Genomic DNA, 217,256 nt, shown 5'->3' on the forward strand with positions numbered 1-217,256 from the left:
AAGCGTCCTCGGCGCAACAAGGCCGCCAAGCTCAGGCAACCGAAGCAGCTTGCCCACGCGATCAACGAGATCTGGAGCATGGATTTCGTGGCCGATGCACTCTTCGACGGTCGAAAGCTGCGCATGCTCACGGTGGTCGATTTGTTCACGCGAGAGAGTCTGGCCATCGACGTTGGTCAAAGCCTCAAGGGCGAGGACGTCGTTCGTGTGCTCACGGCGATCACACAAGAGCGAGGGCTGCCGCGCACGATCAAGTCGGACAATGGCAGCGAGTTCATCTCCAAGGTGATGGACAAGTGGGCGTACGAGCGCGGGGTGGAGCTTGACTTCAGCCGCCCGGGCAAACCGACCGACAACGCCAATGTGGAGAGCTTCAACGGACGGCTGCGTCAGGAGTGCCTCAATGCCACCTGGTTCATGTCAATCGACGACGCTCGGGGCAAGATCGAGGCATGGCGGCAGTACTACAACGAGAGTCGTCCCCACTCCGCGCTAGACTGGGCCACACCCGCCGAATTCGCCCGTCATTGCAGGCAATTGCCTGCAATGACGATCTCAGAGGAGCCGGAAATCCCTACTTCCGCGCGGTACTGAATCGGGTACAGGGTCAGGAGCCGGAAATCCCTACTTCCGCGCGGTACTGAATCGGGTACAGGGTCAATAGGGCCGCCACCTGCCGACTACAACTCAATGGTTGAAAGCCAGCGAAAGAACTGTAGCACGGGGAAATACCTCCAAGTATTACTTTTTCATAATAGATACACCGACTTCCTCTCTTTCCGAGAATCGCAAGTCCTTGTTTAAAACACCATTTGTAGTGGATCGAAAAAAGTACGACCACTACCAGTAGTGTTTGTCGCCCCTCAAGACAAGAGTCCAAAGTAGATCCACTTCAATATGTAAAAATTTGCAATCGCAACAGTTGAAAAATCTGACAGCTCAAAGCAATTCCCCGTCAGCGGAAAGTTCACAAACACTAGATGTAGTGCGTCGTAATAGCGGACACACTACAAATGGTGTCTAAGCCAAGGGGCGAGTGACGCCCAGTGGCATCGCCATGCCGAGCTCCGGCCCGCGTGGTGCCCGGGTTTGCTCCAGGCGGCCCCGCCAGTTCCCCGGCGAGGCCACCCCCTTTAATCCTCCGCCGGCGCGCCCCTGTGGTCACTATCCAGTTGCGCCAGCCGCGCAGCCTCGTTGGTCAACGTGAGGGGAAGCAGCTCGCTCGGCACATCCCAGTCCGAGATGTGGTGGGCGGCGACGGCGATGCAGTCTTCGAATGACATGTTGATTCCTTACTTGAGAATGAAGAGAACGAGGGTGATGGCCACCACGACCAGGCAGGCCGCGAGGATCGGATTGAGGAAGCACAGGACCGCGATGCATGCGATGCCGAACGTGCGCGTGCCCGCAAAGAGCATCGAGACGACGGCCGCTGCCAGGAGAGCACCGATGAGGTTCGTCATTCGGTCCCCTTGCGTGACTTGCGCTTCTCCGTGGAGGGTGTGAACAGCGAGGCGATCGGTACTTCGGGATTCCGCGCATATCCCCGGGCACCCTCCGGCATCGGGATCAGCGCCCCGAGACCCAGCAGGACCGCCATGAGGAAGCCGCAGGTGTTGACGGAGCGACCCGCGTACAGCTCACGAAAGCTGGAGGACGTGATGGGGCCCTCGCCCGCGATCACACCCTCAATCTCCTTGGCGAAGATCCAGTCCCGCGCGAACATTCCCCGACCGCTGTTCTCGTAGATGCGGATGAAGAACTCCCGCTCCCCGATGTGGCCCAGGTGGTAGGTCAGCGTGGATCGACCGGAGACGGATGGGCACTGACCCTCGCGCAGGATCTGAACGAGTTCGTCGAGGGTTGGGGCTTCATTGATGATGTTTCCTTCGATGGACATAGATGACTCCTATTGGTTGGTGTTGATGAGCCGCGCAAGTGCGGCGGTGGGGAACTGACGGATGACGAGAAGGAGTGCGAGGGCCTCGGCGAGATCACGGGGAATGCCCGCGTCGAACTGCATGACGGCCGCCCTCTCCTCCCAGGCCTCTCTCAGGTTCTCGTCGAGGAGGTGGGCGAAGTCGGCGACGATGGGATGGCTATCGCTCAATGGGTTCTCCTGAGTGCGAACGAAAAAAAACCACCGCGCGGGTGGTCATGGGTGGGGATGGGTGTGGGGTCACTGGATGGACTCCCGACAGTGCTCGATGAGTCGGGCATCGACTCCGGGGCGCACGGGGACGTACACCACCACGCCGAAGCCGTCATCGCTCAGCACATATGTCAGCTCGAACCAACCCGGATGCGCCTCGATGACGTCCAGCGGGCGGTCCAGCAACTGAAACCCCAGCTCGGCGTCGATGGTCATCAGCGCGTCGCCGGGATCGATCACAACTATGTGGACCATCTGGGATAGGTCGCAGTCGTAGTCGGACAGGTCATCGATGAGTCGGGCGATCAGAGGAGCGAGAGTGGGGTCGGTGACGGAGCCCCGAATCGAGGCGGAATCACGCATTACCTGCATGGGATGTTTCCTTTCAGACGAAAAAAAGCCCCGGAGGTCGAAACCTGCCGAGGCGAACACAACGAGTGAATTTGAGAGGCTCTATGTCACGAGGCCTCGGAGCTTCCCACGCAGGGTCCACCCCAGGACGCACAGCGAGGCCACGAGGAGCGCGAGCGCCACCAGAAGTGCCACCTTGAACACCGAGGCCATGGCCGCCGCCGCACCAAGCTTCACGAGCGAGAGCGCAAGGGGGATTGCGAGGATGGGTATCCAGATCATTGATTTCCTTTCATACGGACGAAAAAAAGCACCCGAGGATTTCTCCATGGGCGCCGGGGATGGGATGTCGCTAGATTTAGGGCTTGATGAAGCCCTTCGGGAAGAAGATCATGGAAGCCGACCGTGATCGCGCAAAGTAGCCAAACTGCACTCCGCTTCCTTCAGACTCGTAATACCGGTAGACGAAGGGCATCAAGCGCGTGTACTCCGGCGGGGACTTGTATTCAAGTGGATAGAACTCTCTGATGTCCAACACGAGTCGATTGATCGCCGAGAGATTTGTCGGAGGGTCTCGGAGATCAACGACGATCTGCGTCATCGCTCCATTCCGATCGAAGTCAACCTTGTAGCGCTCTAAATCCTTGCTGAAGGCTCGCCCAGTCATCTCCATGTGAACGCAGCGCATGTTGCCGCTGGACTCAGCCTCAGTGGATTCCCGGCAGACAAACCCCATCCTCTCGACCTCCGCCCTCGACATGTCGAATCGGATTCCGTTGTGACCGCCACTTGATCCACTTCGACCGGGATTCGCTGAGGGGGCCTGGGCAACTCCACGCGCCCTCGCAGCCTCCCGATCCTTTGCGTCCACAACTACACGGGTCTCGGCAGCTACTCGGTCAGCCTCCCGCTTCTTCGCTTCATCTCGTTGTCGCTCACGCTCAAGCGCAGCGCCCTCCTCCGCAGCTCGTAGCTTCTCGCGTTCGACGGCGTGGTCCACGACTTTTTGCGCCGAGGGGACGCCGTCAACTAGATGAGCGGCAGCATTAGCGGGCGGGGTCTCCTGCGGAATGACTCTAGTACGGCTCCGGGCCTCACATCTTGAAATCCCCTTGGACCGCAACACATCCTGCAGTTGCCGCTCCGTCTTGGGGCCGATCAACTGATTGTTGTAGGCCCGGCAAAGCTGATCGTCGTTCATTCCCTGCAGCATTTCAAGGCGGTTCAGCTCCGTCATGTTCTCCGCGATGTTGTGTGAGATGGCGCCGCACGCAGTCAAAAGCGGTAGAAGGCACAAGCCAGCAATGCGTCTTCCCCCGCGCCCGGCCATTGATAGAACAAACAAACTCATGGTTCTCCTAGTTATTGATGGTTGATGTGATGAAGGAAACGGACGGCCACTAATGGCCATCCGCAAGGAGACAATCCGATGTCACGTTTTTCGTGACGACAGATTATCGCCACGTCACGAGACTCGTGACATGGTTTTGGAGCCTGGACACACACCCAACCTCGTCGGAAAGCGAATTCGCTCACGACGGGAAGAGTTGGGCTGGTCTCAGGAAAAATTGGGTGTGGCCATCGGACTGGACGAGTCGTCGAGCCGGGCAAGGATCAGCCGCTATGAGCTGGGGAACCATGAGCCCCAGTTGGGGACCGCGCGCAACATTTCGAAGGCGTTGGGTGTGCCATTGGCCTACCTCTACTGTGAGGAGAACGATGTGGCCGAGTTGCTACTTGCGCTGCAGGGAATAAAGGGCAAACGACGCGCAGGCCTGATTTCCTCTTGGCTGGAACAAGTCGCATAGCCCTCGCACACGCGCCGACGTGGACCGACGCCACATCTCGGAAATCGAGCTTGGGCGAAATACCCCAGGCCTGCGCCTCATATTCAAGCTCTGTGATGCACTCGACGTCGCGCCCTCGGATCTCATCAAGGACATCGAGAGACGGATGCGGGTGCAGGGCCCGCGCTAGCGGCGGTGGCGGCCCAGGGGGTGCACGCGGGTGCCCCAGAATGGTCCCAGGGGGAGCCGTCGGTGCCGGGGGATGACCACCCCCATGGCTGGTGGTTGCGCGGCACCTGCGGCCAGTTTTGTGGTGTGCTCTACGGCAGCACCTGGTCTACCATCGGGCCCGCACCAAAACGATCAATGGCTAGATGAAGCGCACTGACCAGCTACTCTCGGATCTCGACTACCTTGAGATGACGGGACTGACATTGGCTCAGCTCAGGTCACTACATCATTGGTCCGATCGACCCGAAGCAAGTGAGCGAGTGACGTTCAGCAGCGTGCGCGATTACTTTTCCTGCGGACGCGGAATGAGACAGAACAACGCGGCCTTTGCGGAGCGGCTTCGGATGGTTGCGGACCTGCATCGGCGCGGAATTGCGGGTCTGGTAGAAACCGCTCTACTCAAGCACCCGCTCTGACGTTCCACGACCTCATTCGGCTATTCTCGCGATGCTGATGTGGCACTCCTCCACGAGAATCCGCAGTTCCCCAACCAACAACGAGACCGGCAATGTCATCAAGAAGAATTTTTCTCGCCATCGGGCTAGCCGCCGCGCTGTCCGGTTGCACGACACTCCAAACGCAAACACTTCAACCTGAAGGATTGCGGGCGTACAAGAGGGTGTACGTCGAACAGCCGCAGGAGGATGAGTTTCTTGTCGTACCCGCCCTCACGCACGAACTAAACGACATGGGCTTCGAGGTGGTCGGAAAGCCATTCAATGACCCCCTTGATTCGGATCTGGTGGCGAAGGTGAACGGAGTGGGCGGGTGGGACATGACTCGATACCTGCAGAGTCTTCAGCTTCAGTTCCTTGCCGCGAAGTCTGGCCGCGTCGTCACAACGTCCTCGTTCTACTCAAAGGGACTCTGGCAAGGAGTCCGGGATGCTCGCCTCAAGGCAGTCTTCAATGACCTCAGGGCAAAGAACGGATACCCACCATCGAAGCAGTTTGGACAATAGCCCATGATGAATCGGGTGCACCACTGGGTTTGCAAAAAATGACCAAGCCACCGCCAGAGTCCAGTCTGGAGGAAGCCATCTTCGTGGGCAAGGTACTGACGATGATGGCCAACCGGATGGTCACTGAACTTGTGGCGTTTTCGAGCTGGATGATCCTCGGATTTTCCGCCGTACTCGGACTCCTACTCGCCAACCTTGACACCGTATCAAAGTTTTTGGAACCGACAACCACCGGAATGGTAGTAAAGCTTTTTGCAATGTCCGTCCTCTTGCATGTCGTTCAGCGGTACCTAGCCGCAATCGTCATGGCGGGCGCGGCGCTTGGGAAAGAGTTGGAGTCCGTTCCTCCCAAAAACATTGATGTCGAGCGGTTTACGCAGAAATTGGAAGAGGCTACCCTGTGGCCAACTCGTTACATGGTTCGGTGGTCCAACAAAAAGATTCTTGCGGGAGACCTTGCGGTGGGTGGCAGGATGCACGCGGTGTTAGCTCAAGTACTAGCATGGCTAGCCTTTGCTCAGGCTATCGCTGCAATCACCGCTGCTTTATTTATCGCCAACTCACTTCAAAGCTGAGCTGCACTTCAACAGTGCCTCTGCCCTCCTGTGCTCTTGCTATTCCTCGGAGACAAAGTGAACGTACGTTTTCCTCTCGTCATACCCTTTGCTGCGGCTCTCTCAGTTTGTTTGGCTCAAGCTTTCGAGATCAAAGGAATTACTCCTGGGATGGACAAGGCCGAATTCGTACAAAAATTTGGGGAGCCACCTTTGCAGGGCTTCACCATTGCCGAAGTGCCCAGCAAGTACAAGCGCTTTGACGTTTTCTTTGGGGAGGATGGCAAGCTGTCTTCACTCAACTTCTTTTTTGACTCGGACGACTTCGAGCACATGATGGACGCGGTACGTGAGAAGTATCCCAAGCTCAGATGTCAAAACTCAAGCGTGACGAACCTGTATGGCGCTCGGCTTACGCAGACCGAATGCTCTCTGGATGATCAAACGGGCAAGCTCACGCTCTCACGTTTCGTGAATGACGTAAACACATCAAGCCTCTCGCTGTACTCCTCAAAAATGCTGAAAGAAATGGGGAGTAGACAGGTAAAGCGGAACAAGGACTTGTAAGAGGGTCTTACTACGCTGTTGGCCCAAAATCGGCGGCTGCGCGCATGAGCCTGTGGGCTTTTACACCTGCTCTGTACGAGAGAGCATTGGGGCCCTCGGTGTTCGGGCGCACCAAATTGGGTTGAGGACTGGAGCGTTGTGTTGAATTTCGCACAGTGTGACCACACCCTCGCAGTTAATCGAGCAGCATGTTTGAGTCCCCTGCAGAAACATGGGGTGGGCTTGGTATCCTGAGTGAAAGTCAACCAGGGTCTTCAGATGCGAAGCTTGAAAGCGGGAGTTTTCGCCGCGATGTTTTCCGGATTGGCGCTGCCAACGGTAGTCGCAGCCCTGGACTTGAATCCCCCGAAAGTAACAGACTCGACCGCGCGTAGCATTACCCTGCGCCAGATGCCCGGCTTCGAAGCGCGATGCTTCAAGAACTCGACACTTCGCCTAGACAGTGACTGGGCCAACCCAACGAAGGCCAGCAGTGACCATGTCACCAAAGTTGAGGTGCGGAATGGCGTCGAGTACCTCACCGTGTCAGCTAAGGTGGGCACAAACGCTCTCAAATTCCTGATGGAGCTGAATGCTGATGGAAGCATACGAAGGGTGCCTGCCCTGGTTGAAACCAGTATTCCTGGCTTCGAAAAGGAGTATGGGCCTGCGGTGTCTCAAATGATGACTCGCTTGATGGCGGGCATGGGCGATGGCTTCCTCGGTCAAACCCTTGAGGTCGGGAAGGACTACGGGGCCACGATGAACATCTGCACTGTGATGGGGGCGCAGTCCTCCTCTTCGCCGAAAGGGAAGACGTTACTTGAGGGCACCCTCACCTACGCAGGACGGCCCGGCTTCCTCGTGTCCCAGACCTACGAACAAGAGTGCACAACCAACGGCGTACGCCTCTCTGTTGAGGGCAGTGCATGGTCGGTGTATGACCTCGCGTCAAACCTCGTTATGAGCAACGCTGGCAGCTTCGAACTGTACGCACAAGGGACCCGATTCCGCCGCACGGAGGAGTTTCTTGAGTGCGGAGTTACCGAGAAGAAGTGATAGCCAGGTCTTCGGCCAATGCATGCGCGCTTCTCTCCAAGCCACTTCAACGCGGCCGGGGTCTGCTTCATTGTGGGAAATCCATTCGGAGAAAATACCTCCGTACAGCCACCAAATCAGCGCAAAAAGGTCGCCTCGAGCTACTTCTTGCGACTGTGACAGACCTTGCGTATTCCAGAGTTGCTGAGCAGCAGGTCCGGTCTCATGATCATGAAGTCCGGTGTTCAAGATCAACAGCGGCTACCTCGAAGTCTGCACTCGTTGCGTTGCGGTGAGCGCGGCGGCTAGACTTCGGCTATCGGCTCGATGTCGCCATTCATGCGTTGCGACTTCAACCGGTGAAGGACCGGCACGGGGTCCCTTTTTCATGCTCCGGGTTTGGTCACCGGCCAGGTACTGGTGGATGTCAGGTGTCTTGTCGTGCACGCGTCAAACGCCTCGATCTGGCTACGCGTGTTGATCAATTTGGAGCCCTTCGATTCCCACAGCTCTACAGCGCCGTCATCCATTACGTCGGCACTCACTGAAACGAGGGTCGTGCCGACAAGCGTTTCAATCCTGTACCCCGCCGCCCGCCGATTCATACGGTGCGTAGAGTTCGTGAAAATGCCAAACGAACCGGCGAAGCCATCGCTTACGCAATCGGCAACTGCCTGCACCTTTGACGCCTCGATTTTGCCGGCGCGCAGGAGAAAGAAACCGTCAGGGTCAGTAGTGCGGCTATGCACAGGGGTGTTGACCATGACCGAGCAGCCTGACAGGACAGCCACGGTCAGCAAGATAAGAGGCGCTTTGAGCATGAGGATGTTGCAATTTGTTATCGTTGTCGCATTTTGCTGGTAAAGCATTCCCGACGCTACTGCCGCGTCGTCAACAGCTCTTGCCCGCTACCCTCACCATGCCTTAGCCTCCGCGCACGCTACGGCCAACATTCTGGAAAACAAAGCCGACAGTGACGGGCAGGGCTTGAACAAATCGAGCGGCCTGCCTGTTCAGCTCGAACCAGACTGCTGGTCAAGTTGTGCTGGACTGGCCGATCACGAACGACTGGAATACGCAGACCTTGGGCCAACAGCGTAGCAATTACCCGTCGTACAGAAAAAAGCCGCCCCGAAAGGGCGGCCTTGTCTCCTCTGTTCAGTGAGGCGCAGCTCAGTGGAACTGCTCTTCCTCGGTCGAACCCGTCAGCGCCTTCACGCTCGAAGAACCGCCCTGGATCACCGTGGTCACGTCGTCGAAGTAACCCGCGCCCACTTCCTGCTGGTGCGACACGAAGGTGTAGCCCTTGTCGCGTGCGGCGAATTCGGGTTCCTGCACCATTTCCGTGTAGTGCTTCATGCCTTCGCCGCGGGCATACGCGTGGGCGAACTGGAAGGTGTTGAACCAGTTGATGTGGATGCCGGCCAGCGTGATGAACTGGTACTTGTAGCCCAGCGCGGCCAAGTCTTCCTGGAACGACGCGATCTGCTTGTCGTTGAGGTTCTTCTTCCAGTTGAACGACGGCGAGCAGTTGTACGACAGCAGCTTGCCAGGGCAAGCGCCTTGCACGGCTTGGGCGAATTCGCGGGCGAAGCCGATGTCGGGCACGCCGGTTTCACACCACACCAGGTCGGCGTAGGGTGCGTAGGCGATGCCGCGGCTGATGGCTTGTTCCAGACCGTTCTTGACGCGGTAGAAACCTTCCTGCGTGCGCTCGCCGGTCAGGAAAGGCTTGTCGTTGGCGTCGTGATCGCTGGTGATCAGGTTGGCGGCTTCAGCGTCGGTGCGGGCCAGCACGATGGTGGACACGCCCATGACGTCGGCGGCGAAACGCGCGGCAATCAGCTTTTCGCATGCTTCCTGCGTGGGCACGAGCACCTTGCCACCCATGTGGCCGCACTTCTTCACGGCGGCCAGTTGGTCTTCGAAGTGCACGCCCGCAGCACCGGCGGCGATCATGTTCTTCATCAGCTCGAACGCATTCAACACACCACCGAAACCGGCTTCGGCGTCGGCCACGATCGGCAGGAAGTAGTCGATGAACTCCGGGCTGCCCGGCTCGATGCCACGTCCCCACTGGATTTCGTCGGCGCGCTTGAAGGTGTTGTTGATGCGGCGAACCATGGTCGGCACCGAGTCGTAGGCGTAGAGCGACTGGTCGGGGTACATGGTTTCGGAGGTGTTGCCGTCGGCGGCGACCTGCCAGCCCGAGAGGTACACAGCTTCCAGGCCAGCCTTGGCCTGTTGCATGGCCTGTCCAGCGGAGATGGCGCCGAAGGCGTTCACGTAGCCTTTCTTCGCGCCGCCGTTGACCTTGTCCCACAGCTTTTCGGCACCGCGCTTGGCGAGCGTGTGCTCGATCTGCATGCTGCCACGCAGGCGCACGACGTCCGCAGCGGTATAGCCACGCTTCACACCCTTCCAGCGGGGGTTGGTCGCCCAGTCTTTTTCCAGGGCGTCGATTTGCTGCTGACGGCTCAGTTGTTCGGTCAGGGATTGGGGCATGTGAATACTCCTTGAGGTGAATGGGAGGGGCCGGCAAGGCTGCATGCAATCGCGATGCCGTTGGGATGACTTTAAGTCTTATAGAAGACTTTGAGAAGCTCTTATGTCTTATATAAGATAAAAAATTTCCTGTTTATTTTCAACGATCTTTTTATCGAATATCTCTATATGGAAATCGATTTCTCACATTGAGAAAATTTCCTGCGGCGCAACAATTTTAGTTTTCATATTGCAAAACAAAAATCTCTCATACCGAAATGCTGCTCGGTGCGTCGGGCATGATGCGCTCCACTTTCGTGCACCGCTTTGAAAACACCATGACTTCCCCGAACCGTTGGTGGGCCTACTCGAGCCTGGCATTGAGCATGTCACTGGTGGGCAGCTACGTGGCGCTCTCCAAGCCACTGGTGCTGGTGTTCCCCGTGTTTTTGCTGGCGTGGCTGCGCTTCGGCATCGGCGGCGTGGCGATGCTGAACTGGCTGCGCAAGCCGGCGAACGAGCCGGTCTTGTCGCCGCGCACGCGCGCGCTGTTGTTCCTGGAGTCTTTCCTGGGCAACTTCCTGTTTTCCGTCTGCATGTTGTTCGGCGTGAGCCTGACGACCGCCGTGGCCGCGGGCGTGGTGATGTCCTCGATTCCCGCTGTGGTCGCCGTGCTGAGCTGGGTGTTCCTGCGCGAACGTATTGGCTGGCGCAGCGCGGCCGGCATTGCATGCGCGGCCATCGGCATTGGTCTGTTTTCGCTGCAGAAGGTGGACGTCGGCGTGGGCGCCGTGGTCGACAACAGTGGCCCTTTCGGCATCAGCAAGGCCTTGCTCGGCAATCTGCTGGTGTTCGCTGCCGTGGTGTGTGAGGCGTCCTACGTGGTGATCGGCAAATTGCTGACGGAAGGACTCGGCCCCAAGCGCATCTCGGCCATCATCAACCTCTGGGGTTTTGCGTTGGTGACGCCATTCGGTCTGTGGGCCGCGTGGCAGTTTGATTTTTCTGCGGTCGCCCTGCCCGTCTGGGGTTTGCTGGTGTTCTACGCGTTGGCCGCGAGCGTCTGGACGGTGTGGCTGTGGATGTCTGGCCTCAAGCGCGTGCCGGCCTCGCAGGCAGGTGTGTTCACGGTGATGCTGCCGATCAGCGCGGCGGCCATCGGCGTGCTGTTCATGGGCGAGCGGCTCACGGTGTTGCAGGGCATCGCGTTCGGCATCGCGCTGTTGGGTCTTGTGCTGGCGACCCTGCCCGAGCGCAAATCAGCCTAAGTGCACCACAAACCAGAGGGCCGGGTGATGCCCATCCACAGTGCCCAACCCGACGTGGCCACCAGTGCCAGCCCGGCGAGGCGAATGCCCCAGCCTCCCGAGCGCGCGCCGCGCAGGCGCAGCAGCAACCAGGGCCCCGCCGTCAAGGACGCCGAGGTGCCCAGCGCGAACAGCGCCATGGTGGCCGCGCCTTCCAGCGCGTTGGCCGTGAGCGACGCCACCAGCAAGGCCGAATACAACAAGCCGCAGGGCATCAGCGCCCAGCCCATGCCCAGCACCAGCGGCGCGTGTGGACCCAGCGCCGCCATGGCCGGCCTGGCCTTGCGCCACACGCCCTGCCCCAGGCTCTCGATCCAGGCGGGCTGGCGCGCGCGCCACAGCAGCGCCATGCCCAGGAGCAACGCGGCCACATGGAACATGCTCCAGACCGGCCGCAGCACCGCGGTGTTCGTGCCCAGCCACGCCAGACCTTGCACCGAGCCGGCCGCGAAAGCGCCGAACAGCGCGTAGCCCGTCATGCGGGCCAGTTGAAAGCGCAGCACGGCCTGCGTGCTGCGCGGGCCCGCCGCCCGACCGATGCCGGCGCACGCGGCACCACACATGGCCACGCAGTGGGGGCCGCCCACCAACCCCATGAAGAACGCGGTGATGGCCATCGAGGTTTGCATGGGGGCCACCGCGATCAGATGATCCGCGAGAAGCGTGCCCGGTCGCGATCGACCTGCAGGTTGCGGTCGAACACCATGGCAATCGCGCGCACGAGAAACCAACCCGTCTCGGTCACCTGCACGCCCGTGTCGTTCAGGCGGATCAAACCTTCCGAGGCCAGGTCCTCCAGTGCCTCCATCTCGCGTGCGAAGGTGCTCTTGAAGTCGATCAGATGCCCGAGTTCGATCGATTCGAACTGCACCTCGCCCTGGCACATCAAGGCCATGATGACCGTGCGCCGCAGCAGATCGTCGCGCGTGAGTGCGAGGCCGCGCACGATGGGCAAGCGGCCCTGGTCGAGCAGGTCGCGGTATTCGTCGAGCGTTTTGGCGTTCTGGCTGTAGGTGGCACCGATGCGGCCGATGGCGGACACGCCCAGCGCGATCAGGTCGCAGTCGGGCTGCGTGCTGTAACCCTGAAAGTTGCGGTGCAGGCGGCCCTGGCGCTTGGCCACGGCGAGGGCGTCGTTCGGCAAGGCGAAGTGGTCCATGCCCACGTACACGTAGCCTGCGCCCATCAGCGCGTCGAGCGAGCTCGCCAGCATGCTCAGCTTTTCGTTGGCGCTGGGCAGTTCAACCGCCGAGATGCGCCGCTGTGGCTTGAAGCGCGAAGGCAGGTGCGCATACGCGTAGAGCGCGATGCGATCGGGCCGCAGTTCGTTCACCTGCGCCAGCGTTCGCGCGAAGGACTCGGGGGTTTGCAACGGCAGGCCGTAGATCAGGTCGACGTTGACCGACTCGAAACCGATGCGCCGCGCCGCGTCAACGAGTGCAAACACCTGCTCCGCGGGTTGCACGCGGTGCACGGCTTTCTGCACGGCCGGGTCGAAATCCTGCACGCCGAAGCTCAGGCGGTTGAAGCCCAGGCGCGCCAGGGTTTTCAGGCGCTCCTCGGTCACGGTGCGCGGATCGACCTCCACCGAGTACTCGCCACCGGGCACGGGCGTGAAGTGCCGCCACAACATCGCCATGAGGTCCTGGAGTTCGGCATCGGAGAGGAAGGTCGGCGTGCCGCCACCCAGGTGCAGTTGCGACACGTTGTGGCCATTGCCGATGTGCGCGACCTGCAACTCCACCTCGCGCGCCAGGTAACGCAGGTACTCGGCGGCGCGAGAATGGTGTCTGGTGATGACCTTGTTGCAGGCGCAGTAGTAGCAGACCGACTCGCAGAACGGGATGTGCACGTACAGCGACAGCGGCAGCGCCATCGAACCAACCCTGCGCTGCTCCAGCGCCTGGATGTAGTCGCTCTCGGTGAATGCCTCCACAAACCGGTCGGCGGTGGGGTACGAGGTGTACCGCGGGCCGGGAACGTCGAAGCGGCGCAGCAGTTCCTCGGATATGGCGTGGCTCAAAGTCGAATCTCCATCAAGGCCTTCACTGTGCGGCAGGCCTGCGCAAGAACCCTTGATCTGGATCAAACAGTGGTCGCATGGCGACCCTGACTCCACACCCAGAGGGGTATGCTCGCCCCATGGACGCCCAAAGCATCAAAGTCGCCTGCTCGAGCTGCAACCTGCGCGAGCTGTGCCTGCCCATGGGGCTGAACCCCGACGAGATGGACAAGCTCGACAAGGTCATCTCCAAGCGCCGCCGCATCAAGCGCGGCACGCCACTGTTCAGCGTGGGCGACAAGTTCACGTCGCTGTTTGCCGTGCGCTCGGGTTTCTTCAAGACCTGTGTGACCACGGCCGATGGCCGCGACCAGGTCACCGGATTCCAGATGACGGGCGAGATCATCGGCCTCGATGGCATCGTGAACGACCACCATTCGTGCAACGCCATCGCGCTGGAAGATGCGGAGGTCTGCATCATGCCGTTCGACCAGGTGGAAGAACTCTCGCGCGAGTTCACCACGTTGCAGCACCACGTGCACAAGATCATGAGCCGCGAGATCGTGCGCGACCATGGCGTGATGCTGCTGCTGGGCAGCATGCGCGCCGAAGAGCGCCTGGCGGCGTTTCTGCTGAACCTCGTGCAGCGCTTGCATGCGCGCGGCTTCTCGCAGTCCGAGCTGGTGCTGCGCATGACGCGCGAAGAGATCGGCAGCTACCTGGGCATGAAGCTGGAAACCGTGAGCCGCACCTTCTCCAAGTTCGTGGACGACGGCATCATCGAAGTGAAACAGCGTTACGTGCACATCAAGAGCACGGACGGCCTGCGACGCATCGTCAATCCGCAGAACTGCAACTGATCACGCCGGGCTTGCTGATCAGCCAGAGCGTCAACGCACTCGAAGCCGCCGTCACGGCCCAGAACACGAAGAACGCCATGGTGTAGACCGCCTGGCGCGACGCCTCCACGGGCCGGCCTCCGCGCCAGTGCAGGTCGCTCGGGTCCACCATCGCAAACACCAGCATCTCCAGCACAGCCGCCAGCAGAAACGCCGGCCAGGCAATGCCCATCCATTGGCGCGCGCGCACCTCAGCGCTCCTTCGGCACCATGGGCGAGGCCGCATGGTTGCGCGCCTGGTGGGCCGGCTGCATCCGGATGAGGGCATCGGCTTGCGCCTGCCCTTTCAATGCCAGCGCGGCCGCGCGGTCGCGTTCGAACACGGTCTTGTCGAGCACCGGGTCGGCGTGGTTCACCGCGATGAAGACGGTGATGAGGCCGGCCACCACCACGGTCAGTGGGCCACCCACCACCAGCCACATGTGCGGCACACGCCACCAGGCCACTGTGGGCGTGGCAGGGGGAAACGTCGACGGGGTCATGAAAGCTCCTTGAAATATTGGGGGGGCCTGGCGTCAGCGTGGCACGAGGAACACGGCCTTTTCCGAGACGTGGATGGTCTCGTCGCCGGTGGCGCGGATATCGAACCGGATCGGGTGCGAGCCGCTGCTGGCAGCATCGGGCGGAATCTGCACGCGCACCGCGACGGCGCGCACCTCGGTCGACAGCACCTCGACCTCGGCAGGCGTGTCCAGCGCGATGCCGGGCAAGCCCGACACGCTGATCGCATAGCGCTGCGGCGCTTCGGTGGCGTTCATGATCTGCAGCCGGAACACGTTTTCGATGCGGCCCTGCTCCACCATGCGCGCGAGTGCGCCACGGTCGCGGATCACGTCGACCTTGAGGGGCGTGCGCAGGAACAGGCTCAAACCGACGGCCAGCGTGATCGCGCCCAAGATCGCGGCATACACCAGCACCCGCGGGCGCAGCGCGCGCCGCAGCATCTGCCGCGTGCCCCAGCCCTGATCCATGCCGTTCTGCGTGGAGAAGCGGATCAGGCCGCGTGGGTAGCCCACCTTGTCCATCACGTCGTCGCACACGTCGATGCACGCGGCGCAACCGATGCATTCGTACTGCAGACCCTGGCGGATGTCGATGCCGGTCGGGCAGACCTGCACGCACAGAGTGCAGTCCACGCACGAGCCCAGGCCCAAGGCCTTCGCATCGGCCTTCTTCGAGCGTGCGCCGCGCGGTTCGCCACGTGATTCGTCGTAGGTGACGATCATGGTGTCCCGGTCGAACATCGCGCTCTGGAAGCGTGCGTAGGGGCACATGTACTTGCAGACCTGCTCGCGCAGGAAGCCCGCGTTGCCGTACGTGGCCAGGCCGTAGAAGAAGATCCAGAACAGTTGCCAGGGGCCGAGCGCGGCGGCCATCGACAGCGCGCCGAGTTCGCGGATGGGCGTGAAGTAGCCGACGAAGGTGAAGCCGGTCCACAACGAGAAGGCCAGCCACAACGCGTGTTTGAGCGAGCGCTTGCCGATCTTTTCAACGGACAGGGCCGAACCGTCCAGCCGCAGCCGCGCGCTGCGGTCGCCTTCCACCCGCTTCTCGATCCACAGAAAGATTTCGGTGTAGACCGTCTGTGGGCAGGCAAAGCCGCACCACAGGCGCCCGGCCACGGCCGTGAACAGGAACAGCGCCAGTGCCGAGATGACGAGCAGCCCGGTGAGGTAGATGAAATCCTGCGGGTACAGCACCAGGTTGAAGATGTAGAAGCGCCGCGCTTCCAGATCGAACAACACCGCCTGCCGTGCGTGCCACTGCAGCCATGGCAAGCCGTAGAACACGATCTGCGTAAGCCAGACCATGGTCCAGCGCCAGCGCGAAAACACCCCCGAGACGGAGCGCGGCTGGATCTTCTCGCGCGCCGCGTACAGCGACACCATCACCTCGTCGTCCGCCGCGGCGGGAACGATGGGAATGACGGTCCTGGATTTGCTCATGACAACCGCTCGCCGAAACGCTTCAGTTGCTCGCGGTGACGGCCTTGTTCGACAGGCCCCACACGTACGCGCTCAGCACATGGATCTGGTCGGCGTTGAGCTTGTCGGTCTGCGCGGGCATCTGGTTGTTGAAGCCTTTGGTGATCGCGCGCACCACGGCCTCTTCGCCCCAGCCGTGCAACCAGGTGTTGTCGCTCAGGTTGGGCGCGCCCATGGCGGTGTTGCCCTTGCCGTCGGCGCCATGGCAGGCCGCGCAGGCGCCAAAGCTGGCCCGGCCCAAGGTGGCGCGCAGGCCATCGTGCGGGCTGCCGGAGAGGCTGAGCACGTAGTGGGCGACGTTGCGCACGTCGTCCGGCGTGCCCACGGCCGCGGCCATGGGCGGCATGACGCCAGTGCGGCCCGAGGTGATCGTGGCCTTGATCGCGGCCGGGTCGCCGCCCCAGAGCCAGTCGCGGTCGCTCAGGTTGGGAAAGCCGCGCGCGCCGCGCGCGTCCGAACCGTGGCAAGTGGCGCAGTTGTTCATGAACAGGCGCTCGCCGATCGCCATGGCCTTGGCATCGCCCGCGAGTTGCGGCGCGTCCATGCCGTTGAACTGCGCATACAGCGGCGCAATCTCCTCGGCCATCCGGGCCACCTCGGCTTTGTAGCGGCCATCGGACGTCCAGTTCAACACGCCTTCGTACTTGCCGTACATGGGGTACAGCACACCGTAGATCAACGAGAACACGACGGTGATGATGAACAGGTAGACCCACCAGCGCGGCAACGGGTTGTTCATCTCGCGCAGGTCTTCGTCCCACACGTGGCCGGTGGTGTTGTCCGCCGTGGCCTTGACCTTGGTGGTGCCGCTGATCCACAACAGCACCAGGCAGGCCAGGATGCTGACCAGCGTCAGCCCGGCCACGTACCAGGACCAGAAATCGCTCGTGAAGTCGCTCATGAAGGTTCTCTCGTGCTGTCTTGCGCGGCTTCGTCGCGAAACGGCAGCATCGCCGCGTCGTCGAAGCGCGACTGGTTGCGCCGCGACCAGGCCCAGGCCACGATGCCCAGGAAGGTCAACAGGCTGATCACGGTCACGGTGCTGCGCAGGTCGTTGATGTCCATGGTGTTCTCCTGGCTGGTGCTTACTTGATGGCGGTGCCCAGCACCTGCAGGTAGGCGATGAGCGCGTCCATGTCGGTCTTGCCTTTCACGTCCTGCGTGGACGCGGCGATCTCTTCGTCGGTGTACGGCGCGCCCAGCGTGCGCAGCACTTCCATGCGCCTGGGCAGGCCTGCCGCGTCCACGGTTCGTTTCTCCAGCCACGGGTAGGTCGGCATGTTGGACTCGGGCACCAGGTCGCGCGGGTTGATCAGGTGGATGCGGTGCCACTCGTCGTTGTAGCGGCCGCCCACACGGGCCAGGTCGGGGCCGGTGCGCTTGCTGCCCCACTGGAACGGGCGGTCGTAGACGAACTCACCGGCCATCGAATAGTGGCCGTAGCGCAGCGTCTCGGCCTGGAAGGGGCGGATCATTTGCGAGTGGCAGTTGTAGCAACCCTCGCGCACGTACACGTCGCGTCCGGCGATCTGCAGCGCGCTGTAGGGCTTGAGACCGGGCACCGGTTGCGTGGTGGACTTCTGGAAGAACAGCGGAACAATCTCCACCAGGCCGCCGATCGCGATCACCAGCACGATGAGCACGACCATGAGGAAGTTGTTGGTTTCGATCCGCTCATGGGTGAAACCCCGGGGCTTGTCGTTGTGGTGGCTCATGGTGCGGTCCTCAGGCGTGAGCGGGGTTGAGGGCGGCGGGGATGCGGGCGTCCTCGGCCTTGCCGTTGCGCGCGGTCATCACCGTGTTCCACAGCATCACCAACATGCCGGCGAGGTAGAGCACGCCACCGAACAGACGGATGAGGTAGAACGGGAACGTGGCTTTCACCGACTCCACGAAGGTGTAGGTCAGGCTGCCGTCGGGGTTGACGGCGCGCCACATCAGACCTTGCATCACACCGGCGATCCACATCGCGGCGATGTAGAGCACGATGCCGATGGTCGAGATCCAGAAGTGCAGTTCGATCGCGGGCACCGAGTGCATCTTCTTCTGACCGTACAGGCGCGGAATCAGGTAGTACATCGAACCCATGGTGATCAGGCCCACCCAACCCAGCGCGCCGGCGTGCACGTGGCCCACCGTCCAGTCGGTGTAGTGCGAGAGCGCGTTCACGGTCTTGATCGACATCAGCGGGCCCTCGAAGGTGGCCATGCCGTAGAACGACAGCGAGACGATCAGGAAGCGCAGGATCGGGTCGTCGCGCAGCTTGTGCCAGGCACCCGAGAGGGTCATGATCCCGTTGATCATGCCGCCCCAGCTCGGCGCGAGCAGGATGAGCGAGAACACCATGCCGACCGATTGCGTCCAGTCCGGCAGCGCGGTGTAGTGCAGGTGGTGCGGCCCCGCCCACATGTAGGTGAAGATCAGCGCCCAGAAGTGCACGATGGACAGGCGGTAGCTGTACACCGGGCGCTCGGCCTGCTTGGGGATGAAGTAATACACCATGCCCAGAAAGCCCGCGGTGAGGAAGAAGCCCACCGCGTTGTGGCCGTACCACCACTGCACCATCGCGTCCTGCACGCCGGCGTAGGCCGAGTAGCTCTTGAAGAGATCCACTGGCACGGCCGCGCTGTTGACGATGTGCAGCACCGCGATGGCCAGGATGAACGCGCCGAAGAACCAGTTGGCCACGTAGATGTGGCGCACCTTGCGCAGGCCGATGGTGCCGAAGAACACGATGGCGTAGGCGACCCACACGAAGGTGATCAGCACGTCGATCGGCCACTCCAGCTCGGCGTATTCCTTGCCCGAGGTGTAGCCCAGCGGCAGCGAGATGGCCGCCAGCACGATCACGGCTTGCCAACCCCAGAAGCTGAAGGCCGCGAGCTTGTCGGAGATGAGCCGGACCTGGCAGGTGCGCTGCACCACGTAGTAGCTCGCCGCCATCAGGCCGCAGCCGCCGAAGGCGAAGATCACCGCGTTGGTGTGCAGCGGGCGCAGGCGGCCGTACGACAGCCATTCAATGCCCATGTTGAGCGCGGGCCAGGTGAGCTGCGCGGCGATGATCACGCCCACCAGCATGCCCACCACGCCCCACACCACCGTCATGATGGCGAACTGCCGAACGACTTTGTCGTTGTAGACCGCCGCCGATGGGCGGGTCCCGCTGGTCACTGACATACACAACTCCTCGCAAGTGTCATGCAGCCAGTGTCGGCAAGGCGGGCGGTTCGCGCCTTGACCTACATCAATCGTTCTTGAGAATGCGCTCGCCTTCGCGCTCGATGTTGTCGAACTGGCCGCCTTGCAGCGCCCACCAGAACACGCCGATGATGCCGAACACCAGCAGCACGGACAGTGGAATCAGGAGGTAGAGGATGTCCACGGTGAAGCCTCAGCGGCGCGCCAGCCGCAGCGCATTGCCGATCACCAGCAGCGAACTGGCCGCCATGCCCAGGCCGGCGAGCCACGGCGGCATGAAGCCGGCCAAGGCCAGCGGCACGCACACCACGTTGTAGACCGCCGCCCAGGCCAGGTTCTGTCGCACCGTGCGCAGCGTGGCGCGGGCCTGCACGAGCGTGCGCACCACGTCCATCACCTCGCCGCTCTGCACGATGAAGTCCGACCGCGCTTGCGCCAATGGCGCGGCGTGGCCGAGCGCGAACGAGGTGTTGGCGCGCGCGAGCACCGGCCCGTCATTGAGGCCGTCGCCCACCATCGCGACCCGCATGCCGCGCGCCTGCAGCGCGGTGATCTCGGCCAGTTTTTGTTCTGGCGAGGCGCCGGCGATCACCTGGTCCACGCCCACGGCGTCGGCCACTTGCCGGGCTGCGGACTCGCGGTCGCCCGAGAGCAGCCAGGTGCGAAGGCCCATCTCGCGCAGCACCGCCACCGCTTGCGCGGCATCGGCGCGCAAGCCTTCCTGAAGACGGAAGCTGGCGAGCCAGCCGCTGGCGTCGGCCAGGTGCACGGCGGGTGCGTCGTGGTGGATCTCCCACGAAGGGCCACCACAGAACGCCGCGGAACCCAGGCGCACCCAGGTGCCATCGGGCCGCAGGGCCTGCATGCCCTGCCCTGCCTGCTCGCGGTGGCCGGCCAAGGGCGCGAGCGCCACGTGCTCGGCCGCTGCAACGCCGGCAATGGCGCGCGATGCCGGGTGCAGCGAACCCTCGGCCAGCGCGCCGGCGAGCGACAGTGCCTGTTCGCGGCTCAGGCCGTCGCGCGTGCGAATCTCGGTCAACTCAAGCCGGTCGTGCGTGAGCGTGCCGGTCTTGTCGAACACCACCGCGTCGATGTGTGCCAAAGCCTCGAACGCTTGCAGCCGGCGCACCAGCACACCGCGCCGCGCCAGCGCACCGGCGGAGGTCAGCATGGCCGCGGGCGTGGCGAGCGAGAGCGCACAAGGACAGGTGACGATGAGCACGGCCACCGCCACCGCCAAAGCCTGCGTGTGGTCGACCTGCCACCAATAGAAGCCGGCGAGCGCGGCGGCCAACAGCACCAGCAAGAGGAACGGCGCGGCCACGCGGTCGGCCAGCACCGCCAGGCGCGGCTTCTCGGTGGAGGCGCGCTCCATCAGTTGCACGATCTGCGCGAAGCGCGTGTCCTGCCCGATGCGCGCCACGCGCAAGTGCACCGGGCCGCCCAGGTTGAAGCTGCCCGCCACCAGGGCCTGCCCCTGTTGCCGCGCGACGGGATGCGATTCGCCGGTGAGCAGCGCCTCGTCGACGAGCGCATTCGCATCGAGCAATTCGCCATCGGCCGGAAAGGCCTGCGCGGCGCGCACACGCACCACGTCGCCCACCCGCAGCCGGCGCAGCGAGACCGGTTCGTAGCCGCCATCGGCTTTCTGCCGGTCGCACACCGGCGGCAGGCGGTTCATGAGGCTGTCGAGCGCGCCGGCCGTGCGGTCGCGCGCCTTGTGCTCCAGGTAGCGGCCGCCGAGCAGGAAGAACACGAACATCGTGAGCGAGTCGAACCACACCTCGGCACCCCAGGGGCCGGTCGGATCGAAGGTGGCGGCCGAGCTGGCGAGGAAGGTGACGAGGATGCCGATCGACACTGGCGTGTCCATGCCCACGCGGCCGTGCTTCAGGTCGCGCCAGGCGCTGGCAAAGAACGGGCCGCTGGCGAAGAACACCACCGGCAGGCTGACCACCCAGCTGGCCCAGCGCAGGAGTTGATCGATGTCGGGCGGCATCTCGCCCGGCGCGGCCACGTACGCGGGCCAGGCGAACATCATCACCTGCATCATGCAAAAGCCCGCGACGAACAGGCGCCAGAGCGCCTGCCGGGTCTGGCGCAGGCGCTCGCTGACGGACGCAGCCTGCTGCAGCGGCAACAGGCGGTAGCCGCGTTGGCCGAGCGCGCGCGCCAGCCCGGACAGGCGCGTGAGCGCCGGGTCCCATTGCAGCGTGAGGCGCCGGGTGGCCGCGTGCACCTGCGCCCCCTGCACGCCGGGCAGGCCTTGCAGCGCGGACTCCACCGCGTCGGCGCAGGCCGCGCAGTACATGCCCTGCACCACCAGCACCGATTCGGCGGCACCGTGCTCCAGGCGGCGCGTGAAGATCTCCTGCTCCTGCGCATCGTCCAGCACGCTGAAATCGTCGCTCACCGTCAACGATCCGCGGTGCTCGCCGAGCCAGGCAATGGCAGGCGCGGGCACGCCGCTTGCCGGGAACGGTGGGGAGGCCGGGTTCATGCCCAAGAGCGTAGTCCACGTCCTGAGACGCGCCATTGACATAGGTCAAGCACAAACGCCGAGGCTTTGATACCCTGAGGTTCCCGAGGTCAACCACAGAAGGAGAATGAACATGTACAAACGAATTCTGATCGCCACCGACGGGTCCAAGCTGTCTGAACAGGCCGTGGAGCACGGCATCAACCTGGCCGACCTGACCGGCGCGGAAGTGGTGGCACTCAAGGTCATTCCGCGCTATCCGCAGTCCTACTTCGAGGGCGGCGTGGCCCTGGCCGCGGCCGAGGTCGCCCGCATCGAGAAGCAGTGGCAGGAAGAGGCCCTGGTCTCGGTGAACGCCGTGAAGTCCGCGGGGCAGGCGCGCGAGGTGAAGGTCAAGCCGGTGACGGTGAAGTCCGATCTGATCTCGGAGGCCATCATCGCCACGGCCAAGCGCAACAAGTGCGACCTGATCGTGATGGCCTCACACGGTCGCCGCGGCATCAAGCGCCTGCTGCTGGGCAGCGAGACGCAGCAGGTGCTGACGCACTCGCACATTCCGGTGCTGGTGTTGCGGTAGGTTCCGACGCGGGCTTGTCAGGGCGGCGCGCGGTTCGGCTCACGCACGGCGCGCGCCCGTGTCGACGACGCGTTCACCGTCCTCCTTGGTAAACGGCGGCAGCGGACCGACCGGTAGCAGCGTCAGCACCGACTCCGATGGCCGACACAAGCCGGTACCGAGCGGTGTTTCCACGATGGGGCGGTTCAGCAGAATCGGATGCTGCGCGACGAAGTCCAGCAATTGGTCGTCAGACCAGTGCGGGTCGCCCAGACCCAGCTCTGCATAGGGCGTGCCCTTTTCGCGCAACAGCGCCCGAACGGGGCTGCCGATGGCGGCGACCAGTTGCTGGAGCCGCTCCCTGGACGGCGGCGTCTTCAGGTACTCGACAATCACCGGTTCGATGCCGGCATGCCGAATCAGGGCGAGGACATTGCGCGACGTTCCGCAGTCGGGGTTGTGAAAGATCGTGACGGTCATGGGGTTCCCGGAAGCATGTTGCGCTCGTACCAGTGCTGCGAGCGGTTGACGACGGACACCACCACCAGCATCAACGGGACCTCGATGAGGACGCCCACGACGGTGGTGAGCGCAGCGCCCGACTGGAAGCCGAACAAGGCGATGGCGGTCGCCACGGCCAGTTCAAAGAAATTGCTGGCACCGATCAGGGCCGACGGCCCGGCGACGCAGTGCTGCACGCCCAACTGGCGGTTCAGCACATAGGCCAGACCGGCGTTGAACACCACCTGGATCAGGATCGGCACGGCCAGCATGGCGATGACCAGCGGCTGCTGGAGGATGGCCTCGCCCTGGAAAGCGAACAGCAGCACCAGCGTCAGGAGCAACGCCACGATCGACAACGGCCCCAGCTTCCCGGCCACGGCCTGGAAGTGCGCAATGCCACCGCGCAACAGCGAGCGCCGCCAGCACTGTGCGATCACCACGGGCACCACGATGTAGAGACCTACCGAGGTCAGCAGCGTGTCCCAAGGCACGGTGATGGACGACAGCCCCAACAACAAGGCCACGATCGGCGCGAACGCGACCACCATGATGGCGTCGTTCAACGCCACCTGGGAGAGCGTGAACAGCGGGTCGCCTTTGCAGAGCTGGGACCAGACGAACACCATCGCCGTGCAAGGCGCCGCGGCCAGCAGGATGAGACCCGCGATATAGCTGTCGAGCTGATCCACGGGAAGCCATGGCGCGAAGACCTGGCGGACGAAGATCCAGCCCAACAGCGCCATGGAGAAAGGCTTGACCGCCCAGTTGATGAACAAGGTGACGCCGATGCCCTTTGCATGGGACTTCATCTGGCCCAGAGCGCCGAAGTCCACCTTCAGGAGCATCGGGATGATCATCACCCAGATGAGGATACCCACCGGGATGTTGACCTGCGCCACCTCCAGCGCGGCCACCGCGTGGAAGAACTGCGGTAGCAGTTGACCGAGCGCGATGCCGGCAACGATGCAGAGCGCGACCCAGAGGGTCAGATAGCGTTCAAAGAAACCCATGGCGGCGGCTGTCGGTTGCACGCGGGGATCAGCCACCACAGACGGCCGAGTTCGGCTCGATGGCACACGCGGCGCCCGCACAGCAGTTCTCCGTGAGGTAGCCGAGCAGCCCGTTCATCTGGTCGTAAGCGGCCCGGTAGATCAGGTTCTTGCTGGCGCGCTCGACCGTGACCAGACCGGCGGTGGCCAATTCCTTCAAATGAAACGACAGGGTGGTGGCGGGAATCCCCAAACCTTCGTGCATGACGCCGGGCGTCATGCCGGCCGGACCGGACACCACCAGCGCCCTGAACACCTGGAGTCGGATGGGGTGGGCCAGCGCAGCCAGTGCGCGAATCACGTGTTCTTCGTTCATGGCACAACAATACCACAATTGTCGAATTGTCGATGTATTGACACGCCTTTGTGGGCTGACCATGGGGCTTTGCCTTGCTCGCGCGGTGGGTCAGCCAGCGGCCGTTTCGGGCCGCTGCGCCTCCAGCCAATCCTGGAACGCTTTCATGGCCGCACCCTTGCGCCGCGTCTTCAAGCGCGTGAGCCAGTAGCCGCCCACATCCACCTCCACGTCGAACAAGCGCACCAGGCGACCGCTCTGCAGATCGCGGTCAAACAGCGCCACCGGCAACAGGGCCACGCCAGCGCCTTGCGCGGCCGCATCGGCCAGCACCTGCGAGGCGTCGAACACCGGCCCGGTGAGCAAGGGGCAGCGCGCGCCCGCCGCTTCGAACCATTGCGCCCATTCGTCCGAGCGGTAGGAGCGCAGCAGCGTCTCGTGCCCCAGGTCGGATGGCGCGCGGATGCGGTGGGCCAACATGGGTGAGCACATGGGCGCCAGCGGCGCGTCCAGCAGATGGCGCGTCTGCACGCCGGGCCACTGCCCGTCGCCGAAGCGGATCGCACAGTCCAGCCCCTCGGCCGCAAGGTCGATGCGGTTGTTGTGCGTGAACAGGCGCAACTCCACGAAGGGGTGGCGCGCCTGGAAGTCGCGCAGGCGCGGCAGCAGCCAGCCCACGGCGAAGGTGCCGACCGCGCCCACGGACAGCACCTCGCGCTTGTGCGCGCCCTTGAACGACTCCAGCGTGGCCGAGACGCGCGCGAACGCGTCCACCAGCGTCGGCAGCAGGGCCATGCCCTCGTCGGTCAGCGCCAGACCGCGGGGCACACGCCGGAACAGCGGCTTGCCCAGGCGCTGCTCCAGGTTCTTCACATGCTGGCTCACGGCAGTCTGCGTGAGGTGGAGCTCCTGCGCGGCGCGCGTGAAGCTCAGGTGCCGCGCCGAGACCTCGAAGGCGCGCAGGGCGTTGAGTGGCAGGTCCATCGGAATCCCCAAGTTTTTCTGTGGTGTGGCCTCGATTATTTCCGTTTGAACGGAAGGCGTGCTCTTCCTACGATACGCGCCTGTTCAACGACATCTCACCATCAAACCATGATCGATCGACGCACTTTCTGCATCACCCCGGGCGCCGCGCTGCTGGCCGGCCTGTCCGCCGCACACCTCAAGAATGCTTGGGCCGATACCCACCCTCTGCAGGACAGCCTGCGCGACATCGAGAAACAGGCCAAGGGCCGGCTGGGCGTGCACATCATCGACACCGCCAGCGGCCGCGAACTGGGCTGGCGCGGCGACGAGCGCTTCCTGATGCTCAGCTCGTTCAAGCTGCTGGCCAGCGCCCTGGTGCTGGACCGCGCGGACCGGGGCGAAGCGTCGCTGGAGCAGCGCATCCGCTATCGCAAGCAGGACCTGGTGTCCTGGTCGCCCGTGACCGAGCGCCACGTGGGTGGCGAAGGCTTGAGCCTGGCGCAGCTGTGCGAAGCCACCATCACCACCAGCGACAACACCGCCGCCAACCTCATCCTCGCCAGCTATGGCGGACCGGCCGCGCTCACCGCCTACGCGCGCCGTCTGGGCGACCGCGCGACGCGGCTGGACCGCACCGAGCCCGAACTCAACCGCCGCGCCGCCAGCGGCGAGCCGCTGGACACCACCACGCCGCGCGCGATGGCTCACACATTGAACAAACTTCTGTTGGGCGATGCCCTGAAGCCCGCCTCGCGCGAACGCCTGACGCAATGGCTGCGGGCCAATACCACCGGCGGAAAACGCCTGCGGGCTGGCGTGCCGAGCGGCTGGCAGATCGGCGAGAAAACCGGCACCGCGGGCGACGATGCCAACGACATCGGCATCGCGTTCCCGCCGCAGCGCAAGCCGATCATCGTGACCGCGTACCTGGCGGAGAGCGTCACCGATTCAGGCACAAGGGAGGCCGCGCTGGCAAGTGTGGGGCGGCTGCTGGCGCAGGTTTGAAAGCGGACCAGGTGATCGAGGCGAGCTTGCGATGAAGTGAGGGGTTGGCGCGCGGCCCCCACCCCAACCCTCCCCCAGCGGGGGAGGGAGATGGCGAGCCGCACACACGTAGGCCATCGGTGATCGGGGTGAGCGCCGTAGCGAAGTAAAGAAGGAGAGGCGGCGAAGCCGACTCGGGTGACATTCGCGGAGGCGCTCGCCCCGGTCGCCGGTGGCCGACCCTTCCGAAGCGAAAAAAACTCAGGAAACGAAGAGCCCCTTGTGCAACTCCCGCAAGAGATTCTTCTGCACCTTCCCCATGGCATTGCGCGGCAACTCCGTCACCACGAAGCAGCGCTTGGGAATCTTGAAGTTCGCCAGCTTCGCCTTCAAAGCCGCAATGATCTGCTCGGTGTCCAGCGCGGCGCCGGGCTTCGCGATCACCACCGCCACCCCCACCTCGCCAAAGTCCGGGTGCGGCACCCCCACCACCGCGCTCTCGGCCACGCCAGACATCTCGTTGATGGTGGCCTCGATCTCGGCCGGGTACACGTTGTAGCCACCCGAAATGATCAGGTCCTTGCTGCGCCCCACGATGCTCACGTAGCCGCGGTCATCGACGCGGCCCACATCCCCGGTCTTGAAGAAACCGTCGGCGGTGAACTCCTCGGCTGTCTTCTCGGGCATGCGCCAATACCCTTTGAACACGTTGGGCCCACGCACCTGGATCGCACCGATCTCGCCGGTGGCGATCGGCTGGTTCGCATCGTCCACCACGCGCAGCTCATTGCCCGGCAAGGGAAACCCCACCGTGTTGCCGCGCCGCTCGCTCTGGTCGCCAAAACGCGCGTCCGCCGCGTACGGATTGGACGTGATCATCACCGTCTCGCTCATGCCGTAGCGCTCCAGAATGGTCTGGCCGGTGCGCGCCTTCCATTCGTCAAACGTCTCGATCAGCAAGGGCGCCGAGCCCGAGATGAACAGGCGCATGTGCGCGGCCTGTTGCTTCGAAAGGCCGGGCTCGGCGAGCAGGCGCACGTACAGCGTGGGCACGCCCATGAACACCGTGGCGCGCGGCAGCAGCTCCACCACCGCGCGCGGCTCGAACTTGTTGAGCCACAGCATCGGGCTGCCGTTGATCAGCGCGCCATGGATCGCCACGAACAGGCCGTGCACGTGGAAGATCGGCAAGGCATGGATCAGCACGTCGTCCGGCTGCCAGCCCCAGTAGTCCTTGAGCACCAGGGCATTGCTGAGCATGTTGCCGTGCGAGAGCATCGCGCCCTTGCTGCGCCCCGTCGTGCCGCTGGTGTAGATGATCACCGCCAGGTCTTCGGCGCGGCTGTGCGCCGGGGTGTGCACGTCGCTGTGGTGCGCGGCGCGGTCCAGCAGTGTGCCGGTGCGGTCGTCGCCCAGCGTGAACACGTGGCGCGTGCCGGCCTTGAAAGCGATCTTGGACACCCAGCCGAAGTTGGCCGGACTGCACACCACCACAGCCGGTTCGGCGTTGCCCACGAAGTACTCGATCTCGCCCGCCTGGTAGGCGGTGTTGAGCGGCAGAAACACATGGCCCGAGCGCAGCGTGGCGAGGTACAGCACCAGCGCCTCGACCGACTTCTCCACCTGCACCGCGATGCGCGAGCCTTCGGGCAGCTGCATCGACGCGAACAGGTTGGCCACCATGGCGCTGGCGCGGTCCAGGTCGCGCCAGGAATAACGCAGGCCGGCTTGCGCGCCGCCCACGGTTTCGACGGCGGTGCTGTCCAGATCGGCGGGAAAGGCCGCGCGCAGGGCGGCGTAGAGGTTGTGGTTGTTGTTCATGGTCAAAAACAAAAACGGAAAAAATTCAGAAAGTCGGCTGGCGCTTGGTGAGAAAGGCGTCGATGCCCTCGCGGTGCTCGGCCTGGTCGGCGTAATCGTAGGCGCTCGCCACGACGGTCTCCACCGGTTGGCCCGCACCCAGTGCGCGCAAGGTCTGTTTGTTCAGGCGCGCGGCCTGCGGCGCCAGGCGCGCGATGCGCTGCGCGCGGGCCAGCACGTCGGCAGCCACCTCGGCGTCGGGCAACACCGCGTGCAGGAAACCGCGCGTCTTCATTTCGCCGGCCTCGAGCACCGCGGCTTCCAGCAGCATCTCGCGCGCGGTGGCCAGGCCCGCCTCTCGCGCCACCAATTGGGCTTCGCGCGGGGCCATCGGAAAACCAAGACGGGCAATCGGCGCGCCAAAGCGCGAACCCGCGGCGGCCACGCGGATGTCGCAGCAGCTCGCGATCTCCACGCCCGCGCCCATGCAGTTGCCCTCGATCTGCGCGAGCACCGGCAGGTCGCAGGCCAGCATGGCGCTCAGGCCGCCCCACACGTCGTTTTCGTGGAAGTCGCGCAGGTGCTCGGCGTCGAAGCGAAAGCCGGGGTACTCGGCAATGTCACCCCCGGCGCAGAAGTGACCGCCCTTCCCTGCCACGGTCACGCAGCGCAGGTCGGTGCGGCCTTGCAACTCGGTGAACACCGCCTTCAATTCGCGCCACATCGCGCGCGACATGGCGTTGAATTTGGCCGGGTTGGACAGCGTCACGCGCGCGAGCGCGTGATCGATGGCGAGGTGGACGTGGCCGCTCATTCGAGCTTCGCGCCCGAGGCCTTCACCACCTGCGTCCACTTCTGGATTTCGCCCTTGACGAAGGCGTCGAACTGCGGGCCGCTCACGTTGGCGAACTCCGCGCCCTGGCTGGCCCAGACCGCCTTGGCCTCGTCGGTGCTCACCGCTTTGCGGATTTCCTCGATGGCGGCCTTCTGCGCATCGGCGGGCGTGCCTTTGGGCGCCCACACACCGTACCAGGTCGTCACGTTGTAGTCGGGCAGGCCCACCTCGGCGGCGCAAGGCACGTCGGGCAAGGCCGGGCTGCGCTGCTTGCCCGAGACCATCAGTGGCTTGATGCGGCCGCCCTTGATGTGCGCGGCCGAGGAGCCCAGGCCGTCGAACATCACGTCCACCTGGCCTGCGATGAGGTCGTTGAGCGCGGGGCCCGCGCCGCGGTAGGGAATGTGGGTGATGAAGGTCTGGGTCTGCTGCTTGAACAGTTCGCCCGCGAGATGGTGCGAGGTGCCGCTGCCGGCGGAGGCGTAATTGAGCTTGCCGGGGTTGGCCTTGGCCCAGGCGAGAAACTCCTTGAAGTTGCTGGCCGACACGCGCTTGGGGTTGACCACCACCACCTGCGGCACGCTCGCCACGAGGATGAGGGGCACCAGGTCTTTTTCCAGGTCGTAGTCGAGCTTGGGGTACATGCTGGGCGCGATCGTGTGGTGCACCGCGCCCATGAACAGGGTGTAGCCGTCGGCCGGGGCCTTGGCCGCGATGCCCGCGCCCAGCGTGCCGCCCGCGCCGCCGCGGTTGTCGATTACGAGGCTCTTGCCGGTGAGTCGCGCGAATTGCGCGGCCATGGGACGCGCGAAGGCATCGGTGCCGCCGCCCGCGGGGAACGGCACGATCATCGTCACCGGCTTGCTCGGCCAGCTGGACTGGGCGTGGCCCGCCGTGCTGTAGAGGGCGGTGCCGGCCAGGGCCGCGCGCAGGATGTCTCGTCGGTTCAGGCTCTCGGTCATGCTGTTGTCTCCTGTGGTTGAAATCGTGGCGGCTTCAAAGGTAGAGGTCTTTGATGGCCGCTGCTATCGGGATTTTTCCTTGCGCGAGCAAGGCGCGGTGCTTGTCCAGGCGCTTGAGATCGTAGAGGTAGTTCACCATCAGGCCGTAGGACTGCTTCAGGCCTTTGGGCGACGGGTCGGCGGCCCAGTTCAGTTTCTCCACGCGCGCGCCGTTGCCCAGGTGGAAACGCGCCACCGGGTCGAGCGGCTTGCCCTCGTCGATCTGATCGCCGAGGTAGCGCGCGGCCCAACCCAGGAGCGCGCGGCGCTCGGGTGAGGGTTCGGGCAAGTCCTCGGCGTGCTCCCAGGCCTTCACCATCTCGGCCGGTGCGTGCTTCGACAGCCAGGCGCGCAAGCCGGGGATCGGCGAGAGCGTGACGAAGGTCCTGAGGCGGGGAAATTCATCCTTGAGCGTTTCCACCACGCGCTTGATGAGCGAGTCGCCAAAGCTCACGCCCCTCAGGCCGCGCTGGGTGCTGCTGATGGAATAGAAGATCGCGGTGGTGGCCTTGCCGAGATCGGCCGGCGCGGCGGCTTCGTCAAGCAGCGGCGTGATGCTGGTGGCGATCTCGTTCATGAGCGCCACTTCCACGAAGATCAGCGGCTCGCCGGCCAGGCGTGGGTGGAAGAAGCCATAGCAGCGCCGGTCGCTGTCGAGCCGGTTCTTCACGTCGGCCCAGCTGCGGATGTCGTGCACCGCTTCGTACTGGATGAGTTTCTCCACCAGGGAGGCCGGCGAATCCCAGCTGATGCGGCGCAGGTCGAGAAAGCCCACGTCGAACCAGGTGGAGAACATGTACTCCATCTCCACGTCGAGCGCGGCCAGGCGCTTGTCGGTCTTGAGTTGCGCTTGCAGTTCGGCGCGCATGTTCACCAGGAAATGCACGCCCTGCGGGTTGGCGCTGAAGCGCTGCAGCAGGCGCCGCCGGGGCGAGACGGTGGCGCGCCGGTAGAGCACCTCGGCCGCGGCTTCGTCGGGTGTGCCCACCGCGGCGGCGAACTGGGTCTGCGCCTTCTTCACGCGCTCCGGATCCGCGACGAAGCGCTCGCTCATGAGCAGCCACAGGTCGCGCCGGTGGGGCAGTGTCGCCTGGGCGTACCAGTCCATCATGGCCTGCGCGCGGCGCCCGCCCTCCACTTCGCTCACCATCGGGTCGACGATGGCTTGCAAATCCTTGAGCGTCTGGCGCAGCGTGCGCGGCGACATGGCCTCTTCCTCGTGCCGCAAGGTGGCCTTGAGCCGCTCCATGGTGGAACGGGGCATGGGGTCGGTTTTCTTCGTGCTCGTGCGCAGCATCGAAACGCCTTGCGAAAACCAGTCGGGTGGCGTCATGGCTTCATCTCCAACAATCGGGATGTCTGGTTGCGCGCGAGTTCGCGCAGGGCCACGCGCTGGCGCGTGAGGTGGGTGCGCATGGCGGCTTCGGCGCCTTCGGCGTCGCGCGCCTTGAGCGCCGCGAACACGGCCATGTGTTCGGACAGGCTCTGGTCCAGCCGACCTGGCGCGTGCAGTTGCTGCAGGCGCGCGAGCTTGACGATCTTGCGCAGGTCGCCGATCACCTGGGCCAGCCAGCGGTTGTTGGCCAGCGTGATGATGGCTTCGTGGATCGCGAAGTTGGCGTCGTAGTAGTCGTTGATGCGCCGGGCTTGCGCACTCTCGTTGAGCCGGTCGTGCAACTGCTGCAGCGCCGCCAGGTCGGCGTCGGTCGCGTTGTTGGCGGCTTCGAAAGCGCAGCGCCCTTCCAGCAAGGCGATCACGGGAAAGATCTCGTCCAGGTCGCGCTCGGTGACCTCGCTCACGAAACAACCGCGACGCGGCTCGTGGCGCACCAGGCCTTCGGCGCTCAACACCTTGAGCGCTTCGCGCAAGGGCGTGCGCGAAATCGACAGTTCGGCACACAGGGCGTGTTCGTCCATGAAGCTGCCCGGCGCGAGCTCGCCCGCGAAGATGCGTTCGCGCAGCTTCGTGGCCACTTCGTCGTGCAGGGAATTCAACATGCTGGCCTTCGAAATTACGTGTAATTACGCGTAATTCTAGAAGTCGATACCCCCACAGGCCACCGGGTTTACCCGTGGAAGGCAGCTGCACGCGCCGCGCGGCATCCATCAGGGTGACGTTCCCTCCCGTCATCCGGGCCCGGCGGACGCGCGCCTGGCCGTCCGTCGGATTCGGCTCAGCACTTCTTGTATGTTGGTATACCATCATACTGAATTCAAATGGAGACCCAACCCATGCCTGCCCTGTCCTCCCTGTCGCGCCGCGCCCTGTTGCTCGCACCTGTCGCTGCGGCCCTTCTCACTGCCAGCCCGGCAGTCTTCGCCGCCTACCCCGACAAGCCGATCACGCTGGTCGTGCCGTTTGCGCCCGGTGGCAGCTCGGACATCATTGCGCGCAGCATCGCGCCCCTCCTGTCCGAGAAGCTCGGCCAGCCCGTGGTGATCGAAAACGTTGCCGGCGCCGGCGGCATGCTCGGCACGCAGCGCACTGTGCGGGCCACCCCCGATGGCCACACCGTCCTGCTGGGCTCCGGCTCGGAAATCCTGATCAACAAGCTGATCGACCCCTCCATTTCCTACGACGCCACACGCGATCTCTCGCCCGTGGCCTTCGTCGGCACCGGTCCGATGGTGCTGCTGGGCAAGCCCGGCCTGGACGCCAGGACCGTGCCCGAGTTGCTGAGCCTGGCGCGCGCCAAGCCGGGCTCGCTCAGCTACGGCTCGGCCGGCAACGGCACGCCCATGCACGTCTCGGGCGAGTTGCTCAAGATGCGCGCCAACGTGCAAATGACGCACGTCCCCTACCGCGGCGCCGCGCCCGCGCTGACCGACCTGCTGGGCGGCCAGATCGACCTCGTGGTGTCCACGCTCAGCGCCGCGCAGACCTACATCAAGGCCGGCCGTGTGAAGGCGCTGGCCATCACCGGCGCCGAGCCCTCCGACCTGGCCCCCGGCATCCCCGCCATGGGCAAGCAGCCGGGCCTGGAAGGCTTTGACCTGAACGTGTGGTTCGGCTTGTTCGTGCCCGCCAAAACCCCGGCCGACGTCACGCAGAAGCTGCAGGCCGTGGCCCAGCAGGTGCTGGCCGATCCGGCGCTGCGCAAGAAACTGGCCGAGCAAGGCATCAGCGCTTCGGGCGAGTCGGCCGAGAGCCTGCGCAAGTTCATGGCCACCGAGGTCGAGAAGTACCGCGCCGTGGTCAAGGCCGCCAACATCAAGGCCGAGTGACGCGCCCCTGTCCATCGCATCGACCCCATTCCACCATCCCATCGAGATTGACATCCCCACCATGAACGCACGCGTCCGCAAGATCGTCACCTACACCGAAGAAACCCGCATCGAAGGCGGCAAGGAGGCCGGCCGGCCACTGCAGTTGTTCGGCGCCGCCGCCGTGCTGGCCAACCCCTGGGCCGGTCGTGGCTTCGTCGAAGACCTGCAGCCCGAAATCCGCGCCATCGCGCCGGTGCTGGGCCAGTTGCTCACCGACGCCATGCTGCGCATGGCCGGCTCGGGCGACGCCATCGAGGCCTACGGCAAGGCCGCCGTGGTCGGCACTTCGGGCGAGGTGGAACACGCTTCGGCACTGATCCACACGCTGCACTTCGGCAACTTCTACCGCAAGGCCGTCGGGGCCAAGAGCTACCTGAGCTTCACCAACGTGCGTGGCGGCCCCAACTGCTCGATCGCGATCCCGATGATGCACAAAGACGACGAGGGCATGCGCTCGCACTACCTGACGCTGCAGTTCGCCATCAACGACGCGCCGGCACCGGACGAAATCGTGGTGGCCTTGGGCGCGTCCATCGGTGGGCGTCCGCACCACCGCATCGGCGACCGTTACCAGGACTTGAAGGAACTCGGCAGCAATGACGCTTGAAGTCGCCCCAGCCATCGCCACCGTGCGCGGCTTGACGCCCGACGGCACCGCCTATGCCGACACCGGCGCGGGCGATGCCGTGGTGCTGATCCACGGCGTGGGCATGCAGCAAGGCGTGTGGGCGCCGCAGGTGGCGCACCTCGCTCGCACGCACCGCGTGGTGGTGTATGACATGCTCGGCCACGGCGCGAGCCTCGCGGCCGAGCACGCGCTGGTGCTGAGCGACTACGCGGACCAGTTGCAACGCCTGCTCGATCACCTGGGCATCGCGCAGGCCAGCATCGCGGGGCATTCGATGGGCGCGCTGGTGGCGCTCGAGTTCGCACTCACGCGGCCGGCTCGCACGCGCCGCGTGGCGGCGCTCAACGCCGTCTACCGCCGCACGCCCGAGCAGCGCGCCGCCGTCATGGCCCGCGCGCGGATGCTGCGGCAAGCCGGCGCTCCGGCCTCCGTGGGGCCCACCCTCGAGCGCTGGTTCGGCAACCCGGTGCCACCGACGCTGCAGGCCGCCGCGCGGGAGGTGGGCAGCTACCTGGCCCAGGTGCAGCTGCAGGGCTATGCACAAGCCTATGCGGTGTTCGCCAGCGCCGATGAGGTTCACGCCGCACGCCTGGGCCAACTGCGCATGCCGGCGCTGTTCGCAACGGGTGAGTTCGACGCCAACTCCAGCCCGCAGATGACGCGTGCCATGGCGGCCGAAGTGCCTGGCGCCGTGGCCGACGTGCTGCCCGGCGCGCGCCACATGATGACCGTGACCGACGCCGACGCGGTCAACGCCCACCTCGACCACTGGCTGCAGATGCCGGTGGCGCGCTGAGCACCGACCACCCCTGGCGGGCCCGCGGGCAGGACGTGAAATACTTGTGCCTCGGCAATCTCACCTGAGGCATTTTCATGATCACGTCCCCCGCCGGCTCTCTGAGAGTCGACCGCAGCGCCAAGACCCTGCGCGAGCTGGCGCTCGAAAACATGCGGGATGCCATCTGGAGCGGCCACTTCAAGCCGGGCGAACGGCTGGTGGAACGCCAACTGTGCGAGCAGCTCGGCGTCAGCCGTTCCATCGTGCGCGAAGTGCTGCGGCATCTGGAAACCGAAGGTCTGGTCGAGACCGAATCGCACCAGGGCCCCGTGGTCGCCAGCCTCACGGCCGACCAGGCCGCGCAAATCTATGAGATCCGCGCGCTGCTCGAAGGCCAGGCCGCGCGCCGTTGCGCCAGCCGGGCCACGCCGACGGCCATCGACGAACTGGTCGCGCTCAACGAGAACACGCAACGGGCGTTTCGCCAGAGCGACTTCCACGCGGTGCGCGAACGCACCGGCGCGTTCTACGAAGCGCTGTTCCGCCAGGCCGGCATGGACATGGCCTGGCAGGTGGTGCAGTCGCTCAACGCACGCATCAACCGGCTGCGCGCCATGACCATCAGTTCGAGCGGCCGGCAAGACGAAGCCGCCGCCGAGATGGCCCGCATCATCGACGCGCTCAAGCAGCACGACCCCGACGCCGCGCAAAACGCCTCGGAAGAACACGTGCGCCGCGTCGCGCAAATTGCCGCCGAGCGGCTGCGCGAAGCGGGCTGAGCGCAGCCAGCGGGTTGCAGCAGCGCCCCGCGCCCCCTTCCTTGCCGCCTCTTTGGGCCGCGTGGGCAAAACACATCAATTGCCTGCCCCCTGCACCAGCGCGCTCAGATCCCGTATTGCCTATTTCCCAGCGGAAATCGCCATGCAAGGTCTTAACGGTGGCCACCACAAATTAATGAAGCGTGGGCCTTTGGACCTATATTTCGCCAAAAAGGCAAATCAAATCAATCGGTCAGAATTCAATGACGGCTCCGGCCATTGATCCGCGACAAACCGCACGCCCAGCGGTTTAAAGCAAGTTAATAGATGAAAAAGAGACGTGTATTTCCTTTATTCTGAAAATAACGAGTCGATAGTATTTGCAGGCGAGGACTCTGATCTTTTGATACGTCACACACGAGAAATTCCAGTCAAAACAGGGCAGGCGTTCGATGTAGGGAAACCATGATTCGCTGCGCAGGGATGGCATAACAGCGAACGATCCAGTTAATAGACAGGATAGAAATGGGCGTTGGATTGCAGAAACGACGCAATGACCAGGGTGGTTGCGTTGGACCCGCAAATACAACGAGATCTAATCAACAGGGAGAATGAATACGTTATGGCCCCAACAACCATTTTAAATTCATTCCAAAGTTCTCAGTTTGTTTTCCGTCTGTTCAATTCACCAAGGAGTTCATCATGAAAGCACGCATCACCCAATTCCTGCGCGACGAAGAAGGCGCCACGGCGATCGAATACGGGATCATCGCCGGCCTGATGGCGGTCATCCTGGTGGCCGTTTTCAACGGAGAAACCGGCAGCGTCAAGAGCACGCTGACGGAGATCTTTGCCCACGTGAAGACCGTGGCCACCACCGGCGCAGTCGCTGAGTAAGCGCCGCCCATGTCCGGCCCGAATTGCCCGCCATGAAGCTTGTGTTGCTGCTCTGGTTGCTGATCGCCATCGCTCAGGATGGCCTTCAGCGCCGGGTGCGCAATTCGCTCGTGCTCGCGGGCATCGTGCTGGCCATGGCCGCCGTGGCCCTCGACCTGCAACCCTTCGGATTGGGTTGGCCGCAGGCGTTGCTCGGTGGTGCGGCAGCCTTTGCGGCATTGCTTTGTTTTCATGCCCTCGGCCTCATGGGCGCGGGCGACGTGAAATTCGCGGGTGCTCTGGGCCTGTGGCTGGGTCTGGGGCCGTTGCTGCCGATCTGGGTGGCCGCCAGCCTGCTGGCCGGCCTGCACGGCCTGCTCTGGCTCGCCCTGCACCGCTGGCCGCTGGCCCCGCGCCTGGCGCTGGCGCTCGCGGGACGGCCACGCAGCGACGGAACGGTGTCCCGCCCCATTCCCCTGGCCGCTTACCTCGCGGTGTCCACCATCGGCTTCATGGCCTTGGGCCGCGGAGGCTGAGCACCCGCCACCGCGACACCGATTCACCCCCCACACCACAACACCATGATCCGATTCTCCAAAATCATCGCCGTCGTCCTGGTGTTGCTGGCCTTCCTGTTGAGCGGCTATGCCTGGATGCTCAGCCGCAAGCCCGCTGCGCCCGTGGCCCCACCGCCACCGGTGGCCAAGGTCGCCGCGCCCGAAGCCACCTTCCCCGTGGTGGTCACCACCAAGGCACTGCCCGCGGGCCAGGCGATTGACGCCTCCGCACTGCGGGTGGCGCAGCTCACCATCAACCCCGGCGGCGCGTTCATGAGCGTGTCCGAGGTGGTGGGCCGCGTGCCGGTGTTCGACCTCGGGACCGGTTCGCCGCTGCTGGAAAATCAGCTCGTCTCGGGCCTGTCCATGCGTCTGGAAGCGGGCCAGCGCGCCGTGGCCGTGAAGGTCGACGAGGTCATGGGCGTGGGCAACAGCGTGCGCCCGGGCGATTTCGTCGACGTGTTCTTCGCGCTCAAGGCCGATGGCAAGGACGTGGACCACAGCCAGTCCCGCCTGCTGCTGGCGCGCCAGCGCGTGCTGGCCTTTGGCGCCGCCTCGGTCGACGGCATGCCGGCCAACGGCGAAGGCCGCGCCCAACAGAAACCACAAGGCGCGGCCCACCAGGCCGCACGCACCGCCGTGCTGGCCATTGCGGTGGAAGACGTGAACCGGCTGGCGCTGGGCGACGCCCATGGCCGTCTGCTGCTGGCGCTGCGCCACCCGAACGACACCGCCGCGCCGGACCCGACGCTCTTCGCCGAACTGCAGACCGCCCTGCAGCCGAAGACGGGCAAGCACGGCGCCGCCCTGCTCAGCGGCGTGGACCGTGCGGTGGCCGGCCTCACCACCGAAACCCTCGCCGCTGGCGGCAGCGCGACCCGCGCACGCGGGTCGTCGGTTGCCCCAACGGTGGGCGCCGCTCGCCCGGTGCGCACCGCCGTGGCGGCCGCGGGCCATGAGGTCGAGATCATCCGCGGCGAGCGCCGCGACACCGTGCGCTATTGAGCCCACGCGCCCCAACCCACCAGGTGCACCGCATGTTCAATCCGCCCACCCCGCGTCGTTTCTCCAGCCCCTCGCTGCTGGTCGGCTGGCTGATCGCCAGCACCTGCGCCGGCGCGTCCGCACAGACCAGTGCCCCCGCACCCGCGGCGGCCAGGCAGCTCGTGCTGGCGGTCGGCACGCAACAGGAACTGGTGATCGACAAGGGCGTGGACCGCATCGCCATCGCCAACGAACAGGTCGCCTCGGTCATGGTCACGCGCAAGACCCCTGGCGCCGGGAGCACACCGGCCGCCCGGCTGCTGATCACCGCCAAGGCACCCGGCAGCACCTCCGTTCTGGTGTGGGAGCGCGGCAGCGACGTGGCCACCACCTACACCGTCGACGTGCAGCGCAACACGGCGGTGCTGCAAGGCAATTTCCCGTCCGCCAGCGAGCACCAGGCCGCACGCGACGCCGCGCTGGCCACCCAGCCGGACAAGGTGCCGCTGACCGATCGCTCCGCGCTGAGCGTGAAGAGCCACAGCGTGCAGGTGGAAGTGAAGATCGTGGAATTCAACAAGCGCGTGCTCAAGCAGGCCGGGCTGAACCTCTTCAGCACCGGGCCCAACCGCAACGGTTTCAGCTTCGGCGTGTTCTCACCCAGCTCGCTGCGCACGGCCAGCTTCGGCCGCGACGGCTTGATCACCACCGAAACCACCTCGCCCCTGGCGCAGGCTTTCGGTCTGCTGGCGAGTTTCGGCAGGGCCAACATCGCCCTGCACCTGGGCCTGCTCGAAGGCAACGGCCTGGCCCGCGTGCTGGCCGAGCCCACGCTGGTCGCGCTCTCGGGGCAGAGCGCCAACTTCCTCTCCGGCGGCGAGATCCCGGTGCCGATCGCGCAGGGCCTGGGCACCACCAGCATCGAATACAAGCCCTTCGGCATCGGCCTCACCGTCTCGCCCACCGTGCTGTCCAACCAGCGCATCGTGCTCAAGGTCGCGCCCGAAGCGAGCGAGCTGGACTACGCCAACGCGGTCACGCTCAGCGGCGTCGCGGTGCCGGCGATTTCCACGCGCCGGGCCGACACCACGGTCGAACTTGGCGATGGCGAGAGCTTCGTCATCGGTGGCCTGGTGAGCCGCACCACCACCTCCAGCGTGGACAAGGTGCCCGGCCTGGGCGACATACCGGTGCTGGGCACGGTGTTCAAGCGGCAGGACTTCCAGCAGAACGAGCGCGAACTCGTGATCGTGGTCACGCCGCACCTCGTCAAGCCCTTCGCCCAGGGCACGTCCATGGACAAGGCGCTGCCGGGCCACACCGAACAACGCGACCCGGCCGTCTGGCGCAGCTTCATGGTCGGCAGCGGGGCCGACGAAGCCCTGCCCGGCTTCTCCCGTTGAACCCGGGACCCACCGCCATGACCAGCATGCCCACCCCCCTTCAAGCGACCGTCCAGGGTCACGGCGTCTACCTGTTCGCCTCGGACAGCGGCGAACACGCGGGGTGGCTGAACGCGGCACTGGGTCAGCTCGGCCAGGTGACGACGGTCGCGCTCGACGAGCGCGCCCTGAACGAACACATCCAGGCCACGGCTCCACGCTCGGTGTTTCTCGACTTCTCGGGCACGCAGGCGCTGCACAGCACCCGCCTGGCCACCAGCCTGCGGCGCGACTGGCCCGAGCTGCTGCTGATCGGCACGGGCCACGCCAACGAGGCCAACACCACCCTCTCCGCTCTGCGCGCGGGTGTGGACGATTTCCTCGACCTCGACGGCCCGACCAGCGAAGCCCTGCCGGTGTTGCAGGACCTGATGGCGCGCCGCCAGGGTCAGCGCGCGTCGCCGCAGACCAAGGGCTGCACGGTCGCCTTGCTCGGCGCGCGCGCCGGCCTGGGCGTGAGCACGCTGGCCTGCAACCTCACCGCGCTGCTGCAGGCGCAACGCACGGCCGCGCAGGTCCGCACGCCCGGGCGCGCAGCGCACCGCCAGGGCGTGGCCCTGCTGGACCTGGGCCTGCCCGCGCGCGACAACCTGCTCTACCTCGGCCTCAAGAGCGAATTCAGCTTCGTCGACGGCGTGCAGAACCTCCACCGGCTGGACACCACGCTGCTGCAGACCGCGCTGGCCCAGCACGACTGCGGCGCGGCGGTGCTGCCCCTGCCCGCCAACCTGGCGCAGATCCGCGAGATCTCGCACGTCGAGTCGGTGTCGCTGATCCAGCGCCTGACCGAATTCTTCGACGTGCAGGTCGCCGACCTCGGCGGTTTCAGCTCGGTCGATTTCGTGGCCCATGTCGCGCGCGGCGCCGACAAGATCTGGGTGGTGTGCGACCAGAGCATCGGCGGCATCGTCTCCACCGCGGCGCTGCTGCACGAGTTGCGCGACCACGACGTGAACTTGCAGCAGGTCTCTCTGGTGGTCAACAAGTTCGAACCGTTCGTGAACCTGACCGCGCTGGACATCGCCAACCAGCTCGGCCTGCCGCTGGCGCATGTGCTGCCCGCGCGCGCCAGCGCGCTGCTGGCGGCTTCGTGCCAGGGCCAGTTGCTCGCGCGCACGGCCGCCAAAGACCCGTACGTGACCGCGGTGGGCCAGATGGCGCGCAGCCTGATGCCGCTGATCGACGGCAGTGTGCCGCCCGATGGCGCGGACTTCCCCAACAGAACACCGCGCATGGCGCAAATGCTCAACAAGTGGATTCATCGGAGATAACGCACCATGACGACACACGTCGAGTTTTCCGACAACCAGCAGGCGTTCATGAACTCTTCGGAGTTCCAGTCCGTCAAGACCTTCATCCATGAGCACCTGCTCAACCGCATCGAAGAGCTGGGCGCCGAGTTCGGGCGCTGGTCGCGCAACTCGGTGCAGCAGTTCGTGCACCTCGAATGCGAAACGCAGGTGCGCCAGAACCGCGTGCCGATCAACGCGCGCGAAACGCTGTTGCTGGCCGATGCGCTCACCAAGGAGTTCGCCGGCTTCGGGCCGCTCGAAGATCTGCTGAACGACCCCACCGTCGAGGACATCCTCATCAACGGCTGCAAGCAGGTGTACGTGTCGCGCCGCGGCATGCTTCAGAAGGAGCACCTGAACTTCACCGACAACGAGCACCTGATGCGCATCGTGCGCCGCATCCTCGCGCCCATCGGCCGGCGGCTGGACGAGTCCAACCCCATGGTCGATGCGCGCATGAGCGACGGCGGGCGCATCAACGTGATCATCGAGCCGCTGGTGATCGACGGCCCGGCGGTCTCCATCCGAAAATTCCGCAAGGACCCGCTGAGCCCCGAAGAGCTGTTCGAACTCGGCACCTTCGACCAGGCCATTGGCCATCTGCTGGAAATGGCGGTGCGTTCGCGCTGCAACATCCTCGTGAGCGGCGGCACCAGCTCGGGCAAGACCTCGCTGCTCAACGCGCTGGCCAACTTCGTGCCCGAGTCCGAGCGCGTGGTCACCATCGAAGACACGGCCGAACTCGCGCTCAACCACGCGCACGTGGTGCGGCTGGAGAGCCGCCCCGGCGGCTACGACGGTTCGGGCAACGTGGCCATCCGCGACCTGATGCGCAACACCCTGCGCATGCGGCCCGACCGCATCATCGTGGGCGAAGTGCGCGGGGGCGAAGTGGTGGAAATGCTGCAGGCCATGAACACCGGCCACGACGGCTCCATGGGCACCATCCACGCCAGCTCGCCGCGCGAGTGCCTGTACCGGCTGGAGATGCTCGCGGGCTTCGCCGGCTACCAGGGCAGCGAGGTCAGCCTGCGCCGCCAGATCGCCAACGCGATCGACTTCATCGTGCAGATCGGCCGCCTGCCCAATGGCGCGCGGCGCATCCTCTCGGTGAGCGAGATCACCGGCGTGAACGACAACGTGGTCGCCATGCAGGAGCTGTACCGCCACGAATCGGTGGTGCAGGCCGATGGCAAGGAAACCGATCGCTGGGTCTCCATGGGTGTGCTGCCGCACTCGCCCAAGATCGCGCGCCTGCGCCAGAACCTCAAGAGCCAGCCGTCCCGGGACCCGGTCCATGTCTGAAGCCGCCTTCATCGCCCTGGCCGTGGCGCTGGTGCTCGGCGCGGGCGGCATCCTGCTGTGGGACGGCACGGTGCGCCGCCAGCGGCGCCAGACGGCGCAGCGCCACCTGGCCGGCAAGATCGACGAAAAGATCGACCCCGCGGCCGCCAGCCCCATGCCGCACAACACCTTGCGCTTTCGTGCCCCCGCGCCGTTCGTGCCCCCTGCTCCGTCGACCGCCGCGCGCAAGCCGGCCGTGCGCCTGCCCGGCTGGCTGCTGGGCGCCTTGACGCCCGGCGCCCTGTTCGCTGGCGCGGCCGCCATCGTCTTGTCGGTGGGCCTGACCGCCCTGTTCTCGGGCCTTGTGAGCGCGCTGGGCCTGCTGGTGGTGATGCTGATCGGCGGCGTATTTTTCATCTGGCTGCGGATGCAGCGCATGCGGCGCCAGATCATCCGCCAGTTGCCCGGCTTTCTCGACGTGATCGTGCGCCTGATCGTGATGGGCCACTCCACCCACGCCGCGTTCCAGACCGCCGTGGCCGGCACCAAGCAGCCTTTGCGCAGCCACATGGACAACACCATGGGCCTGGTCAAGGCCGGCGTGGACATCGACCAGGCCTTGCTGCAAGTCGCGCGCAAGGCACACATCGAAGAGTTCTACCTGCTCGCCTCCATCCTGGGCCTGGGCGTGCGCTACGGCGGGCGCTCCGACCTGCTGCTCGAGCGCGTGGCGCACTTCATGCGCGACCACGAGGAAGCCGAACAGGAGCTGGTGGCGATGTCGGCCGAGACGCGGCTCTCGGCCTGGATCCTGGGCCTGCTGCCCCTCGTGATCGGCGGCACCATCGTCACCACCAACGGCGACTATTTCGCCCACATGTGGACCGATGCCGCCGGCCGCATGCTGGTGTTTGGCGCGCTCGGCCTGCAGGCCTTCGGTGGCCTGCTGCTGTACCGGCTGGCCCGGTTGTCCTGATCGGGAGACCACCATGAACAGCACGCAACTCGCCATCCTCGCCCTCGTGCTGCTCGCCCTCGCCATGGCCACGCTCGCGGGCATTCTGCTGCACCGGCACGCGCAGCGCGAGACCACGGCCAAGGTCATCCAGCGCGCCCTGGGCGAACACGCCACGCCCATCGGCGCCCTGCCCGACGAGTTGGCCTTCCTGCGCACCGGCCAATGGTCGGTGCGTTGGCTGGAAAGCCGCTTGGGCCGCGCCCTCGTTGCCGATGAAGACCGCCGGCTCATTCAGCAATGCGGCTTCTCGCCGGCGCGCGCGCAACTGGGCTTGCTGGTCTCGCGCACCGTGCTCGCGGTGGGCCTGCCGGTGCTGGTTCAGGTGTTGTGGGGCGACAAGCCCAACGCGCTGCTGTGGACCGCCGCCGGATTCGCCGTTGGCTTCATGCTGCCCAAGTGGCTGCTCAAGCGCCGCGCGCGTCAGCAATGCGAGCGCGTGGCCCACGAGTTGCCCTTGTTCGTGGACATGCTGGGCTTGCTGCAAAGCGTGGGCCTGAGCCTGGACCAGAGCCTGCAGGTGATCGCCAGCGACTTCCAGCACGTCATGCCGGTGCTCGGCGCCGAAGTGGCGGGCGGCAATCGGCAGTACAGCCAGGGCCGCACGCGCGAGCAGGCCTACCAGCGCATGGCGCGGCTGCACGACAACCAGCACCTGATGGACTTCGTCGCCCTCGTCAACCAGGTCGACAAACATGGCGGCGCGATCCAGGAGCCGATCCGCCAGTTCAGCGAACGCCTGCGCGTGCACCGCAAGGCCGAGATGAAGGCCCTCATCGGCAAGATCACCGTGAAGATGACCGTCGTGATGGTCACCACCCTCCTGCCTGCGCTGGTGATCGTCACCGCGGGCCCCGGCTTCATCGCCATCATCCGCTCCGTCGGGAGCATGACCGGATCATGAACACCACCGCCCGCCTTCACTGCCTTTTCATCGCCGCCAGCGCCCTCGCGCTGGGCGCCTGCACCACCTTGCCCGATGCGGCACAGGCCGAGGCCGCGCAAGCCGCCGCGCGCGAACCCAGCCTGGAGAACCAGCCCACCTACCTGTCGCTGGTGCGCCAGATGCAGGGCAACGGCATGTGGTTCGCCTCGCTTGCGCACATCGACGCGCTGGAGCAGCGCTGGGGCGTCTCGAACGAGACGCGCCTGCTGCGCGCCGACGCCCTGCGCCACACCGACCAGCCCGCGTCCAGCACCGCGCTGTACCAGAAACTGCTCGACACGCCCGAGCGCGCCGCCGCCTACCGAGGACTGGGCCTGCTCGCCGGCGCGGGCCAGGACTACCCGCGCGCCGCCGACATGTTCGAGCGCGCGCGCCAGGTGCTGCCCACCGACGGCGTGCTGCTCAGCGACCTGGGCTATGCCCTGCTGCGCGCGCAGCGCTTCGACGCCGCGCGCCTGCCCGTGCTGCAGGCCGCGCAACTGCTGCCCACCAACCCCAAGGTGCGCAGCAACCTCGCGCTGTACCTCCTCACCCAGGGCCGGGCCGACCAGGCCCGCCAGGTGATGGACGAAGCCCGCTTCAGCGCCACCACGCGCGAGGCCATCGAACAACTGGCGCAAGAGCTTGCGCCGCCACGCCAGACCGTGAGCGGCCTGGCCCTGTCCACCGGCCTGCGGCTGAGCCCGACGCTCACGCCGCCACTGCCGCTGGCCACACCCTGATCACCTGTCACACCACCAAGGACGCACGATGAAAAAAAAGAGCTTCAAGCCCACGCTTCGATGCCTGCTGCCCTGTGCCTCGCTCTGTGCCGCGCTCGCCGCGGGCACACCGCTGTGGGCGCAATCCACCAGCACCCCGCAGGACGCTGCCACCACACCCACCGCAACGCGCGTGGGTGACAGCACCCACAGCCTGTTGCAGCGCCAGCGCGAAGGGCGCGAGGCCTCGGCCACGCCACGCCCCATCGATGGCCGCGTCGCCGAGCTCAACCACCAGCGCTACCTGAAGAGCTTCGAGACGCCGCTGCCCGAGTGGTTCGATTCGAAGCTCAAAAGCAAATAGGGAGCCCCGGCCATGGCACCACGCCGTACCCCTCGCAGCGGCTCGCACCGCCAGCGTGGCGTGTACGCCATTGAGTACGCCATGGCCTTTCTGCTGTTCTTCGGCCTCATCTACGCGATCGTCTGCTACAGCATCGTCTTCACCTTCCGCTTCGGTCTGCAGAACGCGGCCGAAGACGGCGCGCGCGCGGCGCTGCGGCACCAGCCCAACCTGGCCGCGCGGCAACTCAAGGCACAGCAGGTGGCGCAAGCCCGCACCCTGCCATGGAAACCCACGGCCGCCGTGCTCACCATTCCGCTGCCCGCCGTCTGCCACTCCGGCAGCGGCACCTGCCTGCAACCGGCCGGCACCCTGCCCTGCGACACCACCTGGGCCGAGCGTTGCCAGGTCAGCGTCACCGTGCGCCTGAGCGACCTGCACAAGGTGCTGCCACCCTTCTCCGCGTTCGTGCTGCCCGACGAACTGGTGGGCCAGGCCACCGTGTTGCTGGACGGGAGCGCATTGTGAAAGGCCATCAGCGCGGCGTGGCCGCCATCGAATTCGCCTTCGTGCTGCTGGGCCTGCTGCTCGCGCTCTACGGCATCGCCACCTTCGGCATCGTGCTCTACACCCAACAGGCCATGGCACGCGCGGCGGCCGACGGCGCGCGCGCGGTGCAGATGTTTCCCCAACTGCGCACCGCCACCGGCGCCGACCTCGCCACCGCCCGGAGCAACATCGAAACCGTGGTCCGGGATTCCTTGACGGGCTCCATCATCGTGCCCCTGGCGCACAGCGACACGCCGGCCAAGCGCCGCGCCTGGCTCGCGGAGAACATGAACGTCGACGTCGCCGTGCCCAGTACCACGCTCACCGTGACCGTCAGTTTCCCGTACAGCGCGGGCCGCCTGTTGCCCTGGGTGCCCCTGCTCGACACCAGCCGGTGGATGCCCGCCACGCTGACCACCCGCGCCACCGCCGCGCTCTGACCACATGATCGCCTCGCCCGACGCCCTGTTTCGCCGCCCGGCCGCGCGGGGGCGTCAGTCGGGCTCCATCGTCATCAACACCGCCATCGCGCTGAGCCTGATCGTCATCGCGCTGGTCGGCACCGAGCTGGGTTATCTGTTCGTGATGAAGCGTGAGCTGCAGAAAACCGCCGACCTCGCGGCCATCGCGGGCGCCTCCGCGGTGCAGCCGACCGATTGCACCGCCGCCAGCGGCGCCGCGCTCGCCAACGCGGCGCAGAACCTCAGCGGTTTCACGCCGGTGGTGAACTGCGGCCGCTGGGACCCGGCCCAGGGCACGGAGCGCAACTTCACCGCCGGACTGACCGCCTACAACGCGGTGCACGTGCTGATCGAAGGCGCACCGCCGCCGATGCTGGCGTTCTTCCCCGGTGAACGCACCCTGCACGCCGAAGCCGTGGCCGCCGTCTCCGACCCGCTGGCCGCGTTCTCGGTCGGCTCGCGCCTGCTGCGGCTGGAAGCCGGTTCGCTCCTGCCCAACATCCTCAAGACCGTCGGCATCGGCGTGAGCGACACCGACGTGCTGAGCTACCAGGGGTTGGCCAACGCCAGCGTCACGCCGTCCGGGCTGCTCGCCGCGCTCGGCGTGCCGGTGACCACCGACATGGACATCGGCACCCTCAACGAACTCGCGGCGGTGCAGAACCTCACGCTGGGCCAGTTGCTCGGTGCCTCGGTCACGGCCTTGCAGGCGCAAGGGGCCGACACGCAGGCCCAGGTGCAACTGCTGCAACAGCTCACGGGCCAGCTCAAGGTGGACGCGCTGCAGGCGCACATTCCCTTGCTCGGCGACGAGTCCACCAGCGGCGTGCTGGTCGCGACGGGCGATGGGCCATCGGGTCTCGGCGCGAAGGTGAACCTGCTCGACCTCGTGGGCAGCTCGCTCGCCGTGGCCAACGGCAATCACTTCATCGAGATACCCGACCTGGACGTGCTGGGCCTCGTCAGCGCCAAGGTCGCGGTGATCGAGCCGCCTTCGATCGGCATCGGCGGCGTGGGCGCCACCGCGTACACCGGTCAGGTGCGCGTCTACGCCAAGGCGAGCACGCCCACCATCAACCTGGGCCTGGCCTCGCTGGCCGTCGAGATCCCCATCATGATCGACGTGGCCAACGCCAAAGGCACCCTCACCGAGATGTGCGACCCGGCGCAGCGCACCGCCGAAGGTTACGAGCAGGCTACCATCGAGGTGGAGCCGTCCCTGGTGAAGCTGTGCGTGGGCAAACACACCAACGAGGCGAACGTGTTTTCCACCAAGGACAGCTGCGAAAACAACCTGGAGCGGGCCAATCTGCTCAAGCTCAGCCTGCTGGGCGTGGACTTGAACCTCACCACGAAACTGCACGCAGACCTCGGGGCATCGTCAGCCGCGTCCACCACCCTGCCTTCGTGCGAGGACGACCCGCTGCAGTGCATGGACACGGTGCCAAACACGACAGGCCTGGACCTCGGCACCACCTTGCAGGGCCTCACCAGCAGCCTGCTCGACGACGCGCTGGGCAACAAACTGACCACGCCGTCGACCGCACCCGATGCCGCGGCGCTGGCGGCCAAACTGTGGCAATCCACCGCAACGGAACTCTTCGGCACCACCAGTTGCGGCAGCGCCAACTGCCGCAAGCAGGTGCTGGCGGCGGTGGACGCGGACATCAAGCAAGGAGCTGCGGCGCTCAACAACGCGGTCACGGGCATCGGGGGCCTGGTCACCGGGCTGCTCAACACCATCGGCAACCTGCTGGGCGGCATCCTCAGCGGCCTGCTCGGCAACGCGTGCACCGGCGGCTTGCTGTTCGGCTCGGGCACCGACGCGGCGTGCCGCAACGAGATCCAGGGCGTTCTCAGCGGAAACTCCTCGAGCGGCGGCACCACCGTGTCGAACTCGCTGCTGGCCACGCTCGGCCTGTTGCTCGACCCCCTGGTCAATGCGCTGGCGCCCGCCTTGGACAGCATCGGCTCCAGCATCCTCACGCCGCTGCTGGACCTGCTCGGTATCAAGCTCGGCCAGGCCGACGTGAAGCTGCACACCCTCAGTTGCCAGGCGCGTGCGCACCTGGTGTATTGAACGTCAGGCTTTGCGCTGCCCGAACCACCACCACAGGAACGCGCCGCCCAGGATCATCGGCACGCACAGCCACTGGCCCATGCTCATGCCCAGGGAGAGCAGGCCGAGGTAATCATCGGGTTCGCGGAAGAATTCCGCGATGAAGCGGAACACGCCATAGCCCACCAGGAACGCGGCAGACACCTGGCCGCGCGCGCGCTCCTTGCGTGCGTAGAGCCACAGCAACACAAACAACAACAGGCCCTCGAGCAAAAGCTGGTAGATCTGCGACGGGTGGCGCGGAAGATCGCCCGCACCGCGAAACACCATGCCCCAGGGCAGCGAAGGATCGGCCACGCGGCCCCAGAGTTCGCCGTTGATGAAGTTGCCCAGGCGCCCCGCTGCCAGACCCGTGGGCACGCAAGGCGCCACGAAATCCATGACCTGCATGAACGGCCGCCGGCGGCTGCGCGCGTACCAGACCATGGCCAGCATCACGCCGAGCAACCCGCCATGAAAGCTCATGCCGCCCTGCCACACCGCGAAGATCTCCAACGGGTTGGCGAGGTAGTAGGCCGGCTTGTAGAACAGGCAGTAGCCGATGCGTCCGCCCGCCACCACGCCCACCACGCCGAGGAACAGAATGTCCTCCACGTCGCGGCGCGTCCAGGGCGGCTCGGTCACGCTGGCAAATGGCGGGTGGCGCAGGCGCGCGTTGGCCAGCAGCATGAACAAGCCAAACGCCAGCAGATAGGTCAGGCCATACCAGTGAATGGCCAGCGGGCCGATCTGCAGGGCAACGGGGTCGATCTGGGGATGTTGAAGCATGGTTTATTGTGCCTCGACACCCGATCGACCTGGTTCGCCTTCCGAGCGCCTACTCCACCTTCACGCCACCGGCCTTGATGACGGTGCGCCAGCGGGCGATCTCGGTCTCGATCAACCTGGCGAACACGGCGGGCGGATTCGGCGTGGCCTCCGCGCCTTCGCTGGCCAGGCGGCTCGCGATCTCCGGCGTGTTCAACAGGTCGTTGATCTGCCGGTTGAGCTTGGCAATCAGCGCGGGCGGCGTCGCGGCCGGCGCCACCACGCCGTACCACTGGTCGGCCTCGAAGCCGGGGTAGCCCATCTCGGCGACCGTCGGCCAATCCGGCACTGCCTTCACGCGCTTCGGCGACGACACCGCCAACGCCCGCAACTGCCCCGACTTCACCTGCGCGATGACCGCTGGCACGCCCGTGAACATCATCTGGATCTGCCCTGCAATCAGATCGTTCACCGCCGGCCCCGTGCCCTTGTACGGCACATGCTGCAGCTGCGTGCCGGTCTGCAGCTTGAAGTATTCGGTGGCGATGTGGGCCGCGCTGCCGTTGCCGGCGGAGCCGTAGTTGATCTTGCCCGGGTTGGCCTTGGCGTAGGCCACGAGCTCCTTCACGTTCTTCGCTGGCACCGACGGGTGCACCACAATCACGTTGGGCACACGCGCCACCCAGGCCACGGCGGCGAAAGCCTTCACCGGATCGTAGGGCAGGCTCGGGTAGAGCGAGGGCGTGACGGCCAGCGTTCCGATGTGTCCCATCAACAAGGTGTAGCCGTCGGCCGGTGCCTTGGCCACTTTGTCGGCGCCGATGCTGCCGCCGGCGCCCGGCACGTTGTCGATCACCACGGTCTGACCCCAGGCCTGCGTCAGCTTCTGGCCGATGGTGCGCCCGAGGATGTCGGTCGAGCCGCCCGGTGAGAACGGCACGACCAGGCGGATCAGCCGGTTGGGATAGGCGGTCGTCGCGTCCTGCGCCTGCGCCCAGCCGGGCAGCGCGCCTGCCGCCGCGGCCGCCAGCAACGACGTGTTGAAACGGCGCCGGTCTGCGCGTCGGGGTTCTGTCCTGGTGGTCTCTTTCATGCTCTTGTCTCCTGCTTGTGGATGAATGCTGCTTGCGCCATGGCCATCACGGCCTCTGCCCGGCGCACAAAGGGCGCGTCGACCATCACGCCGTCCACGAGGTATGCGCCCGCGCCGGCCGCCTGCGCGTCCTGGCTGGCTTGCACGACTTTCATGGCGTGGTGGATCTCTGCCGCGCTGGGCTGGAACGCCTCGTTGGCGAGTGCGATCTGCCTCGGATGGATGCACGACTTGCCGATGAAACCGAGACCACGCGCCATGTCGGCCTCGGCGCGGTAACCGTCCGGATCCCCGACGTCGGCGAAGGCACCATCGACGGCATACACGCCGGCCTCGCCCGCGGCCATGGCGGTGGCGAACATCACGCTGCGCACGTGCGCGGGATCGCGCCGCCGAATGCCCAAGGGCTCGAAGAGGTCGGCATAGCCCAGTTGCAGGCCGGCCACGCGCGGGTGGGCCGTGGCGATCTCGAGCGCGAGGCGCAGTGCGCGGGGCGTTTCAATGTTGAGCAGCAAGCCGATCGGCGCGGTCACCCCGTTGCGTTCTTCCGCGCGCTGAACGGCTGCGACGGCCCGCTGCACGTCCGAAGCCGATTCGGGCTTGGGCAGATTGATCAGCGCCAGGCCGGTCTGTGCGACCGCCGCCACGTCGGCCTCGAAGTGCGCGGTGTCCAGCGCGTTGACCCGTACGATGATGGTCTTGCGGGTGGCCGCGGCGTCTGGCGAATCGAGAAACGCGCGCACGCTTTCGCGCGCCTGCGCCTTGCGCGCTTCCACCACCGCGTCTTCGAGATCGATGGAGATGGCATCGGCGTCGCCCGCGAGCGCTTTGGCGAAAAGCTCCGGACGCGATCCGGGCACGAAAAGTTTGCTTCGCATGGGTCAGTTCCTGTCGCTGGCGTCCAGCCGATTCAACGTGCACAGCCGTGCGATGGCATCCGCGTCGAGACCGGCTTGCGCAAGAACCTCATGGGTGTGCTCGCCCCGTCTGGGCGGCGGCAGGTAGTCGTGCCTCGCGCCGGAAGCCAGCCGATTGGGCAAGCCGATGTTCCAGATCGCCCCCTCGCTCGGGTGCGCCACGCGCTCCAGCAGACCGACGTCGCGAAGGTGCGGGTCGTCGAGCAGCGTCTCGAGCGTGTGGTACGGCATGGCGGGCACGCTGGCGCGGTCGAAGATGTCCAACCACTCCGCCGTTGTGCGCTCGCGCAATGCGCCCAACCTGAACTCGAAGTACGCCTGCACGTTCTCGAAGCGCGCGGCCACGGAGCAGAAGCGTGGGTCGGCCTTCATTTCGGGCTTTCCGATGGCGTCGAAGAACGCAAACGTCTGCGCGTCGGTGTTGGCGGACAGGCAGATGTGGCCGTCGCGGGTCGGTAGTGGCCGGTTCCGGGGATCGAGGATGCGGGGATCACCCGTGCCGCCCAGCGGCGGATCGAAGCTGCGCAGCGCCATGTGCTCCGTGAGCATGAACGCTGCCATGTTCTCGAACATGGGCACCTGGATCGCATCGCCCAACCCGGTCTTCTCGCGGCGGTACAAGGCCATCAGGATCATCTGCACGGCAATGAGTCCGACGGTGTGGTCGGCCATCAGCACGGGTGCGTAACAGGGCTCGCCATGCAACCGCTCCATGGCGCCCGAGACGCCGCTGGCGCCCTGGATGATCGTGTCGTACGCGGGCTTGTCCGCGTACCGGCCGCTTTGGCCGAAACCGGCGAGCCAGCAATGGATGAGCCGCGGGTGGTCCGCGCGCAGGGCCTCTGCGCTCAGGCCCGCGCGCTCAAGCGCGCCACCGCGCATGTTCACCACCACCACGTCCGCCTTCGAGCACAGGCCGCGCAGTGCCTCGCGTGCAGGCTCGGTCTTGAGGTCGAGCACCACCGAGCGCTTGTTCCGGTTGAAATGCAGGAACTTCGCCGACAGGTCCCCTGACGGAGAGCTGCCGCCGAGCTTGCGCAGCAAATCGCCCTCGGGCGGCTCGACCTTGATGACATCCGCGCCATAGTCGGCAAGGAACTGCGTGGCCACCGGGCCGACGACGACCGAACTCAGGTCGATCACCCGGATGCCCTCGAGCGGACCGCCGCTCACGATGCCGCCCCCAGATCGATCTCGACGCGCATGGCGAGCGCGCCATCGGCATCGAGCGCCCAGGCCAGTACCCGATCGGGTCCGGTGTGCGCCATGCGCAGCGTCACCGTGCGATCGGCGAACAACGGCTTCAGGTTGCGCGAGCGCGATGCGGCAATGGCGCGGCCGGTACGGTCTGCCACAGCGTCCCACAGCTTCATCGTCGTCAGGCCTCCGTTGACCACCAGGCCGGGGTAGCCCTCGACGTCGCGTGCGTAAGGCAGGTCGTAGTGGATGCGGTGTGCATTGAACGTGATGGCCGAATAGCGAAACAGCAAGGTGGCGTCGGGCTGGTAGCACGCCTCGAATTCCGCCATCGGCGGCTCGGGGGCGGCTGCGGCGGCAACGGCCGGGCTGTCGCCCGCAGGTCCGCGGTACACGATGTCCTGGTCTTCTTCGATCAGCACCAGGCCGGCAACGTTGCGAATCTCGTGCCGCACGGTGACGAAACACATGGCCCCGCTGCGACCGTTCTTGGGAACGATGCGGTGGATCGCACTGGTGCGCGTGACGGCGTCACCCACGTGCAGGTCGTTGACGAAACGCACCTGGCGTCCGGCGAACATCCGACGCGGAAGCGGGATGGGTGGCAGGAAGTCGCCCTTCGCCGGATGTCCGTCGGCGGCCAGCGCCGACTGCAGCTCACAGGGGGAGAACAGGATCTGATACCAATACCCGGGGATGCGATCGCCGACTTTGGCGGCACTCGGCTTGTCGAGCAGCGCGGCCAGTCGCCGGGTCGCATTCAACCCGACAACGTCATCTGTCTGCTGGCGCCGGCCAACCCATTCCGAGAAGGACGGCTCGTTCTGCAAAGTCTCCGTGTGTGTCATGCGCCGAATTCTGCGGTCGGACTTGTTTTGCGTGAAGCGCATTTATCAACAGTAATAAACGCACAAAACGCGATAATGAAAACATGACAAACCGACTCGACATCCTCGGTGTACAGGCTTTTGTGTCGATCGCCGAACTCAGCAGCTTCCGCTCCGCGGCCAATCATCTGCACCTGTCCGAGTCGGCGCTCGGGCGGCGACTGAAGAAGCTGGAAGACGGCCTGGGTATCCGGCTGGTGAACCGAACCACGCGGACCGTGGCGCTCACACAGGAGGGCGCCGATTTCCTGCCCAAGGCGCGCCGCGTGGTCCAGGATCTGGCGGCTTCGCTGGACGATCTGCGCACAGGCGACGCGCGGCCGTCGGGAACCGTCAAGGTCGGCTGCCTGCCCACGCTTGCCGCCCTTTTCATGCCGGCGCTGTTGCGCGCCTACACGCACGACCATCCCCAGGTGCGCATCCAGCTCTTTGACCGCTCTGCCACCGAGATACGCGAAGCCGTGTTGAACGGCGAAATCGACTTTGCCATCACCGTCCCGGGCGCGACCCACCACAGGCTCGATGCCGACAAACTGTTCACCGAGCGGATGGTCGTCGTGTGCCCCGCCGGTCACGCCATGGCACGACGCGCCAGCGTGACATGGCGCCAGCTCAGCGGCGAGTCGCTGATCAGCATCGGCACGCTGAGCGCCAACCGGGCGTTGATCGACGGCCTGGTTCAAGACCAGGCGATCAACCTCGCATGGACGTACCAGGTGGAGCACCTGTCAACGGCGGTGGCCTTGGTGGCGGGTGGCAGCGGCGTGGCGATTCTTCCCAGCGCAGCGGTCGTCGAAAGCGCGGAGGCCATGATCGCGGTGGTGCCCTTGCGGGCGCCGGTATTGCACCGCGACGTTGTGCTGTTGCGCCGCAAGTTTCCGATGTCCGCCGCATCGCAGCGCTTTGCCGAGCTGGTCAGACACGACTTGCACGGATGGCGAACACCAGCGCCTGCTCCCGGGCGGGAGCGGAACGGCTCAGCCTGACTTCGGAGGTGCCCACTCGGCGAACTCGACAAAGTGGGCCAGTGCCGGGCTGACCGCATCCGAACGCCAGACCAGGCTGGTTTCGCACGCCGGCAACGCCTGCCCACGCGCGGGCCGAGGGCTGCGGTAGACCACGCCCGGGCGCTGAAACTGCCGCACGCTTTGCGGCACCCAGGCCACGCCCAGACCGGCCGACACCAGGTTGACGATGGTCTGCATCTGGATCGCCTCTTGCGCCACCCGAGGCGCCCTGCCCGCGGCGTTGTACAGCGCGAAGATGGCGTCGTGCAGCGTGGGCAGGATGCGCCGCGGAAAGATCACCAGCGGCTCGTTGAGCAGCGCCACCAACCCCGGATGGCTCTTCTCGGCCAGCGGGTGCGATTCGGGCAGCGCCACCACGAAAGGCTCGCTGGCAATGCGCGCGTGCGACAGGCCCGGCGCCAGGAAACCGGGCGAGTGCAGCACCATGCCCGCGTCGACCTCGCCGCGCGCCAGCAACTCCAGTTGCACGTCGCCCGTGGCCTCGATCAGCTCCAGCGCCACCTGCGGCCAGCGCTGGCGAAAGGCGCGCACCCAACGTGGCAGCAACTCGAAACCCACAGTGGACACGAAGGCCAGCCGCAAGCGCCCCATTTCCCCCGCGGCGGCGGCGCGCGCCAGTTCGGGCAACCCCTGCGCGCGGTTCAGCACGTCGCGCACCTCCGGCAACAAGGCCACGCCTGCGGGCGTGAGCTGCACGCTGCGCTTGGTGCGGTCGAACAGGCGCACACCCAGTGCCTGCTCCAGCCCGGCAATGGCCTGCGTGAGCGGTGGCTGCGTCATGTGCAGGCGCGCGGCCGCACGGCCGAAGTGCAGTTCTTCGGCCAGCGCGGCGAACTGGCGCCATTGGCGCAATTCAATGCGCAAGGTTTTCACGGCCTCATTCATATGCCATGCATATTACTGGAAGCCTCCAAACCAATTGGAAACCGCTTCCCACCTGACGCATACTGGCGGCCGACAGTGACAGACCGGCGACGTCCGGCCCTTCATCCCCCACGAAGAGACACCCATGGCAGACAGCAAAACCATCTCCATCAAGCCCATCAACAGCCGCAGCGCCAACATCACGCAAGGCAAGTCGCGCGCACCCAACCGCTCCATGTACTACGCCATGGGCTACGAGGAAAGCGACTTCAAGAAGCCCATGGTCGGCGTGGCCAACGGGCACAGCACCATCACCCCCTGCAACAGCGGCCTGCAGAAGCTGGCCGACGCAGCCGTGGCCGGCATCGAGGAAGCGGGCGGCAACGCGCAGATCTTCGGCACGCCTACCATCTCCGACGGCATGGCCATGGGCACCGAAGGCATGAAGTACTCGCTGGTGAGCCGCGAGGTGATTTCGGACTGCATCGAGACCTGCGTGCAGGGCCAGTGGATGGACGGTGTGGTGGTCGTCGGCGGCTGCGACAAGAACATGCCCGGCGGCATGATGGGCATGCTGCGCGCCAACGTGCCCGCCATCTATGTGTATGGCGGCACCATCCTGCCGGGCCGCTACAAGGGTGAAGACCTGAACATCGTCAGCGTGTTCGAGGCCGTGGGCCAGAACGCCGCCGGCAACCTGAGCGACGAAGACCTGCGCGAGATCGAGATGCGCGCCATTCCCGGCACCGGCTCCTGCGGCGGCATGTACACGGCCAACACCATGTCCTCCTCTTTCGAGGCGTTGGGCCTGAGCCTGGCCTATTCGAGCACCATGGCCAACCCGCACGACGAGAAGCAGAACTCGGCCAAGGAATCGGCCAAGGTCTTGATCGAGGCGATCAAGAAAGACATCAAGCCGCGCGACATCGTGACCAAGAAGGCGCTGGAAAACGCCGTCGCGGTGATCATGGCCACCGGTGGCTCCACCAACGCGGTGCTGCACTTCCTGGCGATCGCGCACGCGGCCGACGTGGAATGGTCCATCGACGATTTTGAGCGCATCCGCAAGCAAACGCCGGTGCTGTGCGATCTCAAGCCCTCGGGCAAGTACCTCGCGGTCGACCTGCACAAGGCCGGCGGCATTCCGCAGGTCATGAAGGTGTTGCTCAAGGCCGGCCTGCTGCACGGCGACTGCCTCACCATCACCGGCCAGACGATCGCCGAGGTGTTGAAGGATTTGCCCGACGCGCCGCGCGCGGACCAGGACGTGATCCGCCCGATCGACAAGCCGATGTACGCGGAAGGCCACCTGGCCATCCTGAAGGGCAACCTCTCACCCGAAGGCGCGGTGGCCAAGATCACCGGGTTGAAGAACCCCGTGATCACCGGCCCGGCGCGCGTGTTCGACGACGAGCAGTCGGCCCTGCAAGCCATTCTGGACGGCAAGATCAAGGCCGGCGACGTGATGGTGCTGCGTTACCTCGGCCCCAAGGGTGGCCCCGGCATGCCCGAGATGCTGGCGCCCACCGGCGCGCTGATTGGCGCGGGCCTGGGCGAGAGCGTGGGCCTGATCACCGATGGCCGCTTCAGCGGCGGCACCTGGGGCATGGTGGTGGGCCACGTGGCGCCCGAAGCCGCCGCAGGCGGCACGATTGCGTTCGTCAACGAGGGTGACTCCATCACCATCGACGCCCACAAATTGCTGCTCGAACTCCACGTGCCCGAAGCGGAAATCGCCAGGCGCCGCGAGGGCTGGACCGCGCCGGCACCGCGCTACACGCGCGGCGTGCAGGCCAAGTTCGCGTTCAATGCGTCCAGCGCCAGCAAGGGCGCCGTGCTCGACAACTACTGATCCGAAGTCTCAGCGCGAGCGCCGCTTGGTCTTGATGCCCAGGTTCTCGCGCTGTTTGTCGATGCGGTCCTGCTTCTTCTGGTCCATCTTCTCCATCGCCTTGCGCTTGGTGTAGCCGGTGGTGTCGGCCCAGGCCCACCAGGCCACGGCCAGCGCGAAGGGCGTGAGGACCACCCACCAGGACCAATCGGCCACGATGCCGAACTCCAGGTACTTCAAAAGCAACAGCACAACGCCGGCGATCAGCAAATACATCACAAACTCCGGTAAAGGCCCCGTGAAGCGGGCAAGCAACTGTAAGCGTTCGTTTCGAAGGACCCTTGGCTCGATAAAATCCACCGCACGATCTCCCTTTCGAGATCCAACAGAAGGACAACCCATGAAACGTGCTCTCCTGATTATGGCTGCCATGACCACGCTGGCAGCGCCCGCGATGGCCGACGAAGCCCTGGCCAAGAGCAAGAACTGCATGGCCTGCCATGCGGTGGACAAGAAACTCGTGGGCCCGTCGTACAAGGACGTGGCCAAGAAGTACGGCAGCGACGCCAAGGCCGTCGACGCGCTGGCCGTCAAGATCATGAAGGGCGGCTCCGGCGTCTGGGGCGCGATCCCGATGCCCGCGAACCCGCAGGTCAGCGAAGCCGATGCCAAGAAGCTGGCGGCCTGGGTGCTGAACCAGAAGTAAGGCCTCTCGCGCCAGAGGAAGCCCGCTGGAATCCAGCGGGCTTTTTTGTGCGCGGGCTTCAGGGAGCCTCGGCTACGGCGACTGGCTGCGGCTGTCGAAGTAGCTCTGCAACACACCGGGCGACCCGCTCGGGTCGGCCAATGCCACATAGGTGTCGGGTCGCAGCAGGTACGCGGCGTCGCGCGCGAAGCCCACCGCCTCATGTTCAGCCCGCCAGGGGAACACGTGCAACGCCAGGCCTTGCCGCGCGCACCAGGCCTTCATCTCGGGCGAGGCATCGCCGTACACATGCACCTGCCACGCGATCGCTCTCAGCGAACCGTGGTTGTCCAGGCCGGGCGCCGACACCCAGGGAAGCCGGTCTCCGCCCTGCACGCTGCCCGCTCTGCCCTCGCTCAACATGCTGCCGTGGTAGTTCAACGTGGTCTGCGAAATCATGCGGAACAGGGTTTCGCGCACGCTCTCCATCTTGTAGGCCACGCTGGCCAAGAGCGGCGCGATGCGGATGCGCACGAAATCCGCGAAGCTGCTGTCCGCCGTCACGAAGGTGAATATCCGGTCGGTGGTCTCCACCAGCTTGTGGGCAAACGCCTTGCGCTCCTGTTCGTAGCTGTCGAGCAAGGCGTCCGGCGCGCGCCCCTTCAACACCGCGGCCAGCTTCCAGGCCAGGTTGATCGCATCGGCGATGCCGGTGTTCATGCCCTGCCCGCCCGCGGGACTGTGCACGTGGGCCGCGTCGCCGAGCAGAAAGGCGCGGTCCTTGCGGAAATGGTCGGTGACACGGTGGTGCACGCGGTAGGTCGAAAACCAGTTCAACGCCTCCACCTTCAGGCCCAGGCCTTCGATCGCCTGCTGGTCCACGTCGTCGAAGGTCAGGGTTTCGGCACGGTCCGCGCGTTCGTCCTGCACCGTGCCGATCAGGCGGACCAGCCCATTGCCATAGGGAAAGACCACGACGAAGTCGGCACTGTCGAGGGCGATGTGCGCTTCATCTGCCGGCTCCAGCCCGCTCAAGCGAACGTCGGCGACGTAGAACACCTGCTTGTAGGTGCCTCCTTCGAAGCCCGCGCCCATGCGATGCCGAATGGTCGAGCTCGCACCGTCGCAGCCGCCGAGGTAGCGGGCCGCGCACACCTGTTCGCTCCCGTCCGGCATGCGCAGGCGCGCCTGCACCCGGTCGCCGACGTCTTCAAAATCAATGAGTTCTGTTTGCCGCTCCACCGCGACGCCCAGCGTTTCCAGCCGGCGGATGAGCAGGCGCTCGTGCTGGTCTTGCGGATGGACCAGGACGTAGGGATACGGCGTGATATCGGCCCCCGCATCGCCCAGCACCAGGCGCGCGCGGTGTTGGCCTTTCGCCCAGAGGTTGATCGTGAGATTGGGATGGCCTGCCGCGACCGCCTCGTCGGCGATGCCCAGTTGGCGGTAGAGCTCCAGCGTTCTGGCCTGCACCGCCATGGCCCGCGAGGTTTCGCCCGGCCCGGTGCTCTTGTCGATGATGCGGACCGACACACCCTGCTGCGTCAGCCACAGCGCCAGCACAAGGCCGGTGGGGCCCGCACCGACCACGAGAACGTCTGCTTGTTGAACCATCGGGCCTCCGGGAACAGGGCGCTGAGGCCTTTGGTTGTCGCAGAACGTCTGGTCAGGGTCAAGTCGGTGGCCGCCAACGGTCAGGGATGCCAGTTCGACACCACCGGCGGGGTGTTCGCGGAACGGCTCCCCGCCAACGCGTAGGACAGTTCGTTGGCCGCACGGATGACGTGCCTGGCGTACTTGGCCAGTTTGGTTTTCGGCAGCCGGGAACTCGGGCCCGAAATGCACATGGAGCCGAGCAGCCGCCAGCTCAGCCCGAACACCGGCGCCGCCACACTGGACACCTCCGCTTCCCGCTCTCCCAGCGACAGGTGGTAGCCCCGCTTGCGGATCTCTTCGTACGGTTCGCCGCGCTCGCCGCTGAACGCCAGGATCACGCGCCCCGGCGCCCCTCTGTCGAGCGGAAGCCGCTCCCCGATGCGCACGTGGTGGCGCACCGAGTGCGGACCTTCCACGCGTGAGATGCAGGCGCGGATGGGCCCTTCCCGGACATAGAAGGACGCGCTTTCGCCCGTCAGCGTGACCAGTTCGCGCAGCACGGGTTCGACCACGAAGTTCACGTCAAAGCCGCGCTGGTACCGCGCCCCCAGCCACCCGGTGGCAGGGCCCAGCCGCCATTGGCCGTTGTCTTCCTGGACCATGTAGTTCGACATCGACAAGGTGCGCGCCAACCGCAGCACGGTGGTCTTGTGGATGCCGGTGCGGCGGCTCAGTTCGGCGAGTGACAGCGTGGACTCGCCGGCTTGAAACGCCTCCATGAGCGACAGCGCCCGCGTGACGGCGGTGACGCCGCCGCCTTGTGCCTCTTCATCGCCTTCGGACGAATTTCGCATCTTGCACCATGGTTCACCGTACGAAACGGCATTGTAGCCAGCGCAACGAATGAATACAGTGCGACCCACAGCGAATCTGCCCGCTGCACAAACGAACTGGAGACACGCACCGTGAACATTCCCCGCCGCCTTCTTCTGGGCCTCGCGCTCGCCACCACTTTCGCGAGCAGCGTCAGCGCACAGGCCTGGCCCAACCGCCCGATCCGTTTTGTCGTGCCGTTTCCCGCCGGCGGCGGCACCGACCTGATCGGCCGCGAGGTCACCCAGAAGATGACCGACGCGACCAGGTGGAACATCGTGGTGGACAACCGGCCGGGCTCGGGCGGCAACATCGGCATCGACAGCGTCGCGAAGTCGCCCGCCGATGGCTACAACCTGGTGCTCGGGCAAACCAGCAACCTGGCCATCAACCCGACGCTGTACAGCAAGCTGCCCTACGACCCCGCCAAGGACCTGACGCCCATCTCGCTGGTCGCCAGCGCGCCGCTGGCCCTGGTGGTCGCCACGAACTCGAAGTACCGCACGCTGGCCGACCTGATCGCAGGGGCCAAGGCCAACCCCGGTTCGCTCAATTTCGCGACCTCGGGCAACGGCACCGTCGCGCACCTGGCGATGGAGCTGTTCCAGCGCGAAGCCGGCATCAAGCTGCTGCACATCCCGTACAAGGGCGCGGCCCAAGGCATCAACGACGTGATGAGCGAGCGGGTGGAGGTCTATGTGTCGTCCATCCCCACGCTGATCGGCCACATCAAGAACGGCAAGATGCGCGCGCTGGCCGTGACCTCGCTCAAGCGCGTGGACGACCTGCCCCAGACGCCGACCATTGCCGAGTCGGGCTACAAGGATTTCGAGGCCGTCACCTGGTTCGGCGTGCTCGGCCCGGCGAACCTGCCCAAGGACATCACCGCGCGGCTGAACACCGAGATCAACAAGGCGCTGCAGACGCCCGCGCTGCAGAAACAACTGAGCGAACAAGGTGCCGACGTGAAGGGCAGCACGCCCGAGCAGTTCGGCCAGCTGGTGCGCGACGAAATGGCCCGCTGGGGCAAGGTCGTCAAGGACTCTGGCGCCAAGCTCGACTGAACCCCGCAACCCCAGGAACCTCCGTGAAATCCCCAGACATCCTGCGCGACTTCGAGCGCGCCTCTCCCGAACTCGTGCAACAAGCCGGCGCGTTCCAGGCCGCGATCCTGGCCGACGTCGCCGGTCGCCGCGGCGCCTTGCACGGCCGCATCGCGGCGCTGCGCCCCAACATGAAAGTGGTGGGCACCGCCCTCACCGTGGACGTGCGCCCCGGCGACAACCTCATGATCCACGCGGCCATGATGTTGGCCCAACCCGGTGACGTGCTGGTGATCGACGGCAAGGCCGATCAGACGGCCGCTCTCATGGGCACCATCATGATGACCGCGTGCCAGAAGCTGGGCATCGCTGGCGTGGTGGTGGATGGCGCGGTGCGCGACTCGCTCGAGATCGAGGACATGGGTTTCCCGGTGTTCAGCGTCGGCACCAACCCGAACGGGCCGACCAAGCTCGTGCCGGGTCGCATTGGCCATCCCGTCTCGGTGGGCGGCGTGGTGGTTCGCTCGGGCGACCTCGTGCTCGGCGATGCCGATGGCGTGGTGGTCGTCGAACGTAAAAAGCTGGCCTCGCTATTGCCGCTGGCCGACAAGAAGGTGAAGGACGAAGCCGCGCGCATCGCCGCGATTCAGCAAGGCGACACCACCGCCAAATGGCTCGACGCGGCGCTGCGTGCCGCCGGCGTGCTCCAGGCCGGAGAACAGCTGTGAGTGCTGCGGTCCATTCAGAGCGGCCCGCGCTGCTGGTGACGGCAGCAGACCTGGCGCCGCAGGCGCTCGCCCTGCTGCGCGACTTCGATGTCGTCTACGCCGGCAAGTCGCCCTCGGACGACGACATCGCGCGCTTGTGCAAGACGCACAACCCCGAAGCCATCATCGTGCGCTACGGCAAGATCGGTGCGCAGGCCATGGACGCCGCGCCGGCCTTGCGCGTGATCTCCAAACACGGCAGCGGCACCGACACGATCGACAAGGTGGCGGCCCAGGCGCGCCACATCGAGGTGCGCGCCGCCGTGGGTGCGAACGCGGCCGCGGTCGCGGAACAGGCGCTGGCGCTGCTGCTGGCCTGCGCCAAATCCGTGCCGCACCTGAACACCCGCATGCACGCGGGCCATTGGGACAAGGCCTCGCACAAGAGCGTGGAACTCGCCGGCCGCACCATCGGTCTCGTGGGCCTGGGCGCCATCGGACAACGTTTTGCGCGCATGGCGCTGGCGATGGACATGCGCGTGTTGGGGTACGACCCTTACGCGCGCGATGTGCCGCCCGGCATCGAGGTGGTGAACGATCTGGACACGGTCTGGCGCGAGGCCGATGCCATCTCCCTGCACTGCCCGCTGACCGAGGACAACCGCGGCCTGATCAACCGCGACACGCTGGCGCGTTGCAAGCGCGGCGTCATCGTCGTGAACACCGCGCGTGGCGGTCTGATCGATGAAGCCGCCCTGCTCGACGCCATCCAGTCCGGCCAGGTGTCGTCGGCGGGCCTCGACAGCTTCGCCGACGAACCCATGGCGGGCGGGCACCCGTTCCAGGGGCACGAGCGCATCGTCCTCAGCCCGCACATTGGCGGGGTCACGTCCGACGCGTACGTGAAGATGGGCGTGGCCTCCACGGAGAACGTGCTGGCCGTGTTGCGCGCCTGAGCCTGGCGCGACTCAGTTCGCGCTCAGATCGATCTTCGCCGCCACCGCCTCGAAGGCCTTGAGTTCGCTGGACAGCTTGGCGGTGAACTGCGCCGGCGTCACGGGTTGCGCCGCCACGTTGCCCTGCGCCACCAGCGCGTTCTGGAACTCGGGTGTCTGGATGATCGCGTTGATGTCGGCGTTGATCTTCGCCACGATCGCGGGCGGTGTGCCGACCGGCGCGAGCACGCCGTGCCAGGTGCCGATGGTGAAGTCGGGGATGCCGGCTTCGGCGAACGTGGGCACGTCCTTCAGGTAAGGAAAGCGCTGGTTCGACGTGACCGCGAGCGGGCGCAGCTTGCCGCCCGACACGAAAGCGGTGATGGAGCCGGGCGACGGGAACGACATGTCGACCACACCGCCGACCAGATCCGTCATGCCTTGCGCCGCGCCCTTGTACGGCACGTGGACCATCTCGGTGGCGGTGCGCAGCTTGAACATCTCGCCGGCCAGGTGTGGAATGCCACCAACGCCCTGCGATGCGTAGGTGAATTCCTTCTTCTTCGCGCGCAGGGCCGCGACCAACTGGCCCACGTTCTGGTATGGCGACGCGGCATTCACCACCAGCACGTTGGGCACGTCCACCGTCAGCGCGATGGGCGCGAAGGACTTCTCCACGTCGTAACGCAGACCCTTGACCACGAACTTGTTGAGCGTGTGGCTGGTCGCGGTGACCAGCAGCGTGTAGCCATCGGGCTTGGCGCTGGCGACCGCCGCGGCGGCGATGGTGCCGTTGGCGCCAGCGCGGTTCTCCACGACGACCGACTGGCCCCATTTGGCGGCGAGCGCCTGGCCCACGAGCCGGGCCGACTGGTCGATCGCGCCGCCGGCGGCGTAGCCCACCACCAGGGTGACGTTGCGGTTCGGGAAGTCCTGCTGCGCGTAGGCAGTCCCGCAAGCGAGGGACGCGGCGAAGGCGCAGCAGGCGAGCAGAGCGCCGCGGCGGCCGAGAGGTTCTTTCATCTTGTCTCCGTTGAGCCCGCTCAAATGGCAGGTTTGCCGCGCATCCTAGGAAGCGCGCCGGCGGGCGTCAACGAGAGACTTCGGACTTTTCTACAGGAGAAAAGTTGGATACCGTCACGGTGTCAGTTGTTCTCCGACAACTGATCCAGGATCGCCGGATTCTCAAGCGTCGACGTGTCCTGCGTGATCGCCTCGCCCTTGGCGATCGAGCGCAGCAGGCGGCGCATGATCTTGCCGCTGCGGGTCTTGGGCAGGTTGTCGCCGAAGCGGATGTCCTTGGGCTTGGCGATCGGGCCGATTTCCTTGCCCACCCAGTCGCGCAGCTGCTTCGCAATCGCCTTGGCCTCGTCGCCCGTGGGGCGCGAACGCTTGAGCACCACGAAGGCCACGATGGCTTCGCCGGTCAGGTCGTCCGGACGGCCCACCACGGCCGCTTCGGCCACGAGATCGGTCTTGCCGACCAGCGCCGATTCGATCTCCATCGTGCCCATGCGGTGGCCCGAGACGTTGAGCACGTCGTCGATGCGGCCGGTGATGCGGAAGTAACCGCGGTCGGCGCTGCGCACCGCGCCGTCACCCGCCAGGTAGTAGCCCTTGAGCTCGTCGGGGAAGTAGCTCTTCTTGAAGCGCTCCGGGTCGCCCCAGATGGTGCGGATCATCGCGGGCCAGGGCTTCTTCACGACCAGGATGCCACCCGAGCCATTGGGCACGTCGTTGCCCGCTTCATCGACGATGGCGGCCGTGATGCCCGGTAGCGGCAGCGTGCACGAACCCGGCACGAGCGGCGTGGCGCCGGGCAGCGGCGTGATCATGTGGCCGCCGGTTTCGGTCTGCCAGAAGGTGTCCACGATGGGGCAGCGTTCGCCGCCCACGTTCTTGTAGTACCACATCCAGGCTTCGGGATTGATGGGCTCGCCCACCGAACCCAGCAGGCGCAGGCTGGAAAGATCGGAGCGCGCCGGGTGCACTTTCTCATCGCCCTCCGACGCCTTGATGAGCGAACGGATCGCCGTGGGCGCGGTGTAGAAGATCGTGACCTTGTGCTTCTCGATCGTCTGCCAGAAGCGCCCGGCGTTCGGGTACGTGGGCACGCCTTCGAACACGACCTGCGTGGCGCCGGCGGCCAGCGGGCCGTAGGCCACGTAGGTGTGGCCGGTCACCCAGCCGATGTCGGCCGTGCACCAGAAGATGTCTTCGGGCCGCAGGTCGAAGGTCCAGTTCATCGTCAGGTGGGCCCACAGCAGGTAACCACCGGTGCTGTGCTGCACGCCCTTGGGCTTGCCGGTGGAGCCCGAGGTGTAGAGCACGAACAGCGGATGTTCGGCGCTCACCATTTCGGCCGGGCAGTCGGTCGACTGGCTGGCCATGGCCTCGTGCATGAAGGTGTCGCGTCCCGCGACCATGTTGCAGGCGGTGGGTGTGCGCTGGAACACGATCACGTCCTTGATCGTGTCGCAGCCACCCATGCCGATGCCTTCGTCCACGATGGCCTTGAGCGGCAGCTCCTTGCCGCCGCGCAACTGGTAGTTGGCGGTGATCACGGCGACAGCGCCCGCGTCCTGGATGCGCTCTTGCAGCGCCTTGGCGGAGAAGCCGCCGAACACCACGCTGTGCGTGGCGCCGATGCGCGCGCAGGCCTGCATGGCCACCACGCCCTCGACCGTCATCGGCATGTAGATGACAACCCGGTCGCCCTTCTTCACGCCGCGTGCCTTCAGCGAGTTGGCGAACTGCGAGACCTTGTTCAGCAATTCCCTGTAGGTGACCTTGGTCACCGCGCCGTCGTCGGCTTCAAAGATGATGGCGGTCTTGTTTTCGACCGGCGTGCCCATGTGGCGGTCGAGGCAGTTGTAGGAGGCGTTGAGTTCGCCGTCCTCGAACCACTTGAAGAACGGCGCCTTGGAGCTGTCCAGCGTCTTGGTGAAGGGCTTGCTCCACACCAGGGTTTCGCGCGCCAGCCGCGCCCAGAAGCCTTCGAAATCCTTGTCCGCTTCGGCGCACAGCGCGTTGTAGGCCGCCATGCCCGAGACGCGGGCCGCTTTCACGGTGGCCGGCGATGGCTCGAAGACGCGGTTTTCAACCAGGGTGGATTCGATCGCTGACATGAGAAGTCTCCTCGGATGTTGTGGGAACGGATTGGTTGGCGACTGTGCGCACGGCCTCTTACGGGCCACTTACGCGGGGCGATGGGAATAGGCAAAAACCCGAGGATACCAGCGGCGCTCCCCCTAAAATGCGGCAGCAATCCGGCCGACCGGTCGGGGCCTACGCACCCACCCTACCCCATGACAAACCCCGTCAAACCGCCTCCCGCCATCCGCGCATTGCCCAACCTGATCTTTGCCAGCCGCTGGCTGCAGCTGCCGCTCTACATCGGGTTGATCGCAGCGCAAACCATCTACGTGTTCCATTTCTGGGTCGAGCTGGTCCACCTGATCGAAGCCGCATTTGGCAGCGAGGTGGCCCTGCAGAAGCTGATCAGCAGCATCGGCTACAAGAGCGACGTGGTGCTCACCGGCCTGAACGAGACGGTGATCATGCTGGTGGTGCTGGCGCTGATCGACGTGGTCATGATCTCCAACCTGTTGATCATGGTGATCATCGGTGGCTACGAAACCTTCGTCAGCCGCATGAACCTGGAGAGCCATCCCGACCAGCCCGAGTGGTTGAGCCACGTGAATGCCTCGGTGCTCAAGGTGAAGCTGGCCACGGCCATCATCGGCATCAGCTCCATCCACCTGCTCAAGACCTTCATCAACGCCGCCAACTACGACGAGAAGGTGCTGATGTGGCAGACCATCATCCACGTGGTATTCCTGCTCAGCGCGATGGCCATCGCGATGACCGATCGGCTCATGGCGCACCCCGCCACCGACGCCCACTGAGACCGCGCCTCTGGACCTTCTTTAGGGTCTATTGAGCGCTTGCACAGGGTCATCCATGTGCAAAAGTTATAATGACACCTCAGCCACCGCGCCTACGGCCGGTGGTGCTCATGTGCTACTCGCGGATCGCCCTCGCATCCCGTCGCGGCACAGAGACTTCAAATGGCCGGTCTTCCGGCCTCGACGCCGCATCACTCCTCGCCCCGTGCCAGCCCCCTAGACCGGGCCCGCTGCATGGGCCTGTGTGATGGCAGGCGCTGGGTGTGCCGATTCGTCGCTGTCAGTGTCTGTCTGCGGTCTTGTTGACCCGGCCGGCACGCGCGTGCCCCTGCTTCTTCATGACCGTCTGCGGTGCCTTGTCAACTCGCACAGGAGGCAGCACGCTCATGGCCAAACACATCCGCATCGAACACGTTTTCAAGGTGTTCGGAGATCAACCCGATCTCGCGTTGAAACGTGTCCGCGAAGGACGCACAAAACAGGAAATCCTGGCCGAGACCGGTCAGTCCATCGGCGTGTTCGACGCCGATTTCGAGATCGAGGCCGGCGAGATCTTCGTCATCATGGGCTTGTCCGGCTCGGGCAAATCGACCCTCGTGCGCCTGCTCAACCGGCTGATCGAGCCCACGGCCGGGCGCATCCTGGTCGATGGCCAGAACATCAACGACCTGTCGGACGCTGACTTGCGGCGCCTGCGGCGCAAAGACATCAGCATGGTGTTCCAGTCGTTCGCCCTGATGCCGCACATGACGGTGCGCGACAACACCGCCTTCGGTCTGGAGCTCGCCGGCGTCAAGCCCGATGAGCGCCTGGCGCAGGCCGATCAGGCGCTGGAACAGGTGGGTCTGGCCGGCTGGGGTGACAGCTACCCCGATGAGTTGTCCGGTGGCATGCAGCAGCGCGTGGGCCTGGCGCGCGCGCTGGCGTCCGACCCCTCGATCCTGCTCATGGACGAGGCCTTCTCGGCGCTGGACCCCATCATCCGCACCGAGATGCAGAGCGAGCTGGTGCGCCTGCAGCAGGTCAAGCGCCGCACCATCGTCTTCATTTCGCACGATCTCGACGAGGCCATGCGCATTGGCGACCGCATCGCCATCATGAAAGACGGCCAGGTGGTGCAGGTCGGCACACCCGAAGACATCCTGCGCCAGCCGGCCGATGACTACGTGCGCAACTTCGTGCGTGGGGTGGATGCCGCGGCCGTGTTCAAGGCCGGCGACATTGCCCGGCAGACGCAGGTGGTCGTGTCCGAACACCCGAACCGGGGCGCGCGCGCCGCGCTCAAGCAGCTGGAGGACAAGGACCGCGACTGGGCCTATGTCGTCAGCCCCGAGCAACGTTACCTCGGTGTGGTCTCGGCGGACTCGCTGCGCAACGCGTTGCAGGACCACGAAGGCCCGCTGGGTCTGTCGCGCGCCTACCTCCCCGACGTGCAGGTGGTCCACGCGGCCCACCCCGTGGCCGACCTCTTCGGCCAGGCCGCGCAGGCGTCCTACCCGCTGCCCGTGGTGGATGCCACCGGCCGCTATTGCGGCGCCATCAGCAAGAACACCTTGCTGAAGTTTCTCGACCGCGCCGCGGTCTGACCGACATGGAAAGGAACGACTTGATGAACGACATCGACACCACCACACCGACCGCCACCCCCATCGACATGTCCGATCCGTGGATGGGCACGACCACCACCGCAGCCGACACGGGCGACGCATGGAGCGACCCGGGCGCGGCCGCGGTCAGCGACAACTGGCTTGACATGAGCAACGCGGCCACCTCCACCGACACACTGGGCGAGGGCTTTCGCATCAGCCAGCTCTGGGACGGCTCCATGCCCATCGAGCGCTGGATCAACGACGGCCTCGACTGGACCGTGAGCCATTTCCGCCCGTTCTTCCAGACCGTGCGCGCGCCGATCGACACCACCCTCACCAGCGTGGAACAGCTGCTGCAAAGCGTGCCCACGCTGGCCATGGTGGCGCTGATGGGTCTGCTGGCCTGGCAGTTTGCCGGCCGCGCCATCGCCGTCGGCACGGTGATCTCGCTGCTGCTCGTCGCCATGCTCGGCATCTGGCCCGAAGCCATGGTCACGCTCTCGCTGGTGCTGACCTCGCTGGTGTTCTGCATCGCCATCGGCCTGCCACTGGGCATCTTGCTGGCCAGCAGCGACCGCACGCAGCGCCTGATGCGCCCGCTGCTCGACGCCATGCAGACCACACCGGCCTTCGTCTACCTCGTGCCGGTGGTGATGCTGTTCGGCATCGGCAACGTGCCGGGCGTCATCGTCACCATCGTGTTCGCGCTGCCGCCGCTGGTGCGCCTGACCGACCTGGGCATCCGCCAGGTGCGGCCGGACCTGATCGAAGCCGCGCGCGCCTACGGCGCATCGCCGTGGCAGATGCTGACCAAGGTGCAACTGCCACTGGCGATGCCGTCCATCATGGCCGGCATCAACCAGGCGCTCATGCTCTCGCTGTCCATGGTGGTCATCGCCTCGATGATCGCGGTCGGCGGCCTGGGGCAGATGGTGTTGCGCGGCATCGGCCGGCTCGACATGGGCATGGCCACCGTCGGTGGCCTGGGCATCGTGCTGCTGGCGATTGCGCTGGACCGCATCACCCAGGCCTTGGGCCGCCCCGGCCGCGGCGCGCGCCACTGGTGGCAGAAGGGCCCCGCGGGCCTGGTCGTTCGTCTGCTGCGCTCCGCTCCGCAGACCGCGCGCGACATGCCGCCTGCCACCCTGCCCACCCCACCGCTTTCCACCTCCTGAGCGGTTTGCGCCCAGGTTTTTCTCCCCCCATCGAAAGGAAACCGATGACCTTCCACCCGACCAACACCCTGTGGCGATCCCTGCTCGGCGGCGGCCTCATGGCCCTGGCCCTCAACGGCCCCGCCACGGCGCAGAGCCTGCCCGGCCAAGGCGTCAAGGTGCAGCCGCTGCAAAGTTCCATTGCCGAGGAGACGTTCCAGACGCTGCTCGTGTCGCGCGCGCTGGCGAAGCTGGGTTACGACGTGCAGCCCATCAAGGAAGTGGAGTACCCCACGGCCCACGTGGCCCTCGCCAATGGCGACGCCACCTTCATGGCCGACCATTGGGACCCGCTGCACGCGGACTTCTACAAGAACGCGGGCGGCGACGCCAAGCTCTACCGACAAGGCGCGTACTCGCCCGGCGCGGCGCAGGGCTACCTCATCGACAAGAAGACGGCCGATGCCCACAAGATCACGCACGTGGACCAGCTGAAGGACCCGGCCATCGCCAGGTTGTTCGACCACAACGGCGACGGCAAGGCCGACCTGGCGGGCTGCACGCCCGGCTGGGGTTGCGAGGCGGTGATCGAACACCACCTGAACGCCTACAAGCTGCGCGACACCGTCACGCACGTGCAGGGCAGCTACGCCGCGCTGATCGCCGACACCATCACGCGCCTGAAGGCGGGCAAGCCCATCCTCTACTACACCTGGACGCCCTATTGGGTGAGCGGAGTGCTGCGCCCGGGCCATGAAGTGGTGTGGCTGCAAGTGCCGTTCTCGTCGTTGCCAGGCGAACAGGCCAAGCTCGACACGAAACTGCCCAACGGCCAGAACTACGGCTTCGTGCTCAACACGCAGCGCATCGTGGCCAACAAGCAGTTCGCCGAGAAGAACCCCGCTGCCGCCCGGTTGTTCGAGGTGATGTCGCTGCCGGTGTCCGACATCAACGCCCAGAACCTGCGCATGCGCGATGGTGAGAACAAGCCCCAGGACGTGGAGCGCCACACCGATGCGTGGATCAAGGCGCACCAGAAGACGTTTGACGGCTGGGTCGCACAAGCCCTGGCCGCCGCCAAACGCTGAGGCCCACCGGCCATGTGCACCACCGGCGGGGCCACACCGCCGGTGGTCCCTTCCACTCCTTCAACCCTTCCCCTGACAGAAAGAAAGATCTCGACCGAATGACGATGATGACGAACACCCGACACCTCACGCGCACCCTCCTGGTCACCGGCCTGCTGGCCCTGGGCATGGCCGCCGCCCATGCCTCGACCGATCTGCCCGGCACGGGCGTCCCTGTGTTGCCGCTGCAGAGCAACCTGGGCGAAGAGACCTTCCAGACCCTGCTGGTCACGCGCGCGCTGAAGCGGTTGGGTTACGACGTTCAAGCCATCAAGGAAGTCGAGTACCCCATGTCCTACCTCGCCGTTGCCAACGGCGACGCGACCTTCATGGCCAACCACTGGAACCCGCACCACGCCGAGTTCTACAAGACCGCCGGCGGCGACGACAGGCTCTCGCGCAAGGGCGTGTACGCGCGCGGCGCGGTGCAGGGCTACATGATCGACAAGAAGACCGCCGACCAGTACAACATCACGCACCTGAGCCAGCTCACCGACCCCCAGCTCGCGCAACTCTTCGACACCACCGGTGACGGCAAGGCCGATCTCGTCGGCCCCGGCGCGGGCTGGGGTGGCGAGGCCGTGGTCGACCACCAGCTGACCACCTTCAAGCTGCGCGACACCGTGAGCTACACGCAGGGCAACTATCCCGCGCTGATGGCCGACACGGTCGCGCGCTTCAGACAGGGCAAACCCGTGCTGTTCTACGCCTGGACGCCGTACTGGCTCAGCAATGTGCTGCGCACCGGGCAGGACGTGGTCTGGCTGCAAGTGCCGTTCTCGGCCATGCCGGGCGTGCAGGCCGGCACCAACACCCAACTGGCCAACGGGCGGGACTACGGCTTTCCGCTGAACAACGAATACATCGTGGCCAACAAGGCCTGGGTCGAGCAGCACCCGGCCGCCGCGAAGCTGTTCGAAATCATGGAACTGCCGATCGCGGACATCAGCGCGCAGAACCGGCGCATGCGCGATGGCGAGAACCGCCCGCAAGACATCGAGCGCCACACCGATGCCTGGATCAAGGCGCACCAGAAGACGTTCGACGGCTGGATCGACCAGGCGCTGGCGGCGGCCAGCCACTGACACCGATCGCTTCACGAAAGAGGCCGCGACGCGCGGCCTCTTTCGTGTGGTTCCTTCGCGAACGACGTCCGCTCGTGTTGTCGCTTGAATGTTCCAATTTATCGTCAAAAACTTGTTTTTAACGAAATAAAGGAACGCACTCCTGGGCATGCCTGCAGACACCCATACCCTGCGCATCCTGGATCTTGCTCGCCGGAACGGACTGCTCCGTGCCAACGATCTGGATGCGATCGGCGCACCTCGCATCGTCCTGACGCGCCTCGCGGCTTCTGGCCTGCTGGAGAGAATCGGACGCGGCCTCTACCGTCTGCCGGACACCCAGCCTTCCGAATTCGAGAGTCTTGCAAGCGTCGCCACCAAGGCGCCGCAAGCCGTGTTCTGTCTTCTGACCGCCCTGCAGTTTCACGAAGTCACCACCCAGCTCCCTCGCCATGTCTGGATCGCCATGCCACGCGCCCCGCATCGACTACCCGCCCATCAAGATGGTGCAGATGGTGGCCGATGTCTATGCGGCCGGTATCGAAGAACATCTGCGCGATGGCGTGAAGCTGCGGATTTACGGTGTGGCGAAAACGGTCGTGGACTGCTTCAAGCATCGCAACAAGATAGCCTGGACGTTGCACTGGAAGCGTTGAAAGACGTTCGCGCCCAGCGCAAAGCCACTGTGGACGATCTTTGGCACTACGCCCAGATCGGCCGCGTCGCCAACGTGATGCGCCCCTATCTGGAGGCCACAGAATGAACCGTGCAGCAGCATCCGTGCGCGCCCGCCTGCTCAATGTGGCCAAGGCGCAGGGCGTGGATTTCAATCAGTTGCTGGTGCGCTTCGCGTTGGAGCGCATGCTGTATCGCCTGAGCCAGTCCGAGCATGCCGATTTCTGCTCAAGGGCGCGCTGCTGTTCACCCTCTGGTACGACATGCCGCACCGGGCCACACGTGACGCCGACCTGCTCGGCTTCGGAGCCAGCGATCTGGCATCCGTGGTTCAGACCTTCCGCGACATCGCCCGCTTCACGGTCGACGACGGCATCGTGTTCGACCCGGCCTCCGTGGTCGCGACTGAGATTCGGAAAGACGCCGGATATGCCGGGGTACGCATCTTCATCAGTGGCGAGCTTGCCAGGGCACGCTGCAAGACCCATACGGCTGGCGATCACGGCCACGTTTGAACGCGACCCACTGCCCACCGTTGTTGGCCGCCTGCGCACGGTCTGGGTTGCGTTGCCACTCCCACTGGAAACGGGACAGCCAGCTCCCGGTTGATCCACTCAACGCGCCAGCAGGCCGATCACCAGCGCGTTGACCAGATCGATGAAGAACCCGCACACCAGCGGCACGACGATGAACGCGCGCGGCGCGGCGCCATGGGTTCGCACCACGGCGCTCATGTTGGCGATCGCCGTTGCGGTCGAGCCCAGCACGACACCGCCAAAGCCCGCGCAGACGACCGCCGCTTCGTAGTTGCGCCCCATGCAGCGAAACACCACGAACGCGGTGAAGGCCACGGCCAGGGCCACCTGCAGCGCCATCGCGGTGGCCATGAAACCCAGCACCGGGCCCAGCTCCCACAGACGCAAGCCCATCAGCGCCATGGTGAGGAACAGGCCCAGGCTGATGTCGGACATCAGCGCCACACCCAGCCGCATGCGGGGCCAGTTCCACAAACGGCCGCCGTTCGGTCTCAACCACTGCCCCACATTGCGCAGAACAATGCCCGCCATGAGGCAGCCCACGAACGCCGGCAGTTTCAGCCCGGTCAGTGCCACCAGACTGTTCAGGCCGCTGCCCAGCAGCAGCGCCAGGTTGAGCCAGAGCAGCGCGAGCAGCACGCCGTGGTAGTCCAGCCGCAGGTGGTCCTCGTCCTGGTAGCGCGTGCCGACCTCCACGTCGGCCGTGCCCGACGGCACGGTGCCGTGCCGCCGCATCAGCCAGGCCGCCACGGGGCCGCCCACCAGGCAAGCCGCGACCATACCGAGCATGCTGGCGGCCACGCCGAGTTCACCGGCGTTCGCAATGCCCAGCGTCTCCACGAAATACGGCGTCCAGGCCACGGTGGTGCCGAGGCCGCCGACGAGCGCGATCGAGCCGGTCATGAGGCCCGCGCGCGGGTCGAGGCCAAACGCCTCGGCCACCGCCATGCCCAGGCCGTTCTGCAGCAGCATGAACACGATGGCCAGGGCCAGCAACACCACCATGGGCCTGCCGCCTTCGCGCAGCGTGCGCACTTCGGTGTTCAGGCCAATGGCGGCGAAGAAATACAGCAGCAGCATGTCGCGCGCGCCCAGCTCGAACACGATGCGCAGGTCGAACGCGACATGGAGGCCGCACACCACCAGCGCGCAAAACATGCCGCCCACCACCGCCTCGGGAATGTTGTAGCGCTGCAGCCAGCCGTACCGTTGCGTGAGGCCCTTGCCGATGAAGAGCAGCAGGATGGCCAGGGTGAAGCTGGTGAACGGCTCAACGTTGAAAGACGAGCCCCAGGGTAGCGAGATCATGGCGCCGATGGTAGCGGGCAACGCCACGCCGCCTTCGGCCTATCGACCCGTCATCTTCTCCGGCACCACCCATTCGTCGAATTGCTCGCCCGTCACGTGGCCCGATGCGAGCGCGGCTTCGCGCAGCGTGCTGCCCTCCTTGTGCGCCTTCTTCGCGATCTGCGCCGCCTTGTCGTAGCCGATGTGCGTGTTCAGCGCGGTCACCAGCATCAGCGAACGCTCCACCAGCTCGGTGATGCGCGCGCGGTTGGGTTCGATGCCCACGGCGCAGTGGTCGTTGAAGCTCTTCATGCCGTCGGCCAGCAGGCGCACGCTCTGCAGGAAGTTGTGCGACACCATCGGGCGGAACACGTTGAGTTCGAAGTTGCCCGAGGCGCCGCCAAAGTTGATCGCCACGTCGTTGCCGAACACCTGCGCGGCCAGCATGGTGACGGCCTCGCTCTGCGTCGGGTTGACCTTGCCGGGCATGATCGACGAGCCCGGTTCGTTCTCGGGAATGCTGAGTTCGCCGATGCCGCTGCGCGGGCCGCTGGCGAGCCAGCGCACGTCGTTGGCGATCTTCATCATGCTGGCGGCCAGCGTCTTGAGCGCGCCGTGCGCGTGCACCAGCGCATCCACCGAAGCCATGGCCTCGAATTTGTTCGGCGCAGTCACGAAGGGCAAGTCCGTGAGCCGGGCCAGTTCGGCCGCGACCTGCTCCGCATAACCCTTGGGCGCGTTCAGGCCCGTGCCGACCGCCGTGCCGCCCAGCGCGAGTTCGCACAGATGCGGCAATGCGGCGCGCACATGCGCTTCGCCGTGGGCCAATTGCGCGACCCAACCCGAGAACTCCTGCCCCAGCGTGAGCGGCGTGGCGTCCTGCAGATGGGTGCGGCCGATCTTCACGATGTCGTCGAAGTCATGCGCCTTCTTGGCCAGCGTGCCGCGCAGCAGCGCAATGGCCGGCAGTAGCCGGCGTGTGATCGCCTCCACCGCAGCCACGTGCATGGCGGTGGGGAACACGTCGTTGCTCGACTGGCTGCGGTTCACGTCGTCGTTCGGGTGCACCAGGCGCCCTTCCCCACGCTCGCCACCGAGCAGTTCGCTGGCGCGGTTGGCCAGCACCTCGTTGACGTTCATGTTGGTCTGCGTGCCCGAGCCGGTCTGCCAGACCACCAGCGGGAACTCGACCTCGTGGTCACCGGCGATCACCTCGTCGGCCGCCGCCACGATGGCCTTCGTCTTCTTCTCGTCCTGCAGCCCCAGCGCGTGGTTGACCACGGCCGACGCGCGCTTGACCTGCGCCAGCGCGCGGATCATCTCGCGCGGCTGGCGCTCGCCGGAGATGTCGAAGTTCTGCAGCGAACGCTGCGTCTGCGCGCCCCAGAGGCGATCTGCCGGCACGTCGATCGGGCCGAAGGTGTCTTTTTCAGTGCGGGTTTTCATGGTGGTCGATGACAGGTTGAAAAGTTGTCTCAGACAAGAAGAACCGTTCTCGAAACGAGAACACATATGCGCAAAAACGGCGCTTGCGATGACACAAGGCCGGTTTTAGATTGCGCTCCACGGCAGGAATGTCCTGCGATTGAAAAGGAGCCCATACAGTGTCTCAGGCCATCGTCCTCACGCAAGAGCACGGGAATGTCCATGCCGCCATCAGGCGCATCGACGACTCGGAGCTGCCCCCCGCCGATACCCGCTTGCGCATCGAATTCTCGTCGCTGAACTACAAGGACGCCCTGGCCATCGCGCGGGGCGATCCGGTGGTCCGCGCCTGGCCCATGGTGCCGGGCATCGATGGCGCGGGTGTCGTCGAACACAGCGAGCACCCCGCCCTGCGCGTGGGCGATCGCGTCATCCTCAACGGCTGGGGCGTGGGCGAGAAGCATTGGGGGTGCCTGGCGCAGAAGGCGTCCGTCATGGGCGACTGGCTGGTGCCGCTGCCGCCCGGGCTCGACAGCCGCAGCGCGATGGCGCTCGGCACCGCCGGCTACACCGCCATGCTGTGCGTGATGAAGCTCGAAGACCATGGCCTGCGGCCCTCGGATGGCGAGGTGCTGGTGACCGGGGCCGCGGGCGGGGTGGGCAGCGTGGCGATCGCGCTGCTGGCCGGCCGCGGCTTCAAGGTGGTGGCCAGCACGGGCCGCCCCGAAGAAGCGGCATACCTGAAGGCCATGGGCGCGTGCGACGTGATCGATCGCGCCTCTTTGTCTTCCCCCGGCAAGCCCCTCGGCCGCGAGCGGTGGGCCGGCGTGGTCGATTCCGTGGGCAGCCACACGCTGGCCAACGCCTGCGCCACCACCCGCTACGGCGGCGTCGTGGCGGCCTGTGGCCTCGCGCAGGGCATGGACCTCTCGCAGACGGTGGCGCCGTTCATCTTGCGCGGTGTGACGCTGGCCGGGGTCGATTCGGTCATGGCGCCGCGGGAACTGCGTCTGCGCGCCTGGTCGCGCCTGGCCGATGAAATGGACCGCGCTTTGCTGGCCTCGCTGTCGCAGACCATCGGGCTGCGCGACGCCATCGGGCTCGCCCCGCAGTTGCTCGCGGGCAAGGTGCGGGGCCGTGTGGTGGTGAACGTCCATGAATGAGCACCCCACCATGGCATCCAGCACCCTGCAGCCCTTGCTGAATCCCGCGTCGGTCGCGGTGGTCGGCGTTTCATCCCGTGCCGATGCGCTCGGCAACCGCGTGTTGCGCAACCTCGCGCGTGCCGGCTACGGCGGCACGGTGTATGGCGTGCATCCGCGCGAGACGCAGGCCGAAGGTGTGGCCTGTTTCGCCAGCCTCGACGCGGTCCCGTCCACGCCGGATTGCGTGGCGATCGCGGTGTCGGCGGACAAGGTCTTGCCCGTGCTCGAGCAGGCGGCGGCGCGGGGCGCCCGGGCCGCCGTGGTGTTTGCCAGCGGTTTTTCGGAGGTCGGCGAGCAGGGCCGCCGGCTCCAGGCCTCGCTGGCGTCCTTCTGCGAGCGCTCCGGCATGCTGGTTTGCGGGCCGAACGTGTTGGGGGTGCGAAACCTGCACGCGAACTTCGCCTTGTACAGCGCCCCGCTGCCGGCCAACCCCGTGCGGGGCGGCATCGCCATCGCGGCGCACTCGGGCTCCGCCTGCGTGGCCCTGAGCAGCACGGGCCGTTTCGGGCTGAGCAACGTCGTGTCCGTCGGCAACGCCGCCTCGCTGGACGTGGACGACTACCTCGCGCATTTCGCCGCCGACCCGAACACCCGCATGGCCTGCCTCTTTCTCGAGGCCATTCGCCGCCCGGAACGCCTGGCGCAGGCCGCCCAGCTCATGCGCGCCGCGGGCAAGCCCGTGGTCGCGCTGAAAGTGGGACGCACCGCGACGGGTGCGGCGGCATCGGCCGCGCACACGGGCTCCTTGGCGAGCTCCCATGCCGCCACCAGCGAATTCCTGCGGCAGGCCGGCATCGCCGTGGTGAACGATCTGGACGAACTGGTGGAGGCCTGCGCGCTGTTCAGCACCGTGCGCGTGCCACCCCGGGGCGACGGCTTGGCCGTCATCAACATCAGCGGCGGCGAGGTGGCGCTGACCTGCGACCTCGCCCATGAAGCGGGCATTCGATTCGCCGATCTCGGTGCGTCGACCCACGAGGCGCTCAGGGCCACGCTGCCAGGCTATGCAACGCCCGCCAACCCCCTGGACGCCACGAGCGCCGCGCTGGCAGACCCCGCGATGTACGCCAGCGCCATGCACGCCTTGCTCCAGGACCCCGACGTGTCGGTGCTCGCGGTGTCCCAGGACTGCCCCGCCGGCCTGAGCGAGGGCGCGGCGCTGGGCTACCGCAAGCTGGCCGAGGTCACACGCGAGGTCAGCGCAACGGCCACCAAGCCCATCGTGTTCTACAGCAACGTGGCCGGCCCCCTGCACCCCGTCACCATCGAGCCCCTGCAAGGCAGCACCGTTGCGGTGCTGCAGGGCGCCAGGACGGCGCTGGCCGCCCTTCGCGCGCTGGTGGACTGGCACCGCGGCCCGCCCGCGCACCACGAACAGCCCGAGCGCATGCAGCCCCATCAGAAATGGCACCAGCGGCTGTCGACCGGCGTGGCGCTGTCGGAACACGAAGCCAAGCGATTCCTGGACGAGCATGGCATCCGCATCACCCGGGAACAGCTGGCGATCACCGCCGACGAGGCCGCTCGGGCGGCGCAAGCCATCGGGTTTCCCGTGGTCGCCAAGATCCACTCGGCGGACATCGCCCATAAAAGCGAAGCCGGCGGCATCGCCCTGAACCTGACGTCGACCGAGCAGGTCGCGGCCGCCTTCGACCGGATACTGGCCTCGGCGCGCCAGTACGCGCCGCAGGCCCGGCTCGACGGCGTGGTCGTTCAGGAGATGGTCAGCGGCGGCATCGAAATGATCGTGGGGACCGCCCAGCATCCGCCCTTCGGCCGCGGCGTGGTGGTGGGCGCTGGCGGGGTGCTGGTCGAGCTGATGCACGACAGCGCGTTTGCGCTCGCGCCGCTGAACGCCGAACGCGCCCGTTCGCTGGTCCAGCAGACCCGCGCCGCGCGCCTGCTCGCGGGATTCCGCGGCGCGCCACCGGCCGACGCGCGCGCCTTCGAAGACATCGTCGTGCGCGTGAGCCAGATCTGCGAAGCCTACGCCGACGTGATCGAAGCCATGGACCTCAACCCCGTGGCCGTCCTCCCCCAGGGGCGGGGCGCGTGCGCCCTGGATGCCCTCATCGTTCCCAAGTCCCCCGTCTCCACCACCCACTAACTTTCTTCAATGACGCACCACATGAACGCCTCCCCGAACCCCCACGCCTACCACTGCATCCGGCTCGACATCGACCGCTGGGTGGCCACCATCACACTGGCCATGCCCGAGAAGATGAACGCGCTCGGCGACGACATCCTGCTGGAGATCCAGCATGCGATGGACCGGCTCGAAGCCGACCAGAACATCCGGGCCGTGGTCATCACCGGCGCCGGCCGTGCCTTCAGTTCGGGCTTCGATCTCTCGCCGCGCGAGAAGCCCTTCACCACCGTTCAGGACTGGCGCGAACACGCGCGCATGGGCAACGACACCTGCCTGAAGATCTGGCGTTCGCGGTTGCCCGTCATCGCCGCGGTGAACGGCTTTTGCCTGGGCGGTGGCTGCGAACTCTCGATGGTCTGCGACATCACGCTGGCCGCCGACGATGCGCAGTTCGGGGAACCGGAAATCCAGTTCCAGTCCGCCCCACCGCTGGCCATCATGCCCTGGGTCCTGGGCATGAAGAAGACCAAGGAACTCATGTTGACCGGTGAGCGCCTGAGCGCGCACGAAGCCGAGCGCGTGGGCCTGGTGAACCGCGTCGTGCCTGCGGCGCAACTGCTCGACGCGGCGCGCCAGCTCGCGTTCAAGTTCGCCATGATCGCGCCCTCGGCGATGCAGATGAACAAGCAGTGCATCAACCGCAGCTACGAAATCCGCGGCTTCCAGGCCGCGATGGATGCGGGCGCGGAAACCTTCGCGCTGATCCACCTGCTGGACTCCGAGGAAAAGCGCGAGTTCTTCGACCGTGCCGCCCAGGATGGGTTGAAAGCCGCCTTCAAGTGGCGCGACGAGCGCTTCTCGGCGCCCGCCGCGTCCTGACACCTTCAACCACCCCAGCCGAACCGACCGGATCGATCCACCGCCACAGGAGAAAAGCTTCATGAACACCCAAGATGCCGCCCTCGCCGGTGCGCCGTCCACAGGACGTCGCCAGTTCCTTGCCTTCGCGCTGACCAGCACCGTGTGTGCCTCGGGCTGGGCGCAAGGCGACGCATGGCCCAACCGACCCCTACGGATCATCGTGTCCTGGCCGCCGGGTGGCAGCGCGGACACCACGGCCCGGCTGGTGGCCGATCGGCTCGCGCGCCGATTGGGCCAGCCGGTGATCGTCGAAAACCGCCCTGGTGCCGGCGGCAAGATCGGCACGCAGGCCGTGGCGCGCGCCGAGCCCGATGGCTACACGCTGCTGCTCGGCGCGCCCTCGGAAATCACCATCGCGCCGGCCACGACCCGCTCGCTGGCCTACGACCCGGTCAAGGACCTTCAGCCGATCTCCACACTCGTCAGCGGCGCCTACATGATCGTCGCGAGCCCGCGCTTCGCACCCAACACCGTGGCGGAGCTGGTCGCCCATGCCAAACACAGCGCCACGCCGATCAACTACGCGTCCTACGGCAACAACACGACGAACCACCTGTATGGCGAGCAGTTCAACCACCTGACCGGCATCACCGCTGCGCACGTCGCCTACAAAGGCGGCGCCCCCGCGTGGACCGACCTGATGACCGGCCAGGTGCAGTTCATGTTCGAGAACGCCGCACTGGCCATGCCGCTGGTCAAGGCGGGGCGCATGAAGGCGCTGGCAATGCTCACGCCCGAGCGCATCGCCCTGGCGCCCGAGGTGCCCACGATGACCGAAGCGGGTTATCCCGGGATGGGCATGAAGTCCTGGTTGGGTCTGTTCGCGCCCGCCGGCACACCCCGCCCCATCGTCAACCGCCTGCACACCGAGGTGGCCGCGGTGCTCGCCTCGCCCGACGTCATCAGGCAGTTCGAGGAACGGGGCGCGCCCGCCAGCAGCAGCACACCCGACGAGTTCCAGAAACTGGTGCGCAACGAGATCGATACCTGGAGAGGCCTGGTGACCAAGCTCGGCCTGAAGCTGGATTGAGCCACGCCGAGCCCCGCATGAATGGCGCCGCCGCGCTCATCCACACCTTGGTGGCGGCCGGTGTCGACACCTGTTTCGCCAACCCCGGCACCAGCGAAATGCACTTCGTGGCGGCACTGGACCGCGTGCCCGGCATGGTGGCGGTGCCCACGCTGGCCGAGGGCGTTGCCACCGGCGCGGCCGACGGCTATGGCCGCATCGCGCAGAAGCCCGCCGCCACCTTGCTGCACTGCGGACCCGGACTGGCCAATGGCCTGGCCAACCTGCACAACGCGAAGAAGGCCGGCACGCCGATCGTGAACCTGATCGGCGACCAGGCCCACGGCCACCGGCCGCTCGATCCGCCACTGGCCGCCGAAACCGAGAACCTCGCGCGCACGGTCTCCGCCTGGACCCGCACCTGCCTGGACGTGCACGCCGTGGGATCGGATGCGGCCACGGCCGTCGCCATGGCCAAGGCCCAAGGCGGCCGCATCGCGAGCCTGATCCTGCCCTCCGACGTCTGCTGGCAAGACGGCGCGGTGCCCTCACCCGCCGTCGCGGAGGTGCCACGCGGTCGGATCGATGACGCGCGCATCGATCGGATCGCGTCGCTGCTGGCCCTCGCCGACGCCCGGACCGTGTTGCTGCTGGGCGGCGAAGCGCTGCACGGGCGTGGCCTCGCGGCCGCCGGGCGCATTGCGCAGAAAACCGGCGTGCGCCTCATGACGAACACGTCCATCCGCAAGCTGGCCCGTGGACGCGGGAGGCCCGAGGTGCAGCGCATTCCTTACGGCGTCGAACCGGCGGTGCAATCGCTGGCGGACACGACGCACCTCGTGCTGGCCGGTGCGCGCCGCCCGGTGCTCGCCTTCGCCGGACCGAGCGGGCCGGCCCGGCCAGAGCCCGAAGGCGTTTCGATCCCGTTACTGGCCACGCCCGAGCAGGACATCGAGGACGCGCTGGAGCGCTTGGCCGAGCGGCTGGGATGCCCGGTCAGCGGACCATGGCCGAGCGCAGGCGACCGACCAAGCGCCGCCACCGGCGCGGTGACACCCCAGGCGTTCGCGGCGTCGCTGGCGGCCTTGCTGCCGGACGGCGCGATCGTGGTCGACGAAGGCGTGACCTTCGGGCGCGACGCCTTCAGCGGCACCGCGCACGCCGCGCCCCACGACTGGCTGTCCCTCACGGGCGGCGCCATTGGCTCCGGCATCCCCATGGCCACCGGCGCGGCCATGGCGGGCCAGGGGCGCCGCGTGGTGAACCTGCAGGCCGACGGCTCCGCGCTCTACACCGTTCAAGGCCTGTGGACACAAGCCCGCGCCCGCCTGGACGTCACCACCCTCATCTTCTCGAACCGGCGCTATGCGATCCTGTTCAACGAAATGCAGCGGGTCCATGCCGTCCCGGGTGCGCAGAGCGCCGCCTTGCTGTCGCTCGACGCACCGGCCCTGGACTGGGTCCGCATCGCCCAGGGCTTTGGGGTGGAAGCCGCGCGGGTGGACAGCATGGCGGACTTCAACCGGCTCTTCGAGCGCTCCGTTCGCACCCCCGGGCCGTTTCTCATCGAGCTGATGGTCCCGTGATCGCCCGCGCCTTGCGCCAGTAGACTTCGAGACCCGTCGGTCCACCGAAGCGCTCAGGAGTCACCGTGTCCCGCGACGCCTTCATCCCGCTGAAACACCCACTGCCGCTGCGCTACTTCCATGAGGTCGCGCGGGCGGGTTCGTTTCGCAAGGCGTCGGACCAGATCCACGTGGCCGCCTCGGCCATCAACCGCCACGTCAAGCAGCTCGAAGAAGAAATGGGCACGCCGCTGTTCGAGCGGGGCCGAGGGCGCGACGGGCTTCGGCTGACGGCCGCCGGCGAAATTCTGCTCTACCGGCTCAAGCGCGCCATGGCCGAACTGGGGGCGGCGAGAACCGAGGTGAACTCGCTGCTCGGGCTCGACCGGGGAACCATCAACCTGGGCGTCAACGAGGGCATGTGGCGCGAGCTTCTGCCCACGGTGCTGACCGCCTTCCGCGCATCGCATCCAGGGATCGACTACCACGTCGTGGTCGGCAATTCGCCACGCCTCATCGAGATGCTGCTCGCGGACGAAATCGACTTCGCGCTGGCCTTCAACCCCCAGCCCAGCCCCAACGTCACCTTTGCCATTCGCCACCAGGTCGGCGCCTGTGTGATGGTGCAGAAAACGCACCCGCTGGCGTCCCGGCGCACGGTGCGTTTGCGCGATTGCGCCGAGTTCGAACTGGTGATGCCCGACGACTCGCTGGCCTTGCGCGCGGTACTGGACCGCATGTTCATGCAGGCCGGCATCGCCCCTCGCGTGGTGATGACCACCAACTCCTACGAGGTCATGCGCACGGCGGCGGAAACGGGCATTGGCATCGCCATCCTGACGCAGCGTGTGCTGAGCACGTCGTCCCGGCGTTCGCCGGTTGTCTTCGTGCCCTTGGTGGACACCGACATCCAACCCCAGCTCATCGCTTGCTGCACAAGAACCGGCCGCGCGCTGTCGACGGCCAGCATGGCGATGATCGCCGAGGTGGAAAACGCCTACCACGCGGCGCACCCCTAAGGGCCCCGCCAGCGGCGATCGGCCGGCACACCAATGGGCCCCGAGCGGGTCCTTTTCGATGCGTGGCTTCATGGGTTTTCCTTGCGGGGGATTCCCCATGAATGGCGCCAACCGCGCGATATGTCACGCGAAAATTTACAAAATGTCGCAATTCACACAGGTTCTGCTAGATTCGCCCGGCGCTATAGGGAGGCAGCGACCCACCGGCAACTTCAGCGTGGGACAGGACTGAGCGCATACCGTGCCATCCGTTTCATTGGCGAGTGGTGCTACCCAGTATCCAGATACGAGGCTCAAACAATGACTCAATCCGCCATGGGATACCTGCGCCGCCAGTACCTTTGTGTGCTGCGCCGCTGCGCCCTCCGAAACGCCATGATGACCCTCGGAGCCTGCATGGTAGGCGGCGGCACCGCGCTGGCGCAGATCGTGCCCGATGGCCGCACGCAGACCCAGGTCTCGACCAACGGATCGGTCACCGACATTTCCACCCAGACGGTGCGCGGCGCCAACGCCTACAACTCGTTCTCGAGTTTCGGCGTCAACGCGGGCCAGACCGTCAACCTCTACCTGCCAGGGCAAACCCACAACCTGCTCAACCTGGTGTACGGCGAGCGCTCGTACATCAACGGCCTGCTCAACAGCTTCCAGAACGGCCAGCTCGGCGGCAACGTGTACTTCTTCAACCCCTACGGCGTGATCGTGGGGGCGCAGGGCGTGATCAACACGGGCAGCCTCACGCTGTCCACGCCCACGGCCGCGTTCATGAACCAGCTGATCTCGCCGCTGGGCGTGATCGACGGTGACGCCACGGCGCAGGCGCTCGCGGGCCGCATTCCGCTGAGCCCTACCGGCCTGGTGCAGATCCAGGGCCGCATCCACGCGGCCGACGCCGCCACCATTGCGGCGGGCAGTATTCAGATCGGATCGGGCGCGCAGATCCTGGCCGGCGGCCAGGCCCAGGTGGCATTCAAGAGCCTGGTCAACATCGACCAATTGCCCATGGCCGCGAGCGTGCGCATGGACGGCGGCGTGGTGCGCCTGCTCGCGGCGGGCGACATCGCCGTGGCCGGCCAGGTGAGCGCCGATGGCAGCGGCGCCAACGCCCACGGCGGGCGCGTGGAGGTCATGGCCGACCAGAAGGCCACGCTGCAAAGTGGCGCCGTGGTGTCGGCCAATGCGGGCAGCAGCGGCGACGGCGGCTTCGTCGAGTTCTCCGCGAAGCAGGAAGTGGAACTCGCGGGCGGCAGCTTGCAGGCCAGCGCCACGCAAGGCGTGGCCGGCAGCGTGTTGATCGACCCGGCAAACATCACCATCTCGGCCGACCTGCTGCGCAGCGGCGCCAATGCCAGCGGTGGCGGCGTCACCTGGAACGCCGGCAGCCTCACGCTGCAGGCCGACGACAACGTGACCGTGGCCGATGGCGTGGTGATCTCCACCCGCCAGGTGGCCGGCGGCACGCGCAACGACCACATCAATGGGAACTCTGTTGGTGATTCGGGCAACCTCACCATCAAGGCCTCGCACATCGCGCTGGGCGACGGTTCCATGCTGCTGGCCCAAGGCGGCAACGGCCATGCCGGCGGCGACGTATCGCTCATCGCACAAGACATCAACGCCATCGGAGCGGATCGCAGCGCGAGCGCCAGCATCACGGCCACCAACGCGACGATCAAAGGCGCCAACGTCACGCTCAAGGCGAACGCCGACACCTCGGCCATCGTCACCCTGCTCGAGCAGGCCCCCAACACCACGTTGGCCGACGCGCAGACGTACATCAACAGCGAAGCCGACGACCTGAGCGACGGCCCCGGCGGCGAGTTTCTGGCCGTCAAGACCGATGCCATCGCCACCACCACGCTGCGTGGCGTGCGCATCGACGCCAGCGGCGACGTGACCATTTCCGCGAGCGCGGGCGCGCGCGCCGGCTTCGAAAAGGATGCCCGCGCCACCGTCACCATCGACGACCACCAGCCCACCGCCGGACCCGTGGTCGCCAGCCACATCAGCGGCCGCAATGTGTCGATCCAGGCCACAACCGACACGTCCATGACGTTCAACGTGCTGGGCACCGCGCTGAAGCTGGCCGACCAGAGCTGGCTGCCGTCTGAAGACAGCGGTGAAGTGCAATTGCTCAACGACCAGTTGTTCGACTTCAGCAGCGTGCCCCTGGTGTCGCTGTCCGAATCCCATGCTGCCGTGACCATCGGCGGCGGCAGCAAGGTCGAAGCCACGCAAGACCTGGACGTGCAGGCCTCGTCCACGGCGGCGGCCAAGCCCACCTTTGCCAGCCCCCTGCTCTTCTCCGCCGCCTGGGGCGAGTCCAACGCGTCGGCCCGCTTGACGGTCGACGGCAACAGCCTGCTGCGTGCGGGTGACGCGGCCACGCTGGGCGCGAGCACCGAGGTCGAGCTCAACGTCTCGGCCACGGTCAACTCCACCAACAAGCCGATCGACGCGGTGTTCGCGCGCGGTTTGAGCACCATCGACACGGCCGTCAACATCGGCGCCAGCACCACCACCGAAGCCGGCTCGCTCGCGGTGAAGGCCGAGACCAAGGCCGACATCACGGTGCTGGCCGACGCCAAGAACACCGGCGGCAGCGGCCTGGGCATCGGCATCGCCGTGAACGAATCCACCTCCACCACCACCGCCACGCTGGGCGGCACCGTCACCACCAACACGGGCGACGTGAGCGTGAGCGCCATCACCGACGTCGAACAGAACAACACCAGCGCCAACGCCGCCACGCTGGGCAACCCGAGCAGCCTCTCCGCGCGGATGACCAACTTCAAGGCCGGCATCCAGCGCAACGTCACCAGCTCCATCCTCAGCGCGACTGGCAAGCTGAGCGGCGTCAACGCCGACAAGCTCAGCAGCTTCATGTTCCCCGGCATCAAGGAAGGCAAGTTCAACGCCTCCGGCGCCGTGGCCTGGGCCGATTCGAGCAACACCGCCAACGCCAGTATCGCGGCCAATGCCTCGGTGCGCTCGGCCGGCGCGCTCACGGTCGAGGCCTCGGTGACCGAGGCGCCCAACGCCAGCGCCACCGCGCAGTCCACCTCCACCGGCACGGCCATCGGCGGCTCGGCCGTCATCGCCAACTTCGGCAACCACGCCAACGCCTGGATCGGCGCGAACGCCCAGGTGGACGCGCAAGGCGCAATGCGCGTGGACGCGAAGACCCTCATCCCCTACCCCTGGCAGATCAACTGGAATTCGCCGGCGGCCATCCTGAACCACCTGCAAGGCAACCTGCTGGACCTGGTGCTCACGGGTTACACCATCAACTCGGCCAAGGGCAAAGACGGTCTGGGCATTGCGGCGGGCGTGAGCCTGCTCGGCTTCGACAACAGCGCCAACGCCTGGATCGCCGAGGGCGCGCAGGTGAACCAGCGCGCCAACACCACGGCCACACCGGCGCTGGACCTGTCGCAACAGTCGGTGGACGTGTCCGCGCGCAACGAGGTCAACCTCGTCACGGCCGCCGGCATTGCCTCGAAAAAATTTCTCGGCACCACGGGCGGCAAGGGCGCCATCGGTGGCGTGGCCAGCATTCTGGACATCGGCGGCCAGGCCACGGCCAGCATCCACGATGGCGCGAACGTGCGGGCCGCGCAAACGGTCGACGTGAGCGCCGAGTCGCAGCACCACCTGGTCTCCGTCACCGAAGCCGGTGGCAGCTCCGACTCGATCACCATCGAAGGCGCGGTGAGCATCATCACCATGAACACCGACACCGTCGCCGCCATCGACGACAAGGCACGCGTGGTGGCGGGGGGCAATGTCACGGTCGAGGCCGAATCCGACCTGCGCACCATCGCCATCGCTGGCGGCGTCGCCGTCACCAAGGGCCCGGTGGGCATCGGCATGTCGGTCTCGCTCAACAGCATCGACAACACGGTGATGGCGCTGATCGGCAACCGCGACACCGTCAACGACACCGCGCCCGCCACCGGCACCATCGCCACGGGCGGCGACCTGCTGGTGCAGGCCACAGCCGGCACCGAGATCGGCTCTTACTCCGTGGCGGGCGCCATCGCCACCAACAGCAAGGCGCAGACCGATGCGCCCAGCGGCTCGGGCGACACCAACAGCGGCGGGGGCAGCGCGGCCGGCGGCGGGGCGGGCAGCGGCAAGTTCGGCATTGCGATGTCGGGCGACGCGTCGGTGAACGAGATCACCGCCAACACCACCGCCGAACTGCGCGATGGTGTGCGCGTGACGCAGGCCGACGACGTGACGGTGCAGGCGCAGAACACGCTTGCGATCGAGGCGCTGTCGGGGGCCGTGACCATCTCCACGCAGGGGAACGGCAACGGCATCGCGGGTTCGTTCGCCATGAACACGCTCACCGGCACCACCGCCGCGCGCCTGCAGGACGCGTCCGTGGACATGGGCGGGAACCTCGCCGTGCAGGCCGAGGTGGATGGCAGCATCCGCACCTTGAGCGCGAGCCTGGCCGGCGCCAAGGGCAAGCTCGGCGTGGCCGGTTCGGTGTCGATCAACGAGATCGCCAACACCACCGAGGCGCTGCTTGCGAATACGACCATCAACGGCGCGGGCAACGTGCTGCTCAGCAGCGGTGACAGCTCGGCCATCCAGTCGATCGCGGGCGCCATCGCCTTCGGCGGCAAGGCCGGCGTGGGCCTGTCCTTCGCCTGGAACAAGATCAACAACACCACCAGTGCGCTGGTGGACACCAGCGACATCGACGCCTCGGGCACGGTGACCGTGCAGGCCGAAGCCGACAACGCGATCGACTCCATCTCCGCCTCCATCGGTGCGAGCAAAGGCCCGATGGCCGGCGCGGGCGCGGTGTCGATCAACGAGATCGGCAACACCACCTCGGCCACGGTGCAGGGCAAGAAGACCACCGGTATCGACGCCATGGGCGCGATCGCGGTGAAGGCCAGCGACAACTCCGACATCTTCGCCGTCACCGGCGGCGTGGGCGCCACGAGCGGTCAGGCCGGCGTCGGCGCATCGGTCGCCTGGAGCGAGGTCGCCAACACGGTCGCGGCGAAAGCCACCCAGGGCGCGCGCCTGGACAGCCAGAGCGGCGCGGTGCAGATCCAGGCCACGTCCAACACCGGCGTGCAGGCCGTGGCGGTCGCCGGCGCTGCGGCCGACAAGGTGGCCGTGGCGGGTTCGTTCTCGGCCGTGCAGACGCACAACGTGACGCTGGCCGAGGTCAGCGGTGGCTCGGTGGTGGATGCAGCCGGCGCGGTCACGGTGAGCGCGGCCGACACGGCCAGCATCGAGTCGCTCGCCGGCAGCGTGGCGGTCTCGGCCAACGCGGCCCTGGGCCTGGCCGCCGCCTACAACGTGATCGACAACGATACCGACGCCAAGGTCGTGCAATCCACGGTGGGCGGTAGCTCGGTGGCCATCCAGGCCAGCACCGATGCCGACATCGCCAGCGCGGCCGTGGGCGGTGGCGGCGCGGCCAAAGTGGCCGCCACCGGTTCGCTGGCCATCAACACCATCAGCAACCAGACATCGGCGACCACCAACGGCGCCAACCTCACGGCGACGGGCCTCGCGTCCGTGGCGGCGAGCGACAGCTCCACCGTCGGCTCCATCACAGGCGCGGCGGCCGTGGGCGGCAACGGTGCGGTGGGCGCATCGGGTTCGTACAACCACATCAACGGCGAGGTGCTCGCCGAGATCAGCGGCGGCAGCGTGAACGCGGCCAACGTGGCGGTGGACGCGCAGCGCCGGGGCGACCTCGAGGTCTGGGCGATCTCGGGCTCGGGCGCCGGCACGGCCGGCTTCGCGGGCTCGATCGCCATCAACGACGTGGGCGGCAGCAACACCGCGCGCATCCACGGCGGCGCCGTGGTGCAGGCCAGCGGCAACGCACTGGTGACCGCGCAAAGCGACGACGAAGTGAAGTCGCGCGCGGGTGCCGTGGGCCTGGGCGGCTCGGTCGGTGGCGCGGGCGCCATCGCCATCAACGACATGCACGCCGCCACCACCGCACAGGTGAGCGGCAGCGGCACGCGCGTTACCGCGCTGGGCAACGGCGCCGCCGCGCAGGTGGACAACGGCCTGCTCGCCGGCAACGGCTCGCTCGACACACGCCAGCAGCAGGACGCATTGCGTGGCGTGGCCGTGGTGGCCTCGTCCACCGCCGAGCTGGAAAACATCGCGGTCAGCGCGGCCGGTGGCGGCAGCGCCGCCGTGGCGGCCACCGTGAGCGTGGCGCTCATGGGCGGCAGCACCACCGCCCAACTGAGCGATGGCGCACAACTCAACGCCAGCCTGGGCAACGCGGCGCAGCAAGCGCGCGTGGCCGCCTTCCACCACGATGCCATCGTCTCCGGCACCGGTGGCGGTGCCGTGGGCGGCAACGCTGGCGTGGGCGGCGCGGTGGACACCATCACCGTCTCGCACACCACGACAGCCCGCGTGCAGGACGCGGACGCGCAAGCGCGCCAGGCACTCGCGGTGCAGGCGCGCGCCACCACGGACATCACCCAAGCCGCCGTGGCGGTGGGCGGCGGGGTTTACGCCGGCCTGGCCGGCACGGGCGCGCTGGTGCTGCTCAACGGCAGCACACAGGCCCTGGTGAACAACGCCAACCTGGCCTCGCAAGGCAGCCTGAGCGTGAAGGCCGAGGCCGACACGGTGGTCGACATCGTGGCCGGGGCGCTTGCCGTCAGCGGCGCGGTCGGCGTGGGCGTCACGGCAGCGGTCACCGTGGCCGAACAGAACACCACCGCGCGCGTGGACGGCAACAGCACGCTCAACGCCAACGGCAGCACCGAGATCAACGCCCAAAGCGCGTTCGAACAAACCAACCACGCCTACACCGCCGCCGCAGCCGGTGGCGCTGGCGTGGCCGGCACGGTGAGCGTGTTGGTCGCCAAGAGCAGCACCACGGCCGAACTGGGCGGCACCGCCAGCATCAACGCCGACAGTGGCTACACCGGTGCGGCACAGGATGTCGCCATCACCGCCTACGACAGCACCGCCGTGAACAACCGCCTGGGCAGCCTGGGCGTGGGCGGCGTGGGTGTGGGCGCGGTGGCCGACGTGATCCTGGTGAACACCAGCGCCAGCGCGCGCGTGGGCAACGGCACCCGCATCGACGCCGACCGCGACATCACGCTCTCGGCCATCAGCGAGCGCGACATCGAATCGCTCACCACCGCCGCCGCGGGTGGCTACACGGCCGGCATCGCGGGCGCCGTGTCGGTGATCTCGGTGGGCGCACGCCCCGATGGCGATGCGCGCGACAACACGTCCAGCTCGGTGGACAAAGCCGGGCAGATGGTCAGCGGCAGCGCCACCGGCGACCAGCTCGCCGCCGACAACAGCGGCGCCAGCGCCTCGGCACAGCGCGCCAACAGCGCGCGCTCGGGCGTGGCACTCAACAGCGATTTCAACGCCACACCCACGGCCACCAGCGCCGCCGCCACGGTGGCTTCGGGCGCCACGCTGGCGGCCGGCAACAACGTGAGCGTGCAGGCCATCAACCAGACCACGACCAACGCCACCGCCGTCGGCGCGGCCATCTCGGGCGGTCTCTCGCTCGGCGGTGGCGTGGCCATCGCGATGGTGGACGACCGAACCCAGGCCACACTGGCCGGCAACACCACGGCCGGCGGCAATGTGATCGTGCAGGCGGCCGACGCGCAGACCGGGGCGTCCACGCTGCGCACCTATGCGGGCGGCGCCGGCCTGGCCGGCCTGGCGGCCAGCTTTGCCTGGCACGACAAGTCCTCCACCGCGCAGGCCCAATTGGGCGGCACGGTGATCGCTTCGGGAACGGTCACGGTGAGCGCCTTGCTCGATCACGAACTGAACGCCATCGGTGGCGCGGGCGCGGCCGGCGTGCTGGGCATCGGCGCGGCCATCGCCAATGTCGAGCAGGGCAGCACCGCCCGCGCCGACCTGCTGGACAACGCCAGCGTCTCGGCCACGTCCCTGACCGTGAACAGCTCGGCCCAAACGGAGAGCACCGCCGACGTGGTGGCCGCCGCTGGCGGCATCGTGGCCGGCGCGGTGGGCGCGAAGTCCGACGTGAGCGACAACAGCCAGGCGCAGTCCAGGATCGGCGACAACGCCTTCATCCGCACCGGCAGCGGCACGGTGCTGGTGCGCGCCGACGTGAACCCGATGGCGCGCGCCGAGTCGCTCGGCGTGGCCGTCTCCGCCGGCTTGTCCATCGGCGCTTCGCTGGCCGATGCCCAGGTGAACACCGTGGCGCGCGCCAGCACGGGCAACGATGTGGACATCGTCGCCGGCAGCATGGAGGTGCGTGCGCGCACCCAGCGCAGCGGCGACACCGCGGCCAGCAAGGCCACGGCCGCGGCCGGCGGCCTGCTGCTGGGTGCCAGCGCCACCGAGGCCACCGCCCGCGTCATGTCCACGACCGACGCGGCGCTCGGCGATCGCAACGACATCACCACCGGAGGCGACCTCGGCGTTCAAGCCCTCTCGTCCACCAGCGCCAAGGCCGACGCCACTGGCATCAACATCGGCCTGCTCGCCGCCGGCAGCAACACCGCCCATGCCAGCACCAACACCCAAACCCTGGTAAGCGTGGGCGACGCCGCCGTGCTGGTCGCGGGCACGCTGAACCTGCAGGCCCAGGGCAGCGACACACTGCGCGCCAGCACGGTGGCCGGTGCGGGCGGCCTGGGTGTGCTGCTCGCCTCCAAAGCCGAAACCGATGCGCTCGCCCGAACAGCGGTTCGTCTGGGCACCGCCACCGGCGCCGGCGGCACCGTGGTGGCCGACAGGGTCGACATCGACGCCGTGCAACACGTGGACTTCGACGCCACGGCCGACTCCACCAGCGCCGCCGCCGTGGGCGCTTCCGGTGCCCGCGCCATCAACGACGTGGACAGCCAGGCCCTGGTCAACATCGGGCCGAACCTGACCATCTCCGCACAAGACCTGTTCAGCGCGCGCGCCGGCAATGACATTCACAAGTCCTCGGCCAACGCCACCGGCTACAACGTGGACTCCGGCTCGGGCGGCGTGCTCAACGCCGCGGCGGCCGTGTCCGAAAGCCGCATCCGCACCGACGCGCAGGTGAACCTCGCCACCAACACCCTGATCGGCGTGAACAACGCCGCCGTGAACGCGGTGCTCAACCCCAGTGGCCAGCTGGTCAACGTGCCCGTGAACGGCCTGCTCGAACTCGCGGCCTGGAACGACGTGGCCGCCTACGACCGCGTGCGCCTGGACTCGGGCGGCGCCATCGCCATCGCGCGCGCCGAATCGACCATCGACAACGTGAACACCGCGAGGGTGGACGTGGGCGATGCCTCGTTGCTGAGCGACGGCAACATCGAACTCTCCGCGCGCACCAACGCCACCGCACTGACCCGCGCCCATTCCAAGACCTACGGCCTGGCCGGCGCCGCCGAGGGCACGACGCGCGCGACCATCACCGCCGACCAGTCGGTGCGCATCGGCGATGGCGCCTTCCTGGAAGCACAGGAAAACGTCCACCTCATGGCCGGCACCGACCGCACGCAGGCCAACAACCTCAACGCCGACGCCGAAACCCGGCTGTGGAACCGCACCGCCATTCCGATCGAGACGGACCCGAACGCGCATGGCCAGGTCGTGCAGCACAACGACGTCACCGTCGCGCAGAACGCCCAGGTGCGCGCGGTGCGCGACGTGCACCTCACGGCCACCGAAGGCACGCACAGCGCGCGCGGCTACGGCGAAGGCACCGACCTGTACCGCGAGGTGCTCGCCGCCCTGGCCGAGTTCTTCGGCGCCGACAGCTCGGCGCTCAAGATCACCGGCGGCTCCACCTACGACAACGCCAACCTCGTCTCGCCCGCGGGCGGGCCGTCGTCACACGTGCAGGTCGCGGGCACGGTGCAGGCGGGCATCTGGAGCCAGCAGTGGATCAACATTGCTGCGGACGGCACCATCACGTCCTCTGAAGCACTGGAAGGCGTGGCGAAGAAGACCGATGGCCAGAACGTCGCCCAGCTGCTGCAGCAGGAAATCGACGATCTGGAAGACGCTGCCGATCGCAAGCGCGAGCAGTACGACAACTTCAAGGGAGGCAGTGCCGCGGCGGCGGCGCTGGACAAACAAGCCGCCGCGCTCGCCGAACGCAACGCCGCACAACAGGCGCTGACCGACGCCACCGACACCCGCACCGACGTGCGCGGCTTCTCCGACACCGCGCGCAACGCCGGCACCTCTGCCAGCGCCGCGGCCGCAGCCGCGACCAACGCAGCGACCCTGGCCGCGGCGCAGGCCGCGACCAACACCGGGGAAACCGGCACCACCGCCGGCGTGCGCGTGGCCGCCGCGGCCACCGCCACGGTCACGGCCGCCAGCGCGGCCAACGCCACAGCCGCTGCCACCGCGGCCACACAGGCCGAAGCCGTGGCCAATGACCTGACCCAGGCCGCCGCCGGAGCCACGGGAACAGCCAAGACCTACCTGCAGACCATGGTCACGAGCGCGACGGACGCCGCCACCAAGGCCCGCGCCGTGGCCACTGCGCTCGCGGCCGAAGCCGCCCTGCCCGGCAATGCCTCCGCCGGCGACCGGGCCACGGCCGCCACCAACGTCGCCAATGCGCGCACGGCGGCCAACACCTCGGCCAAGAGCGCGGCCATCGTCGCCGCCATCGACGCCGACACCACCGCCACCCAGGCCGTCACCCGAAACACCACCTGGCTGGCCACCGCCAACACCCAGCTCACGCAGGCCAATGCCGACGTGGTGGCCGCGCAGAACGCCGGCAGCAGCTCCGACGCGGCGCTGGGCATGTACGCCGACGCACAGTTCCTCTCCAGCCAGCTGACGCAGATGCAGGGCGCCACCAACGTCGACTTCATCGACATCGGCGCGGCCGGCGACATCATCACCGCGCGCACCGGCAACGTGCGCGTCAGCGGCAAGGCGCTCACCGGCAACGGCGCGCTCTCGGCCCCTGGCGACGCGAAGATCGAGATCCAGAACGCGTCCAGCCGCTTCCTGCGCGTCAATGCCGACCTGCTCATCCCCGACGAAGGCGGTGGCCAGGTCACGTTCAACGGCATGCGCGTCTCCAGCGCCGCGGACATCAACCAGCGCAACGCCATGGGCCAGAGCGCCGGCCTGAGCGTGACCGACGCCCTGAACTCGGCCAAGCCCTTGATCCTGGTGGAGAACACGAACACCGCCAACAGCGGCAACGCCGGTGGCCCCGCGCAGCTCTGGCTCTACGGCAATGTCACCAACCTCGGGGGCGTTGCCAAGGCCACCAGCCACGGCACCATGCGCGTGGCCGGCAACATCAGCGCCGAGACCGTGAGCCTGGCCACGGGCGGCGACTTCATCAAGACCTGGACCCCGGGCTACACACACCAGGGCGGTGACCCGATCGCGCGCCTGGGCGCCCTGCCCGGCCAGAAAGAAGCCATCAAGGCCGACTATTCGCAAAACGGCCTGCCCGACTGCGACGACGTGGCCTGCGGTTCGACCATCGCCGGCAACAACGTCTACATCAGCGCCGAAAAGCTCAACATCAATGGTCTGATCCAGGCCGGCCTGCCCGAGCGCGGCATCGCCATCACCGACGCGCTGCTGTCGACCGCCAACGTCACCAACCCGGCGCTCACCAACACCCAGGCCATCAGCGCGGCGCGCGCGGCCTGGCAGGCCAACCCGAGCACCGCGCAGCGCTACATCGACCTCACCAACCCCACCGCCGATGGCATCGCCGACAGCGGCGCGATCAAGCTGCGCTACGACGCGCAGTTCGACCGCCTGGAGCTGGCCGACGTGCGCATGGGTGGCGGGCACATGGAGCTGTTTGGCGACATCTTCTCCACCGGCAACGGCGAACTGCGCGTGATGGACGGCTACGGCCGCATCAACATCACCAACACCACCACGTACGACCTGGCCGTGGGCCGCCTGGACACCGGCCCCGGCGTGGAAGGCATGATCCGCATCACCGACACCGCGCGCGACGCCAGCGGCAACTACCGCGGCTCGGGCAACGCGCCGCTGGTGACCGAAATCACGCGCGTCAACGGCGTGGCCACCACCCGCACCAACACCGGTGCGGGCGGTGCGATGCAGGTGGTGGACACCGCCACCACCAACAGCGGCCGCGAGACCGACTACAACCCCATGGCGAACCGGCGCTTCAACTGGATCAACGCCGAGACCACGAAATGGGAGCGCACCGAAACCTACAAGAGCAAGACCACCTGGGGTGCCGACTGGCTCGGGCGCGACCCCGGCGGCCAGCCTGACAGCGTCAGCTCCAGCAGCACCTACGTGGGCCGCGTCTCGGGCGACTGGCTCTCCATCGTGGCCACCCAGGGCGCCGACTACCAGCTGGACTACAACAACAGCAACAGCGCCGAGGTCAAGACCGACCTGCCTACCACCAGCTACAAGACCGACTGCTTCTGGGGCGTCTGCCACAGCCGCATGTACGTCTCGCAAGAGAAGTACAGCTGGACGCAGTCCGAGAGTTACCAGCACAGCCTCAACGCCTCGCAGTCGGTGGCGGTGAAGTTCACCGGCTACGACACCTCCGAGGTCAAGGTCGACACGACGGGCCAACTGGTGTTCTCGGGCCTGGTGCGCAGCGCGGCGGGCGACATCACCGTCAATGCGGGCAAAGGCATGAGCAGCGCCAACGCCGACGCGCGCCTGTTGGGCGAGCAGATCAACCTCACCGCGTCCGCCGGCGCCATCGGCACGGAAGCCGCGCCCGTGCGCGTCGAACTCGTCAACGGGGGCGCGCTCACGGCCAGCGGGCGCGACGGCGTGTCGGTGGCGACCACGCGCGGCGACCTGCTGATCAACAGCGTGACCGCCACGCAGGGCGACGTGCACCTCAGCGCCGACGGCCACATTCGCACGCAGGCCGCCGGCACGGCGGTGACGGGCGAGAACGTCTCGCTGGTCTCGCTCAACGGCGGCATCCACGGCCTCATGGACAACCTCGCGCTGCAGGTCGAAACCCTGGGCAACGACAGCACGCTCTCGGCCCGCGCCGCTGGCGACATCCGCCTGCAGGAAGCCACGGGCGACATGCGCGTGAAACAGATCGCCTCCGTGGCGGGTGACGTGTTCCTCACCACGCCGGGCCGCCTGCTCGACGCCAACACGGTGGAACAGGTGGACGAGAAGACGCGCACCGAACTGCTGTCCCTGTGGGCCGACATGGGCCTCACCGGCCAGGAAGCCGACGACGCACTGGACCGCAGCCTGAAGTCCCAGAAGGCCCTGTTGCAGCAGCAGTACGAAAACTACTACCGCATGCGCAACCTCAAGCGCCAGGACAATGGCGGCTTCACCGCCGACGCCTACAACCCGAACTTCCAGTTCCACCTCACACCGGTGCAGGCGGCCTCGCTGCAGAGCGTCAACCCCGGCTGGGGCGCGGCCGAGCTGGCGAACTACGAAGCGCAGCAAACCACCGCGTACCACGCGGCACATGCCCGCTTTGGCGACGGCGCTTACGTGGCGAACTACCAGCCCACCTTGAGCGCCACGGAAACCGCCGCACTCTCCGAAGGCTGGAAGTGGAAGGACTCGGAACTGGCCAACGGCCTGGCATCGGGCCTGTTCCGCCCCACGTCGGACACCGACATCCGCCTCGAAGAAGCCAACGTCGTCGGCCGCAACGTGACGTTGAGCGCGCAGAACGGCATCGGCCTGCAGCACGCCGCGCCCGCGGTGATCACGCTGGACGCCAACGGGCTGTTGAGCGACGAGCACAAGCTCATCCTCATGACGGCCGAGCGCAGCGACATCACGGTCGACGGCAACGGCCAGATCCGCGTGAAGCAGTTCGAAGACCTGGACGTGACCGCCACCGGCACGCTCAACGCCAGCACCACGACCGGCAGCGCCCTGCTCGGCTCCGAGGCCGATCTCACCATCGGCCAGGTCAGTGCGGTCGACGAAGTGCGCATCAAGACCGGCGCCAGCCTGTTGGGCGCGCCCGGCCAGACGCACGTGGTGGCCAACAGCGCCGTGCTCGAGGCCGGCCAAGGCCAGGTCGGCAGCGCGCTCACCGCGTTCACGGTGGACCTCGGCGCCACCGGCACGCTGACGGCGCGCGCGAACACCGACCTGTTCGTGCGCGAACTGCAGGGCGACATGGTCGTCAACACCGTGTTCGCCAAAGGCAACGCCACGCTGGAGGCACAAGGCAGCATCGTCGAAGCCCGCCCGGACAACCTGCTCGACGTGCGCGCCACCAGCGTCACGCTCAACGCGGGCGACACCGTGGGCAAGCCCGGCGGGCAGAACGCGATCGACGTACAGGTGCGCAACCCCGGCGTGCTCAGCGCCAGCGCGCCCAACGGCATCTACCTCAACACCATCGGCGGCTCCGGCACGCTGGGCAACATCACCACCCAGGGCCAGTTCAACCTGAGCTCGGGCGACGGCAGCATCACGCTGGGCGGCACGGTGCAGGCCGGCGCGGGCGTGGAGCTCACCGCTGTCGACGACATCCACTTCGCGGGCGGCAACATCCGCACCAATGGCGACGCCGCCCTGCGCGCTGGCACCGATGGCACAGGCAACATCACCCGCACGGGTGGCGCCGGCCCCGATGTGCGCGCCCTGGGCTCCGTGTTGGCCAGCGCGCCCGATGCGCTCGGCGGCCCCGACCCGCTGCGCGTGGTCTCGGGCGGCCCGCTCACGCTGCAGGGCCGTTTGATCGATGTGGCGATGAGCCCCGTGGTCCCGGGCGCTGGCGCGGTGGTGCATGTCACCGGCATTGGCGGCGGCGTGGCACAAGACGTCAAACTGGACGTGCGCGGCGCGGGCGACCTGCAACTGCCCACCTTCGTGGTCGGCAACGCGCTGGTGACCACCGACGCCCCCACGGTGGGCGTTCCCGCCGGCCACGTGGGCGATGCGGCCACCTTCGTCACGCCGTTCTTCACCGCCCGCATCGACCACCAGGACCGCCCACCCGCGCCCGACGGCACCACGGTTCGCGGCTTCACGCTCAACGGCGACTTCTCCCTCAGCCTCACGCCCACCCAGGCCACGGTCGGCAGCTACGTCATCACCCACGACCTGCGCCGCCATGTCGCCGGTTCACCCGCCGGCAGCGCCGAACGCACCATCGGCGAGAGCCTGTTGAGCACCAACGCCAAGCCCGAGGACGAAGAACTCGCCACTGGCAGCGGCGGTGGAGAGAATGGCCGCGACCTCGTCAACATCAACCTCGACGGACTGGACCAAGACCTGTGACCCGAACGACACCGCTTGCCCGTTGCTGCGCGCTGGCCATCCTGCTGGCCAGTTCCACCGTTCACGCGCAGGACGCTGCGGGCGAGATCGGCGCCATCCAACGGCTGGAGCGCGAACAACTCGAACGCCTGCGCCAGGAGCAGCGCCTGCGACAGCGCCCGGTCACGCCGGGCATCGTGCTGCCGCCCACGCCCGCGCCCAGCGCGGCCTCGCAGGAGCGCAACATCGCCGTGAAACGCTTCGAGGTGGACCGCTCGGAGATCCTGAGCGAGGCCGAGATCCGCGCCACGCTCGCGCCGTACGAGAACCGCACCGTCAGCCTCGAAGACCTGTTCGGCGCCGTGGCCGCACTCAACCAGCTCTACGACCAGAAGCAGATGCCCACCGCCCGTGCCGTGCTGCCACCGCAAGACGTGCGCGACGGCGTGGTGCGCATCCGCCTGGTGGAAGCCCGTGTGGGCGAGGTCAAGGTCGAGTCGGCCAACCAGGTCTCGTCTGCCTTCGTGCGCGACCGTGTGCGCGTGCAGGAAGGCCGGTTGCTGTCCGTGCCCGAACTCGAATCCGACCTGGTCCGCTTCAACCGCCTGCACCAGGCCCAGTTGCGCGCCAACGTGCGCGCTGGCCAGGCTCCTGGCACCACCGATGTCGCACTCGAATCGGTGGAACCCAAGCCCTACCGCTTCTCCGTGTTCACCGACAACGCCGGGCGCACCACCGTGGGCCATCTGCGGCTGGGCGTGCTCGCGCAGTGGAACGGGCTGGCCAGCCGCGACGACAGCCTGTCACTCTCGGCCGTGCGTGCCAAAGGCAGCGAGAGCCAGTACATCGGCTACTCCACCCCCCTCACGCGCGACGACCTGCGGCTGGAGGCCAGCTACAGCGAAGACGACATCAAGGTCATCCGCGGCCCGTTCGTGCCGCTGGACATCGGCGGCGAATCCAGCAGCCTCACCGTGGGCCTGAGCCAACCCTTCGTGGTCGACGCGCGGCGCCTCTGGCGCGCGTATGCGCGGTTCGCGGACCGCCACAGCAAAAGCACGTTTGGCGGCTTCACGCAACAAGACACCCACCTCACGGTGCTGACCCTCGGCACCTCGGGCGACTACCAGGGCGATGGTTCGGTCTGGACGCTGGACCTCAACCTGAACCTGGGCGAGAAATCCCTGGGCAGCGACCGCAACTTCGTCGCGCTGCGCGCCAACACCGCCTGGCTGGCGTCGCTCACACCCAAGACGCAACTGCTGCTGCGCTTCGGCCTGCAATACAGCCCGACCGATCTGCTGCCCTCATCCGAGCAATACCAGCTGGGTGGCAGCGTCAGCGTGCGCGGGTATTCCGAAGGTTTGCTCACCGGCAACAGCGGTTACCTCGCCAGCGCGGAGTTGCGCCAACAGCTGCTGCAACTGGGTACGGGCGGTTTCACGCCAGCGCTCACCGGCTTCGCCTTCCTCGACCACGGCGGCGCCTTCCCCTACCGCCCGAGCCCACTGAAAGACGTGGTCAAGAACGACTTTCTCAGCAGCGCGGGCATCGGCCTGCAAGCCGACTGGAGCCAGCGTGTGCAAGCCCGCATGACCCTGGGCTGGCCGCTGCGCGACAACCCGGGTGAAGTCAACCTGCGCCGGCCGCGGCTGCACGCCTCATTGACGTACAGCTGGCCTTGAAGCGCCCCTTCAACGTCTTTCGGCCAGCCCGGCCGTGCCCTGTTCACATGGGTGGCATTTTGTCGACAACGGGCAGCGCCGGGTCTGGCGGGTCCCAGGGCAGCCCGCGCACACCGTAGGTCACCAATTGGGGCTTGTAGCGAGAGGGGTCGTCCAGGCTCCCGGCGTGGACCGTGAACATCACCGGCGAGGCCGCAAACGTCAGATAGACCGGCGTGCCGCAAGTCGGGCAGAAAGCCTGGTGCTTCACCTGGCCGCTATCGGCGACAACGTCCCATTGGCGGGCCTCACCCTGGAGCGTCACCCGCTCCCTGGAGGGGAAGGTCAGGTAAGACCCATGCCCGGTGCCGCTCTTGCGCTGACAGTCGCGGCATTGGCAGTGGTTGGAGAAAATCGGTTCGTCCGAGATTTCATAACGGATGGCGCCGCAAGCGCATCCGCCGGTGTAAGGCTGGCCCATGTGTTTGTTCCTTCCAGGCGATGAATGGATGGGATCAGTGCAGCTCGCCCGAAAGCGTGTCGATGTGCTGCACCACGTGCTTCCAGCCTTCGCCCATCTTCTGGAAAGCAGCGTCGTTCTTGCGCACAACGAAGCCGGCGTGCACGAGGCGAAGGCGCGTGCCGCCCTCCACCGGCGTCAAGGTCCAGGTGACCACGGTGTCCAGGCGCGACCCATAGCCTGCGTTCGTTTCGTGCCCGCCCTGCCAGCTGTAGACCAGGCGTTCATGGGGCACAACGTCCAGCACCTGCAAGTGGATGACCCCATCCCATGCGCCACCCGGCGTGGTCTGGAAGGTGAATTGTTTGCCCTTCACCGGCTCGAAGCCGGTGGGCACCATCAGCCAACGGCCGATCAGCTCGCTGGTGGTCAAGGTCTTCCAGATGGTTGCCGGCGCGTGGGGCAGAACCTGGTCGACCACGATGTCTTGCGTTTCCGGTTTCAGGGCGGCGTCGTTCATGGATCGATTTCCTTCAGGAGGGTGCGGAGGTGGGTAAAGCGCTCGCGCCAGAACACGCCATAAAGGCCCATCCAGTCCACAAGCGGCGCGAGCCCGTTCGGCTCGGCTCGGTAAAAGACGTTGCGCCCCTCGGGACGCTCGGCGACCAGACCGGCCTGCTTCAGGGACTTGAGGTGCTGGGAGATCGCGCCTTGCGTGACGCCGCTTCCGCGCGTCAGCTCGGCCACGGTGATCTCCTGCGAACCGACGATGCGCTCGAACACGGCCCGCCGCGTCGGGTCGGCCAGCGTGCGCATGACGGTATTGATGGCGGCGGGTTCAGACATGGACACATATTAGCCATGGCTAATTCATTAGTCAATGCTAATTTTTGTGTTCCTCAAGGTTGGCATGAACGTGCGCTGGGAAGCGCTTCACCCTTGTCCCGATGGTCTCCGGGCGCAATCCCTCGACAGCGCTGTTGCTGGCCCTGAAGCGTCAGGCGGTGTCCCAACCGCCGCCGATGGCACGGATCAAGCGCACCGTGGCCTGCTGCTGCGCCGCTTCCACGCGCTGCGCCTGCCGGCGGTTGAGCAGTTCGTTGCGGCGCGCGTCGAGCAGCTCGAGCTGGCTCACCAGGCCGTTGCGGTAGCGCGTTTCCGAGATCGCGCTGGCGCGCTGCGCGGCGCTGACCGCGCGGCCCTGAGCCAACGACTGGTCCTGCAGCAGGCGCAGCGCAGACAGCTGGTCCTCGACCTCGCGGAAGGCGTTCAGCACCTGGCCCCGGTAGCTCGCGGCGGCGGCGTCGAGCTGCGCCTGCGCGCCCTGCACACCGGCCTCGCGCCGGCCACCGTCGAACAGCGGCAGCGACATCAATGCGCCGATGCCCCAGGCGCGCGCCGACCACTTGAACAGGTCACCGATGTCGGGCGAGGCATAGCCCGCAGCACCGGTCAGCGACACGCTCGGGAACCACGCGGTCTGGGCCACGCCCACGCGGGCTTGTGCGGCCAGCAGAGAAGCCTGTGCGGCGGCTACATCGGGCCGCCGCGCGAGCACCGTGCCCGGCACGCCAGCGGGGATCACCGGCAGGACGCGAGCGCCACTGGTGGCGGCGAGCGCGAAGGCCGATGCGGGCTCGCCCACCAGCACAGCCAGCGCGTTTTCCAGCTCGGCGCGCTGGCGGCTCAGCGCGATCACTTCGGCCTCGGTGGCGGCAAGTTCGGTCTGGATGCGGATCACGTCAAGCTCGGCCACGTCGCCGGCCTCGAAGCGGCGCTGCGTGAGGCGCAAGGTGTTGCCGTAGGCGGTGGCGGTGTCCTGCACCAGCGTGCGTTCGGTGTCGGCTGCGCGCAGGGCCAGATAGGTCTGCGCCGTTTCGGCCTGCACCAGCAGTCGCGTGCTTTGCAGCAAGGCTTCGCGCGATTGCGCGTCCAGCGTGGCGGCGTCTTGCGCGCGCGCCAGCCGCCCGAACAGGTCCACCTCGTACGAGAGGTTCACGCCCGCTTGCAACAGCGTGGCCGGCGTGGATCCATTGGCGGTGTTGGCACCGGCGCCGCGCGACGCATCGGCGCCCACGCCGATCTGTGGCGCGCGGTCGGCCTGTGCGCCGCGCACCAGCGAACGCGCCTGGGCCAGGCGGGCCGCGGCTTCCTGGATGCTGGTGTTGTTCGCGCCAGCGCGTTCGGCCAGGTCGTCGAGCACCGGGTCGTTGAACACCTTCCACCAGGTACCCCGGCTTTGCGCCTCGGCGGGCTGGGCAATGGCCCAGTGTCCACTGCGCTCCTTGAAGTACTGCGGCGCTTCGATGGGCGTGGGCAGCGGCGGCAGCGCGGTGGCGCAGCCGGCCAGCAGCAGGGCTGCGGCGAGGGGAATCAGGTGATGAAGCTTTTTCATGGTGTGCACCTTCAATGCGTCAAGAGGTCAACGGGGGCTGCCGGCACGGCGCGCGCGCTGCCACCACCGCCAGAGGCAAAGCCCTCCAGATGCGGCACAGCACCGTGCAGCTTGAGCGCGCGGTTGCCGGCCAGGCGGCGCAGCAGCACGTAGAACACCGGCGTAAGGAACAGGCCGAAGGCGGTCACGCCGATCATTCCGGCGAACACGGCCACGCCCATGGCCGAACGCATCTCGGCACCCGCGCCGGTGGCCAGCACCAGCGGCAGCACGCCCATCACGAAAGCCAGCGAGGTCATGAGGATCGGGCGCAGCCGCAAGCGGCTGGCTTCGATCGCGGCCTGCACCGGCGACCTGCCGGCAAACTCCAGCTCGCGCGCGAACTCCACGATCAGGATCGCGTTCTTCGCCGATAGCCCGACCAGCACGATCAACCCGATCTGCGTGAACACGTTGTTGTCACCGCCGTCCAGCCACACGCCGGTCATGGCCGCGAGCAGGCCCATCGGCACGATCAGGATGATGGACAGCGGCAGCGTCAGGCTCTCGTACTGCGCGGCCAGCACCAGGAACACCAGCAGGATGGCGAGCGGGAACACCCACAGCGCGGAGTTGCCGGCCAGGATTTCCTGGTAGGTGAGCTCGGTCCACTCGTAGCCGATGCCCTGCGGCAGCGTCTCGGCGGCGATGCGCTCGATGGCGTCCTGCGCCTGCCCCGACGAAAAGCCGGGCGCAGGACCGCCGTTGATGTCGGCCGACAGGAACCCGTTGTAGCGCATGGCGCGCTCGGGGCCGAAGCTGGAGTTCACCTTCATCAGCGCCGACAGCGGCACCATCTCGCCCGAGTTCGAGCGCACCTTGAGCAGGCCCACGTCTTCGGCGCGCGCGCGGTACGGCGCATCGGCCTGGGCGCGCACGCTGTAGGTGCGGCCGAACTGGTTGAAGTCGTTCACGTACAGGCTGCCGAGGTAGATCTGCATGGTGTCGAAGATGTCCGTCACCGGCACGCCGAGCTGGCGCGCCTTGGTTCGGTCGATGTCGGCGTAGAGCTGCGGCACGTTGACCTGCCAGCTGGTGAACATACCGGCGAGCTCGGGCGTCTGGTAGGCCTTGGCCATGAAGGCTTTCACCGCCGCGTCCATCGCCTCGTAGCCGAGCGAGGCCTTGTCTTCCAGCTGCAGCTTGAAACCGCCCGTGGTGCCCAGGCCCGCCACCGGGGGCGGCGGGAACATCACGATGAAGGCGTCCTGGATCGCGCCATAGGCCTGGTTCAACTGACCCGCCACCGCACCGCCGCTCTGGTCGGCACGCTGGCGCTCGGCAAAGGGCTTGAACGTGGCGAACACGATGCCGGAGTTCGAGCTGTTGGTGAAGCCGTTGATGGACAGGCCGGGGAAGGCGATCGCGTCTTCCACGTTCGGGTTCTGTTTGGTGATCTCGCCCATGCGGTGGACCACCTCTTCGGTGCGGTCCAGCGTGGCGCCGTCGGGCAGTTGGGCGAAGCCGATCAGGTACTGCTTGTCCTGCGCCGGCACGAAGCCGCTGGGCACCGCCTTGAACAGGCCGAAGGTCACGCCCACCAGCGCGAGGTAGACCACCATCATCAGCGCCTTGCGCGAGATGACGCGCCGCACGCCGCCGCTGTAGGCCTCGGCACCGCGGCTGAAGAAGCGGTTGAAGGCGCGGAAGAAGCCACCAAACACGCGGTCCATGCCCCGCGTGAGCGCGTCCTTGGGTGCGTCGTGGCTGCGCAGCAGCAGGGCCGAGAGCGCAGGCGAGAGCGTGAGCGAGTTGATCGCCGAGATCACGGTGGAGATCGCGATGGTCACCGCGAACTGCTTGTAGAACTGACCCGTGAGGCCGCTGATGAAGGCCAGCGGCACGAACACCGCGACCAGCACCAGCGCGATCGCGATGATGGGCCCGGACACTTCTTTCATCGCACGGTAGGTGGCATCGCGCGGCGACAGGCCGGCCTCGATGTTGCGTTCCACGTTCTCCACCACCACGATCGCGTCGTCGACCACGATGCCGATCGCCAGCACGAGGCCGAACAGCGAGAGCGCGTTGATCGAGAAACCCAGCAGGTGCAGCACCGCGAAGGTACCCACCACCGACACCGGCACCGCCAGCAACGGGATGATGGACGCGCGCCAGGTCTGCAGGAACACGATCACCACCAGCACCACGAGCGCGATGGCTTCGAGCAAGGTAGTGATCACCGATTTGATGGACGCACGCACGAACTGCGTGGGGTCGTAGGCGATGCGGAACTCCACGCCCTCAGGCATCTTCTTCTGCAGCTCGGCCATGGTGGCGCGCACCTCGGCCGAGATGTCGAGCGCGTTGGAACCCGGCGCCTGGAACACGCCCATGCCGACGGCGGGCTGGTTGTTGAGCAGCGAACGCAGCGAGTAGTCGGCCGCGCCCATCTCCAGCCGCGCGATGTCGCGCAGCCGGGTCACGGCGCCGTCACCCCCGGTCTTGACGATGATGTCGCCGAACTCTTCTTCGGTCTGCAACCGGCCCTGGGCGTTGATGGACAACTGCATGTCCACGCCGGGCAAACCCGGCGAAGCGCCGACCACACCGGCGGCGGCCTGCACGTTCTGGCCGCGGATGGCGCTGACCACGTCGCTGGCCGAGAGGCCGCGCTGCGCCACCTTCTGCGGGTCGAGCCAGACGCGCATGGAATAGTCGCCACCCCCAAAGATCTGCACCTGGCCCACACCCTGGATGCGCGCGAGCCGGTCCTTCACGTTGAGCACCGCGTAGTTGCGCAGGTAGTTGATGTCGTAGCGGTCGTTGGGCGAAACCAGGTGCACCACCATCGTGATGTCGGGCGCGCTCTTGACCGTGGTCACGCCCAGGCGGCGCACCTCCTCGGGCAGGCGCGGCTCGGCCTGCGACACGCGGTTCTGCACCAGTTGCTGGGCCTTGTCGGGGTCGGTGCCGAGCGCGAAGGTGACGGTGAGCGTCATCACGCCATCCGTGGTGGCCTGGCTGCCCATGTAGAGCATGCCTTCGACGCCGTTGATGGACTCCTCCAGCGGCGTGGCCACGGTTTCGGCGATGACCTTCGGGTTGGCGCCGGGGTACTGGGCGCGCACCACCACGGAGGGCGGCGACACCTCGGGGTACTCCGAGATGGGCAGACCACGCAGCGCGACCAGACCGGCGATCAGGATCAGCAGCGAGAGCACGCCCGCGAAGATCGGCCGGTCGATGAAGAATTTCGAGAAGTTCATGGTGTTCTTTTCATGGGCACGGCGGCTCAGGACTTGGCCACGGCCACGGCGGGCGCCGGTGTATCGGCGCGGGCATTCATGGGTACGTTCTGCGGTTGCACCACGTCACCGGGGCGCACGCGCTGCAAGCCGTTGACGACGATGCGCTCCCCGGGTTTCAGGCCACTGAGCACGGTGCGCAGACCCTCGACGGACGCGCCCAGGGTGACTGTGCGGTACTCGGTCTTGTCGCCCTCGCCCACCACCAGCACGTACTTCTTGTCCTGGTCGGTGCCCACGGCGCGTTCGCTCACCAGCAGGGTGCGCGCGGTCTGCGGCTGGCCCATGCGGATGCGCGCGAACTGCCCCGGCATCAGACTGCCGTCCTTGTTGTCGAAGACGGCGCGCACGCGCACCGTGCCGCTGCGCGGGTCGACCTGGTTGTCGATCAGTTGCAACTGCCCGGCATAGGGCGTGTCGCTCGTGGCCGAGGTGCCCATCTGCACGGGGATGCGTTCGACGGCGGGACGCGCGCCGCGCGTGAGGCCCTTGAGCGCGCCGGCCACGGTTTTTTCATCGGCGTCGAAGCTGGCGTAGATCGGACTGACGGAGACCAGCGTGGTGAGCACGGGCGCGCCCGGGCCCGCGGCAATCAGATTGCCCACGGTCACTTCCAGCCGGCCGATGCGTCCGGCCACCGGGGCGCGCACCTGCGTGTAACCCAGGCTCAGGCGCGTGGTCTGCAACTGGGCTTGCGCGGCCTTCAGGTTGGCCTCGGCCTCGCGCAGCACGTTCTCGCGGTCGTCCAGCTCGCGCTGGGCGATGGCCTTGTCGTCCCACAGGCGGCGTGCGCGGGCGTGCTCGTTGCTGGCGTGGGTCACGCGGGCCTGCGCCGCCACGGCTTGCGCTTCGGCGCGCGCCACTTCGGCTTCATAGGGCGCGGGGTCGATGGAGACCAGCAGATCGCCCTTGGCCACCAGCGCGCCTTCGCGGAAGTGCGTGGCCTGCACCACACCCGCGACGCGGGAGCGGATGTCCACCCGCTCGACGGCCTCCAGTCGGCCCGAGAACTCTTCCCAGGCGGCGATGTCGCTCTCGGTCACGGTGGCGACGGACACCGGCATGGGGGGTGGCGCGCTCGTCGGCACGCTGGCCCGGGCCACGCTGGCCTTCTGCAGGAGCAGCATGCCCCCGACGGTGATGGCAACCAGGACGACCGCGGTGGGCCACCAGAGGCGGAGCTTGAATGGGGGCTGTTGGGACATGGTTTTTCCTTTTTGAGGGCGAGCGGAACCGTTCCCGGTGGATCACCGGGTTGGGCGTTTCAGGGTGTTGAGAAAGGGGGCGCGGTCCGTCAGGACGGCGGTGGTGGTATCGCGGCCTGGAAGAAGGCACGGACGTGTTCGCGCACCTCGACGGCGCACGGACATTCCTCGGCAGGCTGTTCGCTCAGCGATTCGGGCCAGCCGGTGGTGGGCGGCAGCACGCCGCTGCGCACGTCGATGCCCGCACCGCGCAGTCGCTCGGCATAGGCCAGGGCCTCGTCGCGCATCGGGTCGTCGCCGCCCGTGAGGATCAGCGTCGGGGGCAGGCCGGCGAGGCGCTGCGCGAGGCCGGGCACGGCGTAAGGATGTTCGGCGTCCATCGGGCCACGCAGGTACTGCTGCCAGCCATCCATCCACTTGCAGCCGGTGGCTTCGCCCATGGTCTGGCGCAGCGAGGCGGTGGCGTTGCAAGGGTTCAGCATGGGCGCGACCAGGATCTGGCCGGCCAACGGCGGGTGGACGCGGTCCCGCACCATCAGTGCCACGGCTGCCGCGATGTTGCCGCCGGCCTCTTCACCGGCCACGAACAAGGGAGCGCCCGTTCCCGCCAGGCGGGTGCGCTGTTTGTAGAGCCACTCCAGCGCGGCGTAACCGGCTTCCACCGCGTCGGGGAAGCGGTGCGCGGGCGCCAGCGGGTAGGCCAGCGAGGCCACCACCGCACCCGAACTGGCCAGCAACTCGGCCAGGCAGGCGCCGCTGTCCAGATCGCCGGAAACAAAGGCGCCGCCATGGAAGTGCAACACCAGCGGCAGCACGTGGCCGCGCGTCTTCTTGCCCCAGACGCGCAACGCCAGCGGGGGTGTGCCCGGTACCGACAGCGTCTGTGTCGGCGCCGGCACGGCAGAGGAAGCGGATGTTGAGACCATGGGCAGGACTATAGGCACACCTTCTCTGCGGATAAAGCCACCATCCACCAGATGTCTGTTTCGATTGCGCGAACAATCCGGGCCACAAAGAAGCACATCAAGGACCGAGGGAATGGACCAGATTCAATCGATACGCGTGTTCGCGCGGGTGGTGGAGGCCGGCACCTTCACCAAAGCGGCGGAGTCGCTGGACCTGCCCAAGGGCACGGTGACCAAGCTGGTGCAGCACCTGGAGTCGCGCCTGAAGGTCAAGCTGCTCAACCGCACCACGCGGCGCGTGACCGTCACGCCCGACGGCGCGGCCTACTACGAGCGCACGGTGCGCGTGCTCAACGACCTCGACGACATCGAGGCCAGCATGACCAACGCCCAGGCCCGCCCGAGCGGTCGCCTGCGCGTGGACGTGGGCACCTCGGTGGCGCGCGAGATCATCATCCCCGCGCTGAGCGACTTCTACCGCCGCTTCCCCGACATCCAGCTCGACCTGGGCGTGACGGACCGCTCGGTGGACTTGCTGGCCGACAACGTGGACTGCGTGATCCGGGGTGGTGAACTGCTGGACCAGTCGCTGGTGGCACGGCGCGTGGCCAACGTGCCGCTGATCGCGGTCGCGTCGCCCGCGTATGTGCAGGCGCACGGCATGCCCACGCACCCGGAGCAGCTGGAAACCGAACACACCGTCGTGAACTACTTCTCCACGCGCAACGGACGTCCGTTCGCGAACGAATTCGAAAAGGACGGTGAAAAGCTGGAGATCGCAGGCCGCTACAAGCTGTCGGTGAACGAGAGCAATGCGATGACGGCAGCGGTGCTGGCCGGCCTGGGTGTGGCGCAGGTCGCGGCAATGACCGCCATGCCGTTGATCGAACGCGGCGAGCTCGTGCGCGTGCTGAGCGACTGGACCTGCGAGACGATTCCTCTGTACGTGGTCTACCCGCCCAACCGGCACCTGAGCGCAAAAGTGCGCGCCTTCGTCGAATGGGTCGCGGAATTGATGGCCACGTTGCCCCACACGACGCGCTAGACCTGGAAAAACCGTGCCGAGGCCCGCCAGCGGACGGTCTGTCAAAATACCCGGTCCCCCATTCCAACGCCCCACGACCGCCCGCCATGTCGACCATCAAGCAAGCTGACCTGATCGAATCCATCGCCGCCGCCCTCCAGTACATCAGCTACTACCACCCCGCCGACTACATCGCCCACCTGGCCCGCGCCTATGAGCGCGAGCAGAGCGCTGCGGCCAAGGACGCGATCGCGCAGATCCTCACCAACAGCAAGATGAGCGCGACCGGGCACCGCCCGATCTGCCAGGACACCGGCATCGTCAACGTGTTCCTCAAGGTCGGCATGAACGTGCGCTGGGAAGGCTTCACCGGCAGCCTGGACGACGCCATCAACGAAGGCGTGCGCCAGGGCTACAACCACCCCGACAACACCCTGCGCGCCTCGGTCGTGGCCGACCCGCAGTTCGCCCGCAAGAACACCAAGGACAACACGCCCGCCGTGATCTTCACCGAGCTCGTGCCCGGCGATTCGCTGGACATCACCGTGGCCGCCAAGGGCGGCGGTAGCGAGAACAAGAGCAAGATGGTCATGCTCAACCCGGGCGACTCCATCGTCGACTGGGTGCTCAAGACCGTGCCCACCATGGGCGCCGGCTGGTGCCCGCCCGGCATGCTGGGCATCGGCATTGGCGGCACGGCCGAGAAGGCGGTGCTGATGGCCAAGGAAAGCCTGATGGACGACCTCGACATGTACGAGCTGCAGGCCAAGGCGTCCAAGGGCGAGAAGCTCACGCAGGTCGAGGAACTGCGCCTGGAATTGCACGAGAAGGTCAACGCACTGGGCATCGGCGCGCAAGGCCTGGGTGGCCTCACCACCGTGCTGGACGTGAAGATCAAGATGTACCCCACGCACGCGGCCAGCAAGCCCGTGGCCATGATCCCCAACTGCGCCGCCACGCGCCACGCGCACTTCGTGATGGACGGCTCCGGCCCGGTCTACCTCGAAGCACCGAGCCTGGACCTGTGGCCCAGCGTGAACTGGGTGCCCGACACCCAGAAGAGCCAGCGCGTGAACCTCAACACCCTCACGCCCGCCGAAGTGGCGAGCTGGAAGCCGGGCCAGACCCTGCTGCTCAACGGCAAGATGCTCACCGGCCGCGACGCCGCGCACAAGCGCATCAAGGACATGCTGGCCAAGGGCGAGAAGCTGCCGGTGGACTTCACCAACCGCGTCATCTACTACGTCGGCCCGGTCGACCCGGTGCGCGACGAGGCCGTGGGCCCCGCCGGCCCGACCACCGCCACGCGCATGGACGGCTTCACCGAGATGATGCTGGCCGAAACCGGCCTCATCGCCATGATCGGCAAGTCCGAGCGCGGCCCGGTCGCCATCGAAGCGATCAAGAAGCACAAGAGCGCCTACCTCATGGCCGTGGGCGGCGCGGCCTACCTCGTGTCCAAGGCCATCAAGCACGCCAAGGTGGTGGGCTTCGAAGACCTGGGCATGGAAGCCATCTACGAGTTCGACGTGGTCGACATGCCGGTGACGGTGGCGGTGGATGCGGGCGGCACGAGCGCGCACATCACCGGCCCGGCCGAGTGGCAAAAGCGCATCGCCACGGGCGAGTTCAAGGGCATCGAGGTCGCGGCCGCTTGAAAACCGTCGGCGTGTTCGACAGCGGGGTCGGCGGCCTGAGCGTGCTGCGGGCCTTGCTCGCCGAACTGCCGGGCCAGCGCTTCGTCTACGCCGCCGACAGCGCCTTCGCGCCCTACGGCGAGCGCACGGCCGCAGAGGTGTCGGAGCGCACGCACCGCGTCACACAACACCTGCGCGAGGCCTACACCATCGACGCGCTGGTGGTGGCCTGCAACACCGCCACGGCACACGCCATCGACGATCTGCGCCGGCAGTACCCGCACATGCCCATCGTCGGCGTGGAGCCCGCGCTCAAGCCCGCTGCGTCGCTCAGCCGCAATGGCCGCATTGGCGTGCTGGCCACGCGCGGCACGCTGGGCAGCGCGCGCGTGGCGGCCTTGCGCGATCGCCTGGTGGCGGCCTCTTCCCGTCCCCTGCATTTCAGCTTCCAGCCGTGCGATGGCCTGGCCGCTGCCATCGAGCGCCACGACACCGCCGCCATCGAGACCCTGAGCACGCGCTATGTGAACGAACTGCTGCGCGGCGACACGCAGGATGAAGAGCCGATCGACACCGTCGTGCTGGGTTGCACGCACTACCCGTTCGCGGCCGATGTGCTGGGCCAGTTGAGCGGCCCAGGCGTCATGCTGGTGGAAACCGGGGTGCCGGTGGCGCGCCGCACGCGCGAAGTGCTGGAACTGCCAGCGCCAGCCGAGGGCATGACGCCTTCCTCGACCACGCTGCTGTCGACCGGAGACCCCGTGGCGCTGGCCGAGGCCGCGCACCGCTGGTTGGGGCTTCGGGCGAACGCACAAACGTTGCCGGTCTGACGGCACACAGGAAAACGCCCGTTCCCGACGGAAGGGACTCAAGAAGACGGGCCGTCTGTGAGACTGCCAAATGAAATTTTTGTGCGCAGTCGCTGCTGAAGCGCCTCTTCGGCGGCAACGCGGATACCTTCAACGACAGGATCGTCCAGGTTGCTCAAGTAGTTTTCCACCCCTTTCGCCAGGGCCTCCACGTCAACTTGCGGCATGTTGATCAGTCGCTTGTTCAAGCGGTCCTTGTACATGTCGAAAGCAGCGCCATCGCTGACAGCCGTGCTGCTGTTGGAGGGCTGCATGGCCTTGACGAAATTTTCGACACCCATACCCGCCTTGATGTCGTTGTTCGATCGAAGTGCGTCGAGGACTTCTTTCATGGGCGTGTCCGCGGCCGCCAACCGCATCAGCTTCTCAACTTTCGCATCATCGCGCCGCTGAATTTCAGTTTTCAATGCGAGGCCGACGCGCTCAACCAGCGGATTCTCTTTGTCGGGAAATTTCGATGCAAACCGGTGATAGGCCTCCAGCGTCTCGATCGCCATCTCCTTCACCCGCGATCTCAAGCGCTCACCGTAGATGTCGGCCGTAAAGGGTTTGATCATGCTGTGCCTGGCGATCGGTCTCGCCATCTCTTGACGGAAACTCACATCCATCTCGTTGGCGAGTTTCACGTTCTTTGAAGACAGCGCCGCGAAGACGTACCAGAGGTGATCCTCTGCGGCATATTCGGGCGTCGGAAAGCCACCCATGTTCGGTGCACGGTCCCACGGGTGTGGCCATTCATCGAGATCGCTCGATCGACGCGCAGGCAGAGGTGTGTCGATGCTCGCGGTGCCCAGGTGAACCTGACCTCCCAGAGGCGAGCTGGACACCTGCCTTTGATGCCTCGGCCATTGAGCGCCCGACTGCGACACGACGTCCCCCGGCTTGGCCCCGCCTCTGCCCGTTCCAATCACCACGAACGACCTGTTCCCGGTCGTCACGCCCCGGCTGGATCGGGATTCGTCTTGCGAAGTGCCGCCGGGACCTGATGAGGGATCTTTCGGTAGAGGGGCGGTCAGTTTGTCCATGGTGGCTCTTTCGTCGGGTCACCAGTCGCGCAGAGATGGGCACTGGACCGACATACCCCAATGGGTAACCATCCCACGCATCTGGTTCAAACTCGTCACCTTGCTAGCCAGAGAACACCGTTGAACCCTCCGGCTCGCTGAGCCGGTTGCCCCATCCGTCCACCGTCTCGCGCAGCATGCGCGCGACGATCTTGCTCGCCGGTGTGAGCTGGCCTTGTTTGGGCAGCGCGAGCGTGACGTGCCGGCGCAGGTCGGGGTTCACCACGCGCGCGGCTTGCAGGTGGCCCGCGCGCAACTCCGCGTCGATGGAGAACGGCCCCAGCAGCGAGTACAGCCCGGGCGTGTGCGCCACCAGCTCCTTCTGCACGCGCAAGGAGTCCGCCTCCACCTCGGCCTGCAGCACGAAGCCTTTGCTGCGCGCTGTCTCGTCGAGCACCGCGCGCCAGTGCGCGGGCCGGCGGGGCAGCACCAGGCGCAGGCCGGCCAGGCGTGAGAACTCGAACGACTCGTGTTGGGTCAACGGGTCGCCCGGCCGGGACACGAGGTAGGTGCCGGCGACGGCGAGCAGTTGCTCGTCCGCCCCCGTGGGCTTCTGGTAGCGGAACAGGATCGCCATGTCCACGCTGCCCATGTCGAGCAGCGCATCCAGCTCACCACCCTGCCCTTCGCGCACGTTGAGTTTGATCTTCGGAAACTCGGCCTTCAGGCGCAGGAACACGTGCGTGATCAGCGGGTGTGCGGCCGAGGGCAGGATGCCCAACCGCACCTCACCCATGGGCTCGCCGGCGTCGACGCGGATGTCCGCCAGCAACTGGTCGGTCTCGCGCACCCAGCTGCGCACGCGTGCCTGCACGTGCTGGCCCAGATCGGTCAGCGTCACGCCGCGTCCGGTGCGCCGGAACAGCGCGCCACCGCACTGTTTTTCCAGCTCGCTGATCTGGCGGCTGATGTGCGACTGCACCGTCTGGCGCAGCGCCGCGGCCTTGGTGAAGCTACCCAGTTCGGCCACTTCGAGAAACAGGCGGAAGTCGTTGGGGTTCATGGGCATATCTCCGCGCCAGTCATGCCGATCGTGGCATGTCTGAAATCTAAGTTTGCATTCTATGCAGATGGCAGGCGCATTTCTAGACTCCGTTCCCATCACCCCTCGCGCTGTCCTCAGCGCCCTACTCGGAGACCCAACCGCCATGCGTTTCGCCAGCTTTGAGACCGACGGCCGCGCCACCTACGGTGTGGTCGGCAACGACGGCCGCTACACCCCCGCCCCCGCCGCATTCCAGGCGCGCCACGCCGATCTGAAAGCCGCCATTGCGGCCGACGCGCTGGGCGAGTTGCAGGCTGCACCCGGCGAGTCCCTCGCGCCGGAACAAGTGCGCCTGCTGCCCGTGATCCCCAACCCCGGCAAGCTGATCTGCGTCGGCCTGAACTACAAGACCCACGTGGCCGAAACCAAGCGCGCCGACAGCGAACACCCTTCGCTGTTCCTGCGCTTCAACGACAGCCTGGCCGCGCACGGCGACGAGGTGCAACGCCCTTCGTTCTCCGAGCGCTTCGACTGGGAAGGTGAACTCGCCTTCGTGATCGGCAAGGGCGGGCGCCACATCGCCAAGGAAGACGCGTTCGACCACATCGCCGGCTACGCCTGCTTCAACGACGTGAGCGTGCGCGACTGGCAACGCCACACGCACCAGTTCACGCCCGGCAAGAACTTCCCCGGCACCGGCCCCTTTGGCCCGTACATGGCCACGCGCGATGAAGTGCCCGACGTGACGACGCTGCAACTGCAGACGCGCCTGAACGGCAACGTGGTGCAGAACGCCAGCGTGGGCGACCTGATCTTCGACATCCCGACCATCGTCGCCTACATCTCGCGCTTCACGCCGCTCTCACCCGGCGACGTGATCGCCACCGGCACGCCCGGCGGCGTGGGCGACCGCCGCGAGCCGCCGCTCTACATGAAAGAAGGCGACGTGGTCGAGGTCGAGATCACCGGCCTGGGCATCCTCCGCAACCCCATCGGCGTCGCGGCCTGATCCGCCACACACACCATGAGCAACACGAACCTCACCCCGCACGACGCACGCCTGCGCGTCGCCGTCGACATCGGCGGCACCTTTACCGACATGGCCGCGTTCGACGAAGTGACCGGCCAGCTGCTGTTCGGCAAGGCCTTGTCCACGCACGGCCAGCTGGTCAAAGGCATCCAGGCCACACTGGACAGCGCCGACATCGACCTGCGCGACGGCCACCTGTTCCTGCACGGCTCGACGATCGCCATCAACACGCTGCTGGAACGCAACGGCGCCAAGACTGCGCTGCTGATCACCGAAGGCTTTCGCGACATCTACGAGATCGGCCGCGTCAACCGGCCCGACGCCTACAACCTGTTCTTCAACAAGCACGAACCGCTGGTCAAGCGCTCGCTGCGCTTTGAGGTGGCCGAGCGCCTGCGCGCCGACGGCAGCACGCACAAGGCGCTGGACGAAGTGGCCGTGCGCGAGTTGGCGCGCGAACTCGGCGGCAAGGACATCGAAGCCGTGGCCGTGTTGCTGCTGCACTCGTACCGCAACCCGACGCACGAGCAGCGCGTGAAACAGATCCTGCAAGAAGAACTGCCCGGCGCCTTCGTCTGCGCCTCGCACGAACTGAGCCAGGAATACCGCGAGTTCGAACGCGTCTCCACCGCCGTGGCCAATGCCTACGTCGGCCCGCGCGTCTCGGCCTATCTCGGTGAACTGGAAGAGCACCTGGCCAACAAGGGCTTCGAGGGCGACTTCTACGTGGTGCAGTCCACCGGCGGCCTGTTCCCCAGCGAACATGCGCGGCGCGATTGCGTGCGCATGCTCGAGTCCGGCCCTGCGGCCGGCGTGATCGGCGCGCAGGCCATCTGCGCGCAACTCGGCATGGGCGACGCGATCGCGTTCGACATGGGCGGCACCACCGCCAAGGCCGGCGTGATCAGCGAAGGCCGGCCACTGACCACGGGCAGTGCCTTGATCGGTGGCTACGAACGCGCCCTGCCGATTCAGATTCCGATGATGGACATCCACGAAGTCGGCACGGGTGGTGGCTCCATTGCCCGCGTGGAAACCGGCAACGCCTTGCGCGTCGGCCCCCAGAGCGCGGGCTCCATTCCCGGCCCCGTGGCCTACGGCCGCGGCGGTACCGAACCCACCGTGACCGACGCCAACCTGCTGCTCGGCCGACTCGACGCCGATCACTTCCTCGGCGGCGAACTCCAGCTCGACCTGCCCGCCACCCAACGCCAGATGGACGAGCGCGTGGCCAAGCCACTGGGCCTGGACGCAACGGCCGCCGCCGACGGCATCTTGCGCATCGCGGTAACGCAGATGTCGCACGCGGTGAAGGCCGTGACCACCGAGCGCGGCCTGGACGCCGGCAGCTTCACCATGGTGGTGTACGGCGGCGCCGGCCCGCTGCACGCGTCGGCGATTGCGCGCGAGATCGGCATCCGCAAGGTGTTGATCCCGTACGCGCCGGGTTACTTCTCGGCCTACGGCATGCTGTTCTCCGACCTGCGCTACGACTACGTGCGCTCGGTGTTCCGCAAGCTCAACGACGTGTCCTTCGACGAGATCGAAGCGCTCTACAAGGGCATGGAAGACGAAGGCCGCGCCGCGCTGGCCGCGTCCGGCATCACGCCCGACGGCGTGGTGATCGAGCGCGCCGCCGACATGCGCTACGTCGGCCAGGAGCACGCGGTCACGGTCGACTTGCCCTCAGCCTTCTTCGCCGACAAGGACCGCTCGGCCATCAAGAACCATTTCGACCAGGTGCACAAGGTGCGCTACGGCACGTCGGCGCCCGCCGAACCGGCCGACCTTGTGAGCCTGCGCGTGACCGTGCTCGGCACCATGAAAAAACCGCCACGCCACCACGTGGACGAAGGCGCGGCAACACCGGAAGCCGCGGCATTGCGCGGCACCAAACCGGTGTATTTCCGCAGCGGCGGCTGGGCCGACACCCCGGTGTACAAGCGCGACGCGCTGCGCGCCGGCAACCTCATCACCGGCCCGGCCTTGATTGAAGAACACGCCTCCACCACCGTGGTCCAGCCCGGCGACGAACTGCGCGTCGACGGCCTGGGCAATCTGCAAATTGCCATCGGGAGCGACCGCTCATGAACACACGAGACCTGAAAAGCACGGCGGCCATCGACCCAGTCACCGTCGAGATCATCCGCAACGGCCTGTTCGCCGTGACGGAGGAGATGAAGACCAACCTCACGCGCACCGCGTACAACCTCATCATCTACGAGGCACTGGACTTCACGGTGGGCTTGTTCACCAAGGAAGGCGACACGGTCTCCATCGGCCTGGGCCTGCCCATGTTCATCCGCGGCATGGCGGAAACGGTGAAGGCGAAGATCAAGCACTTCGGCTATGACAACATCAAGCCGGGCGACATCCTCGTCACCAACGACGCGTACACCACCGGCAGCCACCTGAACCACTTCACTTTCACCATGCCGGTGTTCCACGAAGGCCAGCTCGAAGGCTTCACCTGCTGCATGGCGCACTGGCTGGACGTGGGCGGCACGCTGGGCAACGTGACCACCGACATCTTCAGCGAAGGCATCCAGATCCCGATCGTGAAGTACCAGCGCGAAGGCGTGGTCAACCAGGACCTGATCGACATCATCGCGATGAACGTGCGCATGCCCGAGCGCGCGCTGGGCGACCTGCGCGCGCAGATCACCGCCATCACCACCGGCCAGCGCCGCTACGTGGAACTGCTGCAGCGCTACGGCGCGGACGCGGTGAACGGCTCGATCCGCCAGATCATGGACTCGAGCGAAGCCGTGGCGCGCAAGAACACGCTGTCGATTCCCGACGGCGTGTACGAAGCCGAGTCCTACATGGACGACGACGGCCTGGACATTGGCAAACGCATTCCCATCCGCGTGAAGGTCACGGTGACCGGCGAAGAGATGACGGTGGACCTGTCCGACGTGAGCAAGCAGGTGCGCGGCTTCTACAACTCCGGCTTCACCACCGGCATTGCCTGCGCGCAGGTGGCCTACAAGTGCCTCACCACGCCGACCGACTACCCGGTCAACGACGGCAGCTTCCGCTCGCTCAAGGTCATCATGCCCATGGGCACGGTGATCAGCGCCGAGCGCCCGTACCCGATGCGCGTGTGGATGACCTTCCCCATGACGGTGATCGACACCATCTTCAAGGCGCTCGCGCCGGCCATTCCCGACCGCGCCATCGCCGGTCACCACGCCGATCTGGTGTTCCCCAACATCCACGGCATCTCGCCGGAAGACGGCCGATTGTTCATCGTCGGCATCGGGCCACTCGGCGGCGGCTGGGGCGCGAAGAGTTCGGAAGACGGCGTGTCCGTCACCGTCTGCATCAACGACGGCGACACGCACAACAGCCCGACCGAACAGCTCGAAGCCAAGTACCCGGTGCTGGTGGAGAAGTACGAGATCCGAAAGGACAGCGCGGGCGCGGGCAAGTACCGGGGCGGCCTGGGCGCGGAGATGGTGGTGCAGGCGCTCTCGCCTTTCACCGTCACCACCCGCATCGACCGCGTGCATTGCAAGCCCTGGGGCCTGGAAGGCGGCGGCGACGCCATGGGCAACGGCCTGGCCGTGCGCCACAAGGGCGAATGGAAGAGCGACCACCTCAACGCCAAGATCTTCAACGTGCGCCTGGAACGCGGCGACGCCTACAAGATGCTCTCGGGCGGTGGCGGCGGCTTCGGCAGCCCGCTGGAACGCGAGGCCGACAAGGTGGCCGAGGACGTGCGCGAAGGCTACGTGAGCGCCGAGGTGGCGCGCGAGGTCTACCGCGTGGCGCTGGACGTGCAGCACAACGTCGACACCACCGCCACGGCCCAACTGCGCGCTGCGGCTGCGCAGGCCTGACATGGAAGCCGCCACCGTGGCCGACCCGCGCGCCGCCCACCTGCTCGGCCTGTGGAGCCGCCTGAGTGCCCAGCACGTCACGCTCGGCTCGGGCTGCGGCTGTGGCGTCGGCGGGGTCAGCGTTTCGCTGCAGGACTTCGAACTCGACATCGCCGACTACCTCTGGGCCGAGAGCGAGCGCCTGGGCGAGAAGAGCGTGGAAGCCTTCCTGCTCCAGCCCGGCCCCATCAAAGCGCAGCGCCAGGCGGTGATGAACCTGCTCACGCGCCTGGAAGCGGGCGAGGCCGAAGAGCGGGACGCCGACTGGCTGCTCACGCGCCTCGCGCGCACGCTCGAATCGTTCGCCAAGCTGCACGGCCCGATGGGCACGGCGTCTTGAGGGATTGAACATGCCGTTCATCCTGCCGCGCACCGACACGCCTGCTGTGCCCATCGCCACGCGCGTGCCCGTCACCGTGCTCACCGGCTTCCTCGGCAGCGGCAAGACCACGCTGCTCAACCGCCTGCTGCGCGGCCCCGACATGCACGGCACGGCGGTGGTCATCAACGAGTTCGGCTCGGTCGGCCTGGACCACGACCTCGTCGACCACACCGAAGAAAACATGGTGCTGCTGGCCAATGGCTGCATCTGCTGCACCATCCGGGGCGATCTGGTCGAGGCCTTCGAACGCCTGGCGCAAACGCCCGCCGCACAGCGCGGCGAACTGCGCCACGTGGTGCTGGAGACCACCGGCCTGGCCGACCCCGCACCCATCCTGCACACGCTGATGGGCGATCCGCGCCTGCACAACGCCTGGCGTCTGGCGGGCGTGGCCTGCACCGTGGATGCGTGCCACGCCATGGCCACGCTGGACCAGCACCCCGAGGCGGTGAAGCAGGCGGCGGTGGCCGACCGGCTGCTACTCACGAAGACCGATCTGGTGTCCGCCAACGCGCTCGATCCCATCGTCGAACGCCTGCGCGGCATCAACCCGTTGGCCGAAGTGCGCAGCGATCCCGACGGCGCATTGCTCGCGCTGCGGCAACTCCTGGCGCGTCCTGCCAGCGCCCTCACCGCCATGCCGGGCGAACGCGCGCCGCTCTTCTTCACGGTGGCCGCTGGCGACGGCCACGACCCCAACCGCCACGACGACCGCATCCGCTCGCACGTTATCGTGCGCGACCGGCCGCTCTCGCGCGAAGGCTTCTTCGCCTGGCTCGACATGATCGCGCGCCTGCGCGGCGACGACCTGCTGCGCGTCAAAGGCATCGTGCACCTGGACGACGACCCCGAGCACCCGCTGGTCATCCACGGTGTGCAGCACCTGTTCCACCCGCCCGAGACGCTACCGGCCTGGCCCAGCGACGATCGGCGCACCCGCATCGTGTTCATCACGCGTGGCATCGACGCGGAGGACATCGACGCCACGCTCCGTGTTTTCGAACGGCGCCGCGCACGCGCGCCCACCCCTCAACCCGACTGACCCCAAGACCCTGAAGGAGACAAGCATGAAGTTGAAGCAATGGATCACCGGCCTGGCGCTCGCCGCCGTGGGCACCGCGCCCGCGCTGGCGCAGAGCGCCAAGTTCCCCGACAACATGATCAAGATCATCGTGCCCTTCGCCGCCGGAGGCGGTGTGGACAGCGCGGCGCGCCTGCTCGCCAAACAGTTGCAGACCGACCTGAACGTGAACGTGGTGGTGGACAACCGCACTGGCGGCAGCGGCACCATCGGCGGCAAGGCCGTGCAGACCGCGCACCCCGACGGCTACACCCTGCTCTTCTCGGCCGCCACGCATGTGCTGGCCAGCCACGTGCTCGCCACGCCGCCGTACGACCCGCAGACCGACTTCGCACCGGTCGCCCGCGTGGGCGAAGCGCCGCTGCTCATCGTGATCCCGCCCACCGCGCCGCAGAAAAACCTGCGCGAAGTGGTGGACGCCGCGGGCAAACCCGGCGCCAACTGGAACGCCGCGATCCCCGCGCTCGGCGCACCCAGCCACCTGGCCACGCTGCTGCTGGCCAAACAAGGCAAGATGAATCTGACCATGACGCCGTACCGCGGCACCGCCCCCGCCGCGACCGACGTGGCCGGCGGCCACGTGCAGTTGCTGGTCGACTCCATCATCTCGCTGCAACCCATGGCCAAGGGCGGTCGCGTCAAGCCCATCGCCACCACCTCGGCCAAGCGCAGCAGCGTGGCACCCGACGTGCCTACCGCTGCCGAGAGCGGCTTCCCCGGACTGGTCTACGTGTCGTGGTATGGCCTGTGGGCGCCCAAGGGCACGCCGGACGAGCGCGTGCAGTTCCTCAACAAGGCCGTGAACAAGGCGGTGGACGAACTGGCCAAGGCCGGCTCCTTCGCCACGCTGGGCATCGACCCGGTGAGCGAGTCGGTGGACCAGTTCCGCAAGTACATCGCCGCCGACGTGACACAGAGTGCCGAGCTGTTGAAGGGTGCGGGGTTCAAGCCGGAGTGAAGCCGGCGCCGGCCTGGCGGGGCGCGGCGTCCAACGCGGCCGCGCGCCCACGCTGCATGTTGACCGGCATCAGCAACGCCAGCCCCGCCACAAACAGCACCGCAGTGAACCCGATCGCCAAACGCTGATTCCCGCCAGTGGCCCATGTGATGGCGCCGTAGCTCAACGGACCGACGATGAAGGCCACGCGCGTGGCGAACGTCCACAAGCCAAAGAACTCGGCGAGTTGCGCTGGCGGCGCGAGCATGCCGGCCATGGCGCGGCCCGAAGACTGGCTCGCGCCCATGCACACGCCGGCGATCGCGGCGGCGTACCAGAAGCCGCCCTTGGTGGTCGTTAGGGCCGCGATGATGCAGGTCGCGACCCAGCCCACCAACGTGATGCCCAGCGCCAGCTTGTGGCCCAGGCGGTCCTGCCAGTAACCGAACGCGAATGCACCCAACGCAGCGGCGATGTTGAGCACGAAGATCAGCACCATGGTTTCCTGCTGCACGAAACCGATCACCTGCTCCGCATAGATCGCCGCCAGCGTGATGGCCACCGCCACGCCACCCTGGTAGGCCGCCACGCAGGCCAGCAGCCACATGAAATCCTTGTAGCGGCGCGCCGCGTGGAAGGTGCGCTGCAGTTGGCGCAGCGACTCACGCCACCCGGCCACACCTGCGGCCTGCGACGTGGGTTGCGCGCGTTCGCGCAGCAAGGTCAGCGTGAACAGGGACGCCACCGCGAACACGCCCGCGGTGATCAGCATCGTCACCGGCACGAACTGCGCCGCCTTTTGCCCCTGCGCCTGCGCCCACAACACGTACCCCAGGCTCAATCCCAGGGCCAGCATGCCGCCCACGTAGCCCAGGCTCCAGCCCCACCCGCTCACGCGCCCCATCGCCTCGGGGCGCGCCAGTTCCGGCAGGAAGGCCGCCACCAGCGATTCGCCCCAGGCGAAGAATACGTTGGAGACCACGATGAGCACCACGCCCAGCACCACCGCACCGGGTCCGACCAGACCCAGTGCCGCCGTCGCCAGCACGCAGCCCAGCGTGGTCAGCATCAACAGGCGCTTCTTGGCCGCGTGGCGATCGGCCCAGGCCCCCATGGCGGGGACGGTGAACATCACGATCAGGTGGGACAGGCTCAGCGCGGCCGTCCAGGCAAACGTGGCCCAATCGGCGCCACCGGCCACCGCGCCCACGAAATAGGCCGCGAACACGGCGGTGAGCACCACCGTGGTGTAGCCCGAGTTGGCGAAGTCGAACATCGCCCAGCCGAAGACCTCGCGTTTGCGCACGCCAGGATTCAGGGCATCGGTCGAGAAAAAGGCCATGCAGACTCCCCATCGCGAGGCGATCGGCTCGCGCTGAGCCGGAGTCTAGTCGGTGCTGCCGGCCGGCCCGTGACAGGCCTCCTGCGCTGCGTTCAATGCAGGTGGCGCGGCTTGCGCGGACCACCGTGGCCCGACTGGCCACCATGGCCGCGCGGCGGCTTGCCCAGTTGCATGGAGCTCACCAGGGCGTCAAAACGCTGGGTGAAGAGTTTGTCGATGGAAGCCACCACATCGCCGAGTTCGGCGGCGTCGAAATGGCGCTCCATGATGTGCAGCACGTCCTGCACCAGCAGATCGCGTTGCACCTGCATGATGGCGGCGGGCGTGGGGCCCACGAAGCACATCAGGAAATCGTCCCGTGCTTCTTCTTCCGAGGCCTCGTCTTCTTCGTCGAACTCGGCGTCGTAGAACGACACCTCGAGCGGCGCGCCGGCGGAGGCAATCTCGTTCAGGCCCATGCAGGCCTCTTCGATCACCTGGCGGAAGTCTTCGTCGCCCGGCACGGTCCAGCAGATTTGCAGCACGTGCGCTTCGGCGTCGAAACGGATGCCCGGTTCGTCTTCGTAGCTGCTCTCGGCCGCGGCCGCCAGCGAGCGGGCGCCAGCGTATTGCCACACGGGCTTGAGGGCGTCCTGGATCTGGGCATAGGCCACGTCCTCGCGCAACGGAACGTCCCCGTGCACATGGATTTCGAAGGGCGCGTTGAATCGGGTCATGGAAAACTCACTGTAGCGGCGAAACCGCAAAAAACCTAGCGTGGTGCCTCGAAGCGGACTCGAACCGCTAAGTCTTGCGACGGGGGATTTTAAGTCCCCTGTGTTTACCGATTTCACCATCGAGGCTCGCGGGGAATTGTCGCACTTACAAGATCCGGGTCCGGCCATGTCTAGGTGGGCAAAAAAACACTGTGCAATCAACGGCTTAGCGCCCATGAGGGCCGCCATGCGAGCACCCGCGCGCCCCCGGTGCCGGGCAACTTTTCAACCAGTGAAAACTTGAAGAATTGGACTTGAACCGCCCCCTTCAGCGGCGCATGATCGGCGTCAAACAGAGACAACCTCCCCCACGCCATGCCCATCACCAGTGCCACCATCCGGGCGGTCACCGCCTCGCTTTACGAGCGCTCGCTCAAGAAGATTCCCGACGACACGCGGGCCGTGCTGGGCAAGGCGAGCGAGCGCGAAACCGACCCGACGGCGCGCCGCACCTTCAAGATGATGCTGGAGAGCGCGGACAACGCCGCGGGCAGCGGCCAGCTCATCTGCAGCGACGTGGGCATTCCCACCTACAGCGTGAAGATCGGCACCCGCGTGCAGTTCGACGGCCCGGTGCGCCAGGCCATGGTCGACGGCCTGGCCGACATGGCGGCGAACATCGATCCGCCCATCCTCAAGATGGTCACGCACCCGCTGACGCACGAACGCAGCTACGCAGGCAAGGACATCCCCATCGTCAGTTTCGATGTGATCGACGACGCCGACTACATGGACATGGTCTGCGCGCCCAAGGCCATGGGCACGGGCCGCTGGGAAGCCGTGGAAGCCTTCGTCTACCCCACCGTCGAGGACGTGGAGAAGTACGTGCTGGACGTGATTCTTCGGGCCGGCTCGCAACCGTGCCTGCCCATCGTGGTGGGCGTGGGCATTGGCGGCACGTTCGACCAGGCCACGCGCCTGGCCAAGGAAGCCGTGCTGCGTCCTCATGGCAAGCCCCAAACGGACCCGCTGCTGGCCGGCATTGAAACGCGCCTGCTCGACGCGATCAACCAGATGGGCTTTGGCGCCATGGGCACCGGTGGCGATTGCAGCGCCATGGCGGTCAACGTCGACTATTCGGCCAGCCACGGCTTCGTGCCGGTGGCCGTGTGCCTGAACTGCTGGATCAACCGCCGCACGGCCGCGCGCATCCACGGCGATGGCCGCGTGGAAATGCTCCACGAGTGAGGCGCACACCATGAGCCGCTTGCACGAACTGACCCTGCCCCTGTCCGAAGCCCGCGTGCGCGAACTGCGCGTGGGCGACATGGTGACCCTCACCGGCGCGGTGACGGTGAGCATCGGCATCCCCACCCACAAGCGCATGGCCGACGCCGTGCGCAAGGGCGAGCCCCTGCCGGTGGACCTGAACGGTGGCGCCTTCTTCCACCTCAGCACCTACGTGCGCGAGCAGGACGGCGTCTCGGTACCGCTCTACCTCAACCCGAGTACCAGCACGCGCTACAACGCCTGGATGCCCGACCTCGTGCGCGGCCTGGGCCTGCGCATGGTGGGCGGCAAGGGCGGACTGGACGACGCCAGCGTCGCCGCGCTGCGCGAATGCGGCTGCGCCTACCTGTCCTTCCTGGGCGGTGGCCTGCCGCTGCTCTCTCGCGCGCTGCGCGGCGTGCGCAGCTCGCACTGGAACGAATACATCTCGCAATTTCGCCTGCTGACGCTGGACGTGTCCGAACTCGGCCCATGCACCGTGGCCATCGACGCGCACGGCGGCAGCATCTACGACAACCTGCGCGACCGCGCACAAGGCCGCATGCCCGAGATCCTCGAACGCATGCGCCGCGCGCGACAAGCGACGTGAACGCATGGCCGCGATGGCGGCCACCTTTCCCTTTTCCCTTCCCCCTTCCAGGAGACACCATGAAACGCAGAACCTTCCAGACCGCCTTGACCGCCGCTTGCCTCGCCGCTGGTTTCGCGGCCAGCGCACCCGCGCTGGCCCAGGGCAGCTGGCCCAACAAGCCCGTGCGCCTGATCGTGCCCTTCCCGGCCGGCGGCAGCACCGACGTGGTGGCGCGTTTCATCGCCCAGGGGCTGAGCGACAAGTTCGGTCAATCCTTCGTGGTCGACAACCGCGGCGGCGCGGGCGGCAACATCGGCACCGACGCGGTGGCCAAAGCCGCACCCGATGGCTACACCATCGGCCTGTCCACCTCCGGCCCGCTGGTGAACAACAAATTCCTCTACAAGGACATGCCGTTCAACTCGGACAAAGACCTCGCTCCCATCGCGCTGGTCTGCGAAATCCCGCTGGTGATCACGAGCAACCCCAAGGTGCCGGCCAAGAACCTCAAGGAATTCATGCAGCAGGCCAAGGCCAAGCCGGACGCCTACACCGTGGGCCAGCCGGGCAACGGCACCATCGGCCACCTGGCGCTGGAACAACTCTCGATGGTGACCAACACCAAGCTCGCCTCCGTGGCCTACCGGGGCGACACCCCGGCCCTGACCGATCTGCTCGGCGGCAGCATCCAGGCCTTGTCCGCCCCGATCACCGCCTTCATTCCCAACCTCGCCTCGGGCAAGCTCAATGGTCTGGCCGTCACCTCGGCCACGCGCTTCCCCGGCCTGCCCAACATTCCGACGGCCAAGGAACAAGGCATCGACATGGTCGCCACGGTGTGGTTCGCCGTCGTCGGCCCGGCCGGCACGCCGCCCGAAGTCATCAAGGCGCTCAACGCCGAGATCAACAACATCGTCAGCTCCACCTACGGCAAGGCCAAGCTGCAGACCTACGGTGCCGTGGTCAACGTGGGCGCGCCCGACCTGCTGCGCAAGATGATCAACGAAGACTCCAAGAAGTGGCAGAAGGTCATCTCCACCGCCAACATCAGCCTGAACTGACCTGACGCCCTTTCAACCGTGGCCCCTCGGGGCCACCCTTATTTCCGGATGACCATGAGCGATTCTTCCCGCCCCCTGCTGTTCGATGCCCACGCCCACCTGGTGGCTGACGACCAGACCGCGTACCCCCGCAAGCCGATGCAACGCGCGGCCAACGCGCCGCCGCGCATGCCCGGCGTGATCGGCACACCTGGCGGCCACCACGGCCCGACACCCATCAACGAAGTGCCCGACGTCGCGCGCATGCTGGTGTGGATGAAGGAAGAAAACGTGGACGGCGCGGTGGCGGTGCAGAAGCGCATGATCTACCGCTACGACAACAGCTACATCCTGGACTCGTCGGACCAGCACCCGGATATCTTCTCGGCTGTGGTCATCCTCGACGCCGAAGACGCCGGCACCGCGCCTCTGGTGCGCCAGTACGTGAAACACCACGGTCTGGCCGGCGTGCGCCTGTTCGGTGGCCGCGAGCCCGACGGCAGCATGCCCTGGCTGAACTCGCCCATGGCGCTGAAAACCTGGGAAGTGGCCAACGAATTCGGCTTGGTCATGAACCTCGAAGTGCTGTCCGTCGGCGGTGGCGGCCCCTCGGTCCCGGCGCTGATCGAGCTGACGAAGCAGTACCCCAACGTGAACATCGCGATCGACCACCTGCTCGAACCCGAGATGGAAAAAAGCGGGCACTACGGTCTGGACGAAAACTTCGAAGCCCTCGTGCCCTGGAAGAACATTTCCTTCAAGTGGACGTCGATCAACCTCGACATCTGCCGTGAGGAAGGCATCCCGGCCGACAAGGTGCTGCGCCGCGCGGTCGACCTCTACGGCGCGGACCGTTTGATGTGGGGCTCGGACATCGGCACCTCGTCGGGCACCTACAAGGACATGGTGCAACGCGCCCTCGACTCGGCCACGCTGCTGACCGAAGACGAAAAACGCGCGCTGTTCCACGACACCGGCCGCCGCATCTTCCAGAAGGGCGGCAGCGGCCGCCGCGCCTGAGCACGAGACTTTTGACGATGTCCCAACCCGGCTTCACCACCCTGGACGCCACCACCATGGACACGGCCACGGCCTACCGGCTGCTGGTCGGCGCCGTGGTGCCGCGCCCGGTGGCGTGGATCACCACGCGCAGCAAGGATGGCGTGGTCAATGCCGCGCCCTTCAGCTCCTACAACTACGTGGCCCACAGCCCGCCCATGGTGGCCGTGAACATCGGCACCAAGGACGGCCAGCTCAAGGACACGGCGCGCAACATCGTCGAGACCGGCGAGTTCGTGGTCAACGTGGCCACGCTGGACACGATGGACCTGATGCACGGCTGCAGCGCCGACTACCCGTCGGAGACCAGCGAGATCGAAGCGCTGGGCATCGAGCTGATCCCGGGCGAGCGCATCGCCGTGCCCCGCGTGGCCGCCTCGCCCATCCAGATGGAATGCCGTCTCGAGCGCGCCATCACGCTCGGCCGTGGACTCAACACGCTCTACATCGGTGAAGTGCTGGTGTTCCACCTTTCCTCCACCGTGTTCGACGGCCGCTACGTGGACAGCGTGAAGTTGCGCCCGATCTCGCGCCTGGGCGGCCCGCTCTACGCCGAGCTCGGCGAGCTGCACAACCGGCCGCAATTGCAGAAACCCCCGAAGTGAACCACCCGCAAGAGCTCTGACCATGACCCAAGCCTACCAACTCGGCACCTTCGTCAAGACCGCCTCGCCCCACATCATCGAGGTGCTGGGCACCACGAAGCTGGACTTCGTCTGCATCGACGCCGAACACGCTCCCCTTGACCGCGCCACGCTCGACATGATGGTGCTGGCCACACGCGCCACCAAGCTGCAAGCCTTCATCCGCATCGCCGAGGTCAACCCCGCCGTGGTGCTGTCCGCGCTGGACATCGGCGCCACCGGCATCCTGGTGCCCCACGTCGACAGCGCCGAAGACGCGCGCAAGGTAGTGGCCATGGCGCGTTACCGCGACGGCGCGCGCGGCTACTCCAGCTCGCCCCGCTTCGCCGGCTACGGCAGCCTGGGCATGAAGGAAGCGCTGCGCATCGGCGACGAAGCGCAGGTGATCTGCCAGATCGAATCCGACGCCGCCGTGAAGGAAGCCGAAGCCATTGCTGCCGTGCCCGGTGTCGGCGGCCTGTTCGTCGGCCGCGCCGATCTGGCTCTCTCGATGGGCCTGGACAACCCGCGCGACCCGCGCGTGCTCGACGCCACGCGCCACGTGCTGGCCGTGGCGAAGAAGGCCGGCAAGCTCGCCGGCATGTTCGTGGCCGGCAATGCCGAACGCGACGAGTTCGCCGCGCAGGGTGCCGACTGGTTCATCGTCTCGTCCGACCAGACCCTGCTGCGCCAGGGCGCCCAGGCGATCGCGCACGCCAACTGAACGATTGAGGAAACCGACATGCCCCTGCTGCCCTCCCAACTCGCCACCTACGCCCGCCACCACGAGCAGGAACCCCGCGCCGTGCCGGGCGACAGCTGCCCCGCGTGGATCACGCGCGGCGCCAACTTCGTCGTCGTGGTCTCGCGCGTGCAGCCCGGCGACACGCTGCAACGCGACAACGCCGACGAGTACGTGCTGCTCGTGCCCGACACCGCGGGCCTCTCGCTGCAGGTACAGGCCGGCGCCGAATCGCTGCAGGCCGGCCCCGACAGTCTGACCATCGTGCCGCCCGGTCCGAGCACGCTGCGCGCGGAAGGCTCGGGCCTGGTGGTGCGTATTTTTTCCAGTGACGTGACCGACCTGCTTGCGTTGGCCGACAACCACGCCACCTACGCCACGCCCAACCCCGACGCCGCGCCCCTCGTGGCCTGGCCCGAGCCCGTGGGCGGCTACAAGCTGCGCCACTACCGCCTGGCCGACTACGCCACCGAAGGCAGCCAGATGCGCATCTTCCGCACCCGCAAGCTGATGGTGAACCCACTGCTCAAACGCCCCGTGGCGCGCGACGTGCGCAAGCTCAGCCCGCACAGCCACACCGATTTCGAGCAGGGCTCGCTGGCGCTGTCGGGCACCTACGTGCACCACCTGCGCTATCCGTGGGGCGCTGACATGACGCTGTGGCACGAAGACGCGGCCGAGCAGATGGGCAGCCCTTCGCTGCTGGTCGTGCCGCCCAAGGTCGTGCACACCAGCCGCAACATCGATGCGCCCGGCGTGCTGGTGGACATCTTTGCGCCACCGCGCTGGGACTTCTCGAAGAAGGGTGTGGTCTGCAACGGCGACGAATACCCGATGCCACCGGAGCCGGTGGCGGCCTGAGGGCACGCCCGACCCCGGCACCTGGCTGTTGTGCCGGGGTCGGGGGTCGGGGTGAGGAGGTCTACTCGACCTTGAACCCCGAGGCCTTGATCGGTGCCTCCCAGCGCTTGAGCTGGCTGGCCTGCACGCTGGCCAGCTCCTGCGGGCCACCGTGGTCCGTCATCAACCCGGCGGCCAGGATCTTCTCGCGCACCTCCGGCTGCGCCAACACCTGGGCCACTGCGCGGTCGATGCGGTTGACCGTGTCGGCGGGCATGCTGGCCGGGCCGTAGAGACCGAAGAAGTTGTCGATCGCCAGGTTCACGCCCGCCTCCTGCAGCGTCGGCACATCCGGCAACGCCGGCAGGCGCGTCTTGCCGGTCACCGCCACGATGCGCAACTTGCCGGTGCGGTGCAGGTCGATGGTGGTGCTGGTCGGGCTGTCGATCATCATCGGAACGTGGCCACCAATCAGTTCCTGCTCGGCCTGAGGGCCACCTTTGTAGGCCACATGGGTGAGCTGCACGCCCAGCGTCTGCGCCAGCAGCAGGCCCGAGAAATGCGGCACCGAGCCGGCGCCCGAGGTGGCGTACATCGCCTTGGTGGGGTTGGCCTTGACCCAGGCAATCAGGCCCCTGAGGTCGGTCACCGGCGCGGCCGGGCCGACCGAGACCACGAAGCTCAACGAGGTCACGCGCGACACCGGCGTGAAGTCCTTGACCGGGTCGTAGCCCAGCGTGCCCGGATACAGCCACGGAAAGATCACCATCGCGCCGCCGGCGGCCAGCACCAGCGTGCGGCCGTCCGGGCGCGCACGCTGCACCTCACCGAGCGCCACGCGACCGGTCGCGCCGGGCTTGTTCTCCACGATCACGTTCATGCCCAGCGGCTCCTTGAGCCGTTCGGCCAGCAGCCGCGCCACCGCGTCCACCGAGCCTCCCGGCGAGAAGCCGACGAGGATGCGCATCGGTGCGCCGTCCTGGGCCATGGCCGGCAGGCCGGTCACGCTGGCGGCGGCCAGCGCCGCGAGTCGGGTGTTGAAATGTCGTCGTTGCATCGTCGTTGTCTCCGGTTGTTTTCGTTGGGGAAAAATCAGGACAGCAAGGCTTGCGCGAGCCGGAAAGCGGCGAACGAATCCATGTTGTTTGAACCGCGCGCAGGGTCGCGGCCTTGTCTCGTTGTTGTGCCGCTGCGGTGGCCAGCGGTCTGGAATGGGAGGGATTCTTCTCCGGTTCCCAGGGCACAGCAACGACAAACTTCGGACTTTTCAACTGTTGAAAAGTCCGGTTTGCGGACTTGTGACGCCTAGGGGTACAGGCCGGCGCCACCCGCGCGCAGACAGGCCAGCGCAAACACGTCCTGCAAACGGGGCACGGGCAGTCCGACCGCCTGCGCGCATTCGATCGGCGCACCCAGGATGGCATCGAGCTCCACGCTGCGACCGGCGTCCAGGTCCTGCAGCATCGAGCTGCGGATGGCACCCAGCCGGCGCGTCTGCGCCATGCGCAGCTCGGTCGTGGTCTCCAGCGTCAGGCCCAGGCGGCGGCCCAGGGCGATGCACTCTTCCATCATGGCCGCGAACAACGCACGCACGCCCGCGTCGTCCAGCATGCGGTCGGTCGTCGCGCCGGTCAGCAGGCTCAACGGGTTCGCACAGATGTTGCCCAGCAACTTGAGCCAGATGTCGGTGCGGATCTGCGCACTCGCCACCGCGCCCAGCCCCACCTCCGCCAGCACGCCGGCCCACAACGTGGCGCGCTCGCTCACGCCACCCGCCGGTTCGCCCAGTGCCAGGCGCGCGCCGGCGCTGTGCACCACCACGCCGGGCTCGGGGCAATGGCACGAGACCATGATGGTGCCGCCCAGCACGCGCGACACGTCCACCGCGCGTTCGGTGTCGCCTTGCGGGTCCACGCGCTTCAAGCGTTGGCCTTCGAACGCTTGGCCGGGCACCAGGAAATACCACCAGGGTAAACCGTTGTTCAAGGTGAGCACGGGCGTGTCGGCGCCCAGCAAAGGCACCAGCGTCGGCACGACCGTCGGCAGGGCCTGCGATTTGAGCGCGAGGATGACCAGGTCCTGCGCGCCCATCGCTTCTGGCGACGCTTCGGCGTGTACCTCGTAGCGCTGCGTCGGTCCGCCCGCGGTGGCGTACCGCAGGCCATGGGTGCGCACCGCTTCGAGCGTCGCGCCGCGCGCCAGCAGCGTGACCTGGTGGCCTGCGCCCGCCAGCCGCGCGGCCACGTGGCCCCCGATGGCGCCCGCGCCCACAATGCCGATGCGGCGGGGATGGGAAGTCGAAGCCTGCGTCATGAAAACGTCTCTCGAAAAAATTACAGATTGGCCAGCCGTGCGCTGATGAGCCGCGACAAGTCCTGCAACGGCTCCAGGTAGCGTTCCACCGCTTGCTCGTTGCTGACGGCCGACGCAATCCACGTCATGCCGATGGTGGCCACCACGCGCTGACCTTCCATCACCGGCACGGCCAGCGTGCCCGACACCGGCCGAATGCCGGGTGCACGCAGCGCGTAGCCTTGTTGCCGGATCTTCTTCAACGCGGCCAACACCGCCGGCCGGTCGTGCGCCATGGCGTCTTCTTCGTTGGTGGACAGCCGCAGGATGTCGAGCAGCGCGCGCCGCTCCTCGCGCCCGCAGAAGGCCAGGTACGCGCGGCCCATGGCACGCCCGACCAGCGACAGGCGCATGTTGATCGTGGAATGGAGCAACGACAGCGGCGAATCGGGAATGGTGCTGTAGCGCACCACGACCGCGTCGTAGTCGGGCACCGCCACCGCCAACGGCCACTTGATCTTGCGCGTGAGCGCGTTGGCCGGCGCGGCGGCCGCCTCCACGATGCGCGGCTCGCCGTGGTAGCCCGCAGCGAGCATCTTGACGCCCGAGGACAGGCTGTACGCGCCGTACTGCGGCGCGCGCGCCACCAGGCCCTTCTTCTGCAAGGTTTCCAGCAGCCGCACCAGCGTGGGCTTGGGGATGCGCGTCTGCTGGTACAGCAGGTCCAGCGAACAGACCGGCTGGCGGTTCAACGCCAGCAGCACGTCCACGGCGCGCTCGACCGAGCGGATGGGCGCGAATGAAGCCATGGCGGGTACGTCCGGTCCGGCCTGGGCCGCCTAGACTTCGTCCACCATCACCGCCATGCCCTGCCCCACACGCAAGCGCATCGTGAAGCGGCCGCCGATGCGGTGTGGTTGGGCCCGCGCCATCCTCAGGACCCGCCTCAGTCCGCGCTGGCGCCGGATTCTTTGACGACCTTGCCCCACTTCGCGGATTCCGCCTTGATGAAAGCAGCGAACTGTTCGGACGACTCGGCCACCACCTCACCGCCCTGGCCGGCGATCTTCTGCTTCACCTCGGCCTGGTTGAGCACCTTGAGCAAAGCCTTGTTCAGTTGGGCCACGATCGGCGCCGGCGTACCGGCCACCGTGAACAGGCCGAACCACGACGTCGCCTCGTAGCCGGGCACGCCCGCTTCGGCGATGGTGGGCACATCGGGCAGTTCCGGCGAGCGCTTGGCCGTGGTCACCGCGATCGGACGCAACTTGCCGGAGCGCACATGCTGGATGGCCGAAGGCATGTTGTCGAACATGATGGCGATCTGGTTGCCCAGCAAATCGCTCACGGCCGGCGCACTGCCCTTGTAAGGCACGTGCACCATGTCGACCTTGGCCATCGACTTGAACAGTTCACCCGACAGGTGAATGGAGCTGCCGCTGCCTGAGGAACCGAAATTGATCCGACCCGGGTTCGCCTTGGCGTAGGCGATCATCTCCCGCACCGTCTTGAACGGTTGGGATGGATGGGCCACCAGCAGGTTGGGCACGTTGGCCACACGCGAGAGCGGCGTGAAGTCCTTGACGGGGTCGAAAGGAATCTTCTTGTACAGAGACTGGTTGATGGCGTGCGTGCCCACGGTGCCCATGAACAGCGTGTAGCCATCGGCCGGCGCGCGAGCTGCGGCCTGAGCGCCAATGTTGCCGCCAGCCCCTGCACGGTTGTCGATGATGACGCTCTGGCCCAGCTCTTCCGTCAGCGCCTGGCCGACGATGCGCGCCAGGATATCGGTGGTGCCGCCCGCCGAGAACGGCACGATCATGGTGATGGGCTTGCTCGGGTAAGCCTGCGCGCTGGCGGCCAGTGGCAGCAAGCTGGCGCCAGCGCAGGCGACTGCGATCAGGGCCAGGCGGCGGGTAGATGATGAAGGCTTGTGCATGATGGTCTCCTTGAAATGCACGGTAAAAATGGGGCGCGTTCAGATCGGCGCCACGCCCAGGGTCGTTCCGCCGCACACGTAGAGCACCTGGCCGGTCACGAAGCCATTCTCGGGCGCCAGGAAGAACAGCACGGCACGCGCCACGTCTTGCGGTGTGCCCATGCGGCCCACAGCGATGCTCTTCAAGATGCGTTCGGTCTGCGGTGCCCCTTCGGGGTTGCTGCTGCGGAACAGCTCGGTGGCGATCGGCCCGGGGCCGATCGCATTGACGGTGATCGCGTCCGGGCCCAGCTCCATGGCCAGCGTGCGGGTCAAGCCGATCATCCCGGCCTTGGTGGCCGAATACACGACGCGATCGCCCTTGCCCAGCGCGGCACGCGAGGACATGTTGACGATCCGGCCTTCACCGCTGGCGCGCAGCGTCGGCAGGAACGCCTGCACCAGCAACAGCGGTGCACGCAGATGCAAGCCCACCACGTCGTCGAGCTGGCCCGTGGTCGCCGTGTCGATCGTGCCTGGGCGCGTGGCACCGGCGTTGTTGACGAGCGCGGTGACGTTGTACCGCGCCGCCATATCCTGAGCGACCTGGCGCGTCGCCGCTTCATCGGTCAAATCCACCTGGAAGGACGCCAGCAGCGGGTGGTCCCAGTTGGGCAGCGCATGGTCGAGGTTGACCACAGGCCGGCCCGTGTCCAGCAGCGCCTCGGCGATCGCACGACCGATGCCGTTGCTGGCACCCGAAACGACGGTGACGGGCCGGTCTTTCGCAATGCTCACACGCGCTCCAGAATGACCGCAATGCCTTGTCCCACGCCGATGCACATCGTGCACAGCGCGTAGCGACCGCCCAGCCGGTGCAACTGGCTCGTGGCCGTGGTCGCCAGGCGCGCGCCGCTGGCGCCCAGCGGGTGGCCCAGCGCGATTGCGCCGCCCCACTGGTTCACGCGCGCATCGTCGTCCTTGAGGCCGAGGTCGCGCAGCACCGCCAAACCTTGCGCGGCAAACGCTTCGTTGAGTTCGATCACGTCCATCTGCGCCAGCGAGAGGCCGGTGAGTTCGAGCACCTTGCGCGTGGCCGGTGCCGGGCCCATGCCCATGATGCGCGGCGCCAGGCCCGCCGTGGCCATGCCGACCACACGCGCCTTGGGCGTGAGGCCGTATTTGGCGGCTGTAGCTTCGTTGGCCAGCAGCAGCGCGCAGGCGCCGTCGTTCACGCCACTGGCGTTGCCCGCGGTCACGGTACCGTCAGGGCGCACGACGCCCTTGAGCTTTGCCAGCGTCTCCATGCTCGTTTCGCGCGGGTGCTCGTCCTTGTCGACGACGATGGCATCGCCCTTCTTCTGCGGGATCGTCACCGGCGTGATCTCGGCCGCCAGATGGCCAGCCTTCTGCGCGGCCACGGCCTTGAGCTGGCTGGCCAGCGCCATGCGGTCCTGTGCTTCGCGCTCGATCTTGAAATCGGTCGCCACGTTCTCGGCGGTCTCGGGCATCGCGTCCACACCGTACTGCGCCTTCATCAGCGGGTTGACGAAGCGCCAGCCGATCGTCGTGTCGTAGACGGCGTTGTTGCGGCTGAAAGCGCTCTCGGCCTTGGGCATCACGAAGGGCGCGCGGCTCATGCTTTCCACACCACCGGCGATCATCAGCGTGGCTTCGCCGGACTTGATGGCGCGCGCGGCCGTGCCCAAGGCGTCCAGGCCCGAACCGCACAGGCGGTTGATGGTGGCGCCGGGCACGTCCATGGGCAGGCCCGCGAGCAGCGCGGCCATGCGCGCGACGTTGCGGTTGTCTTCACCGGCCTGGTTGGCGCAACCGTAGATGACGTCGGTGATCGCGGCCCAGTCCACGCCGGGGTTGCGTTCCATCAGCGCCTTGAGTGGCACCGCGCCGAGGTTGTCGGTGCGCACGCCGCTGAGCGCGCCGCCGTAGCGGCCAAAGGGTGTGCGGATGGCGTCGCAGATGAAGGCTTGGGACTGGGTCATGGTGTCTCCGGGTTTTAAAACAGGTTGAAGAGTGGGTGGTTCAGGCCGCCACAGGCAGACCGATCAGTCGTTCGAGTTCGGCGCGGTCCAGGCCCTCCACCGCATCGATCAGGCGCAGGCCTTGTGGCGTGCACTCGAGTGTGGCCAGGTCGGAATAAACGCGCTTGACGCAGGCCACGCCCGTGAGCGGGTAGCTGCACTGCTCGACCAGTTTGCTCTGGCCCTGCTTGGTCAGCAGGTCCATCATCACCCAGGTCTGGCGCGCGCCCACGGCGAGGTCCATCGCACCGCCCACCGCGGGAATCGCATCGGGTTCGCCAGTGCTCCAGTTCGCCAGGTCGCCTTTGACCGACACCTGGAACGCGCCGAGCACGCAGATGTCGATGTGGCCGCCGCGCATCATGCCGAAGCTGTCGGCGTGATGAAAGAAGCTGCCACCGGCCAGCAGCGTGACCGGTTGTTTGCCGGCGTTGATGAGGTCGTAGTCCTCTTCGCCCGCGGCGGGCGCGGGGCCCATGCCGAGGATGCCGTTCTCGCTGTGCAACACCACCTCGATGCCCGGCGGCAAATGGTTGGCCACCAGCGTGGGTTGGCCAATGCCGAGATTGACGTAGGCGCCGTCGTGGATGTCGCGGGCCACGCGTTGGGCCAGTTCGACCTTGGTGCGTCGTGTGTAACTCATGGGTTGTTCCTCGTTCAAGCAGCGGCTTTGAAACCACCCGCGCGCGTCACGGTGCGCGCGATGCGCACCACCTGGTTCACGTGGATGCCGGGGGTGATCACGGTCTCGGGATCCAGCTCACCGAGTTCGGCGATCTCGTGCACCGTGGCCACGGTCTTGCGCGCGGCCATGGCCATCACCGGGCCGAAGTTGCGCGCGGCCTTGCGGTACGTGAGGTTGCCCCAACGATCGCCGCGCTCGGCCTTGATGAGTGCAAGGTCGCCGTGAATGGGCGTCTCGAACACATAGCCCTTGCCATCGATGATGCGCGTCTCCTTGCCCTGGGCCAGTTCGGTGCCGTAGCCGGTGGGCGTGAAGAAGCCACCAATGCCCGCGCCCGCCGCGCGCAGGCGCTCGGCGAGATTGCCCTGTGGCACGAGTTCGAGTTCCAGCGCGCCGCTGCGGTACAGGCCGTCAAACACATGGCTGTCGACCTGGCGCGGAAAGCTGCAGATCACCTTGCGCACGCGCCCGGTCTTGAGCAACGCGGCCAGGCCCGTGTCGCCGTTGCCGGCGTTGTTGTTCACCACCGTCAGGTCGCGCGCACCGTGTGCGATCAAGCCGTCAATGAGTTCGTCCGGAATGCCCGAGGTGCCGAATCCGCCGATCAGCACGGTGGCCCCATCGGGGGTGTCTGCCAGTGCCGCCTCGATCGAGTCGGCCAACTTGTTGATCATCTTGATTCCTTCTGTTTTCCATCTGTTCGTATGTCGAACATTTGTTCATAATAAGAATTATAGAAAACTTCCCTGCATCACGCCATGTCCCCCTCTCCGAAAGCCACACCGCCCCGTCCCGGCGACACCTACGTGCAATCCTTCGCGCGCGGTCTGCAAGTGGTGCGCAGCTTCAGCGCGCAAGCACCCGAACAGACCTTGAGCGAAGTAGCCGATCGCGCGGGCCTCACGCGCGCGGGCGCACGCCGCATCCTGCTCACGCTGCAGACCTTGGGCTATGTCGAGTTCGACGGCAAGTGGTTTCGACTCACGCCGCGCATCCTTGAACTGGGTTTTGCGTATCTGTCGTCGATGCCGATCTGGGACCTGGCAGAACCCGTGGTCAAGGCCCTTGTCGACCGCGTGAACGAATCGAGTTCGATCGCGGTGCTCGACGGCGCCGACATCGTCTACGTGATGCGCGTGCCCACGCACAAGATCATGAAGATCTCACTGGGCATCGGGTCGCGGTTGCCCGCCTTCTGCACCTCACTGGGCCGCGTGCTGCTGGCGCAACTCGACGACGAAGAAGTCGTGCGCCGACTGGAGGAGTCGCCACGCACGGCCTTGACGCGCCACACGGTGACGGACACCTCCACGCTGCTCAAGCGCATACAGCAAGTGCGCCGACAGGGTTGGTGCGTGGTCGACCAGGAACTGGAAGAAGGCTTGATCTCGGTGGCCGCGCCGATCCACGGCTCGGACGGCCGCGTGAGCGCCGCCATCAACCTCAGCGGACAGGCCAACCGCACGAACGCGCGTGCGGTGCAGGAACAACTGCTGCCGCCCCTGCTGGAAGCGGCGCAGGCCATCACACAGTTGCTTCAACGCAAGACACGAACAGGTCGTTGAGGGTAACGTTTCCAGGTGCCCAATTTCTCAGCAAGGCGTTGCAAGCCAGGCCGGCTGCGGCCTGCGACGCTTGTTCATGCCGTTATCCACAAGCTTGGGCACAGTTGCTGGGGAGAACGCGGCATGCACCGCCGACGCGGACAGCGCGTGCGTGCACAGACGAACGAAGCTCGCGATCGATGAGCCAATAAAAAAAGGGAAGCCGAAGCTTCCCTTTGAGAATGTGGAGCGGGAAACGAGATTCGAACTCGCGACCTCAACCTTGGCAAGGTTGCGCTCTACCAACTGAGCTATTCCCGCATTTTTCCGGTTGCGTTCCGGTGTTTGGAGGCGCGATCCGGAGTCGAACCGGACTAACCGGATTTGCAATCCGGGGCATAACCGCTTTGCTATCGCGCCATCAAAATCAGCACCCCAAAGCGCCGACTTGAACCCTGACAAAAAAGGGAAGCAGAAGCTTCCCTTTTTTAAAACTGGAGCGGGAAACGAGATTCGAACTCGCGACCTCAACCTTGGCAAGGTTGCGCTCTACCAACTGAGCTATTCCCGCACATTTTTACCGCTTGGTTTGCGTCTACCGATGCTTGTCGGCAAGCCAGCATTCTAACCTGAAAAATAACGCTCTTTCAAGCCCGCGTCATTTTTTCATTCAATGTTTGACGGCATCGGGCAGGGTCGCAGGCTTGCTCATGTTCGCGGCCGCAATCTGCGCGGCAACCTCTTCCTCGGTCAGAGGAACAGGCTGACGCTCGAGCGCGATCGCGAGCACCTTGTCGATCCATTTCACGGGCACGATCTCGAGACCTTGCTTCACGTTCTCTGGAATCTCCGCGAGGTCCTTCACGTTCTCTTCCGGAATGATCACGGTCTTGATGCCACCGCGCAATGCGGCCAGCAGCTTCTCTTTCAAGCCGCCAATGGCCGTCACTTCGCCGCGCAGCGTGATCTCACCGGTCATGGCCACATCGGCGCGCACCGGGATGCCGGTGATGGCCGACACCAAGGCCGTGGTCATCGCCGCGCCCGCGCTCGGGCCATCCTTGGGCGTGGCACCGTCGGGCACATGGATGTGGATGTCGCGCTTGTCGAACTGTTCGTCCTTGATGCCGAGCAGACGTGCGCGACTGCGCACCACGGTGCGTGCAGCTTCCACCGATTCCTTCATCACGTCACCGAGTGAACCGGTGCGCGTGATCACGCCCTTGCCGGGCATGATCGCAACTTCGATGGTCAGCAGGTCACCGCCCACCTCGGTCCATGCCAGGCCCACGACCTGACCCACCTGGTTCGTGGCTTCGGCGCGGCCGTAGCTGTACTTGCGCACACCGAGAAACTCGTTGAGGTTCTCGGCGTTCACCACGACGGTCGGCGTGTACTTCTTCAACAACAAGCCCTTGACCACCTTGCGGCAGATCTTGGACAGCTCGCGCTCCAGCGAGCGCACGCCGGCCTCACGCGTGTAGTAACGAACGATGTCGCGCACCGCGTCGTCTTCCACCGTCAGCTCGCCTTCGCGAATGCCGTTGTTCTTGAGCTGCTTGGGCAACAGATAACGGATCGCGATGTTGGTCTTCTCCTCTTCGGTGTAACCCGAGAGGCGGATCACTTCCATGCGGTCCAGCAGGGCCGGCGGAATGTTCATCGAGTTCGAGGTCGCGACGAACATCACGTCGGACAGATCGAAGTCGACTTCGACGTAGTGGTCGCCAAACGTGTGGTTCTGCTCGGGGTCCAGCACCTCCAGCAGCGCGCTCGATGGATCACCGCGGAAGTCGGTGCCGAGCTTGTCGATTTCGTCGAGCAGGAACAGCGGGTTGCGTGTGCCGACCTTGGTCAGGCTCTGCAGCACCTTGCCCGGCATCGCGCCGATGTACGTGCGGCGGTGCCCACGGATTTCGGCTTCGTCGCGCATGCCACCGAGCGCCATGCGCACGTACTTGCGGCCGGTCGCCTTGGCCACGGACTGACCCAGCGAGGTCTTGCCCACACCGGGTGGGCCCACCAGGCAGAGGATGGGCGCCTTGACCTTGTCCACACGCTGTTGCACCGCGAGGTACTCAAGAATGCGGTCCTTGACCTTCTCCAGGCCATAGTGGTCTTCATTGAGCACAGCTTCGGCGTGGGCCAGGTCGTGCTTGATCTTGGTCTTCTTGCTCCAGGGCAAGCCGACCAGCGCATCGATGTAGTTGCGCACCACGGTGGCCTCGGCCGACATGGGCGACATGAGCTTGAGCTTCTTGAACTCGGCGTCCGCCTTCTTGCGCGCTTCGGCGGGCATCTTGGCGAGCTTGATCTTTTTCTCGATCTCTTCGATGTCCGCGCCCTCTTCGCCTTCGCCCAGTTCCTTCTGGATCGCCTTGACCTGTTCGTTGAGGTAGAAGTCGCGCTGGTTCTTTTCCATCTGGCGCTTCACGCGGCCACGGATCTTCTTGTCGACGTTGAGGATGTCAACCTCGCGCTCCAGCTGCTCGAAGAGGTTTTCCAGGCGCTTGTTGACCTGGTCGAGATCGAGCACGACCTGCTTGGACTCCAGCTTGAGCGGCAGGTGCGCCGCGATGGTGTCGGCCAGGCGGCCCGGATCGTCAATGCTGGAAATCGAGGTAAGGATTTCCGACGGAATCTTCTTGTTGAGTTTGACGTACTGGTCAAACTGCTGCATCACCGCGCGCCGCAAGGCTTCCAGCTCGTTGACCTGCAGGTTGGCCTGTTCCAGCGAGGGGTCGAGCGGGCTCACGTTCGCCACGAAATGGCTGTCGCCGTCGTGGATATCGAGCACCTTGGCACGCTGCACACCCTCCACCAGCACCTTCACGGTGCCATCGGGCAACTTGAGCATTTGCAGGATCGAGGCCACGCAACCCATCTCGAACATGTCCTCGGTCGAGGGCTCGTCCTTCGCGGCGGCTTTCTGCGCCACCAGCATGATGCGGCGCTCGGATTCCATGGCGGCCTCAAGTGCCTTGATGCTCTTGGGTCGCCCGACAAAGAGCGGAATGACCATGTGCGGGAACACCACCACGTCGCGCAAGGGCAGCAACGGGAGTTCAACCGACGTACTGGGCAAAGGGGTCTGTCCGGACATTTCAACCTCGACTGGAACGGTAAATGGGGTCGGTGCGGGCGATCTCAACCAGACGCATCCGTGACGGGCCGGCGGGCAAATACCCCACCGGCAACCGTTCAAGCCTGCTTGGCCGCTTCGCGGTACACCAGCAGGGGCGGCTTGTTCTCGTCGATGGTCGACTCGTCGACCACCACCTTTTCAACATTGCTCATGCCTGGCAGATCGAACATGGTGTCGATCAGCGCGTTTTCCAGTATCGATCGCAGGCCACGCGCGCCGGTCTTGCGCGCCAGTGCCTTGCGGGCGATGGCCTTGAGCGCGGCGGGCCGCACTTCAAGTTCAGCCCCTTCCATGGCCAGCAAGCGGGAGAACTGCTTGACGACCGCGTTCTTGGGCTCGGTGAGAATTTCGACCAGGGCGTCTTCGCTGAGTTCCGACAAGGCGGCAATCACCGGCACGCGGCCGACCAGCTCGGGAATCAGGCCGAACTTGATCAGATCCTCGGGCTCGATTTCCTTGAACGTTTCGGTCAGGCTGCGCTGCTGCTTGCTCTTGACCAGGGCGCTAAAACCCATGCCCGAAGCCTCGGTGCGGTTTTCGATGATCTTTTCCAGTCCCGCGAACGCACCACCACAGATGAACAGGATGTTGGTGGTGTCGACCTGCAGGAAATCCTGATTGGGGTGCTTGCGCCCGCCTTGAGGTGGCACCGAGGCCATGGTGCCTTCGACGAGCTTGAGCAGCGCCTGCTGAACACCCTCGCCCGACACGTCGCGCGTGATGGACGGGTTGTCGGACTTGCGCGTGATCTTGTCGATTTCGTCGATGTAGACAATGCCTTGCTGAGCGCGCTCGACATCGTAGTTGCAGCTCTGCAGCAGCTTGGCCACGATGTTTTCCACGTCCTCGCCCACGTAGCCGGCTTCGGTCAGCGTGGTGGCATCGGCCATCACGAACGGCACGTTGAGCATGCGCGCCATGGTCTGGGCGAGCAGCGTCTTGCCGGAACCCGTGGGGCCGATCAAGAGGATGTTGCTCTTGGCCAGTTCCACGTCGTCCTTGCGGGCGTTCTGCTTGTGGCGCAGGCGCTTGTAGTGGTTGTAGACCGCCACGGCGAGGGCGCGCTTGGCGTGCTGCTGGCCGATGACGTAGTTGTCCAGGTTCGATTTCAACTGGGCCGGCGTGGGCACGTCGTCGCCCGAAGCCTTGACCGATTCGAGGCCCGGCAACTCGTCACGGATGATGTCGTTGCACAGGTCGATGCATTCATCGCAGATGAACACCGAGGGGCCGGCGATCAGCTTCTTGACCTCGTGCTGGCTCTTACCGCAGAACGAGCAGTAGAGCGCTTTTTCGCTGGAGGTGCCTTTTTTGTCGGCCATAGATCTGAGTGCGTAAGACGAGGTAAGAACAATGATAGTTCAAGCCCCGAGAGGGCCAAATGGGCAAAAACCACCCCATTTCATGCCGTCTTCGGGGCTTGATGGGCCTCAGACTGCGCCTGGGCGCTTGTCGATCACCTTGTCGATAAGGCCGTACTCGGCGGATTCGGCGGCCGAGAGGTAGTAATCGCGCTCGGTGTCGCGCTCGATCTTCTCGAGCGGCTGCCCGGTGCGCTCGGCCAGGATCTTGTTGAGCTGTTCGCGCGTCTTGAGGATTTCGCGGGCGTGGATCTCGATTTCCGTGGCCTGACCCTGCGTGCCGCCCAGCGGCTGGTGGATCATGACCTTGGAGTTCGGCAGCGCAAAGCGCTTGCCCTTGGCGCCAGCGGCCAGCAGGAACGCGCCCATGCTCGCGGCCATGCCGATGCACAGGGTCGACACGTCGGACTTGATGAAGTTCATGGTGTCGAAAATTGCCATGCCCGCGCTCACCGACCCGCCGGGCGAGTTGATGTAGAACGAAATGTCCTTGTCGGGGTTTTCGCTTTCCAGGAACAACAACTGCGCCACCACGAGGTTGGCCGACTGGTCGTTGACCGGGCCCACCAGGAAGATCACACGCTCCTTGAGGAGGCGCGAATAGATGTCGTACGCACGCTCACCGCGGCCCGACTGCTCGATGACCATGGGCACCATGCCCAAACCTTGAATGTCCATTGCGCTCATGCGTTTCTCCGTGAATTAAGCCAACCACTTCACACTACTGTAACCAACCCGCTGAGCCCCTCCGGCCGCTCCGGTCCAAGACCGGAATGACCACAGGGGCGCCGGTGGTGACAGATGGGGTGGATTCCAGAAAAAGAAAGGGCGGATTGCTCCGCCCTGCTCTGCCACTGTGCGACGCGGCTCGATCAGCCTTGCTGCGCCATCAGTTCGTCGAAGCTGACGGCCTTCTCGGTGACCTGCGCCTTGGACAGCACGAATTCGGTGACGTTGTTCTCGATCACGATGGCCTCGACCTCGGCCATGCGGCGGTTGTCGCCCGTGTACCAACGCACCACGTCGGCGGGCTTCTCGTAGGAAGCAGCCAGCTCGTCGATGTGGGCCTTGATCTGTTCGGGCTTGGCGTTCAGCTCGTTGGCGCGCACCAGTTCGGCCACCACCAGGCCCAGGCGCACACGGCGCTCGGCTTGCGGGCGGAACAGTTCTTCGGGGATCGGCGCCTTGTCGGCATCCTTCACGCCGCGCTGCTTCAGGTCGGCGCGGGCGCCTTCCACCAGACGGTCCAGCTCGGCTTGCACGACCGACTTGGGCAGGTCGAGTTCGGCCTTGGACACCAGGGCTTCCATCACGGCTTGCTTGTTGCGGGCCTGCAGGCGGAACTTGACTTCGCGCTCGAGGTTCTTGCGGATGTCGGCGCGCAGGCCTTCAACCGTGCCGTCGGCGATGCCGAGGGCTTTGGCCAGGGCTTCGTCCACGGGGGGCAGGTTGGCGGCTTCGAGCTTGTTGACGGTCACCAGGAAGTCGGCGGTCTTGCCGGCGACATCCTTGCCGTGGTAGTCAGCGGGGAACGCCAGCGGGAAGGTCTTGGACTCGCCGGTTTTCATGCCGCGCACGGCGTCTTCGAATTCCTTGAGCATCTGGCCATCGCCAACGATGAACTGGAAGGCTTCGGCCTTGCCGCCTTCGAAGGGCTCGCCGTCGATCTTGCCGGCGAAGTCGATGGTGGCGCGATCGCCGTCCTGTGCGGCCTGGTCTTGCGCGCGTTGCGCGAAGGTGCGGCGCTGCTTGCGCAGGATTTCAACGGTGCGGTCGATGGCGGCGTCGTCGACTTCAGCAGACACTTTTTCCACGGTGGCGGTGGACAGGTCTTCGATCTTGACTTCGGGGTACACCTCGAACACGGCGTCGAAGGTCAGCTGGCCTTCGGGCGCGCCTTCCTTCTCGGTGATCTTGGGCTGGCCGGCCACGCGCAGTTGCGCTTCGTTGGCGGCGCTGGCGAAGGCTTCGCCCACCTTGTCGTTCATGACTTCGTAGTGCACCGAGTAGCCATAGCGCTGGGCCACGACGTTCATCGGCACCTTGCCGGGACGGAAACCGTCCATCTTCACGTCGCGCGCGATGCGCTTGAGGCGGGTGGACACCTCGTTCTGGATCACATCGGCCGGCAGCGTGAGCGTGATCTTGCGCTCGAGCTTTTCCAGGGTTTCAACGGTCACGGTCATGAAATTCTCCAAATGGAAGGGGGTGGGCCAGCCGGACGGGCCGAGCCTTGAAATGTTCTTGTCCCAGGCGGGTCTGAGGGGTTGATGCAAGCCGTTTCAAGGCCTGCACGGTGCGTATCCTTGGGCAAATCAGGACCCGCTCCGGGCCATTCCGTTCACCAAGACAGCCCGACATTCTAGCCAATCCGGGGATGCCGCCGCCGGGCGGGCACCTTGGTCAGGCCGGGCCGACGTGCGCGCTGGCAAAGCTGAAGGTGCCCTGACGCTCCATGCGCGCGAACTCCGCCATCACCAGGTCGTGCACCACGGACAGGGATGGGTTCGGTCGCGGATCAAGCCGCGTGGCCAGGACCAGCAGGCGGTTGAGCTGCACGCCCGATATCTCGGACATCACCACGGGCTCCTGGTGCAGGTGCTCGCGAAACACCGACACCGGCATGATGGTCGCCCAGCGGCCGCGCAGGACCATCTCCCGAATCGAATCGACCGAATCGATCTCGGCCTGCACCTTCAGGGACTTGCCCAGGCTGGCGAGCTGGCGGTCCACCAGCCCCCGGTGCAGGCTCGTCATCAACAGTGGGATGCGCGCCAACTGGCTGACGGACACCACTGGGCCGATGCCCATTTGGGCGTGCGAGACCAAGGCAAACGGCTCGCCGAGCAGCGGTTGAAAAGAGAGCGCGTGGCCTGGCTCCGGGTTGGTCAGCACCGCCACGTCGATCATGCCTCGCTCCAACCAGTCGATGAGCTCGGGCGTGAACGCTTCGCGCGCGCGCAGCTCCAGGTTGGAAATCGCAGCGATGCTCTTTTCGAACAGGCCGGGCAGCAGCAAGCGGGCCAGGGTCGGTGACGCGCCGACCACGACGGGCACCAGATCGCGCTGCTGGCTGTGCGCCAGGCGCCGGTCCAGGCGCGCGGCCTCGGACAGGATGCGCTGGGCGGACTCGTACAGCGTCACGCCCGCTTGCGTCAGCCGCACGCCGCGCGGCAGGCGCTGCAGCAACTGAACGCCCGTTTCGCTCTCCAGGTCGCGCATCTGTCGGGTGAGCGCGGGTTGCGCGATCGGTATGGCGGCCGCGGCGGCGGTCAGGCTGCCGCTTTCGGCCACAGCCACGAAATAGCGCAGGGTTTTCAGGTTCATCTTGAGGCCTTCCGATATCAACATGATATGGCAGGGCGCAAATTCAGCATTAGACAAGCGGGGCCGGCGTCCCTAATCTGCAGGCTCCGATCCAGCCACGCACTGGACACACCACAACGATACGGAGACACCGCATGAAACTGTCTGGCCCCATAGCGCTGGCCGCCCTGCTGGCCCTGCCTCTTGTAGGCCAGGCTCAAAACAGCTATCCGAACAAGCCCATCCGCATGATCGTTCCGCTGGCCGCTGGCAGCGCCGTGGACAACGCCGCGCGCCTGGTCACGCAGAAGATGGGCGAGTCCATGGGCCAAGGCATTGCGATCGAGAACATGGCGGGCTCGGCCGGTGTGATCGGCGCCGAACGCCTGGCGCGCGCCGCGCCCGACGGCTACACCATCGGCGGCTTCAACGACAGCGTCCTCACCATGGTGCCCCACCTCACGGCCAAGATGCCGTGGAACGCGCTCACCGATTTCGCGCCGGTGTCGTTGGTGGGCACCATCGAATGGGGCCTGGTGGTGAAGGCCGACTCGCCCTACCGCAGCCTGGCGGACTTCACCGCGGCCGCCAAAGCCGCGCCCGGCAAGCTGAACTACGGCAGCGGCGGCAACGGCAGCCCGCAGCACATCGGCATGGCGCTGATCCTGGACCGCGCGCACATCGACGTGATGCACGTGCCCTACAAGGGCGCCACGCCGGCGGCTGTGGCCGTCGCGGCCGGCGAAGTGGATGTGTCCATGCAAGGTCTGGGCACCGTGACCTCGCTGGTCCAGGGCGGCAAGCTCCGGCTGCTCGCGGTGTCCACGGCGCAGCGCCTGCCGCAGTTTCCCAACGTGCCCACCTTCCATGAAGCGGGCATGGCGAACTTCACGTTCAACTCGTGGTTTGCCATGGTCGCGCCCGCGGGCACGCCGCCCGCCGTCATCACACGGCTCAACCGGGAGGTGCGCGCAGCGGTCGACGACCCCACCACGCGCGACAAGTTGCTGGCGATGGGCGTGACGCCCCGAGGCACGAGCGCCGCCGAGTTCGGCGCGGCCACGAAAACCCAGTACGAGCTGTACCGCAAAGTGATTCAGGACAAAGGCATCACCGCCGACTGATGGCCCGCACGCTCGGGCCACGCACACCTTTCCCCTCACCAACCTTCACATGACCTCCTCCATCGTCACTGCAGAAGCGCTGCAGCAATTCATTCACTCGGCCTTCGTCCAGCAAGGTCTGCCGGACGCGGACGCCGCACAGGTGGCCCGGCTCATGACCGAGGCCGACCTGCAAGGCTCCGACGGCCATGGCGTCATCCGCCTGCCGCAATACATCAAGCGCATCCAGGCCGGCGGCATCAACAAACACCCGAACATCCGCACCGTGGAAGAGCGGCCCGGCATGGCCGTGGTGGATGGCGACAACGGCATGGGCCATCTCGTCGTCAGCCGGGCGGTGGACATCGCGATTGAAAAGGCCCGCACCTGCGGCGTGGCCTGGGTCAGCACACGCTACAGCAACCACGCGGGCCCGGCGTCGCTCTATGCGCGCCGTCCGCTCGAGCACGACATGCTCGGCCTGTACTTCGCGGTCGGCAACGCCAACCACCTGCCGCCATGGGGCGGCATGGACATGCTGCTGTCCACCAACCCGATCGCCGCCGGCATTCCCACGGACGAAGAGCCGCCGGTGGTGCTGGACATGGCCACCACCGTGGCCGCCTATGGCAAGGTCAAGGCCAAAGCCAAGCGCGGCGAGCCCATGCCCGAGGGCTGGATGATCGATCGGGAAGGCAAGCCCCTGCTCGACCCGAACCGTTCGAATGAAGGCTTTCTGCTGCCCATCGGCGCGCACAAGGGCTATGGCCTCGCGCTCATCGTCGGGCTGCTGGCCGGCACGCTGGGGGGCGCGGCCATGGGGCGCGATGTGATCGACTTCAACGCCGACTTCAAGACCGTCACCAACACCGGTCAGGCCATCCTCGTGATCGACCTGTCCGCGTTCGGCGATCCCCAGGTGTTCAAGCACAACGTGGACCGGCTGGTGCGCGACATCCGCGACAGCGCGCGACTGCCCGGCGTGGAGCGCATCTGGCTGCCCGGCGAACAAAGCCATGAAAAGCGCGCGCGCTACCGCGAAGACGGCATCCCCGTCTCGGCCGGGCTGATGAGCGAACTGCACACCCTCGCCGCCCAACTCGACATTCCCGCCTTGAAAGAAACGGCCTTCGCATGAGCATCGATTCCATCAACCCCGCCACCGATGGCGTTCTGGCGCAATTCGACGCGCACGACGCCGCCACGGTCGACCGCAAACTGTCCGAGACATCGACAGCGCAACGCGAATGGGCGAACACGCCGATCGCCGAGCGCATGGCCTTGCTGCGCCGCGTGGCGCAAACCCTGCGCGCGCAAAAAGCCGAACTCGCGCCCCTCGCCACCCTGGAGATGGGCAAACCGCTGAGCGAAGCGCTGGGCGAGGTGGAGAAATGCGCCTGGAACTTCGACTTCTACGCCGACGCCGCTCCCGGCTTTCTGGCCGACGAAGTGGTGGCCAGCAGCGCGACCGACAGCCGCATCGTGTACGACCCGATCGGCACCGTGCTCGCCGTGATGCCGTGGAACTACCCCTATTGGCAGGTCATGCGCGCCGCGGCGCCGGTGCTCGCGGGTGGCAACGCCATGGTGCTCAAGCACGCGAGCAATGTGCCGCAGTGCGCGCTGGCGCTCGAGGACATTTTCAAGCGCGCGGGCGCGCCCGCCGGGCTGTTCACCACACTGCTGGTGGGTTCGGGCGAAGTGGCCGGCCTCATCGCCGACCCGCGCATCTCGGCAGTGACCTTCACCGGCTCCACCCCCGCAGGCCGCCAGATCGCTTCGCAAGCCGGCCAGGCGTTGAAAAAACAGGTGCTGGAGCTGGGCGGGTCCGACCCGTTCATCGTGCTGGCCGATGCCGACATCGAAGCGGCCGCGGCGGTGGCGGTGAAGGCTCGCTTTCAGAACACCGGCCAGAGCTGCATTTCGGCCAAACGCTTCATCGTCGAGCAGGCCGTGGCCGAGCGCTTTGTCGAGGCCTTCTGCGCGGGGGTGCGCCAGCTGGTCGTCGGCGATCCGATGCAGGCGCGCAGCACGCAAGGCTCCATGGCCAAGCGCCGCCTGCGCGATGAACTGCACGCGCAGGTGCTGGCCAGCGTGCAGCAAGGCGCCCGCTTGCTGACGGGTGGATCGCCGGTGGACGGCCCGGGTGCGTTCTACGCCCCGACGGTGCTGGACCACGTCACGCCCGACATGGTCGCCGCGCAGGAAGAAACCTTCGGGCCGGCCGCAGCCATCCTGCGTGTGGCCGACGCCGAAGAGGCCGTGCGCATCGCCAACGCGACGAACTTCGGCCTGGGCGCCGCGCTCTGGACCAGCGACCTGGACCGCGCCGGGCAACTCGCCCGCCGCATCGAGGCGGGCGCCGTGTTCGTCAACGGCCTGGTCGCGTCCGACCCGCGCCTGCCGTTTGGCGGCATCAAGGAATCGGGTTACGGCCGCGAACTGGGCAAGCTCGGCCTGGTCGAGTTCACCAATACCAAAACCGTGTGGACCGGCCCAGCACGCACCTGACGACAACACAAGGAACTCCCATGACCACTCCCACGAAATACGCCGTGCTGCGCCCCGATCAGATCCAGAGCCACGACCGGGGCGGCGGCGCCCGCACCACGCCGCTGGTGTTGCCCTCGGTCGGCGCCAGCACGTTCATCAACGGCATCACCGAATTCAGTGGCGGCACGGCGATCCCGTTCCACAGCCACAACTGCGAAGAAAGTGTGGTGCTGCTCAGCGGTCATGCGTACCTCGACATCGATGGCGACGTGCAGGAACTCAAGCCGCTGGACACGACCTTCATTCCGCCGAACGTCCCACACCGCTTCCGCAACATGTCGGAGACGGAGCCCATGAAGATTCTCTGGATCTACGCATCGGTCCATGCCACGCGGACCTTGATGGACACCGGGGAAACGCGCCCGGTCGCGGCCGAACACGCCAAGTAATACCCACAACACGCTGGAGACATCGCCATGGGACTTCGATTTCTGGAGCACGCGCTCATCCTCACGCACGACCCCGAGGCGACGCGCGACTGGTTCGTGGAAAACCTCGGTTTTCGCAATGGCTACCACCCCGAGTTCGGCTTCCCGGTGTACTGGCTGTACATCGGCGACCAGGACGTGATCCACATCGGCAAGGCGCGCCACTCCGAGCACCAGGACACCTACCTGAAAACGCCCTCCGATGGCGACCGCGACTTCTCCGCCGCGGGTGTGCTCGGCTCGGGCCGCATCGATCACATCTGCCTGAACTGCGACGGCATCGAAGAGTTCATCGACCGCCTCACCCGCAACGGCGTGGAGTTCAGCGAGCGCAAGGCGCACAACTCCAACCTCTACCAGCTTTTCATGCGCGAGCCCATCAACGGCCTGAAGATCGAACTCAACTTTGCCTGGCACGAAGCGGCTCGCATCGGCCGTGTGCCCGAATGGACCGATGCCGGTCAGAACGAAAAGCCCGCGTCGGACGTGATGGCACAAGAAGCGCCGATCAAGGCGTCCACGTTCTGAGACCTGTCCACGTGCAACAACCGGAGACAAAAAATGATCGATCGACGTCAACTTCTGGCCTGTGGCGGCGCCGCCGGCCTGGGCCTTCTCGCCCCGCTATCCGCCCGGGCCCAGGCCTACCCAGGCGGCGCCATCACCATCGTGCTGCCGCTGCAGGCGGCCTCCGCATCGGATGTGGCCGTGCGCCACATGGCCGACCGGCTCGGCCAGCGCATGAACGGCAACAGTTTCGTGGTCGAGAACGTGGCCGCGGCGGCCGGTCTGGTGGGGCTTGAGCGCATCAGCCGCGCCCGCCCTGATGGCCGCACCGTCGCCGCTCTCAACAACAGCATCCTGACCATCCTGCCCCATCTGCAGGGCAAGAACATGAAGAGCGACCCGCGCAACGAGTTGGTGCCGGTGGCCGGCATTGCCAACATCCCCACCTTCTTTGCGGTGCAAGCCAGCTCGCCGATCAAGACCGTGGACGATCTGGTCAAAGCCGCCAAAACGCAACGCATCACCTATTCCTCGGGCGGGGTGGGCAGCCCACAACACCTGGCCACGGAAATGTTCAACGCCTACACCGGCGTCAAGCTGGAGCACATCCCCTACCGCGGCGCGAGCCAGGCCGCCCTGGCGGTGGCCACGGGCGAAGTGCAGGTGATGTCGATGGCGCTGACGATGGCGCAACCGTTCGTGGCCGATCAGCGTGTGCGCCTCATTGGCTACTGCGGCAGCGAGCGCCATGCCCAGTACCCCGACCTGCCCACCTTGCAGGAGGCGGGCGTCAAGAATTACGAGTACGCGTCGTGGATCGCCTTCTTCCTGCCCAAGGAGGTTCCTCAAGACGCACTGGTCGAACTGCGCCGGCACGTCCAGGCCGTGTCCAAGGACCGCGACTTTCAGGCTCAACTGGTCCGCTCCGGACTTGAACCCTGGGTGCGCGACGAGAAGCAAGTGGCGCAGATCACGGCGCAGGACTACGTGCGCTGGGAAAAGATCGTCCGCGACGCCAACATTCCCACCAGCTGACGACGTGCTCAAACCATCCCACGAACCGCTGCATCTGGCGGGCTACCAGGGCGGCGCTTCCATCCTGAGCGCCGCGCTCACTGCCTTGGCGCGGCGTCTGGATGGCTCCTGCGTCGGCATTCCGCATCTGCTGCCCGATGTCACCACGCTCGGCGAAAGCGCGGCCTCCTTGTTTCGTTCCGTCGAAAGTGGTGAGCGCCAGATCGGCTACATGGCCTCGGGCTATCTCTCGGCCCGCGTGCCCGAGCTCGCGGTGCTCGATCTGCCCTTTACCGTGCAGGACCGCCAGGCCGCGCTGGACGCGCTGGACGGTCAGGCCGGCGCCCTGCTGCGGCAGGCGGTGGCGCGCCAAAGCGGCTTTCACGTGCTGGCCTTCTGGGACAACGGCTTTCGCCACATCTCCAACGCCGTGCGGCCCCTCACCACGCCTGAGGATTGCCAGGGCCTGGTGATCCGCACGCTCGACAGCGACCTGTACCGCCGCGCCCTCACGGCCCTGGGCTTTACCGCCATCACGACCGATGTGAAGGACCTGGTGCGCGTCGTTCAGGACCGCACGGTGGACGCTCAAGAAAACCCGTTGACCAACCTGCTCACGTTCGAACTGTGGAAACACCATCCGCACGTGAGCCTCACCGGTCATTTTTTTGGCGTGCTCTTGCTGGCGTGCCCGCGCAGCTGGTACGAGCGGCTCAACCCGACACAGCGCGAGGTGCTGCAGCTGGCCGTGAACGAAGCCACCGCCTTGCAACGCGCCAGCGCCACCGAGCAGGACGCGTCGGCGCTGAGCCGCCTGCGATCGCACGGCGTTCACGTCACAGACGTAGAAACGCTGGACATGGCGCGCATGCAGCAGGCCACCTCGGGCGTGAGCAAACGCTTCCTGTCGCAATTGCCCCCCGAGCTGGTGCATGCCTACCTGCCCGCTCTGGCTCACGCATCCCCGACCTGATCCCTGTCCCCAAGCAACTTCAAACCATGAGCTATCTCTTCTCCCCCACGCCGGTCACCGGCGTTCCCATCGTCGGCAAAAGCGAGCTGTTCCCTGTGCACCGCGTGTACTGCGTCGGCCGCAACTACGAGGACCATGCCAAGGAAATGGGCTTCACCGGTCGCGAGCCGCCGTTCTTCTTTCTCAAGCCGGCCGACACGGTGCTGGTGGTCCCCGCGGGCGAGACCGGCCGCATGCCGTACCCGTCGCTGACGAAGAACCTGCACCATGAAATCGAGCTGGTCGTCGCCATCGGCAAGGGCGGCAAGAACATCAAGGCCGCCGACGCGATGTCGCATGTGTATGGCTACGCGGTCGGCCTGGACATGACACGCCGCGACTTGCAGAACGACATGAAGAAGCAAGGCCGCCCGTGGTGCATCGGCAAGGGCTTCGAGCTGAGCGCGCCCATTGGCCCGATCACGCCGGCGCAGGCCGCGGGCGACATCGTCAACGCCGAGATATCGGTCACTGTCAACGGCAGCGACCGCCAGCGCAGCCACATCCACAAGCTCATCTGGAACATCGCCGAAACCATCGAACACCTCTCCAGCGCATGGGAGCTGCGGCCGGGCGACCTGATCTACACCGGCACACCCGAGGGAGTGGCCGCCGTGGTGGCGGGCGACACGATGGAGGGGCGCATTACCGGCCTGACCGACTTGCGCGTGCAAATGGTCTGAGGCATCTGAGGCGAGCGTCCAAGAAAAAACGCGTTGGTCCGAGGGGCCAACGCGTTTTCTTTTTTTCTTCGAGTCGATGGTGCGCGGGGGGGGACTCGAACCCCCACACCATTGCTGGCGTCAGGACCTAAACCTGGTGCGTCTACCAATTTCGCCACCCGCGCATCTCGCATCGAGGTCACCGGCGCAGCACAGACATGCGCTTTGTGGCCGGTTGTCCTCTTCGCGGCAACCCGAGATTCTATCCGCTGCGCTTCCCCACATCGGACGCCCTCACGCCCCCAGCCGATGGCGCAGCGCCCGCACCGCGCTGCCCGGTGTGGTGAGCACGGGAATACCCACCGCCCGGTGCACGGCGAGCTGCGCGCGCGCCATGCTGAACTGCGACAGCGCGATGACGTCGCAGCCCTGTCCCATCAGCCAGCGCGCGCCCTCGACCACCCGTTCGTCGTGGCCGGCATCGTCGCCCCGGTTGAGCGCGTCCATCGCGCTCTCGACCAGGCAGGTGAGCAGTTGGGTGCCGGCCGGAAACTCCGGCGGCATGGACGTCAGCGTGGGCGCGAACGACGCCACCAGGCCGATCTTGCCCCCCCGCGCCACCGCGACGGCATCGGCCACCATGGCCTCGTTCGGCTTGAGCACCGGCATGTGGGGCCGGCGCGCCGCCACCGCCTCGATGCAGGTTCCGAAGGCCGAGCAGGTGAACAGGATGGCGTGGGCGCCCGTGCCTTCGGCATAGGCCGCCAGGGCCTCGAAGCGCTCTTGCATGGCCCCATCCAGCCCGGTGCCCTTGCGCACCAGGTCGGCCGACAAGCTGTCGTCCATGAGGTTCATGCGCTCGGCCTCGGGCCAGGCGCGCGCGAACTCGTCGTTGATGGGCGCGACAGAGTGCGCCAGCGCGTGAATGAGCGCAATGCGGGTCATGGCGCAAAGGACGTGGCACGGCGGCGCAGGCGAACGCCCTGCAACCACCACAAGGTCAGCGCCAGCAAGCCCGCCGGCAGCAACACCCAGTGCGGCGACGGGCGCGCCGGATTGGGCAACAGCAAGCGTTTGATCTGGTAGCCCTGTTCCACGCCCAGCTTGCGCGCGCGGCTGCCGAACTTGACGCTGGCCACCTCGATCTGGTCGCCCAGTTGCGTGAGGGTGACGCCCCCATCGCGCAGCCGCTCGCGGCCATTGGCGCCCTCGCCCATGGGCAGGGCCACGGTCTTGGTGATGTCCTCCCCTTCGATGTTGGTGCCGGCGATCGCCACCACCAGCCAGTCTTCCGGGTTGAGCTTGTCGGCCACGGCATAAAGCTCGCTGGCCGGCGCCTCGATGTACTTGGGGGCGACGCGGTCGATCACCCAGTCGGGCCGGAAGAACAGGAAAGTGGCGACCAGCAGCAGCCCCACCTCCAGCCAGTTGCAGCGCGTGCGGAACCAGCCCATGGTAGCGGCCGCGAACAGCAGCGAGGCCGCAATGCCGCCCGCGCACACCAGGACCACGTCGACCCACGAGCCCACACCGATCATCAGCAGTTGCGGGTTGAAGATGAAGACGAAGGGCAGCACGGTGGTGCGCAGGCTGTACCAGGTGGCTTGCCAGCCGGTGGCGTTCGGGTCGTCGCCCGAGATCGCGGCGGCGGCGTAGCTCGCCAGCCCCACCGGCGGGGTGACGTCGGCCATGATGCCGAAGTAGAAGACGAACATATGCACCGCGATGAGCGGGATCACCAGGCCGCTGCGCGCACCCAGCTCCACCACCACCGGCGCCATCAGCGTGGCGACCAGGATGTAGTTCGCCGTCGTCGGCACACCAGCGCCGATCAACAGGCAGATGAAGGCCGTGAGGAACAGCATCACCAGCACGTTGCCGGCCGACACGGCCTCGACCATGTCGGTCATCATCAGACCCACACCGGTGAGCGTGATGGCGCCCACGATCAGGCCGGCGCTCGCGCAGGCCACGCCGATGCCGATCATGTTGCGCGCGCCCAGCACCAGTCCCTTCCACAGGTCGGACACCCCTCTTCTCAACGCCTGCGCCGGCGTGCCGATGCGGCGGAACACGCACTGCATCCAGGGGTTCACCAGCACCAGCAGCATGGCCGCCACCGTGGCCCAGAACGCCGACAGACCGGGCGAGAGCTCCTCCACCATCAGGCACCAGAGCAGCACCACGATGGGGATGAAGAAATGCAGGCCGGCACGCACTGTGGGCCAGGGCAGCGGCAGGTGCACGGCCGGGTTGGTGGGGTCGTCCTGCGGCACATCGGCGTGGCGCGACGAATACGCCATCAGGCCCACATAGGCCAGCACCCCGGCCCCCGCGAGCACCCAGGCCGCGGCATCGCCCGCCAGATACTTCAACCCGGTGATGCCGTAGTAGATCAGTGCCAGTGCGATCACCGTGCCGCTGGTGCCCAGCGCCCAGCCCAGCACGCGTTCGCGCCAGCTGGGCACGCGCTCGCGCGACAGCGGCTCGATGCCGTACTTCAGCGCCTCCAGGTGCACGATGTAGAACAGCGCCATGTAGGAGATGACGGCCGGCAACAGCGCGTGCTTGACGATCTCCGAATACGGGATGCCCACGTACTCCACCATCAGGAAAGCGGCCGCCCCCATCACCGGCGGCATGATCTGTCCGTTGACCGACGAGGCCGCTTCGATGGCGCCGGCCTTCACGCCCGAATAACCGGTGCGTTTCATCAGCGGGATGGTGAAGATGCCGCCCGACACCACATTGCTCACGCTGGAGCCCGACACCACGCCGTTGAGCGCCGACGACACCACCGCCACCTTGGCCGGCCCGCCGCGCAGATGGCCCAGCAGCGCCAGCGACATCTGCAGCATGAAGTTGCCGGCGCCGGCGATATCGAGCAGCGTGCCGAACAGCACGAACAGGAAGATGAACTGCACCGACACCCCCAGCGCCACGCCGTAGACGCCCTCGGTGGTGAGCCACATGTGCGAAACGAAGCGCTGCAGCGACGCGCCCTTGTGCAGCACCACGTCGGGCATGAAAGGGCCGGCGAACACGAAGGCGATGAACAGGCCGGTGGTGATGAGCATGCCCATGCCCATCGCGCGCCGCGTGGCCTCGAGCATGATGAGCACGCCCACCACGCCGGCGGCGATGTCCAGCGTGGTCGGCTGGCCGGGCCGGGTGGCGACCTCGCGGTAGAACAGGAACAGGTAGGCCGCGCAGAAGGCGCCCACCACGGCCAGCACCCAGTCGGACCACGGCACCACCTTGCGCGACGAGTGCTTCCACGCCGGGTAGGCGCAGAAGGCCAGGAACACCGAGAACGCCAGGTGGATGGCGCGCGCCTCGGTGTCGTTGAAGATGCCGATGCCCAGGACGAAGGGCAGCGGCGACGCGTACCAGAGCTGGAACAGCGACCAGCCCGCGGCCACCACGGCCAGCAGCTGGCCCACCGTGCCACCAGGCTCCCTCCCACCGAGGTCGGCCTCCTTGACCAGTTGATCGAGTTCGGCGACGGAGGCCTTCTGCAGGGCGGTCATGGCGTGTGCGCTCGGGTTCGCAGCAAGGGGCGTCGCTTACTTGATCCAGCCCTTTTCCTTGTAGAACTTCGCCGCGCCCTCGTGCAGCGGTGCGGAGTTGCCATTGGCCACCATGGCTTCGGGCGTGAGGTTGGCCAGCGCGGGGTGCAGCTTCTTGAACTCGTCGAAGTTGTCGAACACCGCCTTCACCACCTGGTACACCGAGTCGGCCGGCACCTTGCTGGACGTGACCACCGTGGCCAGCACGCCGTAGGTCTGCGCCGGGTTGGGGTTGTTGGGGTACAAGCCACCGGGGATGGTGGCCTTGGCGTAGTAGGGCTTGTCGGCGATCAGCTTGTCGACCGCCGGACCGGTGATGGACACCAGCTGCGCGCCGCACGAGGTGGTGGGGTCCTGGATGTTGGCGCTGGGGTGGCCCACGCCATAGAAGAAGCCGTCGATCTTGCCGTCGCACAGCGCCGGGCCGTGCTCATCGGCCTTGAGTTCGGACGCGAGCGAGAAGTCGCCCAGCTTCCAGCCCATGGCACCCAACAGCTCTTCCATCGACGCGCGCGTGCCCGAGCCGGGGTTGCCGACGTTGAAGCGCTTGCCCTTGAAGTCGGTGAAGGCCTTGATGTTGGCCTCCTTGCGGGCCAGCACGGTGAAGGGTTCGGGGTGCACCGAGAACACGGCGCGCAGGTCGGTATAGGCGGCGTCCTTGAACTGGCCCACGCCCTTGAGCGCGTTGAACTGCACGTCGGACTGGGTGAAGCCCAGGTCCAGTTCACCGGCCTTGATGGTATTGACGTTGAACACCGAGCCGCCCGTGGATTCCACCGAGCAGCGGATGCCGTGCTTCGCGCGGTCCTTGTTCACCAGACGGCAGATGGCGCCGCCGGCCGCGTAGTACACGCCGGTCACGCCACCGGTGCCGATCGTCATGAACTTCTGCTGCGCCTGGGCCGGCGCCATGGGCGCCATCAGGGCTGTTGCGGCGGCCAGCGTGCTCAAACAGATCCGGAATTTTTTCATGGTGAAAGCTCCTGCAGTTTTCTGCGTGGGTTGAACAAACGTGATGCCCCGGTGGGCCTGTGCGGCTTGGCCATGGATGCGCCAAGCAAGCTTCGTGCAGAGCCGCTGTCGCGGCGACGGGGTTTACCCCAGCGCCCGGTCGATCGCGCCGGCGAGCCGGTCCACGATCTGCGCCAGCTCGGCGGGTGTGCTGATGAAGGGCGGCGCGAGCAACACGTGGTCGCCGCAGCGGCCGTCCACCGTGCCGCCCGAGGGATAGACCAACAGGCCACCGGCCATGGCCTCGCTCTTGATGCGGGCGTGCAGCTGGCGCGCGGGGTCGAACCACTGCTTGCGGCCACGCTCGGCCACCAGTTCGATGCCCCGGAACAGGCCACGCCCGCGGATGTCGCCCACGTGCGGATGGCTGTCAAACCGCTGGTGCAGCAGCGCCTCCAGCTGCGCACCCCGCTCGCGCACCTGCGCCAGCAACCCGTCGCGCTGGATCACGCGCTGCACCGCGAGCGCGGCAGCGCAGGCGACCGCATGGCCGAGGTAGGTGTGGCCGTGCTGGAACAGGCCGCTGCCCTGGCGAAAAGCGTCCACCAGCCGGTCCTGTACCAGCACCGCGCCGATAGGCTGGTAGCCGCCGCCCAGGCCCTTGGCGATGGTCATCAGGTCCGGCACCACCCCTTCCTGCTCGCAGGCGTGCAGCGTGCCGGTGCGGCCCATGCCGCACATCACCTCGTCCAGGATCAGCAGGATGCCGTGGCGGTCGCACAGCTCGCGCACGCCCTTGAAGTAGCCGGGCACCGCTGTGAGCACACCGGCGGTGGCCCCGCCCACGGTCTCGGCCACGAAGGCCATCACGTTCTCGCCGCCAAGCTGGTCGATCGCATCGGCCAGCTCGGCCACCAGACGCTGGCCATACTGCTCGGCGGTCTCGTCGTCGCGCCGGTGGCGGTATTCGTAACACGGCGCCACGTGCGTCACGTCGATCAACAGCGGCTTGAACTGCTCGCGCCGCCAGGCGTTGCCGCCGACCGCGAGCGCGCCCAGCGTGTTGCCGTGGTAGCTCTGGTGGCGGGCGATGAAGTGCCGACGCTGCGGCTGGCCGATCTCCACGAAGTACTGCCGCGCCATCTTCAGCGCCGCTTCCACCGCCTCGGAACCACCGCTCACGAAGTACACGCGGCTCATGCCGGCCGGTGCCGATTCGATCAGCACGTCGGCCAATTCCTCGGCCACCTCGGTGGTGAAGAAGCTGGTGTGCGCATAGGCCAACTGGTCGATCTGCGCGTGCATCGCGGCGACCACGTCCGGGTGGCCGTGGCCCAGGCACGAGACGGCCGCGCCGCCCGAAGCGTCGAGATAGGTCTTGCCGCTCTGGTCGGTGAGGGTGATGCCCTGCCCGCTCACGGCGAATGGCAGGGGATGGCGCAACTGGCGGTGAAAGACGCGGGAGGTGGTCATGCAGGTGTTGGAGCTGTGACGTCCGCAGCAGTGTAGGCAGCGCGGGCGCGCCGCGAAAAATGCCTTTTTCGCCCCGATCCATGCCTTTCGGTTATGGCCTGTTCACGCGTTGGCATTTTTCGCCGGCACGCGGTTTGCCTACAGTGCGCAGCATGAACGTTCCCCCCCACTCTGCGCCGCGGGTGTGCGTGCTCGGCGCGGGCATCGTCGGGCTGGCCGCGGCCTGGCAGTTGCGGCGCGACGGCTTCGAAGTGACCGTGGTCGACCGCGCGCAGGCCGGTGCGGGCGCGAGCGCGGCCAACGGCGCCCAACTGAGCTACGCCTACGTGCAGCCGCTGGCCGACCCCGGCATCTGGCGCCAGTTGCCCAAGCTGCTGTTCGCGGCCGAATCGCCCCTGAAGCTGCGCCTGCAGCCCGACCCGCACCAGTGGGCCTGGGGCCTGCAGTTCCTTGCGGCCTGCCGCGCCAGCGTGTCGCGCCGCACCACGGCCAGCCTGCTCGCGCTGGCGGCGGAAAGCCGCGCTGGCTTCGAGCGCCTGATGGCAGAAGAAGCCATCGAATGCGACTTCTCCGCCACCGGCAAGCTGGTGATGTATGCCGACGAAGCGAGCTTCGCGGCGGCGCGCCGGCAGATGGCGCTGCAGCGCGAACTGGGCAGCAGCGTGCAGCACGCGCTGTCTCCCACGGAATGTGTGGCCATCGAACCCGCGCTGGCCGGCTATGCGCCCCGCTTCGCCGGCGCCATCCACACGCCCAGCGAGTGCGCGGCCGACTGCCACAAGGTCTGCATGGAGCTGCTGCGCCTGCTGCGCGCGCAAGGCGTGCACTTCGCATTCGACACGCCGGTCACCAGACTCACGCGCGCGGGCGAGCGCATCGTGGCGGCCGAGACGCCGCGCGGCCCGATCGAGGCCGATGCCTTCGTGGTCGCGCTCGGCACCGCGTCGCACCCGCTCGCGCGCACGCTGGGCCTGCGCGTGCCGGTCTACCCACTCAAGGGTTACAGCCTCACGGTGGACGTGGGCGACGCACCCGGTGCCGCGCCGCGTGTGAACGTGACCGACGCGGCACGCAAGGTGGTGTTCGCACGCCTGGGGCAGCGGCTGCGCGTGGCCGGCATGGCCGAGCTTGTGGGCGAGAACACGCACATCCCGGCCGACCGAATCCACTCGCTCGTGGCCAGCGCACGCACGCTGTTCCCGGACGCCAGCCGCTACGACGACGTGAGACCCTGGGCCGGCCTGCGCCCCGCCACGCCCACGGGCTTGCCGGTGCTGGGCCAGCTGCGCGGAGGGCCACACAACTTGTGGTTCAACACCGGGCACGGTGCGCTGGGCTTCACGCTGGCGTTCGGCAGCGCACAACGCATCGCCGCGCAACTTCGCGCGCAGCACGCGACCAGGCTCAGGCCGTCTCCTGCAGCGCCTGTTGCATGCAGCGCGTGAAGGCGCGGGTGGTCAGCGAGTTCGGCCGCGCGGTGGGCCGCAGCATGCGCACCGTAGTGGGCACGGTCGGCTCGAGTTTGAGCACGTCGACCTTGGCCGGGTCGGCCGAGGCCGCCGTGCAGCTCTCCACCATGGCCACGCCCACGCCATGGTGGGCCAGCGCCAGCGCGACGTGGTAGGTCTGCACGGTCATCACTTCCTGCAGGCCGGCACCACTGTCGCGCACGGTGTGGGCCAGCAGCAGGCCCAATGGGTCCTGTCCATCGAGCGCGATCACCGGCAGTTTCGACAACTGGGCCAGCGTGATGGTGCCGGCCTTGACCTGGCGCGCGGTCAGCAGGCCCTTGGGCACCACGCACACCACATGGCGGTCGGCGAGCTGTTCCTGCACCAGCGCGGGGTGCGACACCGCGCTGAACACATAGCCCACGTCGGCCTCCTGCAGCACCAGCGCGGAAATGATCTGCGGTGAATGCAATGCTTCGTGGTGCACCCGAACCGAGGGATGTTTCTCGCGGAACAAGCGCATGGCGCGGGGAAAGACTTCGTAGCTCAGGGCCAACACGGTCAGCACACGCAGCTCGCCCTTGCCCCGCCCCGCCTTGAGACTCGCGGAGAGGCGTTGCACCTCGTCAAGCTGGGCGAACAGGCGTTCGATGTGCGGGTACAGGGTCTGCGCTTCGGCCGTGGGCCGCAGGCGTCCGCCCACGCGTTGAAAGAGCTGAAAGCCGAGCTGGATCTCGGCATGCTGCAAGGTGCGGCTCACCGCCGGTTGCGTGACGTTGATCATGCGGGCGGCCGCGCTCACGCTGCCGGTGAGCATCACCGCGTTGAAGACTTCAATGTGTCTTAGTCGCATGCGGTCTATTGTTGACCATGTTTTTTTCTCCGGATGATCCGGTCCTCGGCGACCACGGGGCACGGCTCCGCGGGTGTCCTCCGACGGCTGGAGCCGTCTCCCCCTTTACCCCGCTACGCCGTACCCCATGGCCACCGATGACCTCGTTGGTGTGCGGAGGAGCGCAGCGTCGCGGCTCTGGTCGCCGATGACCTCGCACGTGATTTGTTCGTGCCACCGCTCCTTCTGGCGCGGAGGCGGGTGGCGTTCTGCGCAGCGGGGTAAAGGAGGAGCCGGCTCCAGCCGGCGGGGGACACCCGCGGAGCAGAGCGCCGCCCGCCTCCGCGCCCGCGAGGGTCAATGCAGGAAATGCAACTCAGACAGGCCGCTTCACCCGGAACCACGCGGCATACATGGCGGGCAAGGCCAACAAGGTCAACACCGTCGCAACGATGAGGCCACCCATGATGGCCACCGCCATCGGCCCCCAGAACACACTGCGCGACAAAGGAATCATCGCCAGCACCGCCGCTGCAGCCGTCAACACGATGGGTCGCATGCGTCGCACGGCCGCTTCCACGATTGCATCCCACGCCGGCACGCCGCGCGCGCGGTCTTGCTCGATCTGATCAATCAGGATCACCGAGTTGCGCTGGATCATGCCCATCAACGCGATCACACCCAGCAACGCCACGAAGCCGAACGGCCGGTTGAGCAGCAGCAGTGCCGCCGCCACACCCGCCATGCCCAACGGGCCGGTGAGAAACACCAGCATCGAGCGGCTGAAGCTTTGCAACTGCAGCATCAGCAAGGTGAAGACGATGAACAACATCAACGGCACGCCGACCACGATGGACGCCGAGCCCTTGCTGCTCTCCTCCACCGCACCCGCCACCTCGATGTGGTATGCGCTCAAGCCGCGCGCGGCCCAGCCGTCGCTGATGGTTTTCAGCTTGGGCTGCAACTCCGCCGTGACGGTCGCACCCTGCAAGCCCTCGACCACATCGCCCTGCACGGTGATCGCGTAGTCGCGGTTCTCGCGCCAGAGCACACCGGGCTCCCAATCGAACACCGGCTTGGCAATCTGCAGCAGCGGAATCGCCTGGCCACTGGCCGTGGGCAGGTAGGCGTTGGCCAGGTCGGTGATGGCGTCGCGCTCGTCCAGTGGCTGGCGCAACACGATGTCGATCAGCTTGTCGCCTTCGCGGTACTGGCCCACCGTCGTGCCCGAGAGCAAGGTGCGCGAGGCCTGCGCGATCGACTGGCTCGACACGCCCAACGCGCGCGCCTTGGCCTGGTCCACTTCGAGCCGCAGCTTCTTCACCGACTCGTTCCAGTTGTCGTTCACGCCGCGCATGTTCGGGTTCTGGCGCATCGCCTGCTTCACCTCGTCGGCCAGACCACGCAACACCTGCGGGTCGGTGCCGACCACGCGGAACTGCACCGGGTACGGCACGGGCGGGCCGTTGGGCAGCAGCTTCACGCGCCCACGCACTTCCGGGAATTCGGTGGCCAGCAAGGCCGGCAACGCCTTGCGCATGCTCTCGCGCGTCTTCAGATCTTTCGGCAGAACGATCATTTGCGACACGTTGGTTTGCGGAAAGATCTGGTCCAGCGGCAGGTAGAAGCGCGGCACGCCCGAGCCAACCCAGGTCGTCACGCTGCGCACGCCCTCTTCTTTCGCCAGTCGGGCTTCCACGCGGCGCGTCACCTCGTCCATGGCGTGGATGCTGCTGCCTTCGGGCAACCAGATGTCCACCAGGATTTCCGGCCGGCTCGAATCGGGGAAGAACTGCTGCTGCACCTGGCCCATGCCGGCGATGCCGAGCACGAAGGTGAGGATGGTTGCCCCAATCGTCAGCCAGCGGTGCTGCACGCACCAGTCCACCACGGCGCGAAAACGCACATAGAACGGGCCGTCGAACACCTCGTGCGTCTCGCCCTCGGCGTGCGGCTTGACCTTGAGCAACAACACGCCGAGATACGGCACGAACAGCACCGCGACCACCCAAGAGATCACCAGCGCAAGCACCGTCACCGCGAAGATGGCGAAGGTGTATTCACCGGTGACGGAGTTCGCCAGGCCGATCGGCAGGAAACCCGCAGCGGTGATCAACGTGCCGGTGAGCATGGGCATGGCGGTCGCGTCCCAGGTGAAGGTGGCCGCGCGCACCATGTCGTAGCCCTCTTCGAGTTTGCGCACCATCATTTCCACCGCAATGATCGCGTCGTCCACCAGCAGGCCCAGCGCGATGATGAGCGAACCCAGCGAGATCTTGTGCAGGCCGATGCCCCAGTAGTTCATGGCCAAGAAGGTGATGGCCAGCACCAGCGGAATGGTGATGAACACCACCAGACCAGGCCGCATGTCGAGCACGTAGCGGCGCAAGCCTTTGCCGCCCGGGCGCCGGTGCAGCCCCAGCGCCAGGAAGCTCACGGCGAGCACGATCAACACCGCCTCGATCAGCACCTTCACGAACTCGTTGACAGAGTTCGTCACCGCGCTGGGTTGGTCTTGCACCTGCGCCAGCGTCATGCCCGCGGGCAGCGTGGCTTCGATGTCGGCCACGGTGGTCTTGAGCGCCTTGCCCAGCGCGATGATGTCGCCGCCCTTGGCCATGGAGATGCCCAGCGCGATGCTGTCCTTGCCCTCATGGCGCACCAGCGTCTGCGGTGGGTCGACGTAACCCAGGCCGATCTCTGCGATGTCGCCCAGGCGGATCTGCGTGCCGCTGGCGGCGCGGATCGGCATGGCGCGCAGTTGCTCCACCGAGTTGAAGGCACCCGCCACGCGCACCTGCACCACGTCGGCCGGCGTCTGCACCGCGCCTGCCGACTCCACGGCGTTCTGCTGGCCCAAAGCCTCCAGCACCTGCGGCAGGTTCAGGCCCAGCGTGGCCAGGCGCTTCTGCGAAATTTCGATGTAGAGCTTTTGGTCTTGCACCCCGAACAGCTCGACCTTGCTCACATCGCGCACGCGCAGCAGGCGCTGGCGCACGTCGTCGGCCACCTGCTTCTTGTCGGCGGGCGAGAAGCCTTCGCCCTGCAACGCGTAGATCACGCCGTACACGTCGCCGAACTCGTCGTTGAAGAACGGCCCCACCACGCCCTGCGGCAGCGTGCCGCGCATGTCGCCCACCTTCTTGCGCGCCGTGTACCAGATCTGCTGCACCTCGTGCGGTGGCGACGAGTCCTTGAGCTGGAAGATGATGAGCGTCTCGCCCGGCTTGGAGTAGCTGCGGATCTTGTCCGCGTAGGGCACTTCCTGCAGCGTCTTTTCAATGCGGTCGGCCACCTGTTCGGCCACCTGCTCGGCGGTCGCGCCGGGCCAGTAGGCGCGCACCACCATCGCACGGAAGGTGAACGGCGGGTCTTCGTCCTGGCCGAGCTGGAAATAGGCCGCAACGCCCAGCACCATCAGCACGATCATCAGGTAGCGCGTGAAGGCCTGGTGGTCCAGTGCCCATTGCGAGAGGTTGAAACGCGAGACCCACGAGGTGGGTTCGCCGGCGTTGGTCGTCGTCGGTGAGGCGTCGTGCATGCCGGGCCTCACTGCGTCGCGGCCGCCACGAAACGCGTGACCTTCTGCCCCGGCGAGAGCACGTGCACGCCCGCGGCCACCACCTCCTCACCCGGCTTGAGCCCGGCGACGATCACCGCGTCGTTGCCGTCCGCGGTGGCCACCTGCACCTCGCGCGGCTGCACCGTGCTGGCTGCCGGGTCGAACACCCACACCGCCGTGCCCGTGCGCTCGCCCGCTTCGGAGCGCATCAGCGCGGTGGTGGGCAGCTTGATGGCGGTGGCCGCGGCGGCGCCGTTGCCGAGCGTCACATAGGCGGTGGCGCCCAGGGCGACCGCAGCGGTGTCGGGCAACGAGAGCTTGACCTGGTAGGTGCGCGTGGCCGGGTCGGCGCTGGCCGCCACTTCGCGCACCGCTGCCTCCAGCGGCGCGCCGCCGGGCGCCGCGCCCACGCCTGCCCACAGGCGCACCTGCGCCACCGCGCCGGGCTTGATCTGGCCCACGCGGTCCTCGGGCACGGCAATGACCACATCGCGCGCACCATCGCGCGCCAGGCGCACCACGGGCGTGCCGGCCGCCACCACCTGGCCCACCTCGGCGTCCACCGCAAGCACCACGCCCGCGCCATCGGCCAGCAGCCGCGCATAGGCGGCCTGGTTGCCCTGCACCGCGCCCTGCGCCTTGGCCTGGCGCAGCGTGGCCTCGGCCGACTGCAGCGTGGCCTGGCGGCGCTGGATCTCGGCCCCGCTCACGAAGCCCTGCGCCTGCAGGTCCTGATAACGCTTGAGATCGGCCGCGGCCAGGTCGCGCTGCGTTTGCGCGGCGCTCACCTGGGCCTGCGCGGCCTGGCTGGAGAGCGCCAGGTCCTGTGCGTCGAGTTGCGCCAGCAACTGGCCCGCCCGCACCCGCTGCCCCACCTCGGCCGGGCGCTGCACCAGCTTGCCGCCGACCCGGAAACCCAGGCGCGATTCGGTGCGTGCCCGCACCTCGCCAGCGTATTCGTGGTGCATGGCCACGCCACTCGCACCCACCGTGAGCAGCTTGACCGAACGGATCGGCTCCTGGGGTGGTGCCGGGGGCGTGCAGGCCGCGAGGGCCATGGCGGCGGTCACGATCAGGACAAAATGCGGTGTTTTCATGCTGGACTCACTAATGACTGACCGGTTAGTAACAAAAATTGTAGTTCAAAAACAGGACACGTCTTCATGACAACGGCGTCATCCAGCGGGGCCGATGCCATGCCCACAGGTTCGGGTGTCGGCCACTACGAAAACTTCCCCGTCGCGTCCTGGCTGTGCCCGCCAGCGCTGCGCCCGGCCGTGGCCGCCATTTACCATTTCGCGCGCACGGCCGACGACATCGCCGACGAAGGCGATGCGCTGGCCGAGCAGCGCCTGGCCGATCTGGCCGACTACCGCCACGAATTGACCCTGTGCCTGGAGCGCACCGACATAGCCACACCGCGCTGGCAGGCCATCTTCGGCCCGCTCTCGCTCGCCGTGCAGCGCCACGCCCTGCCCGGCCCCTTGCTGCACGACCTGCTCAGCGCCTTTGAGCAAGACGTGCGCCACACCGCGAACCGCCACCGCTATGCCGACACGCCAGAGCTGCTGGCGTACTGCCGCCTGTCGGCCAACCCGGTGGGCCGGCTGCTGTTGCACCTGTATGGCGTGCGCGACGAGACCGCTCTGCAACAGAGCGACCAGATCTGCAGCGCGCTCCAGCTCATCAACTTCTGGCAGGACATCAGCGTGGACCTGCCGCGCAAGCGCTGCTACTTGCCGGCCGACACCTTGCAGCGCCACGGGGTGGGCGTGGCCGATTTCGAATCGGACGACACGAACCAGTCAACCGCCATGGCCACCGTGGTGGCCGAGTTGTGCGCCGAGGCACGCGCGCTCATGCTGCAAGGCGCGCCCCTGGTCCACCGCGTGCCCGGGCGCGCGGGCTGGGAACTGCGCCTGGTGGTGCAAGGCGGCTTGCGCATCCTGGATCGCATTGCGGAACAGCACCACCGAAGCTGGCAGACGCGCGTGAAGCTGGGCAAGGGTGACGCACCACGGCTGGCGTGGCGCGCGCTGGGGATGTGAGCGGCGGGAAAACGCCGCTCAGGGCTCACCGATGTCTTCGTTCCAGAGCTGTGGCTCGGCGGCGATGAAGTCGCGCATGAGGTGCACGCAGGTCTCGTCCTGCAACACCTTCACGCTCACGCCACGGCTGCGCAGCCAGTCTTCTTCGCCCATGAAGGTCTGGTTCTCACCCACCACCACCGTGGGAATGCCGTAGAGCGCGATCGCGCCGCTGCACATCGGGCACGGCGAGAGCGTGGTGTAGATCACCGATGCCTTGTAGATTCGCGCCGGCAGGCGGCCGGCGTTCTCCAGCGCGTCCATCTCGCCGTGCAGGATGGCGCTGCCCTGCTGCACGCGGCGGTTGTGGCCGCGGCCGATGATGCGGCCCTCGTGCACGATGACCGAGCCAATCGGAATGCCGCCCTCCGCACGCCCGAGGCGGGCTTCGTCGATGGCGGCTTGCATGAAGGGGTCCATGGGTGTCCTCTTTCAAAAATGGGGGTCGAGGCGGTGGTCGGCCGCACCCCTAAGGCGAGCGAGACGTTTTCATTTCCTCGGCACCGCCCTGCGCCGGCCCGGCCGAGGCATCGGCGGCGATCGGCGCTGGCGGCTCGGGCTGGTCCAGCTCGGCCCGGTGGCGCGGCAGGTAACCGGGGTACTCGCGTTGCACAAAGTCGATCAGCTGCTCGCGCACGTGGCAACGCAAGTCCCATGCCGCCGACGCGGAAGCGGCCGTGACCAGGCAGCGCAGTTGCATGGCCTTTTCGCCGGCTTCAACCACCTGCAGCCGGGCGAACCGCCGGTCCCAGTGCGGCGAGTTCTCGCAGGCGTGCGCCAGGGCTTCGCGCAGCGGCGCCAGCGGCATGCGGTAGTCCACCCAGAGAAACACCGTGCCAATGAGCTCGGAGGTGTTGCGCGTCCAGTTCTGGAACGGCTTCTCGATCCAATACTGCAGCGGCACCACCAGCCGGCGCTGGTCCCAGATGCGCACCACCACGTAGGTGCCGGTGATCTCTTCGATCACACCCCACTCGTTCTCCACGATCACCACGTCGTCGATGCGGATCGGCTGGCTCAGCCCGATCTGCAGACCGGCGATGAGGTTGCCCAGCACCGGCCGCGCGGCGAAGCCGGCGACGATGCCCACCACCCCGGCCGAGGCCAGCAGGCTGGTGCCGATCTGGCGCACCGCCGGGAACGTCATGAGCATCAGCGACACACCGATCAGCACCACAAGACCCTGCACGGTGCGCGAGAGCACCATGGTCTGCGTGCGGATGCGGCGCGCCGCGAGGTTGTCCGACACCGCCATCGGGTTGGCCTCGGCCACGCCGCGCGCCACGCCATGCACGGCCCGGGCGATCAACCACGTCATCACGGCGATGAGCAGCAACGTGAGCAGGCGCTCGACACGGGCCTGCCCCGCCATGCCGATCGGCACCTGTTGCCACGCCAGGTTCAAGGCCAGCAACTGCAGCGCCACGTGGGCCGGCGCCTCGATGGCGCGGCCCACGCTGGCCACCATCGGCGCATGCTGCGAGGCGCGCCGCACCACGCGCCGGCCCACGCGGAAAACCAGCTCGGCGAGCAGCATCAGGGGCAGCACCAACACCAGCGCGGGGAACCCGTCGGCCTGGAACAGAGGGAGTCGTTCGGAGAGCCAGTCGATCACATTCATGGCCCATGGTAGCCAGAACGGCGGCGCGGCCGGATTGTGAAGGGATGTATCCGAAGCCGGTGCGTCCCTCAGGGCGCCACGGCCATGTCCGCGGGCGTGGTGCGCCCGCGCCGCCAGGTCGCCGGCGGCACGCCGTACTCGCGCCGGAAGGCGCGGATGAAGGCGGTGTCGGTCTGGTAACCCACGTCCTCGGCAATGCGCGCCAGCGGCGCCTTGCTGCCGCACAGCAGGTTGGCCGCGAGCATCATGCGCCACTGGATCAGGTACTGCATGGGCGAGATGCCCACGAGGTGCTGGAAGCGCTCGGCCAGCACCGAGCGCGAGGCGCCGGCTTCGCGCGCGAGTTCCTCCAGCGTCCAGGCGTGCGCCGGGCGCTGGTGCAAGGCGTTGAGCGCCCCGCCCACCACGCGGTCTCCCAGCCCCGCGAGCCAGCCGGTGCGGCCCGCGCTCTGCTCGTTGATGTAGAGCCGCAGCACCTCGATGAACAAGACCTCGGCCAGTTTGGACAGCACGCCCGAGCCACCGGGACGCGGTGAGCGCGCCTCGGCCAGCGCATAGCGCACCGAGGCTTCGAGCCAGGCGCCCGCGTTCGATCCACGCACGTTCACGCGCACCAGCGGTGGCAGGCCGGCGAGCAGCAAGCGGGCCAGGCGCGCGTCGCACGCGAGGTAGCCGCACAAGAGCCGCGTGGTCGCGCCACCGCCGCCGAAATTGAGTTGCCGGGGCCGGCGCTGCAGCAGTTCCTTCAAAGGCCTGCCCGGCGCGGGCTCCAGCCCCAACGCCGAGCCCATGCGGTGCGCATCACCTTGCGAAAACACGATCACGTCGCCCGCGGTCAACCACGTCGGCGGTTGCGACGGCAGCTCCACCACGCATTCACCCTCGGTGATCATGTGGAAGATCACCACCCGCTCCGCGCCCGGCTCCAGCAGCGGCGCGGCCGCGTCGGCCGGCGGCGACTGGTAGCACCACGGCGCGGTGAAGCGGCCTTGCAGAAAAATGGCGCCCACCAGTTGCACCACGCGCAGGGTTTCGGAGAGCGCGTCCATGGCGGGTTACGCCGTGTCGATGCGCAGCGCCAGCGGGGTGGCGCTCTGCAGGGCATTGGGGATCGGCGAGCGGCCTACGGCGGCCTGCACCAGGCTGCGCAGGCGTTCGTGCGGCACGCCGTCGGCCTGGATGCGCACGGCCAGCTGCACGTCGCCCGGGCCGGCGGGCACGGGTTGGTCGTTCGCATCGGGCAGACCCAGCAGCCCCCGTGAATCGGACCAGCTGGAGGCTTTCACTTCCAGGCTGGTGAGCTCAATACCTTCGGCCACTGCGGCCAGGACGATGGACGTGGTCGCACAGGACGCGAGCCCGGCGCGGAACAGCCAGCCCGGCGTCACCTGGTCGCCGGTGCCACCGAGTTCGCTCGGCATGTCGGTGGGCACCTGTGTGCCGTTGGCATGGCTGGCCACCACGCGCGTGCCACCGGCCCAACGCGAGGTGGCGGGGCCATCCTCATGCCAGCCGGCCTCGGGGCGGCGCTGCAGCACCGCCTTGACACGCTCCAGAGCATCTGCAACGGCTTGTAGCTTCATGGTGCGGCACCTTCCGGGGCGGGTGTGTGCCCCTCGGCGGATTATGGGCGCCGGGGATTCGCAACACCAGCGCAGCACGTCGGGCGGACGCCGGGTCAGCATTCCGGGACGCGCGGCCAACCGCGCCGGCGTACCGCGCCAGTTCCGGACGATCGGGCAGGCGTTCGCGAGGTTCGGGCAGGACACCAGGGGGCCGCGCGCGCTCCACTGCATGCCGGGTTGTTTGCAGGGTCGCGGCAGCCCGTATTCCAACCACCCTTCCGTGAGACAAACACCATGAACGCACCCACCGACTTCGTCGCCATCAAAACCCGCCAGCAGGCCGCCTGGGCCAGCGGCGACTACGCCGTAATCGGCACCACCCTGCAGATCGTGGGCGAGTCGCTCGCCGAGGCCTGCGACCTGCGCACCGACGAGCGCGTGCTCGACGTGGCCGCCGGCAACGGCAACGCCACGCTGGCGGCCGCGCGCCGGGGCGCGCAAGTGACCTCCACCGACTACGTCGACACCCTGCTCCAGCGCGGTGCCGAACGCGCCAGGGCCGAGCGGCTGGACGTGACATTCCAGGTCGCCGACGTGGAGGAACTGCCGTTCCAGGACGCCAGCTTCGACGCCGTGCTCTCCACCTTCGGCGTGATGTTCGCGCCCGACCACGCCCGCAGCGCGGCCGAGATGGCGCGCGTGTGCCGCCCCGGTGGGCGCATCGGCCTGGCCAACTGGACGCCCGAGGGCTTCATTGGCCAGTTGTTCAAGGTGCTCGGGCGCCATGTGCCACCACCCGCCGGCGTGCAACCGCCCTCGCTGTGGGGCACGGAATCACACCTGCGCGAGCTGTTCGGCGAGAGCGCCGCGAAGATCGACGCCACGCCCCGGACGTTCAACTTCCGCTACCGCTCGGCCGCGCATTTCATCGACGTGTTCCGCACCTGGTACGGGCCGGTGCACAAGGCCTTTGGCGCGCTGCCACCCGACAAGGCCCAGACGCTGGAGAGCGACCTCACCGAGCTGCTGAACCGCCTGAACCGCGCCGGGCCCAAGACCTTGGTGGTGCCCAGCGAGTACCTCGAAATCGTCGTCACCCGCCGTTGAACCAGCGCGCCATGGAACCCCGCTTGCAACGCCGCGTGCAGCGTTACGGCTGGGACCTGGCCGCGGACGACTACGAAGCCCTGTGGCAGGCGCAACTGGCCGACGCACAGGCTCGCATGCTGGCCGAGGTCGCGCTGCGGCCCGGCGAACAGGTGCTCGACGTGGCCTGCGGCACCGGCCTGGTCACGCTGCAGGCGGCACGGGCCGTGGGACCACACGGGCACGTGATCGGGGTCGATCTCTCGGCGCGCATGGTGCAGGCCGGCGAGCAGCGTGCGCAGGCGCGGGGACTGCACAACGCCCGCTTTGCGCGCATGGACGCCGAGCAACTGGCGCTGGCCGACACCAGCGTCGACGTGGCCCTGTGCGCCCTGGGCCTGATGTACGTGCCCAAGCCTGAGCGAGCGCTGCGGGAAATCGTGCGCGTGCTGCGCCCGGGTGGCCGCGTGGGCCTGGCGGTGTGGGGCGAGCGCGAACGCTGCGGCTGGTCGGCGCTCTTTCCCATCGTCGACGCCGAAGTGGCCACCGAGGTATGCCCGCTTTTTTTCCGCCTCGGCCAGGGCGACACCCTCGCGCGGCTGTGTGCCAATGTGGAACTTTGTGATGTGCGCGCCGAACACATCAACGCCACACTGCGCTACGCCGATGGCGAAGAAGCCTGCCGCGCCGCGTTCGCCGGAGGACCGGTGGCCCTGGCCTGGTCGCGGTTTGACGCCGTGGCGCGTGCGCGGGCCTGTGCGCGCTACCTCGACGCCATCGCGCCGTGGCGCACGGGCGCGGGCTACGCGGTGCCGGTGGAGTTCGTGATCGTCACGGCGAGCAAGACTGTTCCATTCTGAGACTGCGCTTTTGTCGTCTACAGTGGATGCAATTTTCCATTGAGACAACACACATGCAGCAACGGATCGTGATCGTGGGTGGCGGCGCAGGCGGCCTGGAACTGGCCTGCAAACTCGGGCGCAAGCTCGGCGCGGAACAGGTCACCCTGGTGGACATGCAGCTCTTCCACATCTGGAAGCCCTCGCTGCACGAGGTGGCCGCCGGCACGCTGGACATCCACCAGGAAGGCCTGTCGTACGAGATGCTGGCGCACGACAACCGCTTCACCTTCTGCTTCGGCGCGATGAACGCGCTGGACAGCGCCGGCAAGACCGTGACCGTGTCGGCCGTGACGGACGACGACGGCGAGGAGCTCGTCCCCGAACGCACGCTGCCGTTCGACCAGCTGGTGATTTCCGTGGGCAGCACGGCCAACCATTTCAACGTGCCCGGCGCGGCCGAGCACACCTTGTCGCTCAACCGCCCGGCCGACGCCGAGCAGTTCCGCCTGCGCATGCTCAAGCTGCTCACCGCCGCCGAGCTGCGCAAGAGCGCGGGCAACGAGGCGCAGGTGCGCATCGTCATCATTGGCGGTGGCGCCACCGGCGTGGAGCTGGCGGCGGAACTGCGCGAAGCCAGCGTGGTGCATTCGCGCTATGGCTTTCGCCGGCTCGACCCGAACGCGGACGTGCGGATCACCCTGCTCGAAGGTGCTGATCGCATCCTCGCGCCCTTGCCCGAAAAGGTCTCCATCGCGGCGGCACAGTTGCTCAAGGAACGCCATGTGACCATCGAGACGAACTGCCGCGTCGCGCGCATCACCCCCGAGCAGGTGGAAGACGCCGCGGGCCGCGTGTTCGGCGCCGACCTCGTGGTGTGGGCCGCCGGCATCAAGGCGCCCGACCTGCTGACCGAGCTGGGCCTGCCCACCAACCGCTCGGGCCAGCTGGAGCTGGAAGGCAATCTGCAGGTCAAGGGCCAGACGAACATCTTTGCCCTGGGCGACTGCGCTGCCTGCCCGATGGCCGACGGCAAGCTGGTGCCACCGCGCGCACAGGCCGCGCACCAGCAGGCGAGCTACCTCGTGACCCGGCTGATGCGCCGCGCCATGGGCCAGCCCGAGCGCGACGACGCCTACGTCTACAAGGACCACGGCTCGCTGGTGTCGGTGGGCACGCAGACCTCGGTGGGCAACCTCATGGGCAACCTGTTCCGCTCCACCTGGTACGTGCAAGGCATGCTGGCGCGCACGATGTACGTGAGCCTGCACCTGATGCACCACCAGGCCGTGCTGGGAACGCTGCGCACCGGCGTGCTGGCGGTGGCGCGTTTTCTGGTGAAACGGGCCACGCCGCTGGTGAAGCTGCACTGAGCCTGGATGTTGAAAGCTAGAAGCCAGCGGCCAGTCCGTCACGGCGTGGATCGCTGGCCATCTGATAGCCCTCGACAGCAGGGTCGCCCATGCGCCAGATGAACTGACCCGCGCCGAAGTCTTGGTACGGATCGTCAATGACCTCCACTTGATGCCCGAGTGCCTGCAAGCCCATGACCGCGGCGGGGTCCATGCCACCCTCGACGTTGATGGCCAAGCCTTCACTGAAACGCCAGCGAGGCGCATCACACGCGGCTTGAGGCGACTGCCGGTAGTCGAGCATCCGCACCAGCGTTTGCACATGTCCTTGGGGTTGCATGTTGCCGCCCATAACGCCGAAACTCATCACCGGTTGCCCGTTCTGCGTCAGGAACGCCGGAATGATGGTGTGAAAGGGCCGTTTGCCGGGGCCGACCAGGTTCGCGCGATTGGGCCCGTCGGGGTCCGCGCTGAACCCGAAGCCCCGGTTCTGCAAACTGATGCCGAAGGTGGGCTCCACCACACCCGAGCCGAAGCCCGCGTAGTTGCTCTGGATAAAGCTGACCATCATGCCGCGCTCATCGGCCGCGCTGAGGTAGATGGTGCCGCCCCGGACGGGGTTGCCTGCCTTGAAGTCCTGCGCGCGCGTCGGGTCGATGAGCCGGGCGCGCGACGCCAGGTAGGCGTCGTCCAGCATCTGCTCGGTCGTCACCTCCATGCCCGCATCGGCGACGTAACGCTGCACATCGGCAAAGGCCAGTTTCATCGCTTCGATCTGCAGGTGCTGGGACGCAACCGAGTCCACACCAAGGCTGGCCAAATCGAAGTTCGACAGGATGCCCAGGGCGATCTGGGCGGCGATGCCCTGTCCTCCCGGTGGGATCTCGTGCAGGGTGTATCCGCGGTAGTCCTTGGCCAGCGGCGTGACCCACTCCGCCTTGTGCTGGGCCATGTCCGCCAGGCTCAGGCAACCGCCATGTTGCTGGACGAATGAAGTCATGGCCGCGGCGATTTCACCTTCATAGAAGGCCTTGCCCTTGCTCGCGCCGATCGCGCGCAAGGCTCGCGCGGCGGCGGGAAAACGAAACAGCTCGCCCACTTCGGGCGGCCGGCCCCAGGGCAGGAAGCTCTCCCGGAATCCGGGCTGGGACGCCAGCTCGGGAGCGCCCGCTGCCCACTTTTGCTGGACGACCGGCGGCACCAGGTAGCCACGCTCGGCAATGTCTGCCGCCGGCTCCATCAGCGTGGCAAAGGGCAGTTTCCCGAAGCGTTCATGCAAGGCAACCCACGCGCTGACAGCGCCCGGCACAGTGATCGAGTCCACGCCGCGACGCGGTGGTTGGGCCTGGCGGCCATAACGCTTGTCAAAGTAGTCAGGTGTCCAGCCGGCCGGCGCGCGGCCGGAGGCATTCAGGCCATGCAGCTCTTTTCCGTCCCACAGGATGCAGAAAGCGTCCGAGCCCAGGCCGTTGCTGACCGGCTCGACGATGGCCATGGCCGCCGCTGCTGCAATGGCCGCGTCGACGGCGTTCCCGCCGTTCCACAGCATGCGCAGGCCGGCTTGGGCACCCAGGGGGTGGGAGGTGGAGACGGCATTGCGCGCGAAGACGGGGACGCGCCTTGAGCCATAGGGGTTGCCAGGAAGAAAGGATGAAGTGGTCATGGCTCGTGGCCTGTCAGTCCGCCGTGATGCCCATCGCTTTGGTGTCGCGGGCCCAGCGGGTGAGTTCGCGGTCGATTTGCTGCTTGAAGCTCTTGGGATCGCTGGTCTCCGGGTCCAGGCCCTGCGCAATGAGCTGCGCCTGCACGTCAGGGCGATCGATGATCTTGCGCACTTCCTGTGCCAGCCGCTCGACGATGGCCGGGTCGGTACCACCGGTGGTGAACAGGCCGTACCAGGACGAGAACGCATAGCCCGGCAGGCCGGCCTCGGCGACGGTGGGCACGTCGGGCAATGACTTCACCCGTGCCCGCGTGGTCACCGCCAGGATGCGGGTCTGACCTGTTTTGGCCGACACGATCGCCGGTGGGATGCCGGAGAAGATGGCTTGCACCTGCCCGCCCGACACATCGGCGATGGCCGGGCCGTTGCCACGGTAGGGGACGTGCACCAGGTTCACACCGGCTTGCTCGGCGAACAAGGCACCGGCCAGATGCAGCGTCGAGCCGTTGCCAGAGGACGCGTAGTGAATCGTGGCCGGTGCCTTGCGGGCGGCATCGATCATTTCCTGCACGCTCTTGTAGGGCAGCTTGGCGTTCACGAGCAGCGCGTTGCCGGACTCGGCCACCAACGTGATGGGCTCGAGGTCCTTGCGCGGGTCGAAAGCCAGCTTTTTGGCCAGCACCGGTGCAATGGTGTTGCTGCCGATGGAGCCGAGCAGCAAGGTGTAGCCATTCTTGGGTGCGTTGGCAACGGCTTCGCTGGCGATCAACCCACCCGCGCCCGAGCGGTTCTCCACCACGACGGGTTGTCCAAGGCTCTGGCTCAGCTCCTTGGCGACGATGCGCGCAATTAGGTCGTTGGCACCGCCGGCGGCAAAACCCACCAGGATCCTGAGTGGTTGTGAAGGCCACGCGTCTGCAGCGGCGGCGGGCGCCGCCAGGCCAGAGGCGCCGAACGCCAGCAAGGTGGCACAGCAGGTGAACAGTCGGCGGGACAGGGGTTTCAGCATGGGGATTTCCTGAGGTGAATCGGACGGTGGCAGTGCGGGCGATTTTGATGGTGGAAAAGTTTTTATAAAAGCTAGAATTTCTTCCGAATCTTGAAAGAAAAACTTTTATGCCTAGTCTTCGGGTTCTTCGCACGTTTCTCGCGGTCGCCTCGGAGGGTTCCTTCACCGCGGCCGGACAGCGGGTCGCGCTCACCCAGGTGGCGGTGGGCCTGCAGATGCGCACGCTGGAGGAAGACCTCAAACGCAAGCTCTTCGCACGCCACGGCAAACTGGTGACGCTCAACGAACAGGGGCGGGCTTTGGTGCCGATCGCCACCCAACTCGTGGCGCTCTATGAGCAAGCCAAACACGGCACCCAGGCCGACGCGCCATTGGCCGGCACGGTGCAGTTTGGCTCCATCGTGTCCGCGTTGAGCCAGCTGGTGCGCGCCACGCTGGAACTCAAGCGCCATCACCCGGCAGTGGATCTTCACGTGGTGTCGGGCAAGTCCCACCGGTTGATCACGCAGGTGGAAAACCACGAACTGGACGCGGCGGTGGTGGTGCACAACCCGGCGCTGAAACGCCCCACGCTGGTCTGGACGCCACTGTACGCAGAGCCCATGGTGCTGTTGACACCCAGCGCTTCAAGGCCGGCCGAGTCACGTGTCATGGTGGAACGTTATCCGTTCATCCGTTTCGACCGGACCGAGCACACAGGGGAACTGGTTGAACGCACGCTGCGCCGCCTGCGCGCCAAGCCGCAGGAGTTCCTGGAACTGAACTCGATCGACGCCATTGTGGAACTGGTTCGCGACGGGATGGGCGTGGCGATGCTGCCCAACCTGCCCCGACAGACCTGGGGCGATGACCCCCGGTTGCGGGTGTTGCCCATTCCTCAAGCGGCCGAAAGCCGATCGATCGCCCTGGTGCAGCTTCGCACCGCGCCGCGCGCGGAAATCATCACCGCCGTGGGGCAGCAATTTGTGGCCGCGTTGGGATCTGCAGCCCGCGCGGTCTGACCCAAGAAGCCCAGGCCTTCCGACCAAAGGCGGATACGGGGCTTCAAGAAACGGGAGGGAGGTGCCGATACGGAGGCATCAACTTCTCACCACGGACCCATGGACGCCCTCCACACACCCGCCTCTACCAGCCCATCTTCCAGCGTCGCTTCGCGCCGCCCAGCACCGGCTCTCGCCAGTGCCGGTGAATTCCTGAGTTTTCGCCTGGGTGCCGAGGAATACGGCATCGACATCCTGCGCGTGCAGGAAATCCGCTCCTACGAAGAGCCCACCCGCATCGCCAACGCGCCCGCGTTCATCAAGGGCGTGGTCAACCTGCGCGGCGTGATCGTGCCGGTGGTGGACATGCGCATCAAGCTCAACTGCGACAAGGTCGAATACAACGACTTCACCGTGGTGATCGTGCTCAGCGTGCTGGGGCGCGTGGTCGGCATGGTGGTCGATTCGGTGTGCGACGTGATCGAGCTGAGCAAAGACCACATCAAGGAAGCGCCGCAGATCAGCAGCACGCTGGACGCCAGCTTCATCACCGGCATCGCCAGCGTGGGCGAGCGCATGCTCATCCTCGCCGACATCGAAGCCCTCATCGGCAGCGCCGACATCGGCCTGGCCGACACCAGCCTTTCCCTTCAGTAAAGCCGCGCCCCGACAGCGCGGCGTGGCATGCCACGTTGCGCTGCCATGCGTTGCGCGTTATCCCGCTTTCCTTTTCCCGAAACTTCCATGACCTTCTTCCGCAATCTCTCCGTGGGCGCCAAGCTGTGGGCTGGTGTCATCGCCATCATCGTCGCGCTGTTCGTCGTCGTGGGCACCGCCGGCTCGCGTTCCACCGCGCTCAACGAAGCCTCCGAGCAGGCCCTGTCCAGGCTGGCCGAGAAATTCACCATCGCCGCCGAATGGGCCGCGCTCACCGAGCTCAGCGTCACCCGCACGCAAGCTGCCGTGGTCAGCAGCGACCCCGCCGTGGCCGAGATGTACAAGGACCTGGTGCCCGCCGGCATTGCCGCCATCAGCGAGCTGCAGAAGAAGCTGCAGACGATGGAGATGAACGACGCCGAGAAGGCGCAGCTGGCCAAGATCGCCGACCTGCGCAAGGTGGTTCTGGCCTCGCATGCCAAGGCCATCGAGATGAAGAAGATGGGCGACATGGAGGGCGCCGCCAACGAAATCCGCACCCACTTCAACCCGGCCGTTGTGCCGTATGTGGCCGGCCTGCGCGATTTCGGCAAGATGCAGGGCGACATCCGCATCGCCGCGCAGAAGACCTTTGACGAGCAACGCGCCAGCAGCCTCATCATCGCCACCGTCCAGGTGTTGGGCCTGATGGCCGGCATCGCCATCGGCGCCTTCTTCCTGATCCGCAACATCCGCAACCCGCTGCGCGACGCCATGGCGTTTGCCGAGAAGATCGCCAGCGGCGACCTGACCGCGCAGATCCAGAACGACCGCAAGGACGAGTTCGGCGCGATGACCGCGTCCCTGATCACCATGCGCGACCGTCTGGTGAACGTGGTGTCCGACGTCAAGCGCGGCACCGAGAACATCACCGTCGCGGCCAAGGAAATCGCCACCGGCAACAACGACCTTTCGGCCCGCACCGAGCAGACCGCGTCCAACCTGCAGCAGACCGCCGCCAGCATGGAGCAGATGTCGGGCGCGATCCGCCAGTCCGCCGATTCGGCCCGCGTGGCCAACCAGCTCGCCGATGTGGCCGGCCAGAGCGCCCAGCGCGGCGGCGAGGTGGTGCACCAGGTGGTGAGCACGATGGAAGAGATCAACCACTCCTCGCGCAAGATCAGCGACATCATCGGCGTGATCGACGGCATCGCGTTCCAGACCAACATCCTCGCGCTCAACGCCGCGGTGGAAGCCGCCCGCGCCGGTGAACAAGGCCGTGGCTTCGCGGTGGTGGCCGGTGAGGTGCGCAACCTCGCGCAGCGCAGCGCCCAGGCCGCGAAAGAGATCAAGGTGCTGATCGGCGCCAGCGTGGACAAGGTGGCCGCCGGCACCGAACTGGTGAACCAGGCCGGCAAGACCATGGGCGAGATCGTCGAGAACGTGGTGCGCGTGCGCGACATGATCGGCGAGATCGCCAGCGCGTCCGGCGAACAGGCCGATGGCGTCAACCAGATCAACTCGGCCGTGTCCAACCTGGACCAGCTGACCCAGCAGAACGCCGCTCTCGTCGAGGAAAGCGCGGCAGCCGCGTCGAGCATGAACGACCAGGCCGAGCGCCTGGCCGAAGTGGTGCGCGTGTTCCGGGTGGACGCCCGCGCCGCCGCCCAGAGCACGATCACCCAGATCCGCTCGACTGACCTGCACAAGAAGCCCGCGGCCAGCGGTGTCGCGGCCCCCAAGGCCAAGCCCGCACCGGCAGCGCCCAAGGCGGTGACCGCGGTGGCGCCCAAAGCCCCTCCTCTGCTCAACAAGCCGGTGCTGGCCAAGGCCGCCGATGCGGCGCCCGGCTCCAGCGGCAACGCCTCGGACGATTGGGAATCCTTCTGATCTTCGGGGGATGACGCCAGCGGGTGGCCATCGCACAATAGCGCGATGACCACCCAATACTGGCTGATGAAGTCCGAGCCCAACGAGTGCTCGATCGACGATGCGCTGGCCGCGCCCAAGCACACCGTGCCCTGGACGGGCGTGCGCAACTACCAGGCGCGCAACTTCATGCGCGACGCGATGCAGGTGGGCGACGGCGTGCTGTTCTACCACTCGAGCTGCCCTGAGCCCGGCATCGCTGGCCTGGCGCAGGTGGCGTCCACCACACGGCCCGACCCGACCCAGTTCGACCCGAAGTCGCCCTACTTCGACCCCGCCTCCAAACCCGATGCGCCACGCTGGCTGCTGCTGGACGTGAAGGCCACGCGCAAGAAGCGGCTGATCGGCTTGCCCGAACTGCGCGCCATTCCAGCATTGGCCGACATGATCCTGCTCAAGCGCGGCAACCGGCTCTCGATCACGCCGGTGAGTGCCGAGCACTGGAAGCTCATCACGGGTGAGCTGATGAGCCGCTGAAGTAAAAATAACCTACTTACCACGTTCTCGGCGTTGGCGGGCGGTGCAGCCCTGGGGTTTGACTTTGACGACATCGTGAAGGTCGTGATGTCGCTCACCCCGTCGGACTTCTACAAAAGCATGACATGAAATGCCCTCACTGCGGTGCCGCGAAGCTGGTGCACGGCACCCGCGATATGCCTTACACCTACAAAGGCGAGACCACCCGCATTCCGGCCGTGATGGGGGACTTCTGCCCTGCTTGCGGCGAGGTGGTGCTCGAGGCGACGGAGTCCGCCCGCGTGAGTGCGGCCATGCTGGAGTTCAACAAACAGGTCAACGCGTCCGCTGTGGACCCGGCCTTCATCGTCCACGTCCGCAAGAAACTCGCGCTGGACCAACGCGAGACTGCCGAGATTTTTGGCGGCGGTGTCAATGCGTTTTCTCGCTATGAAAACGGCAAGACCAAACCACCGTTGGCGTTGGTGAAGTTGCTCAAGGTGCTGGATCGGCACCCGGAGTTGTTGAGCGAAGTTCGGGCGGCATGAACCGCGCCTGAACATCCTCAGCCGCGCAGCGGCAGCGCCAGACCGATGGCCACGAAGATGCCGCCGCAGACCTGGTTGAACCGCTTGCCCACCCGGCGCAGCCAGGGGCTGATGCGCGCGGCCATGCCGGCAATGAGCAGCTCGGTGATGGCCTCGACCAGCGCGAACGTGCCGGCCATGATCAGAAACTGCAGCAGCAGGCTGCGGTGCGGGTCGATGAACTGCGGCAGAAAGGCCGCGAAGAACAGGATGCCTTTGGGATTGGTCGCCGCGGACAAGGCACCTTGCCGGAACAGCGACCAACCCGAACGCACGGGCTCCGCCGGGCCACCCGTGAGCTGCACGCCCACCGGCGGCGAGCGCCACACCTGGATGCCGAGCCACACGAGGTAGGCGCCACCGAACCACTTCAAGGCGGTGAGCCACACCAGCGAGGTCTGCAGCAGCGCACCGATGCCGAACATCGACAGCGCGATGATCGCCACGAAGCCCAGCGTGCCGCCGAAGATGGTGAACAGCGTCTTGCGCTGGCCGTGCAGCACGCCGTGCGTGAGCGCGAGCAAGCCGTTGGGGCCGGGCGAGAGCGAGAGCCCGATGGCCGCGAGCAGGTAGATGAGCCAGGTGTCGATGTTCATGGCGACCATGCTATCGCCAAGCACGCCATGCGTCTCCATGGCATCAATGAAAATCCCGGCTCACGGTCGACAACCCGTTGAGCAAGGGCGTGAGGTCTTCCAGGTGGCCCGCGATGAGATTCGTCACCTCGCCTTCGCGCTGCCACTTGCCGCGCACCGCCAGCAGGCGTGCGTTCGTCAGCACCGCGCGCTGGCGCTCGCGCAGGTGGCGCCACACGATCACCTGCACCACACCGGTTTCGTCCTCCAGGCTCACGAACACCACGCCCGATGAGGTGCCAGGCTGCTGGCGCAAGGTGACGATGCCGCAGTGGCGCACCAGGCGGCCGTCGGGCGCGCTCTTGAGTTCTTCGGCGGTCATGAGGCGGCGCTTCTTCAATTCGGCCCGCAGCAGCGCGAGCGGGTGGCGGCGTAGGGTGAGACCCGTGCTGGCGTAGTCCCACACGATGGCCTCGCCTTCGGGGGCTTCGGGCAGCGTCCATGGGGCCTCGTCCACCGGCGCGGTTTTCAGCAGGGCCGGTGCCGAACGCAATGCCGCGGCGTCCCACACCTGCTGGCGGCGGTGGCCGCTCAAGCCTGTGAGGGCATCGGCGGCGGCCAGGGCTTTCATCTGGGCTTGGTCGAGGTGGGCGCGGCGTGCGAGGTCTTGGGCGCTTTGGAGGGGACGTTGGGCGCGGGCATCCGTGATGCGCTTCGCCGTGTCGGCCTTGATGCCGGAGATGAGGTGCAGGCCCAGGCGAACAGCCCTCTCCCGCGAGCGGGAGAGGGGGTCGGGCACGTCGCTCGGTGCATGGCTTTCTTCGATGGTGCTGTCCCATTCGCTGTGCAACACGTCCACTGGGTGCACGGTCACGCCGTGGCGTTGCGCGTCCTGCACCAGCTGGCTCGGCGTGTAGAAACCCATGGGCTGGCTGTTGAGCAAGGCGGTGAGGAATTCGGCCGGGTGGTGGCACTTGATCCAGGCGCTCACGTAGACCAGCAGCGCGAAGCTGGCGGCGTGGCTTTCGGGGAAGCCGTAGCTGGAGAAGCCTTTGATTTGCTCGAACACGCTGCGCGCGAATTCGGCGTCATAGCCGCGGTCGGTCATGCCCTTGACCAGGCGCTCTTCGTACTTGTGCAGGTTCCCGGTGCGCCGCCACGCGGCCATGGCACGGCGCAAGCCGTCCGCCTCACCGGGCGTGAACCCGGCAGCGAGCACGGCGATCTGCATGCACTGCTCCTGGAAGATGGGCACGCCCAGCGTACGCCCCAATGCCTCTTTCAATTCCGGCCCTGGGTAGCTCACCGGCTCTTTCTTCTGGCGCCGATTCAGGTACGGATGCACGGCCCCGCCCTGGATCGGCCCGGGCCGCACCAGCGCGACCTCTATCACCAGGTCGTAGTAGCAGCGCGGCCTCAGACGCGGCAACATGCTCATCTGCGCGCGGCTCTCGATCTGGAACACGCCCACGGTGTCGGCGGCGCAGATCATGTCGTAGGTCGCCTCGTCGCCGCGGGTCGCATCCGGCATGGTGAAGACGCGGCTTTCTTTCTCGCTGATCAAGGCCATGGCCTTGCGCAAGGCGGTCAGCATGCCCAGCGCGAGCACGTCCACCTTGAGCAAGCCCACGGCATCCAGGTCGTCCTTGTCCCACTCGATCACGGTGCGGTCCTTCATGGTGGCATTCTCGATCGGCACCAGGCGCGAGAGCGGCAACTGCGTGAGCACGAAGCCACCAGTGTGCTGCGACAGGTGGCGCGGAAATCCCATGAGCTGCGAGGTGAGTTCCAGCAGCTGGCGCACGATCAGGCTCTGTGGGTCGAGCCCGGCCTCCTGCAAGCGCTCGGGCGCGATGGCGTGCCCGTCCCACCAGCGCGATTGCCTGGCCAACGCGTCGAGCGTGCCCTGCGCAAAGCCCAGCGCCTTGCCCACGTCGCGCAAGGCGCTGCGCGGGCGGTAGCTGATGACGGCGGCGGTGAGCGCGGCGCGTTCACGACCGTATTTTTCGTACAGGTGCTGGATCACCTCTTCGCGCCGTTCGTGCTCGAAGTCCACATCGATGTCGGGCGGCTCGTTGCGCTCCTTCGAGATGAAGCGTTCGAACAGCAGGCCCGTTTCGTCCGGGTTCACCTCGGTGATGCGCAAGCAGTAGCACACCACGCTGTTGGCTGCCGAGCCTCGGCCCTGGCACAGGATGTCCTTCGAACGCGCGAAAGCCACGATGTCGTGCACCGTCAGGAAGTAGTGTTCGTACGCCATGTCGGCGATCAGCGCGAGTTCGTGCTCGATCTGCTGGATGCGCTGCGCAGGTATGCCCTGTGGCCAGCGCGTGGCCGCACCCTCCCACGCCAGCCGGCGCAAGTAACTCGTGGGCGTCTCGCCCTCGGGCACCACTTCGCTGGGGTACTGGTAGCGCAATTCGTTGAGCGAGAACTGGCAGCGCGCGGCCACCACGCGTGTTTCGGTCAGCAGTTCGTCGGGGTACAGCTGGGCCAGCGTCAGGCGCGATCGCAGGTGCTGCTCGGCACTGGGCTCCAGCGCGAAGCCGCACTCGGTAAGCGGTTTGCCGATGCGCGTGGCGGTGAGCACGTCGTGCAGCGGCTTGCGCGAGCGCACGTGCATGCGCACGTCGCCCACGGCCACCAGCGGCACGGCCGTGAGCGCGCTGCTCTGGCGCAAACGGTGCAGGCGCATTTCATCGTCGAACCGGCGCAGTTGCTCCACGCCCAGCCAGCAACGGCCCATGAAGTGTTGCAACAGCCAACGCGCGACGGTGTCCATCTGGTCCTGATCGCTGCCAGGGTTGGGCACCGCGATCACCACGCAATCGGCCAGGGCGTCGGCGTTGATGTTGTTCCGCGTCAGGTGGTAGGTACCCTTGGGCGCACTGCGGCGCAGGTGCGTGATGAACTCGCACAGGTTGCCGTAGCCGTTGAGGTTGCAGGCCAGCACGACCAGGGTGAAGGGGGTGTCGCACTGCACGCGGAACTGGCTGCCGACCAACAACGTCAAGGCCTGCGCTTTCGCGGCCACGTGCGCGCGCACCACGCCGGCCAGGGAGCATTCGTCCACCAGTGCCAACGCGCTGTAGCCCAACGCTTTCGCGCGGTCGACCAGCTCCTCCGGGCGGCTCGCGCCGCGCAGGAAGCTGAAGTTGGAGAGGCAACGCAGCTCGGCGTAGTCGGGCAGGACAGCCGTACTCATGCAAAGTGCCCATGCAAAAACCACGCAGGCGCCCCGTCCAGCCGCGTCTGGAACACCCACAACACCCCCGCCTGCGCGGACAAGGCCACCCAGTAATCGCGCACCACGTTGCGCATGCGGTCTTCCTCGCCAACACGGTCCCACCAGCCACCTTCCACGCGCTGCGGGCCGATCAGCAGCATCAACTCGCCGAGGTACAACGGCCGGTGATCGCGCACCAGCAACTTCAGCGGCGCGGGCAACAGGAACCCAGGCTGCGGCAGATCGGTGCCGGGCGCGCCTTTGCGCGGCAACGGCAACGCAGCGCTCTGCCAGCGGCACATCCACTCCGGTCGATGGTCTTCGCACAACACTGGGCGCAGCACGCGCTGCGGTCCCAGGCGCGCGGCCAGCCGCTCCAGCACCAGGCCCAGCGCCTCGCCCTGTTGCACCGTGTCGGGCAACAGGGCGCCACTCACGTCGCGCAGTGGCTTCACCTCGGTGGCCACCAGCCGCAGATCGCCCACCGGCGCGAGCAGTTGCACCCGCGCCAGGTGCTCGGTCAGCAGGCGGCACAGGTGCGTGGTGTCGCGCGTGGGCTCTGCCGTGCGGATGGTGATCTCGCCGCCCTCGCCCGCCGCGCGCGCGCGCATCGCGTCGTGCGCCCAGTGCAGCGTGAAGGCCGTGACGCCCGCGCGCCGGGCAAACAGCCAGGCACTGAGCACGCGCAGCAGGCGTTGCGCGCCAAACACCAGGGCCGGCGCCTGCTCCACGCGCGCCATGAGTTCGAGCCGCTCTTCGAAGTGCTCGGGCAGTGCCACCCATTCGTGCACCTCGGGCGCCAGGCCATAGGCCTGGTCGAGCGCGTGCAGGAGCTGTTGATCGAAGCGCCGGCTCACGCCTCCCCGCGGCAAGGCGCGCACATCGCCCAGCGTGCGGCAACCGACGTGTTCGAGCGTGAGCCGGTGCGGGTGCACCGCGCTCAGCGTCTCCATGGGCAAGGTATCGAGCCGGTCCGCCAGCGGTGGCGTCACGCCGTTTGCGACACCGGCGCGCGCCAGTGCCAGCGCGGCCAGGCCGTTGGGCGCCCAGGCCAGGCGGTCCACGCCCAGCGCGTGCGCCTCGGTCCGCACGCGCTCGCACAGCGCCCGCCGCCCGCCGAACAGGCGCACGCTGGCGGCCAGCTCCATCAGCACGGCTTCGTCGGCCAGCGCCACGCGCGGCGTGAACTGCAACGCCCACAACGCCAGCGCGCGCTGCGCCACGGCGTCAGTGGGTGGGGCTGCCGTGCCGTTGCTGGGAGAAATGGGCAGGAGCGCGCACCACAACATGGCCGTTGCTCTCCTTCTCTGTGTGCGAGGACATGAGCGCCGCGCCGGGCCGTTCCCAAGCAAGCTCGCACCGCAGCCCGCAGGGCAAAGGTACTCCGGTGAGCCGGCTGGGCTGGCGCATGCGTGGCGTGAGGATGTCGGACAGCGCGCCCGGCACCGAGGCCAGGCGCAGCGTGTGCTCCAGCGGCGGCCCTTTGCGCTTGACGATGTCGACGTGCAGCATCCAGTCGATGTCCACCCGGGCCTGCAGCCGCAGCGGCGCGGCCGACGACTCGCGCAGCGCAGCCAGGGGCCGGCACACGAAGACCGGCGCCTCGAAGCCGGTGGCCAGCACCTGCAAGCGGCGGATCTGCGCCGCCCTGGCTTGCGGCAACCAGGCCACCAGCGCGCCGCAGGCCTGGGCCTTGATGAGTTGTTCGGCCGACCACAGACGCTCGGCCGCGGTGTCGGCCCGCACCCAGACCAGCTGGCGCTCGTCGATGCCGTCAAAGCGCAGGCCTGGCAGGTGCGGCGGCATCGGCGGGCCCACCAGCACCACCGGCCGCCCGGCCCTGCAGATGTGGCGCAACGCTGGCCCAAGCAGGCGCCATTCCAGCGTGCCGCTGTGCGGCGTGAGGATTTCGGTCAGCCCATGGCCGGGCCAGCCGCCGCCGGGCAACTGCGCGTCCAGGGCGGCGAAGCCGCTGGGCCACACGGTCGAGACGGCTGTGCCGAGTTGGTCACCACGCCACAACGCCGCCGCCACGGCCGCCGACCAGCCACCCGCGGAAGGCGGCGGGCGAACGGGTTGGGGGGCCGGGGACAGATCGTCCTCCTGGCAGGAAAAGGCGGGCTGCATGTTGAAACTCAAATACTGTATTCATGTACAGTATATGAAAGTCAAACTGCCGTCCAGCTGGGTTTACAGAGACCTTCATTGACCGTGGGAAGATGCGCGAACAGCCTGCAGTAAGGTAACTACCCGCCCAAGGCAACCGTTGCGAACGCAGCACCATTCAGGAGAGTCTGCATGCCTAGAAAAGACTTTGAAGCCGAAATGACCAAGCTCGAAAAAGAGCTTGAAGAATTCGAACGCTGGGAAGCGGCGAATCCTGCTGCTGGCGACTGGGCGTCTGCCAAGTTGGCGGGTGCCACGATCAACAGCGTTTACACCGGCATGGAGACCATTCTGGAAGCGGTTCTCAAACGGACCGACCTGCCCCACGAACAGGACCAGGCGTACCACGCGCGTTTGATCAAGGCCGCAGCAACCGCCACCGAAACGCGCGATGCGCTGATCAGCGAAGCGCTGCGTGCGCTGCTGGATGACTTGCGCGGCTTTCTCCACATGGGCCGAAGGCTCTACGGCAGCGAGATCGACCCGGACCGCGCCAGGCTCGTGCTGCACCACGCCCAGAAGGCCGCCCCGGTGTTCCGCCAGGAAATGGCGCTGGCCATCACGGCACTGGAAGAAGCGCAGGCCATTGCCGAGGCTGAGCGGCTGGAATCCAGGAAGTCCGAGAGCCACACCAAGAAGCGCTCCGGCTGACGGTGCGGCCTCAGCAGTCCCTCACACCGCCTGCCCCAACCGCCCCACGCCTTCCTCGATCTTCTCCAGCCCCACGGTGGCGAAGCTCAGCCGCAGCGTGGCGTGGTCGGGGTGGTTGGCGTAAAACGGCGCGCCCGGCACGAAGGCCACGCCTTTGTCGATCGCGCGCTTGGCGAATTCGCCGCCGTCCTTCACCTTGCCGCCCGCGCCCGTGAGCCGGGCCCAGACGAACAGGCCGCCCTGCGGCTGCACGAACTCGATCGCATCGCCCAGTTCACGGCGCAGCGCGTTGCCCATGGTGGCCGCGCGCTCGGCGTACACCGTGCGCACCTTGTCCAGGGTGGCCGGCATGCGGCCGGCCTTGAGGTATTGCGCGGCGGTGGCCTGCGCGAAGGTGCTGGTGTGCGCGTCGCTGAACTGCTTGCACATGGTGGCCTTGGCCAGCAGTTCGGCCGGGCCCACCATCCAGCCCACGCGCAGCCCCGGGCTGAGCACCTTGCTCAAGCTGCCGCAATGCACCAGCCGCTCGCGGCTGCCGGGCACGGTGGGGCTCAGCGCGAGCAGGCTGGGCGGTGGCGCGGCGCCAAAGTACAGGTCGCCGTACGGGTCGTCTTCCACGATCAGCGTGTTGTGCTTCACCGCCATCGCCAGCACGGCCTTGCGGCGCGCCAGGTTGAGCAAGGCACCGCTGGGGTTGCCGAAGGTGGGGATCAGGTAGACGAACTTGGGTTTGTGCTCGGCGATGAGTTGCTCGAGTACATCGGTCTTCACGCCATCGCCATCCACCGGCGCGCTGATGAGTTCGGCGCCGTAGAGGCGGAAGCATTGAATGGTGGCCAGGAAGGTCGGGCCTTCGACGATGACTTTGTCACCGGGCGAGATCAGCGTCTTGCCCAGCAGGTCCAGCGCCTGCTGGCTGCCGGTGGTGACGATGAGGTCGTTCGCGGCCACGTCCTTCGCACCCTTGCTGGCCATGAAGGCGGCGAGCTGTTCGCGCAGGGGCTGGTAGCCCTCCGTCGCGCCGTATTGCAGCGCACCGCCGGCCTCTTCGGTCAACGCCGCGTTCACCGCTTCGCGGATGCCGTCGACGTCGAACATGGCGCTGTCGGGGAAGCCACCGGCAAAGCTGATGATGCCGGGCTTGCCCAGCAGCTTGAAGAGTTCGCGGATGGCGGAGGTTTCGACGTTGTTGAGGCGGTCGGCGAAAGGGATGGCGAAAGACATGGGCGGTTTCCGTGAGGTCGTGAACAACGGCCTCCATTCTCGCGCACCCTGCGGGGCACACCGCCTCAGGCCAGCGCCGGGCTCGCCGCACCACCGCGCAGGCGTCGCGGCAGCCAGCGCCAACGTGGCGGCGCGGCAGGCGCCGCGCCAGGCAGCGCTTCGATGCGCAGCACCGCCGTGTGCAGCGCGTAGACGATCACGCGGTCTTGCGGTCGGGTGATGAAGTGATCGCCCTCACCCAGGATCACGTCTTGCTGGTCGTGGTCGAGCGTGAGCCAGACCGAGCCCTCGCGGCAGACCAGGCGCAACGCGCCCTGGGGGATGGATTGCAACGCCCGGCGGGGCATGTTCACGTCAACGGTCAATCTTTCGGTGTTCATGACTCAGTCCTTTCACATCAGTTATGTGCATGACTGTACGGAGCCGTCCTATACTGCACAAACGCTCATTTCGAATGTTTCGCATGCCATTCAAGAATGTGAAAGTCGAACCCCTTCCACGCTCGCAGATGCTGCGGCTGGACCTGTTGCCCTGCTTCGACGCAGCGGCGCGCACGCTGAGCTTCACCCTGGCCGCGCAGGAACTCAACCTCACACAGTCGGCCGTGAGCCGACAGATCCAGTTGCTCGAAGACAGCCTGGGCACGCCGCTGTTCGAACGGCGGCACCGCGCGCTCGCGCTGACCGAAGCGGGCGAGGTGATGCAACGCGCCACGCGCGATGCGCTGGAGCGGCTGCGCGACGCTGCGGCGCGCGTGCGCCCCGGCCCGCGCCTGCGCCAGGTCGCCATGACCTGCACGCAAGGCTTCGCATCGCTGTGGCTCATCCCCCGCCTCGCGCGCTTCGCGGCCAACCACCCGCAGGTGGACGTGCGCATCTCCGCGACCATGGACATGATGGACCTGGAGCGCCATCGGCTCGACGTCGCCGTGCGCTTCGTGCCCTCCAGCGCCGGGCGCGGGAAAGCGCTGTTCGAGGAAACGGTGCTGCCCCTGTGCGCGCCCGCGCTGTTGCGCAACAAGGCCGCCCCCCTGCGCCAGCCCGCCGACCTGGCGCACCACACGCTGCTGACGGTGGAACGCCCCGCGGGCCACGCCATCACCTCGGACTGGGACCCCTGGTTCCAGGTGATGGGCCTGCAAGAGATGCGCATGAAGAACGCCGTGCAATTCACACAATACGCCGATGCGGTCACCGCCGCCGTGGCCGGACAGGGCGTGGTGATTGGCCGCCTGCCCTTGCTGCAGTCGCTGGTGGACGAGAAGAAACTGGTCGCGCCCTTCCGCAGCGGCGCGGCCACGCAGCGCGGCTATTACGTGGAGCTGGCGGCCCATGCGCACAACAACGCCGACGCGCAGGACTTCGCGAACTGGTTGCGCGCGGAAGCCGAACGGGGCTGAGCCCATGGGAGAATCCGCGCCCATGACGCCCCCCCAGATCGACGGATTTTTCGCCACGCTCAAGGCGGCCAACCCCACGCCGCAAACCGAGCTCGAATACACCAGCGTGTTCGAGCTGCTGACCGCCGTGCTGCTCTCGGCGCAGGCCACCGACGTGGGCGTGAACAAGGCCACGCGCAAGCTGTTCCCGGTGGCGAACACGCCGCAGGCCATCCTCGATCTCGGCCTTGAAGGGCTGGAGGCTTACATCAAGACCATCGGCCTGTACCGCAGCAAGGCCAAGCACCTGATGCAGACCTGCCGCATGCTGGTGGAGCAACATGGCGGCGAAGTGCCCGGCACGCGCGAAGCGCTGGAAGCCTTGCCCGGCGTGGGCCGCAAGACGGCCAACGTGGTGCTCAACGTGGCCTTCGGCGAACCCACCATGGCGGTGGACACGCACATCTTTCGCGTCAGCAACCGCACCGGCCTCGCACCCGGCAAGACGCCATTGGCGGTGGAACTCCAGTTGCTCAAACGCGTGCCGGGCGCCTACGCGGTGGACTCGCACCACTGGCTCATCCTGCACGGGCGCTACGTGTGCCAGGCGCGCAAACCGCTGTGCCCGCGCTGCGCGGTGAGCGCTTATTGCGACTTCAAAGACAAGACGGTCGCACTGGACTAGCGTCCTGAATTAGAAGCTCGCAAGGAAAGTCGTTCAATGCTGACGAGAATGTCGTCGGCAGACTTTTGCTATCGGTCCAGGCCGGCCGCTTTGACGGTCTGCGCATACCGCGCGATCTCCGTGCGCACATAACCGGCAAAGGCCTGCGCATCTCGCGTATCGGGCTCCGCCCCGATGTCGCGCAAGCGTTGCGCCATGGCGGGGCTCTGAAGGATCTGGGCCATGGCGCCGGAGAGTTGGCGCAACACCGGCTCGGGCAGCTTGGCGGGCGCGAACAGCCCGAACCAGGCGCCGACCTCGAAGCCGGGCAGTCCGCTCTCGGCCACCGTGGGCACATCGGGCAGCAGCGGGCTGCGCTGCAAGCCCGTGACGGCCAGCGGCTTGACCTTCTGCGCCTTGATGTTGGGCAAGGCCGTGGTCTGCAGGTCGAACATCAGGGGTACGTGGCCGGCCAGCACATCGGCCAGCGCGGGCGCGCTGCCACGGTAAGGCACATGCAGCAACGACACCTGGGCGGCATGGGCGAGCATTTCGCCCGCCAGGTGGTTGGACGTGCCCGGTCCGGCCGACGCGTAGCTGATGCGGTTGCCGTCGCGCTTGGCAGCGGCGATGAGTTCGGCCACCGTGTTGTAGGGCGCGGCAGGGTTGGCCACCAGCACGAACGGAATGGAGGTCAGTGCGCTGACCGCCACGAAATCCTTGGTCGGGTCGTAGCCGACCTTGCTCATGGCCGGATTGATGGCTTGGGAACTCACTGTGCCCATCAGCAGGGTGTAGCCGTCGGGCTTGGCCTCGGCAACGTAGCGCGCGCCAATGGCGGTGCCGGCACCGGCCTTGTTCTCGACCACGATCGGCTGGCCCAGGCGGGTGGCGAGTTGCTCGCCGATGGTTCGGGCCAGGATGTCGGCCGAACCACCGGGCGGGTAAGGCACTACCAGGGTAATGGGACGGGTGGGATAGGTTTGCGCATGGACGGCGGCGGCGCCAAAGGCGGCGGCCAGCATGAGCGCGGCGGCGGAAAACTTGTTCGGGAAACGCATCGTGGGCTCCAGGTTGTCATCGGGCTTTTGCCCGTATGGGATGGCCGCATGGTGCAAACAGCCAGGCCCATCTGTCCAATACCGACTTCAGACGAAATCCATACATGGATCGAATCACCAGGCGCCCAGGCCTATCGGGGCCGCGAGCCTTCGACCACCTTGCTCGCCACCGACAGGAAGGACTGGATCACCGGGTTGTCGTTGTCCTGGCTGTAGGCAAACGCCAGCGTGTAAGTGGGTGGCGAACGCAGATCGGCGACATCGAGAAAGGCCACGTCCGTCATGGCCAGCATGCGCATGGATGCCGGCACCAGGGCGATGCCCAGCCCACCCGCCACCAGGGTCAGAACGGCCTGCATCTGCGACGCCTCCTGCACCACTTTGGGCGAGAAGCCGGCAGCCTTGCAGGCGCCCATCAACGCGGCCGCGAAGCCTGCGCCTTCGGCCGCCGGAAAGGCGATGAAGCGTTCCGCCGCCAAGGCCTTGATCCGCACGGACTTCTGCTCCGCCAGCGCGTGGTTGCGTGGCACGGCGATGACGAATCCCTGGGCCTTGAGGTCGACCAGGACCAGATCGGACACCTCATGCAGCGGCCCCACCACCAGCGCGAGGTCCACCTCGGCGCGCCGCAGCGCCTCCACCTGGCGGGTGGTGGTCTCGGCCGTCACCTGCAGGTGCACGGTGGGGTAGTCGTGCTGAAAGCGCTTGAAGATGTCGGGCAGCAGATCGATGGCCGCGCTCGGCACGAACGACAGGCTCAGCGAGCCTTCCTCGCCCAGGGCCGCACGGCGCGCCCGCTCGATGGCCACGTGGGTCTGCTGCAGGATTCGGCGGGCGTCCTTCAGGAAGACCTTGCCCGCGGGTGTCAGGCGAACATGGTGGCGGCTGCGGTCCAGCAGCAAGGTGCCGACCGTGTGCTCCAGGTTGCGGATGGCCACGCTCAGCGGCGGCTGCGACATGTGCAGCTTCTCCGCGGCACGGCCAAAGTTGAGCTCTTCGGCCACCACCACGAACTGGCGCAGTTGCCTGTATTCGATCATCGTCGGGTCCTCTGAAAAGGGCAGGTGTTCCATGCAAGCACGGAGGATGCCTGCCAAGGCTCATGGAGATACTCAAATCGGATCACCACTGAACTCAATCGGTATTGGATGTATCAACGCGGGCTGCATAGCATAGCCATCGATTCCCAACAATGCATCCAGGAGCCCCACCATGCAGCCCTCCCTTCTCGAGGAAATCCCCGCGGTCCCGAACCCCTACCCGGTCGTCTCCAAGGTCGAGTACCCGGAGGTGTGGCGCCTGTGCACGCAGGCCCGCGACCTGGCCTGGGATCCCGTCAAGGACATCGACTACTCGGACCTGAAGGACGCCGACATTCCGCCCGAGGTGCGCACCGCCGGCGCCGAATGGTGGAGCCTGCGCGCCTGGATGGAGCATGGGGCCACGCCCTACGGCGCCGAGCGTCTGCGCGACGCCATCTTTCAGCACCAGCCCTTCGAAGTGAAGCAGCACATCACCAACTTCATTGCCGAAGAATTCCGCCACCACGAAGCGAGCTTTCGCATTGCCGACGGCCTGGCCGCCTACGAGCCGATGCCGCGTTCGGACTACTTCAAGGACATCATCCCGCGCTTTCACGACGAATCGGACGAGAAGGCCATGAGCTTCTTCGCCGGCCTCTCGGTCAACACCCTGTTCGAACAACTCTCGGGCGACCTGCTGCAGGCGCGCTACGAAAACGCGCGCTTCGCGTCCATCAAGGAGGTCTGCCGGCTGGTGCTGCGCGACGAGGCGCGGCATATCCAGTTCGGCCGCATCATCATGCGGCGCTTCTTCAGCGAGTTGTCCGCGGACGAGAAGCGCCTGATCGGCCTGAAGGTGGCCAAGAAGCTGCGCGGCAGCCTGCTCAACGGCGTCTATGCGGTGGTCAACCTGCCCGACGCAGAACGCGCGCGCTCCGGCCGCAACCGCGCCCTGGCCGCCGACCACGGCCTGGGTGCCACGCACCCCGATGAGGAGATCGGCATCATCCGCATGGGCGTGAACAAGATCCGCGAGGACATCGGCGTGTACGGCGTGGAGATCCCGACCATCCCCGAGATCGACCAGGTGGTGCACTGAAATGGCCATCTCCCAACGCATTGCACCCGACACGGTGGCGCCCCCGGTCGGTCCTTACAGCCATGGCATGTTGACGCAGGGGGCCGGTCGTTGGCTCCACGTCGCGGGCCAGATCGGTACCGACCGCACAGGCCAGCTGGCCCAGGGCTTCGAGGCCCAGGCCCACCAGGCCTGGACCAACCTGGTCGGCGTGCTGCAGGCCGCCGGCATGGACGCATCCCATCTGGTCAAGGTGACCACCTACCTGACAGATGCCGCCGACCTGCCGAAGCTGGGCGCGGTGCGTGCCAGCTACCTGGGCACGGCGCGGCCCGCGTCCACCCTGGTGGTGGCCGCGGCGCTGGCACATCCCGACTGGTGCTTCGAGGTCGAGGCCGTGGCCTTTTTGCCGGGTTGAATGGCCATGGGGGCTGCCGCACGTTCAGGAGATCTGGATCGGCTGCTGCGGGACGTCGGTCCCGTGTGGCAGCAGGACATCCGCAGCGCGGGAGACCGCGTCAAAGCGGCTTACCTGCCCTTGCTGATGGCGGCGCCACGCGAGGGTGTGGCCGTGCACCGCGACCTGCCCTACGGCGCCCATGCGCGCCAGGTGCTCGACGTGTACCAGCCCCTGGGCGCGCGCAAGGCCCCGGTCGTGGTCTTCGTGCATGGCGGCGCTTTCGTGCGCGGCGCCAAGGACATCAACGCCGCCATGTACGGCAACGTGTTGACCTGGTTCGCGCGCCAGGGCTGTGTGGGCGTCAATGTGGAATACCGGCTGGCACCGGAAGCCCGGCATCCCCACGGAGCGCTGGATGTGGCCGCCGCCTGCGCCTGGGTGGCCGAGCACATCGGCGAGTTTGGTGGTGACCCGGCCAGCATCTGCCTGGTAGGCCATTCGGCCGGCGGCACCCACGCCGCCACCTACGCCGGCGACCCGGTGCTGGACCCTTTGCGCCGCGACATCGCCTGCCTGGTGCTGGTGTCGGCGCGGCTCAGCGCAGACACCCTGCCGGAGAACCCGAATGCCGCTGGCGTGCGGGCGTACTACGGCGAAGACACGCAGTGCCATGGCGCTCATTCGCCCATGGCCCACGCGGCGCGCCTGGCCATGCCGGTGTTCGTGGTGAATGCGCAGTACGAGAACCCCCTGCTCGATGTGTATGCGGCCGAATTCACCCACCGCATCGCGCAGGCCCGCCGTGTCGCGCCGCGCCACATGAGCGTGGCAGACCACAACCATGTCTCGGTGATGGCCCACTTCAACAGTGGCGAGCAACTGCTGGGCGAGCAGATCCTGGACTTCTTTGAAGCCGCGCGCCGCTGAGTTCGTTCGCCAGTGCCCGCGCTGCGCGGTGTCGGCCTACTGCGGCTTCAAAGAAAAAACCGTCTACCTTTGACTGACGGTTCCACGCCGGCCTTTCCGCCGAGCTAGGCGAACGGCACGTTCGTCGTCAACCAGCCATTCGGCTGTCCTTTACCCGGCCAAGATGACGTCTTCCATGGAATCCATACGAGCATGAAAGCATTGCATCTCTGCGCATCGCTGGCGCTTGCGCTGATCGCCGGCGCATCCCAGGCCAAGGACTTGGTCCTGGCCATCAGCGAAGGGACATCGGGCGGCACCGACCACGCCCGCGTGATCGCCAAATACCAGGGCCTGGCCGATGTGATCGGCAAAAGCATCAACCAGAAGGTGAACGTGGTGTTCATCCGCGAATTCGCCTCGCTGGAAGAAGGCATGAAGGAGCGGCGCTTCTCCCTGGCCATGGCGCGCCCGAGCGACTTCCCGGCGCGCGGCATGCGCGACTACGGCTACAAGTACGTGGCCTCCGCCAAACCCGATGGCCAGTGCCTGATCGTGGTGCCCAAGGATGCGCCCTACAAGACGCTGGCCGACATCAAGGGCAAGCGCCTGGTGCTGCCCGAAACCGCGGCCTACATGGCCAAGTTCTGCGCCTCGGCCCTGCGCGACGAAGGCATCGACATTGCCAAGGAGAACGTGCAGCGCGTGCGCGAACAAGGCGCGGTGCCCTTCTTCCTGAGCAACAAGTTCGCCGACGTGGGCGGTGTGGCCTCGTACTCGGGCGTGGCCAAGTCGCTGGAGAAGACCGGCCAGCGCGTGTTGTTCACCAGCCAGTCGCAGCCCTACTTTCCGCTGATCGCGGACCGCGAGTTCACCGCGGCCCAGATCGATGCCATGCAGCGGGCCTTGCGCGCCATGCCCGACAGCGAAGAAGGCCAGAGCGTGCTCAAGAACGTGGGCATCAAGGCCTTCGACACCTCCGCCGAGAAGAAGCTGGGCGAGTTGCTGGCCTGGCTGGGCCTGTAGGCACGACCATGGCGCTGCTGGGTCAAGGCGCTCTTGCCATGTGGTGGGAGATCGCGCCCGACCGCAGGGCCGAGTTCGAGCACTGGCACACGCACGAACATTTTCCGGAGCGCATGCGCATTCCCGGGTTTCTTCGCGGTTCGCGCTGGGCTGCCGCCGACGGCGGCGAGGGCTTCTTCGTGATGTACGAACTGCAGGCCTACGAGACCCTGGTGTCCCCCGCTTACCTGGCGCGGCTGAACGCGCCCTCGCCGTGGTCGACGCAGATGATGCCGCACCACCGGAACATGGTGCGCAGCCAGTGCCGCTTGCTCGAGAGCTGTGGTGGCGGGCTCTCGCGGCACGCGTTGACGGTGCGGCTCTCGCCCGCGGAGGGCGGTGAGGATCGCCTGCGCATCTACCTGCGCGAGCTGGCCCGCGCGCTGACCTCGCGCCCGGGCACCACGGCGGGCCACTTGCTGCAGCACCAGACGCCCGTGATCGAGACCACGACCGAGCAGAAGATCCGCGGCGGCCTCGACGCGGTGGCGGACTGGATCTTCATCGTGTGCGGCTACGAGCGGGCGGCGCTGGAAGCCTTGCTGCAGGCCGAGCTGTCGGACATTGCGCTGTCGGCGGCGGGCGCACGCGAAGGGGCGTTGTGCGGCCTTTACGCGCACTCGCACTCGAACACGTCAACGGACGTGGGCTGATCGATCTATTGCTCCGGGTCGAGCCCCAGCTCGGTGATCAGCTTGCGGACAGCGACATCAAGCTCCGTCTCCTTGGCCGGCCAGGTGCGCTTGAGCACCGACAGCGTTTCGCGTATCTGCCCTTCCCGGGAGGTAGGCACCTTCCCCTCACCGATGAGCTCCTCCATTCGATCGATCTCCGAGTTCAACGATGCGGCAAGACTGGTGAGCACGGCGCGAAGGCTGTTGCGCGTGCTGACGATCGCCCGCGCGTCGATCATGGCCTGATCACTTGCGGGCTGTGAGGCCGCAATCAGCTTCTTGAGCTCGGCCGCAAACTGCTTGACGGCCGCTTCGCGCTTCTGGGCAAAACGTTTGCGCTCGCTCCTTGCGCCCCAGTACCGACCCGCAGCCCCCGCAATACCCGTCACGATCAAACCAGCAAGGATAGTTTCGAAAAAACCCATGATTGCGCTCCTCCGGTGTATTGCCATGCATTGTGCCCCGCCAGGTCGGGTGTGTCGCCCCCCTGCAGCACGCGCAAGCTCACCCGCCCGACCGATCTCCGAGCCGCACCACATGCGCTTCTTGCGGACCGACCTTGCCCGCATGCAGGTCGGCGATCACCGTCTGCGCATGCGCAAAGCCATTGCCCCGCGCGAGCGCCATCCAGCGGTTGCCGGGCTGGGCGAGCGTCGCGATGAACTTGCCTTGCGCCTCGTTGAAACGCCGGTTCACTTCCTGCGGGCCCCAGTCGGCGTTGCGCTTGCGGATCTGCTCGGGCGCGAAGTAGAGCTTGGGCTGCGGGCCGGGCAAGCCGGTCTGGCTCAGGAAGGCGGTGTTCTGCGCCGAGCCGGCGTAGCAGTCGTACACCAGCGCATTCCCGAAGTGATGGTGCACGGTGGCGCGCAACGCGTCGTTGCCCGCGAAGTCGACATACAGCGTCGGCACATCGGCCGGCAGCGCGGTCACCTCGCCGTAGTCCACCACGCGGTCGTAGCAGCCGAGGCCTTCGACATAGGCGCGATTGCCCGCCGAGGTTGCACCGATCAGCGTGAGGCCGGCGCGCGCATCGAGGCAGAAGGCGGTGCCGTACGCGGTCTTGCTCGACGCGCTCGACACCACGATCTGCTTCGCGCCGAAGAAGCCGTTGTCCGCCAGGAAGTCGGCGAGCATGAACGACGTGATGAAGAGCGGGCGCACCAGCATCTGGTGGTCCTCCAGCGCCGCCGAATAGCCCGCATCGCTGCTGCAGCGCATGTACTGGTTGTAGGCGGAGACCAGGTCGGCGCGGTGCGGGCTGCCGTCGTAGAAGCCGCGGGGCGTCACGCGCACCGGCTGCATGCGCCAGTGGCTCGCGATCGGGAAATAGCCGTAGAAGCGTTCGCCGACCTCGACACCCTCGACCGTCGAGGCCACCACATCCGCAAAACCCCAGACCGGCATGTGGCCCCAGTCGGCATCGCCGGTCGGGAAGAACGACCAGTACTTCATCTGCGCATCGCCGAAGGCGGCGTAGGTGATGTTGTTGGTGGTGAGCGCGAAGCGGTCGATCTTCAGCAGCACCTCGCCGGGCCGCAGCGCGCCGTCGTCCTGCGTGGTCACGACACGGGTGGTGCCGAGGGCGTTCTTGCGCGTTTCGAGACGGGTTAAAGTGAATGCGTTGTTCATTCGCAAACTATATGGTGGCCCGCATCGCAGCGGGTTCGGAAAACCCGCCGATGCCGGACGCGCCCCGCTCCAAGCCGCTGAAACGCCCCACGCAGACACGCAGCAAGTTCACCGTGCAGGCGATCTACGACGCCTTTGTTCGGATTTGGAACGCGCACGGCTGGGAGGGCGTGACCACGCGCGCCGTGGCGCTGGAAACGGGCATTGCGGTCGGTACCCTGTACGACTACTTTCCCGACAAGGAAGCGCTGCTGTCGGGGTATGTGCGGCATTGCGTCGATGCGCTGCTGGCCCGGCTCGACGCAGAGGCCATCGCGCCGTCGGACGTCGCATGGCAAGCGCGCTTGAAGCGCCTCGTTCGCATCACCTGCGACGCGCGGCTCGACGGTCTGCCCGCGTTCGACCACGAGATGATGATGCTCGAACACCGCGTGGCGGAGCCCAAGCACCACCGCCGTGTCTACGACGAACTCGCCAGCCGTTGGGAACAGGCCTTCGCGGCCTGCAAGGACCTGCAACCGCCGCTCCCATCCGCCACGGTCCACGCGCTGCTGACCGCCGCCTGGGGCGGCCGCCGCTACCGGCTGCTGGTGCAGCCTGAATCTGACGGCCTGGAATGGGCCGGTGAAATGGAAGCGGTGGTGATCGCGCGCATTGCCATGCACCTGTCGGCGCGCTGAGTCAGAGTTCGAGCGTCACCCATTCGCCCGGCTTGGGCCCCTCGACAGGCCACTCGCTCGCCTCGCGAATGTGCACGCCGCCGCTGGCCACGATGTGCCGCACCGCGCGGATCACGCCCCCGTGCGTGACCCACACCACGTCGGTGCTGGTCGCGGGGCGCAGATCGCCGAGCGCCGCGGCCACGCGGTAGAGCAGCATCTGCGTGCTTTCCGCGCCGCCGAAGCGGTGGTGCGCGAAGTCGGCCATCCATTCGTCGAACGCGGCCTGGGGCACCGCGTCCCAGCGGTTGAGTTCCCAGGTGCCGAAGTCCATCTCGTTGAGCCGCGGGTCGATGCGCGCGGCGCCCAGGTCGGGCCGCTGGGTTTGCAAGGCGCCCGCCATCTGCTGCGCGCGCAGCAGGCCCGACACCCACACCGGCGTGCCGGGTGGCGGCAGCGGTGCGAAAGCCTGCGCCACTTCGCGGGTGATCGCCGCATCGGCGGGCACATCGCTCGCGCCGTAGCACAGCTCCGCTGGCAACAGCACCGGCGCGTGGCGCAACAACCAGAGCTTCATCGAATCGCCAGGGCCAGGCCCAGGTAGAACAACACTTCACACACCTGCTGCGTCGCGCCCAGGCCATCGCCGGTGAAGCCTTGCAGGCGGCGGTTCAACAGCCGCCACATCCACGCCAGGCCCAACAGCGCGCCCAGCACCGCCATGGCCCAGGGCGCGGCCGGCAACAGCCACCACGCGAGCGCCAGCGACAGCGCCCACCAGAGCACGCCCGCCGCCAAACCGGCGTTGGACAGGCTCTCGGCCAGCGGTTTGCTCTTGGATTGCGCGGTGTCGCCCACGTGCGGCAGCGTGCGAATGATGAACAAGGGCATGGTGCGCGAGGTCACGTGCGCCGCGAACAGCGCCACCACCGCGAGCCAGGCGCCGAGTTGCGCCAGCAAGGCGAGCAGCGCGACCTTGGCCAGCAGCGCCAGCACCAGCGCGATCGCGCCATAGCTGCCGATGCGCGAGTCCTTCATGATGTCCAGCGCGCGCTCGCGTTGCGCACTGCCGCCCAGGCCATCGCTCAGATCGGCCAGGCCGTCTTCGTGGAAGGCGCCGGTGAGCATCACGCTGAAGACGGTGCACGCGATGGCCGCCACCCAGGGCGCGGCGGGCCGCAAGGGCAAGAGCCACAGCGCGCCGTACAGCACGGCGGCCGAAAGCAGGCCCACCACCCAGCCCACGCCCGGAAAATGCGCCGCGCTCGCGCGCAGCATCGCCGGGCTGAAACCGACCCACGCCGCCAGACGCCCCGTGACCGGGATGCGCGTGAAGAACTGCAGCGCGAGCAGGAAGTGACGGGCGAACGAGGTCATGTCACGGGTTCGCGGGGGCGGTTTCGTCGCTGCGCGACACGCCCGCCGATTCGAAGCTCGCCATTTCGCGCAGCACCGCACAGGCGCTCATCAGCAGCGGCCAGGCCAGCGCGGCGCCCGAGCCTTCGCCCAGGCGCAGGCCCAGGTCCAGCAGGGGTTCGGCGCGCAAATGCGCCAGCATCAAGGCGTGGCCGCGCTCGCCCGAGCGGTGGGCGAACACGCAGCGCTGCAGCACATGCGGCTGCAGGTGCGAGGCCACCAGCACGGCCGAGGTGGCGATGAAACCATCAACCACGATCACGCGGCGCTCTTCAGCGGCCTGCAGCACCGCGCCCACCAGCGTGGCGATTTCGAATCCACCGAACGCGGCGAGCGCGTCCAGCGGTGCCTTGGCGTCGGCGTGGCGCGCGAGCACGTCGCGCAGGATCTCGATCTTGCGTTGCACCGCCTGCGCATCGAGGCCGGTGCCCGCACCGGTCACGTCCGCCACGGCCAGCCCGCCCAGGCGCGCGAGCAGCATCGATGCGGCGGAGGTGTTGCCGATGCCCATTTCACCCAGCAGCAAGGCGTTGCCCGGCAAACCGCGCACCACCCCGCGGCCGTTATCGATGGCTTGTTCGCATTGCGCCGCCGTCATTGCCGGGCCTTCGAGCGCGTCGGCCGTGCCCGGCGCGACCTTGCGGATCAGCAGACCGTCGCGCTCGGCGAAGTCGTGCCGCACACCGCAGTCCACCACGGTGAGGCCAATGCCATGCTGGCGCGCCAGCACGCTCACGGCCGCGCCACCGGCGAGGAAGTTTTCCACCATCTGCCAGGTGACGTCGCTCGGGAAAGCCGAGACGCCGCGCGCGGCCAGGCCATGGTCTGCCGCGCACACCAGCATCTGCGGTGCGTGCAGCTCGGGCGCGGTGGTGCCCAGGATCAGGCCGATGCGCTGTGCCAGCGCCTCCATGCGGCCGAGCGAGCCCAGGGGTTTGGTCTTGTTGTCCAGCGCGTGTTGCAGGGTCTGCGCGAGTTCGGGCTGCGTGATGTCGAGGATGTCGGTGATGGGGTTCATGGTGTTCAGGGTGCAATGAGTTGATCGAGCACGCCCGGTTTCACATGGGCGTGGATGTAGTCCGCCAGGCCGTCGAACACGGTCTCCAGCGTGGGCGCGGTGGCGCCGAACAATGCGTGCAACACACGCGGGTCTTCAAACAGGCCGTGCAGGTACACGCCGAGCACGTTGCCCTGCGCGTTCTGCCAGCCCAGGCCATCGGGCAAGGCCTCGCGCGCCACGTCACCGGCCGCGGCCATGGCCGCGTGTGGCAGCGTCTGGCCATGGTGGATTTCGTAGCCCGCCGCTGCCACGCCCGAGAGTGCGGCCCAGACCCCGGTGAGAGAACCGAAGTGGGTCTGTGTGTGGCGCACGGTTTTCTGGGGATCGAACTGCGTCACCAGCGGCAGCAGGCCCAGGCCGGGTGCGTTGCCCAAGTCCATGGGTTCGATGCCGTGCGTGTCGATGAGCGCCTCGCCCAGCATCTGCAGGCCGCCGCACACGCCCAGCACCGCACCACCCCGCGCGGCGTGCGCGGCCACCGCGCGGTCCAGCCCTTGCGTGCGCAACCAGGCGAGGTCGGCCGCGGTGGCCTTGCTGCCGGGCAGCACGATCCAGTCGGCCCCGGCGCAGTCGGCCGGTGTGCGCGCCCAGACCAGGCGCACGCCGGGCACGTTCTTGAGCGGCTGGAATTCGTCGAGGTTGCTGATGCGCGGATAGGCGATGACGGCGATGGTCTTGTTCACCACACCGGCCGCGCGCGTGCGGTCGTCGAACACGCCGTCTTCTTCCGGCAGGCCGTGTTGCCACCACGTCGGCAGCACCGCAACCGTGGGCACGCCGGTGAGGTCCTCCAGTTGCTCTGGCGCGGGCGCGAGCAGCGACGCGTCGCCGCGGAACTTGTTGAGCACGAAGCCGTGGATGAGCGCGCGTTCTTCGGGTGGCAGCAAGGCCCAGGTGCCGTAGAGGTGGGCGAAGGCGCCACCCCGGTCGATGTCGGTCACGAGCAGGCAGCGCGCCTGCGCGTGCAGCGCCACGCGCATGTTCACGATGTCGCTGGCGTGCAGGTTGATCTCGGCCGGTGAACCTGCGCCTTCGATCACCACCACGTCGTTCTCTTCGCGCAGCGCGTCCAGCGCGGCGGCAATCTGCGGCCACACGTGCAGGCTGCGGCCGCGCCAAGGCATGTGGGAGAGCGATTCGCTCACCTGTCCCATCAGCACCACCTGGCTGTGCGTGTCGGCTTCGGGCTTGAGCAGCAGCGGGTTCATGCGCACCTCGGGCTCGGCCTGTGCGGCGAGCGACTGGAAGTACTGCGCGGAACCGATTTCCCCTCCGGCCACCACGCGGGCGTTGTTGCTCATGTTCTGCGCCTTGAACGGCGCCACCTTCAGGCCCTGGCGTGCGTAGTAGCGGCACAGCGCGGTCGTGAGCCAGCTCTTGCCCGCACCGCTGGTGGTGCCGAGCACCATCACGCAGCGCGCCGTCATGCCACGCGCTCCTGCTGGGCGAGCAACGCAGTCTGCAAGGCGGCCAGTGCTTTGGGCGGCTGCGCGCTCAGGCGGAAGTGACCCGGCAGGCCGAAGGACGTGGTGTCGCGCAGCTTGATACCGTGCGCGCGCAAGGCCGGCACGTTGAGCGGGTGCGGCGGTGCGGCGCAGAAGAAGTTGGCGTCGCTGGGCAACACGGTCCAGCCGAGGTCGGCCAGCATGGCACCCAGGTCCCGTTTCCAGGCGCGCAAGAGGGGCAGGCTTTGCGCCAGCCAGTCTTGCGACGCGGGCGACACCCAGGCGTCGAGCAGTGCGACGGCGTGTGCGCCCAGGGGCCACGATGGCGCGAGCTGGTCGAGCGCGCGCGCCTCGGCCAGCGCGTGCTCGGGCGCAATGGCGTAGGCGCCACGCACGCCCGTAAGACCCAATGCCTTGTTGGGCGTCCAGAGCTGCCACACGCGGTTCTGCGCCACCGGGTCCAGGCTGCAAAGACCGCGCAGGCGCAGCGGCTCGTAGGCCCGGTCCAGCACGACCTGTGCGGCCGAACCCTCCACGGAGTGGGCCAGAGGCTCGGGGCCACCCAGGGGACTGGCAGGTTCACACAGCCAGGCCAGGTCTGCCTGCGCCACCTCGTTCGTGCGCTGGAGTTGCCAGGCATGCGCGGCCTGCGCGTAGTCGCCATAGGCCAGCGCCGGCCACCAGGCGCGCCGGCCGCCTTCGCGCGCCACCCAGGCCGTGATGCGCCCGATGAATTCGCTCGCGCTGCCGGCGAGCACGATGCGCGCGGCGTCCACCGCGTGAAATGCCGCGATCGCTTCGCGCAAGGCCGTGTACGCGGGGTCGGGGTAGTGGCGCGCATCGGCGCGCTGCACCGCCGCCAGCGCCCTGGGGCAGGGGCCGCAGGCGTTGGCGTTGGTGGAAAAATCCCAGGCCGGCACGCCGAGTGCGTCGGGGCCGCCGTGTGTGCTTGTCATGCTGTCCACCTCAAAAAAGAAAGAACCGCCCACGCGAACGCGCCGGCGGCGAGCACCCGCACCACGCGGCCGGCCAGCTGCAAGGCCTGCGTGGTGTCGGTCGCCTGCGCGAGGCGGCCATCGCCGTGCAGTTCGTACACGCCGGGTTTGCACAGGCGCACGTCCAGCGCCAAGGCCATCGCGGCCATGGGCCAGCCGCTGTTGGGCGACGGTGTGCGCCGCGCCTGCGCGGGCAAGGCGCGCAAGCGGTGCGTGGCACCGAGCAGGCCCAGCAGCGCGCCGGTGAGGCGCGCGGGCAACCACGACAACACATCGTCCGCGCGCGCCGCCCATTTGCCCGCCCAGGTCCAGTCACGGCCGTGGCGCTCGCCCTTGTAGCCCCACATGGCGTCGGCGGTGTTGGCAAAGCGGTAGAGCGCCGCGCCGGGCAGGCCGGCGATGGCGAACCAGAACAGCGGCGCGACCACCGAGTCGTTGAGGTTTTCGGCCAGCGATTCGATGGCGCTTTCGCGCACCTGCGCGGCGTCCAGCGCGCTCACGTCGCGGCTCACCAGCCAGGACAGGCGTTCGCGGCCGGCTTGCAGCGATTCGCCCAGCGCCGCTTCGACCGCGCGCACCTCGTCGCGCAACATGCGCCAGGCCAGCAAGGGTTTGAGCAGCACGCCCACAGCGAGGGCCTGCAGCCACACCGGCCCGTGGCCCACGGCCCACACCAGGCCCAGCGCGATCGCCACCACGAGCACGGCACCAACGGTCCACGCCAACGCGCCGCGCACGAACGCAGTTCCCGCGACGGGCGAGGCGCCCCAGGCCGGCGCCACACGCCCGCTCAGCGCGCCGAGGTAACGCCCCATCCACACCACAGGGTGCCAGCGCGGGGACGGTTCGCCCCAGCACCGGTCCACCAGCAAGGCCACCAGGATGGCGGTCGGTGCCAGCAGGGAGTGGGCGTCCATCGGCATGGTCAGGCCGGCAGCGCCGCCGTGACGGATGCGGCGACGCGCAAGGCGCGCAGCAGCACGTCGATGTCCTCGGGCTGGTGCGCGGCCGACAACGCGATGCGCAGCCGCGCCGTGCCCAGGGGCACGGTGGGCGGGCGGATCGCGGGCACCCACAGGCCCTGCTCGCGCAGCGAGGCCATCACGGCCAGCGCGTCGTCGTTGTCGCCGATCACCAGCGGCTGGATCGCGGTGGTCGAGGGCATCAGGGACCAGCCGGCCGCGTCGATCGCGGCATCGACCCCCGGTGCCAGGCCCTCGCGCAGTTGCGCGATGCGCGCGCGCAGGTGTTGCCGGCGGCGTTCGCCATCGGCGCCCAGCACGCAACGCAGGCCCGCGCGTACGGCCTCGGCGAGCAAGGCGGGCGCGGCGGTCGCGTAGGTGTAGCTGCGGGTTTTCTGCAGCAGCCATTCCACCAGGCGATCGGGCCCGGCCACGAAAGCGCCGGCCACGCCCAGGGCTTTGCCCAGCGTGGCCATGTAGACCACGCGTTGGGACATGCGCGGACCGGTGAGGCCCGCGGCGGCCAGCGCGCCGCGCCCCTGTGGCCCGAGCAAGCCAAAGCCGTGCGCGTCGTCGAGCAGCAGCAGCGCGTCGTGCCGTTCGCACAGCGCGTGCAGGCCCGCGAGGTCGGCGATGTCGCCGTCCATGCTGAACACCGTGTCGCTGATCACCAGCTTGCGCCGCGCCGGGCTGGCCGCCAGCAGCGCGTCGAGCTGCTGCAGATCGGCGTGGCGGTAGCGGTGCACGGTGGCTTTGGACAGGCGCGCGCCGTCGATCAGGCAGGCGTGGTTCAGCGCGTCGGAGAACAGCGCATCACCCTCGCCCACCAGCGCCGGCACGATGCTGGCGTTGGTGGAATAACCGGCGTAGAAATACAGCGCGCGCGGCAGGCCCACGGCCTCGGCCAGTTCACGCTCCAGCGCGCCATTGGCGGCGCTGTGGCCGCTCACCATGGGCGATGCGCCGGACCCGACGCCGTAGCGGTCCACGGCGGTGTGCACCGCCTCGCGCAGCAAGGCGGACTGTGCAAGGCCCAGGTAGTCGTTGCTGCAGAAGGCGAGCAGGGATTCGCCGTCCACGTTGAGGCGCGCGCCCTGCTCCGGCACCACCTCGCGGCGGCGGCGGCGCAGCGACTGGGCGTCGAGTGCGGCCAGGCGGTCATCGAATTCGTTCAACCAGGTCATCGTGTGTTCCTTTATCGCCAGGCCTCGGGGAGGTCCAGCGCGATCTCGCTCGCGTTCGGAGCGGTGGTGTGCCACGGCACGCTGCCCAGCAGGGGTGCGGGCAGCCAGTGGCGCAGCGTGTCGATGTTGTCTTCGCGGCAGGGCATGTCGGGGTCGATGGCATTGGCCACCCAGCCCGCCAGTTCCAGGCCGTCGGCGCGGATGGCCTCGGCCGTGAGCAGCGCGTGGTTCAGGCAGCCCAGGCGCATGCCCACCACCAGCACCACCGGCTGGCCGATGGCGCGTGCCACGTCGGCCAGCGTTTCGGTTGGATTGATCGGCACGCGCCAGCCGCCCGCGCCTTCGACCAGCACCACGTCAGCGTGCGCTTGCAGCGCGCGGTGCGCGGCCAACAGCTCGGCCACGGTCACGGTGCGCCCCGCGCGCTCGGCCGCGAGATGCGGTGCCATCGCATCGGGCAAGGCCACCGGGTTGTCGAGATCGGCGGGCACGCGCACGCTGGAAGCGGCGCGCAGCGCCAGCACGTCTTCGCTGACCCACTGGCCTTGGTGATCGATCAGCCCCGCCGCCACCGGCTTCATGCCGACCACGCGGCGGTGGTGCCGCGCGAGAGTGTGCAGCAGCGCCGCGCTGACGAGGGTTTTGCCCACGCCGGTGTCGGTGCCGGTGACGAAACAGCCGTCAAACGCCATCGCGCGCGCCCTCCACCTTCGCCGCGCTGCCGTCTTCCTCGGCCAGCGTGGCCTGCAGGGCCGCCAGTGCGCCCCGCGCCAGAAAAGCGCCTTCTTCTTCGTTGATCACGTAAGGCGGCATGGCATAGAGCGTACGGCCAATCGGCCGCAGCACCAGGCCTTGTTCCAGTGCGTGGCGCGCATAGCGGCGGCCGAAGTCGGGCAGGCTGCTGGCGACATCCCACGCGAAGACCATGCCCTGTCGGCGCGCGTGTTGAACGCGGGCATGTTGCGACAGCGGTTCGAACAACGCGGCCAGGCGGTCGCCGGTGGCCACGTTGCGCCGCAGCGCGTCGGTCTGCTCGAACAGGTCCAGTGTGGCCAGCGCGGCACGGCAGGCCAGCGGGTTGCCGGTGTAGCTGTGCGAATGCAGGAAACCGCGCGCGACCTGGTCGTCGTAGAACGCGGCGTACACCGCATCCGTGGTAAGGACCACAGACAGGGGCAGCGTGCCACCGGTGAGGCCTTTGGAGAGGCAGAGAAAGTCGGCGCGGATGCCGGCCTGCTCGTGCGCGAACAAGGACCCCGTGCGGCCAAAGCCCACCGCGATTTCGTCCAGCACCAGGTGCACGTCGTAGCGGTCGCACAGCTCGCGCGCGCGCCGCAGGTAGTGGGGATCGTGCATGGCCATACCGGCCGCGCACTGGATCAAGGGCTCGACGATCAGCGCTGCCGTGTCCTCATGGTGTGCTTCGAGCCAGTCGGCTAGCGCGGTGGCGGCACGCTCGGCCACGTCGGCGGCGGACTCACCCGGCGTGGCGGCACGCGCATCGGGGCTGGGCACGGTGGCGCCCAGGCGCACCAGCGGCGCATAGGCTTCGCGAAACAGCGCGATGTCGGTCACGGCCAGCGCGCCCACGGTTTCGCCGTGGTAACCACCGGCCACACCCACGAAGCGGTTCTTGCGCGCACGCCCGGCGTTGCGCCAGTGGTGCGCGCTCATCTTGAGCGCGATCTCGGTGGCGCTGGCGCCGTCGCTGCCGTAGAAGGCATGGCCCAGGCCGGTGAGCGTGGCCAGCCGCTCCGACAGTTCCACCACCGGCCCGTGCGTGAAGCCCGCGAGCATCACGTGGTCCAGCTGGTCCAGCTGGTCCTTGAGCGCCGCGCGGATGCCGGGGTGGTTGTGCCCGAACAGGTTGACCCACCAGGAGCTGATGGCGTCCAGGTAGCGCCGGCCTTCGTGGTCGTGCAGCCACACACCTTCGGCGCGCGCCACCGGCACCAGCGGCAGCGCGGCGCCCTCGGGCGCGTGCAGCTTCATCTGGGTGCACGGGTGCCACACCGCCGCGAGGCTGCGTTGGCGCCAGGACTCGTTGAGGGACATTCAGTCCGCCGAAACGTGGCGCGGCCGCAGGCCCAGCTTGGCGAGCAGGCCCATGTCGGCCGCCACATCCGGGTTGCCGGTGGTGAGCAGCTTCTCTCCGTAGAAGATGGAGTTCGCGCCGGCCAGGAAACACAGGGCCTGAACGGCTTCGCTCATCTGCTGGCGACCCGCCGACAACCGCACGCGGGCGCGTGGCATGGTGATGCGCGCGACCGCAATGGTGCGCACGAATTCGAGCGGGTCCAGGTCGGGCTGGTCGGCCAGCGGCGTGCCCTGCACTTTCACGAGGTGGTTGATCGGCACCGACTCGGGGTAGTCGGGTGCAAGGTTGGCGAGTTGGGCCACCAGTGCGGCGCGCTGCAGGCGCGATTCGCCCATGCCCACGATGCCGCCGCAGCAGACCTTCACGCCCGCGCCGCGCACGCGCGCCAGGGTGTCCAGGCGGTCCTGGTAGTCGCGCGTGGTGATGATCTCGCCGTAGAAGTCGGGCGCGCTGTCGAGGTTGTGGTTGTAGTAGTCCAGGCCCGCGTCGCGCAGGGTTTCGGCATGGCCTTCGCCCAACATGCCCAGCGTGGCGCAGGCTTCCAGGCCCTCGGCCTTGACGGTGCGCACGAGCTCGGCCACGGCGTCGACGTCGCGGTCTTTCGGCGCGCGCCAGGCCGCGCCCATGCAGAAGCGCGTGGCGCCCGCCTGCTTGGCGCGCTGAGCGGCTTCGCGCACGGCGTCCACGCCCATGAGTTTGCCGGCGGTGAGGCCGGTGTCGAAATGCACCGACTGCGGGCAGTAGCCACAGTCTTCGGGGCAGCCGCCGGTTTTCACCGACAGCAGCGTGGCGAGTTCCACTTCGGTGGGGTCGAAGTGTTCGCGGTGCACGGTCTGCGCGCGGTGGAGCAGATCGGAGAATGGCAGGTCGAACAGGGTCTGCACGTCTTCCACGCGCCAGGCGTTGGTGCCGGCGTCGGCCGCGGGCTTGGCCGGGGCGATGAAATGCAGGGGCTGCACAGCCTGGGAAGAGGCTGGGGTATCGATCGTGGTCGTCATCTTCGAATTCCTTTTTTCCGGAGGGAGGCCGCATTCTGCCTGTCGCCAGAGCGACAGGCAGACGGGGCCCATCAGGCGGTTTGCGGCAGCTTGCCGGCCGAGCCGAAAGCCGTTTTCAGCGCCGGTTGCACCCAGCGTTGGAAGGCCAGGCCGCCGGCCACACCCATGCAGGCCCAGAACGACAGCGAGATCCAGGTGGTGGCCCAGACGAACTGGTTGCCCAGGTCGCGCAGCACGGCTTGTGCTTCGCCCTGGAAGCCGGCCAGCGGATCGGCCGTGATGTGCGGCGCGCCGACCACGTAGGGCAGCGCGAGCAGTGCCGCCGCGATGACCCAGCGCAGGCGGCTGCGCATGCCGGCCGCGACGGCGCAGGCTCCGGCCGCGCTCACCGCCGCCAGGATCCACCAGCCTTGGCGCGAGCCCAGGCGGGCGGCGTCCATGCCGGGGATCTCGGCGTGCAGGCCGATCGAGGGCCAGAAGTGGAACACCAGCCAGCCGGCCGCCGCCGTCACCAGGGCCAGTGGCAGTGCGCGCAGCGTGGTCCCGCGCCACAGCGCCACACCCATCACCGCGAACACCAGCAGCGCCATGCTGAAGGCGTGCAGCACGTTGGCCGCGAAGGTCCATGCGGTGCGCTCGAAGCCGTCGGCCGGGGCCCACGCTTCGGCTTCCTCGGCTTGTGCGGCCATGGCATGGCCTTCGTGGCCAGCGTGTGCGGATGGCGCGGCTTCGGTGACGGGCGCTTCGATCTTCTGGTCTTCATAGACCTCGGCGGCCAGGATGATGGGCACGGCCTGCAGCTGCTGCACACCGGTCTGCACAAGGCCCACGGCGAAGGCCACGGCGAGGCTGGCCCAGATCAGTCGTTGAAAAATCATGGTGAGAACTCCAAAAAATGGTGTCGAGGCGAGATGCCTTGCCCAGAGGTGCCACGGAACTGGCTTTGCCAGGCCGCAGGCACCGCCCCCTTGAGGGGGTCGCGCGAAGCGCGGCGGGGGTGTTCGCTCAATGACAGGGCTTGACGGTCACGTGGCGCACGTCGTGCGCGGCGTTGTGCGCAACCGGGCTCTCCGCGAACGCCACGCCGTAGAGCACCACCAGCCCGAGGGCGGCGGCGGCGGCCAGTTGCAGCAGCAGGCTGCGCGCGGCGGATGAGGCGCCAGAGGACGCCGAAGTGCTGATTCCATTCATGTGGTGCTCCATTCAATAAAGAGGTTGAGGCGATGGGAAAAGGAAGCCATGGCGTCGCGCCTTTCGACGCCATGACAGGAAAAAAACAAAACGGGGCTCACTGGAGTACCTTGCCCGGTGGGCTGCGGTGCGAGCTTGCTTGGGAACGGCCCGGCACTGCGCTCATGCTTCCGAGACCTCCAGGCTGGGCGGCAGCCGCGCCAGGATGCCGCTGCGCAGGCGCTCGGGCCGCTGGTTGCGCAGCAGGTTGCCGTCGGGCGCGGCGGCGTGCATGCCGGCGCAGACCAGCACGTGCTCGGCGGTCTGCGCGTCGGGCACCAGATCGCCGAACAGGTACGTGTGTTTGCCCGGCGCTTGAAAGGCCACCGAGCAGGCGCGCCCGCAACTGCTGAGGCAGGCCATGCCGCGCACCCGCACCGAGGGCGGTGCCTGCAAGCGTTGCACCGCCTCGAACAGCAGCGAACCGGCCGCGGTTTCGTCGCGCGACGCGCCGGGCGGGCGGCAGGTGGTGCAGACGATCACCTCGGTCATCGGCGTGGAAGAAGGTGTGGACATGGTGTGTGGCATGGAACGTTCAAGCCGGCAGGCGGTGCTCGGCCTGCCAGCGCTCGGCCCAGGCCGCGCACCGGCCGATGGGCCGCAAGGGGTCGTCGAAATCCACCACGACGATGTGGCCCGCCGCCGCCGGGGCCGTGGGTTGTTCGAGCGTGCGGCCATCGGTGAGCAGCCACAGGCAATCCGTGCCCGCCGCTCCGCGCCGGTGCTGCACCTTGCGCAACAGGCGCTCGGCTTCGCGCAGACAGGCCGACAGCGGCGTGCCGCCGCCACCGCCCACGGGCCGCACGCGTTCGCTGCCCGCGGCGCGCGCCGGGCCGGGCGGCAGCAACAACTGCACCCCCAGGCCGCCGAAGCTCAGCAGCGCCACGTGCTCGCCCGCGCGCGCGGCCTGCTCGATCAGCCGCGCGGCGTAGCCCTTGGCCCAGGCCAGCCGCCCGCCCCGGCGCATCGAACCCGAGGTGTCGAGCGCGATCAAGTGCAGGCGGGGCACACGGGCGTTCAGCGGTGCGTGGCGCAGGTGCTCGGGTGCGAGGCGCTGCGCGCCCTTGGCCACCAGCGTGCGCACCCAGTGGATGCCCGTGCCCTTGCCATCGGCCGGGCGCGCCGCGTGCCGGGCCAGGCCCGGTCGCGGCAAGGGGTTCGGGGCCTGCCACCGCCAGCCGCCAGGCGCCGGGAGCGCGCGTGGGCTGGGGTGGCTCATGCTTTTTTTGGGGGCCATGCCCCCGTGTTCTTCACGCGCGCCATGGCGTCGGGCTGGGGCGGCAAGGCGCCCCAGTCGCCATCGGGCGCGGCTTCGTTCGAGGCAGCTGCGCCCTGCCCGTTCGGGGGCGTTTGCGCGGGTGCCTGCTGTTGGGGTGGCGGTGCGTGCGCAGAGCGGCGGTGCGCCAGCGCGAGCTCGGCCACGGTGTCCACGTCGTCCACGCCCACGGTGTCGCGCCCTTCGAGCGCTGCCAATGCGCGCGCGGCACGCAACATGACGAGGTCGGCGCGGATGCCGTCGACACCAGCGGCCAGCGCGAGCTGGGCGGCATGCCGCACGACGGCGTCGGACCAGTGCAACGCAGCCAGCGCGGCGCGCGCGGTCGCCAGTCGGGCCACCAGTTGCGCCTGCGTGTCGGCATGCTGCGCGAGCAGCGCCTGCGGGTCGGCGTCGAACGCGAGGCGCGCACGCACGATGGCCTGGCGTTGAGCGGCATCGTCCGGGTTGGCCAGCGCGACCGACAGGCCGAAGCGGTCCAGCAGTTGCGGGCGCAGTTCGCCCTCTTCCGGGTTCATGGTGCCCACGAGCACGAACTGCGCGGCATGCTGGCGCGAAACGCCGTCGCGCTCCACGGTGTTCACGCCACTGGCGGCCACGTCGAGCAGCGCGTCCACCAGCGCATCGGGCAACAGGTTGACTTCATCGACGTACAACACGCCGCCGTGCGCGCGCGCCACCAGCCCGGGCGCGAGGCGCACCGCGCCGTCGCGCAACACGTCTTCGAGGTTGAGCGTGCCCACCAGTTGTTCGAGGCTGGCTGCCAGCGGGAGCGTGACGAAAGGCGCCTGCGGCAGCAGCGCGGCCAAGGCGCGCGCCGAGGTGGACTTGGCCGTGCCGCGCGGCCCGCTGATGAGCACGCCGCCCATGCCGGGGTCGATGGCGGCGAGCAGCAGCGCGCGTTGCAACGACGCATGGCCCACCAGCGCGGTGAATGGAAAGGCCGCGCCGGACGCGGCGTGCAGTTCAGGGACGGAGGCGTTCATGGCGGAGTTCCTTGGTCTTCAAGCGTGTGTTCCAGCGCCAGCAAGTGCTGTTCGATGCGTTCGCGGTGCTCGCCCGGCTCGGCCCACAGGCCACGCTGCATGGCCTCCAGCAGGCGTTCGCCGATGCCGCGCAAAGCCTGCGGGTTGTGCCGCTGCAGGAAGTCGCGCGTGGCGTCGTCGTGCAGGTAGGCGTCGGCTACCAACACGTACTGGTGGTCGCCCACCACGCCGGTGGTGGCGTCGAAGGCGAACAGGTAGTCCACGGTGGCGGCGATCTCGAACGCGCCCTTGTAGCCGTGGCGTTTCACGCCATCGATCCACTTGGGGTTGACCGCGCGTGCGCGCACCACGCGCGCCACTTCCTCGCTGAGCGTGCGCACGCGCGGCGCGCCCGGCACGCTGAAGTCGCCGTGGTACAGCGCGGCGGGTGCACCCGCGAGTTGCTGCACGGCCGCGGCCATGCCGCCCTGGAACTGGTAGTAGTCGTCGGAGTCGAGGATGTCGTGCTCGCGGTTGTCCTGGTTGTGCAACACCGCGTCCACGCGCGCCAGGCGCTGCTCGAAGGCTTCGCGCGCGGCGGTGCCGTGGCCGTCCTGGCCGTAGGCGAACGCGCCCGCGCGCAGATACGCCTGCGCGAGATCGGCGCGCTCGCTCCAGCGGCCGCTGTCGATCAGTTCCTGCAAGCCTGCGCCATAGCCGCCCGGGCGCGGGCCGAACACGCGCCAGGTGGCGCTGCGCTGCGCATCGGCCTCGGCGGCACCGGCTGCCATGGCCTCGACGGCCTCGCGTTGCACGCGGGCGCGAATGGGGTTCACGTCGTCGGGTTCGTCTTCTTCGGAAATCGCGGCGACCGCACGCACCGCCGTGTCGAACAGGTCGATCACATTGGGAAAGGCGTCGCGGAAGAAGCCGGACACGCGCAGGGTCACGTCGATGCGCGGGCGATTGCGGATCGCCATGGGCAGCACCTCGATGTCCACCACCCGGTTGCTGCCGGGGGCCCACTTGGGCCGCACGCCGAGCAGCGCGAACGCCTGCCCGATGTCTTCACCACCGGTGCGCATGGTGCTGGTGCCCCACACCGACAGGCCCACCGCTTGCGGGAACGTGCCGTGGTCCTGCAGGTGGCGTTCGATCACGCGCTCGGCCGCCTGTGCCCCCATGGCGTAGGCCGTGGGGGTGGGCACGGCGCGTGTGTCCACCGAATAGAAGTTGCGGCCGGTGGGCAGCACGTCGGGCCTGCCGCGCGAGGGCGCGCCGCTGGGGCCGGCGGGCACGAAGCGGCCGGAGAGACCGCGCAGCAGCTGGCCAATTTCGTTCGGGCCGCAGGCGTCCAGCCGGGGGGCGAGGATCTCGCGCATGCGCTGGATCACCGGTGCGGTGTGCGGCCAGGCTTGCGCATCGAGCGGCGCGTCCTCGCCGCTCAGGTGCGCAGTGACGAAGGCTGTGGCCAGCAACTCCAGCCGCTCGCGCGTGTGGCCGGCGTGGCGCCAGGGCTCGGCGCTCAGCTGTTGCAAGGCCTCGGGGCGCGGACCTTGCCACGCCTCGGCCCACGCGGGATTGAGCGGGTCGAAGTCCTGCAAGCCCAGGTCGTTCGCCAACGCCACCAGCAGACTGGCTTGCGCCGCGCCGTTGCCACCCGGAAAACGCGCGAGCGCCACCAGCGTGTCGGTGCGCTGGCGGTCTTGCGGCGAGCGGCCGAGGATGTGCAGACCATCGCGGATCTGCGACTCCTTGATCTCGCACAGATACGCATCGAGCCGGGCCAGCAGTTGTTCGCGCTGCGCGTCGTCGGCCGGTGGTTCGAAGCCGAGTTCACGGTGCAGCTGGTGCTGGATCACCTGCGCCAGGATGCCTTCGCGCAGCAGCTTCGCGCGGCGCGGGTCGAGCGAGAGCGCTTCGTAGAACTCGTCCATCTGCCGCTCGAGTTCCTGCAGCGGGCCGTAGGTCTCGGCGCGCGTGAGCGCGGGCATGAGGTGGTCGATGATCACCGCCTGCGTGCGGCGCTTGGCCTGGCTGCCTTCGCCGGGGTCGTTGACGATGAAGGGGTACAGGTGCGGCAGCGGCCCGAGGATCGCGTCGGGCCAGCAAGCCGCACCCAGCGCCACGCTCTTGCCCGGCAGCCATTCGAGGTTGCCGTGTTTGCCGACGTGCACGACCGCGTCCACTTTGAGGACGCGGCGCAGCCAGAAATAGAAAGCGAGATACCCGTGCGTGGGCACGAGGTCGGCGTCGTGGTAGGTCGCCACCAGGTCCAGGTCGCGACCGCGCGCGGGCTGGATGCCGACGAACACCTGACCGATGCGCAGACCGGCCACCATGAAGCGGCCGCTGCGCAGCATCGGGTCTTGCGCGGGTGGACCCCACAGCGCGTTCACCGCCTGTTGGCTCTCCAGCGGCAAGGCCTCGAAATCCGCGAGGTAGTCGGCCATGGACAGGCTCTGCCCGGCCGGCCGGTGGTGATTCGCATCCAGGTCGTTGGTGACGCCTTGCACCAGCGCGTCCATCAGCGCGCCACTGTCGGTGGGCAGCGCGCCGGTGGCATAGCCGTGGGCCTGCAGCGCTTGCAGGATCACCATGGTGGACGCGGGCGTGTCGAGCCCCACGCCATTGGCCAGGCGGGCGTCGTCGTTCGGGTAGTTGGCAAGGATGAGCGCGAGGCGTTTGTCCGCGTTCGGCTTCTCGCGCAGCACGCACCAGCGGCGCGCGAGCTCGGCCACGAAGCGGATGCGCTCGGGTTCGGGCTGGTAGCGCACCACGTCGACCTCGGTGCGCTCGCAGCGCCAGGCCAGGCCCTTGAAGCTGATGGCGCGCGTGCCGATGCGGCCGTCCACCTCGGGCAGCACGACCTGCATGGCGAGGTCGCGCGGGGCCAGGCCGTGCGGGTCGGCCTGCCACTGTTCGAGCGAGCAGCCGGCGGTGATGAGTTGCAGCACTGGGGCGTCGCCGGCCAGGGCCACCGCGTCCGTGGCTTCACCATCGAGCGAGGCCACGGCAAAGCTGGTGGCGTTGAGCACCACACCCACGCCGCGCTCCGCAGCGAGGGTCTGCAAGGTGGCCAGGCTCTCCGGGTTCTTCAGCGAATCCACCGCCACCGCGATGGCGTTGAGGCCGTTGTCCGCCAACGCGGCGAGGACCGCATCAAACACGGCGGTATTGCCGGCCTGCAGGTGCGCGCGGTAGAACACCAGCATCGCCACGGGCGCGCCTTCGCGCCACGGCGCTGCCGCCTGCGGGGTGTAGGGCATGACTGGTGGCAAGGGCGCGGGCGGCGGCGGACGCGGACCGATGCCGAAAGCCGCGTGGCCGATGAGCGAGAAGAAGGCCAGCGCGTTGTCGCGCCCGCCTTCGCGCAGGCAGCGCCAGAGGCGGTCGCAGTCCTCCGGAGCGGCGGTGCTGCGCATGAGCAACTGCGGGTCCTGCACGTTGTCGCCCGAGAACAGCGCCAGCCACTGACCCCGCTTCGTCGCCAGCGACACGGCCTGCTCCACCACATAGGCCCAGTCGCTCGGCGCACCCAGGTGGTCGATAACCACCACGCGCGCATGGCGCAGCACGTCGTCCACATACATGTCGGTGGACGCGGGCTGGCGCAGCCACATCAGGTTGGCCAGGCGCACCTTGGGAAAGTCATCGCCCAGGCTCGCGGCCGCGTCGGCCAGCAGCGAGAGCGTGGTGTCGGCCGCGCTCAGCACGACGATGTCGCCCGGTGTCTGTTCGACACGAACGATGCCCTGCCCGCCGTCTTCGACGTGGCCTCCGGGGCGCGTGCTGAGCAGGTGCATGTCAGGCCACCGTGGCGTCGGCGCTCAGGACCGACTGGAGTTCTTGCTGCAGCGTGTCGCGGTCGAGGTGGTCGCCAATCAGCACCAGGCGCGTCGCGCGGGTTTCGTCGGCGCGCCAGGCGCGGTCGAAGTGGCTGTCGAAGCGCTGGCCCACACCCTGCACCACCAGGCGCATGGCCGCGCCGGGCAAGGCCACGAAGCCTTTCACGCGGTAGATCTCGTGGCGTTGCACCAGCGCCGTGAGCGCGTCGAGCAGGCGCTGGCGGTCGGCCACGTCCAGCGCGATCGACACCGAGTCGAACTCGTCGTGGTCGTGGTCCTCTTCTTCGTCGTGGTGGGTCTTGCGCTGGTCGATCACGTCTTCCACCGCGCGCTCCAGGCCGAGCAACACGCCCAGGTCGAGCTTGCCGTGTTGCGCGCGCACCAGCTTCACGCCGGCCGGCGTTTCGGCGCGGACGATGGCTTCCACCGCGGCCAGCGAAGCGGCATCCATGCCGTCGGTCTTGTGCACGATCACCAGGTCGGCGGTGGCGAGCTGGTCTTCGAACAGCTCGGCCAGGGGCGAGTCGTGGTCCAGGTTCTCATCGGCGCGGCGTTGCGCATCCACGGCGACAGGGTCTTCGGCGAAGCGGCCGGCGGCCACGGCGGGCGCGTCGACCACGGTGATCACGGCGTCCACCGTGAAGGCGTTGCGCAGCGCGGGCCACTGGAAGGCCTGCACCAGCGGCTTGGGCAGCGCGAGGCCGGAGGTTTCGATGACAAGGTGGTCGATCTGGTCGCGCCGCGCGGCGAGCTGTTCCATCACCGGCGCGAACTCTTCCTGCACGGTGCAGCAGAGGCAGCCGTTGGCGAGTTCGTACAACTGACCGTTCTCTTCTCCGTTCTCGTCGCAGCCGATGCCGCAGCCGCGCAGCAGTTCGCCGTCGATGCCGAGTTCGCCGAACTCGTTGACGATGACGGCGATGCGTTTGCCCTGCGCGTTCATGAGCAGGTGGCGCAGCAGCGTGGTTTTGCCGGCGCCGAGGAAGCCGGTGACGATGGTGGCGGGGATCTTGCGGGTTTGCATGGGGGGTCTCCAGA

General features: G+C 67.0%; 198 protein-coding genes, 5 tRNA genes and 2 pseudogenes. 94 read left to right on the forward strand and 111 right to left on the reverse strand.

From position 1 onward, the window contains the following. Positions 1–594 (forward strand): IS3 family transposase (locus FFS09_RS00005; protein ID WP_252374173.1); only part of this gene is annotated, 594 nt, incomplete at its 5' end. Between the two features lie 539 nt (positions 595–1,133). Here the strand turns inward: FFS09_RS00005 and FFS09_RS30510 are convergent. From FFS09_RS30510 to FFS09_RS00030, 7 genes are all read right to left on the reverse strand, one after another. Next, positions 1,134–1,283: a hypothetical protein gene (locus FFS09_RS30510; protein ID WP_171019792.1), complete on the reverse strand. Its 150-nt coding sequence runs from the start codon at positions 1,281–1,283 to the stop codon at positions 1,134–1,136. A 9-nt stretch (positions 1,284–1,292) separates the two neighbouring features. Further along, positions 1,293–1,463, reverse strand: a complete 171-nt coding sequence (locus FFS09_RS30515) for a hypothetical protein (RefSeq protein ID WP_171019793.1) — start codon at positions 1,461–1,463, stop codon at positions 1,293–1,295. Then, positions 1,460–1,900 carry a hypothetical protein gene (locus FFS09_RS00010; protein ID WP_137916813.1) on the reverse strand — a complete coding sequence of 147 codons (441 nt, stop codon included), beginning with the start codon at positions 1,898–1,900 and terminating at the stop codon, positions 1,460–1,462. The genes FFS09_RS30515 and FFS09_RS00010 overlap by 4 nt, the downstream gene beginning before the upstream one ends. 9 nt (positions 1,901–1,909) lie before the next feature. Then, positions 1,910–2,110, reverse strand: coding sequence for a hypothetical protein (locus FFS09_RS00015; protein ID WP_137916814.1), 201 nt, complete (start codon positions 2,108–2,110; stop codon positions 1,910–1,912). A 69-nt stretch (positions 2,111–2,179) separates the two neighbouring features. Continuing rightward, positions 2,180–2,524 (reverse strand): hypothetical protein, encoded by a 345-nt coding sequence (locus tag FFS09_RS00020; RefSeq protein ID WP_137916815.1) that lies wholly within the window; start codon positions 2,522–2,524, stop codon positions 2,180–2,182. 81 nt (positions 2,525–2,605) lie between these two features. Further along, the gene (locus FFS09_RS00025) at positions 2,606–2,833 is read right to left on the reverse strand and encodes a hypothetical protein (protein WP_137916816.1); all 228 of its coding nucleotides are present in this window, start codon (positions 2,831–2,833) and stop codon (positions 2,606–2,608) included. A 28-nt stretch (positions 2,834–2,861) separates the two neighbouring features. Further along, positions 2,862–3,740: a hypothetical protein gene (locus FFS09_RS00030; RefSeq protein ID WP_137916817.1), complete on the reverse strand. Its 879-nt coding sequence runs from the start codon at positions 3,738–3,740 to the stop codon at positions 2,862–2,864. A 244-nt stretch (positions 3,741–3,984) separates the two neighbouring features. Between FFS09_RS00030 and FFS09_RS30975 the strand changes: the two genes are divergently transcribed. From FFS09_RS30975 to FFS09_RS00060, 6 genes are all read left to right on the forward strand, one after another. Continuing rightward, positions 3,985–4,311, forward strand: a complete 327-nt coding sequence (locus FFS09_RS30975) for a helix-turn-helix domain-containing protein (RefSeq protein ID WP_289509284.1) — start codon at positions 3,985–3,987, stop codon at positions 4,309–4,311. A 19-nt stretch (positions 4,312–4,330) separates the two neighbouring features. Then, a complete protein-coding gene (locus FFS09_RS31470; protein WP_137916819.1) occupies positions 4,331–4,480 on the forward strand; it encodes a helix-turn-helix domain-containing protein in 150 nt (49 codons plus the stop codon). A gap of 549 nt (positions 4,481–5,029) precedes the next feature. Beyond that, positions 5,030–5,482 (forward strand): lipoprotein, encoded by a 453-nt coding sequence (locus FFS09_RS00045; protein ID WP_137916820.1) that lies wholly within the window; start codon positions 5,030–5,032, stop codon positions 5,480–5,482. 38 nt (positions 5,483–5,520) lie between these two features. Beyond that, on the forward strand, positions 5,521–6,057 hold the full coding sequence (locus tag FFS09_RS00050; RefSeq protein ID WP_137916821.1) for a hypothetical protein: 537 nt from the start codon (positions 5,521–5,523) through the stop codon (positions 6,055–6,057). A 57-nt stretch (positions 6,058–6,114) separates the two neighbouring features. Then, complete coding sequence (locus FFS09_RS00055; RefSeq protein ID WP_137916822.1) at positions 6,115–6,603, forward strand: hypothetical protein; 489 nt, start codon at positions 6,115–6,117, stop codon at positions 6,601–6,603. A 234-nt stretch (positions 6,604–6,837) separates the two neighbouring features. Beyond that, a complete protein-coding gene (locus tag FFS09_RS00060; protein ID WP_137916823.1) occupies positions 6,838–7,641 on the forward strand; it encodes a hypothetical protein in 804 nt (267 codons plus the stop codon). A gap of 365 nt (positions 7,642–8,006) precedes the next feature. Here the strand turns inward: FFS09_RS00060 and FFS09_RS00065 are convergent, their stop codons facing one another. Together FFS09_RS00065 and aceA are read right to left on the reverse strand one after the other, a co-directional pair. Next, positions 8,007–8,489, reverse strand: coding sequence for a hypothetical protein (locus FFS09_RS00065; RefSeq protein ID WP_137916824.1), 483 nt, complete (start codon positions 8,487–8,489; stop codon positions 8,007–8,009). A 304-nt stretch (positions 8,490–8,793) separates the two neighbouring features. Next, positions 8,794–10,125, reverse strand: coding sequence for an isocitrate lyase (aceA, locus tag FFS09_RS00070; protein ID WP_137916825.1), 1,332 nt, complete (start codon positions 10,123–10,125; stop codon positions 8,794–8,796). A 317-nt stretch (positions 10,126–10,442) separates the two neighbouring features. Between aceA and FFS09_RS00075 the strand changes: the two genes are divergently transcribed. Beyond that, positions 10,443–11,372, forward strand: coding sequence for a DMT family transporter (locus tag FFS09_RS00075; RefSeq protein WP_137916826.1), 930 nt, complete (start codon positions 10,443–10,445; stop codon positions 11,370–11,372). Here the strand turns inward: FFS09_RS00075 and FFS09_RS00080 are convergent. Then, positions 11,369–12,040: a sulfite exporter TauE/SafE family protein gene (locus tag FFS09_RS00080; RefSeq protein WP_137916827.1), complete on the reverse strand. Its 672-nt coding sequence runs from the start codon at positions 12,038–12,040 to the stop codon at positions 11,369–11,371. The two genes, FFS09_RS00075 and FFS09_RS00080, sit on opposite strands and share 4 nt — an antisense overlap. A gap of 14 nt (positions 12,041–12,054) precedes the next feature. After that, entirely contained in the window at positions 12,055–13,434 is a 1,380-nt protein-coding gene (gene hemN / locus FFS09_RS00085) for an oxygen-independent coproporphyrinogen III oxidase (RefSeq protein ID WP_137916828.1), read from the reverse strand. A gap of 119 nt (positions 13,435–13,553) precedes the next feature. Between hemN and fnr the strand changes: the two genes are divergently transcribed. Beyond that, positions 13,554–14,273, forward strand: coding sequence for a fumarate/nitrate reduction transcriptional regulator Fnr (fnr, locus tag FFS09_RS00090; RefSeq protein ID WP_137916829.1), 720 nt, complete (start codon positions 13,554–13,556; stop codon positions 14,271–14,273). Here fnr and FFS09_RS00095 read toward each other — a convergent pair. The 9 genes from FFS09_RS00095 to FFS09_RS00135 all read right to left on the reverse strand — a co-directional run bounded on the left by FFS09_RS00095 (position 14,251) and on the right by FFS09_RS00135 (position 21,995). Then, complete coding sequence (locus tag FFS09_RS00095) at positions 14,251–14,484, reverse strand: hypothetical protein (protein WP_502703704.1); 234 nt, start codon at positions 14,482–14,484, stop codon at positions 14,251–14,253. The genes fnr and FFS09_RS00095 overlap by 23 nt on opposite strands. Positions 14,485–14,503: 19 nt before the next feature. Then, complete coding sequence (locus FFS09_RS00100) at positions 14,504–14,794, reverse strand: nitrogen fixation protein FixH (RefSeq protein ID WP_137916831.1); 291 nt, start codon at positions 14,792–14,794, stop codon at positions 14,504–14,506. A 33-nt stretch (positions 14,795–14,827) separates the two neighbouring features. Next, the gene (ccoG, locus tag FFS09_RS00105; RefSeq protein WP_137916832.1) at positions 14,828–16,258 is read right to left on the reverse strand and encodes a cytochrome c oxidase accessory protein CcoG; all 1,431 of its coding nucleotides are present in this window, start codon (positions 16,256–16,258) and stop codon (positions 14,828–14,830) included. Positions 16,259–16,280: 22 nt separating this feature from the next. Beyond that, positions 16,281–17,198 carry a cytochrome-c oxidase, cbb3-type subunit III gene (gene ccoP / locus FFS09_RS00110; protein WP_137916833.1) on the reverse strand — a complete coding sequence of 306 codons (918 nt, stop codon included), beginning with the start codon at positions 17,196–17,198 and terminating at the stop codon, positions 16,281–16,283. Next, positions 17,195–17,362, reverse strand: a complete 168-nt coding sequence (locus tag FFS09_RS00115; RefSeq protein ID WP_137916834.1) for a cbb3-type cytochrome oxidase subunit 3 — start codon at positions 17,360–17,362, stop codon at positions 17,195–17,197. Before FFS09_RS00115 ends, ccoP begins: the two co-directional genes overlap by 4 nt. A 20-nt stretch (positions 17,363–17,382) precedes the next feature. Then, positions 17,383–18,012: a cytochrome-c oxidase, cbb3-type subunit II gene (gene ccoO, locus FFS09_RS00120; RefSeq protein WP_137916835.1), complete on the reverse strand. Its 630-nt coding sequence runs from the start codon at positions 18,010–18,012 to the stop codon at positions 17,383–17,385. A 10-nt stretch (positions 18,013–18,022) separates the two neighbouring features. After that, positions 18,023–19,474, reverse strand: coding sequence for a cytochrome-c oxidase, cbb3-type subunit I (gene ccoN, locus FFS09_RS00125; protein WP_137916836.1), 1,452 nt, complete (start codon positions 19,472–19,474; stop codon positions 18,023–18,025). Between the two features lie 67 nt (positions 19,475–19,541). Next, on the reverse strand, positions 19,542–19,679 hold the full coding sequence (gene ccoS, locus FFS09_RS00130; RefSeq protein ID WP_137916837.1) for a cbb3-type cytochrome oxidase assembly protein CcoS: 138 nt from the start codon (positions 19,677–19,679) through the stop codon (positions 19,542–19,544). A 9-nt stretch (positions 19,680–19,688) separates the two neighbouring features. Beyond that, the gene (locus FFS09_RS00135) at positions 19,689–21,995 is read right to left on the reverse strand and encodes a heavy metal translocating P-type ATPase (protein ID WP_137916838.1); all 2,307 of its coding nucleotides are present in this window, start codon (positions 21,993–21,995) and stop codon (positions 19,689–19,691) included. A 112-nt stretch (positions 21,996–22,107) separates the two neighbouring features. Here FFS09_RS00135 and FFS09_RS00140 point away from each other — a divergent pair, with 112 nt between their 5' ends. Next, the gene (locus FFS09_RS00140) at positions 22,108–22,551 is read left to right on the forward strand and encodes a universal stress protein (RefSeq protein ID WP_137916839.1); all 444 of its coding nucleotides are present in this window, start codon (positions 22,108–22,110) and stop codon (positions 22,549–22,551) included. A 39-nt stretch (positions 22,552–22,590) separates the two neighbouring features. Here the strand turns inward: FFS09_RS00140 and arsC are convergent, their stop codons facing one another. From arsC to FFS09_RS00160, 4 genes are all read right to left on the reverse strand, one after another. Further along, the gene (arsC, locus tag FFS09_RS00145; RefSeq protein WP_137916840.1) at positions 22,591–23,010 is read right to left on the reverse strand and encodes an arsenate reductase (glutaredoxin); all 420 of its coding nucleotides are present in this window, start codon (positions 23,008–23,010) and stop codon (positions 22,591–22,593) included. Next, complete coding sequence (arsB, locus tag FFS09_RS00150) at positions 23,007–24,044, reverse strand: ACR3 family arsenite efflux transporter (RefSeq protein ID WP_137916841.1); 1,038 nt, start codon at positions 24,042–24,044, stop codon at positions 23,007–23,009. The genes arsC and arsB overlap by 4 nt, the downstream gene beginning before the upstream one ends. A gap of 28 nt (positions 24,045–24,072) precedes the next feature. Then, positions 24,073–24,399 (reverse strand): ArsR/SmtB family transcription factor, encoded by a 327-nt coding sequence (locus FFS09_RS00155; protein ID WP_137916842.1) that lies wholly within the window; start codon positions 24,397–24,399, stop codon positions 24,073–24,075. Positions 24,400–24,489: 90 nt separating this feature from the next. Beyond that, a complete protein-coding gene (locus FFS09_RS00160) occupies positions 24,490–25,362 on the reverse strand; it encodes a LysR family transcriptional regulator (protein ID WP_137916843.1) in 873 nt (290 codons plus the stop codon). A 108-nt stretch (positions 25,363–25,470) separates the two neighbouring features. Between FFS09_RS00160 and bla the strand changes: the two genes are divergently transcribed. After that, the gene (bla, locus tag FFS09_RS00165) at positions 25,471–26,349 is read left to right on the forward strand and encodes a class A beta-lactamase (RefSeq protein ID WP_137916844.1); all 879 of its coding nucleotides are present in this window, start codon (positions 25,471–25,473) and stop codon (positions 26,347–26,349) included. A gap of 240 nt (positions 26,350–26,589) precedes the next feature. Here the strand turns inward: bla and FFS09_RS00170 are convergent, their stop codons facing one another. Genes FFS09_RS00170 through FFS09_RS00190 form a run of 5 tightly spaced genes read right to left on the reverse strand, consistent with a single transcriptional unit; the run spans position 26,590 to position 31,962 of the window. Then, a complete protein-coding gene (locus FFS09_RS00170) occupies positions 26,590–28,149 on the reverse strand; it encodes a malonate--CoA ligase (protein WP_137916845.1) in 1,560 nt (519 codons plus the stop codon). Positions 28,150–28,174: 25 nt separating this feature from the next. Continuing rightward, positions 28,175–28,942 carry an enoyl-CoA hydratase/isomerase family protein gene (locus FFS09_RS00175; protein ID WP_137916846.1) on the reverse strand — a complete coding sequence of 256 codons (768 nt, stop codon included), beginning with the start codon at positions 28,940–28,942 and terminating at the stop codon, positions 28,175–28,177. Continuing rightward, positions 28,939–29,925, reverse strand: a complete 987-nt coding sequence (locus FFS09_RS00180) for a Bug family tripartite tricarboxylate transporter substrate binding protein (protein ID WP_137916847.1) — start codon at positions 29,923–29,925, stop codon at positions 28,939–28,941. Before FFS09_RS00180 ends, FFS09_RS00175 begins: the two co-directional genes overlap by 4 nt. A 34-nt stretch (positions 29,926–29,959) precedes the next feature. Beyond that, positions 29,960–31,297, reverse strand: coding sequence for a malonyl-CoA decarboxylase (locus FFS09_RS00185; protein WP_137916848.1), 1,338 nt, complete (start codon positions 31,295–31,297; stop codon positions 29,960–29,962). After that, positions 31,294–31,962 (reverse strand): GntR family transcriptional regulator, encoded by a 669-nt coding sequence (locus FFS09_RS00190; RefSeq protein WP_137916849.1) that lies wholly within the window; start codon positions 31,960–31,962, stop codon positions 31,294–31,296. Before FFS09_RS00190 ends, FFS09_RS00185 begins: the two co-directional genes overlap by 4 nt. A gap of 234 nt (positions 31,963–32,196) precedes the next feature. Between FFS09_RS00190 and FFS09_RS00195 the strand changes: the two genes are divergently transcribed. From FFS09_RS00195 to FFS09_RS00275, 17 genes are all read left to right on the forward strand, one after another. Next, entirely contained in the window at positions 32,197–33,189 is a 993-nt protein-coding gene (locus tag FFS09_RS00195) for a Bug family tripartite tricarboxylate transporter substrate binding protein (RefSeq protein ID WP_137916850.1), read from the forward strand. A 61-nt stretch (positions 33,190–33,250) separates the two neighbouring features. Further along, positions 33,251–33,838, forward strand: a complete 588-nt coding sequence (locus FFS09_RS00200) for an amino acid synthesis family protein (RefSeq protein ID WP_137916851.1) — start codon at positions 33,251–33,253, stop codon at positions 33,836–33,838. Then, the gene (locus FFS09_RS00205; protein ID WP_137916852.1) at positions 33,828–34,655 is read left to right on the forward strand and encodes an alpha/beta fold hydrolase; all 828 of its coding nucleotides are present in this window, start codon (positions 33,828–33,830) and stop codon (positions 34,653–34,655) included. The genes FFS09_RS00200 and FFS09_RS00205 overlap by 11 nt, the downstream gene beginning before the upstream one ends. A gap of 80 nt (positions 34,656–34,735) precedes the next feature. Continuing rightward, positions 34,736–35,416 (forward strand): GntR family transcriptional regulator, encoded by a 681-nt coding sequence (locus FFS09_RS00210; protein ID WP_502703705.1) that lies wholly within the window; start codon positions 34,736–34,738, stop codon positions 35,414–35,416. A gap of 681 nt (positions 35,417–36,097) precedes the next feature. Then, on the forward strand, positions 36,098–36,292 hold the full coding sequence (locus FFS09_RS00215; RefSeq protein WP_137916854.1) for a Flp family type IVb pilin: 195 nt from the start codon (positions 36,098–36,100) through the stop codon (positions 36,290–36,292). A gap of 32 nt (positions 36,293–36,324) precedes the next feature. Then, a complete protein-coding gene (locus FFS09_RS00220) occupies positions 36,325–36,807 on the forward strand; it encodes a prepilin peptidase (protein ID WP_137916855.1) in 483 nt (160 codons plus the stop codon). A 45-nt stretch (positions 36,808–36,852) separates the two neighbouring features. Then, entirely contained in the window at positions 36,853–37,833 is a 981-nt protein-coding gene (gene cpaB, locus FFS09_RS00225; protein WP_137916856.1) for a Flp pilus assembly protein CpaB, read from the forward strand. Positions 37,834–37,865: 32 nt separating this feature from the next. Next, the gene (locus FFS09_RS00230; protein WP_137916857.1) at positions 37,866–39,215 is read left to right on the forward strand and encodes a type II and III secretion system protein family protein; all 1,350 of its coding nucleotides are present in this window, start codon (positions 37,866–37,868) and stop codon (positions 39,213–39,215) included. 17 nt (positions 39,216–39,232) lie between these two features. Further along, positions 39,233–40,525, forward strand: a complete 1,293-nt coding sequence (locus FFS09_RS00235) for a P-loop NTPase family protein (RefSeq protein ID WP_137916858.1) — start codon at positions 39,233–39,235, stop codon at positions 40,523–40,525. A gap of 6 nt (positions 40,526–40,531) precedes the next feature. Then, the gene (locus tag FFS09_RS00240) at positions 40,532–41,851 is read left to right on the forward strand and encodes a TadA family conjugal transfer-associated ATPase (protein ID WP_137916859.1); all 1,320 of its coding nucleotides are present in this window, start codon (positions 40,532–40,534) and stop codon (positions 41,849–41,851) included. Beyond that, complete coding sequence (locus tag FFS09_RS00245; protein WP_137916860.1) at positions 41,844–42,806, forward strand: type II secretion system F family protein; 963 nt, start codon at positions 41,844–41,846, stop codon at positions 42,804–42,806. The genes FFS09_RS00240 and FFS09_RS00245 overlap by 8 nt, the downstream gene beginning before the upstream one ends. A gap of 13 nt (positions 42,807–42,819) precedes the next feature. Then, positions 42,820–43,749, forward strand: coding sequence for a type II secretion system F family protein (locus tag FFS09_RS00250; protein WP_137916861.1), 930 nt, complete (start codon positions 42,820–42,822; stop codon positions 43,747–43,749). After that, positions 43,746–44,513 (forward strand): tetratricopeptide repeat protein, encoded by a 768-nt coding sequence (locus tag FFS09_RS00255; RefSeq protein WP_137916862.1) that lies wholly within the window; start codon positions 43,746–43,748, stop codon positions 44,511–44,513. Before FFS09_RS00250 ends, FFS09_RS00255 begins: the two co-directional genes overlap by 4 nt. A 28-nt stretch (positions 44,514–44,541) precedes the next feature. Then, entirely contained in the window at positions 44,542–44,856 is a 315-nt protein-coding gene (locus tag FFS09_RS00260; RefSeq protein ID WP_137916863.1) for a DUF3613 domain-containing protein, read from the forward strand. A 12-nt stretch (positions 44,857–44,868) separates the two neighbouring features. Continuing rightward, entirely contained in the window at positions 44,869–45,363 is a 495-nt protein-coding gene (locus FFS09_RS00265; protein ID WP_137916864.1) for a TadE/TadG family type IV pilus assembly protein, read from the forward strand. Continuing rightward, on the forward strand, positions 45,360–45,824 hold the full coding sequence (locus tag FFS09_RS00270; RefSeq protein ID WP_171019798.1) for a TadE/TadG family type IV pilus assembly protein: 465 nt from the start codon (positions 45,360–45,362) through the stop codon (positions 45,822–45,824). Before FFS09_RS00265 ends, FFS09_RS00270 begins: the two co-directional genes overlap by 4 nt. A gap of 4 nt (positions 45,825–45,828) precedes the next feature. Further along, positions 45,829–47,925, forward strand: coding sequence for a TadG family pilus assembly protein (locus FFS09_RS00275; protein WP_137916866.1), 2,097 nt, complete (start codon positions 45,829–45,831; stop codon positions 47,923–47,925). A gap of 3 nt (positions 47,926–47,928) precedes the next feature. Here the strand turns inward: FFS09_RS00275 and lgt are convergent, their stop codons facing one another. Genes lgt through FFS09_RS00300 form a run of 5 tightly spaced genes read right to left on the reverse strand, consistent with a single transcriptional unit; the run spans position 47,929 to position 52,808 of the window. Next, the gene (gene lgt, locus FFS09_RS00280) at positions 47,929–48,732 is read right to left on the reverse strand and encodes a prolipoprotein diacylglyceryl transferase (protein WP_137916867.1); all 804 of its coding nucleotides are present in this window, start codon (positions 48,730–48,732) and stop codon (positions 47,929–47,931) included. A 49-nt stretch (positions 48,733–48,781) separates the two neighbouring features. Next, the gene (locus FFS09_RS00285; protein WP_137916868.1) at positions 48,782–49,804 is read right to left on the reverse strand and encodes a Bug family tripartite tricarboxylate transporter substrate binding protein; all 1,023 of its coding nucleotides are present in this window, start codon (positions 49,802–49,804) and stop codon (positions 48,782–48,784) included. Then, positions 49,801–50,682, reverse strand: coding sequence for an HpcH/HpaI aldolase/citrate lyase family protein (locus FFS09_RS00290; RefSeq protein ID WP_137916869.1), 882 nt, complete (start codon positions 50,680–50,682; stop codon positions 49,801–49,803). Before FFS09_RS00290 ends, FFS09_RS00285 begins: the two co-directional genes overlap by 4 nt. 3 nt (positions 50,683–50,685) lie before the next feature. Next, a complete protein-coding gene (locus FFS09_RS00295) occupies positions 50,686–51,894 on the reverse strand; it encodes a CaiB/BaiF CoA transferase family protein (RefSeq protein WP_137916870.1) in 1,209 nt (402 codons plus the stop codon). After that, complete coding sequence (locus tag FFS09_RS00300; RefSeq protein WP_137916871.1) at positions 51,891–52,808, reverse strand: HTD2 family dehydratase; 918 nt, start codon at positions 52,806–52,808, stop codon at positions 51,891–51,893. The genes FFS09_RS00295 and FFS09_RS00300 overlap by 4 nt, the downstream gene beginning before the upstream one ends. Before the next feature lie 41 nt (positions 52,809–52,849). Here FFS09_RS00300 and FFS09_RS00305 point away from each other — a divergent pair, with 41 nt between their 5' ends. Further along, positions 52,850–53,791: a LysR family transcriptional regulator gene (locus FFS09_RS00305; RefSeq protein WP_137916872.1), complete on the forward strand. Its 942-nt coding sequence runs from the start codon at positions 52,850–52,852 to the stop codon at positions 53,789–53,791. On the opposite strand, the gene FFS09_RS00310 is transcribed toward FFS09_RS00305, so the two are convergent. Next, positions 53,783–54,718, reverse strand: a complete 936-nt coding sequence (locus FFS09_RS00310; RefSeq protein ID WP_171019800.1) for a LysR family transcriptional regulator — start codon at positions 54,716–54,718, stop codon at positions 53,783–53,785. The two genes, FFS09_RS00305 and FFS09_RS00310, sit on opposite strands and share 9 nt — an antisense overlap. Before the next feature lie 124 nt (positions 54,719–54,842). Between FFS09_RS00310 and ilvD the strand changes: the two genes are divergently transcribed. Beyond that, a complete protein-coding gene (gene ilvD / locus FFS09_RS00315; RefSeq protein ID WP_137916874.1) occupies positions 54,843–56,549 on the forward strand; it encodes a dihydroxy-acid dehydratase in 1,707 nt (568 codons plus the stop codon). A gap of 9 nt (positions 56,550–56,558) precedes the next feature. Here ilvD and FFS09_RS00320 read toward each other — a convergent pair whose 3' ends face one another. Beyond that, a complete protein-coding gene (locus tag FFS09_RS00320; RefSeq protein WP_137916875.1) occupies positions 56,559–56,804 on the reverse strand; it encodes a TIGR04438 family Trp-rich protein in 246 nt (81 codons plus the stop codon). Positions 56,805–56,928: 124 nt separating this feature from the next. Between FFS09_RS00320 and FFS09_RS00325 the strand changes: the two genes are divergently transcribed. Next, positions 56,929–57,234, forward strand: a complete 306-nt coding sequence (locus tag FFS09_RS00325) for a c-type cytochrome (protein WP_137916876.1) — start codon at positions 56,929–56,931, stop codon at positions 57,232–57,234. A 72-nt stretch (positions 57,235–57,306) separates the two neighbouring features. Here the strand turns inward: FFS09_RS00325 and FFS09_RS00330 are convergent, their stop codons facing one another. Both FFS09_RS00330 and FFS09_RS00335 read right to left on the reverse strand, forming a co-directional pair. Next, positions 57,307–58,827, reverse strand: coding sequence for an FAD-dependent oxidoreductase (locus FFS09_RS00330; protein WP_137916877.1), 1,521 nt, complete (start codon positions 58,825–58,827; stop codon positions 57,307–57,309). Positions 58,828–58,907: 80 nt separating this feature from the next. Further along, positions 58,908–59,663: an IclR family transcriptional regulator gene (locus tag FFS09_RS00335; protein WP_137916878.1), complete on the reverse strand. Its 756-nt coding sequence runs from the start codon at positions 59,661–59,663 to the stop codon at positions 58,908–58,910. 111 nt (positions 59,664–59,774) lie between these two features. Between FFS09_RS00335 and FFS09_RS00340 the strand changes: the two genes are divergently transcribed. Genes FFS09_RS00340 through FFS09_RS00350 form a run of 3 tightly spaced genes read left to right on the forward strand, consistent with a single transcriptional unit; the run spans position 59,775 to position 62,388 of the window. Then, the gene (locus FFS09_RS00340) at positions 59,775–60,746 is read left to right on the forward strand and encodes a Bug family tripartite tricarboxylate transporter substrate binding protein (RefSeq protein ID WP_502703702.1); all 972 of its coding nucleotides are present in this window, start codon (positions 59,775–59,777) and stop codon (positions 60,744–60,746) included. Between the two features lie 23 nt (positions 60,747–60,769). Beyond that, positions 60,770–61,453 (forward strand): RraA family protein, encoded by a 684-nt coding sequence (locus tag FFS09_RS00345; protein ID WP_137916879.1) that lies wholly within the window; start codon positions 60,770–60,772, stop codon positions 61,451–61,453. Beyond that, positions 61,450–62,388, forward strand: a complete 939-nt coding sequence (locus FFS09_RS00350) for an NAD(P)-dependent oxidoreductase (RefSeq protein WP_252374175.1) — start codon at positions 61,450–61,452, stop codon at positions 62,386–62,388. Before FFS09_RS00345 ends, FFS09_RS00350 begins: the two co-directional genes overlap by 4 nt. Before the next feature lie 12 nt (positions 62,389–62,400). Here FFS09_RS00350 and FFS09_RS00355 read toward each other — a convergent pair whose 3' ends face one another. Then, positions 62,401–63,390: a Bug family tripartite tricarboxylate transporter substrate binding protein gene (locus FFS09_RS00355; protein ID WP_137916881.1), complete on the reverse strand. Its 990-nt coding sequence runs from the start codon at positions 63,388–63,390 to the stop codon at positions 62,401–62,403. A gap of 122 nt (positions 63,391–63,512) precedes the next feature. Continuing rightward, a complete protein-coding gene (gene acs / locus FFS09_RS00360; protein ID WP_137916882.1) occupies positions 63,513–65,495 on the reverse strand; it encodes an acetate--CoA ligase in 1,983 nt (660 codons plus the stop codon). Positions 65,496–65,675: 180 nt separating this feature from the next. Between acs and FFS09_RS00365 the strand changes: the two genes are divergently transcribed. The 7 genes and pseudogenes from FFS09_RS00365 to FFS09_RS00395 all read left to right on the forward strand — a co-directional run. Beyond that, positions 65,676–66,275, forward strand: coding sequence for a TIGR00645 family protein (locus tag FFS09_RS00365; RefSeq protein WP_137916883.1), 600 nt, complete (start codon positions 65,676–65,678; stop codon positions 66,273–66,275). 386 nt (positions 66,276–66,661) lie between these two features. Then, complete coding sequence (gene proV / locus FFS09_RS00370) at positions 66,662–67,861, forward strand: glycine betaine/L-proline ABC transporter ATP-binding protein ProV (protein ID WP_137916884.1); 1,200 nt, start codon at positions 66,662–66,664, stop codon at positions 67,859–67,861. 23 nt (positions 67,862–67,884) lie between these two features. Continuing rightward, on the forward strand, positions 67,885–69,039 hold the full coding sequence (proW, locus tag FFS09_RS00375; protein WP_252374176.1) for a glycine betaine/L-proline ABC transporter permease ProW: 1,155 nt from the start codon (positions 67,885–67,887) through the stop codon (positions 69,037–69,039). Between the two features lie 98 nt (positions 69,040–69,137). Further along, a complete protein-coding gene (gene proX / locus FFS09_RS00380; RefSeq protein WP_252374183.1) occupies positions 69,138–70,106 on the forward strand; it encodes a glycine betaine/L-proline ABC transporter substrate-binding protein ProX in 969 nt (322 codons plus the stop codon). Between the two features lie 98 nt (positions 70,107–70,204). Next, a complete protein-coding gene (gene proX, locus FFS09_RS00385; protein ID WP_171019801.1) occupies positions 70,205–71,230 on the forward strand; it encodes a glycine betaine/L-proline ABC transporter substrate-binding protein ProX in 1,026 nt (341 codons plus the stop codon). Positions 71,231–71,378: 148 nt separating this feature from the next. After that, positions 71,379–71,972, forward strand: a pseudogene (locus FFS09_RS00390) (type IV toxin-antitoxin system AbiEi family antitoxin domain-containing protein). Further along, positions 71,969–72,369, forward strand: a pseudogene (locus tag FFS09_RS00395) (nucleotidyl transferase AbiEii/AbiGii toxin family protein); the annotation flags it as partial. The pseudogenes FFS09_RS00390 and FFS09_RS00395, both read left to right, overlap by 4 nt. A 129-nt stretch (positions 72,370–72,498) precedes the next feature. Here FFS09_RS00395 and gltS read toward each other — a convergent pair. Both gltS and fumC read right to left on the reverse strand, forming a co-directional pair. After that, positions 72,499–73,728, reverse strand: a complete 1,230-nt coding sequence (gene gltS, locus FFS09_RS00400) for a sodium/glutamate symporter (RefSeq protein WP_137916887.1) — start codon at positions 73,726–73,728, stop codon at positions 72,499–72,501. Between the two features lie 39 nt (positions 73,729–73,767). After that, on the reverse strand, positions 73,768–75,153 hold the full coding sequence (gene fumC / locus FFS09_RS00405; protein WP_137916888.1) for a class II fumarate hydratase: 1,386 nt from the start codon (positions 75,151–75,153) through the stop codon (positions 73,768–73,770). Between the two features lie 158 nt (positions 75,154–75,311). Between fumC and acuI the strand changes: the two genes are divergently transcribed. From acuI to FFS09_RS00445, 8 genes are all read left to right on the forward strand, one after another. Continuing rightward, positions 75,312–76,295 carry an acrylyl-CoA reductase (NADPH) gene (gene acuI, locus FFS09_RS00410; RefSeq protein WP_137916889.1) on the forward strand — a complete coding sequence of 328 codons (984 nt, stop codon included), beginning with the start codon at positions 75,312–75,314 and terminating at the stop codon, positions 76,293–76,295. A 10-nt stretch (positions 76,296–76,305) separates the two neighbouring features. Continuing rightward, positions 76,306–78,444 (forward strand): acetate--CoA ligase family protein, encoded by a 2,139-nt coding sequence (locus FFS09_RS00415; protein WP_137916890.1) that lies wholly within the window; start codon positions 76,306–76,308, stop codon positions 78,442–78,444. A gap of 21 nt (positions 78,445–78,465) precedes the next feature. Beyond that, entirely contained in the window at positions 78,466–79,305 is an 840-nt protein-coding gene (locus FFS09_RS00420) for an enoyl-CoA hydratase/isomerase family protein (protein WP_137916891.1), read from the forward strand. A gap of 61 nt (positions 79,306–79,366) precedes the next feature. Further along, positions 79,367–80,377 carry a Bug family tripartite tricarboxylate transporter substrate binding protein gene (locus tag FFS09_RS00425; RefSeq protein WP_137916892.1) on the forward strand — a complete coding sequence of 337 codons (1,011 nt, stop codon included), beginning with the start codon at positions 79,367–79,369 and terminating at the stop codon, positions 80,375–80,377. Positions 80,378–80,394: 17 nt separating this feature from the next. After that, the gene (locus FFS09_RS00430; protein WP_137916893.1) at positions 80,395–81,942 is read left to right on the forward strand and encodes an acetolactate synthase large subunit; all 1,548 of its coding nucleotides are present in this window, start codon (positions 80,395–80,397) and stop codon (positions 81,940–81,942) included. 65 nt (positions 81,943–82,007) lie between these two features. Further along, complete coding sequence (locus tag FFS09_RS00435; protein WP_137916894.1) at positions 82,008–82,940, forward strand: LysR family transcriptional regulator; 933 nt, start codon at positions 82,008–82,010, stop codon at positions 82,938–82,940. Positions 82,941–83,315: 375 nt separating this feature from the next. Continuing rightward, the gene (locus FFS09_RS31360; protein WP_171019802.1) at positions 83,316–98,153 is read left to right on the forward strand and encodes a leukotoxin LktA family filamentous adhesin; all 14,838 of its coding nucleotides are present in this window, start codon (positions 83,316–83,318) and stop codon (positions 98,151–98,153) included. Beyond that, positions 98,150–99,817 carry a ShlB/FhaC/HecB family hemolysin secretion/activation protein gene (locus FFS09_RS00445; protein WP_171019803.1) on the forward strand — a complete coding sequence of 556 codons (1,668 nt, stop codon included), beginning with the start codon at positions 98,150–98,152 and terminating at the stop codon, positions 99,815–99,817. The genes FFS09_RS31360 and FFS09_RS00445 overlap by 4 nt, the downstream gene beginning before the upstream one ends. Before the next feature lie 43 nt (positions 99,818–99,860). Here FFS09_RS00445 and FFS09_RS00450 read toward each other — a convergent pair whose 3' ends face one another. The 7 genes from FFS09_RS00450 to FFS09_RS00480 form a co-directional block, all read right to left on the reverse strand. Continuing rightward, positions 99,861–100,277, reverse strand: a complete 417-nt coding sequence (locus FFS09_RS00450; RefSeq protein ID WP_137916896.1) for a GFA family protein — start codon at positions 100,275–100,277, stop codon at positions 99,861–99,863. 34 nt (positions 100,278–100,311) lie between these two features. Then, the gene (locus FFS09_RS00455; protein ID WP_137916897.1) at positions 100,312–100,776 is read right to left on the reverse strand and encodes an SRPBCC family protein; all 465 of its coding nucleotides are present in this window, start codon (positions 100,774–100,776) and stop codon (positions 100,312–100,314) included. Further along, positions 100,773–101,102: an ArsR/SmtB family transcription factor gene (locus tag FFS09_RS00460; protein ID WP_137916898.1), complete on the reverse strand. Its 330-nt coding sequence runs from the start codon at positions 101,100–101,102 to the stop codon at positions 100,773–100,775. The genes FFS09_RS00455 and FFS09_RS00460 overlap by 4 nt, the downstream gene beginning before the upstream one ends. A gap of 151 nt (positions 101,103–101,253) precedes the next feature. Next, a complete protein-coding gene (locus tag FFS09_RS00465) occupies positions 101,254–102,651 on the reverse strand; it encodes an efflux transporter outer membrane subunit (RefSeq protein WP_171019804.1) in 1,398 nt (465 codons plus the stop codon). Positions 102,652–102,662: 11 nt separating this feature from the next. Further along, positions 102,663–105,899, reverse strand: coding sequence for an efflux RND transporter permease subunit (locus FFS09_RS00470; RefSeq protein WP_137916900.1), 3,237 nt, complete (start codon positions 105,897–105,899; stop codon positions 102,663–102,665). A gap of 26 nt (positions 105,900–105,925) precedes the next feature. Then, a complete protein-coding gene (locus FFS09_RS00475; RefSeq protein WP_137916901.1) occupies positions 105,926–107,143 on the reverse strand; it encodes an efflux RND transporter periplasmic adaptor subunit in 1,218 nt (405 codons plus the stop codon). 89 nt (positions 107,144–107,232) lie between these two features. Beyond that, positions 107,233–108,069, reverse strand: coding sequence for an alpha/beta hydrolase (locus FFS09_RS00480; RefSeq protein ID WP_137916902.1), 837 nt, complete (start codon positions 108,067–108,069; stop codon positions 107,233–107,235). Between the two features lie 112 nt (positions 108,070–108,181). Between FFS09_RS00480 and FFS09_RS00485 the strand changes: the two genes are divergently transcribed. From FFS09_RS00485 to murI, 3 genes are all read left to right on the forward strand, one after another. Next, positions 108,182–109,093, forward strand: coding sequence for a LysR family transcriptional regulator (locus FFS09_RS00485; RefSeq protein ID WP_137916903.1), 912 nt, complete (start codon positions 108,182–108,184; stop codon positions 109,091–109,093). 86 nt (positions 109,094–109,179) lie between these two features. Further along, positions 109,180–110,730, forward strand: a complete 1,551-nt coding sequence (locus FFS09_RS00490; RefSeq protein WP_137916904.1) for a fumarate hydratase — start codon at positions 109,180–109,182, stop codon at positions 110,728–110,730. Beyond that, entirely contained in the window at positions 110,727–111,539 is an 813-nt protein-coding gene (gene murI / locus FFS09_RS00495; protein ID WP_137916905.1) for a glutamate racemase, read from the forward strand. Before FFS09_RS00490 ends, murI begins: the two co-directional genes overlap by 4 nt. Before the next feature lie 38 nt (positions 111,540–111,577). On the opposite strand, the gene FFS09_RS00500 is transcribed toward murI, so the two are convergent. After that, on the reverse strand, positions 111,578–112,603 hold the full coding sequence (locus tag FFS09_RS00500; RefSeq protein ID WP_137916906.1) for a hypothetical protein: 1,026 nt from the start codon (positions 112,601–112,603) through the stop codon (positions 111,578–111,580). A gap of 103 nt (positions 112,604–112,706) precedes the next feature. Continuing rightward, positions 112,707–113,645, reverse strand: coding sequence for a LysR family transcriptional regulator (locus tag FFS09_RS00505; RefSeq protein WP_137916907.1), 939 nt, complete (start codon positions 113,643–113,645; stop codon positions 112,707–112,709). A 145-nt stretch (positions 113,646–113,790) separates the two neighbouring features. On the opposite strand from FFS09_RS00505, the gene FFS09_RS00510 reads away from it, so the two are divergent. From FFS09_RS00510 to FFS09_RS00535, 6 genes are read left to right on the forward strand one after another with little or no spacing between them, the layout of a single operon-like run. Next, positions 113,791–114,636, forward strand: a complete 846-nt coding sequence (locus FFS09_RS00510; RefSeq protein WP_137916908.1) for a fumarylacetoacetate hydrolase family protein — start codon at positions 113,791–113,793, stop codon at positions 114,634–114,636. Between the two features lie 15 nt (positions 114,637–114,651). Next, positions 114,652–116,748, forward strand: a complete 2,097-nt coding sequence (locus FFS09_RS00515; RefSeq protein WP_137916909.1) for a hydantoinase/oxoprolinase family protein — start codon at positions 114,652–114,654, stop codon at positions 116,746–116,748. Next, a complete protein-coding gene (locus FFS09_RS00520; protein WP_137916910.1) occupies positions 116,745–118,502 on the forward strand; it encodes a hydantoinase B/oxoprolinase family protein in 1,758 nt (585 codons plus the stop codon). The genes FFS09_RS00515 and FFS09_RS00520 overlap by 4 nt, the downstream gene beginning before the upstream one ends. Before the next feature lies 1 nt (position 118,503). Further along, positions 118,504–118,881: a hypothetical protein gene (locus FFS09_RS00525; protein ID WP_137916911.1), complete on the forward strand. Its 378-nt coding sequence runs from the start codon at positions 118,504–118,506 to the stop codon at positions 118,879–118,881. A 10-nt stretch (positions 118,882–118,891) separates the two neighbouring features. After that, the gene (locus FFS09_RS00530; RefSeq protein WP_137916912.1) at positions 118,892–119,965 is read left to right on the forward strand and encodes a CobW family GTP-binding protein; all 1,074 of its coding nucleotides are present in this window, start codon (positions 118,892–118,894) and stop codon (positions 119,963–119,965) included. Between the two features lie 25 nt (positions 119,966–119,990). After that, on the forward strand, positions 119,991–120,962 hold the full coding sequence (locus FFS09_RS00535; protein ID WP_137916913.1) for a Bug family tripartite tricarboxylate transporter substrate binding protein: 972 nt from the start codon (positions 119,991–119,993) through the stop codon (positions 120,960–120,962). Here the strand turns inward: FFS09_RS00535 and FFS09_RS00540 are convergent. The 3 genes from FFS09_RS00540 to FFS09_RS00550 all read right to left on the reverse strand — a co-directional run bounded on the left by FFS09_RS00540 (position 120,949) and on the right by FFS09_RS00550 (position 123,125). Further along, on the reverse strand, positions 120,949–122,283 hold the full coding sequence (locus tag FFS09_RS00540) for an MFS transporter (RefSeq protein ID WP_137916914.1): 1,335 nt from the start codon (positions 122,281–122,283) through the stop codon (positions 120,949–120,951). The two genes, FFS09_RS00535 and FFS09_RS00540, sit on opposite strands and share 14 nt — an antisense overlap. A gap of 92 nt (positions 122,284–122,375) precedes the next feature. After that, positions 122,376–122,999, reverse strand: coding sequence for a DUF6806 family protein (locus FFS09_RS00545; RefSeq protein WP_137916915.1), 624 nt, complete (start codon positions 122,997–122,999; stop codon positions 122,376–122,378). A 41-nt stretch (positions 123,000–123,040) separates the two neighbouring features. Then, positions 123,041–123,125: transfer RNA gene (locus FFS09_RS00550), tRNA-Leu, on the reverse strand. A 228-nt stretch (positions 123,126–123,353) separates the two neighbouring features. On the opposite strand from FFS09_RS00550, the gene FFS09_RS00555 reads away from it, so the two are divergent. Genes FFS09_RS00555 through FFS09_RS00585 form a run of 7 tightly spaced genes read left to right on the forward strand, consistent with a single transcriptional unit; the run spans position 123,354 to position 129,164 of the window. Then, the gene (locus FFS09_RS00555) at positions 123,354–124,226 is read left to right on the forward strand and encodes a fumarate hydratase (RefSeq protein ID WP_137916916.1); all 873 of its coding nucleotides are present in this window, start codon (positions 123,354–123,356) and stop codon (positions 124,224–124,226) included. A gap of 10 nt (positions 124,227–124,236) precedes the next feature. Continuing rightward, the gene (locus tag FFS09_RS00560; protein WP_137916917.1) at positions 124,237–124,857 is read left to right on the forward strand and encodes a fumarate hydratase C-terminal domain-containing protein; all 621 of its coding nucleotides are present in this window, start codon (positions 124,237–124,239) and stop codon (positions 124,855–124,857) included. A 59-nt stretch (positions 124,858–124,916) separates the two neighbouring features. Continuing rightward, a complete protein-coding gene (locus FFS09_RS00565) occupies positions 124,917–125,900 on the forward strand; it encodes a Bug family tripartite tricarboxylate transporter substrate binding protein (protein ID WP_137916918.1) in 984 nt (327 codons plus the stop codon). 54 nt (positions 125,901–125,954) lie between these two features. Then, the gene (locus tag FFS09_RS00570) at positions 125,955–126,899 is read left to right on the forward strand and encodes an amidohydrolase family protein (protein WP_252374177.1); all 945 of its coding nucleotides are present in this window, start codon (positions 125,955–125,957) and stop codon (positions 126,897–126,899) included. Positions 126,900–126,916: 17 nt separating this feature from the next. Continuing rightward, entirely contained in the window at positions 126,917–127,543 is a 627-nt protein-coding gene (locus FFS09_RS00575) for a flavin reductase family protein (protein WP_137916920.1), read from the forward strand. Positions 127,544–127,565: 22 nt separating this feature from the next. Further along, the gene (locus FFS09_RS00580; RefSeq protein WP_137916921.1) at positions 127,566–128,285 is read left to right on the forward strand and encodes an HpcH/HpaI aldolase family protein; all 720 of its coding nucleotides are present in this window, start codon (positions 127,566–127,568) and stop codon (positions 128,283–128,285) included. 18 nt (positions 128,286–128,303) lie between these two features. Further along, complete coding sequence (locus FFS09_RS00585; RefSeq protein ID WP_137916922.1) at positions 128,304–129,164, forward strand: cupin domain-containing protein; 861 nt, start codon at positions 128,304–128,306, stop codon at positions 129,162–129,164. A 61-nt stretch (positions 129,165–129,225) separates the two neighbouring features. On the opposite strand, the gene FFS09_RS00590 is transcribed toward FFS09_RS00585, so the two are convergent. The 8 genes from FFS09_RS00590 to FFS09_RS00625 form a co-directional block, all read right to left on the reverse strand. Then, entirely contained in the window at positions 129,226–130,200 is a 975-nt protein-coding gene (locus FFS09_RS00590) for a Bug family tripartite tricarboxylate transporter substrate binding protein (RefSeq protein ID WP_137916923.1), read from the reverse strand. Between the two features lie 248 nt (positions 130,201–130,448). Next, a complete protein-coding gene (locus FFS09_RS00595) occupies positions 130,449–131,456 on the reverse strand; it encodes a ketopantoate reductase family protein (RefSeq protein WP_137916924.1) in 1,008 nt (335 codons plus the stop codon). Positions 131,457–131,476: 20 nt separating this feature from the next. Continuing rightward, the gene (locus FFS09_RS00600) at positions 131,477–132,244 is read right to left on the reverse strand and encodes a DNA-binding transcriptional regulator (protein WP_137916925.1); all 768 of its coding nucleotides are present in this window, start codon (positions 132,242–132,244) and stop codon (positions 131,477–131,479) included. Between the two features lie 137 nt (positions 132,245–132,381). Continuing rightward, positions 132,382–133,374 carry a Bug family tripartite tricarboxylate transporter substrate binding protein gene (locus tag FFS09_RS00605; RefSeq protein WP_137916926.1) on the reverse strand — a complete coding sequence of 331 codons (993 nt, stop codon included), beginning with the start codon at positions 133,372–133,374 and terminating at the stop codon, positions 132,382–132,384. A gap of 39 nt (positions 133,375–133,413) precedes the next feature. Next, a complete protein-coding gene (locus FFS09_RS00610; RefSeq protein WP_137917002.1) occupies positions 133,414–134,145 on the reverse strand; it encodes an SDR family NAD(P)-dependent oxidoreductase in 732 nt (243 codons plus the stop codon). Between the two features lie 2 nt (positions 134,146–134,147). After that, on the reverse strand, positions 134,148–135,356 hold the full coding sequence (gene pcaF, locus FFS09_RS00615) for a 3-oxoadipyl-CoA thiolase (RefSeq protein WP_137916927.1): 1,209 nt from the start codon (positions 135,354–135,356) through the stop codon (positions 134,148–134,150). Between the two features lie 40 nt (positions 135,357–135,396). Next, positions 135,397–136,038 carry a 3-oxoacid CoA-transferase subunit B gene (locus FFS09_RS00620; protein ID WP_137916928.1) on the reverse strand — a complete coding sequence of 214 codons (642 nt, stop codon included), beginning with the start codon at positions 136,036–136,038 and terminating at the stop codon, positions 135,397–135,399. Between the two features lie 14 nt (positions 136,039–136,052). Further along, a complete protein-coding gene (locus tag FFS09_RS00625) occupies positions 136,053–136,754 on the reverse strand; it encodes a 3-oxoacid CoA-transferase subunit A (RefSeq protein WP_137916929.1) in 702 nt (233 codons plus the stop codon). 84 nt (positions 136,755–136,838) lie between these two features. Between FFS09_RS00625 and FFS09_RS00630 the strand changes: the two genes are divergently transcribed. Then, positions 136,839–137,645 (forward strand): IclR family transcriptional regulator domain-containing protein, encoded by an 807-nt coding sequence (locus tag FFS09_RS00630; RefSeq protein WP_137916930.1) that lies wholly within the window; start codon positions 136,839–136,841, stop codon positions 137,643–137,645. A 224-nt stretch (positions 137,646–137,869) separates the two neighbouring features. Here the strand turns inward: FFS09_RS00630 and FFS09_RS00635 are convergent. The 8 genes from FFS09_RS00635 to FFS09_RS00670 form a co-directional block, all read right to left on the reverse strand. Beyond that, positions 137,870–137,945 (reverse strand) — tRNA-Gly (locus tag FFS09_RS00635). Positions 137,946–137,970: 25 nt separating this feature from the next. Then, positions 137,971–138,044: transfer RNA gene (locus FFS09_RS00640), tRNA-Cys, on the reverse strand. Positions 138,045–138,119: 75 nt separating this feature from the next. Next, a tRNA-Gly gene (locus FFS09_RS00645) sits at positions 138,120–138,195 on the reverse strand. Between the two features lie 99 nt (positions 138,196–138,294). After that, on the reverse strand, positions 138,295–140,727 hold the full coding sequence (gene lon / locus FFS09_RS00650; RefSeq protein ID WP_137916931.1) for an endopeptidase La: 2,433 nt from the start codon (positions 140,725–140,727) through the stop codon (positions 138,295–138,297). Between the two features lie 98 nt (positions 140,728–140,825). Further along, complete coding sequence (gene clpX / locus FFS09_RS00655; RefSeq protein WP_137916932.1) at positions 140,826–142,091, reverse strand: ATP-dependent Clp protease ATP-binding subunit ClpX; 1,266 nt, start codon at positions 142,089–142,091, stop codon at positions 140,826–140,828. Positions 142,092–142,199: 108 nt separating this feature from the next. Beyond that, a complete protein-coding gene (clpP, locus tag FFS09_RS00660; protein WP_137916933.1) occupies positions 142,200–142,817 on the reverse strand; it encodes an ATP-dependent Clp endopeptidase proteolytic subunit ClpP in 618 nt (205 codons plus the stop codon). Positions 142,818–143,002: 185 nt separating this feature from the next. Continuing rightward, positions 143,003–144,316, reverse strand: a complete 1,314-nt coding sequence (gene tig, locus FFS09_RS00665; protein WP_137916934.1) for a trigger factor — start codon at positions 144,314–144,316, stop codon at positions 143,003–143,005. A 217-nt stretch (positions 144,317–144,533) separates the two neighbouring features. Then, positions 144,534–145,457 (reverse strand): LysR family transcriptional regulator, encoded by a 924-nt coding sequence (locus FFS09_RS00670; RefSeq protein ID WP_171019805.1) that lies wholly within the window; start codon positions 145,455–145,457, stop codon positions 144,534–144,536. A 134-nt stretch (positions 145,458–145,591) separates the two neighbouring features. On the opposite strand from FFS09_RS00670, the gene FFS09_RS00675 reads away from it, so the two are divergent. The 8 genes from FFS09_RS00675 to FFS09_RS00710 are packed head-to-tail and all read left to right on the forward strand — an operon-like array spanning position 145,592 to position 152,736. Beyond that, the gene (locus tag FFS09_RS00675; protein ID WP_137916936.1) at positions 145,592–146,560 is read left to right on the forward strand and encodes a Bug family tripartite tricarboxylate transporter substrate binding protein; all 969 of its coding nucleotides are present in this window, start codon (positions 145,592–145,594) and stop codon (positions 146,558–146,560) included. Positions 146,561–146,609: 49 nt separating this feature from the next. Beyond that, positions 146,610–147,677: an Ldh family oxidoreductase gene (locus FFS09_RS00680; RefSeq protein WP_137916937.1), complete on the forward strand. Its 1,068-nt coding sequence runs from the start codon at positions 146,610–146,612 to the stop codon at positions 147,675–147,677. Further along, positions 147,674–149,050, forward strand: a complete 1,377-nt coding sequence (locus FFS09_RS00685) for an NAD-dependent succinate-semialdehyde dehydrogenase (protein ID WP_137916938.1) — start codon at positions 147,674–147,676, stop codon at positions 149,048–149,050. The genes FFS09_RS00680 and FFS09_RS00685 overlap by 4 nt, the downstream gene beginning before the upstream one ends. A 20-nt stretch (positions 149,051–149,070) precedes the next feature. Beyond that, positions 149,071–149,481, forward strand: a complete 411-nt coding sequence (locus FFS09_RS00690; protein ID WP_137916939.1) for a cupin domain-containing protein — start codon at positions 149,071–149,073, stop codon at positions 149,479–149,481. A 27-nt stretch (positions 149,482–149,508) separates the two neighbouring features. Then, positions 149,509–150,048, forward strand: a complete 540-nt coding sequence (locus FFS09_RS00695; protein WP_137916940.1) for a VOC family protein — start codon at positions 149,509–149,511, stop codon at positions 150,046–150,048. Between the two features lie 33 nt (positions 150,049–150,081). Further along, positions 150,082–151,062, forward strand: coding sequence for a Bug family tripartite tricarboxylate transporter substrate binding protein (locus FFS09_RS00700; RefSeq protein WP_137916941.1), 981 nt, complete (start codon positions 150,082–150,084; stop codon positions 151,060–151,062). Positions 151,063–151,066: 4 nt separating this feature from the next. Then, a complete protein-coding gene (locus tag FFS09_RS00705; protein WP_171019806.1) occupies positions 151,067–152,014 on the forward strand; it encodes a TRAP transporter substrate-binding protein in 948 nt (315 codons plus the stop codon). Positions 152,015–152,040: 26 nt separating this feature from the next. After that, on the forward strand, positions 152,041–152,736 hold the full coding sequence (locus tag FFS09_RS00710; protein WP_137916943.1) for a fumarylacetoacetate hydrolase family protein: 696 nt from the start codon (positions 152,041–152,043) through the stop codon (positions 152,734–152,736). Positions 152,737–152,813: 77 nt separating this feature from the next. Here FFS09_RS00710 and FFS09_RS00715 read toward each other — a convergent pair. The 5 genes from FFS09_RS00715 to FFS09_RS00735 form a co-directional block, all read right to left on the reverse strand. Then, positions 152,814–152,900, reverse strand: a tRNA-Leu gene (locus FFS09_RS00715). Positions 152,901–153,009: 109 nt separating this feature from the next. Beyond that, entirely contained in the window at positions 153,010–153,660 is a 651-nt protein-coding gene (locus FFS09_RS00720; protein WP_137916944.1) for an aspartate/glutamate racemase family protein, read from the reverse strand. Next, complete coding sequence (locus tag FFS09_RS00725; protein WP_137916945.1) at positions 153,657–156,245, reverse strand: TRAP transporter permease; 2,589 nt, start codon at positions 156,243–156,245, stop codon at positions 153,657–153,659. The genes FFS09_RS00720 and FFS09_RS00725 overlap by 4 nt, the downstream gene beginning before the upstream one ends. 36 nt (positions 156,246–156,281) lie before the next feature. After that, a complete protein-coding gene (locus tag FFS09_RS00730) occupies positions 156,282–157,256 on the reverse strand; it encodes a TAXI family TRAP transporter solute-binding subunit (RefSeq protein ID WP_137916946.1) in 975 nt (324 codons plus the stop codon). Between the two features lie 123 nt (positions 157,257–157,379). Then, positions 157,380–158,708, reverse strand: a complete 1,329-nt coding sequence (locus tag FFS09_RS00735) for an aspartate aminotransferase family protein (RefSeq protein ID WP_137916947.1) — start codon at positions 158,706–158,708, stop codon at positions 157,380–157,382. Positions 158,709–158,860: 152 nt separating this feature from the next. Between FFS09_RS00735 and FFS09_RS00740 the strand changes: the two genes are divergently transcribed. Further along, positions 158,861–160,153: a D-amino acid dehydrogenase gene (locus FFS09_RS00740; protein WP_137916948.1), complete on the forward strand. Its 1,293-nt coding sequence runs from the start codon at positions 158,861–158,863 to the stop codon at positions 160,151–160,153. Here FFS09_RS00740 and FFS09_RS00745 read toward each other — a convergent pair. The 3 genes from FFS09_RS00745 to FFS09_RS00755 all read right to left on the reverse strand — a co-directional run bounded on the left by FFS09_RS00745 (position 160,113) and on the right by FFS09_RS00755 (position 165,650). Continuing rightward, complete coding sequence (locus tag FFS09_RS00745) at positions 160,113–161,012, reverse strand: LysR family transcriptional regulator (protein ID WP_137916949.1); 900 nt, start codon at positions 161,010–161,012, stop codon at positions 160,113–160,115. The genes FFS09_RS00740 and FFS09_RS00745 overlap by 41 nt on opposite strands. A gap of 355 nt (positions 161,013–161,367) precedes the next feature. Then, positions 161,368–164,532 (reverse strand): efflux RND transporter permease subunit, encoded by a 3,165-nt coding sequence (locus tag FFS09_RS00750; RefSeq protein WP_137916950.1) that lies wholly within the window; start codon positions 164,530–164,532, stop codon positions 161,368–161,370. A gap of 8 nt (positions 164,533–164,540) precedes the next feature. After that, positions 164,541–165,650: an efflux RND transporter periplasmic adaptor subunit gene (locus FFS09_RS00755; RefSeq protein WP_137916951.1), complete on the reverse strand. Its 1,110-nt coding sequence runs from the start codon at positions 165,648–165,650 to the stop codon at positions 164,541–164,543. Between the two features lie 66 nt (positions 165,651–165,716). Between FFS09_RS00755 and hpnC the strand changes: the two genes are divergently transcribed. Further along, positions 165,717–166,601, forward strand: coding sequence for a squalene synthase HpnC (gene hpnC / locus FFS09_RS00760; protein WP_252374178.1), 885 nt, complete (start codon positions 165,717–165,719; stop codon positions 166,599–166,601). A gap of 18 nt (positions 166,602–166,619) precedes the next feature. On the opposite strand, the gene FFS09_RS00765 is transcribed toward hpnC, so the two are convergent. The 4 genes from FFS09_RS00765 to FFS09_RS00780 form a co-directional block, all read right to left on the reverse strand. Continuing rightward, complete coding sequence (locus FFS09_RS00765) at positions 166,620–167,060, reverse strand: nucleoside deaminase (RefSeq protein WP_137916952.1); 441 nt, start codon at positions 167,058–167,060, stop codon at positions 166,620–166,622. Between the two features lie 49 nt (positions 167,061–167,109). After that, on the reverse strand, positions 167,110–168,261 hold the full coding sequence (locus FFS09_RS00770; protein WP_137916953.1) for a mechanosensitive ion channel family protein: 1,152 nt from the start codon (positions 168,259–168,261) through the stop codon (positions 167,110–167,112). A gap of 68 nt (positions 168,262–168,329) precedes the next feature. Beyond that, entirely contained in the window at positions 168,330–169,310 is a 981-nt protein-coding gene (locus FFS09_RS00775) for an AraC family transcriptional regulator (protein WP_137916954.1), read from the reverse strand. Between the two features lie 6 nt (positions 169,311–169,316). Further along, positions 169,317–169,844: an OsmC family protein gene (locus FFS09_RS00780; RefSeq protein WP_137916955.1), complete on the reverse strand. Its 528-nt coding sequence runs from the start codon at positions 169,842–169,844 to the stop codon at positions 169,317–169,319. A gap of 276 nt (positions 169,845–170,120) precedes the next feature. Between FFS09_RS00780 and FFS09_RS00785 the strand changes: the two genes are divergently transcribed. The 3 genes from FFS09_RS00785 to FFS09_RS00795 are packed head-to-tail and all read left to right on the forward strand — an operon-like array spanning position 170,121 to position 173,124. After that, positions 170,121–170,933: a class I SAM-dependent methyltransferase gene (locus FFS09_RS00785; protein ID WP_137916956.1), complete on the forward strand. Its 813-nt coding sequence runs from the start codon at positions 170,121–170,123 to the stop codon at positions 170,931–170,933. Between the two features lie 11 nt (positions 170,934–170,944). Further along, positions 170,945–171,772 carry a class I SAM-dependent methyltransferase gene (locus FFS09_RS00790; RefSeq protein ID WP_137916957.1) on the forward strand — a complete coding sequence of 276 codons (828 nt, stop codon included), beginning with the start codon at positions 170,945–170,947 and terminating at the stop codon, positions 171,770–171,772. Positions 171,773–171,825: 53 nt separating this feature from the next. After that, positions 171,826–173,124 (forward strand): NAD(P)/FAD-dependent oxidoreductase, encoded by a 1,299-nt coding sequence (locus tag FFS09_RS00795; protein WP_137916958.1) that lies wholly within the window; start codon positions 171,826–171,828, stop codon positions 173,122–173,124. Positions 173,125–173,140: 16 nt separating this feature from the next. Here the strand turns inward: FFS09_RS00795 and FFS09_RS00800 are convergent, their stop codons facing one another. After that, complete coding sequence (locus tag FFS09_RS00800) at positions 173,141–174,766, reverse strand: gamma-glutamyltransferase family protein (RefSeq protein WP_137916959.1); 1,626 nt, start codon at positions 174,764–174,766, stop codon at positions 173,141–173,143. A 13-nt stretch (positions 174,767–174,779) separates the two neighbouring features. Continuing rightward, on the reverse strand, positions 174,780–175,775 hold the full coding sequence (locus FFS09_RS00805) for a Bug family tripartite tricarboxylate transporter substrate binding protein (protein ID WP_137916960.1): 996 nt from the start codon (positions 175,773–175,775) through the stop codon (positions 174,780–174,782). A 107-nt stretch (positions 175,776–175,882) separates the two neighbouring features. Between FFS09_RS00805 and FFS09_RS00810 the strand changes: the two genes are divergently transcribed. From FFS09_RS00810 to FFS09_RS00835, 6 genes are all read left to right on the forward strand, one after another. Then, on the forward strand, positions 175,883–176,776 hold the full coding sequence (locus tag FFS09_RS00810) for a LysR family transcriptional regulator (RefSeq protein ID WP_137916961.1): 894 nt from the start codon (positions 175,883–175,885) through the stop codon (positions 176,774–176,776). 99 nt (positions 176,777–176,875) lie between these two features. After that, positions 176,876–177,412 (forward strand): chemotaxis protein CheW, encoded by a 537-nt coding sequence (locus tag FFS09_RS00815; RefSeq protein ID WP_137916962.1) that lies wholly within the window; start codon positions 176,876–176,878, stop codon positions 177,410–177,412. Positions 177,413–177,499: 87 nt separating this feature from the next. Further along, on the forward strand, positions 177,500–179,281 hold the full coding sequence (locus tag FFS09_RS00820; protein ID WP_137916963.1) for a methyl-accepting chemotaxis protein: 1,782 nt from the start codon (positions 177,500–177,502) through the stop codon (positions 179,279–179,281). A 45-nt stretch (positions 179,282–179,326) separates the two neighbouring features. Next, the gene (locus tag FFS09_RS00825; protein ID WP_252374179.1) at positions 179,327–179,797 is read left to right on the forward strand and encodes an EVE domain-containing protein; all 471 of its coding nucleotides are present in this window, start codon (positions 179,327–179,329) and stop codon (positions 179,795–179,797) included. 33 nt (positions 179,798–179,830) lie between these two features. Beyond that, complete coding sequence (locus tag FFS09_RS31475) at positions 179,831–179,926, forward strand: type II toxin-antitoxin system MqsR family toxin (protein ID WP_137916964.1); 96 nt, start codon at positions 179,831–179,833, stop codon at positions 179,924–179,926. Then, entirely contained in the window at positions 179,923–180,324 is a 402-nt protein-coding gene (locus FFS09_RS00835; protein ID WP_137916965.1) for a type II toxin-antitoxin system MqsA family antitoxin, read from the forward strand. Before FFS09_RS31475 ends, FFS09_RS00835 begins: the two co-directional genes overlap by 4 nt. Before the next feature lie 17 nt (positions 180,325–180,341). Here FFS09_RS00835 and FFS09_RS00840 read toward each other — a convergent pair whose 3' ends face one another. Genes FFS09_RS00840 through imuA form a run of 4 tightly spaced genes read right to left on the reverse strand, consistent with a single transcriptional unit; the run spans position 180,342 to position 186,291 of the window. Next, positions 180,342–180,959, reverse strand: coding sequence for a LysE family translocator (locus FFS09_RS00840; RefSeq protein WP_137916966.1), 618 nt, complete (start codon positions 180,957–180,959; stop codon positions 180,342–180,344). A 43-nt stretch (positions 180,960–181,002) separates the two neighbouring features. Next, a complete protein-coding gene (locus FFS09_RS00845) occupies positions 181,003–184,143 on the reverse strand; it encodes an error-prone DNA polymerase (RefSeq protein ID WP_137916967.1) in 3,141 nt (1,046 codons plus the stop codon). Continuing rightward, positions 184,140–185,453, reverse strand: a complete 1,314-nt coding sequence (locus FFS09_RS00850) for a Y-family DNA polymerase (RefSeq protein ID WP_137916968.1) — start codon at positions 185,451–185,453, stop codon at positions 184,140–184,142. The genes FFS09_RS00845 and FFS09_RS00850 overlap by 4 nt, the downstream gene beginning before the upstream one ends. Continuing rightward, positions 185,392–186,291 carry a translesion DNA synthesis-associated protein ImuA gene (gene imuA, locus FFS09_RS00855; protein ID WP_137916969.1) on the reverse strand — a complete coding sequence of 300 codons (900 nt, stop codon included), beginning with the start codon at positions 186,289–186,291 and terminating at the stop codon, positions 185,392–185,394. The genes FFS09_RS00850 and imuA overlap by 62 nt, the downstream gene beginning before the upstream one ends. A gap of 171 nt (positions 186,292–186,462) precedes the next feature. Here imuA and FFS09_RS00860 point away from each other — a divergent pair, with 171 nt between their 5' ends. Continuing rightward, positions 186,463–186,981: a ribonuclease toxin HepT-like protein gene (locus FFS09_RS00860; RefSeq protein ID WP_137916970.1), complete on the forward strand. Its 519-nt coding sequence runs from the start codon at positions 186,463–186,465 to the stop codon at positions 186,979–186,981. A 21-nt stretch (positions 186,982–187,002) separates the two neighbouring features. On the opposite strand, the gene FFS09_RS00865 is transcribed toward FFS09_RS00860, so the two are convergent. Then, positions 187,003–188,193, reverse strand: a complete 1,191-nt coding sequence (locus FFS09_RS00865) for an aminotransferase-like domain-containing protein (RefSeq protein WP_137917005.1) — start codon at positions 188,191–188,193, stop codon at positions 187,003–187,005. Between the two features lie 77 nt (positions 188,194–188,270). After that, a complete protein-coding gene (locus tag FFS09_RS00870) occupies positions 188,271–188,585 on the reverse strand; it encodes a DUF2917 domain-containing protein (protein WP_137916971.1) in 315 nt (104 codons plus the stop codon). Between the two features lie 83 nt (positions 188,586–188,668). Between FFS09_RS00870 and FFS09_RS00875 the strand changes: the two genes are divergently transcribed. Beyond that, the gene (locus FFS09_RS00875) at positions 188,669–189,604 is read left to right on the forward strand and encodes a LysR substrate-binding domain-containing protein (protein WP_137916972.1); all 936 of its coding nucleotides are present in this window, start codon (positions 188,669–188,671) and stop codon (positions 189,602–189,604) included. 22 nt (positions 189,605–189,626) lie between these two features. After that, positions 189,627–190,268, forward strand: a complete 642-nt coding sequence (gene nth, locus FFS09_RS00880) for an endonuclease III (RefSeq protein ID WP_137916973.1) — start codon at positions 189,627–189,629, stop codon at positions 190,266–190,268. 68 nt (positions 190,269–190,336) lie between these two features. Here the strand turns inward: nth and FFS09_RS00885 are convergent, their stop codons facing one another. Together FFS09_RS00885 and FFS09_RS00890 are read right to left on the reverse strand one after the other, a co-directional pair. Then, on the reverse strand, positions 190,337–191,308 hold the full coding sequence (locus FFS09_RS00885) for a Bug family tripartite tricarboxylate transporter substrate binding protein (RefSeq protein ID WP_252374180.1): 972 nt from the start codon (positions 191,306–191,308) through the stop codon (positions 190,337–190,339). Positions 191,309–191,439: 131 nt separating this feature from the next. Next, positions 191,440–192,348 (reverse strand): LysR substrate-binding domain-containing protein, encoded by a 909-nt coding sequence (locus FFS09_RS00890; RefSeq protein ID WP_137916974.1) that lies wholly within the window; start codon positions 192,346–192,348, stop codon positions 191,440–191,442. Positions 192,349–192,520: 172 nt separating this feature from the next. Between FFS09_RS00890 and FFS09_RS00895 the strand changes: the two genes are divergently transcribed. The 5 genes from FFS09_RS00895 (at position 192,521) to FFS09_RS00915 (ending at position 196,432) form a co-directional block, all read left to right on the forward strand. Continuing rightward, positions 192,521–193,429 carry a ferritin family protein gene (locus FFS09_RS00895; RefSeq protein WP_137916975.1) on the forward strand — a complete coding sequence of 303 codons (909 nt, stop codon included), beginning with the start codon at positions 192,521–192,523 and terminating at the stop codon, positions 193,427–193,429. A 1-nt stretch (position 193,430) separates the two neighbouring features. Beyond that, positions 193,431–193,826 (forward strand): RidA family protein, encoded by a 396-nt coding sequence (locus tag FFS09_RS00900; RefSeq protein ID WP_252374181.1) that lies wholly within the window; start codon positions 193,431–193,433, stop codon positions 193,824–193,826. A gap of 6 nt (positions 193,827–193,832) precedes the next feature. After that, the gene (locus tag FFS09_RS00905; RefSeq protein WP_137916976.1) at positions 193,833–194,735 is read left to right on the forward strand and encodes an alpha/beta hydrolase; all 903 of its coding nucleotides are present in this window, start codon (positions 193,833–193,835) and stop codon (positions 194,733–194,735) included. Between the two features lie 192 nt (positions 194,736–194,927). Further along, positions 194,928–195,740 (forward strand): phosphate/phosphite/phosphonate ABC transporter substrate-binding protein, encoded by an 813-nt coding sequence (locus FFS09_RS00910; RefSeq protein ID WP_137916977.1) that lies wholly within the window; start codon positions 194,928–194,930, stop codon positions 195,738–195,740. An 8-nt stretch (positions 195,741–195,748) separates the two neighbouring features. Further along, the gene (locus tag FFS09_RS00915) at positions 195,749–196,432 is read left to right on the forward strand and encodes a hypothetical protein (protein ID WP_137916978.1); all 684 of its coding nucleotides are present in this window, start codon (positions 195,749–195,751) and stop codon (positions 196,430–196,432) included. 5 nt (positions 196,433–196,437) lie between these two features. Here FFS09_RS00915 and FFS09_RS00920 read toward each other — a convergent pair whose 3' ends face one another. Next, positions 196,438–196,878, reverse strand: coding sequence for a hypothetical protein (locus tag FFS09_RS00920; RefSeq protein ID WP_137916979.1), 441 nt, complete (start codon positions 196,876–196,878; stop codon positions 196,438–196,440). A 79-nt stretch (positions 196,879–196,957) separates the two neighbouring features. Beyond that, positions 196,958–198,082 (reverse strand): DUF2855 family protein, encoded by a 1,125-nt coding sequence (locus FFS09_RS00925; RefSeq protein ID WP_137916980.1) that lies wholly within the window; start codon positions 198,080–198,082, stop codon positions 196,958–196,960. Positions 198,083–198,132: 50 nt separating this feature from the next. On the opposite strand from FFS09_RS00925, the gene FFS09_RS00930 reads away from it, so the two are divergent. Next, positions 198,133–198,762, forward strand: a complete 630-nt coding sequence (locus FFS09_RS00930) for a TetR/AcrR family transcriptional regulator (RefSeq protein WP_212745028.1) — start codon at positions 198,133–198,135, stop codon at positions 198,760–198,762. 1 nt (position 198,763) lies between these two features. On the opposite strand, the gene FFS09_RS00935 is transcribed toward FFS09_RS00930, so the two are convergent. From FFS09_RS00935 to cobW, 17 genes are all read right to left on the reverse strand, one after another. Next, complete coding sequence (locus FFS09_RS00935) at positions 198,764–199,318, reverse strand: histidine phosphatase family protein (RefSeq protein ID WP_137916982.1); 555 nt, start codon at positions 199,316–199,318, stop codon at positions 198,764–198,766. Beyond that, entirely contained in the window at positions 199,315–200,118 is an 804-nt protein-coding gene (locus FFS09_RS00940; RefSeq protein ID WP_137916983.1) for an adenosylcobinamide-GDP ribazoletransferase, read from the reverse strand. Before FFS09_RS00940 ends, FFS09_RS00935 begins: the two co-directional genes overlap by 4 nt. 1 nt (position 200,119) lies before the next feature. After that, positions 200,120–201,175 carry a nicotinate-nucleotide--dimethylbenzimidazole phosphoribosyltransferase gene (gene cobT, locus FFS09_RS00945; RefSeq protein ID WP_137916984.1) on the reverse strand — a complete coding sequence of 352 codons (1,056 nt, stop codon included), beginning with the start codon at positions 201,173–201,175 and terminating at the stop codon, positions 200,120–200,122. 5 nt (positions 201,176–201,180) lie between these two features. After that, positions 201,181–202,644, reverse strand: a complete 1,464-nt coding sequence (locus FFS09_RS00950; protein ID WP_137916985.1) for a cobyric acid synthase — start codon at positions 202,642–202,644, stop codon at positions 201,181–201,183. Continuing rightward, positions 202,641–203,618, reverse strand: coding sequence for an aminotransferase class I/II-fold pyridoxal phosphate-dependent enzyme (locus FFS09_RS00955; protein WP_137916986.1), 978 nt, complete (start codon positions 203,616–203,618; stop codon positions 202,641–202,643). The genes FFS09_RS00950 and FFS09_RS00955 overlap by 4 nt, the downstream gene beginning before the upstream one ends. Then, entirely contained in the window at positions 203,615–204,574 is a 960-nt protein-coding gene (gene cbiB / locus FFS09_RS00960; protein ID WP_502703703.1) for an adenosylcobinamide-phosphate synthase CbiB, read from the reverse strand. The genes FFS09_RS00955 and cbiB overlap by 4 nt, the downstream gene beginning before the upstream one ends. 8 nt (positions 204,575–204,582) lie before the next feature. Beyond that, positions 204,583–205,803, reverse strand: a complete 1,221-nt coding sequence (locus tag FFS09_RS00965) for an aminotransferase class I/II-fold pyridoxal phosphate-dependent enzyme (RefSeq protein WP_137916988.1) — start codon at positions 205,801–205,803, stop codon at positions 204,583–204,585. An 11-nt stretch (positions 205,804–205,814) separates the two neighbouring features. After that, a complete protein-coding gene (gene bioD / locus FFS09_RS00970) occupies positions 205,815–206,495 on the reverse strand; it encodes a dethiobiotin synthase (RefSeq protein ID WP_137916989.1) in 681 nt (226 codons plus the stop codon). Further along, positions 206,485–207,858 carry an adenosylmethionine--8-amino-7-oxononanoate transaminase gene (gene bioA, locus FFS09_RS00975; protein WP_137916990.1) on the reverse strand — a complete coding sequence of 458 codons (1,374 nt, stop codon included), beginning with the start codon at positions 207,856–207,858 and terminating at the stop codon, positions 206,485–206,487. Before bioA ends, bioD begins: the two co-directional genes overlap by 11 nt. Next, positions 207,859–208,899, reverse strand: a complete 1,041-nt coding sequence (gene bioB / locus FFS09_RS00980) for a biotin synthase BioB (RefSeq protein WP_137916991.1) — start codon at positions 208,897–208,899, stop codon at positions 207,859–207,861. A gap of 71 nt (positions 208,900–208,970) precedes the next feature. After that, positions 208,971–209,777 carry a CbtA family protein gene (locus FFS09_RS00985; protein WP_137916992.1) on the reverse strand — a complete coding sequence of 269 codons (807 nt, stop codon included), beginning with the start codon at positions 209,775–209,777 and terminating at the stop codon, positions 208,971–208,973. 127 nt (positions 209,778–209,904) lie between these two features. After that, on the reverse strand, positions 209,905–210,090 hold the full coding sequence (locus tag FFS09_RS00990) for a CbtB domain-containing protein (RefSeq protein WP_137916993.1): 186 nt from the start codon (positions 210,088–210,090) through the stop codon (positions 209,905–209,907). A 162-nt stretch (positions 210,091–210,252) separates the two neighbouring features. After that, the gene (locus FFS09_RS00995) at positions 210,253–210,645 is read right to left on the reverse strand and encodes a DUF1636 family protein (RefSeq protein WP_137916994.1); all 393 of its coding nucleotides are present in this window, start codon (positions 210,643–210,645) and stop codon (positions 210,253–210,255) included. Between the two features lie 19 nt (positions 210,646–210,664). Next, positions 210,665–211,366, reverse strand: coding sequence for a vWA domain-containing protein (locus tag FFS09_RS01000; protein ID WP_137916995.1), 702 nt, complete (start codon positions 211,364–211,366; stop codon positions 210,665–210,667). Then, positions 211,345–212,391 (reverse strand): magnesium chelatase ATPase subunit I, encoded by a 1,047-nt coding sequence (locus FFS09_RS01005; protein ID WP_137916996.1) that lies wholly within the window; start codon positions 212,389–212,391, stop codon positions 211,345–211,347. The genes FFS09_RS01000 and FFS09_RS01005 overlap by 22 nt, the downstream gene beginning before the upstream one ends. Then, positions 212,388–216,176 (reverse strand): cobaltochelatase subunit CobN, encoded by a 3,789-nt coding sequence (cobN, locus tag FFS09_RS01010; protein ID WP_137916997.1) that lies wholly within the window; start codon positions 216,174–216,176, stop codon positions 212,388–212,390. Before cobN ends, FFS09_RS01005 begins: the two co-directional genes overlap by 4 nt. 1 nt (position 216,177) lies before the next feature. Next, positions 216,178–217,242: a cobalamin biosynthesis protein CobW gene (cobW, locus tag FFS09_RS01015; protein WP_137916998.1), complete on the reverse strand. Its 1,065-nt coding sequence runs from the start codon at positions 217,240–217,242 to the stop codon at positions 216,178–216,180. Positions 217,243–217,256 lie beyond the last annotated feature (14 nt).

Source organism: Hydrogenophaga sp. 2FB (assembly GCF_005503365.1).
GTDB lineage: Bacteria > Pseudomonadota > Gammaproteobacteria > Burkholderiales > Burkholderiaceae_C > Hydrogenophaga.

What these genes read in the sequence shown, in the direction of transcription:
- FFS09_RS00780 (WP_137916955.1), bottom strand. Translation starts at nt 169,844, where the DNA reads ATGAAGCTACAAGCCGTTGCAGATGCTCTGGAGCGTGTCAAGGCGGTG.
- cobN (WP_137916997.1), bottom strand. Translation starts at nt 216,176, where the DNA reads ATGCACCTGCTCAGCACGCGCCCCGGAGGCCACGTCGAAGACGGCGGG.
- FFS09_RS00730 (WP_137916946.1), bottom strand. Translation starts at nt 157,256, where the DNA reads ATGAAAAAATTCCGGATCTGTTTGAGCACGCTGGCCGCCGCAACAGCC.
- FFS09_RS00840 (WP_137916966.1), bottom strand. Translation starts at nt 180,959, where the DNA reads ATGAACATCGACACCTGGCTCATCTACCTGCTCGCGGCCATCGGGCTC.
- FFS09_RS00500 (WP_137916906.1), bottom strand. Translation starts at nt 112,603, where the DNA reads ATGGACAAACTGACCGCCCCTCTACCGAAAGATCCCTCATCAGGTCCC.
- FFS09_RS00955 (WP_137916986.1), bottom strand. Translation starts at nt 203,618, where the DNA reads ATGACAAGCACACACGGCGGCCCCGACGCACTCGGCGTGCCGGCCTGG.
- FFS09_RS00915 (WP_137916978.1), top strand. Translation starts at nt 195,749, where the DNA reads ATGGCGCTGCTGGGTCAAGGCGCTCTTGCCATGTGGTGGGAGATCGCG.
- FFS09_RS00050 (WP_137916821.1), top strand. Translation starts at nt 5,521, where the DNA reads ATGACCAAGCCACCGCCAGAGTCCAGTCTGGAGGAAGCCATCTTCGTG.
- FFS09_RS00530 (WP_137916912.1), top strand. Translation starts at nt 118,892, where the DNA reads ATGCCGTTCATCCTGCCGCGCACCGACACGCCTGCTGTGCCCATCGCC.
- FFS09_RS00220 (WP_137916855.1), top strand. Translation starts at nt 36,325, where the DNA reads ATGAAGCTTGTGTTGCTGCTCTGGTTGCTGATCGCCATCGCTCAGGAT.
- FFS09_RS00250 (WP_137916861.1), top strand. Translation starts at nt 42,820, where the DNA reads ATGAACAGCACGCAACTCGCCATCCTCGCCCTCGTGCTGCTCGCCCTC.
- FFS09_RS00590 (WP_137916923.1), bottom strand. Translation starts at nt 130,200, where the DNA reads ATGCAACGACGACATTTCAACACCCGACTCGCGGCGCTGGCCGCCGCC.
- FFS09_RS00895 (WP_137916975.1), top strand. Translation starts at nt 192,521, where the DNA reads ATGCAGCCCTCCCTTCTCGAGGAAATCCCCGCGGTCCCGAACCCCTAC.
- tig (WP_137916934.1), bottom strand. Translation starts at nt 144,316, where the DNA reads ATGACCGTGACCGTTGAAACCCTGGAAAAGCTCGAGCGCAAGATCACG.
- proW (WP_252374176.1), top strand. Translation starts at nt 67,885, where the DNA reads ATGAACGACATCGACACCACCACACCGACCGCCACCCCCATCGACATG.
- FFS09_RS00630 (WP_137916930.1), top strand. Translation starts at nt 136,839, where the DNA reads ATGTCCCCCTCTCCGAAAGCCACACCGCCCCGTCCCGGCGACACCTAC.
- cbiB (WP_502703703.1), bottom strand. Translation starts at nt 204,574, where the DNA reads ATGGACGCCCACTCCCTGCTGGCACCGACCGCCATCCTGGTGGCCTTG.
- FFS09_RS00940 (WP_137916983.1), bottom strand. Translation starts at nt 200,118, where the DNA reads ATGACCTCGTTCGCCCGTCACTTCCTGCTCGCGCTGCAGTTCTTCACG.
- FFS09_RS00330 (WP_137916877.1), bottom strand. Translation starts at nt 58,827, where the DNA reads ATGGTTCAACAAGCAGACGTTCTCGTGGTCGGTGCGGGCCCCACCGGC.
- FFS09_RS00115 (WP_137916834.1), bottom strand. Translation starts at nt 17,362, where the DNA reads ATGGACATCAACGACCTGCGCAGCACCGTGACCGTGATCAGCCTGTTG.
- FFS09_RS00685 (WP_137916938.1), top strand. Translation starts at nt 147,674, where the DNA reads ATGAGCATCGATTCCATCAACCCCGCCACCGATGGCGTTCTGGCGCAA.
- FFS09_RS00900 (WP_252374181.1), top strand. Translation starts at nt 193,431, where the DNA reads ATGGCCATCTCCCAACGCATTGCACCCGACACGGTGGCGCCCCCGGTC.
- FFS09_RS00290 (WP_137916869.1), bottom strand. Translation starts at nt 50,682, where the DNA reads ATGCGAAGCAAACTTTTCGTGCCCGGATCGCGTCCGGAGCTTTTCGCC.
- FFS09_RS00155 (WP_137916842.1), bottom strand. Translation starts at nt 24,399, where the DNA reads ATGAACGAAGAACACGTGATTCGCGCACTGGCTGCGCTGGCCCACCCC.
- bioA (WP_137916990.1), bottom strand. Translation starts at nt 207,858, where the DNA reads ATGTCCCTCAACGAGTCCTGGCGCCAACGCAGCCTCGCGGCGGTGTGG.
- FFS09_RS00930 (WP_212745028.1), top strand. Translation starts at nt 198,133, where the DNA reads ATGCCGGACGCGCCCCGCTCCAAGCCGCTGAAACGCCCCACGCAGACA.
- FFS09_RS00825 (WP_252374179.1), top strand. Translation starts at nt 179,327, where the DNA reads ATGACCACCCAATACTGGCTGATGAAGTCCGAGCCCAACGAGTGCTCG.
- FFS09_RS00790 (WP_137916957.1), top strand. Translation starts at nt 170,945, where the DNA reads ATGGAACCCCGCTTGCAACGCCGCGTGCAGCGTTACGGCTGGGACCTG.
- FFS09_RS00870 (WP_137916971.1), bottom strand. Translation starts at nt 188,585, where the DNA reads ATGAACACCGAAAGATTGACCGTTGACGTGAACATGCCCCGCCGGGCG.
- FFS09_RS00175 (WP_137916846.1), bottom strand. Translation starts at nt 28,942, where the DNA reads ATGAGCGGCCACGTCCACCTCGCCATCGATCACGCGCTCGCGCGCGTG.
- FFS09_RS00465 (WP_171019804.1), bottom strand. Translation starts at nt 102,651, where the DNA reads ATGAAAAAGCTTCATCACCTGATTCCCCTCGCCGCAGCCCTGCTGCTG.
- FFS09_RS00785 (WP_137916956.1), top strand. Translation starts at nt 170,121, where the DNA reads ATGAACGCACCCACCGACTTCGTCGCCATCAAAACCCGCCAGCAGGCC.
- FFS09_RS00545 (WP_137916915.1), bottom strand. Translation starts at nt 122,999, where the DNA reads ATGACCCGATTCAACGCGCCCTTCGAAATCCATGTGCACGGGGACGTT.
- bla (WP_137916844.1), top strand. Translation starts at nt 25,471, where the DNA reads ATGATCGATCGACGCACTTTCTGCATCACCCCGGGCGCCGCGCTGCTG.
- FFS09_RS00875 (WP_137916972.1), top strand. Translation starts at nt 188,669, where the DNA reads ATGCCATTCAAGAATGTGAAAGTCGAACCCCTTCCACGCTCGCAGATG.
- bioB (WP_137916991.1), bottom strand. Translation starts at nt 208,899, where the DNA reads ATGACGACCACGATCGATACCCCAGCCTCTTCCCAGGCTGTGCAGCCC.
- FFS09_RS00850 (WP_137916968.1), bottom strand. Translation starts at nt 185,453, where the DNA reads ATGTTGTGGTGCGCGCTCCTGCCCATTTCTCCCAGCAACGGCACGGCA.
- FFS09_RS00805 (WP_137916960.1), bottom strand. Translation starts at nt 175,775, where the DNA reads ATGCTGAAACCCCTGTCCCGCCGACTGTTCACCTGCTGTGCCACCTTG.
- FFS09_RS00490 (WP_137916904.1), top strand. Translation starts at nt 109,180, where the DNA reads ATGTCGACCATCAAGCAAGCTGACCTGATCGAATCCATCGCCGCCGCC.
- FFS09_RS01005 (WP_137916996.1), bottom strand. Translation starts at nt 212,391, where the DNA reads ATGAACGCCTCCGTCCCTGAACTGCACGCCGCGTCCGGCGCGGCCTTT.
- FFS09_RS00195 (WP_137916850.1), top strand. Translation starts at nt 32,197, where the DNA reads ATGCCTGCCCTGTCCTCCCTGTCGCGCCGCGCCCTGTTGCTCGCACCT.
- FFS09_RS00605 (WP_137916926.1), bottom strand. Translation starts at nt 133,374, where the DNA reads ATGCACAAGCCTTCATCATCTACCCGCCGCCTGGCCCTGATCGCAGTC.
- FFS09_RS00335 (WP_137916878.1), bottom strand. Translation starts at nt 59,663, where the DNA reads ATGCGAAATTCGTCCGAAGGCGATGAAGAGGCACAAGGCGGCGGCGTC.
- FFS09_RS00505 (WP_137916907.1), bottom strand. Translation starts at nt 113,645, where the DNA reads ATGAACCCCAACGACTTCCGCCTGTTTCTCGAAGTGGCCGAACTGGGT.
- FFS09_RS00990 (WP_137916993.1), bottom strand. Translation starts at nt 210,090, where the DNA reads ATGAATGGAATCAGCACTTCGGCGTCCTCTGGCGCCTCATCCGCCGCG.
- nth (WP_137916973.1), top strand. Translation starts at nt 189,627, where the DNA reads ATGACGCCCCCCCAGATCGACGGATTTTTCGCCACGCTCAAGGCGGCC.
- FFS09_RS00770 (WP_137916953.1), bottom strand. Translation starts at nt 168,261, where the DNA reads ATGAATGTGATCGACTGGCTCTCCGAACGACTCCCTCTGTTCCAGGCC.
- FFS09_RS00720 (WP_137916944.1), bottom strand. Translation starts at nt 153,660, where the DNA reads ATGACCCGCATTGCGCTCATTCACGCGCTGGCGCACTCTGTCGCGCCC.
- FFS09_RS00765 (WP_137916952.1), bottom strand. Translation starts at nt 167,060, where the DNA reads ATGGACCCCTTCATGCAAGCCGCCATCGACGAAGCCCGCCTCGGGCGT.
- aceA (WP_137916825.1), bottom strand. Translation starts at nt 10,125, where the DNA reads ATGCCCCAATCCCTGACCGAACAACTGAGCCGTCAGCAGCAAATCGAC.
- lon (WP_137916931.1), bottom strand. Translation starts at nt 140,727, where the DNA reads ATGTCCGGACAGACCCCTTTGCCCAGTACGTCGGTTGAACTCCCGTTG.
- bioD (WP_137916989.1), bottom strand. Translation starts at nt 206,495, where the DNA reads ATGGCGTTTGACGGCTGTTTCGTCACCGGCACCGACACCGGCGTGGGC.
- FFS09_RS00030 (WP_137916817.1), bottom strand. Translation starts at nt 3,740, where the DNA reads ATGACGGAGCTGAACCGCCTTGAAATGCTGCAGGGAATGAACGACGAT.
- ccoN (WP_137916836.1), bottom strand. Translation starts at nt 19,474, where the DNA reads ATGTCAGTGACCAGCGGGACCCGCCCATCGGCGGCGGTCTACAACGAC.
- clpP (WP_137916933.1), bottom strand. Translation starts at nt 142,817, where the DNA reads ATGAGCGCAATGGACATTCAAGGTTTGGGCATGGTGCCCATGGTCATC.
- FFS09_RS00860 (WP_137916970.1), top strand. Translation starts at nt 186,463, where the DNA reads ATGCCTAGAAAAGACTTTGAAGCCGAAATGACCAAGCTCGAAAAAGAG.
- FFS09_RS00170 (WP_137916845.1), bottom strand. Translation starts at nt 28,149, where the DNA reads ATGAACAACAACCACAACCTCTACGCCGCCCTGCGCGCGGCCTTTCCC.
- FFS09_RS00480 (WP_137916902.1), bottom strand. Translation starts at nt 108,069, where the DNA reads ATGGTCTCAACATCCGCTTCCTCTGCCGTGCCGGCGCCGACACAGACG.
- FFS09_RS00965 (WP_137916988.1), bottom strand. Translation starts at nt 205,803, where the DNA reads ATGACCTGGTTGAACGAATTCGATGACCGCCTGGCCGCACTCGACGCC.
- ccoO (WP_137916835.1), bottom strand. Translation starts at nt 18,012, where the DNA reads ATGAGCCACCACAACGACAAGCCCCGGGGTTTCACCCATGAGCGGATC.
- arsB (WP_137916841.1), bottom strand. Translation starts at nt 24,044, where the DNA reads ATGGGTTTCTTTGAACGCTATCTGACCCTCTGGGTCGCGCTCTGCATC.
- FFS09_RS00535 (WP_137916913.1), top strand. Translation starts at nt 119,991, where the DNA reads ATGAAGTTGAAGCAATGGATCACCGGCCTGGCGCTCGCCGCCGTGGGC.
- fumC (WP_137916888.1), bottom strand. Translation starts at nt 75,153, where the DNA reads ATGAAAACCCGCACTGAAAAAGACACCTTCGGCCCGATCGACGTGCCG.
- FFS09_RS00065 (WP_137916824.1), bottom strand. Translation starts at nt 8,489, where the DNA reads ATGCTTTACCAGCAAAATGCGACAACGATAACAAATTGCAACATCCTC.
- FFS09_RS00275 (WP_137916866.1), top strand. Translation starts at nt 45,829, where the DNA reads ATGATCGCCTCGCCCGACGCCCTGTTTCGCCGCCCGGCCGCGCGGGGG.
- FFS09_RS00735 (WP_137916947.1), bottom strand. Translation starts at nt 158,708, where the DNA reads ATGACCACCTCCCGCGTCTTTCACCGCCAGTTGCGCCATCCCCTGCCA.
- FFS09_RS00235 (WP_137916858.1), top strand. Translation starts at nt 39,233, where the DNA reads ATGACCAGCATGCCCACCCCCCTTCAAGCGACCGTCCAGGGTCACGGC.
- fnr (WP_137916829.1), top strand. Translation starts at nt 13,554, where the DNA reads ATGGACGCCCAAAGCATCAAAGTCGCCTGCTCGAGCTGCAACCTGCGC.
- FFS09_RS00620 (WP_137916928.1), bottom strand. Translation starts at nt 136,038, where the DNA reads ATGAGTTACACACGACGCACCAAGGTCGAACTGGCCCAACGCGTGGCC.
- FFS09_RS00180 (WP_137916847.1), bottom strand. Translation starts at nt 29,925, where the DNA reads ATGACCGAGAGCCTGAACCGACGAGACATCCTGCGCGCGGCCCTGGCC.
- FFS09_RS00680 (WP_137916937.1), top strand. Translation starts at nt 146,610, where the DNA reads ATGACCTCCTCCATCGTCACTGCAGAAGCGCTGCAGCAATTCATTCAC.
- FFS09_RS00695 (WP_137916940.1), top strand. Translation starts at nt 149,509, where the DNA reads ATGGGACTTCGATTTCTGGAGCACGCGCTCATCCTCACGCACGACCCC.
- FFS09_RS00595 (WP_137916924.1), bottom strand. Translation starts at nt 131,456, where the DNA reads ATGACGCAGGCTTCGACTTCCCATCCCCGCCGCATCGGCATTGTGGGC.
- FFS09_RS00525 (WP_137916911.1), top strand. Translation starts at nt 118,504, where the DNA reads ATGGAAGCCGCCACCGTGGCCGACCCGCGCGCCGCCCACCTGCTCGGC.
- FFS09_RS00185 (WP_137916848.1), bottom strand. Translation starts at nt 31,297, where the DNA reads ATGACGCCACCCGACTGGTTTTCGCAAGGCGTTTCGATGCTGCGCACG.
- cpaB (WP_137916856.1), top strand. Translation starts at nt 36,853, where the DNA reads ATGATCCGATTCTCCAAAATCATCGCCGTCGTCCTGGTGTTGCTGGCC.
- FFS09_RS00300 (WP_137916871.1), bottom strand. Translation starts at nt 52,808, where the DNA reads ATGCGCTTCACGCAAAACAAGTCCGACCGCAGAATTCGGCGCATGACA.
- imuA (WP_137916969.1), bottom strand. Translation starts at nt 186,291, where the DNA reads ATGCAGCCCGCCTTTTCCTGCCAGGAGGACGATCTGTCCCCGGCCCCC.
- FFS09_RS00135 (WP_137916838.1), bottom strand. Translation starts at nt 21,995, where the DNA reads ATGAACCCGGCCTCCCCACCGTTCCCGGCAAGCGGCGTGCCCGCGCCT.
- clpX (WP_137916932.1), bottom strand. Translation starts at nt 142,091, where the DNA reads ATGGCCGACAAAAAAGGCACCTCCAGCGAAAAAGCGCTCTACTGCTCG.
- FFS09_RS00485 (WP_137916903.1), top strand. Translation starts at nt 108,182, where the DNA reads ATGGACCAGATTCAATCGATACGCGTGTTCGCGCGGGTGGTGGAGGCC.
- FFS09_RS00920 (WP_137916979.1), bottom strand. Translation starts at nt 196,878, where the DNA reads ATGGGTTTTTTCGAAACTATCCTTGCTGGTTTGATCGTGACGGGTATT.
- FFS09_RS00160 (WP_137916843.1), bottom strand. Translation starts at nt 25,362, where the DNA reads ATGGACCTGCCACTCAACGCCCTGCGCGCCTTCGAGGTCTCGGCGCGG.
- FFS09_RS00565 (WP_137916918.1), top strand. Translation starts at nt 124,917, where the DNA reads ATGAAACGCAGAACCTTCCAGACCGCCTTGACCGCCGCTTGCCTCGCC.
- FFS09_RS00260 (WP_137916863.1), top strand. Translation starts at nt 44,542, where the DNA reads ATGAAAAAAAAGAGCTTCAAGCCCACGCTTCGATGCCTGCTGCCCTGT.
- FFS09_RS00470 (WP_137916900.1), bottom strand. Translation starts at nt 105,899, where the DNA reads ATGAACTTCTCGAAATTCTTCATCGACCGGCCGATCTTCGCGGGCGTG.
- FFS09_RS00245 (WP_137916860.1), top strand. Translation starts at nt 41,844, where the DNA reads ATGTCTGAAGCCGCCTTCATCGCCCTGGCCGTGGCGCTGGTGCTCGGC.
- FFS09_RS01000 (WP_137916995.1), bottom strand. Translation starts at nt 211,366, where the DNA reads ATGGCCCCCAAAAAAAGCATGAGCCACCCCAGCCCACGCGCGCTCCCG.
- FFS09_RS00190 (WP_137916849.1), bottom strand. Translation starts at nt 31,962, where the DNA reads ATGTTGAATTCCCTGCACGACGAAGTGGCCACGAAGCTGCGCGAACGC.
- FFS09_RS31360 (WP_171019802.1), top strand. Translation starts at nt 83,316, where the DNA reads ATGATGACCCTCGGAGCCTGCATGGTAGGCGGCGGCACCGCGCTGGCG.
- FFS09_RS00600 (WP_137916925.1), bottom strand. Translation starts at nt 132,244, where the DNA reads ATGGCTTCATTCGCGCCCATCCGCTCGGTCGAGCGCGCCGTGGACGTG.
- FFS09_RS00710 (WP_137916943.1), top strand. Translation starts at nt 152,041, where the DNA reads ATGAGCTATCTCTTCTCCCCCACGCCGGTCACCGGCGTTCCCATCGTC.
- FFS09_RS00740 (WP_137916948.1), top strand. Translation starts at nt 158,861, where the DNA reads ATGAACGTTCCCCCCCACTCTGCGCCGCGGGTGTGCGTGCTCGGCGCG.
- FFS09_RS00010 (WP_137916813.1), bottom strand. Translation starts at nt 1,900, where the DNA reads ATGTCCATCGAAGGAAACATCATCAATGAAGCCCCAACCCTCGACGAA.
- FFS09_RS00140 (WP_137916839.1), top strand. Translation starts at nt 22,108, where the DNA reads ATGTACAAACGAATTCTGATCGCCACCGACGGGTCCAAGCTGTCTGAA.
- FFS09_RS00995 (WP_137916994.1), bottom strand. Translation starts at nt 210,645, where the DNA reads ATGTCCACACCTTCTTCCACGCCGATGACCGAGGTGATCGTCTGCACC.
- arsC (WP_137916840.1), bottom strand. Translation starts at nt 23,010, where the DNA reads ATGACCGTCACGATCTTTCACAACCCCGACTGCGGAACGTCGCGCAAT.
- proV (WP_137916884.1), top strand. Translation starts at nt 66,662, where the DNA reads ATGGCCAAACACATCCGCATCGAACACGTTTTCAAGGTGTTCGGAGAT.
- FFS09_RS00810 (WP_137916961.1), top strand. Translation starts at nt 175,883, where the DNA reads ATGCCTAGTCTTCGGGTTCTTCGCACGTTTCTCGCGGTCGCCTCGGAG.
- FFS09_RS00690 (WP_137916939.1), top strand. Translation starts at nt 149,071, where the DNA reads ATGACCACTCCCACGAAATACGCCGTGCTGCGCCCCGATCAGATCCAG.
- FFS09_RS00580 (WP_137916921.1), top strand. Translation starts at nt 127,566, where the DNA reads ATGACCCAAGCCTACCAACTCGGCACCTTCGTCAAGACCGCCTCGCCC.
- ilvD (WP_137916874.1), top strand. Translation starts at nt 54,843, where the DNA reads ATGGCAGACAGCAAAACCATCTCCATCAAGCCCATCAACAGCCGCAGC.
- FFS09_RS00890 (WP_137916974.1), bottom strand. Translation starts at nt 192,348, where the DNA reads ATGATCGAATACAGGCAACTGCGCCAGTTCGTGGTGGTGGCCGAAGAG.
- FFS09_RS00555 (WP_137916916.1), top strand. Translation starts at nt 123,354, where the DNA reads ATGCCCATCACCAGTGCCACCATCCGGGCGGTCACCGCCTCGCTTTAC.
- FFS09_RS00025 (WP_137916816.1), bottom strand. Translation starts at nt 2,833, where the DNA reads ATGGAGAAATCCTCGGGTGCTTTTTTTCGTCCGTATGAAAGGAAATCA.
- proX (WP_171019801.1), top strand. Translation starts at nt 70,205, where the DNA reads ATGACGATGATGACGAACACCCGACACCTCACGCGCACCCTCCTGGTC.
- FFS09_RS00745 (WP_137916949.1), bottom strand. Translation starts at nt 161,012, where the DNA reads ATGCGACTAAGACACATTGAAGTCTTCAACGCGGTGATGCTCACCGGC.
- FFS09_RS00100 (WP_137916831.1), bottom strand. Translation starts at nt 14,794, where the DNA reads ATGACCCCGTCGACGTTTCCCCCTGCCACGCCCACAGTGGCCTGGTGG.
- FFS09_RS00515 (WP_137916909.1), top strand. Translation starts at nt 114,652, where the DNA reads ATGAGCAACACGAACCTCACCCCGCACGACGCACGCCTGCGCGTCGCC.
- FFS09_RS00700 (WP_137916941.1), top strand. Translation starts at nt 150,082, where the DNA reads ATGATCGATCGACGTCAACTTCTGGCCTGTGGCGGCGCCGCCGGCCTG.
- FFS09_RS00075 (WP_137916826.1), top strand. Translation starts at nt 10,443, where the DNA reads ATGACTTCCCCGAACCGTTGGTGGGCCTACTCGAGCCTGGCATTGAGC.
- FFS09_RS00425 (WP_137916892.1), top strand. Translation starts at nt 79,367, where the DNA reads ATGAACACCCAAGATGCCGCCCTCGCCGGTGCGCCGTCCACAGGACGT.
- FFS09_RS00845 (WP_137916967.1), bottom strand. Translation starts at nt 184,143, where the DNA reads ATGAGTACGGCTGTCCTGCCCGACTACGCCGAGCTGCGTTGCCTCTCC.
- FFS09_RS00240 (WP_137916859.1), top strand. Translation starts at nt 40,532, where the DNA reads ATGACGACACACGTCGAGTTTTCCGACAACCAGCAGGCGTTCATGAAC.
- FFS09_RS00045 (WP_137916820.1), top strand. Translation starts at nt 5,030, where the DNA reads ATGTCATCAAGAAGAATTTTTCTCGCCATCGGGCTAGCCGCCGCGCTG.
- FFS09_RS00540 (WP_137916914.1), bottom strand. Translation starts at nt 122,283, where the DNA reads ATGGCCTTTTTCTCGACCGATGCCCTGAATCCTGGCGTGCGCAAACGC.
- FFS09_RS00750 (WP_137916950.1), bottom strand. Translation starts at nt 164,532, where the DNA reads ATGCACGACGCCTCACCGACGACGACCAACGCCGGCGAACCCACCTCG.
- acs (WP_137916882.1), bottom strand. Translation starts at nt 65,495, where the DNA reads ATGTCAGCGATCGAATCCACCCTGGTTGAAAACCGCGTCTTCGAGCCA.
- FFS09_RS00950 (WP_137916985.1), bottom strand. Translation starts at nt 202,644, where the DNA reads ATGACGGCGCGCTGCGTGATGGTGCTCGGCACCACCAGCGGTGCGGGC.
- FFS09_RS00925 (WP_137916980.1), bottom strand. Translation starts at nt 198,082, where the DNA reads ATGAACAACGCATTCACTTTAACCCGTCTCGAAACGCGCAAGAACGCC.
- FFS09_RS00775 (WP_137916954.1), bottom strand. Translation starts at nt 169,310, where the DNA reads ATGGACGCGCTCTCCGAAACCCTGCGCGTGGTGCAACTGGTGGGCGCC.
- FFS09_RS00575 (WP_137916920.1), top strand. Translation starts at nt 126,917, where the DNA reads ATGTCCCAACCCGGCTTCACCACCCTGGACGCCACCACCATGGACACG.
- FFS09_RS00905 (WP_137916976.1), top strand. Translation starts at nt 193,833, where the DNA reads ATGGGGGCTGCCGCACGTTCAGGAGATCTGGATCGGCTGCTGCGGGAC.
- FFS09_RS00510 (WP_137916908.1), top strand. Translation starts at nt 113,791, where the DNA reads ATGCGTTTCGCCAGCTTTGAGACCGACGGCCGCGCCACCTACGGTGTG.
- FFS09_RS00415 (WP_137916890.1), top strand. Translation starts at nt 76,306, where the DNA reads ATGGCATCCAGCACCCTGCAGCCCTTGCTGAATCCCGCGTCGGTCGCG.
- FFS09_RS00230 (WP_137916857.1), top strand. Translation starts at nt 37,866, where the DNA reads ATGTTCAATCCGCCCACCCCGCGTCGTTTCTCCAGCCCCTCGCTGCTG.
- FFS09_RS00815 (WP_137916962.1), top strand. Translation starts at nt 176,876, where the DNA reads ATGGACGCCCTCCACACACCCGCCTCTACCAGCCCATCTTCCAGCGTC.
- ccoP (WP_137916833.1), bottom strand. Translation starts at nt 17,198, where the DNA reads ATGAGCGACTTCACGAGCGATTTCTGGTCCTGGTACGTGGCCGGGCTG.
- FFS09_RS00835 (WP_137916965.1), top strand. Translation starts at nt 179,923, where the DNA reads ATGAAATGCCCTCACTGCGGTGCCGCGAAGCTGGTGCACGGCACCCGC.
- FFS09_RS00080 (WP_137916827.1), bottom strand. Translation starts at nt 12,040, where the DNA reads ATGCAAACCTCGATGGCCATCACCGCGTTCTTCATGGGGTTGGTGGGC.
- FFS09_RS00205 (WP_137916852.1), top strand. Translation starts at nt 33,828, where the DNA reads ATGACGCTTGAAGTCGCCCCAGCCATCGCCACCGTGCGCGGCTTGACG.
- FFS09_RS00820 (WP_137916963.1), top strand. Translation starts at nt 177,500, where the DNA reads ATGACCTTCTTCCGCAATCTCTCCGTGGGCGCCAAGCTGTGGGCTGGT.
- FFS09_RS00365 (WP_137916883.1), top strand. Translation starts at nt 65,676, where the DNA reads ATGACAAACCCCGTCAAACCGCCTCCCGCCATCCGCGCATTGCCCAAC.
- lgt (WP_137916867.1), bottom strand. Translation starts at nt 48,732, where the DNA reads ATGCTTCAACATCCCCAGATCGACCCCGTTGCCCTGCAGATCGGCCCG.
- cobT (WP_137916984.1), bottom strand. Translation starts at nt 201,175, where the DNA reads ATGAACCCCATCACCGACATCCTCGACATCACGCAGCCCGAACTCGCG.
- FFS09_RS00475 (WP_137916901.1), bottom strand. Translation starts at nt 107,143, where the DNA reads ATGTCCCAACAGCCCCCATTCAAGCTCCGCCTCTGGTGGCCCACCGCG.
- FFS09_RS00420 (WP_137916891.1), top strand. Translation starts at nt 78,466, where the DNA reads ATGAACGCCTCCCCGAACCCCCACGCCTACCACTGCATCCGGCTCGAC.
- FFS09_RS00910 (WP_137916977.1), top strand. Translation starts at nt 194,928, where the DNA reads ATGAAAGCATTGCATCTCTGCGCATCGCTGGCGCTTGCGCTGATCGCC.
- FFS09_RS00265 (WP_137916864.1), top strand. Translation starts at nt 44,869, where the DNA reads ATGGCACCACGCCGTACCCCTCGCAGCGGCTCGCACCGCCAGCGTGGC.
- FFS09_RS00455 (WP_137916897.1), bottom strand. Translation starts at nt 100,776, where the DNA reads ATGAACGACGCCGCCCTGAAACCGGAAACGCAAGACATCGTGGTCGAC.
- FFS09_RS00935 (WP_137916982.1), bottom strand. Translation starts at nt 199,318, where the DNA reads ATGAAGCTCTGGTTGTTGCGCCACGCGCCGGTGCTGTTGCCAGCGGAG.
- FFS09_RS00755 (WP_137916951.1), bottom strand. Translation starts at nt 165,650, where the DNA reads ATGAAAACACCGCATTTTGTCCTGATCGTGACCGCCGCCATGGCCCTC.
- FFS09_RS00570 (WP_252374177.1), top strand. Translation starts at nt 125,955, where the DNA reads ATGAGCGATTCTTCCCGCCCCCTGCTGTTCGATGCCCACGCCCACCTG.
- FFS09_RS00430 (WP_137916893.1), top strand. Translation starts at nt 80,395, where the DNA reads ATGAATGGCGCCGCCGCGCTCATCCACACCTTGGTGGCGGCCGGTGTC.
- FFS09_RS00625 (WP_137916929.1), bottom strand. Translation starts at nt 136,754, where the DNA reads ATGATCAACAAGTTGGCCGACTCGATCGAGGCGGCACTGGCAGACACC.
- FFS09_RS00675 (WP_137916936.1), top strand. Translation starts at nt 145,592, where the DNA reads ATGAAACTGTCTGGCCCCATAGCGCTGGCCGCCCTGCTGGCCCTGCCT.
- FFS09_RS00020 (WP_137916815.1), bottom strand. Translation starts at nt 2,524, where the DNA reads ATGCAGGTAATGCGTGATTCCGCCTCGATTCGGGGCTCCGTCACCGAC.
- FFS09_RS00795 (WP_137916958.1), top strand. Translation starts at nt 171,826, where the DNA reads ATGCAGCAACGGATCGTGATCGTGGGTGGCGGCGCAGGCGGCCTGGAA.
- FFS09_RS00310 (WP_171019800.1), bottom strand. Translation starts at nt 54,718, where the DNA reads ATGAATGAGGCCGTGAAAACCTTGCGCATTGAATTGCGCCAATGGCGC.
- FFS09_RS00285 (WP_137916868.1), bottom strand. Translation starts at nt 49,804, where the DNA reads ATGAAAGAGACCACCAGGACAGAACCCCGACGCGCAGACCGGCGCCGT.
- gltS (WP_137916887.1), bottom strand. Translation starts at nt 73,728, where the DNA reads ATGATCTCGCTACCCTGGGGCTCGTCTTTCAACGTTGAGCCGTTCACC.
- pcaF (WP_137916927.1), bottom strand. Translation starts at nt 135,356, where the DNA reads ATGACCCAGTCCCAAGCCTTCATCTGCGACGCCATCCGCACACCCTTT.
- FFS09_RS30515 (WP_171019793.1), bottom strand. Translation starts at nt 1,463, where the DNA reads ATGACGAACCTCATCGGTGCTCTCCTGGCAGCGGCCGTCGTCTCGATG.
- FFS09_RS00885 (WP_252374180.1), bottom strand. Translation starts at nt 191,308, where the DNA reads ATGCGTTTCCCGAACAAGTTTTCCGCCGCCGCGCTCATGCTGGCCGCC.
- hpnC (WP_252374178.1), top strand. Translation starts at nt 165,717, where the DNA reads ATGACAACGGCGTCATCCAGCGGGGCCGATGCCATGCCCACAGGTTCG.
- FFS09_RS00095 (WP_502703704.1), bottom strand. Translation starts at nt 14,484, where the DNA reads ATGGGCATTGCCTGGCCGGCGTTTCTGCTGGCGGCTGTGCTGGAGATG.
- FFS09_RS00200 (WP_137916851.1), top strand. Translation starts at nt 33,251, where the DNA reads ATGAACGCACGCGTCCGCAAGATCGTCACCTACACCGAAGAAACCCGC.
- FFS09_RS30975 (WP_289509284.1), top strand. Translation starts at nt 3,985, where the DNA reads ATGGTTTTGGAGCCTGGACACACACCCAACCTCGTCGGAAAGCGAATT.
- proX (WP_252374183.1), top strand. Translation starts at nt 69,138, where the DNA reads ATGGCCCTGGCCCTCAACGGCCCCGCCACGGCGCAGAGCCTGCCCGGC.
- FFS09_RS00325 (WP_137916876.1), top strand. Translation starts at nt 56,929, where the DNA reads ATGAAACGTGCTCTCCTGATTATGGCTGCCATGACCACGCTGGCAGCG.
- FFS09_RS00450 (WP_137916896.1), bottom strand. Translation starts at nt 100,277, where the DNA reads ATGGGCCAGCCTTACACCGGCGGATGCGCTTGCGGCGCCATCCGTTAT.
- FFS09_RS00305 (WP_137916872.1), top strand. Translation starts at nt 52,850, where the DNA reads ATGACAAACCGACTCGACATCCTCGGTGTACAGGCTTTTGTGTCGATC.
- FFS09_RS00355 (WP_137916881.1), bottom strand. Translation starts at nt 63,390, where the DNA reads ATGAAAGAACCTCTCGGCCGCCGCGGCGCTCTGCTCGCCTGCTGCGCC.
- FFS09_RS00800 (WP_137916959.1), bottom strand. Translation starts at nt 174,766, where the DNA reads ATGACCACTTCATCCTTTCTTCCTGGCAACCCCTATGGCTCAAGGCGC.
- ccoG (WP_137916832.1), bottom strand. Translation starts at nt 16,258, where the DNA reads ATGAGCAAATCCAGGACCGTCATTCCCATCGTTCCCGCCGCGGCGGAC.
- FFS09_RS00320 (WP_137916875.1), bottom strand. Translation starts at nt 56,804, where the DNA reads ATGTATTTGCTGATCGCCGGCGTTGTGCTGTTGCTTTTGAAGTACCTG.
- FFS09_RS00725 (WP_137916945.1), bottom strand. Translation starts at nt 156,245, where the DNA reads ATGACCGCCCTGCAGAAGGCCTCCGTCGCCGAACTCGATCAACTGGTC.
- cobW (WP_137916998.1), bottom strand. Translation starts at nt 217,242, where the DNA reads ATGCAAACCCGCAAGATCCCCGCCACCATCGTCACCGGCTTCCTCGGC.
- FFS09_RS00215 (WP_137916854.1), top strand. Translation starts at nt 36,098, where the DNA reads ATGAAAGCACGCATCACCCAATTCCTGCGCGACGAAGAAGGCGCCACG.
- FFS09_RS00520 (WP_137916910.1), top strand. Translation starts at nt 116,745, where the DNA reads ATGAACACACGAGACCTGAAAAGCACGGCGGCCATCGACCCAGTCACC.
- FFS09_RS00255 (WP_137916862.1), top strand. Translation starts at nt 43,746, where the DNA reads ATGAACACCACCGCCCGCCTTCACTGCCTTTTCATCGCCGCCAGCGCC.
- FFS09_RS00985 (WP_137916992.1), bottom strand. Translation starts at nt 209,777, where the DNA reads ATGATTTTTCAACGACTGATCTGGGCCAGCCTCGCCGTGGCCTTCGCC.
- FFS09_RS00585 (WP_137916922.1), top strand. Translation starts at nt 128,304, where the DNA reads ATGCCCCTGCTGCCCTCCCAACTCGCCACCTACGCCCGCCACCACGAG.
- FFS09_RS00560 (WP_137916917.1), top strand. Translation starts at nt 124,237, where the DNA reads ATGAGCCGCTTGCACGAACTGACCCTGCCCCTGTCCGAAGCCCGCGTG.
- FFS09_RS30510 (WP_171019792.1), bottom strand. Translation starts at nt 1,283, where the DNA reads ATGTCATTCGAAGACTGCATCGCCGTCGCCGCCCACCACATCTCGGAC.
- FFS09_RS00460 (WP_137916898.1), bottom strand. Translation starts at nt 101,102, where the DNA reads ATGTCTGAACCCGCCGCCATCAATACCGTCATGCGCACGCTGGCCGAC.
- FFS09_RS00670 (WP_171019805.1), bottom strand. Translation starts at nt 145,457, where the DNA reads ATGAACCTGAAAACCCTGCGCTATTTCGTGGCTGTGGCCGAAAGCGGC.